Annotated in this window: 202 protein-coding genes, 2 tRNA genes and 1 riboswitch (2 of these 205 only partly in view); of the genes, 91 read left to right on the top strand and 113 right to left on the bottom strand. The window is 64.7% G+C overall.

The window, feature by feature from the left end; genetic code table 11:
• Nucleotides 1-1328: the 5' portion of a cytochrome P450 gene (locus GR303_RS02065; RefSeq protein ID WP_161721742.1), read on the bottom strand. It extends 46 nt beyond the left edge of the window; only the first 1328 of its 1374 coding nucleotides appear in the window; it begins with the start codon at nucleotides 1326-1328; the stop codon falls past the left edge of the window.
• Between the two features lie 213 nt (nucleotides 1329-1541).
• On the opposite strand from GR303_RS02065, the gene GR303_RS02060 reads away from it, so the two are divergent.
• The gene (locus GR303_RS02060; RefSeq protein ID WP_343038389.1) at nucleotides 1542-1976 is read left to right on the top strand and encodes an SET domain-containing protein; all 435 of its coding nucleotides are present in this window, start codon (nucleotides 1542-1544) and stop codon (nucleotides 1974-1976) included.
• A 12-nt stretch (nucleotides 1977-1988) separates the two neighbouring features.
• Here GR303_RS02060 and GR303_RS02055 read toward each other — a convergent pair whose 3' ends face one another.
• Nucleotides 1989-3137, bottom strand: a complete 1149-nt coding sequence (locus tag GR303_RS02055; RefSeq protein ID WP_161721740.1) for an amidohydrolase — start codon at nucleotides 3135-3137, stop codon at nucleotides 1989-1991.
• A 246-nt stretch (nucleotides 3138-3383) separates the two neighbouring features.
• Here GR303_RS02055 and GR303_RS02050 point away from each other — a divergent pair, with 246 nt between their 5' ends.
• The 10 genes from GR303_RS02050 (at nucleotide 3384) to GR303_RS02005 (ending at nucleotide 14392) form a co-directional block, all read left to right on the top strand.
• Complete coding sequence (locus tag GR303_RS02050) at nucleotides 3384-4295, top strand: SDR family oxidoreductase (protein WP_161721739.1); 912 nt, start codon at nucleotides 3384-3386, stop codon at nucleotides 4293-4295.
• A 256-nt stretch (nucleotides 4296-4551) separates the two neighbouring features.
• Complete coding sequence (locus GR303_RS02045; protein WP_161721738.1) at nucleotides 4552-5325, top strand: FadR/GntR family transcriptional regulator; 774 nt, start codon at nucleotides 4552-4554, stop codon at nucleotides 5323-5325.
• Nucleotides 5315-6373: an ABC transporter ATP-binding protein gene (locus GR303_RS02040; protein WP_246205309.1), complete on the top strand. Its 1059-nt coding sequence runs from the start codon at nucleotides 5315-5317 to the stop codon at nucleotides 6371-6373. The genes GR303_RS02045 and GR303_RS02040 overlap by 11 nt, the downstream gene beginning before the upstream one ends.
• 2 nt (nucleotides 6374-6375) lie before the next feature.
• Nucleotides 6376-7470, top strand: a complete 1095-nt coding sequence (locus tag GR303_RS02035) for an ABC transporter ATP-binding protein (protein WP_246205352.1) — start codon at nucleotides 6376-6378, stop codon at nucleotides 7468-7470.
• Nucleotides 7471-7511: 41 nt separating this feature from the next.
• Nucleotides 7512-9011 carry an ABC transporter substrate-binding protein gene (locus GR303_RS02030; protein WP_161721736.1) on the top strand — a complete coding sequence of 500 codons (1500 nt, stop codon included), beginning with the start codon at nucleotides 7512-7514 and terminating at the stop codon, nucleotides 9009-9011.
• Between the two features lie 71 nt (nucleotides 9012-9082).
• On the top strand, nucleotides 9083-10030 hold the full coding sequence (locus tag GR303_RS02025; protein ID WP_161721735.1) for an ABC transporter permease: 948 nt from the start codon (nucleotides 9083-9085) through the stop codon (nucleotides 10028-10030).
• A complete protein-coding gene (locus tag GR303_RS02020; protein WP_161721734.1) occupies nucleotides 10027-10902 on the top strand; it encodes an ABC transporter permease in 876 nt (291 codons plus the stop codon). The genes GR303_RS02025 and GR303_RS02020 overlap by 4 nt, the downstream gene beginning before the upstream one ends.
• A gap of 25 nt (nucleotides 10903-10927) precedes the next feature.
• Nucleotides 10928-12721, top strand: a complete 1794-nt coding sequence (locus GR303_RS02015; protein WP_161721733.1) for a gamma-glutamyltransferase family protein — start codon at nucleotides 10928-10930, stop codon at nucleotides 12719-12721.
• 15 nt (nucleotides 12722-12736) lie between these two features.
• On the top strand, nucleotides 12737-13462 hold the full coding sequence (locus tag GR303_RS02010; protein WP_161721732.1) for a DUF1028 domain-containing protein: 726 nt from the start codon (nucleotides 12737-12739) through the stop codon (nucleotides 13460-13462).
• Between the two features lie 78 nt (nucleotides 13463-13540).
• On the top strand, nucleotides 13541-14392 hold the full coding sequence (locus GR303_RS02005) for a sulfite exporter TauE/SafE family protein (RefSeq protein ID WP_161721731.1): 852 nt from the start codon (nucleotides 13541-13543) through the stop codon (nucleotides 14390-14392).
• Between the two features lie 131 nt (nucleotides 14393-14523).
• Here GR303_RS02005 and GR303_RS02000 read toward each other — a convergent pair whose 3' ends face one another.
• Nucleotides 14524-16851: a calcium-binding protein gene (locus GR303_RS02000; protein WP_161721730.1), complete on the bottom strand. Its 2328-nt coding sequence runs from the start codon at nucleotides 16849-16851 to the stop codon at nucleotides 14524-14526.
• Between the two features lie 689 nt (nucleotides 16852-17540).
• On the opposite strand from GR303_RS02000, the gene GR303_RS01995 reads away from it, so the two are divergent.
• On the top strand, nucleotides 17541-19046 hold the full coding sequence (locus GR303_RS01995) for a tetratricopeptide repeat protein (protein WP_161721729.1): 1506 nt from the start codon (nucleotides 17541-17543) through the stop codon (nucleotides 19044-19046).
• A 122-nt stretch (nucleotides 19047-19168) separates the two neighbouring features.
• On the opposite strand, the gene GR303_RS01990 is transcribed toward GR303_RS01995, so the two are convergent.
• The 8 genes from GR303_RS01990 to GR303_RS01955 form a co-directional block, all read right to left on the bottom strand.
• Nucleotides 19169-20317, bottom strand: a complete 1149-nt coding sequence (locus GR303_RS01990; protein ID WP_161721728.1) for a serine hydrolase domain-containing protein — start codon at nucleotides 20315-20317, stop codon at nucleotides 19169-19171.
• Nucleotides 20287-22389 carry a CapA family protein gene (locus tag GR303_RS01985; RefSeq protein WP_161721727.1) on the bottom strand — a complete coding sequence of 701 codons (2103 nt, stop codon included), beginning with the start codon at nucleotides 22387-22389 and terminating at the stop codon, nucleotides 20287-20289. Before GR303_RS01985 ends, GR303_RS01990 begins: the two co-directional genes overlap by 31 nt.
• Before the next feature lie 442 nt (nucleotides 22390-22831).
• Nucleotides 22832-25411, bottom strand: coding sequence for a sugar-transfer associated ATP-grasp domain-containing protein (locus GR303_RS01980; RefSeq protein ID WP_161721726.1), 2580 nt, complete (start codon nucleotides 25409-25411; stop codon nucleotides 22832-22834).
• A 413-nt stretch (nucleotides 25412-25824) separates the two neighbouring features.
• Nucleotides 25825-26745, bottom strand: coding sequence for a phosphatidylglycerol lysyltransferase domain-containing protein (locus tag GR303_RS01975; RefSeq protein ID WP_161721725.1), 921 nt, complete (start codon nucleotides 26743-26745; stop codon nucleotides 25825-25827).
• Between the two features lie 479 nt (nucleotides 26746-27224).
• A complete protein-coding gene (locus GR303_RS01970) occupies nucleotides 27225-27866 on the bottom strand; it encodes a hypothetical protein (RefSeq protein ID WP_161721724.1) in 642 nt (213 codons plus the stop codon).
• A gap of 303 nt (nucleotides 27867-28169) precedes the next feature.
• The gene (locus GR303_RS01965) at nucleotides 28170-29600 is read right to left on the bottom strand and encodes a M10 family metallopeptidase (protein ID WP_210254019.1); all 1431 of its coding nucleotides are present in this window, start codon (nucleotides 29598-29600) and stop codon (nucleotides 28170-28172) included.
• 1133 nt (nucleotides 29601-30733) lie between these two features.
• Nucleotides 30734-32101 carry an HlyD family type I secretion periplasmic adaptor subunit gene (locus GR303_RS01960; protein WP_161721722.1) on the bottom strand — a complete coding sequence of 456 codons (1368 nt, stop codon included), beginning with the start codon at nucleotides 32099-32101 and terminating at the stop codon, nucleotides 30734-30736.
• Nucleotides 32098-33810, bottom strand: a complete 1713-nt coding sequence (locus tag GR303_RS01955) for a type I secretion system permease/ATPase (RefSeq protein ID WP_161721721.1) — start codon at nucleotides 33808-33810, stop codon at nucleotides 32098-32100. The genes GR303_RS01960 and GR303_RS01955 overlap by 4 nt, the downstream gene beginning before the upstream one ends.
• Nucleotides 33811-34875: 1065 nt before the next feature.
• Between GR303_RS01955 and GR303_RS01950 the strand changes: the two genes are divergently transcribed.
• Together GR303_RS01950 and GR303_RS01945 are read left to right on the top strand one after the other, a co-directional pair.
• Entirely contained in the window at nucleotides 34876-36636 is a 1761-nt protein-coding gene (locus tag GR303_RS01950; protein WP_161721720.1) for a transposase, read from the top strand.
• 125 nt (nucleotides 36637-36761) lie between these two features.
• A complete protein-coding gene (locus GR303_RS01945) occupies nucleotides 36762-37694 on the top strand; it encodes an alpha/beta fold hydrolase (protein WP_210254018.1) in 933 nt (310 codons plus the stop codon).
• A 201-nt stretch (nucleotides 37695-37895) separates the two neighbouring features.
• On the opposite strand, the gene GR303_RS01940 is transcribed toward GR303_RS01945, so the two are convergent.
• The 7 genes from GR303_RS01940 to GR303_RS01910 all read right to left on the bottom strand — a co-directional run bounded on the left by GR303_RS01940 (nucleotide 37896) and on the right by GR303_RS01910 (nucleotide 45157).
• Nucleotides 37896-38021 carry an Ig-like domain-containing protein gene (locus tag GR303_RS01940; protein WP_161721718.1) on the bottom strand — a complete coding sequence of 42 codons (126 nt, stop codon included), beginning with the start codon at nucleotides 38019-38021 and terminating at the stop codon, nucleotides 37896-37898.
• A 10-nt stretch (nucleotides 38022-38031) separates the two neighbouring features.
• The gene (locus tag GR303_RS01935; RefSeq protein WP_161721717.1) at nucleotides 38032-39555 is read right to left on the bottom strand and encodes a carboxypeptidase M32; all 1524 of its coding nucleotides are present in this window, start codon (nucleotides 39553-39555) and stop codon (nucleotides 38032-38034) included.
• A gap of 17 nt (nucleotides 39556-39572) precedes the next feature.
• Nucleotides 39573-40577 carry an ABC transporter ATP-binding protein gene (locus tag GR303_RS01930; RefSeq protein ID WP_161721716.1) on the bottom strand — a complete coding sequence of 335 codons (1005 nt, stop codon included), beginning with the start codon at nucleotides 40575-40577 and terminating at the stop codon, nucleotides 39573-39575.
• On the bottom strand, nucleotides 40529-41548 hold the full coding sequence (locus GR303_RS01925; protein ID WP_161721715.1) for an ABC transporter ATP-binding protein: 1020 nt from the start codon (nucleotides 41546-41548) through the stop codon (nucleotides 40529-40531). Before GR303_RS01925 ends, GR303_RS01930 begins: the two co-directional genes overlap by 49 nt.
• Nucleotides 41545-42456 carry an ABC transporter permease gene (locus GR303_RS01920; RefSeq protein WP_161721714.1) on the bottom strand — a complete coding sequence of 304 codons (912 nt, stop codon included), beginning with the start codon at nucleotides 42454-42456 and terminating at the stop codon, nucleotides 41545-41547. The genes GR303_RS01925 and GR303_RS01920 overlap by 4 nt, the downstream gene beginning before the upstream one ends.
• On the bottom strand, nucleotides 42453-43427 hold the full coding sequence (locus tag GR303_RS01915; protein ID WP_161721713.1) for an ABC transporter permease: 975 nt from the start codon (nucleotides 43425-43427) through the stop codon (nucleotides 42453-42455). Before GR303_RS01915 ends, GR303_RS01920 begins: the two co-directional genes overlap by 4 nt.
• A 149-nt stretch (nucleotides 43428-43576) precedes the next feature.
• Nucleotides 43577-45157, bottom strand: a complete 1581-nt coding sequence (locus GR303_RS01910; protein ID WP_161721712.1) for an ABC transporter substrate-binding protein — start codon at nucleotides 45155-45157, stop codon at nucleotides 43577-43579.
• 114 nt (nucleotides 45158-45271) lie between these two features.
• Here GR303_RS01910 and GR303_RS01905 point away from each other — a divergent pair, with 114 nt between their 5' ends.
• The 9 genes from GR303_RS01905 to GR303_RS01865 all read left to right on the top strand — a co-directional run bounded on the left by GR303_RS01905 (nucleotide 45272) and on the right by GR303_RS01865 (nucleotide 53275).
• Nucleotides 45272-46330 (top strand): GntR family transcriptional regulator, encoded by a 1059-nt coding sequence (locus GR303_RS01905; protein WP_161721711.1) that lies wholly within the window; start codon nucleotides 45272-45274, stop codon nucleotides 46328-46330.
• Nucleotides 46327-47022, top strand: coding sequence for a creatininase family protein (locus GR303_RS01900; protein ID WP_161721710.1), 696 nt, complete (start codon nucleotides 46327-46329; stop codon nucleotides 47020-47022). Before GR303_RS01905 ends, GR303_RS01900 begins: the two co-directional genes overlap by 4 nt.
• Nucleotides 47022-48038, top strand: a complete 1017-nt coding sequence (locus tag GR303_RS01895) for a ketopantoate reductase family protein (protein ID WP_161721709.1) — start codon at nucleotides 47022-47024, stop codon at nucleotides 48036-48038. Before GR303_RS01900 ends, GR303_RS01895 begins: the two co-directional genes overlap by 1 nt.
• Entirely contained in the window at nucleotides 48035-48790 is a 756-nt protein-coding gene (locus GR303_RS01890; RefSeq protein WP_161721708.1) for an SDR family NAD(P)-dependent oxidoreductase, read from the top strand. The genes GR303_RS01895 and GR303_RS01890 overlap by 4 nt, the downstream gene beginning before the upstream one ends.
• 47 nt (nucleotides 48791-48837) lie before the next feature.
• Nucleotides 48838-49734, top strand: a complete 897-nt coding sequence (locus GR303_RS01885; RefSeq protein WP_161721707.1) for a polysaccharide deacetylase family protein — start codon at nucleotides 48838-48840, stop codon at nucleotides 49732-49734.
• Nucleotides 49731-50792, top strand: a complete 1062-nt coding sequence (locus GR303_RS01880) for a P1 family peptidase (protein ID WP_161721706.1) — start codon at nucleotides 49731-49733, stop codon at nucleotides 50790-50792. Before GR303_RS01885 ends, GR303_RS01880 begins: the two co-directional genes overlap by 4 nt.
• Nucleotides 50789-51760, top strand: coding sequence for an isoaspartyl peptidase/L-asparaginase family protein (locus GR303_RS01875; RefSeq protein WP_161721705.1), 972 nt, complete (start codon nucleotides 50789-50791; stop codon nucleotides 51758-51760). Before GR303_RS01880 ends, GR303_RS01875 begins: the two co-directional genes overlap by 4 nt.
• A 77-nt stretch (nucleotides 51761-51837) precedes the next feature.
• Complete coding sequence (locus GR303_RS01870; RefSeq protein ID WP_161721704.1) at nucleotides 51838-52692, top strand: oxidoreductase; 855 nt, start codon at nucleotides 51838-51840, stop codon at nucleotides 52690-52692.
• Nucleotides 52693-52816: 124 nt separating this feature from the next.
• Complete coding sequence (locus GR303_RS01865) at nucleotides 52817-53275, top strand: YbaK/EbsC family protein (RefSeq protein ID WP_161721703.1); 459 nt, start codon at nucleotides 52817-52819, stop codon at nucleotides 53273-53275.
• A gap of 63 nt (nucleotides 53276-53338) precedes the next feature.
• On the opposite strand, the gene GR303_RS01860 is transcribed toward GR303_RS01865, so the two are convergent.
• From GR303_RS01860 to GR303_RS01825, 8 genes are all read right to left on the bottom strand, one after another.
• Complete coding sequence (locus GR303_RS01860; RefSeq protein WP_161721702.1) at nucleotides 53339-55201, bottom strand: hypothetical protein; 1863 nt, start codon at nucleotides 55199-55201, stop codon at nucleotides 53339-53341.
• Nucleotides 55192-56253, bottom strand: a complete 1062-nt coding sequence (locus GR303_RS01855; RefSeq protein ID WP_161721701.1) for a glycosyl hydrolase family 8 — start codon at nucleotides 56251-56253, stop codon at nucleotides 55192-55194. The genes GR303_RS01860 and GR303_RS01855 overlap by 10 nt, the downstream gene beginning before the upstream one ends.
• Before the next feature lie 29 nt (nucleotides 56254-56282).
• Complete coding sequence (locus tag GR303_RS01850; protein ID WP_161721700.1) at nucleotides 56283-58703, bottom strand: cellulose biosynthesis cyclic di-GMP-binding regulatory protein BcsB; 2421 nt, start codon at nucleotides 58701-58703, stop codon at nucleotides 56283-56285.
• A gap of 49 nt (nucleotides 58704-58752) precedes the next feature.
• On the bottom strand, nucleotides 58753-60900 hold the full coding sequence (bcsA, locus tag GR303_RS01845; protein ID WP_161721699.1) for a UDP-forming cellulose synthase catalytic subunit: 2148 nt from the start codon (nucleotides 60898-60900) through the stop codon (nucleotides 58753-58755).
• Nucleotides 60901-61161: 261 nt separating this feature from the next.
• Nucleotides 61162-62736, bottom strand: coding sequence for a calcium-binding protein (locus tag GR303_RS01840; protein WP_161721698.1), 1575 nt, complete (start codon nucleotides 62734-62736; stop codon nucleotides 61162-61164).
• A gap of 231 nt (nucleotides 62737-62967) precedes the next feature.
• Nucleotides 62968-65181 (bottom strand): Ig-like domain-containing protein, encoded by a 2214-nt coding sequence (locus GR303_RS01835; RefSeq protein ID WP_161721697.1) that lies wholly within the window; start codon nucleotides 65179-65181, stop codon nucleotides 62968-62970.
• A 565-nt stretch (nucleotides 65182-65746) separates the two neighbouring features.
• Nucleotides 65747-66895 (bottom strand): glycerophosphodiester phosphodiesterase, encoded by a 1149-nt coding sequence (locus tag GR303_RS01830; RefSeq protein WP_161721696.1) that lies wholly within the window; start codon nucleotides 66893-66895, stop codon nucleotides 65747-65749.
• A 104-nt stretch (nucleotides 66896-66999) separates the two neighbouring features.
• On the bottom strand, nucleotides 67000-67731 hold the full coding sequence (locus tag GR303_RS01825) for an FCD domain-containing protein (protein ID WP_161721695.1): 732 nt from the start codon (nucleotides 67729-67731) through the stop codon (nucleotides 67000-67002).
• 379 nt (nucleotides 67732-68110) lie between these two features.
• Here GR303_RS01825 and aldA point away from each other — a divergent pair, with 379 nt between their 5' ends.
• The 9 genes from aldA (at nucleotide 68111) to GR303_RS01780 (ending at nucleotide 78178) form a co-directional block, all read left to right on the top strand.
• Nucleotides 68111-69583 carry an aldehyde dehydrogenase gene (aldA, locus tag GR303_RS01820; RefSeq protein WP_161721694.1) on the top strand — a complete coding sequence of 491 codons (1473 nt, stop codon included), beginning with the start codon at nucleotides 68111-68113 and terminating at the stop codon, nucleotides 69581-69583.
• Between the two features lie 75 nt (nucleotides 69584-69658).
• Nucleotides 69659-70639: an ABC transporter substrate-binding protein gene (locus GR303_RS01815; protein WP_161721693.1), complete on the top strand. Its 981-nt coding sequence runs from the start codon at nucleotides 69659-69661 to the stop codon at nucleotides 70637-70639.
• A 69-nt stretch (nucleotides 70640-70708) separates the two neighbouring features.
• Nucleotides 70709-72238: a sugar ABC transporter ATP-binding protein gene (locus tag GR303_RS01810; RefSeq protein ID WP_161721692.1), complete on the top strand. Its 1530-nt coding sequence runs from the start codon at nucleotides 70709-70711 to the stop codon at nucleotides 72236-72238.
• A complete protein-coding gene (locus tag GR303_RS01805) occupies nucleotides 72231-73232 on the top strand; it encodes an ABC transporter permease (RefSeq protein ID WP_161721691.1) in 1002 nt (333 codons plus the stop codon). Before GR303_RS01810 ends, GR303_RS01805 begins: the two co-directional genes overlap by 8 nt.
• Before the next feature lie 8 nt (nucleotides 73233-73240).
• Nucleotides 73241-74215, top strand: a complete 975-nt coding sequence (locus tag GR303_RS01800) for an ABC transporter permease (RefSeq protein WP_161721690.1) — start codon at nucleotides 73241-73243, stop codon at nucleotides 74213-74215.
• A gap of 38 nt (nucleotides 74216-74253) precedes the next feature.
• Entirely contained in the window at nucleotides 74254-75342 is a 1089-nt protein-coding gene (locus GR303_RS01795; protein WP_161721689.1) for a mandelate racemase/muconate lactonizing enzyme family protein, read from the top strand.
• A 36-nt stretch (nucleotides 75343-75378) separates the two neighbouring features.
• Entirely contained in the window at nucleotides 75379-76134 is a 756-nt protein-coding gene (locus tag GR303_RS01790; protein WP_161721688.1) for an SDR family oxidoreductase, read from the top strand.
• Between the two features lie 22 nt (nucleotides 76135-76156).
• Nucleotides 76157-77845: a GMC family oxidoreductase gene (locus GR303_RS01785; RefSeq protein ID WP_161721687.1), complete on the top strand. Its 1689-nt coding sequence runs from the start codon at nucleotides 76157-76159 to the stop codon at nucleotides 77843-77845.
• 102 nt (nucleotides 77846-77947) lie between these two features.
• Complete coding sequence (locus tag GR303_RS01780; protein ID WP_161721686.1) at nucleotides 77948-78178, top strand: hypothetical protein; 231 nt, start codon at nucleotides 77948-77950, stop codon at nucleotides 78176-78178.
• 3 nt (nucleotides 78179-78181) lie between these two features.
• Here GR303_RS01780 and GR303_RS01775 read toward each other — a convergent pair whose 3' ends face one another.
• The 6 genes from GR303_RS01775 to GR303_RS01750 form a co-directional block, all read right to left on the bottom strand.
• Nucleotides 78182-78532, bottom strand: a complete 351-nt coding sequence (locus GR303_RS01775; protein ID WP_161721685.1) for a cupin domain-containing protein — start codon at nucleotides 78530-78532, stop codon at nucleotides 78182-78184.
• 18 nt (nucleotides 78533-78550) lie between these two features.
• Nucleotides 78551-79309 (bottom strand): 2-dehydro-3-deoxy-D-gluconate 5-dehydrogenase KduD, encoded by a 759-nt coding sequence (gene kduD / locus GR303_RS01770; RefSeq protein WP_161721684.1) that lies wholly within the window; start codon nucleotides 79307-79309, stop codon nucleotides 78551-78553.
• Nucleotides 79310-79319: 10 nt separating this feature from the next.
• On the bottom strand, nucleotides 79320-80156 hold the full coding sequence (kduI, locus tag GR303_RS01765) for a 5-dehydro-4-deoxy-D-glucuronate isomerase (RefSeq protein ID WP_161721683.1): 837 nt from the start codon (nucleotides 80154-80156) through the stop codon (nucleotides 79320-79322).
• A gap of 23 nt (nucleotides 80157-80179) precedes the next feature.
• Nucleotides 80180-81460 (bottom strand): TRAP transporter large permease, encoded by a 1281-nt coding sequence (locus GR303_RS01760; protein ID WP_161721682.1) that lies wholly within the window; start codon nucleotides 81458-81460, stop codon nucleotides 80180-80182.
• Nucleotides 81461-81464: 4 nt separating this feature from the next.
• The gene (locus GR303_RS01755; RefSeq protein ID WP_161721681.1) at nucleotides 81465-82004 is read right to left on the bottom strand and encodes a TRAP transporter small permease; all 540 of its coding nucleotides are present in this window, start codon (nucleotides 82002-82004) and stop codon (nucleotides 81465-81467) included.
• Between the two features lie 70 nt (nucleotides 82005-82074).
• Nucleotides 82075-83055 carry a TRAP transporter substrate-binding protein gene (locus GR303_RS01750; RefSeq protein ID WP_161721680.1) on the bottom strand — a complete coding sequence of 327 codons (981 nt, stop codon included), beginning with the start codon at nucleotides 83053-83055 and terminating at the stop codon, nucleotides 82075-82077.
• Nucleotides 83056-83246: 191 nt separating this feature from the next.
• Here GR303_RS01750 and GR303_RS01745 point away from each other — a divergent pair, with 191 nt between their 5' ends.
• Entirely contained in the window at nucleotides 83247-83927 is a 681-nt protein-coding gene (locus GR303_RS01745; RefSeq protein ID WP_161721679.1) for an FCD domain-containing protein, read from the top strand.
• Between the two features lie 71 nt (nucleotides 83928-83998).
• On the opposite strand, the gene GR303_RS01740 is transcribed toward GR303_RS01745, so the two are convergent.
• Nucleotides 83999-87154 carry a tetratricopeptide repeat protein gene (locus GR303_RS01740; RefSeq protein WP_161721678.1) on the bottom strand — a complete coding sequence of 1052 codons (3156 nt, stop codon included), beginning with the start codon at nucleotides 87152-87154 and terminating at the stop codon, nucleotides 83999-84001.
• A gap of 183 nt (nucleotides 87155-87337) precedes the next feature.
• On the opposite strand from GR303_RS01740, the gene GR303_RS01735 reads away from it, so the two are divergent.
• Nucleotides 87338-89179 (top strand): glycosyltransferase family 2 protein, encoded by a 1842-nt coding sequence (locus GR303_RS01735; protein WP_201751850.1) that lies wholly within the window; start codon nucleotides 87338-87340, stop codon nucleotides 89177-89179.
• Between the two features lie 16 nt (nucleotides 89180-89195).
• Here the strand turns inward: GR303_RS01735 and GR303_RS01730 are convergent, their stop codons facing one another.
• Both GR303_RS01730 and GR303_RS01725 read right to left on the bottom strand, forming a co-directional pair.
• Entirely contained in the window at nucleotides 89196-89528 is a 333-nt protein-coding gene (locus tag GR303_RS01730) for an STAS domain-containing protein (RefSeq protein WP_161721676.1), read from the bottom strand.
• Nucleotides 89525-90322: a PIG-L deacetylase family protein gene (locus GR303_RS01725; RefSeq protein WP_161721675.1), complete on the bottom strand. Its 798-nt coding sequence runs from the start codon at nucleotides 90320-90322 to the stop codon at nucleotides 89525-89527. Before GR303_RS01725 ends, GR303_RS01730 begins: the two co-directional genes overlap by 4 nt.
• Before the next feature lie 293 nt (nucleotides 90323-90615).
• Between GR303_RS01725 and GR303_RS01720 the strand changes: the two genes are divergently transcribed.
• Complete coding sequence (locus tag GR303_RS01720; protein WP_161721674.1) at nucleotides 90616-91083, top strand: hypothetical protein; 468 nt, start codon at nucleotides 90616-90618, stop codon at nucleotides 91081-91083.
• A 3-nt stretch (nucleotides 91084-91086) separates the two neighbouring features.
• Here the strand turns inward: GR303_RS01720 and GR303_RS01715 are convergent, their stop codons facing one another.
• The 3 genes from GR303_RS01715 to GR303_RS01705 are packed head-to-tail and all read right to left on the bottom strand — an operon-like array spanning nucleotide 91087 to nucleotide 93873.
• Complete coding sequence (locus GR303_RS01715) at nucleotides 91087-91530, bottom strand: ATP-binding protein (protein ID WP_161721673.1); 444 nt, start codon at nucleotides 91528-91530, stop codon at nucleotides 91087-91089.
• A 26-nt stretch (nucleotides 91531-91556) separates the two neighbouring features.
• On the bottom strand, nucleotides 91557-91892 hold the full coding sequence (locus tag GR303_RS01710; RefSeq protein WP_161721672.1) for an STAS domain-containing protein: 336 nt from the start codon (nucleotides 91890-91892) through the stop codon (nucleotides 91557-91559).
• A complete protein-coding gene (locus tag GR303_RS01705; RefSeq protein ID WP_161721671.1) occupies nucleotides 91879-93873 on the bottom strand; it encodes a PP2C family protein-serine/threonine phosphatase in 1995 nt (664 codons plus the stop codon). The genes GR303_RS01710 and GR303_RS01705 overlap by 14 nt, the downstream gene beginning before the upstream one ends.
• 72 nt (nucleotides 93874-93945) lie before the next feature.
• On the opposite strand from GR303_RS01705, the gene GR303_RS01700 reads away from it, so the two are divergent.
• From GR303_RS01700 to GR303_RS01690, 3 genes are all read left to right on the top strand, one after another.
• Complete coding sequence (locus tag GR303_RS01700) at nucleotides 93946-94995, top strand: endo-1,4-beta-xylanase (RefSeq protein ID WP_161721670.1); 1050 nt, start codon at nucleotides 93946-93948, stop codon at nucleotides 94993-94995.
• A 157-nt stretch (nucleotides 94996-95152) separates the two neighbouring features.
• Nucleotides 95153-95677 carry a GAF domain-containing protein gene (locus GR303_RS01695; protein WP_161721669.1) on the top strand — a complete coding sequence of 175 codons (525 nt, stop codon included), beginning with the start codon at nucleotides 95153-95155 and terminating at the stop codon, nucleotides 95675-95677.
• 192 nt (nucleotides 95678-95869) lie between these two features.
• Nucleotides 95870-96214 (top strand): DUF6665 family protein, encoded by a 345-nt coding sequence (locus GR303_RS01690; RefSeq protein ID WP_161721668.1) that lies wholly within the window; start codon nucleotides 95870-95872, stop codon nucleotides 96212-96214.
• 12 nt (nucleotides 96215-96226) lie between these two features.
• On the opposite strand, the gene GR303_RS01685 is transcribed toward GR303_RS01690, so the two are convergent.
• Entirely contained in the window at nucleotides 96227-98806 is a 2580-nt protein-coding gene (locus GR303_RS01685) for a CHASE domain-containing protein (RefSeq protein ID WP_161721667.1), read from the bottom strand.
• 253 nt (nucleotides 98807-99059) lie between these two features.
• On the opposite strand from GR303_RS01685, the gene GR303_RS01680 reads away from it, so the two are divergent.
• Nucleotides 99060-99296: a hypothetical protein gene (locus GR303_RS01680; RefSeq protein ID WP_161721666.1), complete on the top strand. Its 237-nt coding sequence runs from the start codon at nucleotides 99060-99062 to the stop codon at nucleotides 99294-99296.
• 145 nt (nucleotides 99297-99441) lie between these two features.
• Here GR303_RS01680 and GR303_RS01675 read toward each other — a convergent pair.
• The 7 genes from GR303_RS01675 to coaD form a co-directional block, all read right to left on the bottom strand.
• Nucleotides 99442-99517, bottom strand: a tRNA-Lys gene (locus GR303_RS01675).
• Between the two features lie 138 nt (nucleotides 99518-99655).
• Nucleotides 99656-100837, bottom strand: coding sequence for a tRNA guanosine(34) transglycosylase Tgt (gene tgt / locus GR303_RS01670; protein ID WP_161721665.1), 1182 nt, complete (start codon nucleotides 100835-100837; stop codon nucleotides 99656-99658).
• Nucleotides 100838-100894: 57 nt separating this feature from the next.
• On the bottom strand, nucleotides 100895-101971 hold the full coding sequence (queA, locus tag GR303_RS01665) for a tRNA preQ1(34) S-adenosylmethionine ribosyltransferase-isomerase QueA (RefSeq protein WP_161721664.1): 1077 nt from the start codon (nucleotides 101969-101971) through the stop codon (nucleotides 100895-100897).
• A 128-nt stretch (nucleotides 101972-102099) separates the two neighbouring features.
• Nucleotides 102100-102567, bottom strand: a complete 468-nt coding sequence (locus GR303_RS01660) for a peptidylprolyl isomerase (RefSeq protein WP_161721663.1) — start codon at nucleotides 102565-102567, stop codon at nucleotides 102100-102102.
• A 42-nt stretch (nucleotides 102568-102609) separates the two neighbouring features.
• Nucleotides 102610-103116 carry a hypothetical protein gene (locus GR303_RS01655; protein ID WP_161721662.1) on the bottom strand — a complete coding sequence of 169 codons (507 nt, stop codon included), beginning with the start codon at nucleotides 103114-103116 and terminating at the stop codon, nucleotides 102610-102612.
• Entirely contained in the window at nucleotides 103113-103661 is a 549-nt protein-coding gene (locus GR303_RS01650; protein WP_161721661.1) for a peptidylprolyl isomerase, read from the bottom strand. Before GR303_RS01650 ends, GR303_RS01655 begins: the two co-directional genes overlap by 4 nt.
• A 32-nt stretch (nucleotides 103662-103693) precedes the next feature.
• The gene (gene coaD, locus GR303_RS01645) at nucleotides 103694-104194 is read right to left on the bottom strand and encodes a pantetheine-phosphate adenylyltransferase (protein ID WP_161721660.1); all 501 of its coding nucleotides are present in this window, start codon (nucleotides 104192-104194) and stop codon (nucleotides 103694-103696) included.
• A 219-nt stretch (nucleotides 104195-104413) separates the two neighbouring features.
• Between coaD and GR303_RS01640 the strand changes: the two genes are divergently transcribed.
• A complete protein-coding gene (locus GR303_RS01640; RefSeq protein WP_161721659.1) occupies nucleotides 104414-105010 on the top strand; it encodes a hypothetical protein in 597 nt (198 codons plus the stop codon).
• A 102-nt stretch (nucleotides 105011-105112) separates the two neighbouring features.
• Here GR303_RS01640 and gyrA read toward each other — a convergent pair whose 3' ends face one another.
• The 3 genes from gyrA to GR303_RS01625 all read right to left on the bottom strand — a co-directional run bounded on the left by gyrA (nucleotide 105113) and on the right by GR303_RS01625 (nucleotide 110849).
• Nucleotides 105113-107803 (bottom strand): DNA gyrase subunit A, encoded by a 2691-nt coding sequence (gyrA, locus tag GR303_RS01635; protein WP_246205339.1) that lies wholly within the window; start codon nucleotides 107801-107803, stop codon nucleotides 105113-105115.
• 1348 nt (nucleotides 107804-109151) lie between these two features.
• A complete protein-coding gene (locus GR303_RS01630; RefSeq protein ID WP_210254017.1) occupies nucleotides 109152-109811 on the bottom strand; it encodes an SIMPL domain-containing protein in 660 nt (219 codons plus the stop codon).
• Nucleotides 109812-109994: 183 nt separating this feature from the next.
• Nucleotides 109995-110849, bottom strand: a complete 855-nt coding sequence (locus tag GR303_RS01625; protein ID WP_161721657.1) for a protein phosphatase 2C domain-containing protein — start codon at nucleotides 110847-110849, stop codon at nucleotides 109995-109997.
• Between the two features lie 70 nt (nucleotides 110850-110919).
• Here GR303_RS01625 and GR303_RS01620 point away from each other — a divergent pair, with 70 nt between their 5' ends.
• The gene (locus tag GR303_RS01620) at nucleotides 110920-111558 is read left to right on the top strand and encodes a MarC family protein (protein WP_161721656.1); all 639 of its coding nucleotides are present in this window, start codon (nucleotides 110920-110922) and stop codon (nucleotides 111556-111558) included.
• Nucleotides 111559-111569: 11 nt separating this feature from the next.
• Here the strand turns inward: GR303_RS01620 and GR303_RS01615 are convergent, their stop codons facing one another.
• The 5 genes from GR303_RS01615 to GR303_RS01595 all read right to left on the bottom strand — a co-directional run bounded on the left by GR303_RS01615 (nucleotide 111570) and on the right by GR303_RS01595 (nucleotide 116332).
• On the bottom strand, nucleotides 111570-112046 hold the full coding sequence (locus tag GR303_RS01615; protein WP_161721655.1) for a GNAT family N-acetyltransferase: 477 nt from the start codon (nucleotides 112044-112046) through the stop codon (nucleotides 111570-111572).
• Between the two features lie 2 nt (nucleotides 112047-112048).
• Entirely contained in the window at nucleotides 112049-113161 is a 1113-nt protein-coding gene (locus GR303_RS01610; RefSeq protein WP_161721654.1) for a M20 family metallopeptidase, read from the bottom strand.
• 142 nt (nucleotides 113162-113303) lie between these two features.
• Entirely contained in the window at nucleotides 113304-113528 is a 225-nt protein-coding gene (locus GR303_RS01605) for a DUF6894 family protein (protein WP_161721653.1), read from the bottom strand.
• A gap of 208 nt (nucleotides 113529-113736) precedes the next feature.
• Nucleotides 113737-115680: a hypothetical protein gene (locus GR303_RS01600; RefSeq protein WP_161747567.1), complete on the bottom strand. Its 1944-nt coding sequence runs from the start codon at nucleotides 115678-115680 to the stop codon at nucleotides 113737-113739.
• 139 nt (nucleotides 115681-115819) lie between these two features.
• Entirely contained in the window at nucleotides 115820-116332 is a 513-nt protein-coding gene (locus GR303_RS01595) for a single-stranded DNA-binding protein (protein ID WP_161721651.1), read from the bottom strand.
• 239 nt (nucleotides 116333-116571) lie between these two features.
• Between GR303_RS01595 and GR303_RS01590 the strand changes: the two genes are divergently transcribed.
• A complete protein-coding gene (locus GR303_RS01590; protein ID WP_161721650.1) occupies nucleotides 116572-117903 on the top strand; it encodes a calcium-binding protein in 1332 nt (443 codons plus the stop codon).
• Between the two features lie 275 nt (nucleotides 117904-118178).
• Here GR303_RS01590 and GR303_RS01585 read toward each other — a convergent pair whose 3' ends face one another.
• Nucleotides 118179-119792 (bottom strand): calcium-binding protein, encoded by a 1614-nt coding sequence (locus GR303_RS01585; RefSeq protein ID WP_161721649.1) that lies wholly within the window; start codon nucleotides 119790-119792, stop codon nucleotides 118179-118181.
• 323 nt (nucleotides 119793-120115) lie between these two features.
• Between GR303_RS01585 and uvrA the strand changes: the two genes are divergently transcribed.
• Nucleotides 120116-123094, top strand: a complete 2979-nt coding sequence (gene uvrA / locus GR303_RS01580) for an excinuclease ABC subunit UvrA (RefSeq protein WP_161721648.1) — start codon at nucleotides 120116-120118, stop codon at nucleotides 123092-123094.
• Nucleotides 123095-123263: 169 nt separating this feature from the next.
• Nucleotides 123264-124028 carry a hypothetical protein gene (locus tag GR303_RS01575; protein WP_161721647.1) on the top strand — a complete coding sequence of 255 codons (765 nt, stop codon included), beginning with the start codon at nucleotides 123264-123266 and terminating at the stop codon, nucleotides 124026-124028.
• 33 nt (nucleotides 124029-124061) lie between these two features.
• On the opposite strand, the gene GR303_RS01570 is transcribed toward GR303_RS01575, so the two are convergent.
• The gene (locus GR303_RS01570; protein ID WP_210254016.1) at nucleotides 124062-124793 is read right to left on the bottom strand and encodes a hypothetical protein; all 732 of its coding nucleotides are present in this window, start codon (nucleotides 124791-124793) and stop codon (nucleotides 124062-124064) included.
• A 423-nt stretch (nucleotides 124794-125216) separates the two neighbouring features.
• Between GR303_RS01570 and GR303_RS01565 the strand changes: the two genes are divergently transcribed.
• Complete coding sequence (locus GR303_RS01565; RefSeq protein WP_161721645.1) at nucleotides 125217-127346, top strand: hybrid sensor histidine kinase/response regulator; 2130 nt, start codon at nucleotides 125217-125219, stop codon at nucleotides 127344-127346.
• A gap of 43 nt (nucleotides 127347-127389) precedes the next feature.
• Here the strand turns inward: GR303_RS01565 and GR303_RS01560 are convergent, their stop codons facing one another.
• The gene (locus GR303_RS01560) at nucleotides 127390-127617 is read right to left on the bottom strand and encodes a DUF6894 family protein (RefSeq protein ID WP_161721644.1); all 228 of its coding nucleotides are present in this window, start codon (nucleotides 127615-127617) and stop codon (nucleotides 127390-127392) included.
• Nucleotides 127618-127702: 85 nt separating this feature from the next.
• Nucleotides 127703-128137, bottom strand: a complete 435-nt coding sequence (locus GR303_RS01555; protein ID WP_201751848.1) for a hypothetical protein — start codon at nucleotides 128135-128137, stop codon at nucleotides 127703-127705.
• Between the two features lie 197 nt (nucleotides 128138-128334).
• Here GR303_RS01555 and GR303_RS01550 point away from each other — a divergent pair, with 197 nt between their 5' ends.
• Nucleotides 128335-128922, top strand: coding sequence for a YidB family protein (locus GR303_RS01550; RefSeq protein ID WP_161721643.1), 588 nt, complete (start codon nucleotides 128335-128337; stop codon nucleotides 128920-128922).
• Nucleotides 128923-128931: 9 nt separating this feature from the next.
• On the opposite strand, the gene GR303_RS01545 is transcribed toward GR303_RS01550, so the two are convergent.
• Nucleotides 128932-130056: a GGDEF domain-containing protein gene (locus GR303_RS01545; RefSeq protein ID WP_161721642.1), complete on the bottom strand. Its 1125-nt coding sequence runs from the start codon at nucleotides 130054-130056 to the stop codon at nucleotides 128932-128934.
• Nucleotides 130057-130246: 190 nt separating this feature from the next.
• On the opposite strand from GR303_RS01545, the gene GR303_RS01540 reads away from it, so the two are divergent.
• Nucleotides 130247-130798, top strand: coding sequence for a DUF2231 domain-containing protein (locus GR303_RS01540; protein WP_161721641.1), 552 nt, complete (start codon nucleotides 130247-130249; stop codon nucleotides 130796-130798).
• Between the two features lie 51 nt (nucleotides 130799-130849).
• The gene (locus GR303_RS01535; RefSeq protein WP_161721640.1) at nucleotides 130850-131134 is read left to right on the top strand and encodes a porin; all 285 of its coding nucleotides are present in this window, start codon (nucleotides 130850-130852) and stop codon (nucleotides 131132-131134) included.
• 44 nt (nucleotides 131135-131178) lie between these two features.
• Here the strand turns inward: GR303_RS01535 and GR303_RS01530 are convergent, their stop codons facing one another.
• Nucleotides 131179-131499: a hypothetical protein gene (locus GR303_RS01530; RefSeq protein WP_161721639.1), complete on the bottom strand. Its 321-nt coding sequence runs from the start codon at nucleotides 131497-131499 to the stop codon at nucleotides 131179-131181.
• Nucleotides 131500-131715: 216 nt separating this feature from the next.
• Nucleotides 131716-132537 carry a hypothetical protein gene (locus tag GR303_RS01525; protein ID WP_161721638.1) on the bottom strand — a complete coding sequence of 274 codons (822 nt, stop codon included), beginning with the start codon at nucleotides 132535-132537 and terminating at the stop codon, nucleotides 131716-131718.
• A 283-nt stretch (nucleotides 132538-132820) separates the two neighbouring features.
• On the opposite strand from GR303_RS01525, the gene GR303_RS01520 reads away from it, so the two are divergent.
• From GR303_RS01520 to GR303_RS01510, 3 genes are all read left to right on the top strand, one after another.
• On the top strand, nucleotides 132821-133705 hold the full coding sequence (locus GR303_RS01520; protein ID WP_161721637.1) for a calcium-binding protein: 885 nt from the start codon (nucleotides 132821-132823) through the stop codon (nucleotides 133703-133705).
• 109 nt (nucleotides 133706-133814) lie between these two features.
• Nucleotides 133815-134936, top strand: a complete 1122-nt coding sequence (locus GR303_RS01515; RefSeq protein ID WP_161721636.1) for a mechanosensitive ion channel family protein — start codon at nucleotides 133815-133817, stop codon at nucleotides 134934-134936.
• A gap of 154 nt (nucleotides 134937-135090) precedes the next feature.
• Nucleotides 135091-135246, top strand: a complete 156-nt coding sequence (locus GR303_RS01510; protein ID WP_084731585.1) for a DUF1127 domain-containing protein — start codon at nucleotides 135091-135093, stop codon at nucleotides 135244-135246.
• A gap of 64 nt (nucleotides 135247-135310) precedes the next feature.
• Here the strand turns inward: GR303_RS01510 and GR303_RS01505 are convergent, their stop codons facing one another.
• On the bottom strand, nucleotides 135311-136069 hold the full coding sequence (locus tag GR303_RS01505; RefSeq protein WP_161721635.1) for a glucose 1-dehydrogenase: 759 nt from the start codon (nucleotides 136067-136069) through the stop codon (nucleotides 135311-135313).
• 86 nt (nucleotides 136070-136155) lie between these two features.
• Here GR303_RS01505 and trmFO point away from each other — a divergent pair, with 86 nt between their 5' ends.
• Nucleotides 136156-137574, top strand: coding sequence for a methylenetetrahydrofolate--tRNA-(uracil(54)-C(5))-methyltransferase (FADH(2)-oxidizing) TrmFO (gene trmFO, locus GR303_RS01500; protein WP_161721634.1), 1419 nt, complete (start codon nucleotides 136156-136158; stop codon nucleotides 137572-137574).
• Nucleotides 137575-137845: 271 nt separating this feature from the next.
• On the opposite strand, the gene GR303_RS01495 is transcribed toward trmFO, so the two are convergent.
• From GR303_RS01495 to yajC, 5 genes are all read right to left on the bottom strand, one after another.
• A complete protein-coding gene (locus GR303_RS01495) occupies nucleotides 137846-138688 on the bottom strand; it encodes a phytoene/squalene synthase family protein (RefSeq protein ID WP_161721633.1) in 843 nt (280 codons plus the stop codon).
• A 1-nt stretch (nucleotide 138689) separates the two neighbouring features.
• The gene (locus tag GR303_RS01490; protein WP_161721632.1) at nucleotides 138690-139073 is read right to left on the bottom strand and encodes an Mth938-like domain-containing protein; all 384 of its coding nucleotides are present in this window, start codon (nucleotides 139071-139073) and stop codon (nucleotides 138690-138692) included.
• A 4-nt stretch (nucleotides 139074-139077) separates the two neighbouring features.
• The gene (gene secF, locus GR303_RS01485) at nucleotides 139078-140016 is read right to left on the bottom strand and encodes a protein translocase subunit SecF (protein ID WP_161721631.1); all 939 of its coding nucleotides are present in this window, start codon (nucleotides 140014-140016) and stop codon (nucleotides 139078-139080) included.
• Between the two features lie 12 nt (nucleotides 140017-140028).
• Nucleotides 140029-141636, bottom strand: a complete 1608-nt coding sequence (gene secD / locus GR303_RS01480; protein ID WP_161721630.1) for a protein translocase subunit SecD — start codon at nucleotides 141634-141636, stop codon at nucleotides 140029-140031.
• Between the two features lie 88 nt (nucleotides 141637-141724).
• Nucleotides 141725-142003 (bottom strand): preprotein translocase subunit YajC, encoded by a 279-nt coding sequence (gene yajC, locus GR303_RS01475; RefSeq protein WP_201751847.1) that lies wholly within the window; start codon nucleotides 142001-142003, stop codon nucleotides 141725-141727.
• A gap of 369 nt (nucleotides 142004-142372) precedes the next feature.
• On the opposite strand from yajC, the gene GR303_RS01470 reads away from it, so the two are divergent.
• Nucleotides 142373-143248, top strand: coding sequence for an ATP-binding protein (locus tag GR303_RS01470; protein WP_161721628.1), 876 nt, complete (start codon nucleotides 142373-142375; stop codon nucleotides 143246-143248).
• A gap of 87 nt (nucleotides 143249-143335) precedes the next feature.
• On the opposite strand, the gene GR303_RS01465 is transcribed toward GR303_RS01470, so the two are convergent.
• The 14 genes from GR303_RS01465 to GR303_RS01400 form a co-directional block, all read right to left on the bottom strand.
• Nucleotides 143336-144367 carry a M23 family metallopeptidase gene (locus GR303_RS01465; RefSeq protein ID WP_343231965.1) on the bottom strand — a complete coding sequence of 344 codons (1032 nt, stop codon included), beginning with the start codon at nucleotides 144365-144367 and terminating at the stop codon, nucleotides 143336-143338.
• A 149-nt stretch (nucleotides 144368-144516) separates the two neighbouring features.
• A complete protein-coding gene (locus tag GR303_RS01460) occupies nucleotides 144517-145200 on the bottom strand; it encodes a protein-L-isoaspartate O-methyltransferase family protein (RefSeq protein ID WP_161721626.1) in 684 nt (227 codons plus the stop codon).
• Nucleotides 145201-145216: 16 nt separating this feature from the next.
• Nucleotides 145217-145978 carry a 5'/3'-nucleotidase SurE gene (gene surE, locus GR303_RS01455; protein WP_161721625.1) on the bottom strand — a complete coding sequence of 254 codons (762 nt, stop codon included), beginning with the start codon at nucleotides 145976-145978 and terminating at the stop codon, nucleotides 145217-145219.
• A gap of 3 nt (nucleotides 145979-145981) precedes the next feature.
• Entirely contained in the window at nucleotides 145982-147343 is a 1362-nt protein-coding gene (gene serS, locus GR303_RS01450; protein ID WP_161721624.1) for a serine--tRNA ligase, read from the bottom strand.
• Between the two features lie 100 nt (nucleotides 147344-147443).
• Nucleotides 147444-148247, bottom strand: a complete 804-nt coding sequence (gene tatC / locus GR303_RS01445) for a twin-arginine translocase subunit TatC (protein WP_161721623.1) — start codon at nucleotides 148245-148247, stop codon at nucleotides 147444-147446.
• On the bottom strand, nucleotides 148244-148813 hold the full coding sequence (gene tatB, locus GR303_RS01440; protein WP_161721622.1) for a Sec-independent protein translocase protein TatB: 570 nt from the start codon (nucleotides 148811-148813) through the stop codon (nucleotides 148244-148246). The genes tatC and tatB overlap by 4 nt, the downstream gene beginning before the upstream one ends.
• 66 nt (nucleotides 148814-148879) lie before the next feature.
• Nucleotides 148880-149122, bottom strand: coding sequence for a twin-arginine translocase TatA/TatE family subunit (locus tag GR303_RS01435; protein ID WP_161721621.1), 243 nt, complete (start codon nucleotides 149120-149122; stop codon nucleotides 148880-148882).
• 56 nt (nucleotides 149123-149178) lie between these two features.
• Entirely contained in the window at nucleotides 149179-150303 is a 1125-nt protein-coding gene (locus GR303_RS01430; RefSeq protein WP_161721620.1) for an ABC transporter ATP-binding protein, read from the bottom strand.
• On the bottom strand, nucleotides 150300-151031 hold the full coding sequence (gene scpB, locus GR303_RS01425; RefSeq protein ID WP_161721619.1) for an SMC-Scp complex subunit ScpB: 732 nt from the start codon (nucleotides 151029-151031) through the stop codon (nucleotides 150300-150302). The genes GR303_RS01430 and scpB overlap by 4 nt, the downstream gene beginning before the upstream one ends.
• Nucleotides 151021-151833 (bottom strand): segregation and condensation protein A, encoded by an 813-nt coding sequence (locus tag GR303_RS01420; protein WP_161721618.1) that lies wholly within the window; start codon nucleotides 151831-151833, stop codon nucleotides 151021-151023. The genes scpB and GR303_RS01420 overlap by 11 nt, the downstream gene beginning before the upstream one ends.
• Nucleotides 151834-151874: 41 nt before the next feature.
• Nucleotides 151875-152894, bottom strand: a complete 1020-nt coding sequence (gene nagZ, locus GR303_RS01415) for a beta-N-acetylhexosaminidase (RefSeq protein ID WP_161721617.1) — start codon at nucleotides 152892-152894, stop codon at nucleotides 151875-151877.
• A gap of 58 nt (nucleotides 152895-152952) precedes the next feature.
• The gene (locus GR303_RS01410; RefSeq protein ID WP_161721616.1) at nucleotides 152953-154380 is read right to left on the bottom strand and encodes an SPOR domain-containing protein; all 1428 of its coding nucleotides are present in this window, start codon (nucleotides 154378-154380) and stop codon (nucleotides 152953-152955) included.
• A gap of 107 nt (nucleotides 154381-154487) precedes the next feature.
• Entirely contained in the window at nucleotides 154488-156248 is a 1761-nt protein-coding gene (argS, locus tag GR303_RS01405; RefSeq protein ID WP_161721615.1) for an arginine--tRNA ligase, read from the bottom strand.
• Nucleotides 156249-156446: 198 nt separating this feature from the next.
• Nucleotides 156447-157655, bottom strand: coding sequence for a deoxyguanosinetriphosphate triphosphohydrolase (locus GR303_RS01400; RefSeq protein ID WP_161721614.1), 1209 nt, complete (start codon nucleotides 157653-157655; stop codon nucleotides 156447-156449).
• A gap of 94 nt (nucleotides 157656-157749) precedes the next feature.
• Between GR303_RS01400 and erpA the strand changes: the two genes are divergently transcribed.
• Together erpA and GR303_RS01390 are read left to right on the top strand one after the other, a co-directional pair.
• Entirely contained in the window at nucleotides 157750-158076 is a 327-nt protein-coding gene (gene erpA / locus GR303_RS01395; protein WP_161721613.1) for an iron-sulfur cluster insertion protein ErpA, read from the top strand.
• A gap of 76 nt (nucleotides 158077-158152) precedes the next feature.
• Nucleotides 158153-160012 (top strand): hypothetical protein, encoded by a 1860-nt coding sequence (locus GR303_RS01390; RefSeq protein ID WP_161721612.1) that lies wholly within the window; start codon nucleotides 158153-158155, stop codon nucleotides 160010-160012.
• Nucleotides 160013-160182: 170 nt separating this feature from the next.
• Here the strand turns inward: GR303_RS01390 and GR303_RS01385 are convergent, their stop codons facing one another.
• Nucleotides 160183-162486 carry an NADP-dependent malic enzyme gene (locus GR303_RS01385; RefSeq protein ID WP_161721611.1) on the bottom strand — a complete coding sequence of 768 codons (2304 nt, stop codon included), beginning with the start codon at nucleotides 162484-162486 and terminating at the stop codon, nucleotides 160183-160185.
• A 96-nt stretch (nucleotides 162487-162582) separates the two neighbouring features.
• Between GR303_RS01385 and GR303_RS01380 the strand changes: the two genes are divergently transcribed.
• Nucleotides 162583-163203: a CatB-related O-acetyltransferase gene (locus GR303_RS01380; RefSeq protein WP_161721610.1), complete on the top strand. Its 621-nt coding sequence runs from the start codon at nucleotides 162583-162585 to the stop codon at nucleotides 163201-163203.
• Here GR303_RS01380 and GR303_RS01375 read toward each other — a convergent pair.
• From GR303_RS01375 to GR303_RS01350, 6 genes are all read right to left on the bottom strand, one after another.
• Nucleotides 163175-164272, bottom strand: a complete 1098-nt coding sequence (locus GR303_RS01375) for an acyltransferase family protein (protein ID WP_161721609.1) — start codon at nucleotides 164270-164272, stop codon at nucleotides 163175-163177. The two genes, GR303_RS01380 and GR303_RS01375, sit on opposite strands and share 29 nt — an antisense overlap.
• Nucleotides 164269-165141: a glycosyltransferase family 2 protein gene (locus GR303_RS01370; protein ID WP_161721608.1), complete on the bottom strand. Its 873-nt coding sequence runs from the start codon at nucleotides 165139-165141 to the stop codon at nucleotides 164269-164271. Before GR303_RS01370 ends, GR303_RS01375 begins: the two co-directional genes overlap by 4 nt.
• Nucleotides 165135-165569 (bottom strand): hypothetical protein, encoded by a 435-nt coding sequence (locus tag GR303_RS01365; RefSeq protein ID WP_161721607.1) that lies wholly within the window; start codon nucleotides 165567-165569, stop codon nucleotides 165135-165137. The genes GR303_RS01370 and GR303_RS01365 overlap by 7 nt, the downstream gene beginning before the upstream one ends.
• Nucleotides 165569-167377: an aspartate--tRNA ligase gene (gene aspS, locus GR303_RS01360; protein ID WP_161721867.1), complete on the bottom strand. Its 1809-nt coding sequence runs from the start codon at nucleotides 167375-167377 to the stop codon at nucleotides 165569-165571. Before aspS ends, GR303_RS01365 begins: the two co-directional genes overlap by 1 nt.
• A gap of 810 nt (nucleotides 167378-168187) precedes the next feature.
• Complete coding sequence (locus GR303_RS01355; RefSeq protein WP_161721606.1) at nucleotides 168188-168973, bottom strand: DUF2189 domain-containing protein; 786 nt, start codon at nucleotides 168971-168973, stop codon at nucleotides 168188-168190.
• A 98-nt stretch (nucleotides 168974-169071) separates the two neighbouring features.
• Nucleotides 169072-169488 (bottom strand): GNAT family N-acetyltransferase, encoded by a 417-nt coding sequence (locus tag GR303_RS01350; RefSeq protein WP_161721605.1) that lies wholly within the window; start codon nucleotides 169486-169488, stop codon nucleotides 169072-169074.
• A 207-nt stretch (nucleotides 169489-169695) separates the two neighbouring features.
• On the opposite strand from GR303_RS01350, the gene GR303_RS01345 reads away from it, so the two are divergent.
• The 6 genes from GR303_RS01345 (at nucleotide 169696) to GR303_RS01320 (ending at nucleotide 177332) form a co-directional block, all read left to right on the top strand.
• Nucleotides 169696-170163, top strand: coding sequence for a hypothetical protein (locus GR303_RS01345; protein WP_161721604.1), 468 nt, complete (start codon nucleotides 169696-169698; stop codon nucleotides 170161-170163).
• A gap of 330 nt (nucleotides 170164-170493) precedes the next feature.
• Nucleotides 170494-170874, top strand: coding sequence for a hypothetical protein (locus GR303_RS01340; RefSeq protein ID WP_246205306.1), 381 nt, complete (start codon nucleotides 170494-170496; stop codon nucleotides 170872-170874).
• A gap of 520 nt (nucleotides 170875-171394) precedes the next feature.
• Nucleotides 171395-172630 (top strand): HlyD family efflux transporter periplasmic adaptor subunit, encoded by a 1236-nt coding sequence (locus tag GR303_RS01335; RefSeq protein WP_210254015.1) that lies wholly within the window; start codon nucleotides 171395-171397, stop codon nucleotides 172628-172630.
• Complete coding sequence (locus GR303_RS01330) at nucleotides 172627-174792, top strand: ABC transporter transmembrane domain-containing protein (RefSeq protein WP_201751846.1); 2166 nt, start codon at nucleotides 172627-172629, stop codon at nucleotides 174790-174792. The genes GR303_RS01335 and GR303_RS01330 overlap by 4 nt, the downstream gene beginning before the upstream one ends.
• 346 nt (nucleotides 174793-175138) lie before the next feature.
• Nucleotides 175139-176293: a ribonuclease D gene (gene rnd, locus GR303_RS01325; protein WP_161721602.1), complete on the top strand. Its 1155-nt coding sequence runs from the start codon at nucleotides 175139-175141 to the stop codon at nucleotides 176291-176293.
• 133 nt (nucleotides 176294-176426) lie between these two features.
• The gene (locus GR303_RS01320; protein WP_161721601.1) at nucleotides 176427-177332 is read left to right on the top strand and encodes a hypothetical protein; all 906 of its coding nucleotides are present in this window, start codon (nucleotides 176427-176429) and stop codon (nucleotides 177330-177332) included.
• An 80-nt stretch (nucleotides 177333-177412) separates the two neighbouring features.
• Here GR303_RS01320 and GR303_RS01315 read toward each other — a convergent pair whose 3' ends face one another.
• The 6 genes from GR303_RS01315 to GR303_RS01290 all read right to left on the bottom strand — a co-directional run bounded on the left by GR303_RS01315 (nucleotide 177413) and on the right by GR303_RS01290 (nucleotide 184262).
• Nucleotides 177413-177952, bottom strand: coding sequence for an NUDIX domain-containing protein (locus GR303_RS01315; protein ID WP_161721600.1), 540 nt, complete (start codon nucleotides 177950-177952; stop codon nucleotides 177413-177415).
• Between the two features lie 4 nt (nucleotides 177953-177956).
• Nucleotides 177957-179474: an exopolyphosphatase gene (gene ppx, locus GR303_RS01310; RefSeq protein ID WP_161721599.1), complete on the bottom strand. Its 1518-nt coding sequence runs from the start codon at nucleotides 179472-179474 to the stop codon at nucleotides 177957-177959.
• A gap of 1 nt (nucleotide 179475) precedes the next feature.
• Nucleotides 179476-181668 (bottom strand): RNA degradosome polyphosphate kinase, encoded by a 2193-nt coding sequence (locus GR303_RS01305; protein ID WP_425487091.1) that lies wholly within the window; start codon nucleotides 181666-181668, stop codon nucleotides 179476-179478.
• Nucleotides 181669-181790: 122 nt separating this feature from the next.
• Complete coding sequence (locus GR303_RS01300; protein ID WP_161721597.1) at nucleotides 181791-182483, bottom strand: P-loop NTPase family protein; 693 nt, start codon at nucleotides 182481-182483, stop codon at nucleotides 181791-181793.
• Nucleotides 182476-183594 carry an AI-2E family transporter gene (locus GR303_RS01295; RefSeq protein WP_161721596.1) on the bottom strand — a complete coding sequence of 373 codons (1119 nt, stop codon included), beginning with the start codon at nucleotides 183592-183594 and terminating at the stop codon, nucleotides 182476-182478. The genes GR303_RS01300 and GR303_RS01295 overlap by 8 nt, the downstream gene beginning before the upstream one ends.
• A 137-nt stretch (nucleotides 183595-183731) precedes the next feature.
• On the bottom strand, nucleotides 183732-184262 hold the full coding sequence (locus tag GR303_RS01290) for a CDP-alcohol phosphatidyltransferase family protein (protein WP_161721595.1): 531 nt from the start codon (nucleotides 184260-184262) through the stop codon (nucleotides 183732-183734).
• A 490-nt stretch (nucleotides 184263-184752) separates the two neighbouring features.
• On the opposite strand from GR303_RS01290, the gene purM reads away from it, so the two are divergent.
• Together purM and purN are read left to right on the top strand one after the other, a co-directional pair.
• Nucleotides 184753-185826 (top strand): phosphoribosylformylglycinamidine cyclo-ligase, encoded by a 1074-nt coding sequence (gene purM, locus GR303_RS01285; RefSeq protein ID WP_161721594.1) that lies wholly within the window; start codon nucleotides 184753-184755, stop codon nucleotides 185824-185826.
• The gene (gene purN / locus GR303_RS01280; RefSeq protein ID WP_161721593.1) at nucleotides 185823-186470 is read left to right on the top strand and encodes a phosphoribosylglycinamide formyltransferase; all 648 of its coding nucleotides are present in this window, start codon (nucleotides 185823-185825) and stop codon (nucleotides 186468-186470) included. The genes purM and purN overlap by 4 nt, the downstream gene beginning before the upstream one ends.
• 444 nt (nucleotides 186471-186914) lie before the next feature.
• Here purN and GR303_RS01275 read toward each other — a convergent pair whose 3' ends face one another.
• The 3 genes from GR303_RS01275 to ndk all read right to left on the bottom strand — a co-directional run bounded on the left by GR303_RS01275 (nucleotide 186915) and on the right by ndk (nucleotide 190462).
• Entirely contained in the window at nucleotides 186915-187280 is a 366-nt protein-coding gene (locus GR303_RS01275; protein ID WP_161721592.1) for a hypothetical protein, read from the bottom strand.
• 251 nt (nucleotides 187281-187531) lie between these two features.
• Nucleotides 187532-189685 carry a molybdopterin-containing oxidoreductase family protein gene (locus GR303_RS01270; protein ID WP_161721591.1) on the bottom strand — a complete coding sequence of 718 codons (2154 nt, stop codon included), beginning with the start codon at nucleotides 189683-189685 and terminating at the stop codon, nucleotides 187532-187534.
• A gap of 354 nt (nucleotides 189686-190039) precedes the next feature.
• On the bottom strand, nucleotides 190040-190462 hold the full coding sequence (gene ndk / locus GR303_RS01265) for a nucleoside-diphosphate kinase (protein ID WP_161721590.1): 423 nt from the start codon (nucleotides 190460-190462) through the stop codon (nucleotides 190040-190042).
• 165 nt (nucleotides 190463-190627) lie between these two features.
• Between ndk and GR303_RS01260 the strand changes: the two genes are divergently transcribed.
• Entirely contained in the window at nucleotides 190628-191035 is a 408-nt protein-coding gene (locus GR303_RS01260; RefSeq protein ID WP_161721589.1) for a DUF2147 domain-containing protein, read from the top strand.
• Nucleotides 191036-191209: 174 nt separating this feature from the next.
• On the opposite strand, the gene GR303_RS01255 is transcribed toward GR303_RS01260, so the two are convergent.
• A complete protein-coding gene (locus GR303_RS01255) occupies nucleotides 191210-191917 on the bottom strand; it encodes a glutathione S-transferase N-terminal domain-containing protein (protein WP_161721588.1) in 708 nt (235 codons plus the stop codon).
• Between the two features lie 191 nt (nucleotides 191918-192108).
• Between GR303_RS01255 and GR303_RS01250 the strand changes: the two genes are divergently transcribed.
• Together GR303_RS01250 and GR303_RS01245 are read left to right on the top strand one after the other, a co-directional pair.
• Nucleotides 192109-192360 (top strand): hypothetical protein, encoded by a 252-nt coding sequence (locus GR303_RS01250; protein ID WP_161721587.1) that lies wholly within the window; start codon nucleotides 192109-192111, stop codon nucleotides 192358-192360.
• A 26-nt stretch (nucleotides 192361-192386) separates the two neighbouring features.
• A complete protein-coding gene (locus tag GR303_RS01245) occupies nucleotides 192387-192749 on the top strand; it encodes a hypothetical protein (RefSeq protein ID WP_161721586.1) in 363 nt (120 codons plus the stop codon).
• Between the two features lie 7 nt (nucleotides 192750-192756).
• Here GR303_RS01245 and GR303_RS01240 read toward each other — a convergent pair whose 3' ends face one another.
• Both GR303_RS01240 and GR303_RS01235 read right to left on the bottom strand, forming a co-directional pair.
• Nucleotides 192757-193215, bottom strand: coding sequence for a GNAT family N-acetyltransferase (locus GR303_RS01240; RefSeq protein ID WP_161721585.1), 459 nt, complete (start codon nucleotides 193213-193215; stop codon nucleotides 192757-192759).
• On the bottom strand, nucleotides 193212-193853 hold the full coding sequence (locus GR303_RS01235; protein WP_161721584.1) for a glutathione S-transferase family protein: 642 nt from the start codon (nucleotides 193851-193853) through the stop codon (nucleotides 193212-193214). The genes GR303_RS01240 and GR303_RS01235 overlap by 4 nt, the downstream gene beginning before the upstream one ends.
• Nucleotides 193854-194017: 164 nt before the next feature.
• Between GR303_RS01235 and GR303_RS01230 the strand changes: the two genes are divergently transcribed.
• The 3 genes from GR303_RS01230 (at nucleotide 194018) to GR303_RS01220 (ending at nucleotide 197217) form a co-directional block, all read left to right on the top strand.
• On the top strand, nucleotides 194018-195211 hold the full coding sequence (locus GR303_RS01230; protein WP_201751845.1) for an MFS transporter: 1194 nt from the start codon (nucleotides 194018-194020) through the stop codon (nucleotides 195209-195211).
• 17 nt (nucleotides 195212-195228) lie between these two features.
• Complete coding sequence (locus GR303_RS01225; RefSeq protein WP_161721582.1) at nucleotides 195229-195639, top strand: DUF4345 domain-containing protein; 411 nt, start codon at nucleotides 195229-195231, stop codon at nucleotides 195637-195639.
• A 171-nt stretch (nucleotides 195640-195810) separates the two neighbouring features.
• On the top strand, nucleotides 195811-197217 hold the full coding sequence (locus GR303_RS01220) for an adenylate/guanylate cyclase domain-containing protein (RefSeq protein ID WP_161721581.1): 1407 nt from the start codon (nucleotides 195811-195813) through the stop codon (nucleotides 197215-197217).
• Between the two features lie 204 nt (nucleotides 197218-197421).
• On the opposite strand, the gene GR303_RS01215 is transcribed toward GR303_RS01220, so the two are convergent.
• Genes GR303_RS01215 through gatB form a run of 3 tightly spaced genes read right to left on the bottom strand, consistent with a single transcriptional unit; the run spans nucleotide 197422 to nucleotide 200639 of the window.
• Nucleotides 197422-197934, bottom strand: a complete 513-nt coding sequence (locus GR303_RS01215) for a GNAT family N-acetyltransferase (RefSeq protein ID WP_161721580.1) — start codon at nucleotides 197932-197934, stop codon at nucleotides 197422-197424.
• Nucleotides 197935-197938: 4 nt separating this feature from the next.
• Complete coding sequence (locus tag GR303_RS01210; RefSeq protein ID WP_161721579.1) at nucleotides 197939-199123, bottom strand: acyltransferase family protein; 1185 nt, start codon at nucleotides 199121-199123, stop codon at nucleotides 197939-197941.
• Between the two features lie 40 nt (nucleotides 199124-199163).
• Nucleotides 199164-200639 carry an Asp-tRNA(Asn)/Glu-tRNA(Gln) amidotransferase subunit GatB gene (gene gatB / locus GR303_RS01205; protein ID WP_161721578.1) on the bottom strand — a complete coding sequence of 492 codons (1476 nt, stop codon included), beginning with the start codon at nucleotides 200637-200639 and terminating at the stop codon, nucleotides 199164-199166.
• Nucleotides 200640-200861: 222 nt separating this feature from the next.
• Here gatB and GR303_RS01200 point away from each other — a divergent pair, with 222 nt between their 5' ends.
• Together GR303_RS01200 and GR303_RS01195 are read left to right on the top strand one after the other, a co-directional pair.
• Nucleotides 200862-201182: a hypothetical protein gene (locus GR303_RS01200; protein ID WP_161721577.1), complete on the top strand. Its 321-nt coding sequence runs from the start codon at nucleotides 200862-200864 to the stop codon at nucleotides 201180-201182.
• Between the two features lie 160 nt (nucleotides 201183-201342).
• Nucleotides 201343-201870, top strand: coding sequence for a hypothetical protein (locus GR303_RS01195; RefSeq protein ID WP_161721576.1), 528 nt, complete (start codon nucleotides 201343-201345; stop codon nucleotides 201868-201870).
• Here GR303_RS01195 and GR303_RS01190 read toward each other — a convergent pair.
• The 4 genes from GR303_RS01190 to GR303_RS01175 all read right to left on the bottom strand — a co-directional run bounded on the left by GR303_RS01190 (nucleotide 201867) and on the right by GR303_RS01175 (nucleotide 205093).
• Nucleotides 201867-202166 (bottom strand): hypothetical protein, encoded by a 300-nt coding sequence (locus tag GR303_RS01190; protein ID WP_425487088.1) that lies wholly within the window; start codon nucleotides 202164-202166, stop codon nucleotides 201867-201869. The genes GR303_RS01195 and GR303_RS01190 overlap by 4 nt on opposite strands.
• 5 nt (nucleotides 202167-202171) lie before the next feature.
• Nucleotides 202172-203686, bottom strand: coding sequence for an Asp-tRNA(Asn)/Glu-tRNA(Gln) amidotransferase subunit GatA (gatA, locus tag GR303_RS01185; protein ID WP_161721574.1), 1515 nt, complete (start codon nucleotides 203684-203686; stop codon nucleotides 202172-202174).
• 114 nt (nucleotides 203687-203800) lie between these two features.
• A complete protein-coding gene (gene gatC, locus GR303_RS01180) occupies nucleotides 203801-204088 on the bottom strand; it encodes an Asp-tRNA(Asn)/Glu-tRNA(Gln) amidotransferase subunit GatC (protein ID WP_161721573.1) in 288 nt (95 codons plus the stop codon).
• A 303-nt stretch (nucleotides 204089-204391) separates the two neighbouring features.
• On the bottom strand, nucleotides 204392-205093 hold the full coding sequence (locus tag GR303_RS01175; protein WP_161721572.1) for a metal-dependent hydrolase: 702 nt from the start codon (nucleotides 205091-205093) through the stop codon (nucleotides 204392-204394).
• A gap of 130 nt (nucleotides 205094-205223) precedes the next feature.
• On the opposite strand from GR303_RS01175, the gene GR303_RS01170 reads away from it, so the two are divergent.
• The 6 genes from GR303_RS01170 to GR303_RS01145 all read left to right on the top strand — a co-directional run bounded on the left by GR303_RS01170 (nucleotide 205224) and on the right by GR303_RS01145 (nucleotide 210315).
• Nucleotides 205224-206489 carry an ABC transporter substrate-binding protein gene (locus GR303_RS01170; RefSeq protein WP_161721571.1) on the top strand — a complete coding sequence of 422 codons (1266 nt, stop codon included), beginning with the start codon at nucleotides 205224-205226 and terminating at the stop codon, nucleotides 206487-206489.
• Between the two features lie 2 nt (nucleotides 206490-206491).
• On the top strand, nucleotides 206492-207463 hold the full coding sequence (locus GR303_RS01165; protein ID WP_161721570.1) for a carbohydrate ABC transporter permease: 972 nt from the start codon (nucleotides 206492-206494) through the stop codon (nucleotides 207461-207463).
• Nucleotides 207460-208284, top strand: a complete 825-nt coding sequence (locus GR303_RS01160; protein WP_161721569.1) for a carbohydrate ABC transporter permease — start codon at nucleotides 207460-207462, stop codon at nucleotides 208282-208284. The genes GR303_RS01165 and GR303_RS01160 overlap by 4 nt, the downstream gene beginning before the upstream one ends.
• Before the next feature lie 16 nt (nucleotides 208285-208300).
• Entirely contained in the window at nucleotides 208301-209434 is a 1134-nt protein-coding gene (locus tag GR303_RS01155) for an ABC transporter ATP-binding protein (protein ID WP_161721568.1), read from the top strand.
• Nucleotides 209435-209499: 65 nt separating this feature from the next.
• On the top strand, nucleotides 209500-210060 hold the full coding sequence (ruvX, locus tag GR303_RS01150) for a Holliday junction resolvase RuvX (RefSeq protein WP_161721567.1): 561 nt from the start codon (nucleotides 209500-209502) through the stop codon (nucleotides 210058-210060).
• A gap of 181 nt (nucleotides 210061-210241) precedes the next feature.
• Nucleotides 210242-210315, top strand: a tRNA-Gln gene (locus GR303_RS01145).
• A 947-nt stretch (nucleotides 210316-211262) separates the two neighbouring features.
• Here the strand turns inward: GR303_RS01145 and GR303_RS01140 are convergent.
• Nucleotides 211263-211508 (bottom strand): DUF6894 family protein, encoded by a 246-nt coding sequence (locus GR303_RS01140; protein ID WP_161721566.1) that lies wholly within the window; start codon nucleotides 211506-211508, stop codon nucleotides 211263-211265.
• A 216-nt stretch (nucleotides 211509-211724) separates the two neighbouring features.
• On the opposite strand from GR303_RS01140, the gene GR303_RS01135 reads away from it, so the two are divergent.
• Nucleotides 211725-211997: a hypothetical protein gene (locus GR303_RS01135; protein ID WP_161721565.1), complete on the top strand. Its 273-nt coding sequence runs from the start codon at nucleotides 211725-211727 to the stop codon at nucleotides 211995-211997.
• A gap of 6 nt (nucleotides 211998-212003) precedes the next feature.
• Here GR303_RS01135 and GR303_RS01130 read toward each other — a convergent pair whose 3' ends face one another.
• The gene (locus GR303_RS01130; RefSeq protein WP_161721564.1) at nucleotides 212004-212174 is read right to left on the bottom strand and encodes a hypothetical protein; all 171 of its coding nucleotides are present in this window, start codon (nucleotides 212172-212174) and stop codon (nucleotides 212004-212006) included.
• 484 nt (nucleotides 212175-212658) lie between these two features.
• Nucleotides 212659-213657: a threonine-phosphate decarboxylase CobD gene (gene cobD, locus GR303_RS01125; RefSeq protein WP_161721563.1), complete on the bottom strand. Its 999-nt coding sequence runs from the start codon at nucleotides 213655-213657 to the stop codon at nucleotides 212659-212661.
• A gap of 11 nt (nucleotides 213658-213668) precedes the next feature.
• On the opposite strand from cobD, the gene cbiB reads away from it, so the two are divergent.
• Complete coding sequence (cbiB, locus tag GR303_RS01120) at nucleotides 213669-214655, top strand: adenosylcobinamide-phosphate synthase CbiB (protein WP_161721562.1); 987 nt, start codon at nucleotides 213669-213671, stop codon at nucleotides 214653-214655.
• Here the strand turns inward: cbiB and GR303_RS01115 are convergent.
• Together GR303_RS01115 and cobO are read right to left on the bottom strand one after the other, a co-directional pair.
• On the bottom strand, nucleotides 214642-216087 hold the full coding sequence (locus GR303_RS01115) for a cobyric acid synthase (RefSeq protein WP_161721865.1): 1446 nt from the start codon (nucleotides 216085-216087) through the stop codon (nucleotides 214642-214644). The genes cbiB and GR303_RS01115 overlap by 14 nt on opposite strands.
• A 12-nt stretch (nucleotides 216088-216099) precedes the next feature.
• A complete protein-coding gene (cobO, locus tag GR303_RS01110; RefSeq protein ID WP_161721561.1) occupies nucleotides 216100-216705 on the bottom strand; it encodes a cob(I)yrinic acid a,c-diamide adenosyltransferase in 606 nt (201 codons plus the stop codon).
• Between the two features lie 104 nt (nucleotides 216706-216809).
• A riboswitch (cobalamin riboswitch) is annotated at nucleotides 216810-216995 on the top strand.
• A 120-nt stretch (nucleotides 216996-217115) separates the two neighbouring features.
• Here cobO and GR303_RS01105 point away from each other — a divergent pair.
• Genes GR303_RS01105 through cobJ form a run of 8 tightly spaced genes read left to right on the top strand, consistent with a single transcriptional unit; the run spans nucleotide 217116 to nucleotide 226128 of the window.
• Nucleotides 217116-217754, top strand: a complete 639-nt coding sequence (locus tag GR303_RS01105; protein WP_161721560.1) for a HupE/UreJ family protein — start codon at nucleotides 217116-217118, stop codon at nucleotides 217752-217754.
• Between the two features lie 18 nt (nucleotides 217755-217772).
• Complete coding sequence (locus GR303_RS01100) at nucleotides 217773-218168, top strand: DUF1636 family protein (protein ID WP_161721559.1); 396 nt, start codon at nucleotides 217773-217775, stop codon at nucleotides 218166-218168.
• Between the two features lie 26 nt (nucleotides 218169-218194).
• Entirely contained in the window at nucleotides 218195-219232 is a 1038-nt protein-coding gene (cobW, locus tag GR303_RS01095; protein ID WP_161721558.1) for a cobalamin biosynthesis protein CobW, read from the top strand.
• 1 nt (nucleotide 219233) lies between these two features.
• Nucleotides 219234-222701, top strand: a complete 3468-nt coding sequence (gene cobN / locus GR303_RS01090; protein ID WP_161721557.1) for a cobaltochelatase subunit CobN — start codon at nucleotides 219234-219236, stop codon at nucleotides 222699-222701.
• Nucleotides 222698-223993 (top strand): precorrin-3B synthase, encoded by a 1296-nt coding sequence (gene cobG / locus GR303_RS01085; RefSeq protein ID WP_161721556.1) that lies wholly within the window; start codon nucleotides 222698-222700, stop codon nucleotides 223991-223993. The genes cobN and cobG overlap by 4 nt, the downstream gene beginning before the upstream one ends.
• The gene (locus GR303_RS01080) at nucleotides 223990-224622 is read left to right on the top strand and encodes a precorrin-8X methylmutase (RefSeq protein WP_161721555.1); all 633 of its coding nucleotides are present in this window, start codon (nucleotides 223990-223992) and stop codon (nucleotides 224620-224622) included. Before cobG ends, GR303_RS01080 begins: the two co-directional genes overlap by 4 nt.
• Nucleotides 224623-224629: 7 nt before the next feature.
• Nucleotides 224630-225367, top strand: coding sequence for a precorrin-2 C(20)-methyltransferase (locus GR303_RS01075; protein ID WP_246205305.1), 738 nt, complete (start codon nucleotides 224630-224632; stop codon nucleotides 225365-225367).
• The gene (cobJ, locus tag GR303_RS01070) at nucleotides 225364-226128 is read left to right on the top strand and encodes a precorrin-3B C(17)-methyltransferase (RefSeq protein WP_161721553.1); all 765 of its coding nucleotides are present in this window, start codon (nucleotides 225364-225366) and stop codon (nucleotides 226126-226128) included. The genes GR303_RS01075 and cobJ overlap by 4 nt, the downstream gene beginning before the upstream one ends.
• Here the strand turns inward: cobJ and GR303_RS01065 are convergent.
• Nucleotides 226110-226862 carry a cobalt-precorrin-6A reductase gene (locus GR303_RS01065; RefSeq protein WP_161721864.1) on the bottom strand — a complete coding sequence of 251 codons (753 nt, stop codon included), beginning with the start codon at nucleotides 226860-226862 and terminating at the stop codon, nucleotides 226110-226112. The two genes, cobJ and GR303_RS01065, sit on opposite strands and share 19 nt — an antisense overlap.
• Nucleotides 226863-226899: 37 nt before the next feature.
• Between GR303_RS01065 and cbiE the strand changes: the two genes are divergently transcribed.
• The 3 genes in view from cbiE to cobM are tightly spaced (each overlapping or abutting the next) and all read left to right on the top strand, a layout consistent with a single transcriptional unit that may run on beyond the window.
• Nucleotides 226900-228111, top strand: a complete 1212-nt coding sequence (cbiE, locus tag GR303_RS01060; protein ID WP_161721552.1) for a precorrin-6y C5,15-methyltransferase (decarboxylating) subunit CbiE — start codon at nucleotides 226900-226902, stop codon at nucleotides 228109-228111.
• Nucleotides 228108-228494 carry a cobalamin biosynthesis protein gene (locus GR303_RS01055; RefSeq protein WP_246205304.1) on the top strand — a complete coding sequence of 129 codons (387 nt, stop codon included), beginning with the start codon at nucleotides 228108-228110 and terminating at the stop codon, nucleotides 228492-228494. Before cbiE ends, GR303_RS01055 begins: the two co-directional genes overlap by 4 nt.
• Nucleotides 228491-228749, top strand: the start of a protein-coding gene (cobM, locus tag GR303_RS01050) for a precorrin-4 C(11)-methyltransferase (protein WP_161721550.1). Its footprint extends 515 nt past the window's final position; only the first 259 of its 774 coding nucleotides appear in the window; its start codon is at nucleotides 228491-228493; its stop codon lies off the right edge, out of view. The genes GR303_RS01055 and cobM overlap by 4 nt, the downstream gene beginning before the upstream one ends.

Below are 228749 nucleotides of genomic sequence, written 5' to 3'. Positions count from 1 at the left end.
GTGACCCTCATGAGGGGAGCCGGCATGCTGCCCGCCTGCGAATGCAGGCGAACACTCTGCAGCAGGACGGCCAGGATGGCGACGGCCTCCATCGTCGCGAATGCGCTCCCGATGCAGACGCGCGGTCCCGCACCGAAAGGCATGTAGGCGTAGCGGTGACGGCCTTTCACCTGCTCCGTCGAAAAGCGGCCGGGATCGAACCGCTCCGGATCCTCCCAAAGGGCCGCGTGGTGGTGAACCGCATGGATCGGGACGACGATCACGGCTCCGGCCGGTACGGTGAACCCCTGCAGAGGGAATGATCGGACGGCGGTGCGCGTGATGATGGGCGCCGGCGGGTAGAGCCGCATCGCCTCCGAGAAGACCTGCCGCGTATAGGCGAGCTTGGCGATGTGCTCCGGGCGCACGGGCCCTCCGCCCGTGACCTCCTTGATTTCCGCCACGACCTTTTCCTCGTGCTGCGAATGCCGAGCGAGCAGAAGAAGGGTCCAGGCGAGGCCAAGCGCCGTGGTCTCGTGTCCGGCGGTCATGAAGGTCAGGAGATTGTCCGCAATCTCCCCATCGGTCATCGTGCGACCCGTTTCGGGATCGGAGGCCGCCAGCAGGAGGCTTACGAGATCCTCGCGTTCGTCGTGGCTCGCCCGGCGCTCGGCGATCATGCGGGTGATCTCGGATCGCAGGTAGAGGGCGGCGGATCTCGCGCGGCTTCGACCCGGATAGGGCAGCCACTCCGGTGCGCTGAGGAGGCTCAGGGCGAAGATCCACCCGGTCGGCTTGAGATAATCCGTGATCCCCTTCTCCACCTGAGCCACGTCGATCCCCCCAGGGCCCGACATCATGGTGTCCACGATGATGTCGAAGGTGGTGCGCATCATCTCGTGACCGATCCGAACCGCAGCGCCCGGTTCCGCAGACAGCCAGCGGTCGCGGGTCCGCTCGGCCGCCGCGATCATCGCCGGCAGCAGGCCCACCAGTTTCTCATGCCGGAAGGCGGGCGCCACCGACTGACGCTGCCAGCGCCAGTGTGCGCCGTCAGCGGTCAGCAACCCTTGACCGAGGGCGGGGCCAAGAGCCCGGCGCACGTCCTCGCCCTTCGAGAGGGCATCGGCGTTGCGAACCAGGGCCTCGTGGATCAGAGCCGGATCCGACAGCAGGATGCGCTCACGGCCGGCAACACGCGAATAGACGAGAGGCTCACGATATATTTCCGGCGGCAAAGCCCGCAGGGGATCGCGCACCAGCGCAGGAATCACCTTGATCGGCGAGCGCCGGCTGACGGTGACGCCGGGGCTCTGCTCCGAGATGCGGGGAAGGGCATCGATGCTCATGGGGATCATACTCGACCAGGGTCATGGACGGCGCAATGCCGGCGGGAGGCAACTCGGAAGGAGAAACATCGCCGGGATCGGCACAGCGCCAGGATGAAGAACGCACAACCGGCATTTTCGATCTGGAGAACGCTGCTTCGCGACCCATTTGATGGTTGGTGCGCCGCCCCCGATCCTATATGCACGACACCCTCGAATGCCTCGGAGCTTCATGTGACGACGAGTACCAGACGGCCGGAAGGCCCTTTCCGGATCGGGCGATCGGAAACCGGTCTCGGCCTCTTCGCGACCGATGTGATCGAAAAGGGAACCTTCATCATCGAATATGTCGGGCCTCGGATCACCAGCGAGGAGGTTCAGCGCCGCAGGAACACGCGTTACCTGTTCGAGATCAACAGCCGCTGGACCATCGACGGCTCACCGCGCTGGAACACGGCGCGATACATCAACCATTCATGCCGGCCCAACGCTCAGGCGACCGTGTCACGAGGCCGCATCCGCATCAGGGCGATCAAGCGCATCAAGCCCGGCGATGAGATCACCTACAATTACGGCAAGAACTATTTTGAGACCTTCATCAAGCCGGTTGGCTGCAAATGCCGTTCCTGCGAGCGAAAGCGGGCGAAGCAGGCAGGCCTTGGAGGCTGAGGATGATCAGCCTCATCCGAGCAGGTTGCGCAAGGTCCTGATGAACACGCGGGCGCCGATGGCGATCAGATCGTCGGGGAAATCGTAGTCCGGATTGTGAAGGCTCGGATGGTTCTCGCCGGCGCCAAGGAAGAACATGGCGGCCGGAGCCCTGTGGCCGAAACGTCCGAAATCCTCCGATGCCCTGATCGGAAGCTGGCCCCGATCGTAGGGCACACCTTCTTCCTCGAGCGCCCGGCGGAGATGGGCCACGGCCTCGGGCGCGTTCTCGCAATGCTGAAAGATGTCGTCGTAGGAGATCTCGACGCCGAGGCCCTTCTGCCGCGCGGCACTCAAGACAAGCTGCTCGGCACTGGCGCAGAGGTCCTCCATGCCGGCGTCCGTGAGCGTTCTCAGCGTCGCCCAGATTTCCGCATGTCCGGGTGCCACGCCGAAGGCCGCCTCGCCGATCTTGGCATGGGTAACCGTGACCATGGAGAAGCCCTCTTCCAGTGGGCCGCCCTTCCCGAGACCGGTGAGCGCAGGCATCAGCTGCGCGACGACATCGACCGGGGAGATCCCGAATTCGGGCATCGAGGCATGGGCGGTCTTGCCGGTCAGCACGATGCGCATCCCGCGCGAGGCGCAGTTCACCGGCCCTTCCGCGAGCGCAACCTTGCCGAAGGGCATGCCAGGGAGGTTGTGGAGGGCGAAGGCGAAATCCGGCGCGATTTCCCGGAAACGCGGGTCGGCGATCACGGCGGCGGCTCCCGACCCGTCCTCCTCCGCGGGTTGGAACATCAGGACGACCCGGCCGCGCTGCGGGCGCTGGCGACCGAGCGTCCGCGCAAGGGCGGCCAGGACGGCCATATGCCCGTCATGGCCGCACAGGTGGCCCCTGCCGGGAGTCGTGGAGCGATGGGGTATCGCTGAGATCTCCTCGATGGGCAGGCCATCGAGCTCCGCCCGGAACATCACCGTCGGTCCCGGCTCCCGCCCCTCATAGACGGCAGCCACTCCATGACCGCCCAGCCCGGTGACGACCCGGTCCGGCTGCGTCGGGGCCAGGAATGCCTGGACCTCGCGCGCAGTCGCCGCCTCCTCCCGGGAGAGTTCGGGAATGCGATGAAGGCTGCGCCTGAAGGCCACAAGATCGACCATGTCCTGGTTGGTCAGTGCCATGAACTCCCTCCACGCCGGAGGCCCGCCGCGACACCGCGGCTGCCCCCGCTCCATTCTGCACATGCCGTTATGGTGATAGCCTCTGGGCGGATCAATCTATCACAAAGGGGAAGCTTGGCCGGTCATGGCCGTGTCCCGTCCCTTCGGCACGGCTGCGCTCGGCGCCGTGTGAGAAACCGGATCCTCTTTTCCGTACGATGCGCTAGGGTCCCCCGCCATCCGGCAATCGCGAGGATTTCCGCTCCCATGAACCTGTTCGTGTTCGGCCTGGGCTACACGGCCCTTCAGTTCATCGCCCACCACCGCACGCAATGCGAGAGCATCGCCGGCACGGTCCGCTCCGTCGAGAAGGCAGGCATTCTGGAGAAATCAGGCGTGAGGGCATTCCGTTTCGACGGAGCCGCCTACGATCCCCGGATCCTCGACTGCCTGTCGCAGGCCGACGCGCTGCTGATCTCCGTGCCGCCCTCCGGCGGGACCGATCCCGTTCTGACGCATTTCTCCGATGCCATTGCCTCCGCACCGAAGCTGCGCTGGGTCGGCTACCTGTCGACGGTCGGCGTGTATGGCAATGCCGATGGGGCCTGGGTCGACGAGACTACGCCCCCCAATCCCGCAACGGCCCGCGCGCGCAGCCGCATTGCGGCCGAGCAGGAGTGGCTTGCACTGGGAGATAAGGCAGCATTCGCCGTCCAGATCTTCCGGTTGGCCGGAATCTACGGCCCGGGCCGGAACGCCCTCCTTAAGGTGGCCGACGGCACCGCCAAGCGCGTCGTCAAGCCCGGACAGGTCTTCAACCGCATCCATACGGAGGACATCGCCCAGGTTCTCTGGGCTTCCATCGAGCGGCCGAGCCGCAATGCGATCTACAATGTGGCGGACGACGAGCCGGGGCCGCCTCAGGACGTCATCGCCTATGCAGCCGAACTGCTGGGCTGCGAGCCGCCGCCCGAAATTTCCTTCGAGGAGGCCGAGCAGACTCCCATGGCGCGCTCCTTCTATGAGGACAACAAACGCGTCCGCAATACGCGGATCAAGACCGACCTTGGGGTCACCCTGCGGTATCCGACTTTCCGCCACGGTCTTCGCGCACTCCATCGGACTGGCGAGGGCATGGAAGCCGGAACCAACTGGCCTGAAGGGAGCATGGGCCCCTGAGAGCGCCCTCCCCGATCCGCTCTGAGAATTTTCAAACCTTGCGCAGGCCTCGGCAGCCCGAGCCGGACACGCTCCCGCATGGCCGACGGCATCTTGGCTGTTGAAACAGCAGCAGCGACCAACGAACCATCGCTGGACCAGTTGCAAATTGGTTCGGGTTCGGGTTAGCGTTGTTTCGCCTGAAGCCCAGATCGCGAAACAAGCCTTCGCCGTTTGCGGACCTTAGGTAAGATTGGTTCGCACGGAGCTGGATTTCATGTCCAACCCGGATCCTCCGACGGACAGCTCCAACTTCGCCCTCGGGCAGTTGCGGGCTCTCCTGGACCAGAGCTCCTCGGAAGGGGAGCAGCGTCTCCCGCCCGAGCGGGAGCTCGCCGCTCGGATCGGCATCGGCCGGCGTGCTCTGCGGCGGGCGCTCGAGGTCCTCGAGGCCGAGGGGCGGATCTGGCGTCACCAGGGCAAGGGCACGTTCCTCGGGCCGCGCCCGGCGCAGACGCCGACGAACCTCGAGGAGCTGGCCAAGAGGACACACCCCCTCGAGGTCATGGATGTCCGCCTGGAAATCGAGCCGGCCCTGGCGCGTCTGGCCGCCATGCGGGCGACGAACGGCGACATCGAACGCCTCCTGCATCTCGCCGAGAAGACCGCCTCCAGCTCCGACGCGGACGGGCGCGAACTCTGGGACAGCGCCCTGCACCGGACCATCGCCGAAGCGGCCGGGAACTCCCTTCTGCTCGCCATCTTCGACATGATCGACCGCATCCGCCAGGACGCAACCTGGCGGCTCCTGCGCGAGCGGGCGCGCTCGGGGGAGCGCCAGCAGATCTATGTCGAACAGCATCGCCGGGTGATCGCAGCCATTGCCCAGCGGGAAGCCCATGCGGCCGAGCAGGCGATGCGCGAGCATCTCGAATTCGTGCGGGAGGGCCTGCTGAAGGTCATGACCCGCCCCCTCCCCGATCATGTCGACGGGCACCTCCCGGAAGCCCTCGTGACGCATAGCAAGGATAGAATTCGCCATGGGACGTGAAGCGGCGAGACAGCTGGCTCCTCAGTCGAATCCCACTCGGGAGACCGCACCATCGGCCCCGCCGCTGCTCGACGTGCAGGGGCTGTCCGTGCGCTTCGACGGCGCTCCCAAGGGCGTGAATGTGGTCGATGACGTCTCCTTCTCCGTCAGCAAGGGCAAGACCCTCTGCATCGTAGGCGAGTCCGGCTGCGGCAAGAGCGTGACGTCGCTGGCCCTGATGGGCCTCCTGCCGACCCCGCCGGCGAGGATCGTTGCGGGCGCCGCCGTCTTCGACGGACAGGACCTGCTGACGCTCTCGGAGCGCGAGCGGTCGGACCTGCGCGGCGACCGGATCGCCATGATCTTCCAGGAGCCGATGACCTCGCTCAACCCCGCCTTCACCATCGGCGACCAGATCGCGGAAGGCATCGTGCGCCATCGCAAGGTCTCGAAGGCCGAGGCCATGGAGCGGGCCCTCGACATGCTCAGGAAGGTGCGCATCCCCGCGCCGGAGAAGCGCCTGCGCGCCTATCCGCACGAGATGTCCGGCGGCATGCGTCAGCGCGTGATGATCGCCATGGCGCTTGCCAACGACCCGCAGCTCCTGATCGCCGACGAGCCGACCACCGCCCTCGACGTGACCATCCAGGCCCAGATCCTCACCCTGATCAGGCGCCTTCAGGAGGAAACCGGCACGGCCATGATCCTCATCACCCACGACCTCGGCGTCGTGGCCGAGGTCGCCGACGAAGTCGCGGTGATGTACGCGGGCCGGGTCGTGGAGAGCGGTCCCGTCGAGGCGATCTTCGATGATCCCCAGCACCCTTACACCATCGGCCTCATGGGATCCGTGCCGTCCCTCGGCCGCCGCCAGGGCCGCCTCGCCACGATCCGCGGCACCGTCCCGCCGGCCGAGCTCATGCCGAAGGGCTGCCGCTTCACCCCCCGCTGCCCGTTCTCCGACGGCCATTGCGCCAACGATCCGCCCCCTCTCGCCGAGATCAGGCCCGGCCACCGGGCGCGCTGCTGGTACGCCCCCCTCGAACTTCACCGTGGAGCAGCCTCATGAGCATGATGCCTTCCAGCGACATCATCCTCGAAGGCGTCGGCCTCAAGAAGCACTTTGGCAGCGGCGGTCTTCTCTCGAAGCCGACGGTGGTGCGGGCGGTCGACGGCGTATCCTTCGGCATCCGGCGCGGCGAGACCTTCGCAGTCGTCGGGGAATCCGGATGCGGCAAGTCCACGCTCGGGCGCCTTCTCCTGCGCCTGATCGAGCCCACGGACGGCGACGTGCGCTACGAGGGGCGCTCGATCCTGAAGCTCAGCAAGGGCGAGATGCGGCGCCTGCGCCGGGACCTGCAGATCATCTTCCAGGACCCCTATGCCTCGCTCAACCCGCGCATGAACGTGGGCGACATCATCGCCGAGCCGATCTGGCTGCATAACCTCGCGGCCGGTTCCGAGAAACGCGAGCGCGTCGCTGATCTCATGCGTACGGTCGGCCTGCTGCCGACCCATTCGGACCGCTATCCGCACGAGTTCTCCGGCGGCCAGCGCCAGCGCATCGGCATCGCCCGAGCCCTCGCGGGCGATCCGAAGCTGATTGTGGGCGACGAGCCGGTCTCGGCTCTCGACGTGTCGATCCAGGCGCAGATCATCAATCTGCTCGAGGATCTGAAGGACCGCTTCGGCCTCACCCTCGTCATCGTGGCGCACGATCTGGCCGTGATCCGCCACATGAGCGACCGCATCGCCGTGATGTATCTCGGCGAGATCGTGGAGCTGTCCGACACGGACGCGCTCTTCGACAACCCGCTTCACCCGTACACGCAGGCGCTTCTCGCCGCGATTCCGATCCCGAGTCCGGCAAGCCGGCAGCCGAAGGTCCTGCTGCAGGGCGATGTGCCGAGCCCTGCAGCTCCGCCACCGGGCTGCCGCTTCCATACGCGCTGTCCCCATGCGCGTCCGGTCTGCAAGGAGCAGCATCCGGCGCTTGAGACGACGCCCGACGGCCGGCAGGTGGCATGCCATTTCTGGCGCGACATCCAGGGGGCGGGCGCCGGCTCGATCAGCGCCCCGCCTCCAAGCGCAGCGCTCAGCCAGCGCCTGGCGCTCTACCGAACTTGGCGTGAACGGCAGGATAAGACCGTCGCGACGAGCCCCTGAACTGAAAGAACCCATCCAGAGGACTTTTGGAGGACAACAGAATGAAGAAGAGACTGCTCCTGGTCATGGCTGCCGGGCTCCTTGCGAGCACCGCTGCCTCCGCGCAGACCCTGCGCATCGGCCTGAACGAGGATCCGGATGTGCTCGATCCGCACCGCGCCCGCACCTTCGTCGGCCGCATCGTGTTCACGTCGTTGTGCAACAAGCTCGTCGACATCACGCCGGACCTGAAGTTCACGCCGGAGCTCGCCACCGAGTGGCAATGGGGCGACGACGGCAAGTCGCTGACGTTCAAGCTGCGCCCGGGCGTGAAGTTCCACGACGGCGAGCCCTTGAACGCCGCTGCCGTGAAGGCCAACATCGACCGCGCCCGCACCCTGCCCGACTCCCTGCGCAAGAGCGAGCTGACATCGGTCGACAACGTGGAGGCCGTGGACGACCTCACCGTGAAGGTCAACCTGTCCCGCCCGGACGCGACCCTGCTCTCCCAGCTCTCCGACCGCGCCGGCATGATCATGTCTCCGAAGGCACTGGCTTCCGCGGATTTCGGCCAGAAGCCGGTCTGCTCGGGCCCCTACAAGTTCGTCGAGCGCGTGCAGAACGACCGGATCGTGCTCGAGCGCTTCGCCGATCACTGGGACGCCAAGAGCTTCAACTTCGAGCGCATCGTGTTCCAGCCCATCCCGGACACGACTGTGCGTCTTGCCAATCTGCGCTCCGGCAACCTCGACCTTCTCGAGCGCCTTGCGCCGAGCGACGTTCCGGCCGTCAAGGGCGATTCCAGCCTCGTCTTCGCTCCGGTCTCCGGCATCGGCTATCAGGGCCTGACGATCAACACCAACAACGGCGAGCGTGCCAAGTCCAAGCTCGGCCAGGACAAGCGTGTTCGGCAGGCCCTCGAACTCTCCATCGACCGCAACGTGATCAACGAGGTTGTCGGTGCGGGCATCTATCCGCCGGCTGGCCAGCCCTTCCCTGAGGCGAGCCCATACAACAACCCGAAGTTCAAGGCCAACCAGCGTGACGTTGCGAAGGCAAAGCAGCTTCTCAAGGAAGCTGGCGTCGACCGCGTGAAGTTCGAGCTCACCTTCGGCACCGGAACGACGGCACAGCAGATCGCCGAAATCATCCAGGCCATGGCGGCCGAGGCCGGCTTCGAGATCACTCTGCGCCCGACCGAGTTCGCGGCCATGCAGAAGGAGGCCCAGGCCGGCAACTTCGACGTCAACGTGATCGGCTGGTCCGGCCGCGTCGACCCGGACGGCAACATCCATCCGTTCGTGACCTGCAAGGGCGCCCTCAACGACGGCAAGTACTGCAACGAGCAGATCGACAAGCTCCTGAACGAGGCCCGCACCGTCAATGACGAGGCCAAGCGCAAGCAGCTCTACGATCAGGCTCAGGAGATCCTCAAGCAGGATCTGCCGATCATCTACACCTACTATCAGCCCTGGCCTTTCGTCCACACGAAGAAGGTCCAGAACTTCAAGCCCTATCCGGACGGCATGATCCGACTGAAGGGCGTGAAGTTCGCCTCCTGACCGCCGACCACCGCGTGCCCGGCCCGCGCCGGGCACGCTCCTTCCCTTTCTGAAGCGGGATCCACGAGCCGATGCTGCGCTATATCGGACGACGAATACTGATAGCCATCCCGACGCTGATCATCGTGTCGATCATGGTCTTCGCCTTGCAGAAGCTCCTGCCCGGAGATCCCGTCCTGACCATGGCAGGCGAGGAACGCGACCCGCAGGTGCTCGCGTACCTGCGCGAAAAGTACCGGCTGGACGATCCCATTCCCGTTCAGTACTTCGCCTGGATCGGCTCGGCGCTCACCGGCAATCTCGGCATCTCCCTGCGCACCGACATCCCGGTGCTCGAGCTCATCCTCAGCAAGCTTCCCGTCACCATCGAGCTTGCCATCATGGCCATGATCGTGGCCCTCGCCATCGGCATTCCGGCAGGCATCATCTCGGCCGTCAGGAAGGGAACGGCGGTCGACTACACCGCCAACGTGATCGCGCTGTCGGGCCTGTCCATCCCGAACTTCTGGCTCGGCATCATGCTCATCATGCTGATTTCCGTGCGCTGGAAGCTTCTGCCGGCCTCCGGCTACGTGCCGCCGACCGAGGATCTGTGGCTCAACATCAAGACCATGCTCATGCCGGCCTTCGTGCTCGGAACGGGCTTGGCAGCAAGTCTCATGCGCCACACCCGCAGCGCCATGCTGGGCGTCATGCGCTCCGACTACATCCGGACGGCTCGCGCCAAGGGTCTCCTCTCCCGAAAAGTCATCCTGAAGCACGCCCTGCGCAACGCGCTCGTGCCCATCGTGACGCTCTCGACCCTGCTCTTCGGCGAGCTGCTGGCGGGCGCCGTGCTGACCGAGCAGATCTTCACCATTCCGGGCTTCGGCAAGCTCATCGTCGATGCGGTGTTCAACCGCGACTATGCCGTCGTTCAGGGCGTGGTGCTCTGCACCGCCGTCGGCTTCATCTTCATGAACCTTCTGGCCGACGTTCTCTACGTTCTCGTCAATCCCCGCCTGAGGCACGCCGCATGACCGCCACCGCAGCCATTGCCGATGAAGTCGCGCTGCCCAAGAAGCGCAGCCGCGTTCTTGCGAAGTTCCTGAAGAACAAGAGCGCCGTCGTCGGCGGGATCATCGTCCTGTTCTTCATTCTGGCCGCCATCATCGGGCCCTATTTCGCACCCTTCGATCCGATCAAGCCGAGCTTCACGAGCATCCGCAAGCCGCCCTCCGAGCTGTTCTGGTTCGGCACCGACGAGCTCGGGCGCGACCTCCTGTCCCGAATGCTCTGGGGCGCCCGCGCCTCGATCATGGCGGGCGTGATCTCGGTCTTCATCGCCATCGTCCTGGGCGTTCCCTTCGGTCTCGTCGCCGGTTACTTCGGCGGCTGGATCGATGCCGCGATCTCCCGCGCCACGGATGCGATGCTGGCGATTCCCTTCCTCATCCTGGCCATCGCACTGGCAGCCTTCCTCGGCCCCAGCCTCAGCAACGCCATGATCGCCATCGGCTTGTCCGCCATGCCGATCTTCATCCGCCTCACCCGCGGCCAGGTGCTGACCGTGAAGGCGGAGGATTACGTGGAGGGGGCGCGGGCCATCGGCCTTCCCGATTTCTGGATCATGCTGCGCTACGTTCTTCCGAACGTGCTGCCGCCGATCCTGGTTCAGGGCACGCTCACCATCGCCACCGCCATCATCGCGGAGGCAAGCCTCTCCTTCCTCGGACTCGGCCAGCAGCCGCCGAACCCCTCCTGGGGCTCGATGCTGAACACGGCCAAGAACTTCATGGATCAGGCGCCCTGGATGTCGATCTTTCCGGGTTCGGCCATCTTCCTGATCGTGCTCGGCTTCAACCTACTCGGCGACGGCCTGCGCGATGCGCTCGATCCCCGCGAACAGTAAAAACACACAAACCTCGGATACACACATGTTCACGACACGGCCCGAGATCCTCGGCACCTTCGGCATCGTCACCTCGACCCATTGGCTGGCATCGGCGGCCGGCATGGCAATGCTGGAAAAAGGCGGCAACGCCTTCGATGCATGCGTGGCCTCCGCCTTCGTGCTCCAGGTCGTGGAGCCGCACCTGGTCGGACCCTCCGGCGAGGTTCCGGCCGTGTTCTATTCGGCGAAGACCCGGAAGGTCGAGGTGCTCTGCGGCCAAGGCACGGCGCCGAAGGGGGCGACCATCGAACACTACAAGCGCGAGGGCCTCAAGCTTATCCCCGGCAACGGCATGCTCGCCACCGTCGTGCCCGGCGCCTTCGATGCCTGGATGCTCCTGCTTCGCGACCATGGCCTTCTCTCCCTGAGGGACGTGCTGGAGCCCGCCATCTACTATGCCGAGCAGGGCCATCCGCTCCTGCCGCGCGTCTCGGACACCATCAAAGGCCTGAAGGAGTTTTTCGAGACCGAGTGGCCGACCTCGGCCGCCGTGTACCTGCCGGGAGGCGAGGTGCCGAAGCCCCGCCAGCTCTTCCGCAACCCGCAGCTGGCGGACACCTGGAAACGCATCCTCCGTGAGGCGGAAGCGAAGGGCAGCGACCGCGAGGCGCAGATCGAGGCCGCGCGCAGCGCCTTCTACAAGGGCTTCGTGGCCGAGGCCATCGATGCCTTCGTGCGCAGGTCCGAGGTCATGGACCAGAGCGGCGCGCGCCATCGCGGAGTGCTCACGGCAGACGACATGGCGAACTGGCAGGCCTCCTACGACGCGCCGCAGACCTACGAATACCACAACTTCCGTGTCAACAAGATCAGGCCATGGGGACAGGGGCCCGTCTTCCTGCAGACGCTGGCGCTGCTCAAGGGCTTCGACCTCGCCGCCATGGGACCGACCAGCGCGGAGTTCGTCCACACGGTGGTCGAGGCGATGAAGCTCGCCTTCGCCGACCGCGAGGCCTATTACGGTGACCCGGACTTCATCAACGTGCCGATCCAGACGCTGCTGTCCGACGCCTATAACGATGAGCGCCGCAGGCTCATCGCCGACAAGGCCTCCCTGGAGCTGCGGCCCGGCCGCGTCGAGGGCTACGAGGCTCAGGTCGATCGCACCCTGAAGGCCCTGCGGGACCTCTCCACCACCGACCGCAAGGTCTCCGGCGGCGAACCGACGCTTCAGTCGATGCGCTCGGCACGACGCGGCGACACGGTCCATATCGACGTGGTGGACCGCTTCGGCAACATGATCGCCGCCATGCCCTCGGGCGGCTGGCTGCAATCCTCGCCCGTGATTCCCGAGCTCGGCTTCATGCTCAATTCCCGCGCACAGATGTTCTGGCTCGAGGAAGGGCTGCCGGCGAGCCTCGCGCCGGGCAAGCGCCCACGCACGACCCTCACCCCGACCCTCGCGGAGAAGGATGGCGAGCCCTACATGGTCTTCGGCTCACCCGGCGGCGATCAGCAGGAGCAGTGGCAGATGCTCCTCTTCCTGCGCCACGCCCATCACGGGCTGAATCTGCAGGAAGCCATCGACCTGCCCATGTCGCACACTGCGCATTTCCCCTCCTCCTTCTACCCGCGCGAGCAGAAGCCGGGCCACCTCATGGCCGAGGAGACCTATGGTGCCGAGGTTCTCGACGACTTGCGCGCGCGGGGCCATGAAGTCGAGGTCGCTCCGGCTTGGTCGGTCGGCCGCCTCGTGGCGGCGAGCCGCGACAAGGACGGCCTGCTGCACGGCGCCGCCACGCCGCGCCTCATGCAGGCCTATGCGGTCGGTCGCTGAGAAGGAGGTTCCATCATGACCTGGTCGATCATCGCCAAGGATCCCAAAACCGGCGCCTTCGGGGTTGCCGTCACCACCAAGTTCTTCGCCGTGGGGGCGCTCTGCCCGCACGGTGCTGCCCGCATCGGCGCGCTGGCCACGCAGGCACTCGTGAACCCGCTCTATGCGACGGACGGGATGAGGTTCCTGGCCGAGGGGCGCAGCGCCGAGGAGATCGTGTCTGTGCTCACCGCCCTGGACCCCGGCCGCGAGTCCCGTCAGCTGCATGTGATCGACCGCGACGGCCGCACGGCGGCCCATACCGGTCGCGAGTGCATCGACTGGTGCGGACACCTGACGGATGAGGGCGTGTCGGTGGCCGGCAACATGCTTGCAGGCCCCACCGTGATCGAGGCGACGCTCGACACCTACAAGCGCCGGATGGACCTGCCCTTCGCGGACCGCCTGCTGGCGGCTCTCGATGCAGGACAGGCCGAGGGCGGCGACAAGCGCGGCAAGCAGTCGGCCGCCCTCAAGGTCTGGCGCGACGAGCCTTACCCGATCCTCGACCTTCGCGTCGACGATCATCCCGAGCCCCTGGACGAGCTGCGTCGCCTCTACGGCGTCGCCCATGAGCGATTCCTGGCCTTCATGGATGCCATGGCGACCCGAGCCAATCCGGGCGGGATCACGGACCGTTCGTGGATCGACCAGAGGGCGAGCGAGTATCAGGCCCGCCTCGCCCGCCGCACCTCGTCCTAGGGCGCACGCGCGCCCTCTCCTTGCCGCAGGATGGAAAAGATCCTACGGCACCCCTGCTGTGTTGAGTGGATCGTTCCGATGTTTGGCATTCCCCTGTTCGACCTCGCCTGGCTCGTGGTGGCCCTTCTGGCGGCCGGCGCCATCACAGGCCTGCTCGCGGGCGTCTTCGGTGTCGGAGGCGGTGCCGTGGCCGTGCCCATCCTCTACGAGCTCTTCCGAATCCTGGAAGTGCCGGAGGAGGTCCGCATGCCGCTCTGCGTCGGCACTTCGCTCGCCATCATCGTCCCCACATCCCTGCGTTCCTTCTCTGCGCATCGGGCCAAGGGCGCGGTCGACATGACGATCCTGCGCGTGTGGGCCGTGCCTGTGGTGCTCGGCGTGGTGGTCGGCAGCATCATCGCCCGCTTTGCTCCCGCCGACCTGTTCAAGGCCGTGTTCGTGGTGGTGGCCGGTGTCTCGGCCATCCGCCTGCTTTTCGGCAAGGACACTTGGCGCTTCGGCCTCGACATGCCCGCAAAGCCCATCATGATCGCTTATGGCTGGCTCATCGGCATTCTCTCAGCCCTGATGGGCATCGGCGGCGGCCAACTCTCCAACCTGTTCATGACCTTCTACAACCGCCCGATTCATCAGGCGGTCGCCACCTCGTCGGGCCTCGGCATCCTCATCTCGATCCCCGGCGCCATCGGCTACATCTACGCCGGCTGGCCGCATATGGCCGACTATCCCAACGTGGTCGCCTTCCAGCCGCCGCTGGCTCTGGGCTACGTGTCGCTTCTCGGCTTCGTGCTGTTCATTCCCACCAGCACCTGGATGGCTCCGGTAGGCGCCCGTTTGGCGCACCGCCTCTCCAAGCGCCGGCTCGAAGTGGCCTTCGGCATCTTCCTGCTGCTCGTCTGCGCCCGCTTCGCCGCAAGCCTCCTCACCTAGGCCCCTGCCTAGAGCTGATTCCAATGGCCTGGGATCATCTCTTTTCTTCGCCTGCCGCATTCTTGACGGCGAACCGGATCCACTTGGCGGAAAAATGCTCTAGAGCAGATTCGGCGTGAACGAAATTCGCATCAGAAGAGCAGATCGTTCCGGAACTCGTAGTCAGCTGCGTTGAGACTCGTGACCCCTTTTAGTTGGAAAGTCGCAGTATAAGCTCTGTCTGTGACCGTCCAGATGTCACCCGAGTTTCGGAGCAAACCGCTAGTAAATCCCTGGAAGACTAAGCGGTCTCCGGGATCCGCGTCATTGCCAACGAAGTCGATGACGATGTCCCCGTTAATCTCACCTTTCTTGAACACGAAAACGTCGAAATCGGCGCCGCCTGTCAGCGTGTCCTTACCTGCTGCGCCGTTGAGGGTGTCGGCACCGGTGCCACCCTTGAGGTTGTTTGCAGCACCGTTACCCATCAGTGCATTGCCAAGGTCATTTCCTGTTCCGTTGATAGAGCTTGTCCCCTGCAAGGTCAGATTTTCGACATTGGCAGAAAGCGTATAGCTGACTGTCGCGCGAACCTGATCGATGCCCTCATTTACCGCCTCGACAATCACATCACTTGTGGTGTTCACCCCATAAATGTCGTCACCGCCCCTGCCCTCAAGGCGATCATTGCCTGTCATACCGTCCAGAAGATTATTCTGATCATTTCCTACCAGAGTATTATGACTGGAATTACCGATTCCATTGGTGGCCGCTCCCGTCAGGAACAAGTTTTCAACCTGAGTGGGCAAAGTGAAATTGACGCTGCTGTAGACCGTGTCGACCCCGCCAAGACCATTATTGGATTTCTCGACGATGATCTCAGCCGCATGGTCGACGAAGTAGGTGTCGTTACCGTCCCCGCCGTCCATGCTATCGGCTCCATCTCTCCCATCAAGGGTGTCGTTTCCAGCGGCACTCTTGAGCACATTCACCAAAGCATTTCCGGTTAGGACGTTGGCCAGTTCGTTCCCATAGCCATTGATGGCGCGGCTACCTGTAAGGGTCAGGTTCTCCACATTAGCAGTCAGTGTATAGGTGATCGATGAGAGAACGTGATCGACAGAACCCTCACCCGGACGCTCCGTGACCAGATCGCCTGAATGGTTGACCGTATATGTATCATTGCCGCCAGATCCGCGCATATCATCCGCGCCGATGGTGCCATCAATCACGTTGTCGCCAGCATCCCCGAGCCAGACGTTGCTATAACCTGGGACCGATATGGATCCTGTGTCCATTCCAGAGATGCTGTTGCCGGAAAGCACCGTCCTGGTAGGACCTCCGTCATCGTTCGTGCTCTCCTCGCGGATGCCATATCGGGCGTTGATGGAACCGTTCGAATAAATTGTATTGCCTAAGATTTGCGTATCGGTGGAATAGTAAGTCCGCTGGCTGTAGTCATCATCGAAACGCAGGCGGATATTGATCTCGTCGTAGAGGTTGTCTGCCGCCTGCGAGTTGTTGAAGATCCGGCTGTTTTGAACGACAGTATGCGTCGAACCCTCGATCCTAACCCCTTGGCGCATGTTTCCGTAGATATCGACCTTATCAAGGTCGACATGGTCGGAGAGCTTGATCAGCACACCTTCCTTGCCGTTATGATGATAGGACCCGCCGATGACCTGGATATCCGTGACCCAGGGAATCTCCGTTGAGTCTGCAGGCGGGATGTTTCCACGCTGAACAGTAAGGCCTGCTCCGCCTGCCCAGGTGCCGTTATACATATAGCGGAAGCCATTGTTGTAGGCTTCATTGTCCTTCAGCACCAAGTGCTTCGTTTCGTTTTGAATATTGAACCCGTGACGGTCGTTATCGTAAGACTTGTTGTTCTCGTAAATCCCGCCCACGACAGCGTCAGCGACAAAGCCATCAAGCCCATTGTTGTGCGCAATGGAGTTCTTGATCGTCATACTGTAAGTCAACTCATGAGGGTTAAATCCATAGGCGTTGCAGTTTTGTATTTCCACATTGTCGATAGTGATGTTCGTTTGCTTGCGACCGGAGCCGTCTTCCTTGATGCCACAGATAAAACCAGCTTGATGGCCAATGTTGTTAGCGCGATTTCCATCAATCACTAGGTTCTTGATCGTGACATTATCAACTGTTTCCAGTTTCGTGCGAACGATGCCGTTGATCCTCGCATCGAAGTGATCTGTCAACTTTATGATCGTGTCACGCGCACCGTTAGCACCTGCACCAGCTAAGGTGACACCAGACATCAGCTCAACAGCACCCTTCGAGGCGTTGTTACGATCAGCAGTGACGACATACGTACCTTCAGCGAGCTGGACGGTCACAGGCCCAGCCGAAGGGTTCCGCAGGTACGCCGCATTTGCTGCTCTTATCGCGGCATTGATGGCATCCGTATTTGCTTGAGCGCTCTCAGAAGGCGGCGCAACAAGAATGGGATCTATTGCCATATCTGCTCTCCCGTTCATAACCCCGGGAGCATAGCAGCTATATTAGACCAGTCGATTACTACTCTGAGGTATTACGACAATTAAAGTCTTATGACTACGAATAAATCCTAGGGTAGGCTACATACAATCTTCAGAATTATCGTAATAATCCTCGAATTGATTAATATTGCTGATGGCCAAAGCAGTCACCGTTGTTCTATGAACAAGCATCAACAATGCCGGCTTAACCGCATAGAGCTGGCGGTGAGTTGGCGCATCGAAGGAAGAGGCCACGCTCAGGGCTACAGATCCTGCCTCCTTGGCTCAAGCGATAGACCGGATGCCGAATTCCAGTGCGAGCAACATCGCCTCGAAAAGCGCTCGTGCGCCTTGCCATGACGCTCAATAGCTTCCCAAGGCAGTCTCTTCAGGATCAGCTCCTCCCCGGTGAGTCCGAAAGAACCCAACGCTACCTGACTTCCTCCATGTCCATCTCTCTGAATGCGCCAGCGTGCTGCGGTTCGTGCATTTGTTGTACCTCGCAATAGCTGGATCGAATGTGATGCCCCCTCTAGCCGTAGTGAGGTCTACGTGGACAATATCAGAACAAGCGTTTTCAGTAGCAAGTCCCGTTTCCGTGCGTCGGTATGCAATAGGGACGGATCGAGTTTCGAAGAAGCGCTTTAACCGCATTGTTGCTGGAGGCCGGCATGATCCCTCAACCTGCGGAGATAGACTCTCTTTCTGCGACAGATGCTGGCAGTCAGTCTGTATTGGCAGATGGTGGCGCGCAGGCTCCCGTTCAGCCCTCTGTCGATGTGGCTGCGGCGCTGCGCAAGGCAGCGGAAGCCGTCCATCGGATCATTCTTGAAATGGAGCCCGCCGATCACCGGGCCCTGCTGAACCTGGGCCGTCTCGCCCGGCAACGTGGTGACGCACCGTCTGCCTTGGGTTATTTCGAAGCCGCATTGGCTGCCAAACCCCGCCGCATCGAGCCGAAGCTTGAGATGGCCCGGGAGCTTCGGACTTTGTCCCGCTTGGACGAGGCGGAAACCCTGTATATAGATCTCCTCAAGAGACATCCAACACTGGTGCGGGCCCTGGTTGGCCTCGGCTCGATAGCGCGGGCACGTGGCAAGCCGCGAGCGGCTCTAAGTTACTACCGAGCTGCCCTCGCTGCCAAGCCGTCTCGCACCAACCTGAAACTGGAGGTGGCCGCCGAATTGCGCAAGCTTTCACGCTTTCGCGAGGCAGAGCAGCTCTATCGTCACATCCTCACAGATCAGCCGGACCATGCTCGCGCACGGGAACGGCTGGCACGGTTGCCGAAACCGGAGAGGTCGGGGTTGGCTGTTATGGAGCGCTCCTGGCTCGAACGGGAGACCTTTACACGGGCCGCCGAGTGGGGGCGGAACCTGGAGTCGTTAGGCGGGCCGCCCTACCGAATGAATTTGCTAGATCTGGCCCTGGATTTCGCCTGCGGCGCTTCAGAGGAGATCAAGCGGGACTGTATTCTTCTGCGCCTACGCAAGGCAACCAAGATCCTTCCCTTGGTGTCGGACTGGGAGGAATACGAACATGTCCTCAAGCGGGAGGTCGCAGCACTCCAATTGGGCAGCCGGTTGGGGTATGTGCCGAGTGAGCGTAAGGAAGGCTGGCGAAACGGCCTCACCGTCGTCAGGAGCCAACAGGAATTCGTGTGGCACCGCGAGACCGTCTCCGAGATGCTCGGATCCTCTTTGCAGGGGGCTCGCCGAAACATCCGCAAGCTTCTGAAGGCAGGTGCACACCTGGAACCGATCGACCCAAACAACATGGCTCGCGTGCTGGCATGTAATGCTCGCTGGTACGCAGGGGTAAAAGCTAAAGGCAGACCTGCGCTGCAACGAGCTCGCACGATCTGGACGCTCGAGAACCTACCCTTGCTGGAGCCGTTGGGCGTGCGTCATGTGGCGGTGATGCTCGACGGGGACGTGATCGGCTACGGCATCGGCAGCCATCTCGCCGCATCATGGATCGCTTATGTGTACGGCAGAGGTGACAATGAATATGACGTAGCTCCCTTGATCGCCCAAGCGCGTTCCAAGCTGTATCCTGACCGCGTGTGGATAAACGCCGGCGATGCGGGAGGGCGACAGAGTCTTGCAGCGTTCAAGCGAAGGTTTACGGCGAACGCTGAAGACAAGCAACTGATGATGGGGTGGATACAGGCGTAGCCTGCGCTGCGCGGGCGAGCGCAGTGCTCGACGACTCCATAGCAGGGAGTGTCAACGTTTACCTGCCGCCACGGGCAGAGCCATGCTCCTGCCCTACCGGACTGCGCGATCTGCGTTTCATCTCAATCCGAGGCGTCATCGTCCTCTTCCTGCTCGTCAGGCTCCCCTGTGGCTGGCGTCCGATGGGCGTCAAGTATCATTCTGTAGAGATTACGGACGCTGCTGTTCTTGACTCTCTTGCCGCCATCCGTGTTGACAAGATGCACAATGACCAGATCGCGCTTGGGTATGACATAGAGCCGCTGACCGCCCCGGCCCGCAGCATAGAAGCCGTCTTTGGTCACTTTCCACATATAGCCGTAACCGGCGGTCGGCTGTTCCTGCCGCCAGGCATGTTGAACCGAGGTGCTGCGGTCCACCCACTCTTTCGAAACGATACGCTGGCCACCGAACTCGCCATTCCTCAAGTACAGCAAGCCGACTCGCGCCAAGTCGAGGGCGCTCATTCGAAAAAGGTAAGCGGGATGCTCCGACTTGTCCCGTTCATAGTAATAGCGCCCGTCCTCCGTACTGAAGTGCTCCATCCCTATAGGTATTGCGATACGCTGCTCGAATGCCTCGAAGAAGTCGTCCGATGTAAGCCTCTTCAATATCGTCGCGAGCGCATTGAAATCCCAGTTGTTATAGAACCAATGCTCGCCTGGCTTATGGCTGTCGCGAGCCGGGCGTCGCTCACGCATTCCCTTTGTTTCATATGCTGCAGGATGGTAGACGCCTGATGTCGACGTCAGGAGATCTCGTATCTTTGCTTGTCTCTCCTGCTTCGAAAGGCCGCCGACATCATCTATACCAAGCTCTTCCAAGCTCTTAGTAATGTCTACTGTACCATCATCATAATAGGTCCCGTATGCCACGCTCATGAGGCTCTTGCGCACTGAGTGCAGAGGGAACTTCGACTGGTATCGACCGTAGTCGAGAATCACGAGCCCCTTGTGAACAACGAGCAACGCATCAGTCCTGGCACTGCCGGCATAAGCCCTCACGGCATCAAGCTTCGTCGGAGACCAACCGATTTGGTCCGGCGACAGCAAACGTCTCCAGCGTGGGACCGGCAGGTAGTTACCATCAGGGTTGAAATGAGCGACATCGACAAACGGGTAAACTGTTTCCGCTCTCTCGAACTGGGCGTGGGGCTCGGAAGTCAGTAAGAGGAAGCTAAGCAGTAGGGTCAAAGCTATCGCTACAGACGCGAGAATGACTCCTCTTCGCATTGATTCATCCTTCCGGTCTCGCTTCGAGGAGGCTTGTGATCCAGAATCTCAGCAGGCTGGGATCGCCAAAGCCCCTTCGGCAGTGATAACGTCAGAGAGAAGTAGTAGCCCCAATGGTCCTTTCCGCTCCTTACCGTGGCCTCAAGACCTTGACTGTTCTTGCCAGTAGGCATCAGGAAATTCAGGATACGCTCGAATTCGTGCTCTGTCACGAAGTCCGGCTGGTACGAAGTCGCTGTGTTGTCACTTTGAATCGGGTACAAGTTGAGGTCGGCAGACCAATGCCCGTTGTCATGTCGCAAGCATAGGCGTGCTATGAGCCCAAAAGGCAAGACACGGTGGGTCGCGAACCGGCCAGGAGAGTTGAAGATAAAATTCCCGAGGCCATATACCGCCCACTTGCTTCCGTAGCGGACAAACTCCTGCATCATGTGCGATCCGTGTCCAATCACCAGATCGGCACCAGCATCGAACAGCAGTTTCCCTAGACGCTTCTGACGCTCTGACGCATATTGATAGTTGCTGCCCCAATGGGGGAACGCGATGATGTACGCATCCGGGTAGTTCTTGCGCAGAGCAGACAGCTGCTTTTGTACTGCCTGCTTGGACCACATATTGACGCCTGCAGCATTAGACTTCGCATAATAGCCCCACTGCTGATGGTTCCGCCTGTTCTCGAATCCACCCACGAAGATGAAGTGCGCAGTCAGGCCGTCAACCAAAGCGTAGTGGTGAACGGCTTCGGCTGCCTCTATCTCTGTGCGTCCCGCACCGAAGAATTGCATATCGTCAGAGGTGAGAGCATGGATGGTGTCAGCCAGACCTTCCGGTCCAAAATCCATACTGTGGTTGTTAGCGAGCGAGACCGCGGTTACTCGGAGCTTGCGGAGCAGCCGCATCGTGGCTTTGGGCGAGGCATAGTCGAGATACGGCTTTATACCCGCCAGCTGCGATTTTCTCCGCCCTGTGAGGCAGACCTCGAGATTGGCGACAGTATAGTCCGATGATTTTAGCATGTCGCGAAGCTTACGGACACTTGCTTCGGCACTCCTGAATTTCGTTCCATTCTGCGTTTCTGTAGCTTTGTTTCGCTTCCAGTAACTGTCACCGGGATTGGTATCCCCGAGCAGAGTGATGACGTACTCGCGCCCGCTCTTAGCTCGCAGGACCGCCTCCGACCTGCGAGCGCGCTTTACGATCACTTCATGCGCAAGGCGTGGCAGTGCCGTCAAGCCCAGCTTCTCAAGACCAGAGAATCCCGGTGTACGATTGACCTCGATAATATGAATATTGCCCTGGTCGGTAATCGCGAGATCGACGCCGTAGATGCCTTGTCTCAATCTCTCCGCCAAGCTTGATGAGATGTGATCGAACAACTCTTGCCTGAGTCCGTCTTCCACCGCGAGAACGGATCCGCCCTGGTGCAGATTACTGACAACGCTTCCCTCCCGCTTCTGTCTCTCATAAGCTTCGACGGGTCTGCCGTCGATGACATAGACGCGGAACTCTCTTATGTACCGCATGAACTGTTCGAGCAGGAGCGGGTTACTGCTTCGTCCAAAATGGGACTTGCAGGACTTCAGAGCCTCTTCAAGATTGCCGAGCCTCTTGATACCTCGTCCCTTGTTACCCGTAACTGGCTTTTGAATGAGTGGAAAGCTATCGGCCTTGAGGTTCTGCAAATATGTGATGGCAGTTTTCTGGGAGACTAGGATGTGAGCGGTGGTTCCTACGCCTGCCTCCAGGAAAGTCGTCAAATCGTTTACCTTGCCGAGCCCGTTGCGGCTGATCAGGTCGTAAGGATCGGAAGTCGGACATCCGATGGCGTGCATGAACTTCACGAGCATCAGCGTGTCGCCGGCGTAGCCAAAGGTGTAGAGCATAGAGAGTTCATTGAGCGAGTGACCATTATGCTCGATATGGATTGAGCGTGAGTCTCGATCCAGGTGGTAGGTTACGCGCGATGGGTCGATGTAGATCACTTGGTCATAGTAATTAAGAGCTTCCTGGTAATAGCGCCGTTCATTGTGTGACCAGATGCCTCTCACTATGCCTGCGATTAAATTGCTCATAGCTACCTCTCTTATGGTCTTACCGACGCCGGCCTAATCAGGTCTGGCTCGTTGGCCTGCAAGGCAGGCATGAACAGAAAGTAGCGTGCTCGCTCCTTTCAAAATCGGTAGCGGGCTCCGAATTGGATCCTGCTGCGCGCTCAGGCGCGGAGGAGCGACCGTTCCTGGCGCTGCTTTCGCAACGTCTGATGCTGCCGCACCCGGGGCAGCGCATGATACGAATTGCGTAAGACATCACCGCGTCTCCGGATTTTCACAATGCTTTCGTCCGTGAACGCTCTCAATGAATAAATAGCCACGACGGCGGAAACTGCACCGAGGCTGCTCTTGTCGAGCCGTGCCTCGATGCCGATGTGATGACCCGCTCCCGCATTCAACGTTCGGATCCCTTCGATCTCACCCGCGCTGGAACAGCTGCAGTTTCGCTCAGGATTATCCATTGTCATCGCATCAGGTTTTGCTCAGCGACGATGTTATCCTGCCGTCCCGCCGGCGGATGCTCGATTTCACCCGCGCGGCGGCGACTGACCCAGTGCCGCAAGGTCGATCGGCCAACTCCAAGATCCGCAGCAATCTCGTGATATTTGCGGCCGCTCGTCAGGGCGAGCCGAACCGCCTCATCCTGGAAATCCTTCGAATAGCGTCTCTGGAAGCTTAACCTCGTATCTTTTATGGCCCTAGTCGACAAGGCTTCTCTTCTGGTGCTCAGGGAAGCTTCCCTGTCTCCTTTGAGGAGGTCCGTTGGATTGTCGGGGTTCATGCAAAGGCAGTCCACGAGTTCCTGAAGGCTCTCAGCAGCCTCGATCTTCTGGACGATCTGAACGATTCTCTCAGCCGTGGCCTGTCCGAGAACAGGAGACCCATTGGACCGGAACTTCAGCGTGACTTCTTCCGGCGTTAGGAGGTTCGTTGAATCCCCCTTCAGATAAACACTCATGACTTCGAAGCGAGTACCTAGCCCTCGCTCCGTCAAACCTGATGAGACAGCAGGGTCGTACCGTAGTGTCGGCCCCTCCTGACCAGCCCCGGCAGCGATGGCCGCCTCAATTCCAATGCGGGCGCATAGACCTCTTGAATAGGGAGCTATATGGGCAGGCACCCTGCTACCGACCTGAGATTGTGAGGCATAGCCCGCCAGCCTCATCGCGGTCGATATTTGAGCCATCGACTGTCCCCGCAGACGCGCGGCAATGGCGGCAGCGGCGCAGTAGGAGCTTTTCGTTCCAACAGATTGGCCCCGTATCTTACCGGCTACATCGTACCCTATGACGAGAGCCGTCAAGAGATCCTTACCGGTAGCCTTACGACGCTCGCACTCGGCGAGAGCTGTCGGGATGACAATGCGTCCCGGATGCGCAGATGCTCCTGCTGCAATAGCAATTCCGTCTTCGTCAATTAAATCCTGGATCTGCATGTAAGCAGCATTTGCAAATGCTGCGATTTGGCTTGACCGGCGCAAGTCCGTTCTGAAAATAGCCGCCTCCTGCCCACCTGCAGTTTCTCGTGCGATATTCGTAATCGGAACTGCAACCGGATAACTCGAGCCCAGGACAATCATGCCCAAGCTGTCGAGCAGCAAAACCTTCGCGCGCTCCGTGACCTCCGCTGGAATATCCTCGTAACGGATGTCGTGGATGTAAGCCGCGATTTCTCGATCATCGGTCTGTAGCGATGAGGTCTTTGCCGGCAGACTTGGTGCGGAGCGTGTCGGTTTCACGATACGGGCAGGTGCTTGCCTGCCCTCATCTGCCTGCGTGAGTGGCAGGAGGCTTAGGATCTCAACCCCGGTTACCTTCGCCTTGCGTGGACCACTCATGCAAGCGAAGACTGCGAACTCGATCAGCCATAAGGGGCCAGTGAGCATGACCTCGACATCTCCGTTGTCGAGATTGAATGCTTGTCCACGGAGACCCTTCTCCCTCGCAAGCCTGGAGGCCCACCTTCTGTAGCCGACTCCTTGAACCCTGCCTTTAACGCGAAAAACTACGGTTGCGAGGCTTTTCCGCTTTATATGTGATTGGCCGGCACGATAACCAGGTTTTAAAAACTTGTAGTCGCGGAGAAGGAGCTTCGAAACCCTCTGTTTGACACTTCGATCTGTCAGCGAATGCAATGTCGTCGTCCAGCTTGCATTGCCTTCAATGATACATGGCCCTGAATCGGTCATGGCGACATCCCATCCGACGGTCATGGGGCCGCCAAGAGCCTCATGAGCCGACTTGCAGATCGCGAAGACGTCGTCAAGGCGATTGAGTTTATATCCGGGAAGTACAACGTTACTGGTGGGATGCTTCTCGAAACTTTTACTGCCAAGATTCTTGCCCTCGTCTATGAGACCAGCATGGATCAGGCGATGGCTGTCCAAATCGATGCCGCAGTAGATTCCGCCAAGTGAGACATTGTCGACGACGGAACTCCCAGTGCCCATCCGCAGAGTGGCGGCCACGATTTGGACCTCGCCTGACCGCGTGAGGTAGGTGAGGCAGCGGATCGTGTTGAGCGATGAGGGTGAGAACACAGAGTAGTCTTCGGACTGAAGCACCACGTCCTGCACCAAGATGCTCTTATGGCTTTTGAGGAGCTTAAGCAGGTTGGTCTCGCCTATTGCTCCCGTGCTGCCGTCCGCCTTTCGGATTATTCCGTTGTCGAGCAGAAAGGCGCCCTTGCCACCCCTCCCCGAACGAGCCTTGACAAACCATCGCCCAGTACTCAGCAGAGGAACCAGATCTCTGGTGGGAATTCGTTGCCCTTGAGGGCTGAAAGCAATGTTCTTAACGACAATCCACCGCGTGACAGGCGCGCTTATGCCAATGCCTGCCAAAAAAGCTGAAAGCAAGAACTTGTCCTGAAGAATGCGACGTCTCGACCTCGGACCGATATTGTAGAATTTATTATGCTCACGAAGAAAGGTTAGAAGTAGCGATCCTTTTTTCCGGCCAGTTTGTTCGCATGACGGGAACCAAGCGCGGACGAAGCTTTCTGCACCTGTCTCTTCATTCAGAGGATTATCAGGTCGCTTCATTTACTCACCTGATTCTGGCAGCCATCGTTCAAATCATATAGATGCAAGTTGCTCACACCAGATTGACCCATAGTTATTCCGAGTTAACGGCCTTATCTCCGCTGACTAATCTGGGTAATCAATCTCTATCTGGCTGATCGTGCTCCCATCTGATTCAACCCACAAGTCGTCAAACACAATGACGCATTCAGGCCATGAACATTCAATGCACTTGATCCTAAGCTCCGGCGACATTGGTGCTTGCAGCACAATTGCCGATGCAACCTATTTCGGTAGGAGCTTGCATTCAATATTACTGGTTGCCCTGTCTCATAACCTCCAACAGAGTTTTCACTCTGCGGGAAGAGACAACTTTCAGAAACTTTGCGCGATGCATAGCGGGATCTGCTGATTGTTTGATGTAAGTTTGGGTATCAGTGGGTTTTAGCCGAGTACATCCCGTGCATTTTTGCCGGCCTGAAGGTGCGCTTCATCTGAGCTAGCCCAGATCGACCACTATCAGAAAAATCATTGAAATAGACAAGTTGCGGATGTGCTTTCATCAAATGATAGCGTTGCAGATACGCAAGCCCTGGAAAGTCGTGATCCGAAATGGTGATGAAGATGCTGCCATAGGATTGATTGATCGCCCCGCCAAACGAGAAAGCACGAATTGTTCCGCCAACTTCGACGACCTGGCCAATGAGGACGTCTTCCGTAAAGACTTCCGACCGTGCCAAGCACTCAGGGGTAAACTTATTGTAGAGTCCGACTTTTACCCCGCAGTTCAGCAAATTCTCATACCATTTCCTGCGCAAGCTCAAACAGATCTGTTGATCTTCTTTTCGGAACTTCCTTACATTGACATCTCGGTCGTTTGCGTAGCGTCTGATCTTTCTGCGGAGGGCTTCAAAGGAACTACCTTTCAACGCCAATACCGCCGCACAGTCATATACATACTCATCGTATTGATGCTTAATTTGGAGACCCTCCCGCAACAGTACTAACGCGTCATTCTCCTGAACGCGCACAATCCGGCTCGCCTGACTATGATTGAAGTCCCGCACACGTTCCAGGGCGCGCCGCAATGGAGCCGAGGCAAAGGGAAATGGGGGTAGAAAGAGGCTCAGCCTAAGTCCCCCTTCCCTCTTCTGAAGTACGTAGACCAGGATCGACCCATCCATCTGCTCAAACAATAAAGCACGACTATCCGCGCACATTCCAGAAAAGTACAAATACGGGAAATAATATAGCCAAGACTGCGCTTGATGTTGAGCGGAGGCCTCCGCAAAACTCTTATAGTCACTGACCTCTATCCTCCTGAGGCCCGATAGATCACTTGGAATGGTCAGCATACCCTGCGTCCCCTCGTTCCTGGCGGCAGATCATATGCTAAGGCTGCTTCCACTAGCGCGTAACCAGCCCAGTTCTCTTTGACTAGCCCCACCCCTTGGCGTTGTTGTGAGATCAACCGATAAAGAGTGCTCCATAAGATATTGGAGATCATTGCAACAACTGAACGCGCCATCAAATATACTTGAATCGTCGTTTCACTGTTAGATAGCATGCGGTCTACTCCCTTGGTGGTGCCTGGAAGCTTCCCAACATCGCTTGGTTGCGCATCAAAAGGCCAGCAAACCGAACCAGTCCGAATTGCGACTGCTTTTGCTGAACAAGAGAGCGTTATCTCAGCTGCCGGTTGATCGTTACGACTGAACCGGACTGCTTCGCTCAGAGACTTTGCGGCAACGCAACGCCCTAGTATCTATCGAGGGGCAGGTTCGAGCGCATTACGATTATGCCTTCGACGCCGAAGGACCTTGAAGCGCAACGGCTATTCTGAATCTGCCGATATCTTGACCGCAAGAGGCAGTCTGGGAGAAGCCGGATCCGAAGCAGGCTCATCAGACTTTTCCAGATCGCTCCTGATTGCACTGACTGACGCAGTAGAGGGAAAGGGAGAGATCACACTCTTTGAGCGCGGAACGGAGGCTTGCTTGTCATTTAAGGATCTCTGCATTCGCAAGTAAGCTTTTCGCATCCGCTCGAATGAAGATCTGGCCTCTCGAAAAGCGACTCGAGCATCCTCCGACTCTTGATCTAAGATGCTGAAGCGCTCGTGAGCATTATTGAGAAAATCACTTATCTGCCCGTCAATGTGGCTTATGCGTACATGAATCTCGGAGAGCGCTGCTGCGTAGCGTTGTTGTTGGAAAGCGAGAAAAGCCAAGAGAACGGTCGCGCAAAGGGTCACAAGGATCAACGGCAGTGCAGCCGTCGTACCATACAGAGCACCAAGGAGAATGCCTGAGATGCTAAGGACGACGGTTGACAATAGGATAATGATGTCTCGGGTCAGCGCCGCAACGAGAGATGGGGCAGAAACTAATACTAACGCCATCCAGAGAGGCATGGCCATCATAAACTCCAAGGCGCCTTTGAGAGCGCCTTGCGTCCACAGCAACAATTCAGACATGGGATCACCTCTGTGTCGCCAAGCGTCTATCCTGCCTATATGGAGATCAGTTTGTTAGCCTGAGACTACGATTGCCATTGCACCCGTGGTGTAATCCGAATGGGCTATGCCATGCGCAGTGTCATGCTCTGCCACATCGCCCACCTGCAGCCATTCTCAGACTTGCTCTAAATGTTTCAAAAATGAAATGCGGCCTCGGTCAGCAGACCAAGGCCGCACCTTCCCGGATGAGCCGGGTTAAGTCACGATGAGAACAAATGCCTGAAGCGTCCCGTTCTCATTGGCGAAAAAAGTTCGCTTGGATCACAAAATAAAGTCGGCCGCTGTGAAGTCGTGCAGGCCCTTGATCTCGATCCGGAACTCGTAGTAGCTGTCGTGGTCGTTGCTGCCGTAGATCTGGGTCTGGTTGTTGGCCAGATCGTGCCGGTAACGAATCTGCTCGCCCGCATCCGTAAAGGCCGACGAGCCAACCTTTCCGAGGAAAGTGAAGGCTTGATCGCCGGCCTCCGTGACATCGGCGTCGATCGTGCTCAGATCGAACCGGTCGCCCTTCACGTAGGTGGTGATGAGCGATGCGTTATTGGCCTCGGACGCGCTGTTGAAGTCGTAGACCTTGTCGGTCGGTGCGGGCGTGGGTGCGGGCGTGGGCGTTGGTGTGGGCGTTGGTGCCGACGCACCGCTCAATCCCACGAACTGATCCGCCGTGACTGCGGTGGCGAAATACGCCCGCTCATCGGCCTGGTCGCCCGTAACCACCCAGCGGGTGCCGTCCTGGACGATCGTCAGCTGACCCGCAGACAAAGCCCAGGCCGTGACGTCGATCCTGTCGCCGGCCGTCGCATCCCGGATGGTGTCAGGGGTGCTTTCCTTGCGCAATACGAAGGTGTCGCTGCCCGCTCCGCCGGTGAGCGTGTCGGCTCCTGCGCCACCCTCAAGCCGGTTAGCGGCCTGATTGCCGACGATGGTGTCGTTCCCAGAACCGCCCTTGACGTTCTCGATCAGAGAGCGGGCATCGCCCTTATAGAGCAGCGCGTTGGCCAAGTTGCCCTTTGCGCCCGCAACAAGCTGCGTGCCAAAGGTCGAGAACGCGCCAGGGTTGAGGTCGATCTTGAGAGCGGTGGTGTAGTTGGACAGGTCGTAGGTGTCAGTGCCGCCGCCGTCCCAAATCGTGCGCAGCACCTCGTTCTTGACCGGAACGCCCTGGCTCATGCCGTCAATGAAGAATTCGCCTGTGGTATTTGAGAAGCGGTAGACCGTATTGCCGCCGTTGGTGGTGAAATCGGCGCCGTACATGTGCTGCAGGGCGGCTATGTCGAGCTGCATGTAAGACTGGACGTCACCGCCGGAGACACGCTCATAGCTCATCACCGAGTAGTTGCGGTTGTCGTAGTCGCGCGGCATCGGATCGAAGGCGGTCATGTCCTGGTGGGGATGCTTGAGGCCAAGTTGGTGCCCGAGCTCGTGCATGAAGGTGGCATAGGCACGGTTGCCCAGCTTCGGGCTGTCATACATGGCATTGCCCGACAGGTTGAACCAGGCATCGCCGCCGTTCTCGCCGGGATTGGTGCCCGGACGGTAGCCCCAGGCGGAGGTGGTCTCCGCATCCTTGACGGTGGTGGTCTCGCCCCAGCGCAGCACGCCCGCGCCGCCGGAGACCTCGCTGAAGGAGAGGTTGGTGAAGCCCTCTATCTCGGCGAGCATTTTGCGCACGGCCGCCTGTTGCACGGCGTTCATGGCTTGGAAGCCGTTAGCGGGTTCGTTGGCAGCGCTGTAGCTGCTGCCGAACTGTGAGCGGGAAGTTGGGAAGCTGAATGTAAGGCTCTGGGCATCCCACTTGTAGGTGTGAAAGAGCCCGTCGACGTTTGCATCACCGGTGCTAGTGATGCGAGCATAGGAAACTGCCATTGTGTTGCCCCAAATCTCACCCTGACCCTTCATACGAGCCTTTAAGGTGATCTTTAATAGTTATTTATTAACAATAAGTATTAATATAATAGTCTACAGATTTTTTACCTCAATGATCTCACTGATGCTGTTTATCCTTTCCATATTACATTAATTTTCTAATATTCTTGAGAAGAAACTATATTAGATGCATATCACAGTATGGCCGCCGCTAAAAGCACGATCAACTTGCGGCACCTTTGATGCCAAAGCCAAAGCCTCAACATCTGAGTTACGCTATTCCAAGCTCATTGAGGCAAAATCATGACGGATGATGCCGCTCTAAGGAGCGGGTAAAGCTACAGCTCGGTGTTCGCTGAATGAGTTGGGTCCGAAGACGGGTTTAGCGCGCCTGAGAAAATCATCCGAGATCATTTCGATACGCACTCCTTAGGCACTCTGACGATCGGCCTGCACGTGAAGCGGCGCAGCAAACCAGATGTAGCTGACACATGATGCGCATCGGATCGCAGACTGCTTCGGCTCGGTGTCTGCCCGCAGGAGCAGACAGCATTTCTCCTAGCTCACGCACAGGAGACGTTCTGTGGTCATGAGGTGAGAACAAGACCAGCTCGACAAAGGCAACCGCGGATGCGATGAGCAGTTTCCTTGTAGGAGAACAGGCTATCCGACCTGCCGCACGAGTTAAAGCCGACATCAGAAGATCAGGCGCGAGAATGCTTTGCTCGCACGTGCCGGATGCGATAGTCGAACATGGGCTTCGATCCATTCTTGTGGCGGATAGAACAAGCGATCGCGAACCGTGCGCTTCACGTGATCATTACCTTGAATGCATCGCACCTGGGTAATCCAGTAGTGGAAAGATACACCCACGCCGTGAATCTACTTGCCCTGAACAGGGTACAATCTGTCTCCTGCCGTATAGAGAGCTCGAAAGCCATCAGAGATGAATCTCATACCCTCTAACCTTCTCTGAAGGCATGTCGCAGGGTTTGAGTGATAGGTGCAGAAATGTACTGCCAGAATGTTCGCGCGCCCGTGCGGATCATGACGTCGGCGCTCATGCCCGGATGAATGACAATCTTTTGATCATCTCCAGAGTTGCCCTCGAACTCAACGCGGGCCAGGTAATATGGCTGGCCGGTCTTCGAATCGACCAGCCGATCCGCAGATACATTCTGCAGCAGACCGTCGATCGGCGCTTGGTGCCGGCGGTTAATTGCCCAAAGCCAAATCGTTGCAGGAAGTCCAGCTTTGACTTGATCGATATCGTCTGGGTCTATGGATGCCCAGACCACCAACTTATCATTGCTGGGCACGATATCAAGCAATGCTTGTCCCGCAGTGATGACACCGCCAATTGTGTGAACCTTCAGGCCGACGACTACACCATCGATCGGGGAGCGGATCTCGGTGCGTTGCAAGATGTCCTTAACGGCTGCAAGCTTCTGAGCGGCCTCATATGCCTGCGATCTCACACGCTCAAGATTCTCGACCACCTCTTTGGAGACGGAGGCATCCAGTTCGGCGATCTTGAGCTGAGCTTCGCCCATGCGCTGCCGTGCGACTCCGATCGAGGCCATATAGCTGCCGATTTGACCCTCGATTTCAGCTTTGTTGCGCCAGAGGGCCAGTACACGCGGCTTGTTCGTCAATCCTTGTGCCAGAAGCTTACTTGCGTCACGAAGCTCCTCGTCTATAAGTTCGAGTTGCTTCTTTGACGATGAAAGTTGTCCTTCTAAGCCGGTTATCTCGATTTCAAGGGCTTCGATCGTTTGAGCGATGATGGTCCGGCGCTGGCTGATCAGCTTGCGTCTGCTCTCGAAAATACTTTGCTGTCCAGCTACCGCATCCTGAATGACGTCGTTATCTATCCTTGAGGAAAGCTCTTTGGGGACTCGTATTACTGCCGCATTGTCGCGTTCTGCGACCAGACGAGCCTCAGTTGCACGCGCCAGATAGTATGTTGCCTCAACCTGGTTCAACGTAGCGGCCGTAATCTGCTGCTGCAGCCTGATGAGGACATCCCCACTCTTAACCTGCTGCCCTTCACGCACCAAGATCTCTCCAACAATTCCTCCTTCGAGATGTTGAATGGTTTTGACACTTGTATCAACGGCGACGACACCGGATGCCCTGACGGCGCTCTCCAAAGGAGCAAGGATGGCCCAGGTCGAGAAGATTCCGAAAAACGCTGAAATAACTCCGAGCCCTAATAGAATAAGCTTCACGCTAAACGGCGGGGAGGACCATACCGCTCCTTTGGCGCCACTCAGAGGGAGAAGAATCGGGCGTCGGTACTCTTCTCGAACCGGCGCATCCACACTCATTTGACCCTCCTCAATTCAGATACCTTTGGACTGCCTTTAGAGGGAGCAACCGAGAGTTCGGCTGTCCGACCGCCGAGTATCAGGAACTTGTCCGCCATCGCGTTCCACCGCGACGACTTCGTCGCTTGCGTCACGATAATGGAAGACCCTGCAGCTTTTAACTCCGACACCGCTGCCTCCATAGCGTTTCGTGATCGCCTGTCCAGGTTTGCCGCGGGCTCGTCCAGAACGAGCAGACGTGGCCTCCTATAGATTGCTCGAGCCAGTGCGATTCGTTTCTGCTCGCTTCCGGAGAGGGTGATCGTCTCTTCGCCAATGAGGGTGTCATACCCTTGCGGAAGACCCACCAGAACCTCGTGAATAGAGGCCAGTTTTGCCGCACGAACGATATTATCGAAATCCGCGTCGCCCATGCACGCAATATTCTCGCGGACAGTCCCTCGGAAAAGCTCGGTGTGCTGTGGCAAGTAACCGATCATTCGCATTTGCACATCGGGTGGAAGTCGCCTGACTTCGACGTCGCCAAGTCGAACTTGCCCGTAGCGAGGCTCAAGGAGACCTACGGCTAAACGTGACAGCGTCGTCTTTCCACTTCCGGCGCCGCCGGTAATAACCAGCAGTTCGCCTGGATTGAGCGTCAAACTCAGCCTCCTCAGCACGTAGCTTGTCTGGCCTGGATAGCGAAAGCTCAACTGATCGATCACGAGCGCGGAACTGGAGGTCGCACTATGAATTGATACGCTGTTGTCGTGGTCGATCTCTAGTTGAGCCTTGAGGCTTCGGTATGCGGCCATACCGTCCTTTAAGCTCCTCCAGCTCCCCACCGCTCTTTCGACATATCTATATCCATAGCCGCCTAGGATTCTTGCCGCGAAGACGGCTCCGAGCGTGAGAGATCCTTGGAGAAACAGCCATACGCCGACGCCGATCAAGCCGATGCGCAGGCATTCGCCAAGACCCCTCATGGTCAACCGGTAGAAGGTGTAGCGAGCCTCTGCCCGTTCACGCTCATGCAAGTGAGCTGCTGTTGTCTGACGCCACCGGGTGGATATGTTGGAAGCCATGCTGAATGCACTGATTGTTTCGTACTTCCGCTCCGCGTTCAGCACGATATCACCAGCCTCTGCCGCAGCTTTTCGGGAAGCGCGCCGCGGCTCGCGTGTGGCGGATTCCTGTAATAGGCCTAAAGCGATCACAAGGAACATCGCGGCGAGCGTAATGCTACCAAGCAACGGGCTGATCAGATAGACTCCCCAAACAAAAAGAGGCGCCCAGATGACATCGATCCAACGCACAGCGGATCTCGCAATGAAACTGCGCAGTCTGTATAACTCGTCGAGCAACTCCTGCACCGACCGTGGCTGACTGACCGATTTTTCGCTCAGACCGCGATAGACGAAGAATTGACCAAATTGCTCCTCAATCCACTTGCCCCAGAGTCCCAACATACGTTTTCGGACTACATCCAAGGCTACGCCCGTAATGATCGCTAGAAGAGCCATCATCGTGAGAAGAACGAGCGTCTCGACGCTCCTGCTGGCCGGAACTCGATCGAATACGTGGATGATGTATAATGGAGTAACAAACCTTAAAAGGTTCAGAAATATACTAAAAACAATTATTGAGATAATACCCCAGGAAGATGCGCGCCATGCCAGATGCACAACGTCGTTCTTCTCAACGGAAAGTCTCTTTCTGGATCTGGACATGCGAGCCCTGCATTTCCGTATAAAGCGACGGATGCCCCATTCATGATGACATTAGGTAGGCCGAAAGGCCTGTCTCGGATCCTCCTCCTGAACACATGAGCAGCCAAGCTCTGACAAGCGGCTTAATGCCGGATTGCTCCAATTGGACAGAAAGGACTTAATCTGACGATGATCCTCATCCAGTTGCATGGCGCTGCTAGCGCAAGAAGATATACTACGTTTCACGTTAAGTTCTCAATCCTGAACGCCCGGTGCAGACGAGAATTTTAGCTGGATACTACGTTGTGATTAAGCCAATAGATCCTTATCGAGATGAGTACTTTGAAATGAGTGCTGCTGTATCCGCAATGCCCAGCCACTAAGGCATGCCTCATGACACACAGGCGATTGTTCTTGCATCTGGCGACATTGTTTTGGCTAAGATTTGTGGAGTTCTGTAAGCAGCGACGCATTGAATTGGATGATCGCCAGTAGACACATCTGTTTCTGGCTCAAGGGATGGCTGCCCTCAACAAGGTGGCAGCTGATCTCACCCTCGGGAGCCGCCAGTTCAGAGAACATGCACGGAGAAGGCAACAACGCTGCGTGAGGTATCCGTCGTTCGAGAGGATCGAGATCATCTCCGAATGGAGCAGCCCCGTCTCCCCATGCGCAAGACCTTAAAGCGGAATGGTTACCGACGGCAGGCCTCATATCGGCGGTTCGATCTCCACCGGAGCAGATCGGATGACGAACCATCAAAGCCGCTGTTCCAGCCTCGGACGAAGACTGCCTCAGGAGCGCAGGCGGGAAGATAGCCGGATCCATCACGCACTATTATTAGATACTACAAAGGCTACTGGTTTTAGACGCATTTCGTAGCAGTCGATCACCGCCTCGAGATGCTGGCATGTGCGCTCTTGCTCATGTCATACCGAGTTCGGCTTACAGAAGCATATCTACAAAGGTAATACTTTAGTGATTTAGCTTACACGTTGACAGACAAGTGCATGAAAGTCAGGCTGACCTGAGGAATGTCGAATGCGGCAAGTGCCACACGATGAGGGGCAGTTCTGGAGGCTAGAAATGGCCGTGCAACGACTGTCAGTGGATCGTGTTGCTTCTGCGAAGCGGGCATACACAACCCGTCGAGTTAATCCTGAAGCGATGTCGACTCTGATTACCGATCCCACGCATGCACCCACATCCGGTGACTTGGTTTTGGCCCGCATCGATGAACTCGGCAAACAAAGACGAATTGAATTGACGACCGGGCGTCGCGCCCACTTGTTCCCTGGCGACGAAGTCATCGTATGCTACGGAAATCGGTATGCTCCTGACCAGTTCGAAGCCGAAATTGGTGAAGACTTGAGCAGTTGCGACCTGGTCGCAGCAGGCGGAATCGCGTCCTGCGAATTAAGCCGCAACGAAAGGATGATTCCATCGACGCGCATTTCTCCTATCGGTCTTATAGGCGACACCAAAGGCAAGCGCCTGAACCTAAAAGACTTTGCAGTCCAAGCATCTGGCCCTGTAGCACCTATGAAAGTCGTTCTCTCCCTGGGTACATCGATGAATGCGGGAAAGACGTTCACATCGACCTCGCTGGTCCGAGGCCTTAAGGCATCGGGCATTCGGGTTGCCGCAATCAAGGCTACTGGAACAGGAGCTGGAAACGACCTTTGGATTGTGCGCGATGCGGGAGCGGACGTTGTACTTGACTTTACCGATGGCGGTCTGGCGAGCACTTACCTTATTCCGTTGGAGGAGATTATTGGCTCAACGAACCGTCTTATCCGCAGCGCTGCACAGCAAGGCTGCGAAGTAGCCGTCGTTGAAGTCGCTGATGGGTTACAACACCTGGAAACTTCCGAAGTGGTGCAAGCACAAGATTTATGGTCTGACTGTGTTGGCGTTGTATTTGCCGCATATGACTCGATGGGAGCGAAGTGCGGAGTCGATATGTTGAGGGCTGCTGGTCATCGCGTATTTGCCATCAGCGGCCGCCTGACTCAATCCCCTCTGATGGTACGGGAGGCTGAACGGTCAACTGGAGTCCGCGTGTACACGCCTTGGGAGATCCAGGATGGCGCGCTTACGCCTCTCATAATGAACTCAGCCGTAGTTGATAAAGATCTCGAAGCCAGAGGCACTCGGACGCATCTTGCAAAAAGAGGAGACGACCTGCCTTCGGATGCATACAGAATACGGGTCATGGTAGATGAGCCTACCTTTAGGCCACTTGTTGCAAAGCCTGCTCATGAGGGTGATGTATGTGAACTGCTAAAGACCCTCGCTGAGAAGGTAATGACGCTAGAAATCACAAATATCTGCGGCGCTAAGGTAAGGGAGCGCTGCCCAAGTCGTACCAATCATCGAAGCGGATATAGACGTCGGTACTGGGACACAGGAATGGGCCGGATTGAGCTTAATGTACCAAGGATACGCAAGGGTACCTATCATCCCGAGTTCCTGCACAGCATTACTATACCTCGTGGAGATCTAGCACTGTTGGTTGGACAGGCAGTGGCATTGGACGCTACGCCTTTTGATCTCGCGAGACTGCTCGATCGCATCGGAGTAACGCAGCTTCCGCCGGATTCCGTTCTCGCGTTGAGTATGGAAGTGAAGCAGAAGGCACAACAAGTCGGTCTCCTTAGGCTGCGAAGGAAGCCTACTCTCCTGGTCAATCAGGAAGATCCGCACTCACTTCCCTACAGACGCACTATAAAGGACGAGTATGGTATGATCGGCGGCTATGGTGGGGACACCGATGAGATGGATCCGTTCGTCAGGGTCGAGACAATGCCAATAAACCGTAATCGAGGAACATCAGGACTCGGTTAGTTGAGTCAATGCATTCGAAGCCAAATTCCACGCCAGGGTCCCAACCGTAAATGTACATAAACTGATCCGGACGAGTCTATTCGCGTCAGAATCATACATGTGACAAACAACGACAATGGATTCAGGTGCTTGCACACATTAAGCTTTCGAAAATAGTCAGCGATGCACAGTGCCGTATAATATTTATCTATACGGTTTTAGTTCTTGGAATTTTCAGCCTTCCCGGGTTGTCGTCCGGATATAGTCGCGATCATGACGGCGACAGGGTTGTTGCGCACCTTCGTAGGACTCCGATCACAGTCTACACCTATCGTCCGAAGGGCTGCGAAGTCTCCGCACTGTTATTTGTATTTCATGGCATCGACCGGGATCCTCTCTCCTATCGCAACTCTGCTCGTGAGTTCGCAGACCAGAGTTGCATGATCGTCTTTGCTCCGCATTTGGATGAAGAGCGTTTCCCGGCTTGGAAGTATCAACGAGGAGGTGTCATTCGAGGGCAACACGTTCAACCTCGCGACCAATGGACCGTTGCACTCGTCCCGGACCTTATCCGGTGGGCAAGGTTCCGAGAAGGAAAACCAAAAATCCCATACTACTTGTTCGGCCACTCGGCTGGTGCGCAATTCTTGTCGCGCGTGGCAGCATTCTACCCACCCCTAGACGCCCTGAAGATCGTGATTGCAAATCCCTCAACCTATGTTCTTCCATCGACCAGTGAGGCGGCGCCTTATGGTTTGGGCGGAGTTTTCAGCCCGGCAGAGGAAGAAGAGCGCTTGAAGGCCTACCTCGAACTTCCGATCACGATCTATCTGGGCAAGAATGATACCGGTGATAAAAACCTGTTGAAGTCCCCCACGGCAGTGAGACAAGGTGCAACCCGGCTGGAACGAGGCTACTTCACATTCAATCTAGCAAAATCAACTGCACTGGCCAAAGGTTGGGACCTTCGCTGGCGTCTAGTTGTTGCGAAAGGAGCCGGCCACAGTGCGAAGGAGATGCTCGGCGCCGATACTGTGGCAGAGGCATTTTCCCTCGAGGATAGCGATATGGCGCGTTAGACTGGTTAGGCTTTTCTTCAATGCATGTGCCTCTATGGAAAGCCGTTCCGGGTTGAACGGCTCCGCGAGTGCTTAGGTTACATTGGATTGCGATGAAGTCGGCGGCTGAGGCCTGGACCATGTTTTCGATTACTGCAAACTTTACCGCAGCCGTCGAGGCTGTAACACCCGCATGGTAGACGTGCCGGTATCGGAGTCGCGTTAGGCACTCTTGGTGGTATAGGTGAAGCTGTCGGCGCCGGAAAAACCTGGCTTCGGCGTGTGGCTGAAGAAGCCGTCTGTCTTGAGCACCGCGCTCTTGTATGCAGGGTCAACGCAGCTTCTCAAATGCCCTCCATCAGGAAACGTATTTGCCCCTGAGGTAGGCGAGGTAGGGCGCCGGATCGAGGCGGCGTCCCGTCTCGCGCTCCAGCAGTTCGTCCCGCATGAAGCGGCGGCCGTGCTGCCAGATCCGGGTGTGAAGCTCCTCAGCGAGCACAGCGTAGTCACCGGCCTCGATCGAGGCGTCGAGGGCCGGGTTCTGCTGCCGCAGCGTCTCCATCACCTGCGCGCCCATGATGTTGCCGATCGTGTATGTCGGGAAGGAGCCGATATACCCCGTCGACCAGTGCACATCCTGCAGGACTCCCTTGGCATCATCGGGAACCGTGAGGTTAAGATCGCGCTTGATCGTGGCGTTCCAGGCGCTGGGAAGGTCAGACACGGAGAGCGACCCGTCCATCAGCGCGCATTCGATTTCGACGCGCAGCATGATGTGGAAGTCGTAGGTCAGCTCATCGGCCTCGACGCGGATCAAGCCGGGCTCCACCCGCGTCACGGCGCGGTAGAACTCCTCTGCGCTGACATCGCTCAGTTGCTGAGGAAAATAGCGCTGAAGCTCGGGGAAGTGTTTTTCCCAGAAGGTCCGGCTGCGCACGATGTGGTTTTCCCACAGCCGCGACTGGGACTCATGGGCCCCGAAACTGGTGCCGCCGACCGCATAGAGCCCCACGAGGTCGGTTGCCAGCGTCGTGCGCGTATAGGCCGGATCGACTCCCTGCTCGTAGAGGCCATGGCCGGTCTCGTGAGCGGTTCCGAAGATGGAGGCAGGAAGGTAGTTCCGGTTGTAGCGGGTGGTGATGCGCACGTCGTTGCGCGTGAAAGACACCTCGAAGGGGTGAACGGTGGTGTCGAGCCGGCCGCGCTGGAGATCGTAGCCCAGCCGTTCCGCCAGGCTCAGGCCGAAGGCGCGCTGCCCCTCTTCCGGGAAATCCCGGAAGAGGAAATCCGAGCGCGGCTGAGGCCGCGAGCGGGCCACGTCGAGGATCGGCAGCAAACCGGCCCGCAAGCGGCCGAACAGCGCCTTGAGGCTGGCTGCGGTCTCGCCCGGCTCGTAGATGGAGACCATGGCATCGTAAGGATGCTCGGTCCAGCCGATGCAATCGGCATAGGCGCGGGAGAGCTCGACGGTCCGCGCAAGGTGGGGAGCGAAGATCGCGAGTTCGCTTTTCGACCGTGCTTCGATCCATGCGGCCTGTGCCACGGTGCGAAGAGCCGCACGCTCCTGGATCAGCGAGCCCGGGACGCTCCGGTGGTGCTCGACGGCATGGCGGGTCTGCTCGACCATGCGCCGCTCGGCCGCGCCCTCCGGCAGTCCCTCGACGGCCCGCTCGGCCTTCTCGAGAGCGCTCTCGGTCTCAGGAGCCAGGAGAAGGTCGCGGGCGATGCGGGTCAGGGTCGCGATCTGATGGCCGCGCGTTTCGGCGCCGCCGGCCGGCATCATCGTGCGGGAGTCCCATGTCAGAAGGGACGTAGCGTTCAGCACGTCGTTGACGGCGGCAATGCGCTCCTGGAGCGCCGCGAGGGAAGCTTGCTGGGTCATTTCTCTCGGTCTCTGGTCTACTCGGTGCCGCCGGTGTTGAGGTGGCAGGCGGAGAGCCGGCCAGGGCCGATGCCGGCCAGGGGCGGAGCCTCCCGCTTGCAGCGCGGGCCAGCGAAGGGGCAGCGGGGGTGGAAATGGCATCCGCTCGGCGGATTGAGCGGCGATGGGATCTCGCCGGCGATGGGGCGAAAATCCTTCTTGCCGACGCCGACCCGGGGGACGCTGTCGAAGAGAGCGCGGGTGTAGGGATGGTTCGGGCGGGCATAGAGCTCCGCAGTCGGCGCCAGCTCGACGATGCGGCCGAGATACATGATCGCCACCCGGTCCGAAACGTGGCGCACCACGCCGAGATCATGGCTGATGAAGATGCCTGTAAGGTCGAGATCGCGGCGCAGGTCCATGAAAAGGTTGAGGACCTGAGCCTGGATGGAGACGTCGAGGGAGGCCACCGGCTCGTCGAGCACCAGAAGGTCCGGCTTCATGGCGAGTGCGCGGGCGATGGCGATGCGCTGGCGCTGGCCGCCGGAGAACTGGTGCGGGAATCGTCTGCGGTAGCTGGGATCAAGCCCCACTCGCTCCAGCAGATCGGACACGTAGGCATCCGCCTCGCGCCCCTTGACGATGTTGTGCGCCACGGGACCTTCGGCGACCGTATCGCCGATCCGGATGCGGGGATTGAGGCTGGCGAAGGGATCCTGGTGGATCATCTGCACGCGCGTCGTCAGCTTCTGCGTGCGTCTTCCCTGCTGCCTGGCAACGGGCGCGTTGCCGAACAGGATCTTGCCGTCGCTCGGCGTATAGATGCCGGCGATCATGCGCCCGAGCGTCGACTTCCCACAGCCGGATTCACCCACGAGGCCGACGACCTCGCCTTTTCCGACGCTGAGGCTGACATCCGTCACGGCACGCACGATCTCCGTCGACCGGCCTGCACCGAGGAAACCGGCGATGCGTTCGCCGAGGCTGGGGCGCTTTATGAAGCGCTTCGATACGCGGTCGATGTCGAGGAGAGCGGCTGGCATGAAACGGGCTCGATGGGGTAATGGCAGAGGGCGGTGCGGCCGTCCTCGAAGTGCTGAACGGGCGGCGTGGTGGTGCAGGCAGGGCCGGCTTTGGCGCAGCGCGGCGCAAAGGCGCAGCCGGGCGGCAGGTTCGCCAGGGAAGGCGTCGATCCGGGAACCTGCGGGAGCTTCGTTCCTAACTCGTGCTCGGCCGGAACGGAGGCGAGGAGCCCTGCGGTATAAGGGTGGCGCGGTGAGGCGATCACGTCGGCAGCCGGGCCGCTTTCGACCACGCGGCCCGCATACATGACGCAGATGTCGTCGGCGAGGCTCGACACCACGGCAAGATCGTGCGTCACCCACACGAAGGCGGTGCCGGTCTCGTCCGCAAGGCGTCGAACCTCGGCAAGGATCTGTCCCTGGATGGACACGTCGAGTGCCGTGGTGGGCTCGTCCGCGATGATGACGGCCGGATTGTGCAGGAGGGCGATGGCAATGGCCACGCGCTGGCGCATACCTCCCGAAAGCTGATGCGGGTAAGCCTCCAGCCGTTCATCGGGGCTCGGAATTCCAACCTTGGCGAGGGCATCGCGAGCCCTTGCGCGGGCCGCCTTCCGCGATACCCTGTCATGCGCCCGCACCGCAGCGATCATCTGCGTTCCGATCTTGAGAACCGGGTTGAGGGTCATCATCGGGTCCTGGAAGACCATGGCGATCTGGGCGCCGCGCACCTTGCGCATGGCTTCGCCCTTCAGGCGGGTCAGATCCTTTCCGTTCAGGAGAACCTCGCCGCCCGCGATCTTGCCCGGCGGCTCGATCAAGCCGAGGATGGAGTAGCCCGTCACGCTCTTGCCGGACCCTGACTCGCCCACAAGGCCGAGGATGCGCCCGCGCCTCACCTCGAAGCTGACGCCGTCGACGGCCTTGAGAACGCCGGCCCGGGTCTGGAACTGCGTCTGAAGATCTTTGACGCGAAGGACGGCTTCAGTCATCGGCTGCGCCTCGGATTCAGGACGTTGCGAACCTGGTCGCCCACCAGATTGATGGCAACCACGGTCAGCATCAGGGCGATGCCGGGATAGATCGAGATCCAGTAGCGGCCCGACAGCAGGAACTGAAAGCCGTTGGAGATCAGCGAGCCGAGCGACGGCTGCGTCAGAGGCAGGCCGAGCCCCAGGAAAGACAGGGTCGCCTCGAGCGCTATGGAATTCGCCACCTGCACCGTCGCCACCACGATCAGGGGCGGGAGCGCGTTCGGCAGGAGGTGGCGGAACAGGACGTGGCGGGCGGGCAGCGGCGTCGAGAGCGCAGCCTCGATGTAATCCTTCCGCCGCTCCGCACTGGCGGCACCATGGGTGGTGCGTGCGAAGTAGGCATACTGGGCTGCCACCAGGGCAGCGACGAGCTGCATGAGTCCCTGCCCGAGAAGTGCGACGAGAACAAGCGCGAGCAGGATCGCCGGCAGGGAGAGCTGCAGGTCGATGATGCGCATGATGAGCGCTTCGACCCGGCCGCCGTAGTAGGCGGCAATGAGACCGACCGTCGTTCCGAGGATCAGCGCCAGGGTGCCGGCCATGACGCCGACGATCAGGCTCGTGCGCAGGCCGTAGAGGATGGCGGAGAGGATGTCGCGCCCGGCGGCGTCGGTGCCGAGCCAGTGCACGTAGCCGCCCGAGCCGGTCTCGCCCGGCTCCAGCCGTGCATCGAAGAGGTCGAGCGCCCCCTGGTTGTATGGATCCTGCGGCGCCACGAAAGGCGCGAGGACCGCCATGAGGATCACGACGACGACCACGAACAGCGCTGCGACGGCCACCGGGCTTTGACGGAAGTCGGACCAGAAATTGGAGAACCGGGTCCAGCCGGTCTCGGCCGGCAGAGTCAATGCGGCGGAGCTGCTCATGATGCGGCCTTTACGCGGATGCGCGGATCAAGCTGGCCGTAGATGAGATCGACCACAAGATTGATCATGACGAAGAGAAACACCACGAGGATGAGGTAGGCGACCATGACGGGCCGATCGAGCACGGTGATGGAATCGATGATCAGCTTTCCCATTCCCGGCCAGTTGAAGACCGTCTCCGTGACCACCGCGAAGGCAAGGGTCGAGCCGAGCTCGAGGCCGAAGACCGTCACGATGGGAATCGAGATGTTCTTGAGCACGTGAAGGCCGACCACCTTGCCTTCGGAGAGGCCCTGGGCGCGGGCGAAGCGCACATAGTCGGAGCTCATCACCTCGACGGTGCCGGCCCGCGTCAGGCGGATGAGGAGACCGAGCTTGAACAGAGCGAGGTTGAAGGCCGGCAATATGATGTAGCTCCAGCCTTCAAGCGACGTGATCGACAGGTTCATGCCGAACACTTCCGTCGTCGGGCCCCGGCCGCCCGAAGGAAGCCAGCCGAGCTCGACCGCAAACACCATGATCAGAAGCAGGCCCACCCAGAAGCTCGGAACGCTGAATCCGAGCACCGAAAAGCCCATGATCGCCTTGGCGGACATCGACTCCGGCTTGTATCCGGCCCAGAGACCCAGGGGAATTCCGAGCAATGTGGCGATCAGCATCGCCGTCAGCGCGAGTTCCAGCGTCGCCGGCAGGCGCGACAGGATGAGGTTGAGCACCGGCAGCCGGTAGATGAAGGACTCGCCAAGATCCCCGTGCAGCATGTTGTTCATGAAGATGAAATACTGCTCGAACAACGGGCGGTCGAAGCCGTAGCGCCGGATCAGCGCCTCGCGAAGCGCCTGGTCCGATGCCGGGTCGATCATGACATCGATCGGGTTTCCGATGGCATAGACGCCCAGGAATACGATGATCGACATGGCGATCACGACCATGAGGGCCTGCAGAACGCGTTGGATGAGAAAACCGATCATGCTGTCTCGTGCATCGAGTTCAGTTGTTCGGGAGAGGCGGGCCCAGGAGCCACGTCCCTCCGGAACTTGCATCGACAAAAAGTCCGGAGGGAAATTGCTTTCCCTCCGTAGGAAGCCAGCCGGCATGCGCCGGCTGGCCGGTATCGAGATCAGCTCTTCGGCTTGATCTCGTAAGCCAGCGTCTCCTGATCGACCCGGGCCGGAATGGTCAGCATCCCCTTCTTGGCGGCCCAGACCGTCTGGATCTGTACGGTCGGGATCAGCGCGCGGTCGTTCATGGAGATCTCCGTCACCTTCTCGAAGAGGGCGCGACGCTTCGCGTCATCCATGGTGCGGGCGCCTTCCTGCAGCAGCTTGTCCACTTCGGGATTCGAGTAGCCCTGCTTGTTGAAGGCGCCGAGGCCGATCTGCGGATCGGCCGTATGCACCAGGGAGCCGTAGGTGTAGCTCGCCTCGCCGGTCAGAGTGCCCCAGCCGCTCATCCAGAGCGAGAACTCGCCCTTCTGCTGAGCCGGGAAGAACACGGTGCCGTTGAGAGCGTTCGCGTTCACCTTCAAGCCGGCCCGGGCCCACATCTGCGAGAGCGCCTCGCACACGGCGGCATCGCCCGGCAGGCGGTTGTTGGTGCAGTGGAAGTCGATCTCGAAGCCCTTGGGATAGCCTGCATCCGCGAGGAGCTGCTTGGCCTTCGCCAGATCGTAGGGCTTCTCAGGCAGGTTCTTGTTGCCGCCGAAGAAATTGGCCGGCATCAGCTGGTTGGCGGGACGACCCAGGCCTTCGAGCACGACGCGCACGAGCGTCTTGCGGTCGATGGCGAGGTCCAGGGCCTCACGCACCTTGGGGTCGCGCAGCGGGTTCGCGTCGATCTCCTTGCCGTCGACCTTTACCTTGCGCGGCAAGGTCTCCTTCACGTTGGGGGTGAGGTTCAGGAAATAGACGGAGTCGGCCACGAAGGTGTCGACCGCCTTGTCCTTCTGCATGGCGGCGTAGTCTGTCGCCGGCACGTAGTTGACGAGATCGACCTGACCGGACTTCAGTGCCGCCATGCGGGCAGGATCACTCGGGATCTCCTTGCGGATGACCTTCTGCCAGGGCTGCTTTCCGCCCCAGTAATTTTCGTTGCGCTCAAGGACGAGGTCGCCCTTCGGCTCCCAGGAGACGAACTTGTAGGGGCCTGTGCCGATGGCGGCCTTGCCGGAGTTGAACTGCTCGTTGCGAGCCTCCATGCCGATGGACTTCGAAACCACGAAGAGGCGGATGAAATCGTTCGGAAGGGTCGGGGCCGGAGCCTTCGTCTTCACGTGCAGGGTATACTTGTCGGCGACCTTCGTCTCCGCCACCTGCTTCGTGTAGATGGTCATGCTCATCGGGCCGGTCACGACTGGAATGCGGTCGATGGAGAACTTCACGTCCTCGGCCGTCAGCTCCGAGCCGTCATGAAACTTCACGCCTTCCCGGATCTTGAACTCCCAGGTCGTGTCGTCGATCGGCTTCCACGACGTGGCAAGGCCGGGCTTCAATCCCAGATTCTCATCCGACATGACGAGCGTATCGAAGATGTGGCGCAGGGCCTCGGCCTGGCTGCCGAGCGTCGACCAGTGCGGGTCGATGGAGTCGGGGCCGGCGCGAAGGCCCATGGTCAGGGTTTGCGCCGAAACGCTCCCACCTAGGACGTTGCCGAGGACGAGAGCTGCGGCGAGCGCACCGCCGAGTTTGAACTTTTGTTTCAATTCACTTCCCCTCTTGCTAAGACCCTGGCTTTTCGTCCAAGGTGTTCTTATCGATTAGAACGGTAGGTCACTCTATTAAGAAAAGTCAACAGCACCGTGCCTAAACTCCAACCAATGTCCGACACCTACGAGGCTACCCGTTCTAACGAGGTGGAACAGACGCCCGACGAGCGCATCCTTGCCAACTTGGCAGGCGCGCTCGACCGCTCCCTTCCCGTCCCCTTGAGCACGCAGCTTCGCGGGTTGATCGAGTTCGGCATCGCTCTCGGGGAATTGCCCACCGGCCAGCGCCTGCCTTCGGTTCGTGAGCTGGCGGAGCGGGCCGGCATTGCGCACATGACCGTAGCCACGGTGTATCGGGAGTTGCGCGAAGCCGGGCTCATCGAGGCCAAACCCGGTGCAGGCACCTACGTGGGCGACGGACACAACAGCGACGGTCTCCGCTCGCACGCGATCCGCAAGATCCAGCGACGCATCGAGGCTCTGTTCAACGAAGCCGAGCAGTTGGGCCTTTCCCCCTCGGTGGTTTCGTCTCTCGTGAATGCGCGTGCTGCGCGCGGACCGGCGCCGACGCGGCCGCTCCGCGTTGTGATGGTCGGCAACTTCGTCGAGACGACGCAGCAATATGCGAACCGGATCCAGGACCATCTCGGACCGGACGATACGATCGTTGTGACGACGGTGGACGCCCTGCACAGGGGCGAGACCTTCCCCCTGCCCTGCGACATCTGCGTCACCCTCGCCCATCGCCGCGGTGAAGTTGAGCACCTCGTGCCGAGCGGCATTCCGGTCGTGGGCTTGAGCTTCATCCCGGCTGAGGAGACGCGGGCGCAGCTTGCCATGATCGACCCCATGGCCAGGGTGGGGATCGTGTCCATCTTCCCCGAGTTCACGGCTCTCATGAAGCCTGGCGTCCTGCGCTTCGCGCCTCATGTGTCCGATGTGCATGTCCGCCTGATCACCGCGCCCGATCTCGCAGCCTTTCTCTCGCAGGTAGACGTGGCGATCTACGCCAGCGGCGCCGAGGCGACGGTCAGGAAGCTGCTGCCGCCGGGGCGCCAAGCCATGGAATTCCGCTACGTGCCGGACCCGCATGCCATCCGCGTCACGCTGCTCCCCATCGTCGAGCGCCTGCGCTCGACCAGTGCTTCGCAAGAGGAAATGCCTTCATGAAAATCAGTGAGATGAACTGGCTTCAGGTCGAGGATTACCTGAAGACGGATGATCGCGCCGTGGTTCCGCTCGGCTGCACGGAGCAGCATGCCTATCTGAGCCTCTCCGTCGACAGCATTCTCGCTGAGCGCGTGGCGCTGGAGGCTGCCGAACCGACCGGCGTTCCGGTTTTTCCTGTTCAGGCCTACGGCATCACGCCCTATTTCATGGCTTATCCGGGCACCGTCTCGCTGAGGGCGGAAACCTATCTGCGTATCATCGCCGATATCCTCGACTCGCTCAAGCGCACGGGCTTCCGCCGCATCCTCTTCGTGAACGGCCATGGCGGAAACACCCCCGGCCATACGGCTGCCATCGAGTGGATGGGGCAGAATCCGGAATGCCGAGTGAAATTCCACAATTGGTGGAATGCCCCGCGCACTTTCGAGAAGGTGAAGGAGATCGATCCGGTCGCCTCCCACGCCTCCTGGATGGAGAATTTCCCCTGGACGCGCCTGCCCGGTATCGAGCAGCCGCCCCACCAGAAGCCGATGGTCGACCTGGAGCGCATGCGCACCTTCGGCCCGGAGGGAGTGCGCGAAATCCTCCAGGACGGCAACTTCGGCGGCTATTTCCAGCGGCCGGACGAGGACATGCACGCCATCTGGTCGGTGGCGGTCGATGAAACCCGTGCCTTGATCGAGAACTGGTGATGACCGAGAACACGATCCTGATCTGGGGCGCCGGTGCCATCGGCGGCACTCTTGGCGCCTATCTCGCCCGAGCCGGCGAGGATGTGCTGCTGGTGGACATCGTCGAGCCGCATGTGCAGGCGATGAACCGCGACGGGCTCCTCATCGAGGGGCCTGTGGAGACCTTCAGGCAATCCGTGAAGGCAGCCACGCCCGACGAGGTGACCGGACAGTTCAAGCGCATCATCCTGGCCGTGAAGGCGCACCACACCCGTGAGGCGGTGCGCGCCCTGAAGCCGCATCTCGCCGGGGACGGCACTGTGCTCTCGGCCCAGAACGGGCTCAATGAGATCGTGATCGCCGAGGAGATCGGCGCCGAGCGGACCATCGGCTGCTTCGTCAATTTCGGCGCCGACTGGCTGGAGCCGGGCCGCATCCTCTTCGGCAATCGGGCCGCCGTTGCGGTTGGTGGCATTGATGGCAAGGTGACCGACGCGGTGCGCGATTATCACCGCCTGCTGTCGATCTTCGAGCCGAAGGCGGTGCTGACCGACAACATCTGGGGTTATCTCTGGGGCAAGCTCGGCTACGGCTCCCTGCTCTTCGCAACGGCCCTGACCAATGCCTCCATGTCGGAGAACCTTGCGTCGGAGCGGCATTTTCCCGTGTACCACCGGCTCGGGCAGGAGGTGATGGCAGTGGCGAAGGCCCGGGGCGTCAAGCCTCTGGGCTTCAACGGCTTCGATCCCGACGCCTTCATGCCAGGCGCCGATGAGGCGGCGGCACGGCGATCCGTCGCCGACATGGCCGAGTTCAACCGGCACACCGCAAAGACCCATTCCGGCATCTGGCGCGATCTTGCGGTGCGCAAGCGCAAGACCGAGGTCGACGCTCAGATCGCGATCATTGCCGACCTCGGCCATGATGCCGGGATCCCGACGCCGTCCATCCGCAAGCTGGTCAGCCTCATTCATGACATCGAGGACGGGCGACGCGAGCAATCCTGGTCCACTCTCGACGAAATGCTTACCCCATGAAACTCGATTTCACCAATCGCCGCGTCGCCGTCACCGGAGCGGCGCAGGGCATCGGACGCAGCATCGTTCAGTCGCTCGCCGCGGAAGGCGCTCATGTCTGGGCGCTGGATCTCGACGAAGCCGGTCTGCGCATTGCGAGAGAGGCAGGGGCCAAGGCGACCCGCACCCTGGATCTCGCCGACAGAGGCGCCGTCAACCGCGCGTTCGGCGAGATGGCGGAGGATCTCGGCGGCATCGATATCCTCGTCAATTGCGCCGGCGGCGTTCGGGGTCAGGTGGCGAAGCTCCTGGAAGAGGTGAGCGAGCAGGAATGGCTCGTGCTGTTCGAGGCCAATGTGCATGGCGCCTTCTGGTGCTCGCAGGCGGTGGCCTCCCACATGAAGCGGCAAAGATTCGGCCGCATCGTCAACATCTCCTCGGGCGCAGGCCTGCGCCCGAGTCTCACCGGTATCCAGGCCTATACGGCCTCGAAGCACGCCCTCGTCGGCCTGACGAAGCAGCTCAGCTTCGAGCTGGGCCCCTTCGGCATCACGGTGAACAGCGTGGCGCCCGGTTTCGTGCTTTCGAATCCCGCGACCCAGCGTCAGTGGGAGAGCTACGGACCCGAAGGCCAGGCGCGCCTGATGGAGAGCATTCATACACGCCGTCTCGGTACGCCGCAGGACATCGCGAACACCGTGTTGTTCCTGGCGTCCGACGCCGCCGAGTGGATCTCAGGGCAGATCATTTCAGTGGATGGCGGCCGCTCTTGACCAGCCGCTCGAACGGTCGAGTATCGCAGATAAGGATTTGAAGTACGATGGACGATATGAGCACCCAGCCCTGGGCATGGAGCGAGCAGATCTGGCGCAGCAAGGTAGATCATGTGCGCGCCGGTCGCTCCATGAAGCCGCAGAAATGGAAGAACGGCGCGCGCTGTGCCGTCGCCCTCTCCTTCGACTCGGATCACGAGACCAACGAGCTGCGCGATGGCGGCAAGTCCATCGGGCGCATGTCCCAGGGCCAGTATGGCAACCGTCAGGGCGTGCCGCGGATCCTGAACGCCCTCGCCAAGCACGACGCGAAGGCGACGTTCTTCGTGCCGGCCGTCGCCGCCCTGCTCTACGAGGACGAACAGCGCCGGGTCGTTTCCGAGGGGCATGAGATCGGGATTCATGGCTGGATCCATGAGCTCAACAGCCAACTCCCCTACGAGGTCGAGCGCGACCTCATGTTCCGCGCAGCCGATACGCTGGAGCGCGTCACGGGCGTGCGGCCGGTCGGCCTGCGCACACCCTCCTGGGACTTCAGCCCGAGCACCTTGCGCATCGAGCGGGAGCTCGGCCTTCTCTACGATTCATCGCTCATGGCCGACGACGATCCCTACGAGCTGCTCGAGCACGGCGAGCCCACCGGCATCGTCGAACTCCCGGTGGAGTGGATCCGCGACGATGCGGTCTATTTCAACATGCACCGTTTCAACGGGCTGCGACCGTATACCCCGCCCACGGCCGTCTTCGACATCTTCCTGCGGGAGTTCGAGCGGGCCTACGAGGAGGGAGGCCTGTTCCTCCTCACCATGCACCCGCACGTCACCGGCTACCGCTCGCGCATCTGGATCCTGGAAAAGCTCCTCGAGGAGATCACCCAGCGCTCGGATGTGTGGATCGCCACCCATGCGGAAATCGCAGCTTTCGTGAAGGCAGAGTGCCCGTGAGCGAGCACCCTGCCCGCGCTCGCGATGCCGGTCTTGCCTGCGGCGATCTGCCGACAGGCGCGCTCAACGGCATCACGGACGTGCCCGGCGTGCGCGTCGGGCACAGAACCCTCATTGCACGAAATATCCGGACAGGGGTTACCGCAGTGATCCCCCATGCGGGAAACCTCTACCGAAAGAAACCCGTCGCGGCCGTTCATGTCCTCAACGGCTTCGGCAAGAGTGCGGGTCTGGTGCAGGTGGAGGAACTTGGCACCATCGAGACACCCATTCTCCTCACCAATACCTTGTCCGTGGGCACCTGCTGCACCGCCCTGGTGCGCCATGCCGTCGAGCATAATCCCGACATCGGCCGCAGGACCGCGACGGCGAACCCGCTCGTGTTCGAGTGCAACGACGGCTACCTGAACGACATCCAGGCCCTCGCCGTCACGGAAGCCGATGCCAGGGCTGCCATCGACAGCGCATCGCCGCAATTCGACGTCGGCTCTGCCGGTGCCGGATGCGGCATGAGCACATTCGGCTTCAAGGGCGGCATCGGAACCTCCTCCCGCCGCATCGACCTGGATGGAGGAAACTATCACCTCGGCGTGCTTGTTCTCTCCAATTTCGGGCGACCCGGCGATCTTCGGCTGCCGGACGGCAGGTTGATCGCAGGGCCGGAAAGCCCGGCAGATCGCAAGGATACGGAAAAGGGGTCGATCATCGTCATCGCCGCCACGGACATTCCGCTCAGCGACCGCCAGCTCAAGCGGGTTATCCGCCGCTCCGGTGTCGGACTCGCACGTCTCGGGTCGTTCTGGGGCCATGGCAGCGGCGATATCGCCCTGGGCTTCACCACCGGCACCATCCTCTCCCACGACGCGACAGCGGCCCTGGTCGGTTGCCGCATTCTGAACGAGAACCGAATCGACCAGCTTTTCGAGGCGATGGCCGACGCCACGCAGGAGGCTGTTCTCGATGCCCTCGTCGCGGCAGGCTCCATGGAAGGCCGCGACGGCCACCACCGTCCTGCCATGCTCGACTCCCTTTATCCCATCGGACCCGTGACATCATGACCAGCATCTCATCCGGCAACGACTTCGCCCTGGCAATTCATGGCGGCGCAGGCACGATCCTGCGCAACAAGATGACGGCTGAGCGGGAGGCGGCTTACCATGCCGGGCTGCGCCGCTCCCTCGATGCAGGGCGCGCGGTTCTGGCCGATGGCGGCAGCGCGCTCGATGCAGTCTCGGCGGCCGTCATGGTGCTGGAGGACGAGCCTCTGTTCAACGCCGGCCGCGGCGCAGTCTATACCTCTGCCGGTAAGCAGGAGATGGATGCGGCGGTGATGGACGGCCGAGACCGGGCAGCAGGAGCGGTCGCGGGAATCTGCGGCCCGCGCAATCCCGTTCTGGCGGCACGGGCCGTGATGGAGCATTCCGGCCATGTCCTGCTGATCGGCGAGAGCGCAATGGCGTTCTGCCGCAAGCGCGGGCTCGCCTTCGAGGAACCCGCCTATTTCTACACCGAGCAACGGTGGCAGGCGCTTCAGGAAACCCTCGCCATGCAGAAGAGCGGCACGGACGATCAGGACGAATCGCGCAGGCACGGCACCGTCGGCGCGGTGGCTCTCGACCGGCACGGCAACCTGGCGGCTGCCACCTCCACCGGCGGCATGACGGCAAAAAGCCCGGGCCGGGTCGGCGACAGTCCCGTCATCGGCGCCGGCACCTGGGCGGACAACGAAACCTGCGCCGTCTCGGCCACGGGCCATGGGGAGATCTTCATTCGCTACGCTGCGGCGCACGAGATCGCCTCCCGCATGCGTCATGCGGGCCAGTCCCTGGAGGAGGCATCGCGGGCCGTGGTGATGGACATGCTGGCCCCCGCCGGCGGCTCTGGCGGCATCATCGCCGTCGACCGGTTGGGCAACGTGTCCCTGCCCTTCAACTGCTCAGGCATGTATCGCGGCGTGGTCCGGGGAGATGGACGGCTCCTGACCGCGATCTACGAGGAGCCGCTTGCCGATTTCGAGCGCCCGTAAGGGAGGGCACGGGCTATTCGGCAACGGCCCATGCCCTATATGCCCCGCCTTCCCCATGCATGACACAGGAGCCTCCCATGCCGCTCAATGAGAATCCCGTCTGGTTCATCACCGGCTGCTCCACGGGCTTTGGTCGGGAACTTGCGCGCCTGGTGCTGGAGCGGGGATGGCGCGCGGTTGTGACGGCCCGCGATGCGGGGCGCGTGCAAGACCTAGCGAATGGTTACGAGGACAGAGTGCTCGCGCTCTCACTCGATGTCACGAGGCAGGACGAGATCGCGGCGGCCGTTCAGCAGACCGAGAGGCGGTTCGGCGCCATCGACGTGCTGGTGAACAATGCCGGATATGGCTACCAGACCTCCATCGAGGAAGGAGACGACGCGGAGATACGGGCGCAGTTCGAGACGAACGTGTTCGGTCTCGCCGCCATGACCCGCGCCGTTCTCCCCGGCATGAGAGCGCGCCGGCGCGGGCATATCGTCAACATCTCCTCTCAGGCGGGCTTCATCGGCTATGAAGGCTCCGGCTATTATGCCGCCACCAAGCATGCGGTCGAGGGTCTGTCCGACTCCTTGTCCAGGGAGGTTGCGCCGCTCGGGATCAAGGTCACCTGCGTCGAACCCGGGCCGTTCCGCACCGATTGGGCTGGCCGCTCGCTCCACCAGCGGCATCCCCAAATCGACGATTATCGTGAGACGGTCGGTGCAAGACTGGAGGCGACGGCTGGCTACAGCGGCAAGCAACCCGGCGATCCCGTACGGGCCGCTGCGGCGATCATCAAGGCCGTTGAGGCGGAGAGCCCGCCCAAGCACCTCGTTCTGGGCTCGATCGCCCTGGAGGGCATCCGGAACAAGCTGAAGGAGACCCTCACGGAAATCGAGGCATGGGCCGAGACGAGCCGTGGAGCGGACTACCCGGAGAACGAGCGCTAGGACACGATTCGCTCACATGCCAGGATCGCGTCCCTTGTGAGACGGTTACGTTTCATGGCAATGAATCGCCGTCGTCCTCACCGGTTCATCTTCCCTGATCCGCACCCAAAGGAGTCACTCGGCCATGAGCCTTGAGTCCGTCCGCGCCTTCCTGGCCCAGAATGCACCGGATATCGAGATCATCGAGATGGATGTCAGCACCGCCACCGTAGCCCAAGCGGCGGAGGCTCATGGCGTCGGGCCTGAGAGAATCGCCAAGACCCTGTCCCTCCGGGTCGGCGACAAAAGCTTTCTGGTGGTGACGAGCGGGACCGCGCGGCTCGACAACCGCAAGGTCAAAGCCGCCTTTGGCGGCAAGGCTTCCATGCTGAATGCGGAGGAGGTCCAGGCGCTGACCGGGCATCCTGTGGGAGGCGTCTGCCCTTTCGGCTTGGCAACGCCCCTGCCCGTCTATTGCGACATCTCCCTGAAATCCTTTGACGAGGTGGTTCCCGCCGCAGGTGCCATCCATACGGCTCTGCGCATCGACCCGCAGCGCATGGCCGATCTGGTTGCAGCCGAGTGGGTGGACGTCTGCCAGTAGATTTCGGAGCGCGGAACCTGCACCGGGGTGGAGCCCGGTGCAGGTGAGCGGCTGAAGCTGCGGTCAGTCGCCGATATGGGCCGGATCCAGGGCGGCTCCGGTATAATAGAGGCCATACTGGGTATCGCGGGTGGATTGCTTCCGGTCGAGTTCGGCGAACTTTTCGCGCGCCTTGTCGTACTGGTTCAGATGGTAGAGCGCCCAGCCGCGCAGCACTCCGAGGCCCTGGTCCTCCCTGGCAACGCCTGCCCTCCTGTCCAGGGTCGCGAGAGCCTCCCGGTAATGCCCGTTCTTGAACTGCTCCACGGCGGCATTGGCGAGTTGGCTCGCCTGCGACGAGCCTCCGCCTCCGCCGCCTCCGCTGCGCCGGGGGGCTCCGCCTTTCCCGGTTCCACCCTGCGGCTTGTCGTAAGCCTGCAGAGCGGCCACGGCCGCATATTGCTTGCCGAAATCAGTGACCGTCTTTCGGAACAGGGCACGATCGTTGATCCGGTGCGCCGCCAGGGCGAGGCCGAGAACGTTCGTTTCCTTCGCCTCCCAGGTGACTGACGCCTCGAACCACTGGCGCGCCTTGGGGAAGCTGTTCTTGTTGTAGTAGTACCAGCCGAGCGCCTGACCTCCGTTCGCCGACTTCGTCGATGAGACCATCTCCTCCATCCGCGCAAGCCGCGCCTCGTCGAAGGGGGCTGGGTTCGGCTGGGTGAGCGCCGTCGCGACGATCTCGACGAAGAGCTTGGCGATCAGCGGCGAGGCGTTGCGCCATTCATAAGCGAGGGCTTCGGCCTCTGCGAGCTGGCCCTGCTGGCGCAGCGCAAGCGCATAGCCTTCAGCAGATTTGGGCAGCCTGTCCCATCCCATCGCCAGCTTGAACCACTCCGCCGCCGTCGACCAGGACTTCAGGGAGTAGTAGTGCCAGCCGAGCAGGTCTGCGTCGTTGGACATCCTCTTCTGCTTGACGAGGCTTTCGAAGCTCTTGAGATCCGCAGGCGGCACGGGCGCCGCCGCAGGATCCGACGCAACAGCGCCGATCTGGCGGCGCATCAGATCGAGCTGCGCGGTTTCGAGCGCCTTGCCGTTATCGTTGCGGTAGCGAGCGGCAGCCATGAGCGCTTTCACCGCAGGAACGGGCAGCAGCTCCATGGCCTTCTGCACGGTTGCAAGGCGCTCCGCCGGATCAGGGCACCGGGTCAGGATATACTTGTAGAGCTCCTGCGCCCGATCCTCCTGGCTCGTCTGGATGAGAGCCTCTGCCACGCGCCACATGGCATCGACATCCGCGCACACCAGCATGGCGGGCTGAGCCTCCGCTATGGCGAGAACGCCATGAGCATCCTTCGCATCCGAGGCGGCGATCAACTGCAGGCGAACCTGTGCCCGATCGAACTCCCGCACGAGCTTCTCGGAGGGGCGCCAGTTCGGATCCGCCTTCCGGATGTTCTCCACGGCGATCCTGATCTCGTCGTAGCGCCCTTCGCCGAAGAGATCCCACAGTTTCTGCTCGACGGCAGGATCGCCGGCTTCGCTGAACAGGTCGCTCGGCGGTTCCCAGGACGGGTTGAGCGCCTTGATCCGTTTGATCTCCATGGCCACGCGCGCCGAGTCGTTCTGGGAGGCGTAGAAGCGCAGCGCGCTTTCATCCACCTTCGCGGAAGCGTCCCTTGCCGGGCGTGCCAGGGGCTGTGAAAGCGGCGCTGGGTTCGGGTTCGGACCCGACATCAGAAGCCCGCCCGTAGAAGTGCTCTTCGCGCCTGTGTTGTCCGGCAGCGGTGCTTTGAGGTCGAAGGGGGCTTCGGATGCCGCATTGTCGGGCTGGCTCAGCAGCAGTCCCGGCTGCTGGCCCGGTTTGCCTGCCGAGAGAGCCCCCGACGCGATGAGAACCGTCGAGCCGATGCAGCCGAGGAGAAGGGCCATGCGATTCATAGACATTCCGGATACCTTTCCTGAAGAGCGATCAATGACAGGATGTGAAGGGTGGTCGAGTAGTAGGTGTCGGCTTCGACCCGCCGCAGGGAGGGATGCAGCTTTTCCTGGTGCAGCGCGCATTTCGCCGCGGCCACCACGGCCTTGAAGCCGTTGCCGCCGAAGGTCTGAAGTGCGCTGCCCGATGACAGCTCGACCTCGAAGGGTCCGAGGTTCAGCTCGTCGTTCCAGAGACCCGCGAATGGGCGCAGGAGTTCGGGTGCGGTGAGCTTCGCCCACACGAGATAGAGCGGGATGCGGATCGCGTTGTAGCTGAACCGCGGCGGGAAGGCCTTGGCAGGAGCCGGAGGGCCGGAGCCGATGGCGATCCAGTCCGCCGGGAGGCGAAGCGGCCCGAACCGGCCCTCACGCAGCAGCTTCAGCCCCGTTGCCTGGAGCGCGGTCCAGTCCACTGTGGGATCGAGCCGCTTGAGCCGTTCGAAAGCTGGGAAGACCCAGTAGGACAGGTTGAGGACCTGGCCATCGGCGTGATCCTCCGGCGAAAAGCCGACCCGCCCAGGAAGGAGCGCAGGCCCGGCCGGAGTAGAGACGACATTGCCCTGCCCGATGGCGCGCACGATGTCCCGAGCAGCTTCGCGATGCTCCAGCGTTCCCCACCGGTCCGAGGCTTCGGCCAGAGCCCAGGCGATGAGGATGTCTCCATCGGATGCATTGTTCCTGTCGGTTACCTTCGGGGCGGAGCGTTCATCCCATTTCCAGGCTGCAAGGCCGCTGGCATCGATGTAGAGCTCCCGCTTCGTCCATTGCCAGATCTCGTCGAAAGCGGCACGGTCTCCGGCCCTGACGGCGATGAGCATGGCATAACCCTGCCCTTCGCTGTGGCTGATCCGGTTCACGTCGTCGACGACGCGCCCGCCCCGGACGAAGCGCTTTTTATAGGCGCTCCACGCAGTCTCGAGCCAATTGGAGGCAAGCCCAATCCCTGGCGCCTGCATCTTCTCGGACCCGAGACCGGCTCCCATCGCTCCCACCGGGATCGCAACCGCTGAGATGAGCATCGCAAGACCCATTCCAGCCCGTTTCACCATCATGACTCGCGTACCCCCGAGGAGCGCAGGGCCCATTGCATGAATGCGGTCATGATGACGAAGAGGCCGAGGAGAACTCCGAGGTAGATAGGGATGTTGCGGGACAGCCATCCGGCAGCGATCAGGCGGATGTTCTGAAGGCTCCATGCTTCCGTGGGCACGAGCAGGATATGCTCCGAGACACGGGTGCTGACCGAACGGTTGTTGGCAGAATAGACGGCCGCGTCCCCGACGAATTGCTGCCAGAGCGATCCAGAGAGGATCTCGGTCACGGCATGGGACAGATGTTCGGCGCTAGCCGCGACGAACACGGTCGTTGAGCTGACCCTCGGGAGCAGCTTGCCCTGCCATCCTTCTCCGAGTCCTTCCGTCCTCGCGCCCTGGGCAACCACGAGAGTGCTCGCCTCGGTGAGCGGCAGGTCCTCCCGGCGCCCTGTTTCCAGAAGGCTCGCGTGGCTCACCGATCCGGACACCAGCTTCGTGACCGATGCGAATGCCGACTTCACGTGATCCTGCAACCAGCCAGTGTTCTCATTGTCGAAAACCTTGAGCAGCTTGGAGGATTGCAACGGTGCACCGGGCGACGCGGCGAGCGTGAGGCTTCCGGTGCTGTCGACATTCACCCTGCCGCCGGGGCCGTTCGGGGCCAGTTCGACGACCTCTCCGACCGACGCGACCTGCACGCGAGGCATCGTCGCGGCGACGGCCGGCGCCCGCGTGGCGGGATGGCGCCAGATCCGCCGCAGCTTCTCCGGATCGAGGCCGGCAGCCTTGAGGGTCGCCTCAGGCATGTCGTCATAAGCACCGAGAGCGAGCACATGAGGCGTCCCCGCCGGTACCATGTCGAAGGCGAATCGGACCTTGGTCTCGTCGCGGGACACGCTTGCCATCTTGGCCAGCGCCGTCAATGCGGTCTCCACAGCCTCGGGGCGCGCCTTTGGCACGAAGACGGTGAGGTCCGCGGAGCGGGAGAGCCGCGCCAGACCGCCGGGAATGACCGACGAGATGTTGGGCAGGGCCCCGACCCGGCCCAGGCTGGGGATCGAGATCTCGGTCGTGCCGGAGAGAAGGAAGCGCTCGCGCTGATCGACCAGGGCCTCAAGCGAGCATTTCGCATCGGCCGCCGTTCGGGTGTCCGCTTCGAAGTCGATCGTGTTCAGTCCCGGCTTGAACGTGCTGATCGGCAGAAAGAAGGACCGCTTGCCGAGAACGTCGCCCGCGGCATTCGCCAGAGGTGCATCCGCAATCGCGGCGCCGTTCACCCGGATGATCATCTTGCTCGTGGGTAGGAGGCCGGCGGCATAGACGGCATCGGTGGACACAACGACGCGGTCGTAGTCCGCCGCCAAGAGATCCGACGGCATTTGGATGCGGACGGTCTGGCGGTGAAGACGTCCGCGGAACGGTTCGGACTCGCCGCCGAGATCTGCGAGGGTGATGGTCTCGCCCCCCTCGACCTGCCAGCCGCTTGCATTCTTCAGGGCGCGGATCCCAGCGGCCGAGCCCTGAGGCGCAACCTCCTTTGCCTGCTGCAAAAGGGTATCCAGGGCTGCGTCCAGCTCCGCTTCGGTATCGCCGGTCACGATCAGGGTCACGCTGCCGTTCTGCACGTCGTGCTGCAGGTGGTGGCGCGGACCGATCCCAGGAACCTTCAGGCCCATGGCGCGAGCGATTTCGGAGGCCGTGCCGACGATCACGTCTAGGCCAGGCTCGTTCTTCGCCTCCCATGCAAGCTCCACCCGGGGATAGGTGAAATGGCCGAGCATCACGGCAGCCTGTACGGCCCGAGCAGCGCGGCTCATCTCGACAGGCTCGCGATTGCTCGGCGTCCTCACCCGAATGGGGATTGTTCCATCCCGGCCGAGATTGACCGCAGCGATGTCCTGCAGGCCGCGGATCTCGCCCGAGGCCCCGGCGAAGGACAGAACGCTCTGCTCCGGCATCAGCTGGGTCCAAAGCTCGTAGGTGGAATTGACGGAGCAATCCACGCGATGGCTCTGGCGGACGCTCACGCGAACGGAGTTGAAGCCCGCCTGCAGAACGCCGACCGGCACGTTCAGGCTCAAGGTCTCCGTCTGGTTGGCGTTCTGGATCGCAGTCTCGCCGACGATAACGTCGTTGATCCTGACCGTGAGCCTGAAGGTCTCCGGCATCACCGAAATCGCATTGCGGTAGGCGAGCTGAAGTTTAGCCATGCGGGCCGCCTCGCCCGCTGTCAGGAAGATGGGAAATTCCCGGGTCGCGGCCTCGCCGATCAAGCGGGTGTCCTCCGCAGAGACAGGGAGCGGTCGGCTCCATTCAGGAGCGACAGGCGTGAGAGAGGCAATGCTCGCCGCTCCGGGAGCACGCGGAGCATCCAGGGCTCCGGCGTTGGTGGCAGCAAGCGACATGAGGATGGTGATCGCCGTAAGAGAGCGCATGGAATGCTCCTGAGACTGAGGAGAAGCAGGGAAAGGCGGATGCGATGGATTACGAGCCCTGGGCGGCAGGCGTTTCGGCAGTCCCTCCCCGCCGGAAGAGAGCAAAGCTCACCCCGCGGAAAGTATGGCCCAAGCCCCATGCCATCACTTCGGCCGTGGCGGCCAGGATGCTCCTTGTGCGCTGTCGGGCCATGCGTGCGTTGCGCAGCAGCCGCAGATCGCCGAACATCAGCTCGGAGATCGTGCGGTAATGGGAGGGCTGCAACTCGCCGAAGCCGAGGCCGACCAGTTGGCTGTCCTTTTCGAAGCGCACATTGGCAAGCCTGATCGGCAGGACGGAGCTGACCTCCCGTCCGTTGGGCGACGCCACCGCCAGACGCGCCTGAGACTGCATCCGCAGGGGGCTCGTCCCGGGGAGGCGGATCAGCATGCCGCCCTGTGAGACATCGAGGATCTGCGCCGTCAGCGAAATACCGTCGATCTGAAGCATTCCACGTCCCTGGGTCGGCACACGATGCATTTGGCGACGCTCACGGCGTTCGGAGACGACACCGAGGGCCAGCCCGGCCATGAAGAGGTTAAACAGGTTCCACAGGCCCGCGATCAGGAGGATCCCCGTCGATTCCGGCTCATGTTGCAGCCGGTAGATTACCGTGACCGCACCGGCGAAGAGGATACCGAAGATCAGGAAGTACGGCCATGCCAGGCTCGAGAGACGATCCTCGCCCGCCGATCCGCCCTTGGCAGTGACGTTGAAGGTGGGACGGCGAGGATTTTTGATGACGCTGAGAATGGCCGGCAGAAGATAAACCGACTGAACGTACTCGTAGAGCTCTGACACCCAGGGCCAGCGGAAGCGCCCATAGGCATAGCTCTGGAGCAGGATCGCGGCGGCGAGATAGGCGCAGGTATAGGCCCCGAACTCGCCGACCGTCGCGTTATAAACCTTGAGATTGAAGAAGATGTAGAGGAGCGGAGCGAAGATGAAGGTGATCCGCGGGAGCGGGAACAGCCAGAACATGCAGCTGGACAGATAGCAAGCCCGCTGCGCCAGGGTGAGGCCCCGCTTCAGCAGAGGGTTCTTTGTCAAAAAGATCTGCATCATGCCCGTGCACCAGCGCGTGCGCTGACCGATGAAGGCGGCGAAGGTTTCGGGCTGGAGTCCTGCAATCAGTGGCTTGTCCACATACAGGCTCCGCCAGCCCGTGGCATGGAGCTCGAGAGCGGTTTCGCAATCCTCCGTGATCGAGGTTCCGGCAAAGCCTCCCGCCTGCTCAAGGGCGCTGCGTCGAAGAACGGCGGCGGAGCCGCAGAAGAAGGAAGCATTCCACTTGTCGAGGCCCTTCTGGATCATGCCGTAGAACATCTCGTTCTCGGAAGGCATGCGGTCGAAGGTCGACAGGTTTCGCTCGACGGGATCGGGATTGATGAAGAAATGCGGCGTCTGGACCAGGAACAGCTTGGGATCCCGTGTGAAGAACCCGACCGTCTCCACAAGGAAGTCGCGGGCGGGAGCGTGATCCGCATCGAAGACGACGACCAGATCGCCCTTGGAATGAAGCAGCCCGTTGGAGAGATTGCCCGCCTTGGCATTCACGTTTCGCGACCGGGTCAGATACTCGACGCCGAGCTCGCGGCAGAGCACCTGCAATTCTTCCCGGCGCCGCAGGGCGGCATCCGCGATGGCAGGGTTCGCGGATTGCACCTTCTGGTCCGTTCCGCCGTCGTCGAGCAGGTAAACGGTGAGCTTGTCTCTCGGGTAGTCCATCGCCTTCGCGGCCGACAGGGTCATAGCGAGAAGGGCCGCATCCTCGTTGTAGGATGGGACGAACACGTCGACCGTGGGAGCCTCCACATCAGAGAGCCGCGGCGCACGGGGGCGCTGGATGGGACGGGAGATGACGAAGAGGCTCAATCCCAGCATGACCACGCAGAACATCTCCGCGGCATAGATCGTGATGCCGGGCACGAAATCCATGAGATTGTTCGTGTCCGGCAGGGTCGCGGTCGTGCGCCAATAGACATATCGAAGGACGAGGAGAGCACCGAGCGTGAAGAAGAGATGGCGCCAGTATCCCTGAAGGTTGAGAAGCTTGATGGCCGCCATCACCGCCAGGCACATCATAGCGATGGCCCATTGAGTTTCCGTTCCAACAGGCTGCAGAACGAGAAACAGCGCCAGTAACGATGTCAGCAAGTACAATCCGCGCGAAAGAAATCGCAGCATTGGCCCCCTCCGATGTGAGTGAAATTCACTGCAGGTGTGGCCAAGTTATGCCGGAATGAGACTCAGAAACTATTCCTCGAACAGGCTTATCTTGAAGTCAGAGTCGGTACTCCTGACGAAGCCGACAAAGCTTGGCCATTACCACTATTGACCATCTCATGGTGGTATTCGGATTCAGCGATCCGGAAATTAAGTCTAATCCTGAGGATGATCGAGGGCGAGGCCGGCGCGTCAGAGGACGTAAAAGTCGTTTTCGCTCAATGCGAGCCCGCTCTTGAGCTTGGCGAAGAGAATCGGCTTGTACTTCGTTCCCGAGCCGTCGGCGTCGTAGGAAAGATGGCCCTTGTTCTTGCTGTAGATCAGGTAGTCGTTAGCGTCCTGGGCCTTGCTGCCGATCGTGAAAAGGTCGGGCTTGAGCTTTCCGGGCTTTCCGAGCTTGCGGAAGATGCTGTTCTCAAGCCGGATCGTGTCGTCACTGACGTTGAAGTCGGCGATGGTGTCGACATTCGTAGTGGCGCTCAGCCGGTCCCTGAAGGTGAAGATGTCCTTGCCCCAACCGCCCGAGAGAATGTCCTTTCCCGCTCCGCCCTCCAGATGATCGTTACCTGAGTCACCGAAGATCCGGTCGTTGCCGGCGCCGCCCTGGAGAATGTCGAGGTGCATACTTCCATAGAGCGTGTCGTTTCCGTCCTGCCCCGCCAATCTGTTGTCGCCTGTTCCCCCATAGAGCCGATCGCTTCCGGCACCCCCTTCCAGGGTGTCCCGCCCGGTGTCGCCGTAGAGCTGGTCCGCACCATCGCCGCCGGAGAGGAGATCGTTTCCGATGCCGGCATAGAGAGCGTCATCCCCAAGCCCGCCAAAAATCCTGTCGCTGCCGCCATCCCCGTACAGCGCATCATGGCCGGCAAGACCATCGATCAAGTTCGCCCCCAGGTTTCCGACGATTTCGTTCGAAAGGGAGTTGCCGATCAGACCGATGCTGGCGAGCCCGCCGCCGGCCTTCAGGATTTCGATGTTCTCCCCCAGGGCATAGCTTGCATGGGCGATCACCGTGTCATGGCCAGAGTTCTCGCCATCCACGACCAGGTCGAAGGCGTCGTCCACGATGTAGAGGTCATTGCCCGCACCTCCCACAAGCGTATCGGCGCTCCCCTTTCCGTCGAGGTGATCATGCGCCGATGTGCCGACGATCAGGTTGCGAAACCCGTTGCCCGTAAGCGACAGGGATGTCGCCGAACCGTCCGCGCGAAGCTCTTCGATTTCGGCATCCAGGGCCATCGCGAAGCTTGCGGTCGTGTGAACCACGTCATAACCCTGCCCGGCGGCCTCGAAGATGCGGTCGTCCGCTGTGTCGACCCTGTAGATATCGTTGCCGGGTCCGCCATCGAGGGTATCCGCTCCCCTGCCCCCCTCCAAAAGGTCGTCCCCAGCGTAGCCCTCCAGGTGGTCGCCCTGGTCGGAGCCTTCGAGACGATCGTTGCCGCTCATCACGAAGGCGGCGGCCAGCGCACCCTGTTGATGGAATTTGGCGAGGTCCTGGTAGGAAAACAGCACCGGACCATCAGGTTCGCCATAGGTGATCCACGGTGCGTCTTGAGGCCCGAACCGCAGGTATGAGGCGCTTCCCTCGGCCTCGGAAAGCTGAGGTCCTGCATAAAGAATGTCGACAGGCGACTGATAGATGACGACCTTGAAGCTTGCGCTCTCTGCCCCCTTGATACTGAGGCTGCCGCTGACGATGGGCGTGAAGAACGCCTGAAGCCGGAGGCCCATCGGCATGTTGCTGTTGAAGGTGACGACGGCCATGGGGAGCTAACCTGAAAGCGTGCAGCCCCTCGTTCGGGCGGTTTTCCGTGAACTATCGGCAGGTCTGGGCAGCCCCAGCCTCGCTTCCTATTGGAGCGGCGACCCACTCCGCCAACAAAGGGGCATTGGGTGAATACCTCGAAAGGATCTTGTACAAGTCGTCGAAGGGCCTGGCCCGAAGGCCAGGCCCCAAGTTGGCACTGCGGCTCTCACCAGCGATGCGCCGGATGTTCAGGCGAGCATGAAGTCGCGGCTGACATAGTTGTGAGCTTCGGTCAGGAAATCCGAGCCGCTGGCTATGCTGCCACCGTCCTGGACCGCTGCCTTGAGAATGCTGATCAATTGGGCATTGGAGATCGACGAACTGCCATTCGTCGTGCCGAAGCTTCCGTTGTCCCAGAAAAACCACTTCATCGTCACAGACGACCGGACTGCGCCTATGCCGAAGTTCAGCGTCAGGTCACCCGCATTTCCACCCGTGCCGCGTGTCCCGCTGACGAAGCCAGAGTCGATGAGAGACGCAAGACTTGTCTCATCGTCCCAGAAACCGGCGGCCGGGTTGAACGCCACAAGCTGATCTCCCTCCGAGATCCGGAAGCCGTTGATGACGTCATTGCCCCATCCGGCCTCGTTGCCGTCCCGATCATGCAGGTAGAGAGCGTACTTGTCGGCCTGCCAGCCGCCCGTGTACTGATCGTCCCCGTCCGAGATGGCGCCGGCGATCCCACCGAGCTTGAACTTGTTGTTGCCGCCATTGGCGTAGACAACATCGCTGCCGGTGCCGAGGATAATGGTGTCGTCGCCATTACCCGCCGTGACGGTGTCATTGCCGCCGCCGGCATCGATGCGGTTATGGCCGCCATTGGCATTGATGGTATCGTTGCCGCCGCCGCCCCACATCCGGTCGTTGCCCTCGCCTGCCGACATGGTATCGGCACCGCCACCGCCGAACAGCCAGTTGTGGCCACCATTGGCATGCAGTTGGTCGTTGCCCGCTCCGCCATCGAGCAGGTCGTTCCCGCCGCCGCCGGACAGGTTGTCGTCGCCACCCTGCCCAAACAGGCGGTTGTTGCCCTCCTGGCCGTGCATCTGGTCGTTGCCGTCGCCACCGACCATCAGGTCGCAGCCATTCCCCCCCGACATGTTGTCGGCATTGGCCGTGCCGAGCTGGTAGTCGTTGCCGTTGCCGCCCCAGTAGCCACCCCATTGAGGAGCGGTCTGGACGGTATCGTAGGCGGCATAGGGAGCGTTGAATGTACCGGATGTTGCTCCGCCGTCACCGTCCCGCACAGTAAAGTTGAAGCTGTCGCCTGTCTGATTGGGGCCTCCGAGCAACTGCACGAGGCCTGAGTTGATGTCCTGTTGCGTGAACGTATCGCCCGCGCCCGCCATCTCACCGTTGATGAGCAAGACGCCGGACGGAAGGCTGTCGACCGTATAGGTCAGTGTCGAGCTGTCCACATCGGTCGAGGACAGGTCATCAGGTCCGAGAACTGCGCCTGTGGAACAGGCCCCGAGAGCGGGGTTGAGCGTGCTGGTCACGATCACCGGCGCGTCATTCACGGGATTGACGGTCAGGTTCACGGTGACGGGCGTACCATCCACCGTTCCGTCATTGGCTTTGTAGGTGAAGCTGTCCGATCCATTGTAGTTGGCATTCGGGGTATAGGTGAACGAGCCGTTTGCATTGAGGACGAGCGTTCCATGGGCCGGACCTGACACGAGAACGGCCGTGAGGGTGTTGTTCTCTCCATCCGTATCGTTCTGGAGAACACCCGGCGCCCCCACCACCAACGCCACGTCCTCGTTCGTCGCATAGGCGTCGGCAGCGCTGACGGGTGGCGTGTTAGCCGGTGCAGGAGGCTGTCCTACATTGATGAGACCGCCTGAGACGCCCTGCGTGAAATCAAGAACGTTGTCACCTGAGTCGGAATCCTGGAAGCGGAACTGAAGCGAGCCATCCTGGAGCGACGTGAATATGTTCTGCAGCACGGTGGCATTGTTCGAGTAAAACCACCCGGTTCTCAACTCGTTATTTTCAAAGCCCTTTGGAGGAGCAGATTGCAGAGCGGTTATCCCGTCGCTCGTCGTCTGCTGGGTTTCGATATCGCTGAAGTTGCCGAGCTCCACGTTATCGAGAAACAACACATTGTCTTTGTGATCGAAATCCCCAGGAGATGTGTCACCATCAAACAACGTGATACGAACGGCGACTTGCGAAAGACCCCCTCCCAGTGCGGCCAAGACGGCAGGAGTAAAGCCGGTTTGGGTTCCAATCGTGAACAAGGACGACGATGTGCCGGAGAAGAGGCTGCTTGCGGACAGCTGACTGACGATGCGGACGCCATTCAATCCGATCAGGTCAAGGACGATACCTCCAACCTGCGTGAAGCCAGAGGGCAAAGCGCCCCCGGCCGTTGGAGATGTGATGGTGAAAGTAGTCACGTGATCCTCCAAGGATAGAGCCGTAGCAAACGACCCCTTCTTTACGAGGACGAGTCAGCCCCGAACGTTCAGCAGCAACGCAACGGCAGCTATCAGCCTGAAAGTCCGACAGCCGCCAAGGATCCGGTAACAGGACCTGCCGCTCCGCTTGGAAGAACAGATCCCACCCGTAATAAAATTCAGATTTGAGCATAAAAAGCACTTTGCGAAATCGATTTAAATCGATTTCACATAGGTCATTTCGATGCCTTCATTATGCAGTTGGCGTCTACGTTGCTCTGATCGTTATTGGACTATGAGATTCGTTCCCCCAGACTTGCTAAGTCCAGCTTCACCATATTCTTTCCGCTTACTGCCACAACGGCGCATAGGCAGTACTTCCCAGCACAGAGAATGTAAGGACAGCCGCTTCGGGAGTAACACGTCCGTAAAACCGCTTTCGTAGTCACTTGATTTGAGCTCTGCCACAGGCCTCCTCTCCTGCTCCGCACCCGGTTCAAATGAAAAGCCCGGCAACGCTCCTGCTGCCGGGCCTCTTAAATGCTGGATCAAGGCATCGTCTTGTCTAGCGCGCCTTGACGGCCGTGTCCGGGAAGTCGCTGAAGAGGCCGTCCACCCCGAGGGCGTAGAACGCCTTGTACTCCGCCGCGGGATCGCCCTTGAAGGTCGAGGCCAGGCGCTTCGGTTCGTTGCGGAAGGTCCAGGTGAACACCTGGAGGCCCGCGGCGTGCGCATCCTTCACCACCGTCGTCGGGGCTGCAAGGACGCGATCCTGCTCGTCCGTCTTGCCGTCGCCGTTCAGGTCGTCGGCCTTGCCGTCGTTGTTCTGATCGACCTGCTTGGTGGGAAGAATGTAGGGCTTCCACGGCGCCAGGATGTCGGCATAGGACTTCACTTCGGCCAAGCCTTCCTTCGTGAGCAGGTCCTTGTATGTGCGCTTGTCGCCGACCACCACGAAGTCATAGGGCTGGGCGTAAGGTGCCGCGAGTACGATGTTGCCGTCCTTGTCCACGTCGTCAGCATCCAGCAGCTGTGCCAGCCGCACGTCGATACGCGTGTTCAGATATTTAAGGTTCGCCACCTCGAAGCTCTGAATGACGACGGGTGCAGACGCATCGGCCCATCCTGCCTCCTTCAGAACGGTCACCAGGCGGTCTTCCATGGGAAGCCCCAGGGCGGCATGGAAGGTGGAGTGCTTGGTCTCCGGGGCGATCCCGATGGTCTTGCCCCTTGCCGAGCCTTCCTTCTTGGCGAGGTCGATCACCTCCTGAAGGGTTGGGATCTGGAACTGGCCGTTCTTGGACTGATCGCGATCCGCCATCGCTTGCTTGGCGCGCAGTTGCTTGATCTCGGCGAGGGTGAAGTCGCTGGCGAACCAGTCGGTGGTCTCGACGCCGTCGACCTTGCGGGTCGTCTTGCGGGATGCGAATTCGGGCCTGTTCGCCACGTCGGTGGTGCCGCTCAGCATCGGCTCGTGACGGGCGATCAGCACGCCGTCCTTCGTCACCACAAGATCGGGCTCGATGTAATCCGCTCCCATGTCGATCGCCATCTTGTAGGCCTCGAGCGTGTGCTCGGGCAGATAGCCGCTGGCGCCACGGTGAGCGACAACGATAGTCGGCGCGCCGGTCAGGGTCTTCTCCTGAGCCAGGGATGGCCCACTCGTCGTCGAAGTAATGATGGCGGCGGATGCGAGCAGTGCAAAGCGGTTCATGATCTTTCCTCCTGGGCGGATCTCTAGCGGCGCTTTCGTGACGCCATGATGACTGCCCATTGCCGGATGTTACTGCACCCGCCTGCCGCTACAAGGAGACCGTCTCAGTTGCTCGACGGAAAGGTGGACCTCACGAACTCCCATGCCGCCGTCAGGTGTCGTCGCATCGCCTCCTCGGCCGAATCCGGGTCGCGTGCGAGAATAGCCTCGAGGACGGCCTCGTGGCCGGCATAGTTCATCTGGTCGATGTCCGCACCGCGCCTCATCGAGCGCCAATGTTGGGTCAGCCACTCCACATAGGCTTTGTGAATGGCGGGGTAGATCGGATTCCCGGGGATTCGGTAGAGCACCGCATGAAAAGCGGCGTCGGTCTGGTCGAACAGGGAGGAATTGCCAATCGCCTCCCGGTTCGTCTCGAGGGCGGCACGGAGTTCCTCAAGGTGGTCGCGCCTCGCGTGCTTTGCCGCCCAGCGTGCCAGCGCCGCCTCAAGGAAGATCCGGGTCTCGAACAGATTCCAGACCCCTTTCCTGTCCACGACGAGATGGCCGACGAGATTCCCCACCTTGTCGATCGCAATCTCGTAGTCGGGCTTGCGCACGATGGGACGGTGTCCAAGGCGCGTCTCGATGAGTCCGCGATTGGCAAGAGTGATGATCGCCTCCCGGACGGCCGCACGGCTCACGCCATAACGCTGCATCAGGTCGCGCTCGGCCGGGAGCCGCTCACCCTCCTGGAAGCCTCCATTTTGGATCATCTGCGCCAACTCGGCCGCTATCGCATCCGACCGACGCGCCCCTATTGCCCCGTGGCCATGCAGCTTTTCGCTCTGGTCCATGGTCACCTCGATTTTGCCGCCTAATTCTTCGAGTCTCTGTGGCTAAGGAGCCAAAGACGATCCGTAAGCTTCTTACAGGTAGCATATGGTCTGACCAAAATCTATCTTTGTAGAATTGTTTAGGGAAAAGAGGCTCGAATTTCCCTCCTCAAAACAAATGGAGGGGACAGCTCGGGATTGATTTCGAGACCCTTGACAGGCAAGTGCTCTCCGACCATCCTCCCTTCGGTCGAACCAAATAGATCAGTAACTGGCGTTTGGTTTGACACTGCTCCGCTTGAGCGTACAGGGAGGAGAGACTGGTGACGCCATCCCAAGGCAACCCGCTGTCGAACTCTAGCCTGCAGCTTCCCGCCCGAGGATCGTGCGGGGGACAGCCATGACCGGCATGATCCTGTCCGGTCGTGGCGAGGCCCTGACCCACTACCAGATGTATATCGACGGCGCCTGGACGGACGGCCGTGCCGATGCACGGTCCGAGGTCGAAAACCCGGCGAACGAAGCGGTCTTCGCCACCGTCCCCGCCGGAACGGTGGAGGATGCGATCGATGCCCTGGAGGCGGCTAGGCGCGCTCAGCCGGCCTGGGCTGCCTTGCCGCCCATCATCCGGGCCGGCTACGTGACCGATCTCGCCGCCGCCGTAAAACGGGAGAAGACGCACCTCGCCCGCATCGTCGTTCAGGAACAGGGCAAGCCCCTCAACCAGGCCGAAGGCGAGATCGATGCCGTCATCACCTTCCTGACCTTCGCCGCCGAGAGCGCGCGCCGCATCGAAGGCGACATTCTTCCGTCGGACTTTCAGAACGAGGAAGTCTGGATCCGCCGGGTGCCCTTCGGGGTGGTCGTCGGACTCACTGCCTGGAACTATCCGGCAGCGCTCGCAGCACGCAAGATCGGCCCTGCCCTCGTAGCCGGCAACACCATGGTGGTGAAAGGGCACGAATCCACGCCTCTCTCGGCTCTCGAGATCGCTCGCCTGGCGCGTGAAGTCGGAATTCCGAAGGGCGTGCTCAATGTGGTAACGGGCGACGGACGCAGTGTGGGAGATGCCCTGGTGCGCTCGCCCATCAGCGCCATGATCACCATGACGGGCAGCGTCCGCGCCGGACGCGAGATCTACGCAGCGGGCGCTCATGAGTTGAAGGTCGTCCGCCTCGAACTCGGCGGCAAAGCGCCCTTCATCGTTCTGGATGACGCGGATATCGATGCGGCCGTGGAAGCGGCCATCGTCTCGCGCTTTACCAATTGTGGGCAGATCTGCACCTGCAACGAGCGCATGTATCTGCACAAGGCTATCGCGGAGCCCTTCCTCGACAAGTTCGTATCCCGCGTGAAGCAGATGCGCCTTGCCGACCCCATGACAAACCCTGACATGGGGCCGAAGGTGAACCGACCCGAAGTCGACAAGGTCGAGGAGATCGTGAACGATGCGATCGCGGCCGGAGCTGAGGTTCTCGCGGGCGGGCGGCGCCTGAAGGAGGGCGAATTTGCCCGCGGGCACTGGTTCGAGCCCACCGTCCTGCGCGTGGACAGCAACGAGGCATCGGTCATGCAGCGGGAAATCTTTGGCCCGGTTGCGCCCGTGATGACCGTCGACAGCTTCGAGCAGGCTCTGGGCTTCGCCAACGACAGCAGCTATGGCCTTTCGGCCTATGTCTACACCAACGATCTGCGCCGGGTGATGCGGCTCTCGCGGGAGCTCTCCTTCGGCGAACTCTATGTCAACCGTCCCTGCGGCGAGCTCGTTCAGGGCTTTCACACCGGCTGGAAGCATTCCGGCCTCGGCGGCGAGGACGGCAAGTACGGTTTCGACGGATACCTGCGGAAGCAGACGACTTACGTCCGCTGGTGACGGCCTGCAGCCGTGAAAGAGCTGCAGCAATACCGAAAGAACCCCGCCAACGGGGCAGAACCTTGATGGAGGAAGATGATGCTGAGAAGGACTTTTCTTGCACTCGCAACAGGTGTGGCCGCCCTTGGTCTGGGCCTCGGCGGCGTGTCGGCGCAGGAGCTGCCCAAGCTGAAGCAGAAGGAGAAGTACAAGGTCGGCTTCGCGCAGACCGAGTCGAACAATCCGTGGCGCATCGCTCAGACGGAGAGCATGAAGGCCGAGGCCGCCAAGCTCGGTCACCAGCTGGTCTATACCGATGCGGCCGGCTCCGCAGCCAAGCAGGTGGCCGACGTCAACTCGATGATCGCCCAGGGCGTCGACCTGATCTTCCTGGCTCCCCGCGAAGAGAAGCCCCTCATCCCGGCCGTCATGGCGGCCAAACGCGCGGGCATTCCCGTCATTCTGCTCGACCGGAACGTGGACCAGAGCCTCGCCAAAGCCGGCAAGGATTACGTCACCTTCATCGGCTCGGACTTCGTGGACGAAGGCAAGCGCGCTGCCGAAGCCCTCACCAAGGCCATGGGCGGCAATGCCAAGATCATTCAGCTCGAAGGCACCACCGGCTCCTCGCCGGCCAATGACCGCCGCAAAGGGTTTGAGGATTACATCAAGGCTCATCCGGGCATGAAGATCGTGGCCTCGCAGTCCGGCGATTTCGCCCGTGACAAGGGTCGGCAGGTGGCGGAGACGCTGCTGCAGGCCCACCCCGACGCGACCGCCATCTATGCGCACAACGACGAAATGGCGATCGGTGCGATCGCAGCCCTCGAAGCGGCCGGCAAGAAACCCGGAAAGGATGTGATCGTCGTCTCCATCGATGGCACGCGCGATGCCTTGCAGGCCATCATCGACGGCAAGATGCTCGCGACGGTGGAATGCAACCCGAAATTCGGGCCCAAGGCCTTCGAGACCATGATGCGCTACGCCAAGGGCGAGCAGATCGAGCCATGGGTGGTGAACACCGACCGCTTCTTCGACAAGTCGAACGCGGCTCAGCTCATTGCCGACGCATACTGACTGATGAAGTGCTGCCCGCGATTGCGGGCAGCACCTTTTCGTCTGGCCTGATCCATGAACGGAGCTTCCATGGCGCCGCTTCTCTCCATGCAGGGCATCGACAAGCGTTTCGCCGGCATTCCGGCCCTGCGCTCGGCCGAGCTCGTGGTGGAGAAAGGCGAGGTCCATGCGCTGATCGGCCAGAACGGCGCCGGCAAGTCGACGCTGATCAAGATTCTGACCGGCTATTACAGGAAGGATGCGGGCGAGATCCTCTTCGACGGGAGGTCGGTGGAGTTCTCCTCACCCCAGGAGGCTCAGGGTGCCGGCATCAGCACGATCTACCAGGAAATCAACCTAGTGCCCTATCGATCCGTCACCGAGAACATCTGTCTCGGGCGGGAGAAGCGCCGCTTCGGGCTCCTGGACTGGCCGGCCATGCACGCAGAGGCGAAAAGCCTGCTGGCTCGGTTCAACATCGAGATCGACGTGCGCCGTCCGCTCATGGCCTATCCGACCGCCGTGCAGCAGATGGTTGCAATCGCTCGCGCCATCGGGTTCGAAGCCAAGCTCGTCATCATGGACGAGCCCACCTCCTCTCTCGACGAGCGCGAGGTCGGGGTGCTGTTCGGCGTCATTCGCCAGCTTAAGGCCGAGGGGGTCTCGGTGATCTTCGTCAGCCACAAGCTCGACGAGCTCTATGCTGTCTGCGACCGGGTCACCATCATGCGTGACGGCCGCACCGTGCAGGTGGCTTCCATGGCGCAGCTGTCGCGGCTCGACCTGGTCACCTCCATGCTTGGGCGAGAGCTGACCCAGGTGCTGCAGGAAGGGAGTCATACCGCTGAAGCCGATGGCAGCGCGCGTGAGCCGGTTCTGAAAGTCGGCAGTCTTGCTGCCGGCCGCATGGTCCGCGATGTCAGCTTCGATGTACGGCCGGGAGAAATCGTCGGGCTGGCGGGCCTGCTTGGCGCAGGCCGGACGGAATCGGCCCGCGCCGTCTTCGGGGCCGACAAGCCGGATGCCGGCACCATCGCTTTCGATGGCCGCATCAATGCGGTTCACGCCCCTTCGGACGCGATCAAGGCCGGCATGGGCTTCTGCTCCGAGGATCGGAAACTCGAAGGCATCATTCCGGACATGTCGGTGCGCGAGAACCTGACGCTCGCTCTCATGCCGCAGCTGGCCAGACGCGGCATCGTTGACGAGGCGCGCAGCCGGGAAATCGTCGACCAGTTCATCAGGCGCCTTGGCATCCGCTGCTCCGGGCCGGAACAGCGCATCCGTGAACTCTCCGGCGGCAACCAGCAGAAGGTGCTGCTCGCCCGCTGGCTCTGCATGAACCCCAAGCTGCTCATCCTTGATGAGCCCACCCGAGGCATCGATGTCGGCGCCAAGGCCGAGATCCTGAGCCTGATCCGGGAGCTGGCAGGACAGGGCCTCGGTGTCCTGATGATTTCCTCGGAGCTTGAAGAGGTGGTGGAGGCGGCAAGCCGCATCTTCGTTCTCAGGGACGGGCGCACGGTCGCGGAACTCAAGGGAGAGGCGATCAACGAACAGACGGTCATGGCTGCCATGGCGCATGGGCATGAAGGCAAGAGGGAGGCGGACCATGGCTGACACGGCGACCACCCTCCCGCCCGCGCAAGGAGCGCCTCGCTTCGACATCAAGAGCATGCTGACGAAGTATGGTGCCTGGATCGCGCTGGCGCTCCTGATCCTAGTCAACCTCGCCATCACACCGAACTTCGCAACCTGGCAGACGCTCAACGTCAACCTCACCCAGGTCTGCGCCATCGTGATCGTCGGCGTCGGGATGACGCTCGTCATCGCCACAGGAGGAATCGACCTCTCGGTCGGCGCGCTCATGGCCATCGCCGGAGCCCTGGCGCCCCTGATCTTCCTTGGAAAGCTCTTTCCCCTGCCCCACCCTGCCATCGGCATCGCACTCGCCTTCGTCCTGCCGGTTCTTGTCGCGGGCGCTCTCGGCTGGTTCAACGGCTGGCTCGTGACGCGCCTGCGGATTCAGCCGATCATTGCGACCCTGGTGCTTTTCATCGCCGGGCGAGGCATCGCGCAGGTCTTCACCAACGGCAATCTGCAGGTCTTCAACCTGCCGAGCTTCCAGTTCATCGGTCTCGGGCGCGCCTTCGGCATCCCGTTTCAGGCGATCCTGATGATCGTCATCGTGGCTGCGGCAGCCTGGATGCTCAGGCGCACCGTGTTCGGCCGCCAGATCCTTGCCGTTGGCGGCAACGAAAAGGCTGCACGCCTTGCGGGCATTCCCGTCGCGTCCGTGAAGCAGCGGGTCTATCTCATCAGCGGTCTTCTCTCCGGCATCGCAGGGCTGATCGTCATCGCCCGCAACTCCGCTGCAGACGCCAACCTCGTCGGCCTCGGCATGGAACTCGACGCCATCGCGGCCGTCGCCGTGGGAGGAACGCTCCTCACCGGCGGGCGGGCGACCGTGATCGGCACCCTCGTCGGCGCGCTCATCATCCAGCTCGTCCGCTACACGCTTCTCGCTAACGGCGTCCCGGATGCCGCCGCGCTCGTGGCCAAGGCCATCATCATCGTTCTGGCCGTCTGGCTGCAGCGCCAGAGTCATCGCTGAGGGCAAAGATGAGCACCACCTCCCTCAAACTGTTTCAGGGCATCGGGCGCTACGGCGTGCTTCTGGCGCTCGTGGCGCTGATCCTGTTCGGCTGGCTGCGCTACGAAAACTTCCTTGGGACGTTCAATGTCCTTTCGGTGCTCCGCTACAACAGCATGTTCGCCCTCGTGGCGCTGGGCATGTGCTTCGTCATCATCACGGGCGGCATCGATCTTTCAGTGGGGTCGACGGCAGCCCTCGGCAGCGTTGTCGCAGCCTTGCTCTCTTCCTACGGAGTCATGCCGGGACTTCTCGGGGGACTGGCGGCCGGGCTCGCTGTCGGCGCCTGCAACGCCTTCATCATTACCCGGCTCAACATTCTCCCGTTCATCGCGACGCTCGCCACCATGCTGGCAGCAAGCGGCTGTGCGCTGCTGCTCGCCGACAACCAATCGGTCTCTGTGTCTTATGAAACGGGGTTCGTGGAACTCGGCCAGGGCGATTTCCTCGGCTTTCCCATTCCGGCCTGGATCGCGCTGATTGCCTATCTCCTGGGCTCCCTCATCCTCAACTTCACCTCCTTCGGCCGCACGGTCCTGGCCATCGGCGGCAATGAGGACGCAGCGCGCCTCATGGGCTTGCCGGCGAGCCGGGTGAAGGCGGTGGTCTATCTGGCAAGTGGCGGCCTGTCGGGACTTGCGGGCGTGATCCTCGCGGCGCAGTTCGGGGCGGGCCAACCCATCGAAGGTGTCGGCTGGGAGCTCTTTGCCATTGCGGCCGTCGTGGTCGGCGGCACCTTGCTGACCGGCGGCGTCGGCTCCGTCGGCTCGACCCTCGCGGGCGTGCTCCTCCTCGGTCTGATCTTCAACATCCTGAATTTCGAGAACGGCCTCGGCTGGATCAGCCTTTCTGCCTATTGGCAGTCCGTCATCCGCGGCGCGTTCCTGCTGCTCGTCGTTGCCATCCAGGCGCGGTTGAGCATGCGCGCCGAAGAAGCCGCCTGACGGCTCGACATACCACCCTTGAGGAAGTGAAGGACCCCATGCCCCGGATCACCTCTATCGAACCCGGCTTCTACCGCATCCCCCTGCCGACCGTGCTGACTGACTCCATGCACGGCGAGATGCGGGCCTTCGAGCTCAACACGGTTCGCATCCGCGACTCGGATGGAGCGGAGGGCGTCGGCTACACCTTCACGGTAGGCCGCAATGGAGCCGCCATCGATACGATTCTCGCCCGCGAGCTGCCCGAGATCATGGATGGCGAGGAGGCCGACGAGATCGAGCGCCTCTGGCACAAGGCCTGGTGGGCGCTTCATTACGGCGGACGCGGCGGACCGACGGTTCTGGCGCTGTCGGCCTTCGACATGGCGCTCTGGGATCTCAAGGCGAAGCGGGCCAACCTTCCGCTCTGGAAGGCGCTCGGCGGCTTCGATCCCAAGGTGCCCTGCTATGCCGGCGGCATCGATCTCGAACTGCCCCTCGACAAGCTCCTGCGGCAAACGGACGACAATCTCGCCAAGGGCTTCCGCGCCATCAAGATGAAGGTCGGCCGCGCCAATCTCTTCGAAGATGTGGAACGCGTGAAGGCCATGCGCGAGCACCTGGGCCCGGGCTTTCCGCTGATGGTGGATGCCAACATGAAGTGGAGCGTGGACGGCGCCATCCGTGCCGCGCGTGCTCTGCAGCCCTTCGACCTCACCTGGCTCGAGGAGCCGACCATTCCCGACGACCCGGCGGGGCATGCCCGCATCGTCCGCGAGGGCGGACTGCCGATCGCCGCCGGCGAGAACCTGCGCACGCTTTGGGAGTTCAAGCTTTATGTAGCCGGCGGCGCGGTGACCTATCCGGAGCCGGACGTCACCAATTGCGGCGGCGTCACGCCGTTCATGAAGATCGCTCATCTGGCGGAGGCCTTCAACCTACCCGTCACCAGCCACGGCGCCCACGACGTGACCGTGCATCTCCTCGCCGCCTGTCCGAACCGCTCCTATCTCGAGGCTCACGGCTTTGGCCTGGAGCGCTACATCGCCGAGCCTCTCACGATTCAGGAGGGCTTCGCGCTGGCACCGGATCGCCCCGGCCACGGGATCGATTTCGACTGGCAGGGCCTGGCCAAGATCAAGGCGTGATGCGCAGCTCACCAACTCAGGGGTCGAACGACCGCCATGGATGTTTTCTCACCTTCTCTTCTCGCCGGACGCACCGCCCTCGTGACGGCGGCAGCCCAGGGAATCGGCCGCGCCTCAGCCATCGCCCTGGCCGATGCCGGCGCCGCGGTCTTTGCAACCGACATCAACGAAGCGGCTCTCGTTTCGCTGGCCGAGCAGCACCCGTCCATTACGGCCTTGCCTCTCGATGTGCGCGATCCCTCGTCCATCCAGGCGGCTCATGCCCGGACCGGCCCGGTTGATGTGCTCTTCAACTGTGCGGGCACCGTGCATCAAGGCTCCCTGCTCGAATGTGACGACGAGGCCTGGGCTTTCTCCATGGATCTCAACGTGACGGCCATGTTCCGCATGATCCGCACCTATCTGCCTGGAATGCTGGAGCAAGGCCGCGGATCGATCATCAACATGAGCTCGGTCGCCGGTGCGGTCAAAGGCGTCGCAAGCCGTGCAGCCTATTGCGCCACGAAGGCTGCAGTCGCCGGGCTCACCCGCTCCATCGCCGCCGACTACGTGACGAAGGGCGTTCGCTGCAACGCCATCTGCCCGGGCACGGTCGAGACGCCATCCCTTCACGACCGCATGCGAGCCCAGGGCGACTACGAAAAAGCTCGTGCCGCCTTCATCGCGCGCCAGCCGATGGGACGCCTGGGAACACCCGAGGAGATCGCAGCCCTCGTTGTCTATCTGGCGAGCGACGCCTCGGCCTACACGACCGGTCAGCTTCATGTCATCGATGGCGGCTGGACCGCCTGATACGCATTGGCAAGGTGCCTCAATGAAAGAGCGTTTCGACCATATCGTCGTCGGCGGCGGCTCCTCAGGCTCCGTGGCAGCCGCGCGGCTCGTCAATGAAGGCCGCCGCGTGCTTCTTCTCGAGGGCGGATACTCTCATCGCCATCCGCTTCTCGACATGCCGCCTGGGATCTTCAAGATGATCAACGGCAGCAAGTACATGCGGTACCATCAGACCGTGCCGCAGGAGCACCTGGACGGCCGCGTCCATGACATTCCGCAGGCTAACGTGCTCGGCGGCGGGTCATCGGTGAACGCCCAGGTGTACATGCGCGGGCGCCCCTCCGACTATGACGAATGGCACGAGATGCTGCATGGGGAGAACGACTACCCCGGCTGGAGCTGGGCCGATGTGCTGCCCCACTTCCGCACCATGGAGGGCAATAACAGGCTCTACAACGATCTGCACGGTGCCGACGGGCCGCTCCTCGTTTCCGATCCCGGTCACATCAACGACATGTCGCGTTGGTTCGTGCAGGCGGTCCAAGCCCTGGGTGAGCCGTTCAATCCTGATTTCAACGGTCCCAAGCAGCGGGGCGTGGGCTTTTACCAGTTCATGAACCGACGCGGGAAACGCAGCAGTGCGGCCTATGCCTTTCTTGCCCCGCTCGCGGACAACCCCAACCTCGTCATTCGCCTTCAATCGCGCGTTCGCAGGATCGAGATCGAGAACGGCCGCGCGGTGGGCGTCACCTATCGCGACGCCAGGGGCTTGGACCATACCGTCTATGCCGACGGTGAGGTGATCGTGGCGTCGGGAGCGCTGGTGACGCCGCAGCTTCTCATGCTTTCCGGCATCGGCCCTGCGGACCAACTCAAGGAGCACGGCATCTCCTGCATCGCGGATCTGCCGGGCGTCGGCGAGAACCTCATCGATCACCCGGAAGTGCCTCTCATCGCCAAGGCCAACGGACCCTACGGCTATTACAGGCAGGGCGTCGGCTGGCGGATGCTTCTCAACGGCATCCACTTTCGGCTCTTCGGCACGGGGCCGATCCTCTCCGCAGGCGTCGAGGCCGGCGCCTTCGTCAACCCGACCGATCCTGATGCGGAGCCGACGATCCAGGCCTTCTGCGTCCCGATCATCTATCTGGATCGCGACACGCTGGGCCTCGTCGAGGACACCTATGGGCTCACCATCACCACCGTCGTGGTGAAGCCAAAGTCGCGAGGCTACGTGCGCCTGCGCTCGGCCAATCCCGACGACATGCCGCTCGTGTCCCCTAACCTCCTCAAGCATCCCGATGACGCCCGGGCGATGATCGACGGGCAGCGTTACTTCATCCGCGCTTTTCAGACCAGCCCTCTTGCCGAGCGGATCGAACGCATCTCGATCCCCGATCCGAATGACCTCAGCGACGAGGCGATCCTGAAGCATTGCCGCCGCTTCGTGAAAACGAACTATCACCCGAGCGGCACCTGCCGGATGGGGACGGCGAGCGACCCCATGGCCGTCCTCGATTCCAGGCTCTGCGTCCGCGGGATCGAGAACCTGCGCGTATGCGATTTGTCGGCCATGCCCAACATCAATGCGGGCAACACCAACGCGCCCGCGATGATGATGGGAAGCCGCTGCGCGGAGCTGATCACCGGCCGCCCGACCGTCAGCACCGCGCAGTTCGGCCCCCGCCTCTCGGAGCAAGGCGACATGAGCGTGGCCACCATCGAATGAGACAGGAGGCGTTCTTCGGGAGCAGGCGAAGGCTCGATAAACGCAACCTCCCGCGGCTCCGGGCATTGCCCTAGCGCGCCATCTGGACCGGAGCAGCCCCGAATGCCCATTCCCTTGCCGAACCAGCCTTATCCTGAGCCGACTCCGGCCGATCCGAACCCTGCGCCGGTCAGTCCGCCCACGCCATCCGAGTCGCCTCAGCCGGAACCTGTCGGCGTGCCGCCTCCCAGTCCGGGCGGCATCCCGGCGCCGGGCGAGCCTGTCGGCGTGCCGCCGACGACCCCTCAGGAGATTCCGGTCACGCCGACGACGCCTCAGCCCACTGCCGGGTGAGGCTCAGGGGTTCGAGGAGACGAACTCGTCCCGCATCGGCGTGAATACGTCGAGGAGAACGCCCGCCTCGACCGCGACGGCTCCGTGGACTGCGTTGGAGGGAACCAGAAAGCTGTCGCCGCGCACCAGCCGTGCAGTGCGGCCCTCGATGGTGATGTCGAAGACGCCTTCTTCCACCAGGCTGCACTGAACGTGAGGATGCGAATGCGCCGCGCCGATGGCTCCGGCCTCGAAGGCGACGCGCACCATCATCACCCCGGAATCGTAGGTGAGAACCTTGCGCCGGATGCCCTCCCCCACCGTTTCCCAATCAATTTCGTTGTCGAATGCGAAGACATGACCCTTGCGGTTCATCGGTCATCCTGTTCGTGGTTAACGGGCGAGCCAGCCGCCGTCGACCGGCAGCACGACACCGTGGATGTAGTCCGCCGCCGAGGAGGCCAGGAACACGGCTGCACCGCCCAGATCGGCTGGATTCCCCCAGCGCCCTGCCGGAATTCGTCCCAGGATCTCAGCGCTTCTCTTCGGGTCGTTGCGGAGCGCTTCGGTGTTGTTCGTCACGAAGTACCCGGGAGCGATGGCATTCACGTTGATCCCCCTGGATGCCCATTCGCAGGCCAGCAGGCGCGTCAGACCGGCAAGCCCGCTCTTGCTCGCCGTGTATGACGGGATCCGAATGCCTCCTTGGAAGGACAGGAGCGAGGCAATGTTGATGATCTTGCCTCCTGCCCCGTCTGCAATCATCCCTCGTGCCACGGCCTGCGTGAGGAAGAACGTCGACTTGAGATTGACGTTCATCACATCGTCCCAGTCCTTCTCCGTGAACTCGATGGCATCCGCACGCCGGATGATGCCGGCGTTGTTGACCAGGATGTCGATCCGTCTGCCGAACTCAGCGCCTTCCGCGACGATGCGATCAATGGGCTCGAGGCTTGAGAGATCCGCATGGATAGGGTGAAAGCGTGCGCCCGCATCGCGACACAAGCGCTCGGTTTCGTCCATGGCCGAGCGCCCGACTGCGACGATGGAGGCACCCGACTGGGCCAACGCGACGGCAATGGCTTGGCCGAGACCGGTATTTGCACCGGTGACGAGGGCCGTCTTTCCCGTGAGGTCGAAGGAGATGCTCATCACGATCCTCTCATCGAAGGGTGCCCATCGGCACCATATCCATGTCGGTGAAATCCTGGTTGTCACCACCCATCGCCCAAACGAAGGCATAGTTGCTGGTGCCGACTCCCGAATGGATCGACCAACCGGGGGAAAGAACCGCCTGCTCGTTGGCGACGACGAGATGCTTGGTCTCCTCCGGCTCGCCCATGAAATGGAACACGCGGGCATCCTGCGGGAGATCGAAATAGACGTAGACCTCCGAACGGCGGTCATGAACATGGGCCGGCATGGTGTTCCACATGCTCCCCGGCTTGAGCTGCGTCATGCCGAGCACGAGTTGGGCCGAGCGGCACACCTCCGGATGGATCATCTGGAAGATCGTACGGACATTGCCGTTAGCGGCATCGCCGAGGTCCACGCGGCGGGCACGGTCGAGACCGATCTTCACCGTCTCAAACCGCGCATGCGCCGGAGTGCTGACGAGATAGAACTTGGCGGGATTGCCTGCATCGAGGCTCTCGAAGCGGACATCCTTCGTGCCCATGGCGACATAGAGGGCATCGCGGGGGCCAAGATCATGAAGGTCCCCATCCGTCTGCACGCGCCCCGCACCGCCGAGATTCACGACGCCGAGCTCGCGGCGGTCGAGGAAGTTGGGGGAGCCGATCTGCTTATGGGACTCCAGCTTGATCGCACCGGCGGTCGGCGTCGCGCCGCCCACCACCAGCCGGTCGATGTGGCTGTAGGTCAGTTTGACCTCACCGGGAACGAAAAGCGTCTCGATGAGGAAGTGGCGGCGCAGTTCGGCCGCACTGAAATGACGGACGGCCTCAGGATGGCATACCTGCCGGATTTCGATGGTCATCGGTGCCTCTTTGAGAAAAATGGTCAGCGAAACAGGGCCGGAAGCCAGAGCGACAGGCCGGGAATGTAGGTGACGAGGAGCAGGACGAGGACGCTCGCCCCCAGGAAGGGCCAGATGGTCTTCATCGCCTCGCCGATGGAGATCTTGCCCACCGCGCAGCCGACGAAGAGCACGGAGCCCACCGGCGGCGTGTTGAGCCCGATGCCCGCATTGAGGATCAGGATCACTCCGAAATGGACCGGATCGATGCCGAAGGCCTTGATCACGGGCAGGAAGATCGGGGTGCAGATGATGATCATCGGCGCCATGTCCATGAAGGTGCCGAGCACCAGCAGGATCACGTTGATGAGCAGCAGGACGACGATGGGGTTGTCCGACAAGGCCTGCATCAGCGAGATCGTCGCCTGAGGCACCTGCAGGAAGGCCATGAGCCAACCGAAGGCGCTGGCCGTGCCGATGACCAGGAGGACCATGGCGGTGGTCCGCACCGCGCCTAGAGTCGCCTCGACGAAGTTTTCCCAGTTCATCTCGCGGTAGACGAAGAGAGTCACCAGCAAAGCATACAACACCGCGATGCACGAACTCTCCGTTGCCGTGAACACGCCTGAGCGCACGCCGCCGAAGATGATGAAGATCAGCAGAATGCCCGGGACCGCGGAGACAAAGAAGTAGGCCAGCAGGCGGAACCCAGGGAAAGGATCGGCGGGATAGCCCCTCCGGACCGCAACGATATAGGCGGTGATCATCAAGGCGGCGGCGAGAAGCAGGCCCGGGACGACGCCGGCGGTGAAGAGATCTGCCACCGAAATCGTGCCGCCTGCCGCGATCGAATAGATGATCATGTTGTGCGAGGGCGGGATGAGCAGCGCGATGATCGCAGCGTTGACCGTGACGTTGACGCTGTAATCCTTGGCGTAGCCCCGCTTTTCCATCTGCGGGATCATGATGCCGCCGATCGCAGAAGCATCGGCGATGGCCGAGCCGGAGATGCCGCCGAAGAGGGTGGAAGCGACGACGTTCACTTGGCCGAGACCGCCGCGCAAGTGGCCGACGAAGCCCGCCGCCAGACGGATCAAGCGATCGGCGATGCCGCCCCGCATCATCAGGTCGCCGGCATAGATGAAGAACGGAATTGCCATCATGGCAAAGGCATTCATGCCGGAATTGATCTGCTGGAACACCACGACAGGCGGCAAGCCCATGTAGAGAATCGTGGCCAGCGATGCGATGCCCAAACAGAAGGCGACGGGAGTGCCGATCAACAGCAGCAGCGTGAAGACGCCGAAGAGAACCCAGATTTCCATGGCGTCAATCCTTCACGGCAACAAGATGAGGTTCGTCCACGCGCACCATCGGCACGTCTTCCCCCAGCGACAGGAGGCGAACGAACTTCTCCAGCGAAAAAAGGGCGATCAGGGCGCCGCCGGCCGCGAGCGGAACGTAGTCGAGGCCCTGGGGGATCGGCAGGCCGGGCATGGCCGCCGACCAGGTTTCGACGGCAAGCTCGGTTCCGTACCACGCCATCGCCACACCAAAAATCGTCACGAGGACTTCGGTGACGCCAAGCATGATCCGACGCAGGCCCTGGGGAGCGTAGTGGAGGGCGATCTCGAAACCGAGATGATTGCCGTCCCTCACCCCGACGGCAGAGCCAAGCAGGATGAACCAGCTCATGAGCAGCAGCGAGGCCGGCTCCGTCCAACTCGGCGACTCGTTCAACACGTACCGCCCGAATACCTGCCAACCGACGAAAGCGGTCATCAAAATGAGGCCGACCCCGGAAATCCATAAGGCCGCCCGGCTCACGACGGCAAGGATCCGGGATAGCGCGACAAGACCAGCGCGCATCGTTCAAATTCTCCAACGAGAAAAAGAGGGCCGGCCGAGACCGGCCCAGGGTGGTCCGGGAGGACCGAACTCAGTTCATCGCCTGGATGCGCGCCACGAGATCCTTGACCTTGGCGTCCTTGGCATACTTCTCGTAGACCGGCTTCATCGCGTCGATGAAGGGCTGCTTGTCGACATTGTTGATCTGGCTGCCGCTGGCGCGGATCTTCTTCTCGGCTTCCTTCTCACGAGCCTCCCAGAGCTCGCGCATCTTCACCACCGATTCCTTGGCGGCCTCACGCAGGGCCTTCTGATCCTCGGGCGAGAGCTTGTCGAAGCTTCTCTTCGACATCACCAGCACCTCCGGCGACATGGAATGCTGGGTGAGCGAATAGAACCTGGCCACCTCGAAGTGGCGGAAGGAATCGTAGCTCGGCCAGTTGTTCTCGGCACCGTCCACGACGCCGGTCTGGAGCGCCGAGTAGACCTCGCCGGGAGGCATGGGCGTGGCGTTGGCGCCAAGAGCGTTCACCATGTCGAGGAAGAGGTCGGACTGGATCACCCGCACCTTCATTCCCTTGAGGTCGGCAGGCGAGTTGATGGGGCGCTTCGAGTTGTAGAAGGAGCGCGCTCCCGAATCGTAGAAGGCGAGCGCCACAAGGCCATGCGGTTCAAAGGCCTTCAGGATCTGTTCGCCGATGGGTCCATCCATGGTCTTGCGCATGTGCTCGACCGACCGGAAGATGAAAGGCAGCGAGGGGACCAGGGTCTCCGGGATCAGGTTGTTGAAGGGGCCCATGTTGATCCGGTTCAGGTCGATCACGCCGAACCGCGTCTGCTCGATCGTATCCTTCTCCTGCCCGAGCTGCGCCGAATGAAAGACCTGGATCTTGTAGCGGCCGTTGGTTTTCTTCTCGAGAAGGGATCCGAGGTACTTGACCGCCTCGACGGTGGGATATCCATCCGGATGGATGTCGGCGGAGCGGAGGGTCGTCTGCGCGCCTGCGGTTCCGCTCGCAAGAGCCGCCCACAGACCAAGGGTGGCCGCGGCGAGAGTGCGTCTGGATAGCATTGTGTTCTCCTTGGGCTTCCTCAGATTTTCTGTCGTTTTGAATTCGGCCTTGCGGCCTTGCCGTCCTTCGGTTCAGGTACCTTTTCGACCGGAGCCGGGCCGGTTGCTGCTTCCCGCAGCTTACTGGCCGACACTTGTATGGTAGTATCCACTAATATATAAAGCAACTCGCCAAAAGCATGAGAACCGCTGTGAACAGTCATTTTTCCACGACCCAGGGCTCCGCTGCCCAGCGCATTGAGAGCGAGCTGCGCCGTTCGATCATTGCCTTGGAGCTCCCTCCCGGCAGTCGCCTCTCGGAGCAGGACATCGCCGAGCGCCATGGGGTCTCTCGCCAGCCGGTCCGGGAGGCACTGATCGGCCTCGCCCGTACGCGCCTTGTCGAGATACAGCCGCAGCGGGGGACGGTGGTCGTCAAGATCTCGGTTCGGAAGATGATGGAAGCCCGTTTCGTGCGTGAGGCGATCGAGACCGCTGTGGTCCGGCGGGCCTGCTCATCCTTCGACCGGCAGAGCCGGCAGCGGATCGACGATCTGATCGAGATGCAGGAGCACGCGGCGCGGCGTGACGACCACGATGCCTTCCAGCGCTATGACGAGCTGTTCCATATTGCGCTCGCCGAGGGGGCCGGCTGCCCATTGGCCTGGGAAGCGGTGCAGGACATCAAGGCCCACATGGACCGGGTCTGTCAGCTCACCCTGCCCGGTCCTGAAGCGATGCTGCCCCTGATCGACCAGCACCGCAACATCGTCGCCGCCATCGACGCCCGCAACGAGGATGCGGCGGCTGAGGCCATGCGCCTGCATCTCACAGAGATCCTTCGGGCCCTGCCCCGGGTCGAAGCGGAGCATCCGGAGCTTTTCAGCGCATGACCTGCCGCGCTTCCGGCGCGAGGAGCATGGAGCTTCAAACGATCGGGGCGGCCTTCGAGCTAAGGTGAGCCCTACCAGCGCACCCGCAGCTGCCCGCCGACGGACCACCGGCTGAACGGCTCGTCATCCTCGTTGCCACCGAAGCCCCCGTCGTCTTCCGAGGAGCGCGCGTAGGAGACGAGGTGGTTGGCGTAAAGAGAGAACGAAGCCTGCCGGGTGAGGTCATAGTTCAGGCGGGCGGCAGCGTAGGAGATGAAGCCCCCCTCCCCGGGATCGCTCCAGCCGTATCCGGCGGCACCCTGGATGTCGAACCACCATCGTTCGGCCAAGGGGCCGTAGAAGTGAAGGGTCGCCTCCAGAGCCTGGTAGCGGTCCGGATTCCAGTATCCGTTGTCGACCACCTTCTCGAAATCGAAGGTCGTGTAGCGGGCACCAAGCCAGAAATAGGGATTGGCGCTAAACCGCTTTGCGGCCTCGATCTGCCCCCACGCCCGCTCGTTCCCGTCGGAATAGTGGCTGTAGATCGCCTGCGCGCTGATGCGGGTCGCATTGTCCGGCGTCACATCGACCGACACCCCGATATCGTCGGCCAGGATGTCGTTGACGATCGAGCGCGTATTCTCGTCGGCATAGCGCCGGGCGAGATCAAGGTCGAACCGGAAGACATCGGACGGAATGAGGCTCACGGTCGTGTCGTGCGTAAAGGTGACGTCCTGATCCTCCTGGCCGTCCGCCCTGTTCCGGCGAGACTCGTCCTCGAGGTTCAGAAAGAAGGATGACTTGAGTTCCAGATAGTCGTTGAAGCGGTGCCTGCCCGACAGGCCGATCCCGTACATCTCGACGTTCGGGAAGTCCCCGCCCCTGTAGCGCAGCATCCGGGCCTGCGGCGCCAGCTTCGTGAGGCCGTCGTTGAAGGTCATCTCGTGGGACGCCTGAAAGGACCAGATCGCCAGATCATCGGAACGCCTTGCGTACCAGGCCTCGACCTGAGTCAAGGGTCTGCGCTCCAAGGCAAGCTGTTCGAGTAGCCGCTGAGCCCTCTCATCGCCCGGCTTCTGCACGAGGACGGCGCGCGCGAGATCTTCCGACAGGTCGGGCCGGCCCATTTCCTGGCGGGCCTGGGCGGCGATGAACAGGGTAGCCGGATTTCTGTCGCCGCTTGCGATGAGCGGTTCCAGCCGGGCCAGCGCCGCGCGGGGAAGCCCCATGGAGCGCTCGGCGGTCGCCGCTCCGCGGATCGCTTCCACATTGCCGGGCTGAAGCACGAGGGCCGCCTCGAAATTCACCAGGGCCGGCTTATGGTCCGTGATGTCGTTGAGCGCATTGCCGCGCCCGATCAGCGCCTCCACGTCCTGCGGATTGGATGTCAGGATCGCCGAGAACACCGGGATCGCAAGCCTCTGCTGACCGCTCCAGGCGAGGGCACGGGCGAGCCCGAGCTGCGCATCGCGCTGTTCCCTGGCGGTGAGATCCGTCCGCTCGAGGATCTCCTGGAACAACGGAATGGCCCTGAGCGGCTGGCCCGCATAGAGCACCTGCTCCGCATATTCCCGCAGCAATTCCCTGCGGCGGCCGGGCGCGATGGCGAGAGCGCGCTCGAAGAGGTTGACCGCCGCGGCATTGCGCGTCCGCCCGGCAGCCTCGCGGGCTGCACCAACCAGGGCATCGGAGAGCGCCTTGCGCGCCTCCTCGTCCCTCATGTCCTCCCGGAAGATCGCCTGCCAGGCCGTGACCGCTTCGCGGAACTGGCTGCTCCAGAGAAGCGCGAAAGCGAGGCCGCGGCGAAGGCGCCGCCGCTCGGCCTCGGAACGCTGACCTTCACGCAAAGCCTCCCGGTAGAGCGGCACCGCTTGGGCAGGGTTGCCGGAATAGGCGGTCTGATCGGCGTATTCGGGCAGGAGCTCCTGACGGCGCTGCGGCGATGTCTCGATGGCTCGGCGGAAGAACGAAGCGGCATCCGCATTGCGCGTGCGCTCGGCCGATTGGCGTGCGGCGCCCACGAAGGCGTCGGACAGCGCCTTGCGAGCCTCCGCATCGTTGCGGTTCGCCTGCAGGATCTCGCTCCAGGCAGAGATCGCCTGCTGAAACTGGCTGCTCCAGAGCAGGGCGAAGGCCAGCGAGCGGGTCACCCGCTGCCGGTCCTCAGCGGAGAGGTCCTTGCGGGCGAGAACCTCCCTGTAGACCGGAACCGCCCTGCCCGGCTCGCCCGAAAAAGCCAGCTGATCCGCGTATTCCCGTGCCACCTCGGACCGCTTTGCCGGATCGAGGGACATGGCACGCTCGAACAGCGACGCCGCCTCCTTGTTGGCGCCCCGTCCAGCCGCGTCGCGAGCCGCAATAATCGCTGCTTCGGCAGGCGTTTCCCGGCGCGGCACAGGAGTCGGCGCCGCCTGGGCAGGCGGCGTCTGAGCCGCACGTGCCCTGTCGGCACCGGCCCGGGCTTCGGCGAGGCCTTGGCGGGCCTGTGGGTCGTCCGGAATCCCCTGAAGCGCCTGCTCGAAGGCGCTCACGGCGGCCGGGAACTGACCGCTCCACAGGAGAGCGAAGGCAAGGCCGCGCCTGAGGCGGCGCGCCTGATCCGCCGCACGGCTGCCATCCCGCAGAGCCTCGCGATAGAGTTCAACCGCCTGAGCAGGCTGGCCCGCATAGGCTGTCTGATCCGCCAGCTCGGGCAGCAGTTCCTGGCGGCGCTCGGGCGCCGTCTCGACCGCACGCCTGAACAGCGCCACGGCGCCGGCATTCTCGGAACGGTCGGCTGCCTGCCGGGCCGCGCCCACCAGTGCATCGGACAGGGCCCTCCTGGCCTCGTCGCTGGCCGGATCGGCCTGCAGCCGAGCCTCCCATGCCGGGATCGCCTCCTGGAACCGGCTGCTCCATAGAAGGGCAAAGGCCAAACCTCGCTCTGCCCGCTGCCGGATCGAGGGGTCGAGAGTGCTGTCTGCAAGCCGCTCGCGATAGAGGGGCACCGCGTCCGCGGGCTTGCCGGAATAAGTCACCTGATCGGCGTACTCGAGCAACAGCTCGTTTCGACGTCCGGGAGCAAGGCTGATCGCCTGCTCGAAGAGGCGGGCGGCCTCCCTGTTGTCGTTGACGGAGGCGGCTTGGCGCGCCTGCTCCACCACCTCGTCAGGCGATTGGGCAAAAACGGGAGACAGGATCGACCCGCTTCCCAGCAGGATGAGCAGACTTGCAACACAGATACGAAGGGCAAGTCTGCAGGGGAACATCGTCTCTCGGTCTCGAATCGCGAACTATGGTGGGCAAGATCACTATCTGGAATTTACCCTGACAGCAGGTAAAGATCGCTCTTGGTGGGAGTCGCTCAGCCTGCACCGGTTTATTTCCTACAAAGTAGCCTAGTTTCCTTCTCAGACCAGAGGCCTTGTCCCGCCTTCCCGGAGATGCCGTTCTTGCCCCGTCCTGCCTCCCGCTTCCAGACTCAGGTTCCCTGGACCCCTCTGCCGTACTCGCCCCTGCACGAGACCGTCTGGCAGTTCCTATGCACCGCGAGCCTCGTGTTCGGAGCCTGGTACATCGGCTGGCGTTGGCTGAAGTCCCTCAACTTCGATGCCTTATGGTTCTCGATTCCGCTCCTGATCGCGGAGACGGGTTCGTTCATCGGTCTCGTCCTCTTCACCATCAATCTCTGGTCGGCGAAGTCCCCGCTACGGGGAGCCCTTCCCGTGAGCGCCCGCGACTGCTCCGACGATCCCACCACTCCGGACCGGCCCGTTTCCGTAGACGTATTCTTCGCAACCTATAGCGAGGATCCGGAACTCGTCCGGGCCGGATTGCAGGCGGCCAAGAAACTCACCTACCCCCACCCTCTCAACCTGCAGATCCATGTCCTCGACGACGGCAAGCGGCCGACCATGGAGGCCGTCGCCCGAGAGGAAGGGGTGAACTACATCACCCGCTCCGACAATGTGGGATTCAAGGCCGGCAACCTGAGGAACGCCATGGCGGTCACGTCGGGCGATTTCATCATGATCTGCGACGCCGACATGCTTCCCTTCCCCTCCTTCCTGGAAGAGACGCTGGGCTATTTCCGCGATCCCAAGGTGGCCTGGGTCCAGACCCCCCACTGGTTCTACGACATCCCGCCCGGCATCCCCCTGCCGGCGGCCCTGGAGCGGCGGCTCGGCGCCGTGGGGCGCGGGATCGGCAGGCTCTTCGAGCGCATGTTCGGACCGGTTCAGCTCGGCGAGGATCCGTTCGCCAACGACCCGCAGCTCTTCTTCGATGTCATCCTGCGCCGCCGGAACTGGGCCAATGCGAGCTTCTGCTGCGGCGCGGGCTCGATCCACCGCCGTGAGGCGGTCATGGAAGCAGCGCTCCGGCAATGGTCGGACCAGGTGAGCGCCGCAGCCGGGCGCAACGAGAAGGCGGCACGCCAACTCACCGGCGAGGCCGCCATCTCGGAGTCCATCAGCGACGTCATGCGCTGGCAGAGTGCGCTGGAGGAGGAGTTCCAGCCCTACAAGTTTCATGTCTCCGAGGACATCTACACCTCGATCGTGCTTCACAGCGACCGGGAGCGGGGATGGAAATCCGTTCTGCACCCCGTCGTTCAGTCCAAGATGCTGTCGCCGAACGATCTTCTCAGCTGGACGATCCAGCGCTTCAAATATGCCGGCGGCACCCTGGACATCCTTGCCCATGACAACCCCCTGTTCCGCCGCGGCCTGACGCTTCCCCAGAAGCTGATGTACGGCTCGACCTTCTACTCCTACCTGTCGCCGATCTGGAACGTCGTCTTCCTGATCTCGCCCATCATCTTCCTCTTTTCGGGCATCGCTCCCGTCGCGGGCTACTCGCTCGACTTCTTCCTCCACATCACCCCGTTCCTGCTGCTCAACGAACTCTCGCAGCTCGTCGCCATGTGGGGCAATTCGAACGCCAAGGGCCGGGCCTGGTACCTGGCCATGTTCCCCTTGAACCTTCAGGCGCTCTGGGCCGTGGTGAGAGGCCGCAAGATATCCTTCCCCGTCACCCCGAAGGATCGGCAGGTCGGAACCTATGGCCGTCTGGTCCGGTGGCAGATCGGAGTGGCCGCTCTCACCGTTCTGGGGCTGATCTGGGGCTGGGCCTGCTACGGAACGGGTCGCGAGGGCTATACCCTGGGCGCCATGATCGCCAACACGGTCTGGGGCCTCAGCAACGCCCTGTCGATGCTGCCCGTGATCCGCGCGGCCTACTGGCAGCCGGATCCTGTCTACGAGGCTGCCATCGTCGAGGGCGTCAAGGCATAGGCCCGGAAGGGCGCGATCACGGCCTTTGGCTCGCTCGCGGCGTTTCGACGATTGAAAAGACCCGATCGAGGGTGGTCAAGCGCAAGAGACGCTGGACCTGTGGGCTGGGTGCGGCAAGGCGCAGATCGCCCCCAGACTTGCGAGCTGCCTTGAACCCGGACACGAGTGCGCCAAGCCCTGTACTGTCGATGAAGGAAGCTTCCGCCAGATCGATGATGAAGCTGTTCCTGCCTTCCGCGACGGCCTCGTTCAGGTGCGCCAGCAAATCGGGAGCGGCGGCGGCATCGAGACGCCCCTTCAAGCGGATCAGCGTGGTGTCCGTCTGCAGTTGCTCGACTTCAAGAATCATCCTTCACCGTCCAACGGCCGAACGGGCCAGAACCGCTCGGCGGGTTCGATTCCCCCGCCCGTCCTTAATGCAAATTCCGCGACCGTGCCTCGGAAATCTGCCGTGAACCTGAAGATGACCGGAACTTGTGACCGGTAGCAGGCAATCGCCTCGATCCTGGTCTCGAGCGCCTGCCCTATCGGCACGATCACAGGCTCCCCGACGGCGGAGCCCAGCTTGGCAAGACGAGCCTCGACTCCAGCAGGAGTATGAATGGCGTAGGGGCAATCCTCGTAGGCATAAACGTGGGCGCCCAGGGACGCGAGGCGGCGGCCGGCCTCGAACACCAGTTGGTGGTCCACATGGGAGCCGACGCCCAGGGGAACGAAGACCCGCATGCCGTCGCGCCACTCCGGCAGATTCCGGATCTCTTCCGCCAGATGCGCGGCGAGCTCCAGTTCCTCGGATTTCAACGAGCCGAAGAGCTCCGGGTCGGACGTATAGCGGTCGCCGCGATAGATCGCATCGGGCAAGCCGAGCCAGCGCACAGGGCACCCCAGAGTGCGGGCTGCCTCCGCATCCTCGGTGCGCCGGACCGCCTGAACCTGGTCCGCATCGGTTACCTTCCACCGTTCATGCTTCCAAGCGGCAAACTCGCCCACCATCTCATCGACAAGCTCGCTGGCGAAGACGGTGATCATGCAGGGGCTATGCCCGCCTCTGGCCAAAAGGGCAGCAGTCCCCCCGCATGACAGCGGAACATCGTCGTAGTGAGGCTGGATGAAGAGGGCTGCCCCTGACGTCAGAACACTCATGAGGCCCTGCTTTGCTCGCCTTTCATTGGACGCCCGAGGCTGTGGCCCCAGCCCGAATCGTCTCAGTTCGTCGCTCCTGATCTAGAAGAGCGGGTCCTGAAATCCAACCCCGATCGTCCGGAGGCGGCCGGATCCGGCGGCTTCCCTCGCAAGCTCCAGGCGATGGACGAGCCTCTCCCAGCGTTGCTGTTGAATTGTGCAGACGCAGGCTTTCAATCTCCCCGTCCCTCCTCTAGCTATGGACGAGGCAGACGGATCCAGTTTTGCGTTCAGAGGCTACCGGAGGCTCGACGTTGACTTTCAAGGAAGGCCTCCTCAAGGCCCGGGGACAGCTCACCTTCATCGTTGCGCTCGCCATCTCGACAGGGATCATCATCTATCTTGAAACCCTGGACACGGAAGAGCGCATTCAGAGCCGCGTTGCAACGGAAGTTGCCAGACAACGGAATGCTCCGGCCTCCATCCCTCCGGCCCTGGACACGGCGGTGCGAAGGAATCTCCAGCGCTCGGAGGAAGCCTATGCTGCCGATCCCGGCGCCGCGGTGAACCGGGCAGCCCTTCTCGTCGCCCTCTCGTCCGCCGTCCAAATCGGCATCCTGGCCCCGCAGGACGGCCTTTCGCGGGTCGAGCGGGTCCTGACGGATATGGAGCGCAGAAAGGGCGAGGCGAATCCGCTCCTCGATGCGGCGCTGGGAGCGGCAGCCATCGCCTTCCCCTCGCTTCAGGAGCGGATCGCCAATCTCGATACGGCCAGGAGCTAGGGACTAGGAAGTCGGGGAAGCGATCCGCTTCACCATGCGAAGGCGGTTTTCGGTGTCGCTGGAGAGGTATTCCACCTCGTCCATGTTCATGCGGATGAGCGCCAATCCCATGCCCCCTTCCGGAATGCTCGACAGATCCGCCTCGTCGAAGGCGAAGAGGCTGTCCGAGTTCTGCTCGAGCACCTGCGGCGCCATCGGAGGGGCATGGTCGATCACGTCGATCACGACCCGGTCCGATTGCAGGCCGACTGCCACTTGCACGTCCTTGCCGCTCTTTCCCTGATAGCCGTGCTTGATCACGTTGTTGATCGCCTCGACCAGGCTCAACTCGACGGCGTCCAGATCCTCCGCTTCCATCAGGTCCTGACAGAGGGCGCGAACGGCCCGCGCGATGAGGGAGACCTTGTCGAGATCGCTGTCGATCGCAAGGCTGATTGAGGAGACCATCCCGTTCCTTTCCCTTACCTGAGCGCTCAGACCGAAAGCCGCTCGACCGCCGTCTCGACATCCGGATGAAGGGCGAAGACTCGATCCATGCGGGTCAAGGCAAACAGCCGGCCGACGGCGCCGCCCGCCCCCGCCACCGCAAGGCTGCCCCTTGGGCCGAGGCGCTTGAGGCAGGAGACCAGGGCCCCGAGGCCTGAGCTGTCCATGAACTCGACGCTGCTCAGGTCGAGCACGATCTGGCTCTGCCCGGCATCGATGCACCGTGCCATCTCGTCCTTGAAGGCGGGAGCCTTGCCGGCATCGATCCGCTTCTCAGCCACACGAACGACAAGGACGTTGTTGCGCAGGTCAGTGGACAGCATCAGCCTCGATCCTTTCGGGTAAGCGCTCCAGGGCAAGAACGCTCAGGTCGTCATCCAGGGTTTCAGAGCTGCGCCAGTTGCGCAACACATCATCGAGCATACCGAGCAGGGCCGGAGCGTCGGCTGACGCATGATCGCCGACCAGCTTGCGCAGCCGTGCTTCCGAGAACTGTTCCCCCTGCGGGTTCTCGGCCTCGATCAGGCCGTCGGAATAAATCAGGATGCGATCGCCGGGCTCGAATGCGAAGTCGAGCGTCTCGTAGGTGGCCGCCCGAATGATGCCAACAGGGAGACCGCCCTCGCCGATCGGCTCGACGGTGCCGTCGGACCTGATCACCAGCGGGGAAGGATGCCCGGCCTGGACGAGTCTGGCCCTGCGCGAGCGGGGATCGATCTCGCCGAGGATCATCGTGAAATACGGAAGGTCGTCGGGCCAGTCGTCGTTGATCTGGGCAGCGATTTCATCCAGCCGCGTTCCCTGGTTCCGGGTCAGGATGGCCTGCGACAGGGCGTGATGGCAGGCGACGGAGACCAGCGCCGCCGCGGCCCCATGGCCTGCCACATCGACCTGGAAGAACCCGATCCCTCCGTCCGTGCGACGCAGAATGTTGTAGGTATCCCCGGCAATATGGCTCGAGGGACGGTAGAGGCCTTGGAACTGCACGTCGCCGATCCGGGCCGGCGGGGGAAGCATGGCGCCCTGAATGACGGCGGCGGCCTCGAGATCCTTCTGAAGCTGCCGATAGGCATCCCGCAGGCGGGCATGGAGCACCTGCTTCTCGTTCTGCGCCCTCTCCCGCTGGATCGCATTGGCCTTGAAGACGCGCAACGCGTCGTTCATCTCGCCGATCTCGTCGGCCCGGTTCACCCGCGGGAGCGGGATGGTCAGATCGTCGTCGGCCAGCTTGAGCATGGCCTGGCTCAGGCTCTCCAGGGGCTGCACGATCCGCCGGCGCACCACGAGGATACTTCCGGCGACGGCTCCGACGCCCAGAAGCAGCAGCCCGGACCACTGCAGAACCGACCGCTGAGCGCGCCGCAGCTCAGCCTGAAGCTGCTCCCGGGAACTGCGCAGCAGTTCCTTCTGCATCGACGCGACATACTGCAAGGAACGGCCGGCGACCTCGTACCATTGTCCCGAGTCGAGGCCAGGACGCACCCTGCTCAGCAAGGCCGTCAGGAGGGATTGCTGGAGGGGCGCAAGGGTGGAATCGTAATCCTCATGGCTGGCGGCGATGGCGGCCCTGACCGGCTCGGTCAGAGGGCTCGCCCTCTGGCCTTCGATCAGCTCCCAGGCGAGCCCCGCCCGTCCGGCATTGCGTCCAATCGCCTCCAGATCGAGGCTGCTGGCAGCATCCGGATTTCTCAGAGCGCGCGCCAGCAAGGCTTGGTTGCGCGCGATGCTTTCGCTCAGAATGCCGCCGAACGTCCTCAGGTTGGCCTCGGCTCGCAAGGTTGGCTGCAGGGGACGCTCGCGTTGCAGCAGGGTCAAGCGTGAGGATTGCAGTTCCTCGATGACCATGGAGGATTGCCGGAACCAGCGGGGAGCGAATTCTCCGCGCGGTCGCGGCTGGTCGGGCTTGAGATATTCGTCCACCTGATCGCGCAGGGCGACGATGTCCCGACGGGCACGCGAGAGCGAGGCCAGGCTCTCATCGGTGTTGCTCAAGGCGGAACGGGCTGCGGCGAGCTCATTCTCTGCCGCCTGCAGAAACCCGTCGACGCGGCGTCGCGCCTCCCCCAGGGTTTCGAGCCGGCCATTCTCGACATCATCCTCGATGAGAAGCACGAAGGTCAGGCTTCGCTCGTTGGCAAGCGCGTCCGTTCCCAGCAGAAGCTGCTCCCGCACGGCATTCGAAGCCACCATGCGCTCGGTCGCTTCATAGCCCAGAATTTCTTCCCGGATCTGCACCGACACGGCAACCAGCAGGGCGATGCCGAGGATAGCCGTGAGGATCAGCAGGGTGTGACGAATCTTCATGTGCAGGGGATCTGGGAGAACTTTGGCGGGTTTGGGACTGATGCGGTACTCAGTTGAGGGGAATAGGAATGGATGTCGCAGGATGAACCAAACAAGCACAGATTGTCGAGCGCCGCCGCCCGACGAAACCTGCTTTGCGGCACCGCTCTTTGCACCTCGGACCTTTCCGCGCAACCGCTGACCCGTGCAATTCTGCGCGATTGCAACCTAGTAACGCCGGAATACGAGTTGAAATGGGATGTGATCGGCCGGCATCCCCATGAGCCTGACTATTCCGCTGCCGACAGGCTCATGGCCTTTGCAGCCGACAACGGCCTTGCCTTTCACGGTCATACTCTCTGGTGGCACGAGGCGATCCCGGAAAGCCGGCGCGCCAATCAGAGCATGGACTTCGCCCAGGCGGCCCTGCGGCATCTGGAGAGGACGGTCGCCCGCTATGCAGGCCGGCTGCGCTCATGGGATGTGGTGAACGAGCCACTGGAACCGGCCCATGGCCGCCAGGACGGCCTGCGGGTGTCCCCCTTTCTCGCGGCTTTCGGGCCCGATTACATCGAGACCGCCTTCCGCGCGGCTGCTGCCCGCGATCCCGGCGCCATCCTGGTCCTCAACGAGATGGGCCTGGAATATGCCGGGCCGGAAGCCGAGCGGAAGCGCCGGCACATGATCGACCTGCTTGAACGGGAACTGGCCAGGGGCACCCCCATCGCCTGCCTCGGGATCCAGTCCCACCTCACGGCCCTGGAACAGCCTCGGCAGCATCCCGCGTTCAGAGCCTTCCTTCGCACGATCCGAGGGATGGGGCTGAGCGTGATGATCACCGAAATGGACGTGTCGGATCATCTCTGCCCGCGCGATCCCAGGCAGCGCGATCGCATCGTGGCGGATACGTATCGCGCCTATCTCGACCTCGTTCTGGACGAAAGCCGGGTCCTCGCCGTCGGCACCTGGGGCTTGGCCGACTTCTCGACCTGGCTCAACGCCTTCAGGCCGCGGCCGGATGGCGCCCGGCAACGGCCGCTGCTTCTGGACCGGGCGTTCAGGAGAAAGCCGGCATGGCATGCCGTGCGCGCCGCATTCCTTGGTGCGGACAATGGTTTTTCCGCACATCAGGCTCGCTCATGAAAGACACCGCATTAACTCATTCGCGTCATCAAGGCGGACAGGACTACCCTTATGGCGGAGTTGGGCTAGGCAGCGGCGGATGCGAGTGTATGTTCGGCTTCGTCGCGCCTCGGCGAGACGAAGGCCTGTATTGGTCATTGGCCTAGGATGGTAAGCGATGTCGTTCCCGACCGGTCCTCATGAGGAAGAGCGCCTGCAGGCTCTTCTGGAAACCGGTGCCCTCGATCCCAAACCGGACCCCGTCCTCGATGCCATCTGCGCCGAGGCCCGGCAGCACTTCGGCGTTCCCATGTGCCTCGTCAGCCTTCTCGACAGGACCTACCAGCGCATCAAGGCCGCGCAGGGGCTGGAGCCGGGGGACACCCCGAGAGACCCCGCCTTCTGCAACTACACGATCTTGAGCGATGAGGTCTTCGTCGTCGAGGACGCGCTCGCCGACGAGCGGTTCAGGCAGAATCCCTACGTCACGGGCGAGCCCCACATCCGCTTCTATGCCGGGGCTCCCCTGATCTTCATGAAGAACATTCGCCTGGGCGCCTTTTGCCTGCTCGACAGGAAACCGCGCACGTTTTCCCGCGGCGACAAGGCCGAGCTTCGGCTCTTCGCGGACAGGGCTGTGAGGGAGATCGCCGAACGGGAGATGGCAGCGGCCAAGCGTGTCGAGCCGCGCCCGGGCGGCTAGAGCGCTTTTCGGCGAAGTGGGTCCGGTTCGCCGCCAAAAAGTGCGTCTGGGGAAAGACTAGAGCTGATTCCACGTCAGAGGAATCAGCTCTAGGCGCCGGCGTCCTGCTGCGTCTTGCGCCAGGGTGTCACGTTTGCCCGCGGGAAAGCCGACATCATCTTTCCCGCATCTTCACGCTTGCGGAGACCTGGAATGGCAGTTCGCCTCCCTCAGAGCCTATCGACGGGGCTCCAGCGCGAAACCGGCTGGACCGTGCTGGACTACGAGATCCGGGAGCAGAAGGCGCATGCCCTGGGAACGCTTGGGCAGCAGGTCGACCAGGCTCTCGCGGCCCTGCGGAATTTCGACGCCGAAACGCCTGGCGAGAACCGTGGCGACCGGCGTCGTGACCTGGTGGACGCGGCTGCCGAAAGGGTCTGGGCCTTCATGATCCAGCGGGAGCTGTGCGGGCTCCGGGACTGGGACGCGGTGGTGAAGCATCACGGCATTCCACGCGAGGTGCTGAACCGTGTTGGAGGGGCCAGACGAAGGCCCTGATCGCAGGCAGGCTCAGGCAAGGGGCGCATCCACCGTGCACCTGACCCCTTCGGGCAGGAACTCGATGGTTGCTTGGCCGCCCAGCTCCATCGCGAAGCTTCTCTCGATCAGGCGGCTGCCAAAGCCGCGGCGCCTGGGCGGGTCCACAGCCGGCCCGCCGGCCTCCTCCCAGCGCAGCACGAGGCGCCGGCGGGTCGGGGCGCCGGAAATCCTCCATGTGATGCGCACCATCCCTGTCGCATTCGAGAGGGCGCCGTATTTGACCGCATTCGTCGTCAGCTCCTGCAGGGCCAGGGCAATGGCCAGAGCCATCCGGGGAGAAAGTCGAACATCCTCTCCGGCCACATGGAAACGGTCGTCGTCGCTCCGGCGGTAGGGCTCAACGGCCTGTTCCACCACCTCGCGGAGGCTGGCCCCCTCCCAGCTCTCACGGGTCAGGACATTGTGGACGCGGGACAGGGCGAACAGCCGCCCTTCGAGGTCCTCGCGCACCTGCTCCATGGACGAGGCGCTCCGAAGGGTCTGGCCGGCAATGGACTGCACGGTGGCCAGGGTGTTCTTCACCCGGTGGTTCAGCTCGTTGATCAGGAGCATCTGGTGCTCCTCCCAGCGCTTGCGCTCGGTGATGTCCTGGTGGATGCCGACGACCCGCTGGGGGGCCCCAGCCTCGTCCCGGTGCACGATCGCCTGCGAGCTGACCCAGCGTTCCCGCCCGTCCCTCGCCAGAACGCGGAATTCCGCCCGGTAGGACGCTCCCCCCTCCAGCGCCTGCCGGAAGGCCTCGTTGACCCGGTCCCTGTCGTCAGGATGGATCACGGCCTGCCAGGCCTCACGCTCGAGGAGCTCCTCCGCCGAAACCCCGAAGATCTCCGCCGACCGGGACGACAGCAGGCGGCGGTTGGAGGGGATGTCCAGCTCCCAGGTGCCGAGTCTGCCCGCTTCCAGGGCCAGCCGCAGCCTCTCCTCGCCTTCCCGCAGCCCCTCCTGCGCCCGACGGCGCTCCTCGAGTTCGCGTTGGGCGTTCTGGAACAGGCGGGCATTGTCGATGGCAACGGCAGCCTGCCCTGCGATGCCGACCAGGAGACTTTCGTGCTCCGGCCTGAATCTGCCGGGCTCGGGATGACCGAAGAACAGGCCTCCCAGAATCTCGCCCGTACGCGAGGCGACCGGCACGGCGAGATAGCTGCGAACCGGCAGGTGCCCCTCCGGCATCCCCTTGTAGGGTTCGTTCTTCCCGTAGCGGGGATCCTGGAGGATGTCGTCGGACCGGATGATGCTTTCGCCCACGAAGGTCGGGTGGAACACCGCGGTCGCGCGAGGCATGGGAAACCTGGAGAAGCTTTCGCGCTCCACGCCCGACAAGGTGTACAGGGTGTACGCCTCGCCTTGGGCATTCACGACATTGTAGAAGAACGCCCCGAACTGAGCGCCCGTGAGCTCGACGCCTGCATCCGTCACCAGCTGCACGATGCGCTCCAGATCGAGCTCCGCCGCAATGGCCGCGCCGGTGCGGTTCAGCACGGAAAGCTCCAAGGCGCGATCCTGGGCCTCCCGGCTCGTCCGGTCGGCCGCGGAACGTGCCTTGACCTCGGCCCAGAGCACCGCCGAGACCAGGATCGTTGCGAGCAGGCCGCCGGCCAGGAAGAGGGGAATGAGCGACAGGTTGGAACTCATCTCCAGCTGCTGGCTGCTGCGGTATGCGATCGTCCATTGACGCCCCGCAACGTCGAGCGTGCGGGTCTCCGTATAGCGGGCAGCCCGCTCGCCCTGCCCCCCGGTCTCGCGCGGGCCGGACCGGTGCAGGAGATTCTGCGGGGAAGGCTCGCCTTCGAACACCTGGAGCTCCAAGCCCGGATTGCGCCCGCCCTGCAGGATGGCGGTGAACAGATCGCCGGCGCGAAAGGGGCTGTAGACGAAACCGGCGAGCATCGCCTGCCGCTCGGACGTTGTCTTGGGCGTCTCCCCACCCCTATACACCGGGACATAGAGCAAGAATCCGGCCTGCTTGGCCTCGTCGATCTCCTGGACCAGCTCGACCCTGCCGCTCGCTGCAGGCTGCCCGGTATCGCGGGCTCTCTCCATCGCAGCCCTGCGCGTCGCCTCCGTGAACATGTCGAAGCCGATGGCGGCTTCGTTCCGGGAATCCAGCGGTTCCAGGTAAATGATGGAATGAAACTCGGACCGGGGGTGATCGGGCCAGATCCGGAAGCCCGGCACTCCTCCCTCGCGCTGCGCCCGGACGAAGGCCTCACGCTGATCCGGCAGGACGCGGGCCGAGAACCCGATCCCCTGGATGCCCGGATAATCCTTGTTCAGCCGCAGCCCGGCCGCGAAGGCCCTGAAGGCCTCCCGATCGACCTCGAGCCGGTTGGCGTTGAAGAGGCCCGCGCCGGCGCGCAGCAGGGTAATGTAGGTGTCGAGCCGGTCGCGAATGGCATCCTGCGTCTGGTCCACCCTCCGCTCGAAGCTGATGCGGTCGCGTGCGTCGATCACGCTCCAAAGGCTCGCTGCGACGAGCATCGAGACCACAGCCCCGCCCAGCAGGGTCGCAAGAGGAATGAGCATACGCCAGCGGCGCGGCTGTTGGAGCATCGATCATCCGAAGTGGTCGGGCGCAGCATATGAGCAGAATGGGCTCCGCTCCACCATCCGACACAAGCATCAAGGATCAGGGAAGGATGGCATATAATCGGAGGTGATACCTGTGAAAAGTGCGTCGGCTTGATACAGGCAGCTCGAAAGCGCCAGCAGCAGGGGGGCGCGGTGCCATGCCAAGGGAACGCCAAGCCTCGACGGGAATTGCCTTTGCGAGGCGGAGATGACGCCGATTGGAAGGAACGCACCCATGCCCAACCGTATGCAGGACGGTCAGCAGCCCGAGGCTCTGCGCTCCCTGAAATCTGCCGCGAAGGCGGGAAGCCGGAAGCCGAAGGAGCAAGGCCTCGAAGCCCGAGGCGACACCGCACCCATCCCCGCTCCCCTCGAACAGGAACAGGAGGCTGCAGCCAAGGTGCTCAAGAAAGGGGTCGAGAACGACCCCAGGGGCATGGAAAGGGCAGCCCGCAAGGCCCCGAAGCGCTAAGGTTCCGGAACGCGCAACTCCGCAGGAAGCTTCTCGGCGGGGAGCCGAGGCCGTTCCGAAGCCAACGGCCAACCCGGGGGATCGGCCATGCAGACGGGGCGGCCCGCCGGATGGCCGCACATGATCGGGAGATTTTTCGGGGAGGTGGTGAGCGCGCTGGGACTCGAACCCAGGACCCTCTGATTAAAAGTCAGATGCTCTACCGGCTGAGCTACGCGCTCCCAGAGTGGCCCGAGATAGGGGCTCTCGGGGCCAAGGTCAATCGAAAAGCCCCCTGAGCCGGCCTTTTCCTCAAGGCCGGGGTGAAAACGGGGTTGTCTTTCAAGACAAGCAGGAAAAACGACAAGGATTGCCGGAAATCAGCCTTCTGCCGCCATGGCCATGTTGTTGGCGTGCTGCCCCTGCTCGGCCTTGCTGTCGCGTTCTCCCCTCGCCCAGCCTTCCTTGACCTCGCCGATATGGTCCTCGAGCCGCCCCTCGGCGATCGCCTTGCGCAGGCCGGCCATCAGCTCCTGGTAATAGGCCAGGTTGTTCCAGGTGAGCAGCATCATCCCGAGGATCTCGTTGGAACGGACGAGGTGGTGCAGATAGGCCCTGGAATAGGTGTTCGATGCGACGCATTTCGACTCCGGGTCGAGGGGCCGCGTGTCCTCGGCGAAGCGGGCGTTGCGCAGGTTCATGCGGCCGTGGCGGGTGAAGACCTGCCCGTGGCGGCCGGCGCGGGTGGGCATGACGCAGTCGAACATGTCGACGCCCCGGCGCACCGCCTCCACGATGTCGTCCGGCGTGCCGACGCCCATGAGGTAGCGGGGCTTTTCCCTCGGCATGTGCGGCTCGACGGTCTCGATCATGCGCAGCATCACCTCCTGCGGCTCGCCCACGGCCAGGCCGCCGATGGCGTAGCCCTTGAGGTCGAGGGCGGCGAGTTCCTTAGCGCTCTCGACCCGCAGCCGCTCGACCGCCCCGCCCTGGACGATGCCGAACATGGCCTTGCCGGGCTGCTCGCCGAAGGCGACCCGGCAGCGCTCCGCCCAGCGCAAGGACAGGCGCATGGCCTTCTCGGCCACCTCGTCGGGGCACGGCAGCTTCACGCATTCGTCGAGCTGCATCTGGATGTCGGAGCCGAGCAGGCCCTGGATCTCGATGGAGCGCTCGGGCGTCAGCACATGGGTCGAGCCGTCGATATGGGACTGGAAGGTGACGCCGGTCTCGTCGATCTTGCGCAGGGCCGACAGGGACATGACCTGGAAGCCGCCGGAATCGGTGAGGATCGGATAGGGCCAGTTCATGAAGTGATGCAGCCCGCCGAGCCGCGCCACCCGCTCCGCGCCGGGGCGCAGCATGAGGTGGTAGGTGTTGCCGAGCACCACATCGGCGCCCAGCGCCTTCACCTGGTCGGGATACATGGCCTTCACGGTGGCGGCCGTGCCCACCGGCATGAAGGCCGGCGTGCGGATGACGCCGCGCGGCATCCGGATCTCGCCGGTGCGCGCCGCCCCGTCGGTCTTGGTGACGGTGAAGGTGAAGGTCTCGGTGGTCATTCAGAATCTCTGTCCAAGAGGGGATCCCCTTCCGCACGCCGGGGATGACATGGAGTATCAACGCCGAAACAGCAGACTCGCATCGCCATAGGAGTAGAAGCGATAGCCTGTTTCGATGGCGTGGGCATAGGCCGCCTTCATGCAATCCAGCCCCGAAAAGGCCGAGACCAGCATGAACAGGGTCGAGCGCGGCAGGTGGAAATTGGTCATCAGCACGTCCACCGCCTTGAAGCGGTAGCCCGGCGTGATGAAGATCGAGGTATCGCCGGAGAAGGGCGCAACGGTCCCGTCCTCCCGGGCGGCGCTTTCCAGGAGCCTCAAGGAGGTGGTGCCGACCGCCACGATCCGCCCTCCCCGCGCCCGCGCCTCGTTGAGCGCCCTGGCGGTCTCCTCCGACACGGAGCCCCATTCCGCATGCATCCGGTGCTCCTCCGTGTCCTCCGCCTTCACGGGCAGGAAGGTGCCCGCGCCCACATGGAGCGTGACGAAGTGGCGGGCGATGCCGCGCGCGTCGAGCCGACGGAAGAGATCTTCGGTGAAGTGCAGGCCGGCCGTGGGAGCCGCAACAGCGCCCTCGTCCTTGGCGTAGACGGTCTGGTAGTCGCGCAGGTCCTTGTCGTCGGTCGGACGTTTTCCCGCGATATAGGGCGGCAGCGGCAGCTCCCCGAGCCGGGCGATGGCCTCGTCGAGGAACGCGCCGGCAAAGGAGAAGCGCAAGGCCACGTCGCCTCCCTCGCCTTTCTCCTCCACCTCCGCATCGAGGCGCACGAGCTCGCAGGCAGCGCTCTCGGACGACTCGCCGAAGCGGATGCGGTCGCCCACATTGAGCTTCTTGGCCGGCCGGGCGAAGGCGCGCCAGCGGTCGGCGCCTTCCCTCTTGTGCAGCATGATCTCGACGCGCGCGGCCGTCTCCTCGCGGATGCGCAGGCCGTAGAGCCGGGAGGGGATGACCTTGGTGTCGTTGAGCACCAGCACGTCGCCGGGCTGCAGCAGGTCCGGCAGGTCGCGGACGATGCGGTCCTCCACGCCCTTCTCCGGCCGGACCACGAGCATGCGCGCGGCATCGCGCGGCTCCACCGGGCGGAGCGCGATGCTGGTCTCGGGCAACTCGAAATCGAACAGGTCGACGCGCATGGTTGCTTTCAGCTGTCATCCCGGACGCCGAAGGCGATCCGGGATCGCGTGACGAGAATGGCACTCTATCCTGTGATGCGATCCCGGGTTCCGCGATGCGGCCCCGGGATGACGCCCAACGGATTGTTCTACGCCGCGTCCGCCGCGACCTTCATGGAGACGATGCGGTCGGGATCGCGCACGGGCTCGCCGCGCTTGATCTTGTCCACGTTCTCCATGCCCTCCGTGACCTTGCCCCAGACGGTGTACTGCTTGTCCAGGAAGCGGGCGTCGCCGAAGCAGATGAAGAACTGCGAGTTGGCGGAATGCGGGGCATTCGTGCGGGCCATGGAGCAGGTGCCGCGCACATGCGGCTCGGCGTTGAACTCGGCCTTCAGGTCCGGCAGGTCGGAGCCGCCGGTGCCGGTGCCGTGCGGGCAGCCCGTCTGGGCCATGAAGCCCTCGATCACCCGATGGAAGGCGATGCCGTCGTAAAAGCCGCGGCGGGCGAGCGTCTTGATGCGCTCCACATGTCCCGGAGCCAGGTCGGGGCGCAACTCGATGACGACGCGGCCCTTGGTGGTTTCCATGATGAGGGTGTTTTCCGGATCTGCCATCGGGGTCTCCTGTGCTGGCTTGGAAAGGAATAGTCTGCCCGCTCACATAGGCTGGGCATCGACGAAACGGAAGGAGAAGATGCGCCCGGCAATGGCCCGGCCGAAACTTTCCGTGAACGGAAGCGGCGTGCAGCGCTCGAAGGCCTCGCGCACGGCTCGGACGAAGGGCTCGCGCTGGTCCTTCTGGGTGCCTTCCTTGTAGTAGGTGATCCGCGGCTGGCCCAGCACCTCGCCGTTGCGCTTGAAGCTGAGCCTCAAGGTGATCTCCTGGCCCGAGAAACCGCTGCCGGCCGGGGGGCGCCAGCAGGACTGAATCGCCTGGAAGATGTCGGCGATCCGGTCGATCCGCCCGATGCCCGGCGCCTCGGGACGCGGCCTGATCGTGCCCCTCAGGCCCTCCGGCAGGCTGCGCGGGGGGCGGCGCTCCTCCTCATCCGGGTCGGTCGCGGGCGCAAGCCCCTGCGCTGCGAGCGGGGAAGCGACCGTCACCGCCAGGAGGAGCGCGGCGGCGCGCCGCCGCGCCGCGCATGCCGTCGAGGGACGCATCATTTCGCGTCGGCGGCCACCTGAACCTTCACGATCCTGTCGGGGTTCGAGACCATGCCGTTGGCCGCGGCATTGCCCTTCTTGATCTTGTCCGCCACGTCCATGCCGGAGACCACCTCGCCGAAGAGCGTGTACTGGCCGGTGAGCGGGCCGCAGCCCTCGTAGCAGATGAAGAACTGGCTGTTGGCGGAGTTCGGGTCCTGCGCGCGGGCCATGCCGACGGAGCCGCGCTTGTACTGGGTCTGGGTGAACTCGGCCGGAATGTTGGGGAGGCTCGACTTGCCGGTGCCGGTGCCGGTCGGGTCGCCGGTCTGGGCCATGAAGCCCTCGATCACCCGGTGGAACGGAACGCCGTTGTAGAAGCCCTGGCGGGTCAGGGTCTTGATCTGCTCGACATGCTTCGGGGCGAGATCCGGGCGCAGGCGGATGGTGATGCGGCCGTCCTTGGTGTCGAGGAAGAGCGTGTTCTGGGGATCCGTGGCCTGCTGGGCGGCGGCCGGAACGAGGCCGGCGAGAACGAGCGCTCCGACGGCGAGCAAACGCTTCATGGATGGGTGTCTCCCTTGTGGACGGTGAAAACTTATGGCCGCCTGAATCTGGCCTTCAGGCGCTCGGCGACAAGCCCCGGCACGAAGGCCGAGACATCGCCGCCCATGGCCGCGATCTGTCGCACGAGCGTGGCGGTGATGGGGCGGACGGCGGGCGAGGCCGGGAAGAACAGGGTCTGCACCTCCGGCGCCAGGGCGGCGTTCATGGAGGCCATCTGGATCTCGTAGTCGAAATCCGTGCCGTCGCGCAGCCCCCGCACGATGAGCGTCGCGCCGTGCCGGCGGGCGGCGTCCACGGCGAGATCGTTGAAGGTCACCACGTCCAGGGCGGTTCCCTTCTCCTGGAGCATCGGCCCGCAGACCTCGCGCAGCATGTCCGCCCGCTCCTCGGCCGAAAAGACCGGCGCTTTCGAGGAATGGACGCCGATCGCGACCACGATCCTGTCCGCCACGCTGCAGGCCTGGCGCAGAACGTCCAGGTGACCGTTGGTGACGGGGTCGAAGCTGCCGGTATAGAGGGCGGTGCGGGTCATGCGCCAAGGCGTAGCGGGATTGAGGCGTCCCTGCAAGCGGTGCGCCACCGCACGGCGGGCTGGACAGGAGCATGGAATAGTCCAGCTAACCCTAGGTCAGGGTTTGAGGAGAGCCGCCATGATGTTCCGCCTGTTCGTCGTCTTCGCGACCGCAATCGCCGTGCTCAGCCCGGCGGCTCTGGCGAGCCTCTCGTAAGCGCGGACCGAACGGCTCGAACCGTGCTGCGCTTCGCCCTAGCTCTTTTAGCGCCCCTCGTGACGGCAAGCCAAACGCTTGCTGATGAGCTTGCCTGCCAGGGGCCGTTCGCCAGGGACACGGATCACAAGCGCCTGGTCGCCGCGTTCGGTGCCGCCAATGTCCTTCAGGAGACGGTCTACGAGCCTGAGGGTCTGGAAGTCAGGGCGAGCATCGTCTTCCCCAAGGATCCGGCCCGCCGCCTGGTGGTGCTATGGTCCGACGAGAAGAGGCTTCGGCGCCCTGCCCGGATCGACCTGGAAGGCTCAGGCTGGAGCGGCCCGCAAGGGATTCGCATTGGCGCTTCCCTCGAAGCTGTCGAAAAGGCGAACGGCAGGCCCTTCACTCTTTATGGTTTCGAATGGGATTACGGCGGCAGGATCGATGATTGGAACGGTGGCGCGCTCGGCAAGCTTCCCGGTGGGTGCAGCTTCGATCCGATCTTCGGGACCAGTGACAAGGCGCCGGAAGCGGCTCTGACTGCTGTGGCCAGCGACAGGCAGTTCCCTTCCAACTCGCCCGCAATGCGGGCTGCCAAACCAAGCATCAGGAGCCTCGCCCTGAGCTACCCGAAGGAATAGCTCCCGATTCAGGACCGGTAGTGACGCAGCGGTGAGCCGCATCAACAAAAAGCCCGCCGGCTCGCACCGGCGGGTTCTGCGTTCTTCATTGAGCGGGGGCTCTTACTCCTCCGCACCCTCGCCGCTTTCCGTCGTGGCGTCGTCGGCGCCCTCGCCGTTCTCGTCGTCCTCGCCCTCGATGTGCTCCACCGAGACCACCTTCTCCTTGTCGCGGGTGGAGAAGACGGTGACGCCCTGAGAGTTGCGGCCGACGACGCGGATGCCGTCCACCGGCACGCGGATCAGCTGGCCGCCGTCGGTGACGAGCATGATCTGGTCGGAGTTCTCGACCGGGAACGAGGCCACCAGCTTGCCGTTGCGGCCGTTGACCGCCATGGCCGTGATGCCTTTGCCGCCGCGTCCCGTGATGCGGTACTCGTAGGAGAGCGTCCGCTTGCCGTAGCCCTTCTCGGAGATCGTCAGGATGCACTGCTCCTGCGCGCTCATCTCGGCGTAGCGCTCCTGGGAGAGCGAGAAGTTCTCGCCTGAAGCCTCCTCCGCCTCGTCCGCGGCATCGGCATCCGAGCCCATCTGCTCGCCGGTGACCGCGCGGCGCATCTTGAGATAGGCCGCCCTCTCCTCGCCGGTCGCTTCCACATGGCGCAGGATCGCCATGGAGATGATGGCGTCGCCGTCCTCCAGCTTGATGCCGCGCACGCCCATGGAGTCGCGCCCCTTGAACACGCGCACATCCGTGACCGGGAAGCGGATGCACTGGCCGTTGGCCGTGGTCAGCAGCACGTCGTCGTTCTCCGAGCAGATCTGCACGTCGACGATGTGCTCGCCCTCGTCCAGCTTCATGGCGATCTTGCCGCCGCGATTGACCTGGACGAAGTCCGACAGCTTGTTGCGGCGGACCGTGCCGCGGGAGGTGGCGAACATCACGTCGAGCTTGTCCCAGGACGCCTCGTCCTCGGGCAGCGGCATGATGGTGGTGATGCGCTCGCCCTGGGCCAGCGGCAGCATGTTCACCAGGGCCTTGCCCTTGGCGTTGGGAGCCGCCAGCGGCAGGCGCCACACCTTCTCCTTGTAGGCCTGTCCTTCGGAGGAGAAGAAGATGACCGGCGTGTGGGTGTTGGCCACGAACAGGCGGGTGACGAAATCCTCGTCTCGCGTGGTCATGGCCGAGCGGCCCTTGCCGCCGCGGCGCTGCGCCCGGTAGGTGGAGAGCGGCACGCGCTTGATGTAGCCGGCATGGGACACGGTGACGACCATGTCCTCGCGGGCGATGAGATCCTCGTCGTCCACGTCCGAATCCCAGTCGACGATCTGGGTCTTGCGCGGGGTGGCGAAGGCGTCGCGAACCTCGGTCAGCTCGTTCTTGATGATGCCCATGATGCGGGCGCGCGAGCGCAGGATGTCGAGATAGTCCGAGATCTCCGCCGCGAGCTTAGACAGCTCGTCGCCGATCTCGTCCCGGCCGAGAGCCGTGAGGCGCTGCAGGCGAAGATCGAGAATGGCGCGGGCCTGGGCCTCGGAGAGACGGTAGGTGCCGTCCTCGTTGATCCTGTGGCGCGGGTCGTCCACGAGGGCGATCAGCGGCGCGATGTCGTGCGCCGGCCAGTCGCGGCCCATGAGCGCCTCGCGGGCGGCGTTCGGATCGGGCGCGGTGCGGATGAGGCGGATGACCTCGTCGATATTGGCGACCGCGATGGCCAGGCCGCACAGGACGTGGGCGCGCTCGCGGGCCTTGTTGAGCAGGAACTTGGTGCGGCGGGAGACCACCTCCTCGCGGAAGTCGACGAAGGCCTTGATCAGGTCCTTGAGCGTCATCAGCTCCGGGCGGCCGCCGTTGAGCGCCACCATGTTGGCGCCGAAGCTCGTCTGCAGCGGGGTGTAGCGGTAGAGCTGGTTGAGCACCACGTCGGCCATGGCGTCGCGCTTGATCTCGACCACGATGCGCATGCCGTCGCGGTCGGATTCGTCGCGAAGATCCGCGATGCCCTCGATCTTCTTCTCGCGCACCAGCTCCGCGATCTTCTCGATCAGCGAGGCCTTGTTCACCTGGTACGGGATCTCGGTGAAGATCAGCGCCTCGCGGTCCTTCCGGATCTCCTCGACCTCGGACTTCGCCCGCATGACGATGGAGCCGCGGCCCGTGGTGTAGGCGGACCTGATGCCCGAGCGGCCGAGGATGAGCGCGCCGGTCGGGAAGTCCGGACCGGGGATGTGCTCGATCAGCTCCTCGGCGGAGATGTTCGGATTGTCGATGAAGGCCAGGCAGCCGTTGATGACCTCGCCCAGATTGTGCGGGGGCATGTTGGTGGCCATGCCGACCGCGATGCCGCCCGCGCCGTTGACGAGCAGGTTCGGATAGCGCGCCGGCAGAACCGCCGGCTCCTCCTTGGACTCGTCGTAGTTGGGGGTGAAGTCGACCGTGTCCTTGTCGATGTCGTCGAGAAGCGGCATCGCCGCCTTGGCGAGGCGGGACTCGGTGTAGCGCATGGCCGCCGGCGGGTCGCCGTCCACCGAGCCGAAATTGCCCTGCCCGTCCACCAGCATGAGGCGCAGCGAGAAGTCCTGCGCCATGCGCACGAGGGCGTCGTAGATCGCGCTGTCGCCGTGCGGGTGGTACTGACCCATCACGTCGCCGACGATGCGGGCGGACTTCACGTATTTCTTGTCGGGCGTGTAGCCGTTCTCGTGCATCGAGTAGAGGATGCGCCGGTGCACGGGCTTGAGGCCGTCGCGCGCATCGGGCAGAGCGCGGCTCACGATCACGCTCATGGCGTAATCGAGATAGGAGCGCTTCATCTCGTCGACGATGGAGATCAGCTTGATGTCGCTCGCCGGCTGGTCCCCCGCGGGGCCGCCGGAGCGGATATCGTTCGGATCGGTCAAGGTTGGTCTTTCTTAAGTCGGTCTGCCCCTTCGCGAGAGGCGGCTTGCTGTGCCGCTTCGTCAAGCCGTCCGGCAGGCCCGCGAATCCAATGAAAATCAGGCTCTTACATGGGGGAGAATGCGGCCGTTTTCAAGCTTTTTGACGGGTTTTCCAGAGACAAGGACAGGGCCGAAATCCGTTTACGTTTCAGCAACTTATTGGCGGATCGAGCGGGGCGGAGGACGGGCGCCGGCCTGCGGCGGTTTCGCCAGCCCGCGCACGGGCCGAGAAACCGTCTCAGGGGCTTTCCCTAACCTCCTGATTCCATTGGCTTCGATGGTGCTTCCGACGCACCCCGCCGAGCCTCGGCGGAGATCCGGGACGGCTGGACGAGTGTGACGCTGGCAGCCCTCCCCCCACAAGCCCCGGGCTTGCCCGAGACTTGTCTTTGGTCTCCCGGACCGAGTGCCCGGCGGCCCTCCTCCCCCTTGTGGGGAGGAGATGGAGGGGAGGGTGTGAGCGAGTGCCTATGCAGGCCTGGCGCTGGCTCACCTCTCCCTGAGGGAGAGGTCGGACCGTCAGGTCCGGGTGAGGGGTTACAGCCCTCTCCGGCACCCGCTCTCACCCTCGCTGTCGCTCGACCTCTCCCCGCCGGGGAGAGGTATGGCTGCGCCACGCTGGTCGAGTCCTGCGCCGGCACCCCCACCCTGACCCTCCCCACAAGGAGGAGGGAAAGAGCGCCTCATTGGTTCTGCCGCGCAGCCCCGGGATGACGCAGGTGGTGAGTCTTTCACAGATCCAGCGCCTTCGGGCCCGCAGCGTGAGCTGCGGGCCGTCAGGGTTGCTCGAGGGTGGCGCTTGGGGCAGCCCGGCTCGATGGGGGATGGTGGTGAGTGTGAGAGCCGAACTGCTCGTCACGCGCGGTTCTTTTCAGGCGGACCTCCTGCGGCAGCGCCCAGGGTCGGCCTCCCGCGACCACAGGATTGCGAGGCCTGCGGCGGGACCGCGCCCCGTCCCGCATCTGCGACGCCTCGCGAGCGCGCCCCTCACCGGACGAGGATGAACAACGATATAGCCGAGCTTGGAGCAACTGTCAAGAACAAAGTGAGAACACTGCCCCATGTCATCCGTAGCGGCCGTTAGGCCGGGAGGGATGACACGGTGTGCGCATGATGTGAGTGGATCCCCCTAACCTGCAGCTTGGCCTGAGAATAACGGAGAGCGTTGCAATCCAAAGAGCGTGTCGTTCCTGGCTGCAACATCAGCGGGGAATATGAAGCGTCAAAAGCCTCGTGGAGCAATCCGCCATGTAACATTAACGGAAGCATTAAACTCCAAGGTGGCGGGAGGTATGATCTGTACTGTAGAATTGGGTGAAGTTGCACGTCGCATAGGCATGTCGGCATACCCGTCTGGAGCCTCCGCCTCACCGTCGGTGATCGCAATAATCTCCTTCAGCTCCAAATCGACAGGCTCCGCATAGGCAAGCGCCTGTTCCTTTGCGTCCAGCATGGCAGAGCGCCTCGCTTGATTGAGGGCCATCCGTTCTTGAACAACCTGAAATCTGACCGAGTGAACCTGAAACAAATTGCTGTCGGTCACCTTCGTCACAATCTCGTTCAGCTTGTCCATGGCTGCAATCTTAAGCGAAAAGGTTGTTGTTGCGGTGTAACCCTCCACGAGGTTCTCGTATCGCTGCCCTGGGCCTGGTTGAACGGGCGGTATCGGGCGTTGGACCCGGCGTTCGTCGACCCTATAGTTGCTTTTCTCAATTTCGAGCCCAAGCGATTGGAGGCCCTCGAGAATTTTGAGGGCGCGGGTCGCTCGATCCTGATGCGGGTTGTTGACGCTCTCAAGCGTTTTGCCCTCAGTCGTCACCGTAACCGCGACCCGGGCGAGATCCGGCCTTACCTCGTGCTTTCCTTTTCCAAGGACGGTCATCAGAGGCTCCCGCCGCATCTCCTGCGGCTGGGTCTGAGCAAAAACGGGCGTCAGGATAGCTGAGGCAAAGAAGGCCATCAGGAACCGGCGAATGTACATATGGGCCTCGAAACACTGAGGTAGTTCGGAGCCCGCGAGACTACACAATATATAGAAACAATATACCCCTTAAACCTGCTTCGCCTAAGCTCTCACCAAAATCGCCGTCGCATCGTCGCTTGCCTTGAACCGCGGATAGAGCCTGCCGTCCCGATCGCGCTCCGTTTCGATCTCCCGCGCGAGGGTCACCAGGGGCTCCAGGCCGGAGGTGAGCGCCGCTTCCATGAGAGACTCCGGGTCCATCGCCCGGTACAGATCGACCAGGGCCGAGAAGCCGTCGGAGGCGAGGAGGATTGCGGTGCCGTCCTCGCAGGGAGCCGTCTCGTGGCGGAGCCGGTCCGCGGCGTCCGGGTTGAGGCTCAGGAGGGCCGCCGGGATGCCGCTTTTCCGCTGGCGCTCCCGGCGCTCGCCCAGCCAGGCCAGGAACACGGGCTCGCCGAGGATGGCGGTGGGCCGAGAGCCCGCCTCCCGCATGAGCCTCGCCGCCATGGCGGCCTCCGCCTCCCGCAGGCCCGGGGCATCGCCGAGAACCCGAACCGCCCCATCGGGCTGGCGGATATAGGCCGTGGTGTCGCCGAAGGTCCAGGCGTCGAGCAGGTTGCCCCTGCGGCGCACCAGGGTCGTCGCCCCGAGGGGCCAGGCGGCGAAATCCGCGTGCCGCTCCCGGGGCGCGACGGCCCGGTAGGCCGTGCGGGCCTCCTCCATGACGTGGCGCAGGAGGGAGGCGCCGTCCTGCGCCCGAGGCGCGAGGCTGGAAAGCCGCTCATCCGCGAAGGCGGCGAGCCAAGCGGCGTCGCTCGTCTCGTGCATGACCGGCGGGGTGCCGGGGAAGATCGAGGTGTCGATCACCCAGGCCCAGTCGCCCGAGACGCCGCAGATGTCCTCGTTGGCCTTCGCCGGGTCGCCCGGCCGGCTGATCCGATCCAAAACAGTGAACATCGTGGCCCCGCCCCCTCGCCAAATCCGGCCCGCAACGCCATAACGCAAAGCCTGCGATAAGGTCCAGCCGATGCTCTTCGACTACATCTCCGCCGCCCTCGTCACGCTGCTCGTCACCCTCGACCCGCCGGCGCTCGCCCCGATCTTCGTGTCGCTCACACGGGGCATGAATGCGTCGGAGCGGCGCCGGGTGGCCGTGCGGGCGAGCCTGATCGCCTTCGGCATCCTGGCCTTCTTCGGCCTCGGCGGCGAGGTGCTGCTGCGCCTGCTCGGCGTCGGCATCCCCGCCTTCCGCATCTCGGGCGGGCTGCTCCTGTTCTGGATCGCCTTCGAGATGGTGTTCGAGCGCCGCAACGAGCGCAAGCAGCACACGGCCGACATCGCCATCACCGAGGACCACATCCGCAACGTGGCCGCCTTTCCCCTCGCCATTCCGCTCATGGCCGGACCCGGCGCGATCACCGCGACGATCCTGCTCGCCGGCCGGGCGGACGGCAACCCGGTCTATCTCGGCTTCCTCATCGTCCTCATCGGGCTCGGCGTCGCGAGCTGCTTTGCCGTGTTCATGGCCGCCGAGCGGGTTTCGCGCATGCTCGGCGTGACCGGCAACATCGTGCTGAGCCGGCTGCTGGGCGTGATCCTCGCAGGGCTTGCCGTGCAGTTCATCATCAACGGCGTCCTCGCGCTGCTGCAGCCGCCGGCGCTGTAGGTGCCTTCCCTCTACAGGCCGGACATCTGGTCGAAGTCCATGGCCAGAATGAACATCCCCTCGCGCGGCACATCGGCCTCCAGCACGGACCAGCCCAGCGCCTCATAGAACGAGCGGCGGTGTGCGGACGCGCCGAGGTGGAGGCGGCTCGCGCCCGCGGCGAGCCCAGCCTGTGTGGCGGCCTTCACCAGCGCCGCGCCGATGCCTCTGCTCCGTTGCTCCGGCTCGACCCAGACGGCCGCAATCCATGGGGTGTAGTGAGGCCTCGCCTCCTGGTCACAGGCGATCAGCGAGGCCGTGCCGAGGAAGAGTGCTCCCTCATGGGCGACGAAACAGGTGGGAATCGGCCCTTCGCGCAAGCTCTCCTGAACGAGGCCGGCCAACAGACTCAAAGGATGCCCGTTATCCTTCCAGAAGGCGCGCCAGACCCGGTCCGCCACGGTGTCGGCGAAGTCCGGCCTCTCGCGCAGATCGCTGATGGCGACCATGCTCAGCGCAGGGTCTCCAGCAGGCGCGTCATGAGCTTCTGGCGCGGCGCGATGGAGGAGATGAGGCCGTATTCCTGGAGCGTGTGGGCGCCGTCTCCGTCGATGCCGAGGCCGTCGAGGGTGGGGACGCCGAGCGCCGCGGTGAAGTTGCCGTCCGAGCCGCCGCCGACGCGGGGCGCGGAGACGAGATCGAAGCCGATCTCGGCGGCGAGCGACTTGGCGTGGTCGAAGAGCCTTGCCGTCGCTTCCGAGCACTCATAGGGCGGCCGGTTCATGCCGCCGGTGACGGTGACCTTGAAATCCGAATTTTGGGGCTTCAGCCCGAGGATCGCCGCCGTCACGGCCTCCCCATCCGCGACCGTCTCGACCCGCAGGTCCACGGAGAAGCGGCAATGCTGCGGAATGGTATTCATCGCCGTGCCGCCGGAGGCCATGCCCACCGTCGTGGTGATGCCGCGGGAATAATCGGTCATGGCCTCGATGGCGAGGATCTGTCGCGCGGCCTCGTAGATGGCGTTGCGCCCGTCCTTGTGGCGCGAGCCCGCATGGGCCGGCCTGCCCTCCACATGCACGTCGAAGCGCCCCACGCCCTTGCGGGCGGTGACGATCTGGCCGCCGTCGCGGGCGGGCTCGGTCACGAGGGCATAGGCCGACCGGCGGCCGAGAGCCTCGATGATGGGCCGGGTGATCGGCGAGCCGATCTCCTCGTCCGGCGTCACCAGGAAGGTGACGGGCCGCGCCGCCGTGCCCCGGCGGGCCACGTCCTTGAAGGCCTCGAGGCAGAACCAGGCGCCGCCCTTCATATCGTAGATGCCCGGCCCGTAGAGCCGGTCGCCCTCGATCCGCAGCGGCAGGTCGCGCTCGATGGTGCCGATGGGATGCACCGTGTCGAGATGCGACATGACCAGGATGCCGGGCTCGTCCGTCCGGGGACCCGCCCGCAGCACCAGCACGTCGCCCAGGCCGTCCGTGCCCGGGATCCGCTCCACCGCCACGGGCGCGTCCTGCATCTGCGCGGTCACGAGGTCCATCATCAGGTTGACGCCGGCCCGGTCGGAGGTCGGGCTCTCGGTGCGGATCCAGGTGAAGAGCGTGTCGAGGGAAGCAGGGGTCATGGCGCTTTCAGGTATTCTCGGGCTCACGAAAAAGGCGGCTCACGCCGCCTGATCCTTCATAGCCGCCTCGATGCCCGGTGTCACCCGCTTGGGTCAAGGCGGCGAGCCGCAGGCGCGCGGGTGCACATGCTCCCGGCTTTTCTCAATGCTGCGCCGTGTCCAGGGGGATCTCCAGGAGAATCCTGCCGGAGGCATCGGTGACCTGCAGCTGCCAGCCGTCCCAATCGGTCTCCTCGTCGCCCTCCTGCCTCAACTCCTGAATGGCTTTGAGGGCATAATAATGAGCCGCTTCCAGATCTGAGACCTCTATTCCTGTCTCGTCCAGGATCCGTTCATGCGTGTGTACGAGATGGAAAAAGCAGTGCACGCAAAAGCAGCCTTGGAAATCGTCTCAATCTCCGGGTCACGAGCCTCCCGAAGCTCCCCCTACATGAGCAGCTTCCGCAAACTAACGCAAGGTTAGTTTTCCGTTTTGCAAACCTGAAGGCGCTCTCCTGAGTGAAAGGTCCTCCCTCCGAGGACAAGAGCTTTTCCCATTGGAATCAGCAACTTACCCCTTGCCCTTCTCCGACGTGTCAGATCACGAAGAAGTCCTTGTGGGTGACGGCGAGGTGCTTGGCGAGGGTGGCGATCTCCACCGCCTTGCCCTTGCCCGAGCCGTCGGCGTCGTAGAGCAGCACGCCCTTCTTGGCATCGTAGATGACGTGGTCGTTCTTGTCCTTGGCGGCCGAGCCCTTGACGAAGTGGCCGCTCTTGAGCTGCGCCGGGCTGGCGTCCGTGCCCCTCGTGCCGAGCTTGGTGAACACCGCGTTGTCGAGCCAGAGGCTGTCGTCGCGCACGGTGAAGTCCGCGATCTTGTCCCTGTTCGCGGATTGGCTGGGCTTGGTGTCGAACACGAACACGTCCCGGCCGGCATCGCCCCGCAGGCTGTCGTGGCCAAAGCCGCCATAGATCGTGTCGTCCCCGCCGGCGCCGCTGAAGACGTCATTGAAGGAGCCGCCCTTCAGCACGTCGGACGCCGCGCCGCCGGCCAGGTTCTCTGAGGCGACGTCGGTCACGGCGATGGTGAAGGTCCTCGTCAGGGTCGCGCCCGCAGCATCCCGGACCTCGACGGTCACCTGATGGCTCGTCGCCTGCTCGTAATCGAGCCTGGCTCCATCCTTGACCTTGATCTGGTCGCCCTCGATGCGGAAGCGACCGCCGGCGTCGTCCACGAGGCGATAGGCGAAGGCGTGATCGGGGACGTAAGCCCCTACGGACAAGGAGCCGGCAGATGCCGTGGAGGCTGAGCCTTCGGCCACGGCCTGCGGCACGAGATCGAGCGCCGTGGGCGTGGTCGGCCCCACCTTCTCACCGGCTGCGGTGAACCGCTGCTGGTAGATCTCCCCGGGAGCGCCGGTGGAGCTGTGCGACTGCCATGTCACGATCCAGCCTCCATCCGGCAACATGCTGACCGATGCCATCTTCTGTGCGCCGGTCGTCGTGGTATTGACCTGAATGTCGCCTTGCGTGACGGGCTGCCCGGTTGCCGAGTAGCGCCTTTGGAAGATCCCCTCTTCGGAGCCGTCCTGGCCCACGCTTTCCCAGGTGACGAGCCATCCCCCGTCCGGCAGCGCCTTCACGTCGGACATGATCTGCTCGTTGGCCCCTGCGACATTCACCACGGTTTCCCTGCCGAGCGTCCAACCGCTCGAGTGATATCGCTGCTGATGAATGTTGTACCCGGATCCATCCTGGGCCCGCGAGGACCATGTCACGACCCAACCGCCATCCGCGAGAGCCGCAACCGAAGGCTGGATCTGTTCCCCTGACGCAATGGTGTTGACCCGCACCTCGCCATGGACCGCCACGCCGGAAGCGTTGTACCGCTGCTGGTAGATGCCGCCTCCGGAGCCATCTTGAGGACTGGAGGTCCACGTCACAACCCAGCCCCCGTCCCCCAGCGCCGTGACGTCAGGGTTGAACTGCACGTCGCCGGTATGGGTGTTCACGCGGCCGACGGTGCTCGAGACCTCGTAACCATTGGCGTCGAAGCGGGTTTGGAAAACGTCCCAGTCTCCGTTCTCATCGTCCCCGCGCCAAGCAATCACCCATCCGCCATCGGCCAGAACCGCGATGGACGGATCCTGCTGGCCGCCCGCTGCAACGGAGTTGACTATTCTCTCCGGACCGATCTCCTGACCAGAGGCGTCGTAACGCCGCTGGCAAACGTCATAACCGTTGCCATCTACCGTATCGGATTCCCATGTGACGACCCAACCGCCGTCCGGCAACGCTGCCACGGCAGGGTTTCCCTGAAAGCCGGCAGCCCTCCTGTTGACCATGACCGCCTGCTCAAGGGCCTGTCCATTGGCATCGTAGCGCTGCTGGTAAATCTCCGAATTGAGCCCGTCGGGAGTAAGCGCCACCCACGTGACTATCCAGCCTCCATCCTCGAGAACGGCAACGGATGGCCGCTGATCGTTGCCTGCAGAGATCGTAACCTGGGTCTCGCCAGAGGGTGCAACAACGCGACTCATTGGAGGGCTCCGTTCGTTTCGTCAGAGCCATTTATAACGTAACGTTATCACGAGAAACAAGATCTTCTGCCCAAGGCGGGCCAATGAAAAGGGCCGCCGGTTTGGCGGCCCTTGCCGGGCAACGTCCTTGCGACAGATCCTAGAACGGAATGTCGTCGTCCAAGTCGTTGTAGCGGGAGCCGCCACCGCCGCCACTGGAGGAGGCAGGCGCCGGCCGCCGGTCCTGGGAGCCCCGTCCGAAATCGCCGCCGCTTCGGATCTGGCCCTGCTCCTCGTCGGCATAGTCGGAGGAGCCGCCGCCGCGGCTGTCCAGGATCGTCAGCTCGCCGCGGAAGCGCTGCAGCACAACCTCCGTGGTGTACTTCTCCTGACCGCTCTGATCCGTCCATTTGCGCGTCTGCAGCTGGCCCTCCACATACACCTTCGAGCCCTTCTTCAGGTACTGCTCCGCCACCCGCGCCAGGTTCTCGTTGAAGATCACCACCGAGTGCCACTCGGTCTTCTCCTTGCGCTCGCCGGTAGCCTTGTCCTTCCACGTCTCGGACGTGGCAATCCGCAGGTTCACCACAGGCTCCCCGCTCCCCAGGCGCCGAACCTCAGGGTCCCGCCCCAGATTGCCGACCAAGATCACCTTGTTCACAGATCCAGCCATCGCCGCCGCTCCTCTTTCCGTCAGGCTGTTCTGGGGCCGGAGGGGACCAGGGGCAAGCCGAGGGGTCAGTTCTGCACAGGCCTGTCCCCAGTTATCGGGCATGCTATATCGCGGTCCATAACGACCGCCCTATCCGGATCGGCCTCCCACAGCGCGAAGAAATTTTCAGCCAGAACCATCATCGGTTGAGCGTTGCGTAATAACATGGCATAAATTCCTGGCTTAGTCAGGAGACCTCCATGGCCATCTTTCGCATCACCACAAAGAGGAAAGCCCTTAAGGGAAGCGCGGACGACGATTCCTTTTTCGGCTCGAAATTCAACGACAACTTCGATGGCCGCGGCGGCGACGACCTCATCTACGCGCTCGACGGCAACGACAGCCTGACCGGCGGCGACGGCAACGATACGGTCTATACCGGCAATGGATCGGACAGGGCCCTCGGCGGGCTGGGTCGCGACAGCCTCTACGGCAATCTCGGCAATGACAGGCTGCATGGGGGCGACGGCAGGGACTCCCTCTCGGGCGACGAGGGCAACGACAGCCTCTATGGGGATGCGGGCCGGGACGACCTCAGCGGGGGCGATGGGAACGACAGGCTCTACGGCGGGGAGGACGACGATCTTCTGTCCGGCAATGGCGGCAACGACCGTCTCGACGGCGGCAAGGGCGATGACGACCTGAACGGCGGAGACGGCACCGACTACCTGTCCGGCGGCGACGGGGACGACATGCTCAACGGCCGCGACCCCTTCATCGTCACGGATCCCACGACGCCGCCCCTGCCGGGCCGGGACCGTCTCCTCGGCGGAAACGGCAACGATACCGTCCTGGCCGACAGCGGGGATTACGCCCTGGGCGGCAAGGGTGTGGACACGCTCAATGTCCAGTTCGCCAATGCTTCGTCCGGCTACCTAGTCTATTCCATCAACTTTTCGAAAATCACCGGCAACAGCGCCGCGGATGTCGGCTACCTCGGCATCAGGGCTGGTCAGTTCGAGAAGGTCAATGCCGTCATCCAGGACATGGGAGCCGGCAGCGCCGTTACCGGCTCGAAGGGCAACGATTCGATCGAAGGCTCCGGCGTTTCCGGCGCGGTCTACGGCGGCTCCGGCAATGACCGACTCCGGGCCTACGCAGACGACGACGACATCGCAGGAAATGGCATCGTCGTGGACGGCGGTGCGGGCAACGACAGACTGAGCGGCTTCGGCGATGTGACTCTCGTCGGCGGCAGAGGCGATGACCAGTTCACCCTGTCTCGGAGTTCGGGAGCGACGATCGCTGACTTTTCAGGGAAGGATTTCTTCCTCGTCAGCGCCGAGAGCTTCGACTACTTCGATCCCGATCTGGGGAAGATGGTCACCCCCACCTTCGATACGACCAATCTGCTCGTCGTCGGAGCCGACCCGAGATCGACATCGACCCTGGCGCAGTTACTGTACGATACGGACGACGGCAAGCTTTATGTCGACCTCGACGGGACCGGGACGAAATTCAATCCCGAATTCTTGATAACCCTTGCCAACAAGGCCGCTCTCAAGGCCACGGACTTCGTTTTGAACGTCTGAGGCAGGCTCATACGCTCAAGGCCCGCCACCCGGCGGGCCTTTCGCTTTTTGCAAGCTGGTGGCTCAGCAGGTTCCGCACGAACCTACCCAATGAGGCGGCGTCAGGCCGCCTCACCCCGCAGCCGGGGCTCAGATGACGAAGAAGTCGTCGTGTTTGACCTCGGAATCATTTTTCCCGCTGTGTTGTGGGAGATCGAGGCTAAGCGGGACGTTCTGTGCAGGCTCGGATGAACAAAGGGCAGAGCGGCATCAGACCGCCCTGCCCCTTGGCCTGCCTATATGACGAAGAAGTCTGCATTCGTCATTTTGAGGTTTTTGGAAAGGGTCGCGATTGCCACCGCCTTGCCTTGGCCGGAACCGTCCGCATCATACAAGAGCACGCCCTTAGCCTTGTCGTAGATGAGATAGTCGTTCCTGTCCTTCGCCTTGTCGCCGATGGTGAAGTATGCCTTCTTCAATTGCGCCGGCTTATCCTCGCTGCCGCTGCGACCCAGCTTGGTGAACACTGCGCTGTCGAGCCAGATCGAGTCATCCCTCACATTAAAGTCGGTGATCTTGTCCTTGTTCGTGCGGGCGTTGAGCATGCTCTTGAAGACGAACACGTCCTTTCCGGCGTCGCCCGTCAGCGTGTCCTTGCCCTCGGCTCCTTCCAGGCGATCGTCGCCGGCGGCGCCCTTGAGCTGATCGTTGAAACGGGTTCCGATGTACTGGTCATTGAAGGCCGTGCCAGTCAGACTAACCGCCTTCTGGCGGGGATCGACGATCTGAGCATGGATGCCGAGGTCCTGGTTATCGAACGCACTGGCCCACTCCTCCCATGCCACCACGATCCGCCCATCGGCCAGTGTGGAAAGGTTTGTCGTACCGGGCTCATAGACCTGATCGACGAGGATATCGTCTGAGACCCGTTTTCCGCTTCCATCGAAGGTTGCAAGGTATAGAGCTTCGGAATTCGATTGATCGTCATCGAGAAGATACGAGATGGCGAAGCCCCCATCGGCAAGGTGTGTGACGTCGATCGAACTGAAGTCCACGACCGTGCCGGTTTGGATAGTGATTTCGCCACCGCGCTCCGAACCGTCCAGGTTGAAGATTTGTGCCTTGATCGCAGTGTGGCTCTCGCTCCCCGCCTCGCACCAGGCGACAATGCTTGATCCATTGCTCAGGATCGTAGACTCGGAACCGAAAGCAGGAGCACTGCCATTGTTCACGACAATTTCCGACGCCGTGACTGCAGTTCCATCATTGTTGAAAGAGCGTTGGTAAACTGAATCAACATTGCCCTTGAACCCGTCATACGTGACGCTGTATCGCCCTTGCATCGCGACGATAACGGGATTTCCGAGACCTATGCTGTCAGTGTCGACCTGGATGTCCGCTCCAACGCGCTGCAAGGAGGCATTGAAGGTCCTGACCATAACGTTGTTGTCGGGGTCCGTGAACGCCAGGGCCAAGTTGCCGTTCGACAGCGCGGCGACGGATGGCCTGATGCTGTGGAAGGAGTTTGATCCGTAAAGCTCGACGTCATTGCCTGAAGCCGTCCCGTCAGCCTGATAGGAGCGGGCTCGGATGCTGGAGCCCTCGCCGGATGAGTGATCACGCCAGACCACCACGAAACGGCCATCCTCCATCACAGTGACGTCGGGACGGGACTGGGCGCTCACAGTTGTCGTGTTGATCAGGAATTCGCCGCCGCGTTTGCTCCCGTCGGCGTTGAAGATCTGCCCGCGAATGGCACCATCGCTGGTATCGCCACCGGTCCTGCTGTAATCCGTCCAAACAGCAAGAAAGGTGCCGTTCTTCAGGGCGTGAATCTTCATATCCTCCTGGTCCTTTTTGATGGTCGTGTTGAGGAGAAACTGGTTTCCCCAGAGTGTCGGTCTTGTCATGGTTTATTCCCTTGCGTAACGAGCCCCCGTTTTATAATGTTATTTCGTTTTGCTATCTGTCTTGTTTGATTTTGTTGCAAGGTCAAATCGTGGGAATCGCGCTGCCCTGAGTTCCTCATGTGCGCTGACGCACCTCGACCAGCCTCATCATGACGTTCCGACGGAATGCCTCGGTGCTGACTGCAACCCCATTGCCCTTCGTACCCTCTTTGTTCTAGGATCCTGCTTCTGGAATCATCCGCCACATTGCGCGGGCGGGTGAGGCGTCACATATGCGGGGACCGGCCGGATCGAGCCGGCACCTCTCAGAAGGCTAGCGGGCAATGGCGAAACTCGACGATCTGTTCAACCGCGCCAAGGCGGGCGATCCGAATGCGCGCGTGATCTCCGTGCGCGGGGCGCGGGAGCACAACCTCAAGAACGTCGACCTCATGGTCCCGCGGGACAAGCTCGTGGTGTTCACGGGGCTCTCCGGCTCCGGCAAGTCGTCGCTCGCCTTCGACACGATCTATGCCGAGGGGCAGCGCCGCTACGTGGAGTCCCTGTCGGCCTATGCCCGCCAGTTCCTGGAGATGATGCAGAAGCCGGACGTGGACCAGATCGACGGCCTCTCCCCCGCCATCTCCATCGAGCAGAAGACCACCTCCAAGAACCCGCGCTCGACGGTGGGCACCGTCACCGAGATCTACGACTACATGCGCCTGCTCTGGGCGCGCGTCGGCATCCCCTATTCCCCCGCCACCGGCCTGCCCATCGAGAGCCAGACCGTCTCCCAGATGGTCGACCGGGTGCTGGAGCTGCCGGAGAAGACGCGCCTCTTCCTGCTCGCCCCCGTGGTGCGCGGCCGCAAGGGCGAGTACCGCAAGGAGATCGCCGAGTTCCAGAAGAAGGGCTTTCAGCGCCTGAAGATCGACGGCGAATACTACGCCATCGACGAGGCTCCGACGCTCGACAAGAAGTTCAAGCACGACATCGACGTGGTGGTGGACCGCATCGTGGTGCGGGCCGACATCGCGGCGCGCCTCGCGGATTCCTTCGAGACGGCGCTGGAGCTGACCGACGGCATCGCGGTCATCGAATATGCCGACGAGAAGGACGAGAAGGGGCAGGCGAAGCGCATCGTCTTCTCCTCCAAGTTCGCCTGCCCGGTCTCCGGCTTCACCATCCCCGAGATCGAGCCGCGCCTGTTCTCGTTCAACAACCCCTTCGGCGCCTGCCCCACCTGCGGCGGCATCGGCCACGAGATGCGCATCGACCCGGCGCTGGTGGTGGACGAGAGCCTCTCGCTCAAGCGCGGCGCCATCCTGCCCTGGGCCAAGTCCACCTCGCCCTATTACGGCCAGACCCTCGAGGCGATCACCAAGCACTTCAAGGCGTCCATGACGAAGCCCTGGGAGGAGCTGCCGGAGAAGGTGCGCGACGTGATCCTCTACGGCTCGGACGGCGAGGCCATCCGCATGGCCTATGACGATGGCTTGCGCGCCTACGAGGTGAGAAAGCCCTTCGAGGGCGTGATCCCCAATCTCGAGCGCCGCTACAAGGAGACCGAGAGCGACTGGGCGCGGGAAGAAATCGGCCGCTTCATGAGCGAGACGCCCTGCGAGGCCTGCGGCGGCAAGCGCCTGAAGCCGGAGGCGCTGGCGGTGAAGATCGCCGGCTTCGACATCGGCGACGCCACGGCGCTGTCCGTGAAGGATGCGCAGGTCTGGTTCGCGGAATTGTCGAAGAAGCTCACGAAGAAGCAGAACGAGATCGCCGGCCGCATCCTCAAGGAGATCCGCGAGCGCCTCACCTTCCTGGTCGATGTGGGCCTGGAATACCTGACCCTCGCCCGCGCCTCCGGCACGCTCTCCGGCGGCGAGAGCCAGCGCATCCGCCTCGCCTCCCAGATCGGCTCCGGCCTCACCGGCGTTCTCTACGTGCTCGACGAGCCTTCCATCGGCCTGCACCAGCGCGACAACGAGCGCCTGCTCGGCACGCTCAAGCGCCTGCGCGATCTCGGAAACACGGTGATCGTGGTGGAGCACGACGAGGACGCCATCCTCCAGGCCGATTACGTGTTCGACATCGGCCCCGGCGCGGGCATCCACGGCGGCCAGATCGTGGCCGAGGGCACGCCCGACGAGGTGATGAAGAACCCGAAATCGCTCACCGGCAAGTACCTCACCGGCGAACTGGCCGTGAAGGTGCCGGAAAAGCGCCGCAAGCGCGACCCCAAGCGCATGCTGAAGGTGGTGGGCGCGAAGGGCAACAACCTGAAGAACGTCACGGCGGAAATCCCGCTCGGCACCTTCACCTGCATCACCGGCGTGTCCGGCGGCGGCAAGTCGACGCTCGTGATCGACACGCTCTACAAGGCCGTGGCGCGCAAGCTCAACAACGCACTGGAGCACCCGGCCCCGCACGAGCGCATCGACGGGCTGGAGCATCTCGACAAGGTCATCGACATCGACCAGTCGCCCATCGGCCGCACGCCGCGCTCGAACCCGGCCACCTATGTGGGCGCCTTCACGCCGATCCGCGAATGGTTCGCGGGGCTGCCCGAAGCGAAGGCGCGCGGCTACGGACCGGGGCGCTTCTCCTTCAACGTGAAGGGCGGGCGCTGCGAGGCCTGCACCGGCGACGGGGTGATCAAGATCGAGATGCACTTCCTGCCCGACGTCTACGTCACCTGCGACGTGTGCAAGGGCAAGCGCTACGACCGCGAGACTCTTGAAGTGAAGTACCGCGAGAAATCCATCGCCGACGTGCTCGACATGACGGTGGAGGAGGCCCGCGAGCTGTTCAAGGCCGTGCCGTCGATCCGCGAGAAGATGCAGACATTGGCCCGCGTCGGCCTCGACTACGTGCATGTGGGCCAGCAGGCCACCACCCTGTCCGGCGGCGAGGCGCAGCGCGTCAAGCTGTCGAAGGAGCTCTCCAAGCGCGCCACCGGCCGCACCCTCTACATCCTCGACGAGCCCACCACCGGCCTCCACTTCCACGACGTGGCGAAGCTGTTGGAAGTGCTGCACGAGCTCGTGGACCAGGGCAACACGGTCGTGGTGATCGAGCACAATCTCGAGGTGATCAAGACCGCCGACTGGGTCATCGACATGGGCCCCGAGGGCGGCAGCGGCGGCGGCCGCATCGTCGCCCAGGGCACGCCGGAAGAGATCGCCGAGTCCAGGGACAGCCACACCGGGCGCTTCCTCAAGGAGGTGCTGGAGCGCAGGCCGTCGAAGAAGGAGGCTGCGAAGAAGGAGCCTGCCAAGAAAGAAGCGCCGAAGAAAAGAGTGACGCGACAGGAGGCGGCGGAGTAAGGCGGCGGAGCAGCGCCTCGTGCTCATGGCAGGCCGGCCGCACCTGCCGCACTGCAATCTGTGCTTGCGCTCGTCCTTTCTTCGACGAAAGATACAAGGGAATAACCACTACTAGAGATTGCGGAAATTCATCATCGGAAGGAAGCTCGGCGGGCGGAGGAACCTGCCCATGCTCAAGCGAGCCTGCCTCTTTCTGATCGCGTTTCTTGCAGCGACTGTTTCCCTCAGCGCCCAAGTTCTTGATCCTCCTGAGAGGGAGGATTGGTGTCGGCATGCCGAACGGTATCTGGTGCGCTCGAATGGGCAGCCATTCTCCTGTACGACGGCACGCTTTTCCCGGTGCTTGAGAATGAACAATTACGGCTGTCTCAAACAGCCCGGTCGGGAGCCTTACTCCGGCACCACATTCATGACCCGACGCGGGGCTCGGGACAGCGCGGGCCATGCGATTTTCGATCATCCCAAATGGTCCATCGTCGCGATGATGAACGTATACCGGCGCTACGCAGAGCAACTCGGCGCCCGTTCGGCGCTCCAGATTGCGGAGATCTATTCGCCCTGGTGCGATACCCTCGGAAGCCTTCCACGCAAGAGCGACGGAGCCGGCAACATCTGGCGTCCATCCTGTCGGGGAAGCGCCCAGGCTTCAGGCTCTTTTGTGTGCCGCAAGCCGCCGCCTGGGCAGGCGCCGAGCGCCCGCCAGTGCCAGGCCTGCAATTGTCCAAGCCTCGTCGCGGCGCAGATGACCCGGGGAACATCGTTTGGTCCGCAGGAGCCTCTCGACCTGTTCGATGGGAATGAGCGTCCAACCGAGCTGCTGCTGAAGGTCATCGCCAACAAGATGCTTCAGGAGCAAGGCGTTCGCCCGACGCCGAGCCTTCTGGAGGAGGCCGCCAGCTCCTATCGTGTCCAGCGCTGGTGGCAGCGTTCCTGAGCGGCCCGCAGCGGCGTGCCGCTGCACCGCGGGTCACTGAAGCCGCTGCAATTGGCGGTCGAGCATCCGGTTCAGGTTCTCGATCGTCCCCTGCGGAATCGGGGATGTTCTCAGAAATGGCGGCCGGGCCGGAACTCCGCGAGCCGGATCGCCCGTGCTCAGGGTTCTGGTCCCGTCGGAGGCCGTCCCGCCGATGATCTTCACCTGATAGACCGTCTCCCCGGGCGGCTCAGCCAGCGCGACCACGAGAGTGTTCGTGTCGCTGCGCTTCCGCGCGGCGCTGAGGCTCAGGGAAGCTGGCGCAACCGCGAAGCTCACCCCTCCCGAGCCCTCGTCCGTGGCGGTAAAGATGATGGTGCGGCCGAGCTGCCGAAACTTGGTCTTGTTGTCGGCTTCGAATGCGTCGAGGCTCTCCTGCAGCCACGCGGCAAGGCCGAGATTGTTGTATGGCTCCGGCTCGGTTTCTCCGTTGGGGCATCTGGGACGCCCCATGGTGTCGAGATCGTCAACGAAGGTGATCTCGCTCGTCTCCGTGAAGCCTTCACCTGAAGCGAAGGACAGGTTGAGGCTTGGCGCGGGCGCAAGCGGCGTCACGCCGAACGAGCCGCCTGCCGATGCGATGCGGTCCGTCTTTAGCTGCAGAACGCTCTTTGCGACCCACCCCTTCACCCGGCGAGGGGCGTCCTTCGAGCGTGAGCCCGCCACGCCCGCAGCGATTTCACATTTCACCTGCCTGACGATCTGGTCGACCGTTGCCGAACGCATCACCTGCGGCGCGGGCGTCGCACAGGCTGCACAGACGGTTACAGACCCAAGGGCGCACAAGCGCGCGACAGAAACCCCTTTCATGACGTCTCCCCTCCCGATCGCCTATTGCAGAATCCGGCATGGGGATCCTGTCATATCAACTTCAGCGTGCGAAGGTTTCCTAAGAATCCTATCCTTAATTGCCACGCTTAGGCGGCGCTGGCCGGGAGCGCGGTCGCGCTCGGGCGTTCCTACGGGCCAAGACAGCGGTGGAAAAGCTCGCCGGGGCCCTCAGCGAAGCCTTGAAAGGCCCCTGCACCACTATATCTCCCCCTGACTTTTCCGGCTTCGGCCAGGAAAGCCGCTCCTGCACGCAGGAATCCGAACGAAACCCGAGACTGAAGGGCACCCTTCGCCAGGCCAGACAAGGAAGTTCCCATCTTGGGTCGCATCACGCCGAAGAGCCGTACCATTCTCTGGCCGCTGCAACTCCTCGTGGTGGCAAGCCTCCTGGGGCCGGCCTCGTTCTTCGCCTACACCGCCTGGGACGATTACCGGCACATCGTCCAGCAATCCGACGAACGGATCGAGCGCGCGCTCGACGTGGTCCAGGAGCACAGCCTCAAGGCCTTCCAGACCGTCGAGCGCACCATATCCGAGACGAACGAGGTCATGCGCGATCTGACGCCGGAGCAGATCCTCGCAGAGGAGGCCCGTCTCCAGCGCCGCCTGCGGCGCATCCAGGACACGCTTCCGCAGATCGAGGCGATCTGGGTCTTCGACAAGGCCGGACATCCCCTGGTGTCCAGCACCGTCCTGCCGGTCCCGCGCGGCCTGAACAACTCGGACCGGGACTACTTCCAGGCACAGGTCGACCAGGATTCCGGAACCTTCATCGGCAGGCCCATCACGGCAAAGATCGGCAACATCCGCTTCTTCGTGGTCAGCCAGCGCCGCCCGAGCCCGGACGGAAGCTTCAACGGCATCGTGGCGGTGTCCGTGCGCCCCGAACATTTCCGCGACTTCTACGGCCGCATCTCGCGCGGGCTCGCGGATTCGATCGCCCTGCTGCGCGCCGACGGGGTTTTTCTCGCCCGCTATCCGTTCCGGGAGAACGACGTCGCGCAGCTCGCCCCCGGAAACAGCCTTCTCCCGGCAATCCAGAACAACCACGAGGCGGGCTTCCTGACCACCCTCTCCCAGGTCGACGGCATCGAGCGCCGTCTGGGCTACCGGCGCGTGCCGGGCTATCCGCTCTATGTCACCACCGGCATCGAAACCGCCAACATGTGGCGGAACCTGTGGTCGGGCATGAAGCAGCTCCTGGCGTTCGGCGTGCCGGCCACCCTGGGCCTGTTCGCCATCAGCCTCTACGCCCTGCGCCGCACCCGCAGCTTCCATGCGGAAGTGGAGCGGCGCGAGGTGGCCGAGGCCGCGCTCAAGCAGGCCCAGCGGCTCGAGGCGGTAGGCCATCTCACCGGCGGCGTGGCGCACGACTTCAACAACCTGCTGATGGTGGTCAAGGGCAACGTGGACCGCCTGCGGCGTTATCCGGCCGAGGAGCGGCAGAAGCGCTCGCTCGACGCCATCGAGACCGCCGCGGTGCGCGGCGCGAGCCTCGTGCGCCAGCTGCTGTCCTTCTCCCGCCAGCAGACCCACGAGCCCGAGGTGGTGAGCCTCTCCGGCTATCTGCCGGGGCTTTCCGACATCCTGCGCTCGTCGCTTCGCGGCGACATCGCCATCGAGATGCAGGTGCCGCCGGGCCTGTGGAACACCAAGGTCGATCTCAACGAGCTGGAGCTCGCCATCCTCAACATCGCGGTCAATGCGCGGGACGCCATGCCCCAGGGGGGCCGCCTGCTGATCGAGGCATGGAACGCCACGCTGGACGATCCTGACATCATCGGCCTCAAGGGCGAGTTCGTGGCCCTGAGTCTGACCGATACCGGCTGCGGCATTCCCGAAGACGTGCTGCCCCACGTCTTCGAGCCCTTCTTCACCACCAAGGAGGTGGGCAAGGGCACCGGGCTCGGCCTGAGCCAGGTCTACGGCTTCGCCAGGCAGTCGGGCGGAACGGCCACCGCGCTTGCCACCCAGGGGCGCGGGACCACGATCACCCTCTACCTGCCGCGCACGATGGAGGCGGCTGCGGGCGCCTCCGGCCCTGCAGCGGAACCCCTGCGACGCAGCGGCCAGGGCCATGTGCTTCTGGTGGAGGACAACGCCGCCATCGCCGAGGTCACGCGCGCGAACCTGGAGGAGATCGGCTTCCGGGTCACCCATGTGACGGACGCCCGCGCAGCTCTTGCCGCCCTGCGCCCCGGAGCTGGCTTCGACCTGATGTTCAGCGACATCGTGATGCCGGGAGACCTCAACGGGGTCGACCTGGCCCGCATCGTCCGCAGCCAGCACCCGTCGCTTCCGGTGCTGCTCGCCACCGGCTACAGCAGCATGGCCCAGGCGGCCATGGACGAGGGCTTCACGATCCTGCGCAAGCCTTACGACACGGCGGAACTGAGCGCGGCGATCGACAGAGTCCTCGGCCCGCTGGCGCTGAAGGCGAGCGCATAGACCCGTACGGGAAGGACGGCTCAGGCCAAGCGCGGCAGCACGCTCAATGCAGGGTGTTGAGCAGGGGCATGGAGTGAAGAAGCGTGCCCTGCGAGCACACGATGTCGAGCCGCCAGCCGGACCAGTCCTCGGCCTCTTCGCCGATCTCCTGTCGCAATTCACTGATGGCGAGGAGAGCCTCGACCTTGGCGCTTTCCAGGTCGGGGACCTCGATGCCCGTGTTGTCGACGATCTCTTCGAAGTGGTTCACAAGGTGGAAGTAGCAGCGCATATCAGACCATCCACCCCCGCGGACAGGATGGACTGTGCTAACGGGTTTCCAGTGTTAAGGAAAGGAACCTTCCGGCTCCTGGGCATCATTCGCTTTTGGTAGAGGCCTCTCCCTCCGAGGGGTAAAGGCTCTCCAAAGAGACCCAGCCAATATCCGGACGGGGCACCGGCACCAGATAAGCCCGACCGCCCTCGATCTTCTCCACCCGGCAGGAGATCGCCCGCTGGTCCCCGGGCGGGCGATAGACCACGATACCCCCCACCTGAATCCGGTCGGGCCCGCCCGACGGCACCGCCTGCCGAGGCCGCTCGGAGGCCTCGCGCTCGGCCTGACCGGCCCGCACCCGTTCGAGAGCGGCAATGGCCAGCCGCGCCCTGTCCCGGTAGCGATCGCTCACGGGCCTCAGGAGCACGCCGCGTGTGCGACCTGGATACCACGAGAGGCCGCCCGCCTTGGCAAGCTCCTCCGCAACCGCTTCGATCTCTTCGTCCGTCACGCTGCCCCCGACAGTCTTGCCCATAGGAACGGTTACACATTCCCCTTGCGAAGCCCTTAACGCAAGGGCATGGCTGCATTTTTTTCCCTCCGCCCGTCTTTTCGTCAGCCGGGGCGCGAACAAGCCGCGTCCGGCGGAAGACTTGGCGACCTCATGTGCTCAAGCTGAAACCTCATCCGCCCCGTCCCGTTGAGCATCGACACCTATGAAGGAGCATCGTGATGGGTTTGCTTGAGCAGGTTCTTGGAAATGTCCTCGGAGGGCGTTCCGGAGGCGGCATGATGGGCGGCGGCCTCGGCGGCGCTCTCGGTGGGGCCCTGGGCGGCCGCTCGGGTGGCGGGGGCATGTCCCCGATCATGATGGCGGTGCTGGCCCTGCTGGCCCAGAAGGCCATGAGCGGCCGCGGATCCTCGGGCGGTCTCGGAGACCTCCTCGGCGGCGGTGGCGGCGGACTCGGCGGGTTGCTGGGTGGCGGCTCGGGAGGCCTCGGAGGGCTCCTGGGCGGTTCAGGCGGCGGCCTCAACGGCGGCATCCTGGCCAACGGCCTGGGCGGGCTGCTCGACAGCTTCCAGCGGTCCGGCCACGGGGACATCGCCAATTCCTGGGTCGGCACCGGCGAGAACCGGTCCATTGCCCCCAACCAGCTCGAGGAGGCGCTGGGCCCGGACACGGTCAGTGAACTGTCGCAACAGACGGGCATGCCGCAACAGGATCTTCTCTCGCAGCTCTCCCAGGTGCTTCCGGGCGTCGTCGATCAGCTCACGCCCGAGGGGCGGCTGCCCCGAGAAGATGAGCTGGACCGCTACTGAGCGAGGATCTCAGGCCGTGACCACCCTGTTGCGGCCGAATTCCTTGGCCCGGTAGAGGGCTTGGTCCGCCTGCCGGAGAAGATCCTCCAGCTTCGCCTGGGATGCGGTCGCGCAGCCGATGCTCACCGTCACCTCGGCGTCGGCATCGAGGGCGGCCATGCCGGCCGCCGCGAAGGCGCCCCGGATCCGGTTCGCGAGCGCGGCGGCCTCCCGCTCGCGGATCGGCAGGATGGCGGCGAACTCCTCGCCGCCCATACGGCCGAAGCTCCCCTTCGGCAGGTGCTCCGCCAGCGTCCGGGCGAAGAGGGTGAGGATGCGGTCGCCGGCCTCGTGGCCGTAGCGGTCGTTGATGGCTTTGAAATTGTCGAGGTCGAAGAGGAGCGAACTCGCCGGCCGATCGCTCAGGCGATCGAGCATTCTCGATGCTCCCTGCAGGAACGCCCTCCGGTTGGGGATGCCGGTCAGCTCGTCCACCAGGGCCGCCTGCTTGTACTCGAGCTTCAGGCGCTCCTTCGACATGGCCAGGAACATAAAGGCCAGGGTCGGGCACAGGACGACGAGAAACAAAGCCATCTCGGATGACCAGCGCTGGGCGAAGCCGTCGATCCAGGGCACCGACGTCAGGGAGAGGCCGAGCAGCCCGCGCATGACGTTGAAGCCTGCAAGGCAGGCCAGCAGCAGCACCACCACGCGCTGGGACGCCAAGGCCTGCGGCGCATGGCGCCACAGCTCCCAGGACGAGAGCGCCGCATAAACCCCCGTAATCGCCGAGGCCAGCAGCAGGCGCAGCCCCTGGGAGCCGTAGATGAACGGAAACGCGGCGATCCAGACGATCGCGCCGAGGGTGGCCGGGAGCAGGATGCCGCCCCGGCTGTTGAACACGCGGCAGCCCACGTAAAGCGCTCCGTAGGACAGGATGCCGAGCGCATTGGCCAGGAGGAGCACCGAGTAGCTCGGCTGCCCGCGTCCAAGATTCGCCCAGCCGATCGCAAGCACGAGAAGCCAGAAGGCGCTTCCCCACCAGACGAGCGCGCTCAGCCTGCGATTCAGGGTCCAGGAAAAGATCAGCAGCGTGCCGAGCACGGCGGTCAGCAGCACCAGGGCGACGGTGAGGGAGGCTGGGTCTAGGACCATGGGATAGCCGTCTCCGCTCGCGAGCCACCGCCGAGATCCGGCCTGCGGGCACTTCCCCTGCGGAAGGCGGCTTCGCTATCTCCCATGGCCGCGGGAATGTCCAGCATCATGTTCCATGGCCGTTCTCATGGGCCGGAACGAAGGCTTGGCCGGAGCATTTCTTTCAGGCAAGCGTCACAGGAGCAGCGTCATGGGCAGGTATCATCGTCATGGAGTGCAGAGCACGGCAGCCATCGCCGGTCACCCGCTCCACCATATGCTCATCGTTTTTCCCGTCGCCTTCCTGATCGGGGCCTTCGGCACCGACATCGCCTTCTTGGCGGTCCAGGACCCCTTCTGGGCTCAGGCCTCCTACTGGCTGCTGATCGCGGGCATCGTGACGGCTCTTGTGGCGGCCGTTCCCGGCATGATCGACTTCGTCACCATCGACCGGGTGCGAAACCTTTGGATATCCTGGACGCATATGATCGCCAACCTCGCCGTGGTCGCCTTGGCCCTCGTCAATGTGGGGGTTCGCCTGGAGGATCCGGCGGCCGGGGTCCAGGGCTGGGGCATCTGGCTGTCCGGGATCCAGACGGCCCTGCTGTTCTTCAGCGGCTGGCTCGGAGGCGAGCTCGCCTACCGCTATGGGATCGGGGCGATCCAGGATTACAGCCCGAAGGCCGAGCAGTTCCACGTGGAGGTCGACCGGGAGGACGTCGCCGCCTCCTATGGCCGCCGCAGCGGGACCGAGGGCGCCTGATACCCGCCCGACGTCTTGCCGGCTGGGACAGGGAAGGCTACGCTTGTCACCATGAAGTGGATCGCCGCAATCGCCGCCCTGTCCAGCCTGGCCCTGGCGAGCCCCTCGCAGGCGGCTTCGCCCTGCCCTCCCGGTTTCGCCCAGCTTCAGGCCTCGGACACCTGCGTGCGGATCAGCGGCCGCGTGCGGGCGGACGCCCTGGCCGGATCGTCCCGCTTTCGCGCGTCCGACTCCGTGCGGATGCAGGCAGGCGCGCGCATCCAGCTCGATGTGAGAAAGCAGACGGAGTACGGCCCCTTCCGGGCCGTGATCGCCGTGGGCGACCTGCGTCGGTAGCCGCGCAAGAAGAAAGGGCGCCCGAGGGCGCCCTTCGAACCGGCTCAGTAATCGTAGTCGTAATACTCTTCCCGGTAATAGCTCCGGCGCGGAGCCTCGTAGACCCGGTATGAGGGTTGCTCATAGGTGCGGTAGGCCGGCCGGGCGGTGGTGGCGAGCGCCCCGCCGAGGATCGCTCCGGTGATGCCGGCGGCAATGGCCGCGTTGTTGTTGTTCCGGCGCTTCACCACGTAGCGCTCGGCCTTGTGGTGCTTGACGTGGCCATAGGCATGGCCCTTGCCCTTCCCGGGACGGGCATCGGCAGAACCGGCGAAAGATGTGGCAGCCAACAGGGCTACGCTGATCGTGACAAGAACTTTCTTCATGGATCGGCTCCAGAATAGATCTGCATGTTTAAGTTCGATGTTTGCGATCGGTTCCCGCCCTTAATTCTCGAATATACGTCGGTATCCGCAGAATTTTCCTTCATGGTCTTCACGGATAGCGGAAGCAGCCCGGCTCCACTGCCGCCTTGCTGAAGGGGTGCTTGCATGAAAAAGGGGCCGGAGAACCGGCCCCTTCGGCTGGAACGAAGCCTGGGCTTACTCGCTCGGCTTGGCGTTGCCGCCCGAGGTGGAGCCGCCCTGCTGCGGCAGACGCGGAGAGGTCGAGGTGCTGCCGCTGTTCGAGGACGTGCCGGTCGAGTTGCTGTTCACATCCGTACGGCTGCGGGTCGAGACCGTGCCGGTGGTGTCGGGGTTCGACGAGCGCGTGCGGGTCGTCGAGACGTTCACGTCGTTGGAGCGGCGCTGCTCCACGGAGATTCCGACGCTCGGGGAGCGCTCCTCCGTCCGGCGGATCGTGGCGCGGCGGTTGACGGTCACGCTCGGCTCGTCGACCTCATAGCGACGGACGGTGCGGCGACGCACCTCCACCGGCTCGTCGACCACCTGGTAGCGACGCTTCTTCAAGACAACCTTGTTGGTGCGCTTGGCCTTCTTCACCGCGACCTTCTTGGTGGGCTTCTTCTTGATCACAGTGCGGCGAATTTCCGTGTCGGGCTCCTCGACGGCCGTCACGGTGCGGCGGCGGGTGACCGAGACGCTCGGCTCCTCGACCTCGCGCACCGTCCGGGAGCGGACGGACACGCCGGTGCGCTCGCGGGTCTCGACGCCCACGCCGACGCGGGTGCTTCCTTCCTCACGGGAGCGGACGCTGGTCTGCGTGCCGGAGGACTCGCTTCGGGTGGCGCCGGTGGTCTCGGTCTGGGCGCTGCTGCCGCTGCCGGACTGGTTGCGCAGCATCACCTTCGAGTCGGAGGACTGCGCCTGCGACGACGAGCTGCCGCTCGGCTGGGTGGAGGTCTGGGCATAGGCCGCACTGCTCAACAAGAGAAGGGCGGCCCCGAGAGCAATTTTCTTCATGGGCCATCTCCAATACTGTAAAGGTGCGGGGTGAACGCAAACTACCGGCGACCGTTCCAAACAATCTCAAGAAAACGCGATCTCGAAAGCATTGGAACTTGAAGATGAACGTTTGTTCATAACGCGTGGGGCAGCAGCGCGAATCGACGAAGACCCGGCGGTGGCGGACATCAATCGAATCTTTACCAGACTGCTGAATAACGAGCACTGGCGGCGTACAGCTTAAGTTCACCTTCAAGGTTCTAGCTTAGCTCTGTCGGCTGTTTCATGAGGACAGGCATACATGGCGATCTTCAACGCCTCCAACGCTGCTGGAATGGGGTTCAACATGTCCAGCACCAGCAGCTCGGGCTGGGCATTCATCGGATCCAACCCCTGGATCACGGTCGAGCTTGCCTATGAGGGCGATTCCTATGCGGAGTACGAGCTCTACGGCAGCTCCCAGGTGGACTACTTCACCGTCTCCTACTGGACCAGCGGCTACGGGATCGTCATCGACGATCTCCATTACTACAACGGGGGCGAGTTGGTCCTGTCGATCAAGGACCTCGACCTCTACACGAGCGAGGCGGCCCTCGACGCCAACAGCTGGTATGTGAGGATCAACTCGGACCACGACACCTTCTACGGCAACGACTACGAGGACGTGATCCGCGCCGGCACCGGCAACGACGTGGTCTACTCCTATGCCGCGGACGACATCGTGTTCGGGGATTCGGGCCACGACAGCATCTTCGGCGGCGCCGCCGACGACGACCTCTACGGCGGCTCCGGCCGGGATACCCTTAATGGCGGCACCGGCAGCGACTATCTGAACGGCGGCTCCGACAGCGACCTCATGACCGGCGGCGCCGGCAAGGACTACTTCACCTTCGACGCCCGCCCGTCGAGAGCGTTCGCCGATCGCATCGTGGACTTCCGCCCCCTCGACGACACCATCATGCTCGACAGCGCGGCCTTCACCCGCGTCGGTAGGGACGGGTGGCTCTCGGCCAGCGCCTTCACCACCGGCTCGGGGGCAAAGGATTCATCCGACCGCATCATCTACAACAAGCGGACCGGCGACCTGCTCTACGATGCTGACGGCATCGGCGGCACGTCCGCCGTCAAGTTCGCTCAGCTGGGAGCGGGGCTCTCCTTGAGCAAGAGCGACTTCTTCATTCTCTGAGCCTGAAGGAATCGACGAGGAGCGGCCCTGCATTGCAGGGCCGTTCTTTTTGGGAACGGCAGATCGTCTCAGGGGCGGAAACCCTGGACCGGCCTCGCGTTGCGTTCCCATGCAGAACATCACCGTAACCATTTCCGACGCTCTCGCGCGGTGGCAGGGCCTTTGGCCCGACTGGCTCGTCAGCCTGGCGGTCCTGGGTGCTGCCGCCTTCCTGCTCGTGTTCGTCCATGCGCTTGCCATGCGCGTCCTGCAATGGGCGTTCAGGGGCCGCCTCTCGGAGTTCGGCCGCAAGCTGCTGAGGAGGATCGGGCCTCCGACCCGCCTGGGCCTTCTCGTCACCGGCCTCGGGGTCGTTCTCCAGGGGCTGCCGGAGCGCCTGCCCGCCTACGATCTCGTCGAGAGGGGCCTTCTGTTCGGGTTCATCATCTTCCTCGGCTGGAGCGCGATCACCATCGTCAACACCGCCTCGGAGATCTATCTGCGCCGGGCGCTCAGGGGGTCCGAGGACAGCGTGCTCAGCCGCAAGCTCCTCACCCAGGTCCGTCTGCTGCGCCGGACGGTCGTGCTCGGCTTAGGATTTCTCACCCTGTCGGCGATGCTGATGACGATCCCGTCCGTGAGGCAATACGGGGTGAGCCTGTTCGCCTCCGCCGGCGTTGCGGGCTTGGCGATCGGCCTGGCGGCCCGGCCGGTGCTCTCCAACCTCATCGCGGGCGTCCAGCTCGCCATCACCCAGCCGGTTCGTCTCGGCGACGAGGTGCTGGTCGAAGGCGAGTTCGGCACGGTGGAGGAGATCCAGACGACCTATGTGGTCATCCGGCTGTGGGACTGGCGCCGGCTGGTCGTGCCCCTCTCCTACTTCATGGAAAAGCCGTTCCAGAACTGGACCCGGCAGTCGAGTTCGATCCTCGGCAGCGTGTTCTGGTACGTGGACTATGCCACGCCGATCGAAGCCGTCAGGCAGAAGTTCCATGAACTCCTGAAGGAGTCGAAACACTGGGACGGGCAAGTCGGCGTCCTGCACGTCACCGACACCCAGGAGAGGTCGATCCAGCTGCGCGGCCTGGTGAGCGCCGCCTCGTCCGGAGCCTCGTCGGACCTGCGCAACGAGATCCGCGAGAAGCTGATCACCTGGCTTCAGGAAACCTACCCTCATGCTCTGCCCAGGGACCGGATCGAGGTCGGAAGCCTGGCAAAGGATCTGCAGACAGCCATGTCCACACGGCACTAGGGTTAACGGGTCATTAGGCCGTTATGCTACTAAAGCATAACAGCCCTACATTATTACCGCTCCTCTTTTGCAGTGCACACGCCTATATCCGCACTGCACACGCAAGAACAAAGGCCACCGGTCACAGGGACCGGTAACTGACAAGGAGCTTCCCATGTTCGTGTCCTACATCCTCTCCAAGGTCCGTGCTTACATGCGTTATCGCGAGACCGTCCGCGAGCTGTCCCTGCTCTCCGACCGCGAACTCGACGATCTCGGCATCTCCCGCTTCCAGATCGAGAGCATCGCTCGCGAGCACGCTGTCGCGTAAATTTTTGCTGCAGTGCAGCATAAGGCCCTAGCCCGCCTCCCGGCGGGCTTTCGCCTGTCTGGGCTCACCGTCCGCCCGAAACCGGGATATTCGCCCCCGTGATGTAGGAGGCGGCGTCCGACATGAGGAACAGCACCGCTTCCGCGATCTCCTCCGGCTCGCCGATCCGGTTGAGGGGGATATGGGGCCGCAGCCGCTCCAGGCGCCCCGCATCCTGGGTGCTGCGCTCGTGGATCTCGGTCTTCGTCATGCCCGGCGAGACGGCGTTCACCCGGATGCCCTCGGGCGCCAGTTCCTTCGCCAGACCGATGGTGAGCGAGTCGATGGCGCCCTTGGAGGCGGCATACCAGACATACTCGTTCGGGCTGCCGAGGGAGGCTGCCACGGAGGAGATGTTCACGATGGTCCGCGGCGCTCCGGCTGGGGTCTTCGGGAGCCGCCGGGCCGCCTCGCGGGCCACCCACAGGGCGCCGAGAACATTGATGTCGATGCAGGCGCGGATCGCCTCGGAGGAGGCTTGCGCCAGCCGGCTCGACTTGCCCGTGATGCCTGCATTGTTGACCACATGCGAGATCGGTCCCAGAGCCGCCTCGGCCTCGTCGAAGATGCGGGTCACGTCGCCTTCGACGGCCACGTCGCCCTGGCAGGCGGCAGTTGCCGCGCCCGCGGCGCGGCACGCCGCGAGCACCCGCTCCGCCGCCTCGCGCTCCGACCGGTAGGTGATGGCCACGTCATAGCCGCGCTGCGCCGCAAGCTGCGCCACCGCAGCCCCTATGCCGCGGCTTCCGCCTGTAATAAGGACCACGGGACGCTTGGATTGCATGGCGTTGACAGCCTTTCCGACAGCAGACCTGCCCAGCTTGACCAGGGCTCCCGAGGGAGTCAACAAAGCCGCTTGGGAGAATGACCATGAGCACCATCGAACCCATCCACGTCATCGGCGGCGGCCTCGCCGGCTCCGAAGCCGCCTGGCAGATCGCGCAGGCCGGCGTTCCCGTCGTGCTGCATGAGATGCGCCCGGTGCGCGGCACCGACGCGCACAAGACGGATGGACTGGCGGAGCTCGTCTGCTCCAACTCCTTCCGTTCGGACGATGCCGAGACCAATGCGGTCGGCCTGCTGCATCAGGAGATGCGCACCCTGGGCTCGCTGATCATGGCCAAGGGAGATGCCAACCAGGTGCCCGCCGGCGGCGCGCTGGCGGTCGACCGCGACGGCTTTTCGGCGGCTGTGACGGCGGCGCTCGAGGCCCATCCCCTCGTCACCATCGAGCGGGGCGAGATCGCGGGTCTGCCGCCGGACGATTGGTCCTCCGTCATCATCGCCACCGGCCCCCTCACCTCGCCCGCTTTGGCGCAGGCCATCCTCGATCTCACGGGCGAGACGTCGCTCGCCTTCTTCGACGCCATCGCGCCCATCGTCTATCGCGAGTCCATCAACATGGACATCGCCTGGTTCCAGTCGCGCTACGACAAGGTCGGGCCGGGCGGCACGGGCAAGGACTACATCAACTGCCCCATGACCAAGGAGCAGTACGATGCCTTCGTCGATGCGCTGCTCGCCGGCGAGAAGACCGAATTCAAGGAATGGGAGGCCAACACCCCCTATTTCGACGGCTGCCTGCCCATCGAGGTCATGGCCGAGCGCGGCCGCGAGACCCTCCGTCACGGCCCCATGAAGCCGGTGGGCCTCACCGATCCGCGCAACCCGGACAGGAAGCCCTACGCCATCGTGCAGCTGCGCCAGGACAATGCGCTGGGCACCCTGTTCAACATGGTGGGCTTCCAGACCAAGCTGAAATACGGCGCCCAGACCGGCATCTTTCGCATGATCCCGGGCCTGGAGAACGCGGAGTTCGCCCGCCTCGGCGGCATCCACCGCAACACCTATCTCAACTCGCCCAAGCTCCTCGACCCCACGCTTCGCCTGAAGGCCATGCCGCGCCTGCGCTTCGCCGGCCAGATCACCGGCTGCGAGGGCTATGTGGAGAGCGCGGCGGTCGGCCTCATGACCGGCCGCTTCGCCGCCGCCGAGCGGCTGGGACGGCCGATCCGGCCGCTGCCGCACACGACGGCGCTCGGCGCGCTCATCAACCACATCACCGGCGGGCACATCGAGACCATCGACGAGGGGCCGCGCTCCTTCCAGCCGATGAACGTCAATTTCGGCCTGTTCCCGCCCCTCGACCGCGCTCCCAAGGCGGAGGACGGCAAGCGCCTGCGCGGTTCGGCCAAGGCGATCGCGAGGAAGAAGGCGCTGACCGACCGGGCCCGCGCAGATCTCGCGGCCTGGCTCTCGGGCAGCGCGTTGCCTGCGGCGGCGGAGTAGCGCCGGCCGTCATCCCGGGCGGTGCAACCGATCCGGGATCGCTCTCACTATTTGGTTCTCCAACCTCAACGTTGTCATCCCCGGCAGGCGGGGATCCATAACCATGACGTCTCAAGAAGAGGCGAACAGCGTCGCGCCTTTTTTGCAGCGTCAGCGGTATGGATCCCGGATCGCCGCTGCGCGGCCCCGGGATGACAGTGCTCCATCCTGCACGCGATCCCGGATCGCCGCTGCGCTCCGTCCGGGATGACGCTGAAGAGTGTGCGGTTCTCTAGAACGGCCCGCGCCAGAGCGCCCAGATGCGGCGCCATTGCGGGATGTCCACCATGGTGTGGAACGGGTCGTAGTCCCGACGCTCCATCGCCTTGAGATAGGGCTCCACCAGGGCGATCGGCTGAAAGGCGGGCTTGGCGGCATCGGGAATGGTCGTGCGCAGCGCGCGCGCCCGTTCGAGGTGACGGCGGGCGACGGCGCGCAGATCGGCCAGGGCGCTCGCGAGACCCGGCCCGCCGCGCCCGGTGACGATGTCCTCGCGCACGACGCCGTGACGCTCCAGGATGTCGGCCGGCAGATAGAGCTGCCCCTGCCGGGCATGGATCGGAAGGGCGCGCAGCAGCCCGGTGATTGCATAGGCGACGCCCGCATGCCCGGCCGCATCGGCGGTGCCGGGATTCGTGCCTCTGGCGAGGATCAGGCTCGCCAGCTGGATCAGGCTGGAGGAGGTCTCGCCGCAATAGCCTTCGAGGTCGTTGAGGCTCGGCATCGGATCCTCGTAGAGGTCGAAGATCCGGGCATCGATGAGGTCGACGAGGGATTGCCGCGGGAGCCGGAACTGCACGATGGTGTCGTCGAGCGCCGCCGCTACGGGATTGGCCCGCACGTCGCCGCGCGCCTCGCCCTGCAGGGCATCGCGCCACCATTGCAGGCGGATCTCGCCCACGAGGGCCTCCCGCACCGCCTCGCGCACGCGGGCGATCTCGAAATTGAAGGCGTAGAGCGCGTGAAGATGCGGCCGCTTGTCGGCCGGCGCGAAGAGGCTCGCCCAGTAGCGGTCCGGATCGGCCTCGCGCACGAGCGCCTCGCAATGCGCGAAATTGGAGTGGGCCTCCGCCATCTTAAACGGCGATCAGGGCTGCGCCGACCTTGCGGTTCTCGGCGAGCAGGATGTTGTAGGTGCGCGCGGCCGCGCCCGTCTGCATCACGTCGAGGCCGATCCCGGCCTCCTTGAAGCGTGCCCGGAACGCCGCCGGGAGCGCCGCGATCTCGGCGCCGGTCCCGAGGAGCAGGAGCTCGAGCGCGTCGCCCTCCGCAAAGATCGGATCGAGCGCCTCGTCCGTCAGGTCGGCCAGGGAGGCGACAGGCCAGGCCCTGATCCCGGACGGGAGCGCCAGAAGCGAGCCCCGATGGGACATGTCCGCGAAGCGGAAGCCGCCATTGCCATAGGCATCGAACTGGTAACGGCCTGGCAAAAACCCGTCGTAGAGGCGGCCAGAGCTCATGATCCTACTCCGCTGCGGCGGCCCTGCCCTCCGGAACCTTCACGGCTTCCGAGCCGCGCAGGCCGATATAGATCAGCATCGGCGACGAGATGCAGATGGCCGAGTACGTGCAGATGATGACGCCGTAGAGCATGACCTGGGCGAAGCCCTGGATCGCCTGACCGCCGAACAGCACCAGCGCCAGCAGCGAGAGCGCGGTGGTGGCCGCCGTCATCACCGTGCGGGACATGGTGTGATTGATCGACAGGTTCAGCAGTTCCTCGGTCGGCATCGTCTTGTAGCGGCGCATGAGCTCTCGTGTTCGGTCGAACACCACCACCGTCTCGTTGAGCGAGTAGCCCACGATGGTGAGGATCGCCGCGATCGAGGTCATGTTGAACTCGTGCCGCGTGATCACGAAGAAGCCGATGGTGAGCACGATGTCGTGCAGCGTGCCGATGATGGAGGCGACCGCGAGCTCCCGCTCGAAGCGGAACCAGAGATAGAACAGAACCGCGATGACCGAGAGCACGACGCCGATGGTGCCGGACTGCACGAGCTCGCCCGAGACGCGCGGTCCCACGGTCTCCACGCGGCGGAACTCGTAATCCGCGCCGAAGGTGTCGCGGGCCTTCTGCACCACCGCCGCCTGCCCGGCCTCGCCCCCCGGCTGGATCGGGAAGCGCAGCGAGACCTCGCCGGCATTGCCGAACTCCTGCACCTCAACGTCGCCGAAGCCGAAGCCCTCGGCGGTGCTGCGGATGCGGGCGACATCGGCCTGGCCGGACTTGGCCTGGATCTCCATGAGCGTGCCGCCCTTGAAGTCGATGCCGAAGTTCAGGCCGACGGTGAAGAGCATCAGCGCCGTCAGCACCGAGATGAGCGCCGACAACGGGAACGAGAAGCGCCTGAAGCGCATGAAGTCGAAATGGGAGTTTTCGGGCCAGAGGCGGACGAGGCGCACGATACGCACTCCTTAGAACGGAAGAGCTTTGGGACGCATCCAGTGGTACCAGAGCGCAATCATCATGCGCGTCAGGGTGACGGCGGTGATCACCGTCGTCAGGATGCCGAGAATGAACACGACCGCGAAGCCGCGCACGGGGCCGGAGCCGAGGAAGAACAGGATCACGGCCGCGATCGCCATGGTGCTGTTGGAATCGACGATGGTGGCGAAGGCCCGGTCGAAGCCGGCCTGGATGGCCGACACGATGGACCGGCCCGCATGGACCTCCTCGCGGATGCGCTCGTAGATCAGCACGTTGGAATCCACGGCCGTGCCGATGGTGAGCACGATGCCGGCGATGCCGGGCAGGGTCAGCGTGGCCTCGAGCACCGACATGAGGCCGAAGATGAGGCCCACATGGACGAGGAGCGCGATGTTCGCGAAGAGGCCGAAGAGGCCGTAGGTGGCGAACATGAAGATGATCACGAAGATGGCCGCGACATAGGTGGCCATCTTGCCGGCTTCGATGGAGTCCCGTCCGAGGCCGGGGCCGACGGTGCGCTCCTCGACGATGGTGAGCTTGGCCGGCAGGGCGCCGGAGCGGAGCAGCACGGCGAGGTTGTTCACCTGCTCCACGGTGAAGCTGCCGGAGATCTGGCCCGAGCCGCCGGTGATCGGCGACTGGATGGTGGGCGCGGAGATCACCTGGTTGTCGAGCACGATGGCGAGCTGGCGCCCGAGGTTTTCCGTCGTCGCCTGGCCGAAGCGCTGGGCGCCGCGGATGTTGAAGCGGAAGTTGACGATGGGCTGGTTGGTCCGGCTGTCGAAGGCCGGCTGCGCATCGACGAGATCGCCGCCCTCGGCGATGATCCGCCGCTCGACCGGGACGCGCTGCCCCCCCGCATCCTGCATGGGCAGCATGTCCACATCGGTCGCGCCGGGCTGGGCCAGCAGGCGGAACTCGAGATTGCCGGTCTCGCCGAGCAGCGCCTTGAGCTGCTGCGGATCCTGCAAGCCCGGAACCTGGACGAGGACGCGGTCGGCGCCCTGGCGCTGGATGCTGGGTTCCGTGGTGCCGGTGGCGTCCACGCGGCGGCGGATGACCTCGATGGACTGGTCGACGGCACGGCGCACGCGCTCGTTGATGCCGACCTCGGTATAGGTCAGGGTGATCACGCCGTCCGGGGTCGTGTTGATCTCGATGGTGTTGCCGCCCGTCTGGCCAAGCATGGCGTTGCCCACGGGCTGCGCCAGCTCGCGCAGCCGCGGCAGCAGCCGCTCGCGGTCCGCCGCGTCGGGAACCCGGATCTGCACGCCGCGCTGGACGGTCTGGATGCCGTTCTGGGACGCGACGCGGGTGTCGCGCAGGATGCGGCGGACGTCGTCGCGCAGGGTGATGATCTGGGTGCGCAGCAGGTCCTGCCGGTCCACCTCGAGGAGGACATGGGAGCCGCCCTGCAGGTCGAGGCCGAGCACGATGGCGCGGGAGGGAACGAGCCAGGACGGAACCCAGCTCGGGATGGCATTCAGATAGGCCTGACGCTGCTCGCGGGTCATGGTGCTCGGGACCGCAAGAAGCAGGCCGATCACGATGACCGCTACCGTGGCGATGATCTTCGATCTGGAGAAGCGCAGCATCGTCAGCTCAACCTTTCTCACACTCTCTGCCGCATGCCGATGCGGCCAACCGGCCCGTCCGCTCCGGAACGGGCCGGCCTTGTCTCAATCAGGCCTTGACCGGCTCGCTCTTGGAACGGACGTCGGAGATCATGGCCCGGGCCACCTTCACCCTGACGCCCTCCGCGATCTCGATCTCGATGTCGGCCGCGTCCTCGGTGACCTTGGTCACCTTGCCGATGATGCCGCCCGACGTGACGATCGTGTCGCCCCGGCGCACGTTCTTGATCATCTCCTGGTGGGCCTTCACCCGGCGCTGCTGGGGCCGGATGATCAGGAACCACATGATGACGAATATGAGGATGAACGGAACGAATTGAAGGATCATCTCCGTTCCGCCCCCGGCAGGGGCCCCTTGTGCGAAGGCAGGCGAAATGAACAAGCGGCTCTCCATGGATAAAGGCGCGTGGCAGGCACTTTTCGGGCCTACCCGCGCCGGACGGGATTCAAAGCGTGGCGGACTATACCCATCGAGTCCGCGAAATCAATGAAGTTGCAGGCACATCGTGCGGAAAAGTGGGTACCGGTTTTCCGCGCCCAACGATGTGCCTTTCTAAGAAGAAAGCATCGGATTGCCCCCAAAAGTGGCTTCCACTTTTGGGTCCGATGCCAGACTTTCCAAAGGCCTCTCCGTGGACCGTTTGACGCTTTCCGCGCTAAGCAATCCCCTTACCCACCCCGGATCACCGTGTTCGACATGCCCGCAGACCTCAATTCTCCTGAAACCCTGGCGCTTTTGACGCGCATCGCCGCTGCCCTTGAGCGCCTCGCCCCCGTGGCCTCGCCTCACGCGGATTTTACGGCCGCCGACGCCTTCGTCTGGCAAGCGGCAGGCCGCAGGCTCTCCCCGGTCCCGAAGGTCAACCGGGTCGAGATGAGCCTGCTGCGCGGCATCGATCGGGTGCGGGACCAGCTGGCGGAGAACACCGGGCGCTTCGCCCGGGGCCTGCCGGCCAACAACGCCCTGCTCTGGGGCGCCCGCGGCATGGGCAAGTCCTCCCTGGTCAAGGCGGTCCATGCGGAGATCAATCATGCCAGGCCCGCCGAGGCCCGGCCCCTGAAGCTGATCGAGATCCACCGGGAGGACATCGAGACCCTGCCCGAGCTCATGGGCCTCCTGCGGACAGACCCGCACCGCTTCATCGTGTTCTGCGACGACCTGTCCTTCGATGCCGACGACACGTCCTACAAGTCCCTCAAGGCGGTGCTGGAGGGCGGGATCGAGGGCCGGCCCGACAACGTGATCTTCTACGCCACCTCGAACCGCCGCCACCTCCTGCCCCGCGACATGATGGAGAACGAGCGCTCGACTGCGATCAATCCCGGCGAGGCGGTGGAGGAGAAGGTGTCGCTGTCCGATCGCTTCGGCCTCTGGCTCGGCTTCCACAAGTGCAGCCAGGACGAATATCTCGACATGGTCTTCGGCTATGTCGACCATCTCGGCCTCGAGGCGGACCGGGAGGCGATCCGCGCCGAGGCCCTCGAATGGGCCACCACCCGCGGGGCCCGCTCCGGCCGCACCGCCTGGCAGTTCATCCAGGATCTCGCCGGCCGGCTCGGAAAGGCGATCTGAAACGGCAAAGGGACGGTGGCTGAGCTCCACCGTCCCCTCATCGGGTCAGCGCCAAAGGTCGAACGCCGACCGAAATTGCGTCCGGGATCAGCCGCCGAGATACTTCAGGGGATCCACGGGCTGCGCACCCTTGCGGATCTCGAAGTGCAGCTGCGGCGAGGTCACGTTGCCGGTCTGGCCGGAGGTGGCGATCACCTGGCCGCGCTTGACCTGGTCGCCGCGCTTCACGTTGAGCGAGGCATTGTGGGCATAGGCCGAGACGTAGCCGTTCTCGTGCCGGATGAGAACGAGGTTGCCGTAGCCCTTCACCTCGCTGCCCGCATAGGTCACGACGCCCGCTTCGGCTGCCTTGACCGGGGTGCCTTCGGGCACGGCGATGTTGATGCCCTCGTTGCCGCCATTGGCGCCGAAGCCGGCGATGACGCGGCCCCGGGCGGGCCAGCGGAAGTCGCCCGACACGCTCGCGGTCTGCTCGGGCTCCGGCGCGGGAGCCTTGGCGGCCTCCGGCTGCGGAGCCGGAGCAGCCGGCTGGACGGCGGCGGCCGGCTTCACGGGCTCAGGCTGGGCGAGAGCCGCGACCTTGGGCTGCTCCGCAGGCTTGGGCGCCGAGACCAGGGGCTTCGGGGCGGAGACGAGGGGCTCGTCGGTCGCGGAGGCCACCTGCACGGGAGCCGCCTTGCCGGAGGCGGGAGCCGCCGGAGCCGGAGCCTGCGCCGTGGAGGTCATGCCGGGACGGACGCGCTTGGCGGGCTCCGCTGTGGCGACCGGCGTGGTGGCGGCGGGAACCTTGGACGTGTCGACGAGGCGGAACTTGGGCTGGGCCGAAGCGGTCTGAGCGGCCGGAACGGCGCGCGGCTGGATGGCAGCGGGAGCGGCGACGGTGCGCAGCGGCTGGGTCTGCACGGGCGGCAGGGCCTGCGCCTGGACCGGGGCCGTCGGCATGGGGGCCGCGGCGTGGGACGGGGATGCCTGGGGCTGGGAGGGAGCGCCGGAGGCGCCTTCCACCCGCTCGCTGGCGGCGAAGGGGTTTGAGAAGGGACTCTGCGAGAAGCGCGCCGTGTCCGTGCTGCATGCCGCAGCCGCACTGCCGATCAAGCCCACCAGAGCGATCCGAGACACCGCAACCCAATGCCTGGAACCTGTACGCAACCGCATCACTCAACCCCAACCGAACGCAACTCGATGGGGCCATTAAAAGCCTGTTCAGGTTAAGTAACGGTTGACGGCAACCATTTTGTCGCAACCGTGTTCGAATATTTTCGAATCGGTCAGAGCGTGGCCGCAACTCCGGTGACGAGGGGAGAGATTCGCAGCGATCCTCCGAGGCTTTGCCCCAGGTCCCCTTTCCCGTCGCGCTCGATCGTCACGAGGCGCGGCATCCCTTCCAGGGTCAGCGCTCCGACCAGGCGGCCGCCGGGCGGCAGCAGGGAGATGACGGCCTCCGGGATCTCGGGGCGGGCCCCGTTGAGCAGGATGCGGTCGAACCGGTCCCGAACCCGCGTCGCCAGGCCGTCTCCCACCTCCAGGCGCACCCGGCCCGCATCCACGATCTTCAGGTGCTGGGCCGCGCTCTCCGCCAGGGTGTTGAACCGCTCGACCGAGGTCACCTCCGCCCCGAGCCGTGCCAGCAGGGCGGTCACGTAGCCGCTGCCGGTTCCGATCTCCAGGATCCGCTGGCCGGGCTGAACGCCGAGCGCCAGCAGCATCGCGGCCACGGTGGCGGGGCCCGTCATGGTCTGGCCGCAGGGCAGCGGCAGGGCGACGTCGGTTCGGGCGAGGTCCGTGAAGCGGCGCGGGGCGAAGACCTCCCGCGGCACCAGCTCCATGGCGCGCAGCAGGGCTGTATCACGAATTCCCTTGGCCCTCAGGGACAGGATGAAGGAGGCAGCGCCGATGGCCGCCTGCTCGTCGCGGGCCTCCGCTTCGGGCAGGGACGGCAGGCTCTCGTTCATCGCGTCCGCATCCCCATCAGCCGAAGGCCTGCGCATAGCGGGTGAGCGTCGGCTCGTCGGTCATGTCGATCCGCAGCGGCGTCACCGCGATGCGCCGGTTGGCGATGGCCCAGAGGTCCGTGCCGTTGCCGGGCGTGAAGGGATGCCGCTCGAAGGCGATCCAGAAATAGGGGTTGCCGCGCCCGTCCCGGCGCTCGTCGAGGCGCAGGAGCTCCTGCGTGCGCTGGCCCTGGTTGACGAGAGCCGTCCCCTCGACTTCCTGAGGTTCGCAATCCGGGAAGTTGACGTTGACCAGGATGCCCTTGTCGATCCCGGCCTCGAGGATCCTGCGCACCACCTTGGGCCCGTGATGCTCGGCGCATTGCCAGCGGGGCGCATTGCGCGTCGCCGGGCCATAGGCCTGGGAGAGCGCGATGGAGGGAATGCCGAGGATCGTCCCCTCGATGGCGCCCGCCACCGTGCCGGAATAGGTCACGTCCTCCGCCACGTTCTGCCCCCGGTTCACGCCGGAGAGCACCAGGTCGGGCCTGGCGTCCCGCATGAGGTGGCGCACGCCCATGATCACGCAATCGGTGGGCGTGCCCTTCACGGCGAAATGCCGGCTGGAGACCTCGCGCAGGCGCAAGGGATCGTTGAGCGAGAGCGAGTGGGCGACGCCGCTCTGGTCCGTCTCCGGCGCGACCACCCAGACATCGTCCGACAACTCGCGAGCAATAGCTTCCAAGGTTTTCAACCCCGGAGCATGGATGCCGTCGTCGTTGGTGCAGAGGATGCGCATGCTTCAGGCCTGACGCTCGATGCGGGTCACGCCGCCCATATAGGGCTGGAGCACCGACGGGATCGTGACGCTGCCGTCCTCGTTCTGATAGTTCTCCAGCACCGCCACCAGCGTGCGGCCGACCGCAAGGCCGGAGCCGTTGAGCGTGTGCACGAAGCGCGGCTGCTTCTCGCCCGCGGGGCGGTAGCGGGCGTTCATGCGGCGGGCCTGAAAGTCCGAGCAGACCGAGCAGCTCGAAATCTCGCGATAGGCCCCCTGCCCCGGCAGCCAGACCTCGATGTCGTAGGTCTTGGTCGAGGCAAAGCCCATGTCGCCGGTGCAGAGCGTCATGGTGCGGAACGGCAGCTCCAGTTTTTTAAGCACGTTCTCGGCGCAGGCGAGCATGCGCTCGTGCTCGTCGGCCGAAGTCTCCGGCGTGGTGATCGAGACGAGCTCGCACTTCACGAACTGGTGCTGGCGGATCATGCCGCGGGTATCGCGACCGGCCGATCCCGCCTCGGCGCGGAAGCTCGGGGTGAGCGCGGTAAAGCGCAGGGGCAGCTCCTCCTCGGAAAGGATCTGCTCGCGCACGAGGTTCGTCAGCGTCACCTCCGCGGTCGGAATCAGACCGTAGCGGGCGTCCTTGACCATCCTGGCCACGGCCTCGCGGGGCTGGCCGTCGAGGGCGGCGGACACGATCTCCCAGAGCGCGCTGCCCGGGAAGGCCCAGAACTGGTCTTCCTCGAATTTCGGCAGCTGCGTCGTGCCGAACATGGCCTCGTCACGCACCAGCAGCGGCGGGTTCACCTCCGTGTAGCCGTGCTCGGTGACGTGCAGGTCGATCATGAACTGGCCAAGCGCCCGCTCCAGGCGCGCGAGCCCGCCCTTGAGCACCACGAAGCGCGAGCCGGAGAGCTTCGCCGCGGTCTCGAAATCCATCAGTCCGAGGGCCTCGCCGATCTCGAAATGCTGCCGCGCGGCCGCGAGGTTCCTCGGGTTGCCCACCCGGTGGCGCTCCACGTTGCCGTGCTCGTCGGCGCCGACAGGCACCTCCGCCTTCGGGATGTTCGGGATGCCGGCCAGGGCCTCGAACAGGGCCTTCTCGGCGGCGCGCTCGGCCTCCTCCAGCTCCGGCATCGACTCCTTGATCCGGGCGACCTCGGCCATCAGCTCCTGCGCCCGAGCCTCGTCCTTCTTGGCCTTGGCCTGGCCGATCTCCTTGGAGAGGGCGTTGCGGCGCTCGGTGGCGGCCTGCAGGGCCGAGACGGCGCTCTTGCGCCGGTCGTCGAGGGCGATCAGGCGCGCGGACAAGGGCTCCATGCCCCGGTTCCGGAGGCCTTGGTCGAAAGCCGCGGGATTCTCGCGGATGGAACGGATGTCGTGCATCGGATGGGACCTGCCTCGTGAAGCGGCCCCGCCCCTTCGACAAGACCGCCCTTCAACTTGTGCCGAGGATGTGGCGGCCGGTGCGGGGAGCTTGCGCTCCCTATTCCTCTGCCGCGCGCGCGGCCTCGGCTTCCGCGCGCTTCTTCTCGACCATGCGGACGGAGAAGATGGACGCCTCGTAAAGAAGCAAGGTGGGGACCGCAAGGGCGAACTGGCTGATCACGTCCGGCGGGGTGAGAACGGCGGCGATCACGAAGACGATGACGATGGCGTAGCGCCGCTTGTCCTTCAGGAACTGCGAATCGATGATCCCGGCCCGGGCCAGCAGGGTCAGGATCACGGGAAGCTGGAAGCAGATGCCGAAGGCGAAGATCAGGGTCATGATCAGCGACAGGTACTCGCTGACCTTGGGCAGGAACTCGATGGTCGGCCCGGATTCCACCGCCAGCTGCTGCATGCCGACCGAGAAGCGCATGAGGAGCGGCATCGCGATGAAGTACACGCAGGCCGCGCCGACCGCGAAGAGGATGGGGGTCGCCACGAGATAGGGCAGGAAGGCCCGCCGCTCGTTCTTGTAGAGGCCCGGCGCCACGAACTTGTAGACCTGCATGGCGATGACCGGGAAGGCGAGGAAGCCTGCCCCGAAGGCCGCCACCTGGATCTGCGTGAACAGGTATTCGAGGCCGTGGGTATAGACGAGACGCGCCGCCTCGGGCGAGCCGACGGCAAGCACATAGGGCCACACCAGAGCATTGTAGATGTACTTGGCGACTGCAAAGCAGACGAAGAACATCACCACGAAGGCCGCAAGCGCCTTGATGAGGCGGGAGCGCAGCTCGGTCAGATGCTCGATCAGAGGCGCGCGCGATGCCTCGACCTCGTCCTGTTCAACGGCGGTGGTCATCCGACTTTCGCGTCCGGTTTCTCTGAGAGTTGCGCGGCGAGAGCCGCCTGCTGGGCCTCGTACTCGGCCTCGCGCCGCAGGGATTCGGCGATGTCCGCCGCCGGGTCGATGTCGATCGGTGGCGGAGGCGGCAGATCGGCCAGGGGATCGTTCGCGGGGGCCGCCACCCGGCCCTCCACCACCGCCTGGACCGAGGCGTCGGAGGACAGCGGAGCGGCCTCGGAGGCAGCCTCCGGCGCCCCCTCCTGGGCGGCCGGTTTCTCCGGTTCGGTGACGGGCGCCTCGATGGAGGTCTTGATCTCGTCCCGGATGGTCTGGATCGGGTTGAAGCTCGTGTTCAGGGACGAGACGGACTCGTTCATGCCCTGAAGCTGCTTCTTCACGTCGTCGAGCTCGGCCTCGCGCATGGCCTCGTGGAACTGACCCTGGAACTCCGCCGCCATGCGGCGAAGCTTGCCGGTCACCTGCCCCACGGTGCGCAGGGCCTTCGGCAGATCCTTCGGGCCGATCACGATCAGCGCGACGGCGCCGATCACCATGATCTCACCCCAGCTCATGTCCAACATGACGCGGCCTCGAACCTGCCCTCGGGTACTCACACAAGAGCGCCACCCAGGGGCGGCGCCCGAAGCTCAGCCGACCTTGTGGTCGGTCGTCACAGTGGTGGTGGTCGTACCGTTCTGGTGGTCGATGGTCCGAACCGGCTCGGCGGGCTGCACGGGCTTCGCCGCGGTCTCGTCCTCGGACATGCCCTTCTTGAAGGCCTTGATGCCCTTCGCGACGTCGCCCATCAGATCGGAGATCTTGCCGCGTCCGAAGAGCAGGACAACGATCAGACCCACAACGATCCAGTGCCAGATACTCGTGCCACCCATGGCAATCCTCCTGCGCCGGGAGCGGCGCGGCGTTTGGTCAATAACTCGGCGTCAACCTATGCGTCGGACGCGGCGAAAACAAGGACATCCTTCGTCTCGACCTCGATGCCCACATCCTGCCCCTCCCTCACGCCGGCGGGATCGTGGATGCGGGCCTGGAGCGGGCGGTCGACGCCCTGCACGTCGATATGGACCAGATCGACCTCGCCCAGAAACCGGCGGGAGACCACGCGGCCCGGCAGGCAGAAGCCGGCGGGCTTGAGCCTGAGCCCCTGCGGGCGCACGCAGACGATGGCCGCGCCGTCCGGCAGATGCGGCGCGGGAAAGACGCCCACGGGGCAGGTCACCTGCCCGTTGCGGACCACGCCCTCGAGCTCGTTGAAGTCGCAGAAGAACCGCGCAGCGAAGAGACTGGCGGGTCGCCGGTAGATCTCCTCGGCTTCGCCCTGCTGGATGATCGTTCCCGCCCGCATCAGGACGATCCGGTCGGCGATCCGCATGGCTTCCTCGGGATCGTGGGTCACAACGATCGTCGTAGCGCCGGTTTCTCTCAGAATTGCGACGGTCTCGTCGCGGATGGCGTCGCGCATGCGCCGGTCGAGGTTGGAGAACGGCTCGTCCATGAGCAGCACGCCGGGGCGCGGCGCGATGGAGCGCGCGAGCGCGACCCGCTGCTGCTCGCCGCCGGAGAGCGTGTGAGGGTACTCGTCGGCAAAATGCTCGAGGCCGACCCGGGACAGGGCCCGACGCGCGGCGATGCCGGCCTCGGAGGCGGAAAGATCCTTCAGGCCGAACATGATGTTCTGCAGGATCGTCATGTGCGGGAAGAGGGCGTAGTCCTGGAACATCAGCCCGATGCCCCGCTTCTCCGGCTCCAGGAAGGCCCCCGGTCCGCTGACCTCCAGGCGATCCATGAGGACGCGGCCGGAGGTCGGCGCCTCGACGCCCGCCGCGATGCGCAGGAGGGTGGTCTTGCCGCAGCCGGAATGGCCGAGCAGGCAGACGATCTCGCCCGGCTCGATGGTGAGCGAGACGCCGTCGAGGGCGCGCTGGCTGCCATAGGCCTGGACGATGTTCTCGAAGGTGAGCTGGGCCGGGATCGAGGCCCCTGCCGTGCCGCGCTGGCCCCACCGGGGCAGGCGGAACCGGTCGAGGGCGGAGCCGGCGGGCCTGGCCGTCATTCCTCGCCCGCCTCGGTCTGGTGCATGTCCAGAGGCTGCAGGAGATCGTCGTCGAGGGGGTCCTCGTCCTCGCGCAGGGCCTCCGCATCGGAGGGCGTCGGCACCGAGAAGTCCGAGGGGACGCGGCCCTCCAGGAAGCCGGCCCCCTTCAGCTCTTCGAGGCCCGGCAGGTCCTCGATGGCATCGAGGCCGAAATGCTCCAGGAACGCCGGCGTCGTGCCGTAGGTCACGGGGCGGCCCGGCACCTTCCGGCGCCCCCTCAGGCGGATCCAGCCCGTTTCGAGCAGGGTGTCGATGGTGCCCTTGGAGGTGGCGACGCCGCGGATCTCCTCGATCTCCGCCCGGGTGACCGGCTGGTGATAGGCGATGATGGCCAGCGTCTCCATGGCGGCCCGCGACAGCCGGCGCTGCTCGACCACGTCGCGGGCGAGCACGAAGGACAGGTCGCTCGCCGTGCGGAAGGCCCACTTGCCGGCAACCCTGACCAGGTTGACGCCCCGCAGCGCATAAAGCTCGGTCAGGTCGTGGAGGATCTTCTCCACGTCCGCCCCTTCCGGCAGACGCCCGGTGAGCTCCTCGGCGCTCAAGGGAGCGGCGGAGGCGAACAGCAGCGCCTCGGCGATGCGCATGGCTTCGCCGTGATCGGGCACATGATCGGGCCCTTGGCTGACTTCGGGAGCCTCGTCGTCCATCGTCTCGGGGGCTTCTTCCTGCATGTCAGGCAGCATCTCCAACTCCCGCCTCGGGCCGATCGGCAACCGGCTTGACCCAGACCGGAGCAAAAGCCTCGTCCTGCCGGATCGTGAGCTTGCCTTCGCGCACCATTTCGAGCGTCGCGGACAGGGCCGAGGCCAGGACGGTCGGGCGCATGGCGGGCTCGACCATGTATTCCATCAGATAGGTATCGAGGGTGACCCAGTCGCTCAGGTGGCCGACCAGGCGCTCCAGGGCCTCCCGGGCTTCGATCAGGGACCAGACATTGCGCTTGTGCAGGGACACCCGCGAGTTGAACCGGATCTGCCGCTGCTGGGCATAGGCCTTGAGCAGGTCGTAGAGGCTCGCCTCGTAGCGCGCGTCCCTGTTGACGACCACCGGCTCCGGGGCGCCGCGGGCGAACACGTCCCGGCCCAGCCAGGCGCGCTCGCCCATCCGCTTGGCCGCCTCGCGGATCGCCTCCAGGCGGCGCAGGCGCAGGGCAAGGGCCGAGGCCAGCTCCTCGGCGCTCGGCTCCTCGCCCTTGGGCGGCTCGGGCAGCAGCAGGCGCGACTTGAGGTAGGCGAGCCAGGCGGCCATCACGAGGTAGTCGGCCGCCAGCTCCAGGCGCAGGCGGCGCGCCTCCTCGATGAAGGCGATGTACTGCTCGGCCAGGGCCAGGATCGAGATGCGGTGGAGGTCCACCTTCTGGCGGCGGGCGAGTTCCAGCAGCAGGTCCAGGGGACCTTCGAACCCGTCCACGTCGACGAACAGGGCCGGCTCGCTCTCGGCGCGCTCGTTCAGCTCGACATCCTCGAAGGGTAAGGGCTTTGCCATCCGCCGTACTCAACTCACTCCGCTGGGAAGCTTCATAAGCTTTAGGCAACCGCCGCAAGCGCAGAATCGAGCCTTGCCCTGGCATCCACAGGATCCAGGGGCTCCGGCTCGTGGGCGATGCGCGCTAACGCAGCGGTAGCGCGGCGCAGGCCGTCGCCCTCCAGGACCGGGGCGGCCTCGGCCACGCCGGTCATCTCCTCCATGCTGCCGTTGCAGTGGAGGGCCATGTCGCAGCCTGCCGCGAAGGCGGCCTCGGTCCGCTCCCGGAAGGAGCCGGACAGGGCGTGCATGGACAGGTCGTCGGTCATCACCAGGCCGTCATAGCCGATATGGCCGCGGACGATCTCCTGCATGACGATGCGGGAGGTTGTCGCGGGCCGCTCCGGGTCGATGGCCGTGTAGACCACGTGGGCCGTCATCGCGAGGGGCATGTCGGTGAGCATGCGGAAGGGCGCGAAATCGTGGCGTTCGAGCTCCTCGCGGGAGGCCTCGACGACGGGAAGCGCCAGGTGGCTGTCGGCGCCGGCCCGGCCATGGCCCGGCATGTGCTTGATCACCGGCAGGACGCCGCCGGCGAGCAGGCCCTCGGCGGCCGCCCGGCCGAGCACGGCCACCCGGTCGGGGCTCTTGCCGTAGGCCCGGTCGCCGATCACGTCATGGGCGCCGGGCGACGGCACGTCGAGGACCGGCAGGCAGTCCACCGTGATCCCGACGGCGCGCAGGTCGTGGGCGATCAGGCGGGCTCCGAGCCGGGCGAGCTCGCGCTGCACCAGGGGATCGTTGGCGTGGAGGCGGCCATAGGTGCTGCCCGAGGGGTATTTCGGCCAGTGCGGCGGTCCCATGCGCTGAACCCGGCCGCCCTCCTGATCGATGAGGATCGGGGCATCCGCGCGCCCGACCGTCTCCCGCAGGGATGCGCAGAGCGCCCTCACCTGTTCGGGGCTGTCCACGTTGCGGCGGAACAGGATGAAGCCCCACGGCTGCGCCTCCCTGAAAAAGGCGATCTCGTCGGGGGTGAGCTCAAGGCCGGAGCATCCGGCAATAAAGGCGCGGGTGGTCATACCCGCGCCTTACGTCCCCTGCTCGGCAGGGTCAAGAAATCTCGGCCGCCAAGCTTGCTCAGTTCTTGGCGACGAAGCACTGGCCGCCCTGGCCCTGCAGCTTGGAGCAGAGGGATGAGGCCTCGTCCTTCGACAGCGGCCCGACGCGGACGCGGTAGATGGTGCTGCCGTTCACCTCGGCCTTGCGGATCATCGCCGGCATTCCCGCCAGGTCGGAATACTTGCGCTGGAACGACGCGAAGGTGGCCTGGGCTGCCGCCTCGGAATTGGCAAGGCCCAACTGCACGGAGAAGCCGCCGGTCGGGGTCGTCTCCGCGGCGGCCGGAGCCGCAGGCGCGGTCGGCTGCACGGCCGCCACCTTCTGCGGAGCGGGCGTGGCCGCGGCAGGAGTTGCCGCCGCCGGAGCAGGCTTCGGCGTTGCGGCCGGCGTGGCCGGCGCAGCCACGGGGGTGCTGGCCGCAGGCCTGGGCTGGGCCGAGGCGGTCTGGGTCGGAGCCGGAGCGGAAGTCGCCTGGGGCGGCAGGGCCATCGGCGCGGGTCCCGCCGGCTGCGGGGCCGGGGCTTCTCCCGCCACGGTGCCATCGGGACGGATCGTGACCGTGCGGACCTTCTTGGGCTCGCCGAGGTTCAGGCTGGCCGTCTGCTGCGGCTTGACCGTGCCGCCTGGAACGGTGCCGCCGGTCGCGTCGGCCACGGCGCCGCCGTTCATGCGCACCGCCTGCTTCACGTCGACGGGCTGCTCCTCGCGGTTGACCACCTTGGTCGCGGCGTCCTGGCTGGCGCGCTCGTAGATCTGCTTGTTCTGGTTGGGGATCTCGACCCCGCCCGGGTTCTGCGGCTGGATCTTGGTCGGCTCGTTGCTCGCCTTGATCAGCGGCGGCTCGCCGCCCGTGATGGAGGCCGAGCCGGACGCGAGGTAGGCTCCGCCGCCGCCGAGCACCAGGGCACCGACCACGGCCGCAATGGCGATCGGCCCCTTGCGGGAGGAAGCCCTCTCCACCGGCGGATAATCCATCCGGTCCGCCATGTCGTAGCCATCGTCCGCGTACTGATCCGCCTGATCGGGGTAGTAGTCGTGCGGGTAGGCACCGTTGCCATAGGCATCCTGAGCCTGCGGAGCCCCCTGAGGCGCATAGGCCGGCTCGGCCCGGGCCTGGCTCGGCGCGTAGCCGCCAAGGTTCGGGGAGGATGCCGCATGAGCCGCCTGCTGAGGACGCGCCGAGGTCTCGCGGGAGAGAGGCGTCACATTGTCGCGGACGGCAAAAAGATCGTCGGCCGAGGCGGCCTGCTGGCGCTGACGGCCGGAACCGTCGGCAGCCAGAATGGACTGGAACGGGTCGTCCTGCCCCACAATCCGGGCCAATTCCGCCAGCGGATCGTTCCGCACGGCGGAGCCATGCTGGGTTTGCGGGGTGCCCGCCTGGGCGAGTTGCCGCTCGATCTCGCTGAGGTCGACGGCAAAACGGGGCTTCACTGATTCGCTCATGCGCCGGATCTCCAGTTACGCGACAAGAGCACCTGCTGCTCCGCCGGCACGACGTGACAGAACCCGAGGCAACAGCGCCCTAAGCGATTGATCCGCTTCGGGAAACACTATCGCATTTCGTCAGGTGCCGTAACGCCCAGGATTGCGAGACCAGATGCGAGCACGCCCTTGAGGGCATGCACGAGAGCGAGCCTCGCTTGTGTTGAATCTTTATCAGTTAGATTAACAAAGCGTAATTGCGGCAAGTCTTTGCCCTTGTTCCATAAGCTATGGAACGCGCTCGCCAGATCGTAGAGGTAGAACGCGACCCGGTGCGGCTCGTGAGCCTGAGCCGCCGCCTCGATCATCCTCGGGAACTGGGCAATGCGGTGGACGATCTCCATTTCCGCCTCGTCGCTCAGGATCGAGAGATCGGCCTTCCCGAGCTGGGAGGCCGAGAGATCCGCTCCCGGGAACGCCTCGGCCGCCTGCCGGAACACCGAGGCGCAGCGGGCATGGGCGTACTGGACGTAGAAGACCGGGTTGTCCTTGGACTGCTCGACCACCTTGGCGAGGTCGAAGTCCAGGGTCGCATCGTTCTTGCGGAAGATCATCATGAAGCGGGTGGCGTCCCGCCCCACCTCGTCGACCACCTCGCGCAGGGTGACGAAGTCGCCCGAGCGCTTCGACATCTTCACCGGCTCGCCGCCGCGCAAAAGCTTCACGAGCTGGCAGAGCTTCACGTCGAGATCGGCCTGGTTATCCGAGACCGCCTTCACGGCCGCCTGCATGCGCTTGACGTAGCCGCCGTGGTCGGCCCCCCACACGTCGATCATGGTGGCGAAGCCGCGCTCGAACTTGGAGCGGTGATAGGCGATGTCGGAGGCGAAGTAGGTGTAGGAGCCGTCCGACTTCAGGAGCGGGCGATCCACCTCGTCGCCGAAGGCGGTGGCGCGGAACAGGAGCTGTTCCCGGTCCTCCCAATCCTCGTCCTTCTGGCCCTTCGGTGGCGGGAGCCGGCCCATATAGACGAGATCGCGGGCTTTCAGCTCGTTGATCAGCTTCGCGACTTCACCGCCATTCCCCTGCTGCAGGGAGCGTTCGGAGAAGAACACGTCGTGGTGGATGTTGAGCACCGCGAGATCGTCGCGGATCATGTCCATCATGGCGTTGATGGATGTCTCGCGGACCAGCGGCAGCCACTCGGCCTCCGGCTTGTCGAGCAGGCTCCGGCCATGCTCCTTCGCGAGCCGCTCGCCGACGGGCTTGAGGTAGTCGCCCGGATAGAGCCCTTCCGGGATCTCCCCGATTTCGTGCCCCAGGGCTTCCCTGTAGCGGAGGTAGGCCGAGCGGGCGAGGACATCGACCTGCGCGCCGGCATCGTTGATGTAGTACTCGCGGGTGACCTTGTAGCCGGCGAAATCGAGCAGCCCGGCGAGGGCATCGCCGAACACCGCGCCGCGGCAATGGCCCACATGCATCGGGCCGGTGGGGTTGGCCGAGACGTATTCCACGTTGACGGCGGCGCCCGCCCCCTGCCCGCTCCGGCCGAAACCGGCGCCGTCCACCACCGCTGCGCGGAGAACCTCGTGCAGGACCTGGGGCGCAAGGCGGATGTTGATGAAGCCGGGGCCGGCCACCTCGACCTTGGTGACGCGCGGGTCGGTCTCGAGATCGGCGGTGAGAAGCTCGGCCAGGGCGCGCGGGTTCATGCGCGCCTCCTTGGCCAGCACCATGGCGGCATTGGTGGCCAGATCGCCGTGAGACGGGTCGCGCGGAGGCTCGACCACGACGCGGCTGACGTCCAGCCCCGCCGGGATCTTACCCTCCTCGGCCAACCGGCCAAGCGCATCCGCAACCCGCTTCTCGAACAGCCCGAAAATGTTCATGGTACTCATCTCAATTGGGCGCCACGGCCCGACCGCAGCCGGAAAACGCTTCCTGAGCCCTCATCCTGAGGAGGCCGGCAGGCCGTCTCGAAGGACGAGGGCGTCTCCAGTGCTCTCTGGACCCTCCTTCGAGACGCCGCTTCGCGGCTCCTCAGGATGAGGGTTGCGTTTCAAGGCTTTAAAAAGACTGAGCCGCGCCTAACGCAAGTCCGGCGTCACGTCAAACAGGCGCCGGTGTTCGAGGATCGCATATCGGTCCGTCATGCCGGCGATGTAATCCGCCACCCGCCGGGCCAGGCGCGGTTCGTCGTCTCTCGGCAGATCGGTCTGCCACTCCTCCGGCATCAGTTCCGGCTCGGCCTTGAAGCGGCGGAACAGGTCCCGCAGCACGTCGTCGGCCTGCGCGCGGACGCGCATCACGTCCGGGTGGCGGTACATGCGGGCGTAGAGGAAGCGCTTGATCGAGGCATCCGCCTCCGTCATGGGCTTGGAAAAGCAGACAACCGTCTCCCCTGCCCCCCGGATGTCGTCGGCCGTCCGCGGGGACAGGGCCGCGATTCGGCGGTCGCCTTCCGCCACCACGTCCTCCACGAAGCGGGTGATCACGCGCCGGGTCAGCTCGTGGATCCGGCGCGAGAGGTCGAGCCCCGGGTAGCGGGCGTCGATCTCGGCGAGGAGCTCGTTCAGGAACGGCACCTCGCGCAGATCCTCGATCCGGAACAGCCCGGCCCTGAGGCCGTCGTCGATGTCGTGCGCGTCATAGGCGATGTCGTCGGCGATCGCCGCGGCCTGAGCCTCGCCGCCGGCGTGGGTGGCGAGTTCCAGGTCCTGCTGGGCGTTGTATTCGAGGATCGCCAGGGGCACTCCGCGAGCGGCGTAGCGCAGGGTCGGCCCGCCCCCGGCGTCGAGGAGGGGCCCGTTGTGCTTGACCAGCCCCTCCAGGGTTTCCCAGGTCAGGTTCAGCCCGTCATATTCCGCGTAGCGCCTCTCCAGGCGGGTGACGACCCGCAGGGCCTGGGCGTTGTGGTCGAACCCGCCGAAATCCGCCATGCACTCGTCGAGCGTATCCTCGCCCGTATGGCCGAAGGGCGTGTGGCCGAGGTCGTGGGAGAGCGCCAGCGCCTCGGCCAGATCCTCGTCGAGCCCAAGGGACCGGGCCAGCGCCCGGGCAATCTGGCTCACCTCGATGGTGTGGGTCAGCCGGGTCCGGAAATGGTCGCCCTCGTGATAGACGAAGACCTGGGTCTTGTGCTTGAGGCGGCGGAAGGCCGAGGAGTGGATGATCCGGTCCCGGTCGCGCTGGAACTCGCTGCGGGTCGGTGAGACGGCCTCAGGGAACAGCCGCCCGCGGCTTCCCCATGGATCGCAGGCATAAGGGGCTCGCCATCTCTCGCCAAAGGGCTGCACACATTTCCCCGGGTTGAAGCCTTGTCAGGGCGCACTTACCTTGCTCTTGACAGGCTATGCAAGAATTACGTCCTCACGAGGACTGGAAGTGCCCATGACCGCTATCACCCTGACAGACCGCGCCGCCCGCCGCATCAACGAGATCATGGCCTCGGAGCCCGCCGGCTCGCACCTGAGAATCAGCGTCAACGGAGGCGGCTGCTCGGGCTTCCAATACGCCTTCGATGTGGACCGGACCCGGCAGGCGGACGACCTCGTCATCGAGAAGGACGGGGCGACCGTGGTGGTGGACGAGGTCTCGATCCAGTACATGGACGGCTCCGTGATCGACTTCGTGGACGACCTGATCGGCCAGTCCTTCAGGATCGAGAACCCGCACGCCACCGCCTCCTGCGGCTGCGGCACCTCGTTCTCGTTGTAGAACACCCTACTCTCCCCAACCGGGCCGCCCTAGGCTAAGACTGGCTCCGCCGGATCGGCCGGCCTTGGGAGAAACAATGACTTTTCGGTATCGTGCAGGCGTCTGCGCCTTCGCTCTCCTTGCAGGCTCGGCCGCTCTCTCGGTCGAACCGGCCATTCTTCGTGACCTGGCCGTCGGCCAGGACAGCCAGCGCATCGCGGTCGGAGCCGTCAGGGTTCCGCTCTGGAGCGCCGCCTTCGCGCAATCCGCCGACAGCTTCAGCCTAGAGAACGTGCGCCTCACCTTCGGCCGCACCGCCTTCGAGGCGAAGCGCATCGAGTTCTCGGGCGTCACCTCGTCCCGGGCCGAGATCGAGGCCCTGTTCTCCTCCACCTCGACGGAGCCGATGGAAAACAGGCTCCGGCGCGTCGGCGCGAAGCAGGTCACGATTCCCGAGGCGCAGGTGAAGCAGACCCTGGGCAAGGAGGTCCAGACGACCACCTACCGGAACACGGTGCTGACGGACGTCTCCCAGGGCCGCATCGCCTCGACCCTGATCGAGGGGATGGCCATGGAATCGTCGGGCACCAAGGACAAGGTCGTGATCACCGGCGGCCGGACGACCCTGAGCGAGACCGACCTGGCGGCCATGGCACGGCTCTACGAGGCCAAGGCCGAGGGCCCCTCCGCTCCATTGGCCAAGATCTACGGGGCGTTCTCGCTCGAGAACGTGCAGATGGAGGACAGCCGGGAGGGCATCACCTTCAAGATCGCCCGCCTCGGCGGCCGCGACTTCCTCGCGCGTCCGACGAAGGATTCCTGGAGCGGCACCATGGCTCTCCTTACCGAGATGGGCGAGCGCCAGGATCTCTCGCAGGAGGACCAGGCGCGCCTCCTGCCCGCCATGGCCGACTTCCTCGACGCGTTCCAGATCGGCTTCATGGAGGCCGCCGGCATCACGACGGAGTCAAAAGCCAAGGATTCGCAGGGCCAGGCTCGCATCGCCCGCATCGCCTATACCGGCGGCACGGAGACCCGGCCGGCGGACATGCGTTTCGAGGGCCTCGAGTTCTCCGACAAGGAGAACCGCATGAAGCTCGGTTCCTTCAGCGTCACCGGCTTCTCGTTTCGGCAGACCATCGACGGCCTGAAAAACCTCCAGGGCAAGAGCTTCGACGATCTCGACCATGCCACGATGCGCAGCCTGATCCCGACCCTGGGAACCCTGCGCGTCTCGGACCTGGACGTGGACGTGCTCAAGAAGGAGAGCAAGACGAGCGAGCGGGTGAAGCTGACCGTCAAGGATGTCGAGGTGACAGCCGACAGGCCCGTCAACGGCATTCCGACCAAGGTCCGGCTCGCCATGCGCAACGGGGTCATCCCGGTCGTTTCAGGCAGCAACGACGATGCCCTAAGGGAGCTTGCCGCTCTGGGCTACAGGAGCATCGACACGTCCTATGCCGTGTCCGCGACCTGGAACGAGGCATCGAGCGAGATCGCCCTGGAGGAGGTTTCCCTCGAGGTTCTCGACATGGGCAGCCTCTCGCTGACGGGAACCATCGGCCAGGTGAGCAAGGACCTGTTCAGCGCCGACCAGGCGACCGCAGCCGCGGCCCTGATCGGAGCCAAGGCCAAGGCGGCGCAGGTGACGCTTGAGGACCGGGGATTGCTGATGCGCTACCTCGCCAAGGCCGCCAAGGAGCAGAAGACGAAGCCCGAAGCCCTGCAGCAGGTCTATGCGGCCGCAGCGCCCGCCGTGCTCTCCTCCCTTCTCGGCGGCTCGGAGCAGGCCAGGACGCTCGGAGCCGCCGTCGCCCGGTTCATCGCGAATCCCGGCAAGCTCACGGTGGATGCGCAGCCGAAGAACCCCTCGGGCTTCGGCGTGATGGACGCCATGCTGGCCCCCGACCCGAAGGCGATGCTCGACAAGCTGAACATCACGGCGAAGGCGGAGTGAGGCTGCCTCCCTTTTCGCCTTAGGTGTCATCCCCGCGAAGGCGGGGATCCATAACCACAGCAGCTCAGACATTGGCGATCCACGTCGCGCCTTGTTCTGCACCGTTAGCGGTTATGGATCCCGGGCTCTGCTGCGCAGCCCCGGAATGACAGAATTGCGTTCTTAAACCCTCAAATCAGCATCGGCTGATCCTGCTCCGACGCCTGCGCCTCGACGACCGCGATGGCCGTGAGATTCACGATGCCGCGCGCCGTCACCGACGGGGTCAGGATATGGGCGGGCTTGGCCGGGCCGATGAGGATCGGGCCGACGGGAAGCGAATCCGCCAGCATCTTGGTGAACTGGAACGCGATGTTGGCGGCGTCCAGATTCGGCATGATCAGCACGTTCGCCTCGCCCGTCAGGCGCGAATTCGGATTCACCCGGTCGCGCAGCATCTGCGACAGAGCGGTATCCGCCTGCATCTCGCCGTCGACCTCGAGATCCGGCGCACGCTCGTTGATGCAGGCCAGCGCGTCGCGCATCTTCAGAGCGGAGCGGCTGTCGGCCGCGCCGAAATCCGAATGGGACAGGAGCGCGATCTTGGGCTCGATGCCGAAGCGGCGCACGTGGCTCGCGCAGGCGATCGTCATGTCGGCGATCTGCTCGGCGGTCGGGTCGAACTGCACATGGGTGTCGGCGAGGAAGTAGGCCCCCTTCGAGGTGATCACCAGCGACAGGGCGGCCATCTCGTTCACGCCGGGAGCCAGCCCGATGATGTCCTTGATGTGCTTGAGGCGCGACTGGAAGCGGCCTTCGAGGCCGCAGATGAGCGCGTCCGCATCCCCACGCCTCACGGCCAGCGCGCCGATGACGGTGGAGTTGGTGCGCACGAGGGTGCGCGCCGCATCCGGCGTGATGCCCTTGCGGCCCGCAGCCTCCACATAGGAGGCGACGTAGTCGCGATAACGCGGATCGTCCTCAGGGTTCACCAGCTCGAAATGCTGGCCGATGGTCATCGAGAGGCCGAAGCGCTTCATGCGCGCTTCGACCACGTTGGGGCGTCCGATCAGGATCGGCCGGGCGATGCCCTCCTCGACGATGACCTGCACGGCGCGCAGCACCCGCTCGTCCTCGCCCTCCGCATAGATCACGCGCTTCGGATCGGCCTTCGCCTGCGAGAACAGCGGCTTCATGATGAAGCCGGAGCGGAAGACGAAACGGCTCAGGGATTCCGCATAGGCCTCCAGGTCGGCGAGCGGACGCGTGGCGACGCCGGACTCCATGGCGGCTTTCGCCACGGCGGGGGCGATGCGCAGGATCAGGCGCGGATCGAACGGGCTCGGGATCAGGGACTTGCGGCCGAAGGGATGCGCCTCGCCGCCATAGGCGCGCGCCACCACCTCGGAGGGCGCCTCGCGGGCAAGGCCCGCGATGGCCTTCACGGCGGCGGCCTTCATCTCCTCGTTGATGGTGGTGGCGCCCACATCCAGGGCGCCGCGGAAGATGTAGGGGAAGCACAGGACGTTGTTGACCTGGTTCGGGTAGTCCGAGCGCCCCGTGCAGATCATCGCGTCGGGGCGCGCGGCCTCCGCCTCCTCCGGCATGATCTCAGGGTAAGGATTGGCGAGCGCCATGATGAGCGGGCGCGGGGCCATCTTGGCCAGCATCTCGGGCTTGAGCACGCCGCCGGCGGAGAGGCCGAGGAACACGTCCGCATCCGCGATCACGTCGTCGAGGGTGCGCGCGTCGGTATCCTGCGCATAGACCTGCTTCCAGCGGTCCATGAGCTCGTTGCGGCCCTCGTGGACCACGCCCTTGATGTCGGTGACCCAGATGTTCTCGCGCTTCGCCCCGAGGGACACCAGAAGGTTGAGGCAGGCGAGCGCGGCCGCGCCGGCGCCGGAGGTGACGATCTTCACCTCCTCGATCCGCTTGCCGGCAAGCTCCAGCGCGTTCATCACGGCGGCGCCCACGATGATGGCGGTGCCGTGCTGGTCGTCGTGGAAGACCGGGATGCCCATGCGGGCCTTCAGCCGCTCCTCGACCTCGAAGCATTCGGGAGCCTTGATGTCCTCGAGGTTGATGCCGCCGAAGGTGGGCTCGAGGGCCGCGATCACCTCGACCAGCTTGTCCACGTTCTTCTCGGCGATCTCGATGTCGAACACGTCGATGCCGGAGAATTTCTTGAACAGGACGGCCTTGCCCTCCATCACGGGCTTGGAGGCGAGCGGGCCGATGTCGCCGAGGCCCAGCACGGCGGTGCCGTTGGAGATCACGGCCACCAGGTTCTGGCGGGAGGTGAGGTTGGCGGCCTGAGCCGGATCGGCGGCGATGGCCTCGCAGGGGGCCGCCACGCCGGGCGAATAGGCCAGGGCAAGATCACGCTGGTTGCCGAGGGGCTTCGTGGGCTGGATCTCGAGCTTTCCGGGACGAGGATGCTGATGGTAGAACATCGCTCCCGATTTCAGATCCTGCGAGATGCTCTCTCCCATCCCTGACGCTCCTTGCACCGGTCAAAACGCTTCGGAGGTTCTTGTGCGCGCGCTTCCCCCCTGCCGTCAATGTTCTTCTCCCGCAGGGCTGCCACGATGAAACTTGGCCATCGCCTGAAAAACTGGCGCAACCCGCACAACCAGACGCGGCTCCACCTCGCCAAGGGAATCGCCCGCTACGGCTACGAGATCGGCGAGTTCACCTACGGCAAGCCCAAGGTGCGCTTCCCCGAGTCGGGCCGGAAGCTCACCATCGGCCGCTACGGCTCGATCGCCGACAAGGTGGAGATCCTGCTCGGGGGCAACCACCGCACCGACTGGGGCACCACCTATCCGTTTTCCGCCTTCCGCGAGCTCTGGCCCTCGGCGCCCCGAAGCGACGATTACCACTCCTCCCGGGGCGACGTGACCATCGGGCATGACGTCTGGCTCGGCTCCGGGGCGATCATCATGTCGGGCGTGACCGTGGGGCATGGCGCCGTGGTCGCCGCCCATGCGGTCGTGACAAAGGACGTGCCGCCCTATGCCATCGTCGGCGGCAACCCGGCCAGGATCATCCGCTACCGCTTCGACGAGGAGACCATCGCGGCCCTCCTGGAGGTGCAATGGTGGAACCTGCCGCGGGAGAAGATCGCCACCCTCATCCCGCTGCTGCAGAGCGACCGGATCCGCGAGCTGATCGCCGCCGTCAGGGTGCTGCGGGCTCAACAGTCTTGAGGGTCCGGCGGCCGAGGGCCCTGGCCTTCAGCCCGAGCGCCGGCTTCTCGACCAGGATCCAGGACAGGGCCGCCACCAGCAGCGTGATCGCCAGCGAAGGCGCCAGCAGCACCCAGGCCGAAGCGCCCGGCCAGAGCGCGTGGAGACTCTGCTGGATCGGCCAGCCATAGAGGTAGGTGCCGTAGGACAGGTCCGCCCTGGGCTCATAGGCGAAGCGGGTGAGCGCGGGCGAGAGGGCGAGCCACAGGATGCCGTAAGCGGAGCCGGTGAAGAGCAGCGTCTTGTACAGGAAGGTTCCGGCGCCCAGCCAGGTGGCGAGGGCCAGCGCCGCGACGAGGAGGCCCGACAGGCGGGCGCGGTCGCGCCACACGTAGAGGGCGCCGCCGAGGGCGAAGATCAGCGGCAGGCGCAGCGCGGTCTCCACACCTTTCGGTGCGTCGGGACGGAAGAAGTCGAGCCCCGCGAGGCCGAGAGCCAGTCCCAGCAGAAGGGCGATGGCGGCCATGCGGGAGCGCAGGAGCCCGACGAGGCCGAGCGCGAACACGCCCGTGTAGCACATGACCTCGTATTTCAGCGTCCACACGGTGCCCATGGGGAACTTGAAGGGATTGTCGGCGAACACGCCGGGAAGCGCGTTGTTGCTCTTGAAGCTCAGGAGCGTCGACTGGATGAAGCGGCGCAGGGCCGGGCTCTCGAGATACTCGCCCAAGGGCAGCCTGGTCATCGCGGCGCCGAGGAGGAGCGACACCGCGAGGACCGCCACGACGAGGCCGGGCGCGATGCGCAGCGTCCGGGCGATGGCATAATCGCGCCAGCCGCGCCGGTCGAAGCTCATGGTGACGAGAAAGCCGGAGATGGCGAAGAAGCCGTTCACCGCGTGCTCGCCGAGCGTGAAGCCGGTGGAGGCGAAGAGCGGCTCGTCGGCAACGGCGCCCGTGGTGACGCTGAAGGCGTGCGAGACCACGACGGCCAGGGCCAGCGCAAGGCGGATGATGGCGAAGTTGTTGGCCTCCTGCGACAGGGCATCGGACACGCTGGGGGCGCGGTTCGGGAATGCAGGCACTCTCATGACACTCTCTCGCGCTCCAGGGCCGTCCTGCCCTTCAGAAAAGCCAGGGCTCCCGCGGCGGAGCCGGCATACCGTTCGATCAGTTTCCGCCGGAAGGTCAGGCTCGCGCCCGCCGCCTTCAGCGCATTGACGGCGAACATGCCGGGCGCCGGATCGGGCAGGCCGTACTTGCGGCTCACATAGGCCTTCGACCAGGCCTGGTGCCAGCGGGAGGTGAAGACGCGCCCGGGCTTGTCGCCGCTGGAGCGGCCGCGCCCATGGCGCACCAGAGCCTGCGGCACGTAGACCAGAGCGGCGCCGGAATCCGCCACGCGGCGGCAGAGATCGTCATCCTCGTAGAACAGAAAGATGTTCTCGTCGAAGCCGCCGAGCGCGTGGAAGATCTCGCGGCGCATGAGGAAGCAGGCGCCGGAGAAGAACGGCGCGCAGGCCTCGCCCTCGGGCAGAACGCGCCTGCCCTGCCGGTTGTGCAGATAGGGCGAGAGCAGGGAGCGCGGCTGGAAGAACACGCGACCGTCGGGCTCGACGATCCGCGGCGCGAGGAGCGCCGCATCGGGATAGCGCCGCGCCGCATCGAGAAGCGCAGCGACGGCGCCCTTCCCCACGATGCAGTCCGGATTGACGATCAGCACGAACTCGGTCTCGGCCGCGCGCGCGCCGATGTTGTTGGCGCGGCCGTAGCCCTCGTTGCGGGCGTTGCGGATCACCCGCGCCCCGTGCCTTTCGGCGATGGCGGCGCTGTCGTCCGCCGAGGCGTTGTCGACCACGATCGCCGGCACAGCGTCCGCGGCCAGCGCACCGAGACATTCGGGCAGCGCATGGGCGCTGTCGAACGCGACGACGATGGCGGTGACGGGGGAGCCTAGCAAGTGCGCTCCCCATCGGAGCGGATGGCGCAGCCGCGCTCGAACCGCACGACGATCGCCGGCATGCCGCGGCGCTGCGAGAGCTCCAGCACCCTGCCCTTCAGCACGGCCTTCTGCGCCAGCTCGGCGAAGACCGGGCGCGCATCCGTCCCGCCGCCGAGGAAGACCTGGACCTGGCATCCGCCGGAGCCGCAATGGAGCGGCGCTCCCTTCGAGCAGCGAAAGCCCGCATCGTCCATGACGAAGTCGTCGCGTCCGTCGCCGTCGAGATCGATCCGGCGCAGGAACGGGCCTGCGATCCGCGCCTCGCCGCCGCTCTCCCTGCAATGGGCCCGGCGCTCGGCAAGCTCCGCGCCGATCCTGGGAGGCCAGTCCTCCGCAAGGGCGGGCGCAGCGGCGAGCATCAGGCCGAGGCAGAGAGCCGAGCGCATCATTTCTCCGGCAGGTTCAGCCGGATGTGGAGCTCGCGCAGCTGCTTGGGCGTCACGTCGGAGGGCGCGCCGAGCAGCAGGTCCTCCGCCTTCTGGTTCATGGGGAAGAGCGTGATCTCGCGCAGGTTCTGCGCGCCGCAGAGCAGCATCACGATGCGGTCCACGCCCGCGGCCATGCCGCCGTGGGGCGGCGCGCCGTACTGGAACGCGCGGTACATGCCGCCGAACCGCTCCATGACCTCCTTCTCGCCGTAGCCGGCGATCTCGAAGGCCTTGACCATCCGGTCGGGACGGTGGTTGCGGATGCTCCCTGAGGCCATCTCGTAGCCGTTGCAGACCATGTCGTACTGGAAGGCCGTGATCTTGAGGATCGTGTCCTTGTCCGACGGGTCGAGCGCCATGAAGGCGTCGTGGTCGTAGTTCGCCATGGAGAACGGATTGTGGGAGAAGTCGATCTTCTTCTCGTCCTCGTTCCACTCGTATTGCGGGAAGTCGACGATCCAGCAGAACTCGAAGCGGTCCTTGTCGATGAGGCCGAGCTCGTCGCCGATGCGGGTGCGCGCCTTGCCGGCGAGCGAGGCCGCCTTGTCCTCCGCGCCCGCGGAGAAGAACACCGCATCGCCCGCCTTGATGCCGGCCTTCTCGCGGATGGCGGCCTGGGCTGCCTCAGGGATGAACTTGGCGATGGGGCCTTTGCCGATGATCTGGCCGCCCTCCTCCTCGAACACGATGTAGCCCAGCCCGGGCGCGCCTTCCGTGCGGGCCCAGTCGTTGAGCTTGTCGAAGAAGGAGCGCGGCTGGGAGGCGGCGCCCGGCGCCGGGATCGCGCGCACCACGCCGCCGGACTTGATCACGTTCTTGAACGCGTTGAAGGTCACGTCCTCGCGGGTGAACACCTCCGACACGTCGGCGATGACGAGCGGGTTGCGCAGGTCGGGCTTGTCGGAGCCGTATTTCAGCATGGCCTCGAAATACGGGATGCGCGGGAAGGTCTCGGTGACCGGCTTGCCGTCCGCGAACTCCTTGAAGGTGTCGCGGATCACGGGCTCCATGGCCTGGAACACGTCCTCCTGCGTGACGAAGCTCATCTCCACGTCGAGCTGGTAGAACTCGCCCGGCAGGCGGTCGGCGCGCGGGTCCTCGTCGCGGAAGCAGGGGGCGATCTGGAAGTACCGGTCGAAGCCGGAGATCATGATCAGCTGCTTGAACTGCTGCGGTGCCTGCGGCAGCGCGTAGAACTTGCCGGGATGGATGCGCGAGGGCACGAGGAAGTCGCGCGCGCCCTCCGGCGAGGAGGCGGTCAGGATCGGCGTCGTGAACTCGAAGAAGCCGCTCTGCTGCATGCGGGTGCGCAAGGAGTTGATGATCGCGCCGCGCTTCATGATGTTGGCGTGCAGCTTCTCGCGGCGCAGGTCGAGGTAGCGGTAGGTGAGCCGGGTCTCCTCCGGGTATTCCTGGTCGCCGAAGACCGGCATCGGCAGCTCGGCCGCCGGGCCCAGCACCTCCATGTCGGTGATGTAGACCTCGACCATGCCGGTGGGCAGCTCGGCGTTCTCGGTGCCGGCCGGGCGCTTGCGCACCTTGCCGTCGACCCGGATCACCCATTCCGAGCGCACGGTCTCGGCCATCTTGAAGGCGGCCGAATCCGGGTCGATCACGCACTGGGTCATGCCGTAATGGTCGCGCAGGTCGATGAACAGCACGCCGCCATGGTCGCGGATGCGATGGCACCAGCCGGACAGGCGGGCCACCCCGCCGACATCGGATTCGCGGAGCGCGCCGCAGGTGTGGGAACGGTAACGGTGCATGGAGGCGGACATGGGAAAAGGCCTGCTGGTTCGGTTTGAGGCGCAACATCCATGGGAGGCGGGGGAAGTCAAGGCGGAAGGCTGAAATCGAGCCCGCGAGGGGGCGCTCCCTCCCCGGTCTGGGGTGGCGGCTGCCGGCTGGTGGTGACTTGTCTCGTTCGGCTTTGAGGGAAGCGCGGGAGGCAAGGCTGCTTCGCTGCACTCCGGCGGAGCGGGCGAAGGATCGGGTCGGGACGGGAGATCCGCCCGGACGGGAAGCACCTTGCCTCCCGCGCGCAGCTTTTCGGCCCTGAGCCTCGCGCTCCAGCCCATCAGGGACGAACCCTCAGAGAGCTTTACGGCGCCGTCATGCGCAGCCCCGGGTGCACCGGTGCCGGCGAGGCTTGGGAGGCCAGGCCCACGGCGCTGCCCGAACAGCCGCCCTGCGCCTCCTCCTCCGCTCAGAGCCCCGGCATGACGGGACAACGTCCTTCCCGCCAGCGGCCGGAACCGCATCCCGCCCCCGCAACCGACGCCTCGGGCGCGTCCCTCGCGAGGCAGGACGCCACCACCTATAGCCAAGGTCGGGAACAAAGTCAAGAACAAAGTAAGAACATTGCACAGGCCCGAACCCTCGTCCTCGCCCTCTCCCCGCAGCGGGAGAGGGTGGCCTGCACAGCAGGCCGGGAGAGGGGCCGTGTTCACCCAGTACTCCCCCTCTCCCGGCTCGCTCCGCTCGCCACCCTCCCCCGCAAAGGGGGGAGGGAGATACGGGCTTCACCGATTGGGATCGCCAAACCAAGGCCGGTGATGACGGACAGGAGCAGCGAACTACCCCACCACCCTCCGATACAGGTGCCACGTCGTATGCCCGAGCACCGGCAGGACCACGATCAGGCCGAGGAAGGCCGGGAGGGCGGCGACGAAGAGGAGAAGGACGACGCATAAAGCCCAGCCCAGCATGGCGGCCGGGTTGCTCGCCACGGCGCGCACGCTGGTGATCATGGCGGTGACGAAGTCCACCTCCCGGTCGAGCAGCAGCGGGAAGGAGACGACGGTGATGGAGAAGGTCACGAGGGCCAGGACCGCGCCGACCGCGTGCCCCACCGCCAGGAAGCCGAGTCCCTCCGGCGTGGTGAAGAGCACGCCCGGGAAGGTGCCGGCCGGCATGCCGTGGAGCCCGAAGAACAGGGCGATCAGCAGGCGGACCTGATACATCCAGATGATGAACAGGAAGATTGTGACGAAGGCCATCCAGGAGAGCTCCCTGCCGCCCTGCGCCCAGATCGCCCCGAACACGGCGGAGAGCGTCGGCGCCTGCCCCTGCTCGCGCATCCGGCTGACCTCGTAGAGCCCCACCGCCACGAAGGGCCCGATCAGCACGAAGCCGGAGGCCAGCGGATAGACGAGATAGACGAGGTCCCACAGGAAGGCGCAGGCCAGGATCGCCACCCCGCCGAGGGCATAGACGCCGCCGAAGAACAGCCCGAAGGCCGGATGGGCCTGAAAGTCCCGCAGCCCCGCCGCAAAGGCATCCACGAGATCGGCGCGCCTGATCCTGCGGATCGCCGGCTCCCGGCGCAGGGCCGGTGCGGTGGGGTGTGCTTCCTCGCTCATGCGACCGCTCCTTCCCGATCCGACCTTCGGCGCCTCGGGATCCTATGTCCTTCAAGCGGCAGCGGTCGACTCAGGAAGAGCCCTTAAGCCCCTGGCCTTCAGCCCCAGCGCTTGGCCATCCAGATCCGGTCGTGGCCGGGCGGGCGGTCCTTCAGGCGGCCGATCTCGGCATAGCCCTGCTTCCGGTAGAATTCCTCCGCCTGGAAGGTCGACGTGGTCAGCTGCGCGCCGATGGCGCCGTGGGTCCGGGCGGCCTCCTCCGCCATGTCGAGCAGGCGGGAGCCGTAACCCTGCCCGCGCAGGGCCTCGTCGATCCAGAAATGGTCCACCTGGAGCCAGCACAGGGCGATGGCGCCCCGGATGCCGCCGCGCACCCGGTTCTCGTCGTCCCGCAGGAGCAGGGTCAGGGGGATCAACGGCAAGGGGCCGGTCTTCTCGATCACGTGAGCGCGCAAGCCGGCCGTCACGTCCTCTGCGCCGGGCGGGTTAGCCTCCTCGAGAACCTCGATCTGCATGCTGTATCTTACAAACTCAATAACCTTCCTAAAGAAGAGGATTGAGTCGGAATAGCAGGGAAGAAATCCCCTATCTGCTTGCAAGACGGTCCAGGCCAAACAGAACTCGCCTGACGACAGCATGGAAACTCTCAACTCGTGGAGAAAGACTATCACGACCAGCAATTTTATGATATATTATTATAGATATTTGTAGGGACTAGCGGCGTGGCCGAGCATCTAACACTGCCCTCGCGCAACATCGGACGCTTCAAGCGGGCAGCATTCCCGATTGCACTACTTTCGTTTTTCTGGATTCGACAATTTGAGAAGCATGTCTATGAGCCTCCTCCCCTGATTGGCTTGTTCATCGCCATAGTACTCTTGTTTTTGCTGGTGTGGGGGTCCCTAAAAGGCGGCCTAGCCGGCTCCAGAGAAGGCCTTGATGATATGGATGAGAACCGGGTGTTCAAGCACACAGGGATAGCAGCCATTGCCTATATTCTTTCGCTCGGGCTGCTCGGCTATCATACAAGTCTTTCCGTTTCCGAAGCTGGAAAGTTGGGTATTCTCTTCGTGCTCACGCCTGCTTTCATCGAATTCATCAGAGTCAGATTACGTCAGGAAACCCCGCTCAATCCGAAGGATTCCAGCGGAGGCCCTTCTGCTCTAATCCAAGACAGAGCAGGTGATTGAGTGCCCGGGCGCAATCGGTTGAAGCGGATCTGGTGGGCGGTCTATGCCGCTCTCTATCTCTCTGCTGGGCTCACGATCCTTCCGGCGATGCTGCCTGAGCCGACAGGGGCGCGGCTGATGACTGCTTATTCGGGCCTTTGGTCGACCTTTTGGGCAGCGGTGCTGCTTGCCTCAGCGATCGGCTTGGCTTGTCTGACGATTATAGAACGTCACCACAGTTCTAAGCGCTAAGCGTCGAACGATTAAAGGTCATCTTTTCCAAGCGACTTTCTGCCCCCCAGCACCCCCGAAATCCTTGCGGAACAAAGGGTGAAACCCCATATTCTTCCTATGGTTACCACCTTTGCGACATCCCTGTTGAAGCCGGCCCGGAACGCTCCCGTCGAGGAGCGGATCGAGGGCGCCTGGCACGTCTATCCGCTGGAGGGCGCGCTGGAGCTCGACTATGTGGACCAGGCCGGCAATGCCACCCGGCGCTGGGTGCTGGCGCGCGAGCTGAAGGTGGGTCCGGGCAAGATGCTTCTGGGCGGCATCGACATCCTCACCGAGGACGGCTACCGCGGCTTCCGGGTCGACCGGATCCAGCGCCTGGAGGATGCGGAGACGGGGCTCGTGGTCGAGCACAACATCCTCGACTGGCTCATGAAGCTCGCCGAGCGGCAGGCCAAGGCGCGCAAGCGGCACCTCGCCCGCGTGCAGGCCGGGGCATAGCGGATCCGGCGAGACATTCTCATCCGGGAAGCCCGGCCTGTCAGGCGCGGGCACCTCTCCTCCCCCCTTGGGGAGGTGGGGGTGTGAGCGATAGCCTGTGAATGTTTGGCGCCGTTTCACCTCTCCCTGAGGGAGAGGTCGGACCGTCAGGTCCGGGTGAGGGGTTACAGCCCTCTCCGGCACCCGCTCTCCCCCTCACCCTCGCGTTCGCTCGACCTCTCCCCGCCGCAGGTCGGGTGTTCCCGACCTGCGCCCCAGAAACGGATCTCGGGAACACCCGAGATCCGGGGAGAGGTGAACCTGCGCCACGCTTGTCCAGGTCAGCGCCGACACCCCCACCCTGGCCCTCCCCGCAAGGGGGAGGGAAGATATCGTGAGCGCTCGCGCGGGTTTACCCTCTTCTGCGACAGAAGAGCCGGGCCGGCTCCCTCGCCTTCTCTCTCCCTTGTGCCGACCGGCCCTTTCTGCAACATAGTCCCATAACAATGTTGCGTCGGGGGTTGGGGTGGCCCAGGGGTCCTTGTTCCGGCCACAGGCCGTTGCGGCAGCCGCGGGCGAGCACTCGTCCGTGTCGCTGGCCGTTGCGCCGCTCTCCTGGCAGCTTCTCGGCGGCTTCATCCTGACCTGCATGGGGGCGATCGCCCTGTTTCTCGGCACGGCCGAATATGCCCGCAAGGAAACTGCGGGCGGCGCCCTCGTCGCGGCGGGCGGCGCGGTGCGGGTCGCGGCGCTGCGCGGCGGCGTGGTCACGGAGCTCAAGGTCCGGGAAGGCGACAGGGTGGCGGCGGGCCAGCCCCTCTTCACGGTGGCCTCCCGGCAGGGCCTGGAGGCCGGCGGCACCCTCGATGCGGCGGTTCTCGCCTCCCTCGACACCCAGATCCGGGTGCTGAAGGAGCAGATCGAGGCGGACCCCGCCCGGACCGCGAACGAGATCCGGCGGCTCGACGCGGCCATCGCCTCCGTCCGGGCGGAGCGGGACGCGCTCGCCGCCCAGCGCAGGCTGATGGCCGAGCGCGTGCAGGTGACGGAGGAGCGGCGGGCCACCGTCGCCCGCCTCGCCGAGCAGGGCCACAGCACCCGCGCCGCCCTGCAGGAGCAGGACGAGGCGCTGCTGGCCCGCCGCCAGTCCGTGGCCGAGATCGACCGGGACATGGCCGCCGCCGAGAAGGAGCTCGGCCAAACCCTGCTCCAGCGCGAGCAGTTGCCGGTCCAGCAGGCGGAGCGCCTGGCGCAGCTGCGCCTCAGCCTCGCCGACCGGGAGCGCCAGCGCGCCGAGGCGGAAAGCCAGCGGGCGCAGGTGATCGCAGCCCCCATCGCCGGCCGCGTCACCGCGCTGCAGGCCTCCCCCGGCCAGATCGTCGATCCCAACAAGCCGCTGCTGACCCTGCTCCCCGACGGGGCGAGCCTGCTCGCGGAACTCTTCGTGCCGAGCCGGGCCATCGGCTTCGTCGAGCCCGGCCAGCGGGTGCGGCTCATGGTCGATGCCTTCCCGTACCAGCGCTTCGGCACGATCAGTGGCTCGGTCGAGACGGTCTCGCAGGCGGTGCTTTCGCCCCATGAGATCATCGGCAGGACCACCCTGACGGAGCCCGCCTACCGCGTCACCGTGCGCCTCGACCGGCAGGCCGTCGATGCCTTCGGGCGCGAGGTGCCGCTGCAGCCCGACATGACCCTCAAGGCCGACATCGTGCTGGAGGGCCGCTCTCTCGTCGCCTGGCTCTTCGAGCCGCTCATCAGCGTGAGGGGGCGGATGTGAAGCTCTCCGCCACGCTCGATTATTTCGGCTCCCCTCGCCTGCCGGCGATCATCCAGTCCGAGGCCGCCGAATGCGGTCTCGCATGTCTCGCGATGATCGCCACCTATCACGGGCGCGAGGTCGACCTCATGGCGCTGCGCCGCCTGTTCTCGATCTCGCTCAAGGGCGTCACCCTCAAGGACGTGCTGGTGATGGGCCAGCGGCTGGGCATGACGGGCCGGGGCCTGAGGCTCGAGCCCGCGCAGCTCGGCAAGATCAAGCTGCCCTGCATCCTGCACTGGGACATGAACCACTTCGTGGTGCTGAAAGAGGTCGGCGCCCGCAAGGTCGTGATCCACGATCCGGCGCTGGGCGTGCGCACGCTGACCTTCGAGGAGGTCGGGCATCACTTCACCGGCATTGCCCTGGAGCTGACGCCGACGGAATCCTTCGAGCGCAAGAAGGAGACCTCCCGGTTGAGCCTCACCGCCCTCTGGGGCCGGATGCGCGGGGTGAAGCGGGCGCTCGCCCAGGCGCTGGTGCTCTCCGCCGTGCTGCAGCTCGTGGTGCTGGCCGCGCCCTTCTACATGCAGCTCGCCGTGGACGAGGCGGTGATGAAGGGCGACGGAGGCCTGCTCACCGCGCTGGCGCTGGGCTTCGGCCTGCTCATGCTGATCCATGTGGGCGCCGAGTGGCTGCGCTCGCACGTGCTGCTGTTCCTGAGCGGCGCGCTCAACTTCCAGATGGGCGCCAACCTCTTCCACCATCTGGTGCGCCTGCCGTTGAGCTGGTTCGAGAAGCGCCATATCGGCGATCTCGTCTCGCGCTTCCGCTCGGCGGAGCCGATCCAGCGGCTGGTCTCGGAAGGGCTGGTGGCGGCCCTGGTGGACGGGGTGATGGCGACGCTGACGCTCGCGATGATCCTGATCTACAGCCCGGCGCTCTCGGGCATCGTGTTCGCGGCGCTGGCGCTCTACGCCATCTTACGCTTTGCCCTCTACCGTGCTCTGCGCCAGCGGCAGGAGGAGATGATCGAGGCTGCGGCCAAGGAGCAGACCACCTTCATCGAGACGGCCCGCGCCATCCAGAGCATCAAGATCTTCGGGCGGGAGGCCGACCGGGAGGCCGTGTGGCAGAACCGCTATGCCGCCTCGATCAGCCGTGCCATCCGCCAGGGCCGCCTCACCATCGGCTTCAGGACCGCGAACGACCTGATCTACGGCATCGAGAACGTGCTCGTGGTCTGGCTCGGCGCCAAGGCCATCATGGCGAACGACATGACCATCGGCATGCTCTACGCCTTCATGGCCTACAAGGAGCAGTTCCTTTCCAAGGCCACCAACCTGATCGAGACCGGCATCCAGTACCGCATGCTCGACCTGCACCTCGACCGCCTCTCCGACATCGCGCTCGCGGAGCGCGAGCAGGACCGGCACGGGGAGAGCCTCGTGGCGCGGCCGATCCAGGGTGCGGTGGAGCTCAAGGGCGTGAGCTTCCGCTATGCGGACACGGAGCCGGAGGTGCTCTCGGGCGTGAACCTGAAGGTGGAAGCCGGCGAGTTCGTGGCCGTCACCGGCCCGTCCGGCGGCGGCAAGACCACGCTGCTCAAGATCATGCTCGGCCTGTTCAAGCCGCTGGAGGGCGCAGTGCTCATCGACGGCACGCCGATCGCGCATTTCGGCATCCAGGCCTTCCGCTCGCAGATCGGCGTGGTGATGCAGGACGATCAGCTGCTCTCAGGGTCCATCGCCGAGAACATCTGCTTCTTCGATGCGCGGATCGACCTCGACTGGATGCGCGACTGCGCGCGCATCGCCGGGATCGACGACGAGATCATGGCGATGCCCATGAACTACAACACGCTCATCGGCGACATGGGCACCACCCTCTCGGGCGGGCAGCGCCAGCGGGTGCTCCTGGCCCGCGCCCTCTACCGCCGCCCGCGCATGCTGTTCATGGACGAGGGCACGTCGAGCCTCGACCTCGACAAGGAGCGGGAGGTGAACCGGGCGCTGGCGGAATTGAAGATCACCCGCATCGTCATCGCTCACCGCCCCGAGACGATCCGCGCCGCCGACCGGATCGTGGTGCTGCGCGAGGGCCGGGTCTCCCCGCCGCTGGACGGCGAGACGCTCGCCTTCGCGGACGCGGCGCGGCACTCCTCCAGCCTCGGACGGGGCTGACACGAAAAAGGGCGCAGCCCTGAGACTGCGCCCGTCCCCACGCCGGCACGGCCGGCAAGGACTTAGTAGAGGATGATCCGGCGGCCGCCGCCGACCTCGGCGAGTTCCTTCTCGCTGAGCTCGACCGGAGTCTCGTCGGTGTTCATTACGATCATGGTCTTCATGAAGACCTCCCCCTGATGGTTTGGATGCCGTATCGGCATTCCCTGGCAAGGAGCCAGTGTTATATGATAACAATCATTTATGGGGCCAAGTCAACCTGCATGGCTGTATAGGCCCCGGAGCAAGCGGTGGATCGCTGGACGACGGACTCGCGGGCCATTCCAGGATGCGTTATGAACGCCCCATGGACCTGATTGCCTCCACCGACGCCCTGGCCGCCGCCTGCCGCCGCCTCAGCCAGCACCCGTTCGTCACCGTCGACACGGAATTCCTGCGCGAGACCACCTATTATCCCAAGCTCTGCCTGATCCAGATGGCAGGGCCCGATCCGGCCGATGCGGTGCTCGTCGACCCGCTCGCCGAGGGCATGAGCCTGGAGCCGTTCATGGCGCTCATGACAGACCGGAACGTGGTGAAGGTCTTCCACTCGGCCCGGCAGGACCTGGAGATCATCTGGAATCTCGGCGGCATCGTGCCCGAGCCCCTGTTCGACACCCAGGTCGCCGCCATGGTCTGCGGCTACGGCGACTCCGTGTCCTACGAGCAGCTCGTCAACGACCTCGCCAAGGCGAAGATCGACAAGTCCTCCCGCTTCACCGACTGGTCGCGCCGCCCCCTCACCGACGCGCAGCTCACCTATGCGCTCTCCGACGTCACCCACCTGGTGAAGGTCTACGAGGGCCTGGTGGCCCAGCTCGAGAGGAACGGCCGACTCGAATGGCTCGCCGAGGAGATGTCGATCCTCACCTCGCCGGAGACCTACCAGGCCGACCCCGACAATGCCTGGCGCCGGCTGGCCGGGCGCCTGCGCAAGCCGCGCGAGATCGCGGTGCTCATGGAGATCGCCGCCTGGCGCGAGCGCGAGGCGCAAAGCCGCGACGTGCCCCGCGGGCGCATCCTGAAGGACGACGCGATCATCGACATCGCCACCGCCGCCCCGCGCAGCGTGGAGGCGCTCGGCCGCCTGCGCACCATCCCCAACGGCTTCGAGCGCTCCCGCACCGGCGGCGAGATCCTGGAGGCCGTGGAGCGGGCGCTCGCCCGCGATCCCGCCACGATCCCCCTGCCGGAGCGCAGCCGCGGCCGCAACAGCACCGGCTCGGTGGTCGACCTCCTGAAGGTGCTGCTCAAGGCGGTGGCCGAGCAGGAGGGCGTGGCGCCCAAGATCATCGCCACCGTCGAGGAGCTGGAGGCCATCGCCGACAGCGACGATGCGGACGTGCCTTCCCTGCACGGCTGGCGCCGCAGGCTGTTCGGCGAGAAGGCCCTGGCGCTCAAGAACGGCCAACTCGGGCTGGTGCTCGAGCGCGGGCGGGTGAGGCTGAGGGAGATTGACTAAAACGGCTAGCAGCCTCGACTTGGTATGGATGTGTGCTAGCTTATTGTCCTAGGGCTGGCACGGCATGAATCTCGGCGCAAAACTCATTGCAGCACTGTCTCTCCTCCTCGCATTTCCTGCTTTCGGACAGGAGATGACGGAGCAGCAGAAGAGAAGGGTTCACCTGCCCTATGTGCGTGCTGCGACAGATTGCTATGCCCAGGCAATCGGAACGAACACGACGAGCCTTGATCTCGCCCGGGAAGGGCGCTGGTACGATGCCCTGAACACCGTCAGGGATTCCTGCACCGCCGCCGCTGCCACCATGATCGACGTTCACGACCGTCTTTATGGACCCGGCACAGGCGCGACTTTCTTCAGAGGTCCCTACCTCGACGATCTTCCCCGTGCGATTACCGCTAGGCTCAAGGATGCGTTTGCCCGCCGTGCTGCCGAGGTCGAGGAGGCGAACCTCGTCCTGAGAAAACGCATCGAGGAAGCCGAAAGGACGAGAGACCTGTTGCGGGACCGCATGTATGCCTGCACCAGCAATGAGCTGGCCAGCCTCGTTGCCTCCTCCGAAGGAGCCGAGGTGCTGGCAGGCGCAGCGATGACGATCTGCAACAAGGAGGTTCAAGCGGCTCTGGATGCCGCTGTCGAGCTGTCGCGGTTGAAGGGGCCTGCCCCCAGCAATCTTCGCGATGAGCTTCGAGACGTGGTCAAGCGCAACGTTGTCGCCTCGGCTGTCCGGGCAAGAGCGTCGGCGAAGACCGAATCCCGCCAAGCCTCGCCTGCAACGGCAGTGCCGGCCTCGAAAGCTCCGGACTCTGGCCTGCATTCGCCCCAGGCCTGCCTGCGGGCTGCCAGCTCCCTGCGCGAGGGTCAGCTCGTCGATCAGGAGAAGCTCATTACGATGATGCTCGACATCTGCAGGCCCGAGATCGAAAACGAGGCCCGTTCCAAGTTCCTCGACGACCCGAAGAAGCAGCTGAGCGAGCTGAGAGCGCAGGCTTTGGAGGACGCGGTAAAATACGCCAAGGAACTCCTGCACGCTCAGTGATGCCGTTGACCGGCACAACCGCGTCGCTGACGACTCCATCGATGCTGCGGGAGCGGTTGCTTCACATTTGTGAGATGTCTCTAAAGCAGCCCCTTCAGCCGCAGCATTCCTAAAGCTGCAACCGTCGTCCCATCCTTGATGATGCCTTCCGTGATCATCGCCAGCACCTCCCCGATCGGGAAGGCGCGGCTCACCATGTCCTGCTCGGATTGCTCGCGCTGTGCGTGGCCGGATTGCAGCCCCTGGGCGAGGTAGATGTGATAGCCCTGGGTCGAGTAGCCGTAGCACTCGTAGAGATGCCCCACGTGGGTCATCGTGGCCGCGGTCAGCCCCGTTTCCTCGCGCAGCTCGGCCCGCGCGAGATCCAGCGGATCGGTGCCGGGCGCATCTTCCCACGAGCCTTGCGGCAGCTCCCAATAGCGCCCCCGAACCGGATAGCGATACTGCTCCACCAGATGGATCAGGCCGTTGTCGAAGGGCACGATGACGGCGAAATCCGTCTTCTCGACCACGCCGTAGATTCCAGGCGAACCATCCTGCCGCTCGATGGCATCCTCGCGGACGCGCATCCAGCGGTTCTCGTAGACGATGCGGCTCGAGAGGGTCTTGATCTCGGCCATCGCGTCACACGATCTCGATCATCGCGTCCACGTTCAGAAGCTTGGAGAGCGCGCGCAGGCGGCCGATGAGGCGCTCGTTGGCGAGCGGCTCCATGTGGGCGGGCAGCTGCAGCACCACCTGGTTGCCGCGGGCGAGCAGCGGGGCCTGGGGCAGGATGCCCTCCATGGCGACCGAGACGGGATAGGCGATGCGCATGAGGGCGGCGAGGAGCCGCGCGCGCTCCAGGAGGCGCGGGCCCGCAAGGGTCTTGATGCGCGAGCTCACCTTGTCCGGTGACAGGCCCTCGTGCCGGAAGAAGATCGACAGGGCGAGATAGGCGCGGCCGGGATGGTCGAGCCCGGCGAAGGCGCCGTAGGCGATCAGGTTCAGGCTCTGCTCGCCCCGGTAGTCCGGATGGGCGCGCCAGCCGATATCGGCGAGCAGGCAGGCCGCGCGGCGAAGGCGCGTGTCGTACTCCGTCTCCGGCAGGCCGAGGCTCTGGATGAACGCTTCCGTCCACTGGCAGAGCTCCTCTCCGTGCCGGGGCGAGCGCGAGCGCAGGAGATTGAGGTCGCTCGCCGCCACGAGGAGCGGGTCGCGCTCCTGGACCTGAGGGTCGAGCTTGTCGTAGAGCACGCCCTCGCGCACGCCGAAGGCGGAGATCGCGACCTCCTTCGGCTCGCCGAGGCGGATGATCTCCTCGAGCACGATGGCGCCATAGGCCAGCAGCGGGCGCCGGGCCTCGGAGACGCTCTCGATGTCCTTGAGGGTCTTGGCGTCCGCCTCCTCCACCAGATGCAGGAAGTCGAGATCCTCCGGATCGAGGATGTAGCCGTGCATCACGTGGAGCGGATAGTCGCGTGCGGCCTGATGCAGCTTCGCCAGCGCACGCCAGGTGCCGCCCACCGCATAGAAGGTGCGGCCATGGAGGTTTTCCAGGTATTGCGGCGCGCGCTCGAGGGCATCCCGCACGATCCTCTGGGCCTTCTTCAGGGAGCCGCCGCTGACATCCTGCAGGGCAAGGCCGCCCAGCGGCATGGTGATGCCCTGCCCCACCTGGGAGCCCTGCACCTCCACCAGCTCCAGGCTGCCGCCGCCCATGTCGCCGACGATGCCGTCGGGCTCGTGGAAGCCGGCGACGACGCCCAGCGCCGAGGCGCGCGCCTCCTCGGCGCCGGAGAGCAGGCTGATCGGCTGGCCGCAGGCCTTCGCCGCCGCCTCCAGGAAGGCGGGCCCGTTGGAGGCATCGCGCGCCGCCGCGGTGGCGAGCACGAAGACATCCGAGACGTTCATCGTCTGGCAGAGCACGCGGAAGCGCGCGAGCGCGCGCAGGGCGCGGTCGACGGCCTCGTCGTCCAGGCGGCCGGTGGTGGCCACGTGGCGGCCGAGGCCGCACAGGACCTTCTCGTTGTAGATCGGCGTCAGGGCGCGCGAGAGGCCCTCATAGGCCACGAGGCGCACGGAGTTGGAGCCGATGTCGATGATGGCGACGGGGCGGCCGAGCCTGAGACGGCCCGGAGCTTCGATGCTGGGAGCCGGCATGCTAGCGCTGTCCTCTCTTGGCGAGCGCCCTGGGGCTGGAGGTCTTGAGGGATTTGCCACGGCCCGACAGACTTGGATTCGTCATGAAATACTTGTGGGAGTTGAATGGTTCCTCGCCCTTGGCGGGCGCCACCCGTTGGCTCGTGCCGTCGGGCAGGACCGTCCAGCTCTGCTCGTTGTCGAGGAGATTGGCAAGCATGATCTGGTCGAGCACCTGCTGGTGCACGGTGGGATTGACGATCGGCATCAGCGCCTCGACGCGCCGGTCGAGATTGCGCGACATGAGATCCGCCGAGGAGATGTACACATGCGCCTTCGTGTTGGGCAGTCCGTGCCCGTTGCCGAAGGCGTAGATGCGGGTGTGCTCCAGGAAGCGCCCGATGATGGATTTCACCCGGATGTTTTCCGACAGGCCCTTGATGCCGGGCCTGAGACAGCAGATGCCGCGCACGATGAGGTCGATCTGCACGCCGGCAGCGGACGCATCGTAGAGCGCATCGATGATGTCGGCATCGACCAGCGAATTGCACTTGCCCCAGATCGACCCGGACCGTCCTGCCTTCGCGTGCGCCACCTCCTCCTCGATGTGCTGGAGCAGGCGCTTCTTGAGGGTGAGAGGCGAGACCGCCATGCGCTCCAGCTCCGCCGGCTCCGCATAGCCGGTGACGAAGTTGAAGATGCGCGACACGTCCCGGCCGATCACCGGATCGGCGGTGAAATAGGACAGGTCCGTGTAGATGCGCGCGGTGATCGGGTGGTAGTTGCCCGTGCCCACGTGGCAATAGGTGATGAGCTGGCTGCCCTCGCGGCGCACGACCATCGAGAGCTTGGCGTGGGTCTTCAGCTCGATGAAGCCGAACACGACCTGAGCGCCCGCGCGTTCGAGATCCCGGGCCCAGCGGATGTTGGCCTCCTCGTCGAAGCGCGCCTTGAGCTCGACAAGGGCGGTCACGGACTTTCCGGCCTCCGCCGCCTCGGCGAGCGCCGCCACGATGGGCGAGTCCGAGGAGGTGCGGTAGAGCGTCTGCTTGATCGCCACCACGTTCGGATCGCGCGCGGCCTGGCGCAGGAACTGCACCACCGCGTCGAAGGATTCGTAAGGGTGGTGGACGATGATGTCCTTCTCGCGGATCGCCGCGAAGCAATCGCCGCTGTGCTCGCGGATGCGCTCGGGAAAGCGCGGGTTGTAGGGCTTGAACTTCAGGTCCGGGCGCTCCAGCGCCACGAGCTGGGAGAGATCCCGCAGGCCCATCATGCCCTCGACGACGAAGACCTCGTCGTCCGAGACCTCCAGCTCCTCGGCCACGAAGAGGCGCAGGTCCTCGGGCATCGCCGCCTCGACCTCGAGGCGGATCACGCTGCCGCGGCGGCGCTGCTTGAGCGCCGTCTCGAACAGGCGCACCAGATCCTCGGCCTCTTCCTCCACCTCGATGTCGGAATCGCGGATCACCCGGAAGGCGCCCTGCCCCTGCACCTCGTAGCCGGGGAAGAGCCTGCTCGTGTAGAGCACGATCATCTGCTCGAGTGCGATGAAGCGGGTGGCGCCGGTCTCGGCGAAGTCGGGCAGGCGCACATAGCGCTCCGCCCGGGACGGCAGGCGGATGAGGGCGTTCAGCACCTTGCCGTCGCTCTGGCGCACCAGCTTGAGGGCGATGGAGGAGCCGAGGTTCGGGATGAAGGGGAACGGGTGCGCCGGATCGATGGCGAGCGGCGTGAGCACCGGGAAGACATGGTTGAGGAAGTAGTCCTCGAGCCAGGAGGCCTCGGCCTTGGTGAGGCCAGCGCCCTCCACCAGGACGATGCCCTCCTCCAGCAGCATGTCGCGCAGCTCGCGCCAGCGGCGCTGCTGGTCGGAGGCGAGGTGGGAGACCTCCGCGGAGATCCGGCTCAGCTGCTCCTGCGGCGAGAGCCCATCCTGCGACATGGTGGCGACGCCCGAGCGGACCTGGCCGCGCAGGCCGGCCACGCGGACCATGAAGAACTCGTCCAGGTTCTCGGCCGAGATCGACAGGAAGCGGAGCTGCTCCAAGAGCGGATGGTGGCCGTTCGAGGCCTCCTCCAGCACGCGGCGGTTGAACTGCAGCCAGGACAGCTCGCGGTTGATGAAGCGCTGGGGGAAGCGCCGCAGCACGGCGCCGTCGAGCTCGATATCCGGCGGAGCCTTCGGCGGCGGATCCTCGCTGACCGTCTCCAGCTCCTTCAGGGCAATTGTGCTGCGCACCTCGTTCTCCGCCGCTTCGGTCTTCGGAGCTCGTTTTGCTCTGGGCTTCGTGACGGTTTCACGACGGTTCGACAACAGGGCGTTGGTCTCGGGCTTCACTCGTTCTCATCCGTTTCCTGAGCGGCGCCAAGGAGGTCCGCCGCGATGGCCCGCGACACGCGCCGCCCCCGGCTCAGAGCCTCCCGGTCGAGGAGAGCCACGATCTCGGAGGCCTTGGCGAGCGAGCGTTCGATCCGCAGGGCAATATAGTCGACAACGGAGGTGTCGACCACGAGTTGCCTGTCCACGAAAAGCTTGACCAGCACCGCCTTGAGGAGCGCGTCGTCCGGCGCATCGAGCGCCACGCTCGGCGCGAGCCGCAGGCGGGACAGGAGGTCGGCCGTCCTCAGGGACCAGCGGTCGGGCAGGGTCTCGCAGGTAATCAGGAGGGAGGCCCTCTTCTCCCGCGCCAGGTTGAGGAGGTGGAACAGAGCCGCCTCGTCCCGCTCGCCGCGGTCCATGTCCTCGATGGCGAGCGCGCCGTTGGAGACCAGGTGCGGAACCTTGTCCTGGGTGATGGCGGAGGCATCGACGGTCCAGGCATGGGCGTTCGTGGCCCAGATCGAGGCCAGGTGGCTCTTGCCGCTGCCCCTGGGGCCGACGAGGAGGAGGATCGTGTCGGGCCAGGCGGGCCAGCTCTCGATGAGGCCGTAGGCCTGCTCGTTGGAGGGGCTGACCAGAAAGTCCTCGGCCCCGAAGCGCGGATCCAGGGGCAGGTCGAAGGCGAGCTGCTTGGGCGCCTCACGCATCGAGATCGGCCTTCCGCTCGGCCTCGATCCGGGGCTTGAGGATCACCGGATCGGCGCCGCGATAGAGGGGGCTTGCGAGGTACTGGCGCAGGGCGAAGCGGGCGATGACACCCATGGCAGCGGCGAGCGGCACCGCGAGCAGCAGGCCGACGAAGCCGAAGAGCGCCCCGAAGGCCACCAGGGCGAACATGAGCCAGACCGGATGCAGGCCGACCGAATCTCCCACGAGCTTGGGCGAGAGGATGTTGCCCTCCACGAACTGGCCGAAGACGAAGATGCCGAGCGTCGCGGCGATCATGGCCCAGTCCGGCCAGAACTGCACGATGGCGACGCCGACCGACAGGATGAGGCCGGTCAGCGAGCCCACATAGGGGATGAAGCTCAAGAGCCCCGCCGTCATGCCGATCAGCACGCCGAAGTTCAGCCCGATGAGGGCAAGGCCGACCCCATAGAAGGAACCGAGGATGATGCAGACCAGGGCCTGGCCCCGCACGAAGCCGGCGATGGCCCGGTCGATGTCGCGGGCGATGGCGCGGATCGTGTCCCGGTGGCGCAGGGGCATCCAGGAATCCACCGTCCTGACCATGCGGTCCCAGTCGACCAGCATGTAGAAGGCCACGACCGGGGTCACCACCAGCAGGGAGAAGATGCCGATCAGCGCCTGCCCGCCGGACCACAGCCCCTGCAGGAAGGTGGTCATCCAGGCGATGCCCTGGCTGATGAGGTTGCCCACGGAGGGGGGCGCCGCCGGCAGCACCTCCTCGATTCCGAGCCGCCGGATGAGCGGGCCGAGCTGTTCGGCCCCGAGTTCCTGGAGTCGCGTCACGTAGCCGGGCAGCCGCTCCACGAAGGCCCCCACCTGCTGGGCCGCGAAGGGCACGAGGATCACGAGGGCCAGGATGAAGATCAGGACGAACAGGACCAGGATCAGCAGGCTGGCGCCGAGCCGCCCGATGCCGACCTTCTGCAGCCGGTCGGCCAGGGGATCGAGCAGGTAGGCCAGGGCGAAGCCCGCCACGAAGGGCAGCAGGATGCCGCGCAGGACGAACAGCAGCAGCACCGCGAGGACCAGCGCCGCAATCCAGAACCCGATCTGCCGTTGGACCGTCATCGGTACTCCATACCCTGAGAGCATCGTCCGGAAAAGTGGACCCGGTTTTCCGCGCTCGACGATGCTCTCACTCCAGAAGAAAGCATCGGATCGATCCCAAAAGTGCGAATCCACTTTTGGGTCCGATGCTTAGGCTCTCAGCCTCCCATGTGCCGCAGCCAGCCCCCGAGATAGGCACCGGCCGATGCGACGGTCAAGGTCGCCACGAGCAGCATGGCGACCTCCTCGAACCCCGCCAGCTCCGCGCCGAAGGCGTTGGCCGCAAGCGCGAAGGCCGCGAACGCGATCTGCGCGCCCGTATTGAGCTTGCTGACCAGGAGAGGCTTGATCTCGACCGGGCGGCTCATGACCCAGGACAGGAGCACGGCCGCCACGATCATCACGTCCCGGGAGACGACGATGATGGCAAGCCAGCTCGGGATCGCCCCCACGATGGCGAGCGTCACGTAGATCGAGACCAGGAGCGCCTTGTCGGCGATGGGGTCGATATAGGCCCCGAACTCGCTCCGCATGTCGAACCGGCGGGCGATGAACCCGTCCACCGCATCCGAGATGCCCGCCACCACGAACAGGACGAAGGCCGCAGCCCACCGCTGCTGCATGATCATGACGATCACGACTGGCACGAGGATGAGGCGGCCGATGGTGATGATGTTGGGAATGGTCATCGAGGGCGATGATGGACGCTCGGGGGGCGGAGTTCAATCGGGGCGTCGGAGGGGTGGGGATAACGGTGGGAGAACAGGGTCATCCCGGACGGCGTGAGCCGATCCGGGATCGCATGACGAGTGTGGCGCGGGCTTCCCTCCCCCTTGCGGGGAGGGATCGAGGGTGGGGGTCGGGACGATGGAGCGCGGCTCTCGATGACGCCCTCAGCGTCGTCACCGGCCTTGTGCCGGTGATCCCGATGCGGAAAGCGCCGCGCCACACGGCATCGGGATGGCCGCGACAGGCCCGGCCATGACGGAAAGATCTCACCCAGTCTGACCACCCTCACCCCTGCCCCTCCCCGCAAGGGGGAGGGAAATGCGCGTTCTATTCTGCTCACGATCCCGGATCTTCTCTGCGCTTCGTCCGGGATGACGCTGTCGACAGGGCGCAAAATTCCTTGCCTCCCGCCCCCTCCCGCCTTACTGCCCCCTCAACACGGGGTGAGCCATGACGACCGAGAAGCAGACGAACGGCCTGACCTATGCCCAAGCGGGCGTCGACATCGACGCGGGCAATGCCATGGTCGACCAGATCAAGCCCCTGGTGCGCGCCACACGCCGGCCCGGGGCGGATGCGGAGATCGGCGGATTCGGCGGGCTGTTCGACCTCAAGGCCGCGGGCTTCAGGGACCCGATCCTGGTGGCGGCCAACGACGGCGTCGGCACCAAGGTGAAGATCGCCATCGACACCGGCATCCACGACACCATCGGCATCGACCTCGTGGCCATGTGCGTGAACGACATCATCGTGCAGGGCGCCGAGCCCCTGTTCTTCCTCGACTACTTCGCCACCGGAAAGCTCTCGCCCGAAATCGGCGTCCAGATCGTCAGGGGCATCGCCGAGGGCTGCCGGCAGGCCGGCTGCGCGCTGATCGGCGGCGAGACGGCGGAGATGCCCGGCCTCTACGCCAAGGGCGACTACGACCTCGCGGGCTTTGCCGTGGGCGCCGCCGAGCGCGGGACGCTGCTGCCGAAGGACGTGAGCGTGGGCGACGTGCTGATCGGCCTGCCCTCCTCCGGCGTCCATTCGAACGGCTTCTCCCTGGTGCGCCGGATCGTCGAGCGCTCTAGCCTCGCCTGGGATGCGCCCGCTCCCTTCGCATCCGGCAAGACGCTGGCCCAGGCCCTGCTGGAGCCGACCCGGATCTACGTGAAGACCCTGCTGGAGGTCTTGAGAGGCGGCGACGGGGTCAACGCGCTCTGCCACATCACCGGCGGCGGCTTCCCCGACAACATCCCGCGCGTGCTGCCCGACGGCGTCGGCGTGCGCCTCGACCTCGATGCCATCGCCGTCCCGCCCGTCTTCGGCTGGCTGGCCAAGACCGGAGGCGTGGCGGAATCCGAAATGCTGCGCACCTTCAACTGCGGCATCGGCATGATCGTTGTCGCCTCCGCCGATCAGGCGGACGCCGTCGTGGAGCGCCTTCGGCAGGCCGGCGAGAGCCCGGTGCGCATCGGCGAGACCATTGCTCATGCGGGCGGCGAGCGCGTGCAGAATTCGGGATCCCTGAAGCTCCGATGACCCGCCGCCGCGTTGCCATCCTGATCTCGGGCCGCGGCTCGAACATGGCCTCGCTGATCGAGGCCGCTCGCGCTGTGGACTTCCCGGCGGAGATCGCCCTCGTCCTCTCGAACCGCCCCGATGCGGAGGGCCTCGAGCGGGCGAAGGAGGCCGGGATCGCGACCTGCGCGATCGACCACAAGGCCTTTCCCGACCGGGAGAGCTTCGAGCGGGCGCTCGATGCGGCGCTGCGCGAGCACGACATCGCCTTCATCTGCCTGGCCGGCTTCATGCGTGTGCTCACAGAGAGGTTCGTGGAGCGCTGGTCGGGCCGCATGGTCAACATCCACCCGTCCCTCCTGCCCCTCTATCGGGGCACCCAGACCCACCGTAGGGCGCTGGCGGACGGCGTGCTCGTGCATGGCTGCACGGTGCATTTCGTGGTGCCGGAGCTCGATGCCGGCCCCATCATCGCCCAGGCCGCCGTGCCGGTGGTGCCGGGCGACACGGAGGAAAGCCTCGCCGCCCGCGTGATCGTGCAGGAGCACCGGCTCTATCCCCAGGCCCTGCGGATGATCTGCGACGGAACGGCCCGGCTGGAGGACGGGCGCGTGGCGTTCGCACGCGGATGGGACGCAGGCGCAGCGCTGCATTCGCCGAACTGACCCGGAATCGTCATCCCGGACGGCGAAGCCGATCCGGGATCGGGTGCAGGATGTGGCGCTATTTCCCTCCTCCTTGTGGGGAGGGCCAGGGTGGGGGTGTGAGCACTGAACTGGACCAGCGTGGCGCAGGTTCACCTCTCCCCGGATCTCGGGTGTTCCCGAGATCCGTTTCTGGGGCGCAGGTCGGGAACACCCGACCTGCGGCGGGGAGAGGTCGAGCGAACGCGAGGGGGAGAGCGGTATCCGGAGGGCGCTGTCACCCCTCACCCGGACCTGACGGTCCGACCTCTCCCTGAGGGAGAGGTGAAACGGCGCCTCACCTGCATAGGCTATCGCTCACCCCCATCTCCACCTCCTCCCCACAAGGGGAAGGAGAGTTATTGCGCCATCTTCGGCTCACGATCCCGGATCTCCGCTGCGCTTCGTCCGGGATGACGGCATTCCTTAGATCTGCGGCCGCGGCAGCTTGCAGGCGTCGAGCGCCGCGAGCGCCTTCTGGCGGGCGCTGTCGTTGAACACGCCCGTGTCGCGATAGGCCTGCACCTCGTCGGGGCTCAAGGAGCGCATGGTGCGGCCGGCATAGCACTCGCAGGCACGGCTGAGAGATGCTTCGCTGGCCTCGCTCTGAAGCCGGGCCTGAATGACCGTGCAGGCCTGGCTCACCCGGGCGCGCAGCTGGCCGATGCTCTCGGTCTTCAGCGCCGGATCGGGCTGGTACTGGGTCGGCATGTTGGAGGCGGCCGCCCAGGCGGCGGTCGCGCTCAAGGACAGGGCCGCCGCCACGAGCAGCGTACGAACGATCGAAGTCATGGATGCTCCCTCAGGGATAAAAATCGTGCCGAGCCTTAGAATAGGCTTGGCCGTTCGGGATCAAGGGTGAGCTGGCAACAGGCTTAAGAAGGTCTGACCAAGCCGTTTCCTAAATCCCCTCTCAGTCCTCATCCTGAGGAGGCGCGAAAGCGCCGTCTCGAAGGAGGATCCAGTGCTCTCTGGAAGCTCCTTCGAGACGCAGCCTCACGGCTGCTCCTCAGGATGAGGACAGAGTTGTCTTGATCCAAAATTCAACCGACGAGCGCCTCGGGCCGATGGTGCTTGCGGGCGACCGGCGGTTCCAGGGACGGGTCGAGATCGGCCTTTTCCAAGGCCACCCGGTTGTCGTGGAAGGCGGCCCCGCCGTAGGGCGCCACCTGATCCCCGCCGGTGAGCGTGTTGATGCCGCGGCCGAAGGGATGGGCGGCATTGGGCCAGATGCCCTCGGCGATGAGCACCCCGCGCCTCACCCCGTCGAAGAGCCTGGCGCGCAGATAGACCTCGCCGCGATGGTTCTTCAGCTTCACCCAGTCGCCGTCGACGATGCCCTGCGGCTGCGCATCGAGCGGGTGGATCATCACCTCGGGCCGTCGCTCCTTCTCCAGCGAGGTCGGCGTCTCGGTGAAGCTGGAATTGAGGAAGTTGCGGGCCGGGCTGGTGGCGAGGCGGAACGGATGCTCCTCCGTCGCCGCCTCGATCACACCCCAATGATCGGGCAGAGCCGGCATGCTCGCCCAGGGTCCCATGGGGCCGTTGTTGTACGACGGTACCCGGGTCCAGTCGGGCTTGAAGCGGAACTTGCCGTCCGGATAGGCGAAGCCCTTGAGGAAATGCGCCTCCTCGAAAGGCGGCTGCGCATCGAAATGGACATGCGCCTCCAGGTTCTCGAGGCTGCCCCAGCCGGAATTGCGCAGCGTCCAGTCGATGATCTCGCGCGGCTCCATGGCGAAGCCGGGATGCTCGGCGCCCAGGCGCTGCGCGAGGCCGCGGAAGACCTCGTGGTTCGAGCGGCACTCGCCGGGCGGGTCGATCAGCTTCGGCCCGACCTGGAAATGCTGGTGCCCGCCGCCGGAATAGAGATCGTCGTGCTCCATGAACATGGTCGCGGGCAGCACGATATCGGCCATCAGCGCCGTCTCGGTCATGAACTGCTCGTGGACGCAGACGAACAGGTCCTCGCGGGCGAAGCCCCGCTTCACGAGCTCCTGCTCCGGCGCCACCGAGACCGGGTTGGTGTTCTGGATCAGCATGGCCTTGACCGGCGGCCCGTTGCAGAGCGCCTCCGCGTCGCCGGTGAGCACGCGGCCGATCTGCGACTGGTCGAGCACGCGGATGCTCTTGTCGATGGCGTCGTGGCCCTCGATCAGCGCCTTGTTCCAATGGAAGATGCCGCTGTTCGAGTGGAAGGCGCCGCCGCCCTCGTATTGCCAGGCGCCCGTCACCGCCGGGATGGACAGGGCCGCATGCATGTTGACCGCGCCGTTGCGCTGGCGCCCGAAGCCGTAGCCGAGTCGGAAGAAGGTGCGCTTGGTGGTGCCCACGAGCCTCGCGAAGGCCTCGATCTCCTCCACCGGCAGCCCGGTGATCCCTGAGGCCCAGGCCGGGTCGCGGGTCCTGAGATGCTGTTCCAGCTCGCGGGGGTGGTCGGTGTAGCGCTCGAGATAATCCCAGTCGGCATAGCCGTCGCGGAACAGCACGTGCATGACCGCGCAGGCGAGCGCGCCGTCGGTGCCCGGCTTCACGAGCAGGGCCATGTCGGCCTGCTTCATGGTGGCGTTGTTGTAGATGTCGACGGCGACGATCTTGGCCCCGCGCTCCTTCCGGGCCCTCATCGCATGGGTCATCACGTTGACCTGGGTGTGAACCGGATTCGTGCCCCAGATCACGATGCAGTCGGACACCGCCATCTCGCGCGGATCGGCGCCCCGCAGATGGCCCGTGCCGGCCACGTAGCCCGTCCAGGCCATGGCGGTGCAGATGGTGGAATACTGGCCGGAATATTTCTTCACGTGCCGCAGGCGGTTGATGCCGTCGCGCATCACGTAGCCCATGGTGCCGGCATAGTAATAGGGCCAGACGGATTCCGTGCCGAACTCCCGCTCCGCCTCCAGGAATTTTTGGGCCACGATGTCCAGCGCCTCGTCCCATGAGATGCGCTCGAACCGGCCCGAGCCCTTCGGGCCGGTGCGGCGCAGGGGATAGAGCAGCCGATCCGGGTTGTGGATGCGCTCCGCATAGCGGGCCACCTTCGCGCAGATCACGCCCGCCGTGTAGGTGTTGGACTTTGCTCCGTGCACCCGGCCGATGGTGCGCCCGTCGATCACCTCCACTTCGAGGGAGCAGACCGAGGGGCAGTCATGCGGGCAGACGGAGGCGCGGCGTTCGATGCGGGGAGCTTGGTTCATGGCGGGCGCATGATGAGGGAAAGGGCGGAAAATGAAAAGGCCGCCAATTCTTCCCTCCCTCTTGCGGGGAGGGATTGAGGGTGGGGTCGGGACGGTGGAGCGCGGCTCTCGATGACGCCCTCAGCGTCGTCACCGGCCTTGTGCCGGTGATCCCGATTGTTTGAAGCGCCTCACCTGTCCGTATCGGGATGGCCGGGACAGGCCCGGCCATGACGGAAAGGTCTCACCCGGTCGCACTACCCCCACCCCTGCCCCTCCCCGCAAGGGGGAGGGGAAAGAACGGGTAACGGCCTCACAATAGAAAAGGCCGCCAGAAGGCGGCCTGATCGGTAAGGGAAAGTTGTTCCCAGGAACTTACCCGACGATCTCGTTGCCCGAGAAGAACTGGGCGATCTCGATCTTGGCGTTCTCGAGGCTGTCGGAGCCGTGGACCGAGTTCTCGCCGATCGACTTGGCGTAGAGCTTGCGGATCGTGCCCTCGGCGGCGCTCTCCGGGTTGGTGGCGCCCATGATCTCGCGGTAGCGGGCGACGGCGTTCTCGCCCTCCAGAACCTGCACGACGACCGGAGCGGAGATCATGAAGTCCACGAGCTCGCCGAAGAAGGGGCGCTCCTTGTGGACCGCATAGAAGGTCTCGGCCTCGCGGCGGCTCATGAGGATGCGCTTCTGGGCGACGATGCGCAGGCCGGCCTGCTCGATGACGGCGTTGATGGCGCCCGTCAGGTTGCGCTGGGTCGCGTCGGGCTTGATGATGGAGAAGGTGCGCTCGATGGCCATGACAACTCGCTTCTGATGAAGAGGGAATGGGAAGTGCGGCGCTTATAGCGGCGAGCCCCCCGGGCCTCAAGCGCCTTTTGCCCTGCCCGCTTGGAAAGCTTGGCCGCCTCCCCTAATCTCCTCCCCATCGGTCCGGCGAAGACCGGCCCAGAGGGAGTTCCTTGAATGAAACACGCCATTCCTGCCGCCTTCGGTCTCGTCCTGCTTGCGCTGCCCGTGCAGGCCCAGCCCGCCGACCCGAGCGGCACCTATCTCAGCGAGAGCGGCGACACCCGGGTGCGCATCGCCAAGTGCGGGGCGGCCTATTGCGGCACCATCATCTCCGTGCAGGGCGAGGCCAAGGACGTGAACAATCCGGATCCGAAGCTGAAGGGCCGCAACCTGGTGGGGGTCCAGATGATCTCCAACATCCAGCCCTCCGGCGACGGCTTCACCGGCCAGCTCTACAATTACAAGGACGGGAAGACCTATACCGGCAAGATGAGCTTTGCCGGCGGCAAGGCCATGCAGCTCTCCGGCTGCGTCCTCGGCGGCCTGATCTGCCGGTCGCAGACCTGGGCGAAGGTGAATTGATGATTTGAGACGGCAGCGTCATCCCGGGGCTGCGGAGCAGAATCCGGGATCGTCCGAAGAGAGTGGCGCTGGAAACCCTCCTCCCCCTTGAGGGGAGGGAAACATGCGCTCGATCCCGAACGCGATCCCGGATCTCCGCCGACGCTTCGTCCGGGATGACGCTCGATCGGGCTGCTACCGCGCCCTCTGCCCGAACAGCACGGCCTGGACCTTCGGGTCCGTCAGGTCGGTCTTGTCCCGGTCCCCGGAGCTCACGGCGATGCCGCGCTGGACCGCCGGGCGGGCCAGAACCGACTCCAGCCAGCGCTTGACGTTCGGGAAGTCGTCGATGTTCTGGCCCTGGCGCTCCCAGAGCTTCGCCCAGGGGGCGATGGCCATGTCGGCGATGGAATACTCGCCCGCCACGAAGTCCCGGTCCGCGAGGCGCTTGTCGAGAACGCCGTAGAGCCGGTTGGTCTCGTTGGTGTAGCGCTCGATGGCGTAGGGCACCTTTTCCGGCGCATAGATGCGGAAATGGTGGGTCTGGCCCAGCATGGGGCCGAAGCCGCCCATCTGCCAGAACAGCCACTGATCGACCTCGACGCGCTTCCTCTCGTCCTGCGGATAGAACCGCCCGGTCTTGCGGCCGAGATATTGCAGGATCGCGCCGGACTCGAACACGGAGATCGGCTGGCCGTCCGGTCCGTCATGGTCCACGATGGCCGGCATCTTGTTGTTGGGCGAGATGGCGAGAAACTCCGGCTTGAACTGGTCGCCCTTGCCGATGTTCACCGGATGGATCGCGTAAGGCAGCCCGCACTCCTCGAGCATGATGGTGATCTTCCATCCGTTCGGGGTCGGCCAGTAATAGAGATCGATCGGGTGCTGCGCGGAATCCGCCATGGAAAGCCTCTCCTTCGGTGACGACAGGGGTCCGTGAGACAGGACGTGGGGACAATAGATCGCGCCTGTCACCCTCGCCTGCAACGAAAATCGGCAGGAACGACCCACGGTAACTCCCAGAGGGCTTGCATACGGCGCCGCTTCGATTCACATACTTTATAACGTTAGAAAATCACGCTGGGGGTGATTCGATGGCCAACCGATATGCAAGCTCCGCCCTTGCCGCCGTGATGACGCTGGCGCTGGCCGGCGTCGCGCAGGCGGCCGAGACCAAGGCGAAGAAGGAGCCGAGCGCGGCCCAGGCGGCCGCCCGCGAGCGCATGAGCAGGTGCAGCCTCGAATGGAAGGAAGCCAAGGCCGGCGGCAAGGTGGCCAAGGACATGAAATGGCCCGCCTTCTGGAGTAGCTGCAACAAGCGCCTGAAGGAAGGCGCGAAGGCTTGAGCGATCCGCTCGGACCGGAGGTTTCCATGAGCTGGTTGTCCCGCATCATCGGCCGAGAGTCCGCGCCTGCCGGCCGGCCCCTGCCGCCCCAGCAGGCTCTCTTCATCCGCCTTGACGGCCAGTCGCTTCCCCCGGCCGTCTACGAGGAATACGGCCTATCGGGCTTCGAGACTCAACTGGAGATCGCCCTCGGCGACTTCGGCTCCCTCGATGGGCATGCCCGCGGGCCGACCGATACGATCATCTATCTCTACGGCCGGGACGCGGAGGCGATGTACCGCGCCGTCGAGCGGGTTCTCAAAACCCATCCCCTCGCCCAGGGCGCCAGCGTGACGATCCGCAAAGGCCCCCCCGGCACCGCCCGCCACGAGATCCGCACGCTCAATTGACGGGGCCTTACAGCTTCTTCTTGAAGCCCTCGTGGCTGCGGGAGAAGCCCAGGCGCTCGTAGAAGCGGTGGGCGTCCTTTCGGACCTTGTTGGAGGTGAGTTCCATCGCCCGCGCGCCCTGAGCGCGGGCATGCTCCTCCGCGAAGGCCATCATTCTGGCGCCGATGCCGGCGGAACGGCGCGCAGCCTTGACCTTCACGCTCTCCACCTTCACCCGCAGAGCGCCGCGCCCGGTGAGATTGGGGATGAAGGTAAGCTGGAACGTGCCGACGATCTCGCTGCCATCCACCGCCACGAACAGCCGGTTCTCGGGACTGCGCCGGATGGCGGCGAAGGCGGCCTCGTAGGCGGGCTTCGTCTCGGGCAGCCAAGCATCGCCATGCTGGCCCATCTCGTCCTCCTCGTGCAGGCGGATGATCGCTTCGAGATCGTCCGCCTGCGCCTCGCGGATCGTAAGGACGCTCATGCGGCGGCGCGGGATTGCGGCGGCAGCAGGTCCGTGGGGCGCCTGAACCCGGGCAGCGCCTCGAGCCGTTTCACCCAGGCGGTGACGTCGGCGTAAGGCGCGAGATCGACGGCAGCATCCGCCGCATAGACCAGCACGCCGTAGATATCGATGTCCGCGATGGTCGCGTTCTCGCCGACGATCCAGTTGCTGCCCGACAGGTGCCGGTCGAGGGTCTTGAGCGCCAGGGCCGCATTGGTCGCGCAGAGCTCGAGGGTTTCCTCCCCGCCCTTGAAGAACCCGGCCCGGATGCCGCGGGATCGGTAGATGGACGGCGCCAGGCGGTCGAAGTCCCAATAGAGCCACTCCCGGGCCTGGAGACGCTCGTCCAGGGTCGCGCCGCCGAACTTGCCCAGCGTGTCGGCCAGATATTCCAGGATCGCCGCGGACTGGCACAGGTGGCGGCCGTTGTTGCGATCGACCAGGAGCGGAACCTGTCCGTAGCGCTGCCTGGCAAGGTAGGCCGGCTGCTTGTGCTCGCCGGCCATGAGGTTCACGTGCACGTAGTCGAAGGGCTCGCCCGCCAAGGCCAGCATGAGGCCGACCTTATAGGTCGGTCCGGACAGGAAGACGCCATTGAGTTCGAACCGTGCCGGCATGTCGGAAGCCCCTGAAGCGATGCTGATGCCCGCAACCCTAGACGGCTCTTTTCGAACAGGAAAGAACCTCCCGGCAAAGAGCCGTGATCTAGCGCAGAGCACAGGCAGATTATATGACAGATCATTGCATGAGACGGCCGCACCGGTCGATCGGGGGAATCCCAGTGCGCGCCAAGGACTTCGCCTTCTTCCTGTCCCTCTTCTTCGCCCGTTTGGCGGACCAGATGCTGCTGTTCCTGGTCCCCCTCGTGGTGTTCCAGATCACCCAGAGCGCTTCCCTCTCGGGGCTGGCCTTCTTCATCGAGACCCTGCCCCGCTACCTGCTGTTCTCGGTCTGCGGGATCCTGTGCGACCGCCGGTCGCCGATGTCCCTGCTGGTCATCAGCCAGAGGTTCCGCCTGCTCACCTGCGCCGTGGGCGTTGCCGGCCATGAGCTCCTTGGTGGCATCGGCTGGCTGGTCGCTCTCTCAGCGGTCTGCGGCATCCTCTCGACGCAAGGGTTCTTGGCCCGCGAGGTGATGCTGCCGCAGATCTTCAGGCAGCAGCGGTTCGAGAAGGTCCTGTCCTACTCGCAGCTCGGCGACCAGCTCGGGATGGTCATCGGGCCGTTGCTGGCGGCCGCCCTCCTCGGCCTGTGTCCATGGCAGGTCGTGGTCGGCATCACGGCGTTCCTGTTCCTGCTGGCGGATCTGGGCCTCACCCTGTGGCATCGCTCGAGCCGGATCGAGCTCGCCCCGCCGGAGGCGGCCCATGACAGCTGGGTCGATCCTTTCCGCATCGCCTTGAAGCACATCTGGCATCTGCCCGGACTGAGACGAGCCGCTGCGCTGTCGGCCGGGCTGAACTTCGTCTTCGGCGCGACGCTGGCCACTTCCGCCGCGATGGTGACGGGCATTCATGGGCAGTCCGAGCAGAGCTACGCGCTTCTGCAGACCGCCAGCGCCGTCGCGAGCATCGCGATCCTGACAGTCCTGGCGCACGTCATCATCCCCTTGAGGGCAATGGGAGCGATTGGCTACACGGCGATCTTCATCGGCGGCCTGCTGACGGCCATCAGCCCCAATTACGGGATCTATGCCGCAGGCTACGTTCTCGTCCTCGGCTTCGACAGGATGTTCACCATCTATCTCAGGAGTCTGCGCCAGAAGATCATTCCCCAGAAGGATTTCGGCAAGACCACCGGTGCAATGATCACCGTCAACAATCTGTCGCAGCCTCTGGCCGGGCTGCTGGTGGGCCTGTTCTCGGGCCCGGAAGGGCCGGCCCTGGTGATCGGCGGGATCTCGCTGGTGATGGGTTTCATCGGCGTGATCGTCGCCATCGGCGCGGCACCTGTTCTCAAGCAGGCAAACAGATAGGAGATCTCATGCCGGGCATGGAACGCGAACGAAAGCTCCTGCAGCAGGCCGTCGCCGTCTTGGCCGTCATTCCCGTCGGGACGGGGCTCTACGGCGTGCTGTTCGGTCAGGCGCTCACGGGCGATGCGGTGAGCGTCTCGGCGGAGAGCCATTTCCGCTATCTCTCGGGCCTGCTGCTCGGCATCGGCCTCGGCTTCTGGAGCACCCTGCCCTCCATCGAGATCCGCACCGGCCGCTTTCGGCTGCTGACATTGCTCGTGGTGATCGGGGGCCTGAGCCGCCTGATCGGCCTGGCGCTCACGGGTGTCCCTTCCCTTTTCATGCTGGGAGGGCTGATCGTGGAGCTCGCCGTCGCGCCCATCCTCTGCCTCTGGCAGACCCGGGTCGCCAACCGGTATGCGGAGGAATACGGGGTGGCGGAGGCGTAAGCCCTTCCCACCGGCGGCCGCCTCCCGGCTGGCTGCCCTGACATTGCCAGATTGCAGGTGCACCCTGTCCTGCTGGGACATGCGGCCGGAGGCGCTGTTGCGCGACGTGCCGGCGAGCGTTTCGCATGACCATGACGCCTTGGGCCGGCTTGCCCCGACGGAGGCTGCCCTATGAACGAGCACGAAAAACTTCTCACAATCCTCCGGCAATCTGCCGATGCCGATATCGTCGGTGCCTTCGAGCGCATGATCCAGGCTGCGCCGGACCATGAGTTGAGCCGCATCAATGCGCCTGCCTTCGCGGCCAAGCACGGCTTCGACGAGGAGCGCGTGATCTCCGCCTTCCTCCACGCCTCAAGGCTCGGGCTGTTCGAGATGTCATGGAACGTTCTCTGCCCGGGATGCGGTGGCGTGCTCGATACCGGCATGAGCCTGAAATCGGTCAACCGGGAGGAGTACACCTGCGCTCTCTGCGCCGCAGGCTACGAGCCGACCCTCGACGAGATGGTGGAGGTGACGTTCACGGTGAGCCCACGGATCCGCAAGATCGCCGCTCACGACCCGGACAGCCTTCCGATGCACGAATACATGCGCCAGATCTTCTGGGGCTCCGGCCTCGACCTACCCGGAGGTTTCGAGCGCATGATGGACGAGATCATTCTCGACGCTGTCGAGCTCCCGCCTGGCGAACGGGCGATCATGTCCCTGCAGCTCCCGGAGGAGTTCGTGATCGTTTTCGAGCCTGTCACCCACGCGGCTCAGTTCATCGACGTGCAGGGCGAGTCGACCCGCGAGCGTCAGAGCCTGTCGCTCGTGATCAATGAAACACATCCGCAGAACCAGACTCTCGTCATGCGTCCAGGCCCTCTGCGCATCTCCATCGAGAACCGAACGAACAGGCGCGCCCTGCCCTCGGTCTGGGTAGCCAGCGACGCCCTGCACCACATGCTGAAGCGGCGCCGTTCCTTTCTGACGGCGAAGCGCCTGCTCACCAACCAGACGTTCCGGGACCTTTACAGAACCGAAACCCTCGACGTCGATCAGCGCCTCAAGATCATGAGCCTCACCTTCCTCTTCACCGATCTGAAAGGCTCGACCCAGCTCTACGAGCGCGTGGGCGATCTTGTGGCTTATGACCTCGTTCGGTCTCACTTCCGTGTTCTGAACGAGATCGTCGCCTCCGAGTCCGGCGCAGTGGTGAAGACCATCGGCGATGCGGTGATGGCCACCTTCCCGACCCCAGACCATGCAATCTCGGCTGCGCTGCGGATGCGCGAGGCGATGCGCCGCCTCAACGAGGAGCGTGGAAGCGAGGACCTGCTGCTCAAGATCGGCATCCATGAAGGGCCGTGCCTCGCCGTGACGCTGAACGACCGGCAGGACTATTTCGGCCAGACGGTAAACATCGCCTCCCGCGTACAGGGGCTCGCCATGTCGCGCTCGATCTTCGCGACGGGTTCCGTGGTCGAGAATGCAGGAGCCTCGCGCATCATCGAGAAGCAGGGCCTTCAACCGACGCTACAGAGGACAGCTCTGCGCGGGCTCAAGGAAGAGCTTTCGGTTTATGAGATTCCGTGATGCCCATCTTGATTGTCATGTTAGGGCTTTCAGCGGAGCCCGGCCTCCATAACCACTGAAAGTGCAAAATGAGGGGCGAGGATGTTCGCATCCCTTGGGACGTCGTGCCCATGAATTGCGACGCCTTTGGCGCGGCCTTCCGCGTCGCCCTCCGCCTGAGCAATCCCGAAATGGCAGTGCAACGTGTATCTGCGGCTCTCGAAATCAAAGCCGCTTCTCGAATCCGTACTCCGCCGACCGGGATATGTCTTCGAGCTGCCTCCGGCCTTCCTGCACATATCCCAACCGCCTGTAGAGCCGGTGGGCCGTGACGAAGCGCGTGTCCGACCACAGGATCATGCGCGTGGCGCCCTTGGCCAGCGCGTGGCTCTCCGCCTGCCGCACAAGGAGCGAACCCAGACCCCGTCCGCGTTGATCAGGGCGAACGTAGAGCCGGTGCAGTTCGGCCGTGCCATCCTCCGGAAAATCCACGGCCACGCAGGCGCAGACGCGTCCGCGCTCGTCCTCGACCGCCCAGAACGCCCCATCAGTCTCAGCATAGGAGGTGCTGGGCGCATGGAGATCCGGCAGCTCGCCATGCGGATCGACGAAGCAGCCGGGATACTCGGCATAGCAGATCGCGATCAGCCCGAAGAGATCCTGCGCGTCCTCGTCGCGAACGGGGCGCACCGAAGGATGTCTCGGCTCGTCGGGCAACGCAGCCTGGTGTTGGATCATTTCATCACCCGATCGTCGTCGACAGAGCGGTCGCAGCGGATCGGCGCCGACCGGTGAGGATTCGGCGGACTCTGTCGGTGTGGCGCTCCGTCGCTTGAGCGAAGAGATGCGCCGCGACGAGCGCAACGGCCACGAGGGCTGCAAAGGCGGCATAAGCGACGAAGCCGGGCTGGACCAGCGCCGCCGGCCAGCCGAACCGCTCGAGGAGGGCTCCGGCAAAGACCGTCACCGGCACATGGATGAGATAGAGCGAGTACGAAAAATCGGCTCCGATACGCACGGGCCGCTGGAGCGGACACCAGGTCAGGAGGCGCGCATTGGCGATGGCAAGGGCGGTTCCCAGGCCGACTGCGAGGTCGGTGACGACCGGCGGCACCACCTGCAGGCGTGAGACGACGAGGCCGATGCCGATCAAGCCGATGCCGCCGAGGCCGATGCCGATGGGCATGGCCCCGCCCCGCGCCGACTGCGCCGCGGCTGCGCCTGCCAGCCATATCGCGAGCCACGGCACCCACTTCATCAAGCCCCCGGCCAACCAGGTCACACCCGCAACGAGGACCGCCGCCGCGCACAGCCGCACGAAAACGGGCCACTTGGCGAGGACGAGGCCGAAGAGCAGCGGGGCCAGGAGATAGAAAACCCACTCGTAGCCAAGCGACCAGAGCGGCGGATTTGGCCCGAGCGGCCTGCAGAAGATGCCCTGCACAGCCGCGAGGTTGCAGGCCATCTGCGTCCAGTTCCACTCCGAGGTGAGGCCGATGGGCATGAGGGGCCGCTCGCCGTAGAAACGGGTATCGGTCAGAAGAGCGCGTCCGGTCCCGTCGAGCAGCAGCGTCAGGGCCAGAGCCGGCAGGAGCACGAGGTAGATGCGGACGAAGCGGCTGAGGAGATAAGACTTGGGATCGAACCGCCCGCCGCGGATCGCGCGCCATGCCGCGCCCCCGACCAGAAAGCCGCTCACCGCGAAGAAGACGGCAACGCCCTCCCGGTGGATGCCGGTGAGGAAGTAAAACGCCTTCGTCGCGAGGTCAGCCTGGGCGACGTCCTGAAACCCTGCGAAGAGCAGCCCGCGCGTGTGCCCGAACAGCACGAGGAAGGCGGCGGCGCAGCGCAGCAGGTCGAGGAACGGCCAGTGCGGCGCTCCCGGAGAAACGGCAGAAGCGCCGCCAGACCGCCCGCACGCGCTCATGCGCCGTCCCTATGCCGCTGCCCCACGCGAAGGCTCCTGATCACTCGATCCCGAGCTTCTTCTTGAGGATCTCGTTGAGGGCCTGCGGGTTGGCCTTGCCGCCGGTGGCCTTCATGGTCTGGCCGACGAACCAGCCGAGGAGCGTGGGCTTCGCCTTCGCCTGCTCCACCTTGTCGGGATTGGCGGCGATGATCTCGTCCACGGCCTTCTCGATGGCTCCCGTATCGGTCACCTGCTTCATGCCGCGCTTCTCGACGATCTCGCGCGGGTCGCCGCCTTCCGTGAAGACGATCTCGAACAGGTCCTTGGCGATCTTGCCGGAGATCACCCCCTCGCCGATGAGGTCGATGATGGCGCCGAGCTGCGCGGCCGAAACCGGCGAGGCGGAGATGTCCTTGCCTTCCTTGTTCAGGCGGCCGAAGAGCTCGTTGATGATCCAGTTTGCGGCGGCCTTGCCGTCGCGGCCCTTCGCCACCTCCTCGAAGAAGTCGGCGGAGGCGCGCTCGGCCACCAGCACGCCCGCATCATAGGGCGTGAGGCCGTAATCGGCCATGAAGCGGGCCTTCTTCTCGTCGGGCAGCTCCGGCAGGTGGCGCGCCAGCTCGTCCACATAGGCCTGGTCGAACTCGAGCGGCAGCAGGTCCGGATCCGGGAAGTAGCGGTAATCGTGCGCCTCTTCCTTGGAGCGCATGGAGCGGGTCTCGCCCTTGCCCGGATCGTAGAGGCGGGTTTCCTGCTCGATCGTGCCGCCGTCCTCCAGGATCGCGATCTGGCGGCGCGCCTCGTACTCGATGGCCTGGCCGATGAAGCGGATGGAGTTGACGTTCTTGATCTCGCAGCGGGTGCCGAACTCCTCGCCCGGGCGGCGCACGGAGACGTTCACGTCGGCGCGGAGGTTGCCCTTCTCCATGTCGCCGTCGCAGGTGCCGAGATAGCGCAGGATCGTGCGCAGCTTGGTCACATAGGCGCGGGCTTCGTCCGCCGAGCGCAGGTCCGGCTTCGACACGATCTCCATCAGGGCCACGCCGGAGCGGTTGAGATCGACGAAGCTCATGGTCGGGTGCAGGTCGTGGATCGACTTGCCCGCATCCTGCTCGAGATGCAGGCGCTCGATGCGCACGGTGATCGTCTCGCCGGTCTCCGGCACGTCCACGATCACCTCGCCCTCGCCCACGATGGGGCTCTTGTACTGGCTGATCTGGTAGCCCTGCGGCAGGTCCGGGTAGAAGTAGTTCTTGCGGTCGAAGGTGCTGCGCAGATTGATCTGCGCCTTGAGGCCCAGCCCCGTGCGGATGGCCTGGCGCACGCATTCCTCGTTGATCACGGGCAGCATGCCGGGCATGGCCGCGTCCACCAGGGAAACGTGGCTGTTCGGGTCGCCGCCGAAGGCCGTCGAGGCGCCGGAGAACAGCTTGGCTTGGCTCGTCACCTGGGCATGGATCTCCATGCCGATGACGATCTCCCAGTCGCCTGTCGCGCCTTTGATAAGCTTCTTGGGGTTGACCGGAGCGTTCATGAGCCTTGCGCCTTTATTTCTCGCCGTTTGAAGCCCGGAGTACGAGCGGCGCTTGAACGGGTCAACCCCCCTCAAGATGAATGGACGTTCAGAATGATGACTCAATTGTTAAGATGAGAACCAATTTATGCACAGATATCGACAATAATTGCCACGCTCCGATGAAACCGCTCCCGACGTTCGGCGTTGAACGGGAGGTAAAACGGTCAAGGAGCTTCGAAAATGGCTATGGATCCCATGGATCGCGAACCCAACGTCTACAATCGCGAGACGAATGTCTACGATAACTCGAGCCGTGGCTCGAACACTCTTGCTTACGTGATCGGCGGTCTTGTTATCGCGCTGGGTCTGCTCGCCTTCCTGTTCTACGATGGCGGCAGCAACGAGCCGAGCACGACCGGCAGCACGGCCGGCCAGACGCAGAGCTCTTCGCCGAGCACCGGCACGACCGGCTCGGGCGCTGCTGGCGGCTCGACCTCGGCTCCGGCTCGCCCGACCACTCCGGCTCCGGCCGCTCCGGCCACCCCGGCCCCGCAGCAGTAACGAAACGTCTCGCGTCACACTGCGCAGGATGGGCCTGACCTCATGGTCGGGCCCATTCCTTTTGGCCCCGCGCTCCCCGCCTGCGCAAGGAACCCGGCGGACTCGTGAGCGGTTACGCTTGCACGAGCCCTTCCAGCCGCCCGCACGTCAGGAGCCCGAGATGGCGAGCAAGTCGAACTTCACCCCTGAGGAATGGTCCCGCCTCGTCGCGAGCCCCGTGGTGGCCAGCATGGCGATCACCGCGGCGGATCCGGGCGGGCTGTGGAGCCTGCTGCAGGAATCCATGTCGAGCGGCTGGGCCCTGCTCGAGGCCAAACAGGACGCCCAGGCCACGCCCCTCGTGAAGGCCGTGGCCGACGACATCACCAACGCCGAGACGCGCAATGCCGTGCGCGAGTCGTTCCAGAGCCAGTTCAAGGGCAGCCAGTTTGCCGACGTGAAGCGCAAGGCCATCGAGGAACTGCACGCGATCTCGAGCCTGCTCGACGCCAAGGCGCCCGACGAGGCGGCCGCTTTCAAATCCTGGCTGTGGAGCGTGGCGCAGAAATCGGCGGAGGCCGGCAAGGAAGGCGGATTCCTCGGCTTCGGCGGCATTGCGGTCAGCGATGCCGAGAAGGCGACGCTCGCCGAAATCGCCACCGCCCTCGGCAACCCGGCCGGTTCCGGCGCGGGGCTCGCCGAGACCTAGCCTCTCGCGAGCCTCTTCGCGGCATAGGCGCCGCTGGCCCAGAGCATGGCGGCGATCCAGCGGACGGGGAAGAGCGTCAGCCCGTCCGAGCGCACCGGGGCGACCCAGGGCAGCCCTAAGCCGCTGACGGTCCACGACACGAGGACGGATCCGCCGAAGGCGGCGAGCGCGACGATCAGGACCTTGCCGAACTGGTCGGCCTTCCAGCCGAGCCAGACCGCGATGAGGATCAGGACCGGATCGAAGGCCGCGGGCAGCCAGTCCCAGAGGGTGACGACGGGGACGGTCGGACCCACGCCGCTCACGCCCACCAGGCCTGGGGCAGCTTGATGCGGCCGGCGGAATCCTCGATCACCTGGCCTGCGGCGAAGAGGGTCTCCTCGTCGAAGGCGCGGCCGATGAGCTGGAGGCCGAGCGGCAGGCCCTGGGCGTCCAGGCCGGCCGGCACGGCGATGCCCGGCAGGCCGGCCATGTTCACGGTCACGGTGAAGATGTCGTTGAGGTACATCTCGACCGGATCGCCCGAGCCCTTCTCGCCGATGCCGAAGGCGGCGGACGGGGTGGCCGGTGTCAGGATGGCGTGAATTCCTTTAGCATAGACTTCCTCGAAGTCGCGCTTGATCAGGGTGCGCAGCTTCTGGGCCCGAACGTAATAGGCGTCGTAATAGCCCGCCGAGAGCACATAGGTGCCGATCATGATGCGGCGCTTGACCTCGCGGCCGAAGCCGGCGGCGCGGGTCTTCTCGTAGAGATCGACGATGTCCCGGCCGTTCTCGCGCAGGCCGTAGCGCACGCCGTCGTAGCGGGCGAGGTTCGAGGAGGCCTCGGCGGGGGCCACGATGTAATAGGCCGGGAGCGCATACTTGGTATGCGGCAGCGACACCTCGACGATCTCGGCGCCGGCAGCCCGCAGCCATTCGGCGCCCTGGTGCCAAAGCTTCTCGATCTCGGGCGACATGCCGTCGATCCGGTATTCCTTCGGAATGCCGATCTTCAGCCCCTTCACGCCGCGGGAGACGGCCGCCTCGTAATCCGGCACCGGCAGATCCACGCAGGTGGTGTCCTTCGGGTCGGGGCTCGCCATGGAGCGCAGCATGATGGCCGAGTCGCGCACGGTGCGGGTGATGGGGCCTGCCTGATCGAGGGAGGAGGCGAAGGCCACCGTGCCCCAGCGGGAGACGCGCCCGTAGGTCGGCTTGATGCCGACCGTGCCGGTGAAGGCCGCCGGCTGGCGGATGGAGCCGCCCGTGTCGGTGGCGGTGGCGCCGAGGCAAAGATGGGCAGCGACGGCCGCCGCCGAGCCGCCCGAGGAGCCGCCGGGAACCAGATGCGTGCCCTCGACCTGGCCGGAGGCGCCCGCGCTCACGTTCGAGCCCTCGCGCCGCCAGGGCGACACGACGGGGCCGAAGGCGCTGGTCTCGTTGGAGGAGCCCATGGCGAACTCGTCCATGTTGAGCTTGCCGAGCATCACCGCGCCGTCGTCCCAGAGATTCTTGGTGACGGTGGATTCGTAGGGCGGGTTGAAGTTGGCGAGGATCTTCGAGCCGGCGGTGGAGACCACGCCCTCCGTGCAGAACAGGTCCTTGATGCCGAGCGGTATGCCCTCGAGGGCGCGAGCCTCGCCCCTGGCGATCCTCTCGTCGGAAGCCCTGGCCATGGCGAGCGCCTTCTCGGGCGTCTCGAGCACATAGGCGTTGAGCGCTCTCGCCTTCTCGATGGCCTCCACATGGGCCTGGGCGAGCTCGGTCGCGGAGAAGGACTTGGCCTTCAGGCCGTCGCGGGCCTCGGCAATCGTGAGATGGGTCAGTTCGGTCACTGGATCATCCTCGTCATCCCGGACGCTGCCCTGCAGCGATCCGGGATCGTCTGGAAGCGATACTGGTTTTGGCGATCCCGGCTCTCCGCAGGCGCTGCGGCCGGGATGACGTTGCTATTCAACGACTTTGGGCACGAGGAAGAAGTTGTCTTCCGTGGCGGGAGCGTTCCGGACGATCTTCTCCGGATAGCCGCCGTCGGTGACGCCGTCCTGGCGCTTCTTCATGACCATGGGGGTGACGGAGGTCATGGGCTCGACGCCCTCCACGTCAACCTCGTTGAGCTGCTCGACGAAGGAGAGGATGGCGTTGAGCTCGCCCTGGAGATGGGGCACCTCCTCATCCGTCACGGCAATGCGCGCCAGATGGGCGATGCGGCGGACCGTTTTCTCATCGACCGACATGGATGGTCATACCCCTTGGATATCTGCTGGCGCGGGCTATAGCACCCGCCCGCGCCGGGGGGCAACGGCGGATGTGGGCTCCTCATTGTGATTCCCGGCCGGAGATGGCGCAGCCATCGGAGGGGAAGGGAAGCCACCTGCACGTTTGGCGCTATGGATCCCCTTCCCTCGCTCCGCTCGCCGGGGATGACACCCTCTCCGTCATGGCCGGGCCTGTCCCGGCCATCCCGATGATGCGAGGCTCGGCGCTTCATGCAATCGGGATCACCGGCACAAGGCCGGTGATGACGTGGAGGGTAGGCCCTAAACCGTCACGCCCACCGTCTTGTGCGGCACCACCACCTGGATGCCCTTGCCGTCGAGGGCCGCCACGAACCGGTCGGCGTTGGGCACCAGCGGCGGGAAGGAGGCGTAGTGGCAGGGGATGGCCGCCTTCGCGCGGCCGAAGTAGCGCTCCACCGCCAGAGCCGCCACCTCGGGGCCCATGGTGAAGCGGTCGCCGATGGGCACGATCACCACGTCCGGCTGATGGATCTCGGCGATCAGGGCCATGTCGCCGAAGATGTCCGTGTCGCCCATGTGGTAGATCGTCGGCTCGCCGGGCGCCTTCACGATCACCCCGTTGGCGTTGCCGAGCGGGAAGTTCACGTCCATTTCGACGAGGCCCGCCGAGTGGTCCGCCCGGACCAGGGTCACGGTGAATCCGCCCTGGTCCGTGGTGCCGCCCGTGTTCATGGGATCGAAGTTCCCGAGCCCCTGCTTGGCCAGGTACATGCAGAGCTCGAAGTTCGTGACCACCTTGGCTCCGGTCGCCTTCGCGATGTCGAGGGCGTCGCCGACATGGTCCCCGTGCCCGTGGGTGATGAGGATGTGGGACACGCCCTCCACGATCTTCGCCCTGTCGCCCTGGAAGGCGGGGTTTCCCGTGAAGAAGGGATCGATGAGCACGGCCTTTCCGGCGAAGTCGAGCCGGAAGGCGGAATGTCCGAACCACGTGATTTTCATGGAAAGTCCCTCGTTTTCGGCCAGATGAAATGGAGCGGCTTTTGCGCCCGACCATGTTCCAAAGGAACAAAACGCAGGGTCGGGCTTTAAGAAGCTAAGCAATAAACATCAAGCCTGCAGGAGGATAGCCATGCCACGCCTCATCGCCAGCTTCGGCCTTGCCGCCGGAATCCTTGCCTCGGCCAGCGCCTGGGCGGTCGAAATCTCCATCTCGTGCAGCGCGCTCGGCAAGGAGCACGAGATCTGCAAGCAGGGCGTCGATGCCTGGGCGAAGAGGACTGGCAATACGGTCAAGATCGTCTCCACTCCCAATTCCGCCACCGAGCGGCTCGCTCTCTACCAGCAGCTTCTGGCCGCCGGCGCGTCCGACATCGACGTGTTCCAGATCGACGTGGTCTGGACCGGCATCCTGGCCGATCACCTGGTCGACCTCTCCGCCAAGGGCGCGGCCGACATCGACGATCACCTGCCCGCCATGGTCGAGACGAGCCGCGTCAACGGCAAGCTGATGGCGATGCCCTGGTTCGCCGATGCGGGCCTGCTCTACTACCGCCAGGATCTTCTCGACAAGTACAAGCGCCCGGTGCCGCAGACATGGGCAGACCTCACGGAGACCGCCCGCATCATCCAGGACGGCGAGCGCAAGGAGGGGCGCGGCGACTTCTGGGGCTATGTCTGGCAGGGCCGCGCCTATGAGGGCCTGACCACCAACGCGCTGGAATGGGTGGCCTCCTTCGGCGGCGGCACCGTCGTCGACGACAAGGGCGAGGTCACGATCGAGAACCCCAAGGCCGCGGAGGCCCTGAAGACCGCCGCCGGCTGGGTCGGCACCGTCACGCCCGAGGGCGTGCTCAACTACACGGAGGAGGAATCCCGCGGCGTCTTCCAGGCGGGCAACGCCGCCTTCATGCGCAACTGGCCCTATGCCTGGGCGCTGGCGCAAGGGGCCGACAGCACCATCAAGGGCAAGGTCGGCATCGCGCCCCTGCCGAAGGGCGGCCCCGACGGGCGCCACGCCGGCACCCTCGGCGGACAGCTTCTCGCCGTGTCCAAGTACTCCAAGAATGCGGATGCCGCGACCGATCTCGTCCTGTACCTGACGGGGCAGCAGGAGCAGAAGCGCCGTGCGGTCGAGGGCTCGTTCAACCCGACCATCGTGTCGCTCTACAGCGATGCGGACATCGCCAGGGCCAACCCGTTCATCGGCGATCTCGTGGACGTGTTCACCAACGCGGTCGCCCGCCCCGCCACCGCGACGGGCCAGAACTACAACAAGGTCTCGACCGAGTTCTTCAACGCGGTGCATCAGGTGCTGTCGAAGCGCGCCGAGCCCGCGCAGGCGCTGGGCCGCCTCGACCGTGACCTGAAGCGGATCAAGCGCGACGGCTGGAAGTAGGCATGACCAGTGCGGTGGCTCAAGGAAACGTCTCCGTGCCGCAACAGGCACGGGGACGACGCTCGTCACTGACGCGGTCGCGCATCCGGTCCGCTTGGGCTTTCATCGCACCGAGCCTGATCATCCTCGCGCTCATCGCCGGCTGGCCCCTGGCGCGGACGATCTGGTTCAGCTTCACCGACGCCAACCTCAATAACCTGAGCGATTACGAATTCATCGGGTTCGAGAACTACCTTGCCAACTACGACGGCGAATGGCTCGGGCTTCTGACCGATCCCGACTGGTGGCATTCCGTCTGGAACACGGTGTGGTTCACCCTCGTCTCCGTGTCCATCGAGACCGTGCTGGGGATCATCGTGGCGCTGATCCTCAACGCCGCCTTCCCGGGTCGCGGCCTCATGCGGGCGATCATCCTCATTCCCTGGGCGATCCCGACCATCGTGTCCGCCAAGATGTGGAACTGGATGCTCCACGACCAGTTCGGCGTCATCAACGATCTCCTGTTACGCCTCGGCCTGATCGCTGCGCCCATGACCTGGACGGCCAATGCGGATACGGCTTTATGGGCCGCCGTCATGGTGGATGTCTGGAAACACACCTCCTTCATGGCCCTGCTCATCCTGGCAGCCCTGCAGATGCTGCCGCAGGACATCTATGAGGCCGCCAAGGTCGACGGCGTTTCCCCCATCCGCGTGTTCTTCCGCATCACCCTGCCGCTGATCAAGCCGGCCCTGCTGGTTGCGGTGATCTTCCGCTCCCTCGATGCGTTGCGCGTCTTCGATCTCATTTACGTGCTGACCTCGAACGCGCGCGACACGGCGTCCATGTCGATCTATGCGCGCCAGCAGCTCGTGGATTTCCAGGAGGTGGGCTTGGGTTCCGCCGCCTCTACGCTGATCTTCCTCATCATTGCTATCATTGTCGTCATCACCCTGGCGGCCGGACGCGTGCGCCTCGGGGAGGATCCACGATGAAAATCGTCACCCGCATCGGCTTCTGGCTTCTCGTGATCGCCATCGGCCTCTTCGCGCTCTTCCCGCTTTACTATGCGATCATCTCGTCCTTCCGCTCGGGCGCCGCGCTGTTCACCATCGCCTACCTGCCGGAGCGCTTTGATCCCACCAATTACATCGCCGTCTTCGAACGCCAGCCCTTCGGCCAGAACATTCTCAATTCCATCATCGTCGCCGGATCCGTGGTCGCCATCTCGCTGGCGCTCGGCATGACCGCAGCCTATGCCTTCGGGCGCATCCCTTTCCGGGGACGCGGGCTTCTGCTGATGACCATTCTCGCCGTGTCGATGTTCCCGCAGGTGGCCGTGCTGTCCGGCATGTTCGAGCTCATCCGCAGCCTCGGGCTCTACAACACCCTGCCGGGCCTGATCCTCGCCAATCTCATGCTCACCCTGCCCTTCACGATCTGGGTGCTCACCACCTTCATGCGCGAGCTGCCGAAGGAGATCGAGGAGGCGGCTTTCGTGGATGGCGCGACGCCCTGGATCGTGGTGCGGCGCGTCTTCCTGCCGCTCATGGCGCCGGCGGCCGTCACGACGGGGCTTCTCGCCTTCATCGTCTCCTGGAACGAGTTTCTCTTCGCCCTCACCTTCACCCTCACGAACGAGCGGCGCACCGTGCCGCCCGCCATCGCCCTCATGACCGGCTCGACGGCCTACGAGCTGCCCTGGGGAACGATCATGGCGGCCTCCGTCATCGTGACCCTGCCGATCATCGCGCTGGTGCTCGTGTTCCAGCGCAAGATCGTGGCGGGCCTCACGGCCGGCGCGGTGAAGGGTTAGTCAAGGATGCTGCCCAATGGCTGACGTGGTTCTCAAGAACGTCCATAAATCCTTCGGACGCACCGCCGTGATCCACGGCGTCGACCTTCATGTGCGCGACGGCGAGTTCGTGGTCTTCGTCGGCCCCTCCGGCTGCGGGAAGTCGACGCTCCTGCGCCTCATCGCAGGGCTGGAGGACATCACCGCGGGCGACCTCCTCATCGACGGCCAGCGGGTGAACGACCTCGCGCCCGCCAGGCGCGGCATCGCCATGGTGTTCCAGTCCTACGCGCTCTATCCGCACATGAACGTCTACGACAACATGGCCTTCGGGCTGGAGCTGGCGAAATCGTCGAAGGCTGAGATCGACCGCAAGGTGCGCGAGGCCGCGCGCCTGCTGCAGATCGAGCAGCTCCTCGACCGCAAGCCGCGCCAGCTCTCCGGCGGCCAGCGCCAGCGCGTCGCCATCGGCCGCGCCATCGTGCGGGAGCCGAAGGTCTTTCTCTTCGACGAGCCGCTCTCCAACCTCGACGCGGCGCTTCGCGTGCAGACCCGCATCGAGATCGCCAAGCTCCACAACGACATGCGTGCGACGATGATCTACGTCACGCACGATCAGGTGGAGGCGATGACTCTGGCCGACCGGATCGTCGTGCTCAACGGGGGCCGCATCGAGCAGGTGGGCACGCCGCTCGATCTCTATCACCGCCCGGCCAACCTGTTCGTGGCGGGCTTCATCGGCTCGCCGCAGATGAACTTCGTCCCGTGCCAGGTCGCCGGCCTCGGACCCGGCGAGGTTCTCGTGAGCCTGCCCGGCGGCGGCACCCTGGCCGTGCCGGTCCAGCCGGACGGCGTGACGACGGGAGAGCCCGTCACCCTCGGCATCAGGCCCGATCACGTCAGGATCCGCTCCGAGGGCGCGCTCGGCGGCCGCGTCGAGCTGGTGGAGGAGCTCGGCGAGAATCATCTTCTCCATGTCGATGCCGGCCAGGGCCGCCTCACCATCCGCGAGCCCGGCGATGCCCGGCACGAGGTGGGGAGCACGGTGAGGTTCGACCTGACCCGCGAGTTCTGCCACCTGTTCCGGCGCAGCGGCGAAGCGCTGCCCTCCCGAACCGGCGCTGCGAGCCCCGCCCCCTCCTCACCCAACCTGAGCAGCAGCGCCGCCTGATCTCGACGCCGGGCGACTTCCTCTATACTGGCTGTGTTCCCGCAGGCGGCACGAGGAGGAGGCCCATGATTTCCAAGGATGACGAGCTGGTCGCCTTCATCGACGGCCTGGCTCCGCGCGCCCGCCTCATGGGGATCGATCTCGGCACCAAGACCATCGGCCTGGCTCTCTCCGACGTGGAGCGGCGGATCGCGACGCCCCTCGAGACGATCAAGCGGGTGAAGTTCACGCCCGATGTCGGACGGATCAAGGACCTCGTCGCCCGCTACGAGGTCGGCGGCCTCGTCTTCGGGCTGCCGCTCAACATGGACGGGACGGAGGGCCCGCGCTCGCAGGCGACCCGCGCCTTCGTTCGCAACCTCAAGCCCCTCCTGCCCCTGCCGGTGCTGTTCTGGGACGAGCGCATGTCCACCATGGTGGTGACGCGCACCCTCCTCGATGCGGATGCCTCCCGGGCCAAGCGGGCGGACGCGGTGGACAAGATGGCCGCCGCCTACATCCTGCAGGGAGCGCTGGACCGCTACGAGCGGATCGCCGCCGATGCGGCGGAGGCGGAGGACGAGGCGGCCGCCAGGACCGGCCTCGGGATGGAAACCCCACCCGGAGGCGGCGCCATGAACGAATGAGGCGCGGATCCGCCTCCCGCCGCTCCAGGCCGTGCAGGAAGGATTGCAGCGCCTCCCGGCGTCGATTTCCAGGCTTGACGCCACGCCAAAAGCCTCCTATCTCACCGCCACCACAGGCGCTGATCGAGACCTCGGCCGTTGGGACACGCTCCCGAACGATCGGAGGCATGAGCAGCTTCGGTGGGGGATAGTTTAATGGTAGAACAGCGGACTCTGACTCCGTTAGTCTTGGTTCGAATCCAGGTCCCCCAGCCATTCCAGTCTGTTTCCCCAAAATTCGCTTGAAGGTTCGAAGAGGGCCGCATCATCGGACGGCGTCCGGTGCCAGACCTGTCAAGCGGGAGCGGTCGAGCTTGCTCCGAAGCGTGAGCAGAACCCGATGGGAAACTTTGGTCGAAGGCGCCGAACGCTTGATTTTGCAAATCCGCGCCACAGGTAGCAGCTATCGCCAGTTCTGCCTGCGAGGAGCGCCTTGTTCGAGCGACGGCTGAAACGCACCTTCCTGCTCGACCGTGCGGTCGATGGAAGCTTGATCGCGACGGCCATAACGGCAGCCCTCGCAGCGTTCCTGATCTGCTGCCAGCTTCCCTGAAACGCCGGGTCGTAACCCTGCTGGAGAAGGGTGAGCCGCAGGCCTACCCCCCAAAACCTTCAACGGTTCAAAAGGAGATCTCCTTTTGAACCGCGTCCTTGCTGGGGACACTCATGTCGTGAGGCGGTTATATTCCCAGAAGTGAGCCATCACTCACACTGCGAGCACCGTCCATGCGTATTCTGAGTCTATGCGCCCTTGCCGCATCCCTTCTCCTCCCAGGAAGCGCCCTTGCGCAGAGCGGAGGGTGGGCTTCGACACCCCAGGGGAAAGCGCGCTGGGATGCCTGCTACAAAGAGACGAGACTGATCTACCGGACCCGCAACATGTCCTTGAGCGACTACCGGGCCACCATCAAGGATGCCCGTCGCGGGCACATGCGAATCTGCATGACCAGGGCCAATCCTCCCGCACCCGTGCGGGTCGCGGTTCCGACGGACACTCATCCCGAAAGCTCACTGGTGAGCTGGGCGGGCAGCCCTTGAGCATGCATCTGCCTTTCCTGTGCCGCGCCTGAAGAGGGCGCGGCATCGAGGGACAGCTCGTCCGAGAAGGTGAGAGGCACACGTCGGCGACCGGCCGGCACCCAAAGCTTCAGCCCGATGTCAGCCTAGTCCTGCAGTCTCAACCCTGCGTCGAAGCAGGGGATGATGAGCACGGGGCGCAGGTCCTCCCCGACGATTTCGATCATGATGTCCCTGCTGTAATCCGGGGGCATGGCGGCCCAATGCTGCAGGAGCGCCCGCACGATCTTCAGGGCCTCGGCCTCGGCGGCCGCGATGTCGGGCAGTTCGATCCCGCTCGGGTCCTCGTCGATGCCGAAATGGCTTCTGATGTCGATATAGTATCGGGGCACGCTTTCCCCCTGCCCGCCCTGAGAAATGAGCGAAGGTTTTTCGCCCATTCATCTTTACCTATGCTAATCCGACGCCTCCGCTTCTGAAATACACCCTGAATCCCCGTGCACTCTTTCGGACGACCCTGCCGCCCATCAGGGCTGAACCGGGACTGTGTCTGGATCGCAGCGGGCAACGATGCGTTGACGAGGAACAGACACCATGCGGGACGCCCGATGTTCATACCCTGGATGAAGCTTGCCACCGACACCACGATGCTGGCCTTCGAGGCCCAGACGGTGATCTGGACCCGTCTGTCGCAGGCCGCCCTCGGGCAAGGATCCCCTGCCGAGAACCTGCTCATGGTGACGGAGAAGGTAACCGCCTTCGCCGAAGCGGCCGCCGTGATCGCGGCCGGCGGATCGGCCCACAAGGTGGTGAAGGGGTACCGCAGGAAGGTGCGGGCCAATGCGAAGCGGCTGCGCCGTCCGCAGCGACTCAGCCGCTAGCCGCGACTAGCGGGGCGTGACCGTATCCGGATTGGACGGGATCTGCTTGATCGTCTCCTTGCCGGCGCTGCGGCCCGGCGCGTTCTCCGGATCGGAGTGGGTTTCCCGCAGGGCGAAGAAAATGACGACGACCGCCAGCGCCACGAGCGCGAGGGCGGTCCAGTTGCGAGGGTTCATGAAGCTCTCCTGACGAATGCGAAGGCTGAACTCGGGCACGAGTCCGAGGTTCCGGCGAGATGACCCTCACGGTGAGCCTCTTTGTTCGGAGGGGATCTGCACCTCGTAGGGCCGGCGCAGCCCGGTGCGTCAAAATGTCAGGAGGTTGAGTATTCACGACCAAGCTCGGCCGTGCTCGCGCCTGAAAATGGCTGTTTTTCAACCGAAACTTTATTTCAATCGGCCGCAGCCTTGTCCATAACGCAAGGTTCGAGCAAGCTTAACTGATCGTCTTACGTAATTTCCACTATTCCCAAACAAGATGAAATCGGCTTATAACCTGATCCTATTGATCGAGAGCAATTGGCTCAAGAGTCACGAAAGAAGTTTTAAATAACACTTCCGTGTTTTGGGGGCAGACACGGACACAAGCCGCGATCTTGGCAGCAATGCCGGTCGCGGCTTTTCTTTTCCCTAGTCTACTTCGGGACTTCGCCATCTATATTTATGCGAATTCGCCCAATGCACCGGACAGGCGCTCCCATGCGACCGCCGATCCCGGCAGGCCGAACCGCAGGAGGCGGCAATCGAACTGGAAGCGGCGGACCCAGATTCCCTTTCGTCCGAGATGGGAGAACAGGTCCGGCGCCCGCATGGTCTCCAGGAGCCGGTAGAGCCTCGTGCCGCGCAGCGGCCCGCTGGCGAAGGGTTGCAGCAGGGCGTCGAGGCGGCGTGCATCCTGGCCTCGCCCCTCCCGCGCCGCGTTGAGCCATTTCCGGTCCCGCAGAGCCTGCCGCCCCACGGCGAGGGCCGGTCCCGAGACGGACCATGGCCCGAGCATTTGCCTGAACCGCAGGGCCAGATCCCCGGCGGCAATCGCGAAGCCGAGCCTGACCCCCGCCAGCCCGTAGGTCTTGCCGAAGGAGCGCAGGACCACCGCATTGCTCGGGAGAGCGGGAACGATGGTCTCGTCCGCATCGAAATCGGCAAAGGCCTCATCGACCACCAGCCAGCCGCTCCGGCTCCGGAGGCGCTCCGCCAAGGCGAGCAGGACGTCGCGCGCGACCGCGCGGCCATCCGGGTTGTTCGGGTTGACCAGCACGACGACGTCGGCCCGGTCGGCCTCCTCGGGCGAGGCGACCTCGCTGACCTCGTGCCCGGCGGCGCGCCAGGCCTGGGCATGTTCGGCATAGGTGGGTCCCAGGATGGCGACGCGCGATCGCGGCCGGAGCAGAGGCAGGAGATTGATGAGAACCTGCGTTCCCGGCGCGGCTACGACCATGGCAGGATCCGCCGCCCCATAGGCTTCGGCCGCGGCAGCCTCCAGGTCGCGGTGGTCGGCAGGCAGCGGCAGCCGCTCGAACAGGGAGGCTGGCAGGGCGGGCACCGGATAGGCTATGGGATTGATCCCCGTCGACAGGTCGATCCACGGCTCGGGTGCCCCCGGAAAGAGCCGCCGGGCTTCGTCCAGGTCGCCCCCGTGCCAGATCCGCGCCTCACTCATCCTTTCCACCCATGGCCCTCTCCGACAGCCTTCTCATCTTAAGCCTCGCCCTCGCGGCGGAGGCGGCTTTCGGCTATCCCACCCGCCTTTACACGGCGGTCGGGCATCCCGTCACCTGGATCGGGCGGCTGATCAAGATGCTCGACCGGACCCTGAACCGGGAAGGCTGGTCCTTCGGGCGGAGGCGCGGCGCGAGCGTTCTCGCCCTGCTTGCTCTCCTGACCGTGACGGGATTGACGGTTTCGACGGTCGAGATGCTTCTGCGCCCGCTCGGTCTCGCGGGGCTCGTGATCTTGGCTATCCTCGCCAGCAGCCTCGTTGCCCAGCGCAGCCTCCACGAGCATGTGGCGGCGGTGGCGCAGGGGCTGCGCGAGGGCGGTCTCGACGGCGGTCGCCGGGCCGTCTCGATGATCGTCGGGCGCAATCCGCAGAGCCTGGACGCGGCGGGCGTCTCCCGGGCCGCCATCGAGAGCCTCGCGGAGAATTTTTCCGATGGGATCGTCGCGCCGGCCTTCTGGCTCGGGCTGGGCGGCTTCACCGGCGCCGCTCTCTACAAGGCGGCGAACACCGCCGACAGCATGATCGGCCACCGCACCCCCCGGCACGAGGCCTTCGGCTGGGCGACGGCGCGGTTCGACGATCTGGTGAACCTGCCCGCCTCGCGCCTCTCGGCGCTGCTGATCGTTGCCGCAGCCGCTCTCCACCGGGAAGCCTCGCCTGCCCGGGCATGGCGCGCGGTCCGGCGGGACGCCCCGCATCACCGCTCGCCCAATGCCGGCTGGCCCGAGGCCGCGATGGCGGGAGCCCTCGGCCTGCGCCTGGCAGGCCCCCGCGTCTATGGCGACGTGCGCGTCGAGGACCGCTGGATGGGAGACGGACGTGCGGAAGCAACGGCCGACGACATCGATCGGGCACTTGCTCTCTACCGCACGGCCTGTGCCCTGCTGTTCGGCCTCGCGGCGGGATCGGCGCTGCTCGCCTGGATCATCGCCCGCTGATCGCGAGAAGCCGCTCGCAATCGAGATGCGCTTCCAGATGATCGGCGAAGCGGTCGAGAATGCTGTCGACGAGGGATTCGTAAGCGAGATCGCTCGTCTCTGTCCCGAGCATCCGAAGCCACCGCGCTCGCTGCCGGTCATCCGAAAACAGGCCGTGCACGTAAGTGCCCGCCACGCGCCCATCCGCCGAGACGGCACCATCCGCCTGCCCGTTCGCCAATTGCGCGAAGGGCCTGTGAGCTGCATCCGGCCCCGAGGTCTCGCCGATATGCATCTCGTAGCCGGAGAACGGCACCTCATCGGGGATCGTCGTTCCGGTCACGGCCACGAGACGCTTCTTCGCGGTGAGCGTCGTCGCAACATCGAGAAGCCCGAGCCCCTCGATGGAGCGGCCGGCCTCCCCCTCGATGCCGAGCGGATCGTCGATGCGCCGTCCCAGCATCTGGTAGCCGCCGCAGAGGCCGAGCACCCGCCCGCCCCGGCGCAGATGCGCCTTGAGGTCGATGTCCCAGCCCTGCGCGCGGATGAACAGAAGATCGTCGATGGTGGTCTTCGAGCCCGGCAGCAGGACGAGCGCCGCATCGGCCGGCAGCGGCTGCCCCGGCTCGACCAGAAGCACCTCGAGGCCCGGCTCCTCGCGCAGGGGATCGAGATCGTCGAAGTTGGAGATCCAGGGCGTGACCGGCACGGCGACGCGCACGGCCCCTTTGCGCCCCTCGCGCCGCAATCCCAGACCGTCCTCCGCCGGCAGGCGCGCAGCGTCGGCGAAATGCGGGACGAGGCCGAGAGCCGGCCAGCCGGTGCGCTCGGCGACGAAACGCATGCCGCTGTCGAACAGGGCCGGATCGCCGCGGAAGCGGTTGACGATGAAGCCGCGGATCATCGCGGCATCGGCCTCGTCGAGCACCGCCTTGGTGCCCACGAGGCTCGCGATCACGCCGCCGCGGTCGATGTCGCCCACGAGCACCACGGGCACGTCCGCCGCGCGGGCAAAGCCCATATTGGCGATGTCGCCGGCCCGCAGGTTCACCTCCGACGCCGAACCCGCTCCTTCGACGAGAACGAGGTCGGCCTCCTCGGAGAGTCGCGAAAAGCTGTCGAGCACGGCCTCCATCAGGCGCGGCTTCCAGGCCTGGTACTCGCGCGCCTTCGCAGTTCCGACGACACGGCCCTGCACCACCACCTGCGAGCCGATCTCGCTCTGGGGCTTCAGCAGCACCGGGTTCATGTGGACGCTGGGGGCCACGCCCGCCGCCTGCGCCTGCAGCGCCTGGGCGCGACCGATCTCCCCGCCATCCGCCGTGACGGCGGCGTTGTTCGACATGTTTTGCGGCTTGAAGGGCCGGACCCTCAAACCCCTGCGCGCGAAGACCCGGCACAGGCCGGCCACCAGGAGCGACTTGCCCACGTTGGAGCCGGTGCCCTGGATCATCAGCGCGCGCATCTAGAACTCCACGCCTTCCTGCGCCTTCACGCCCGCGGCGAAGTGGTGCTTCACCAGGGTCATCTCGGTGACGAGATCGGCGGCCTCGATCAGCTCCGGCTTGGCGTTGCGGCCGGTCACGACGACGTGGAGATCGGGCCTGCGCCGCCTCAGGGTTTCGACCACGTCGGCCAGATCCAGATACTCGTAGCGCAGGGCAATGTTGAGCTCGTCGAGCACCAGGAGGCGGATGTCCTCGCGGGCCATCAGCTCCTTGACCTTGGCCCAGGCGCGCTCCGCCGCCGCCACGTCGCGGGAGCGGTCCTGCGTCTCCCAGGTGAAGCCCTCGCCCATGGTGTGCCACTCGACCTGATCGGCGAAGCGGTCCAGGGCCATGCGCTCGCCCGTCTCCCAGGCGCCCTTGATGAACTGGACCACGCCGACCCGGAAGCCGCGCCCGAGCGCCCGCAGCATCAGCCCGAAGGCCGCCGTCGACTTGCCCTTGCCGGGACCGGTATGGACGATGAGCAGCCCCTTCTCGATGGTTTTCGAGGCGACCTCCCGGTCCTGCACCTCCTTGCGCTTGATCATCTTGGCGCGGTGGCGCGCCTCTTCGTCCTGGGTCATCCCGGCCTGCTTTCCTGTGGAAGGGCCGCACCATGAACAGGCTCCGGCCGGATTTCAAGGCCGGCCATGCCCGAGGCGCAGGCTTGAAACATCCTTCCCGGCCAGATAAGCATGGTGACGACGGTGCCCCGGCAACGGGGTGAAAAGGGAATGCGGTGAGACACCGCGGCTGCCCCCGCAACTGTAAGCGGCGAGCCTTCGCTCCAAATGCCACTGGGATGCAATCCCGGGAAGGCGGCGAAAAGCATCGACCCGCGAGCCAGGAGACCTGCCGTCAGCCTTTGCTTCTATCGGGTCTGTCGGACGGGGTGTGCCGGCGGTGACCGTAGTCGAATGACCCTCGGTCGTTCGGTTCCGTCCGTGGAAGCGCACCAGACTCTCGCCCCTTGAGTCTCCCGACGGAGAGAACGATGACCGCACCGATTCTGCCCAAGACCCGCCTCCTCGCCCTCGCATTCGCCGGCCTCATGGCCGCGACCCCGGCCCTTGCCCACCATCCCATGGGCGGCATGACGCCGGAGACCCTCGCGCAGGGCCTGCTCTCGGGCCTCGGCCATCCCGTCATCGGTCTCGACCACCTCGCCGCCCTGGTGGGCGTCGGCCTGGTCGCCTCGCGCTTCGCCCGCGGCCTCACGCTCCCGGCCTTCTGGATCGTGGCCATGGCGGCCGGCGTCGGCCTGCATCTGATGAGCGCTGACCTGCCCTATGCGGAGACGCTCGTGGCGCTGAGCGTCGTCATCATCGGCCTTGCGGCGACGATCCGGACCACCCTCCCCTATGCTCTGACCGCCCTCCTCTTCGCCGCCGGCGGCGCCGTGCATGGCTATGCCCTCGGAGAGTCGATCATCGGCGCCGAATCGACCCCGCTCGCCGCCTATCTGGTCGGCCTCGTCGCGGTTCAGACGGCGCTCACCACCGGCATTGCCTTCCTGGCGCAGCGTTTCGCGAAGGCCTCCCTTGCAGCCTCGCTCCAGCTTCGCCTCGCCGGGCTTGCCGTCGCGGCGATGGGCGCGGCAACCCTGGTCCTGTCGCTGCAAGCCTCCGCCTGATCGGCACGGCTTGAAGCCATGGTCTCATCCCCCGAGGAGATCTGCCTGCATGTCTGCGTCACCTGCCGTCAGGCGGGTGGCCCGGACGACAGGGCGCTGCGGCCCGGTGCGATCCTCCACCGGGCGCTGATCGAGGCGCTTGAGCAACCCGATGCCCCGAAGGTGCGGGTGGAGGCGGTCGAGTGCCTCTCCGTCTGCAAGCGTCCCTGCACCATCGCGGTCTCCGGCCCCGGACGATGGACCTACATCTACGGCGACCTGAACGCCGAGACCTCGGTCGAGACCATCCTCGACGGCCTGCGCCGCTATGCGGCAACCGCCGACGGCCTCGTGCCCTGGCGCGAGCGGCCGGAGGCGTTCCGCAAGGGCGTCGTTGCCCGCATTCCCCCGTTCAAGACAGACAGCGCGGCTTGAGACACGCCGCCGGAAGGCAAGCTTTCATGAGCGATCTCTCGAAGATCCCCTGCACGATCATCACCGGATTCCTCGGCGCCGGCAAAACCACCCTGGTGCGCCACCTCCTCGAGAATGCGGGCGGGCGCCGCCTGGCGGTGCTCGTCAACGAGTTCGGCGATCTCGGCTTCGACGGCTCCTTCATCGAGGGCTGCGGCATCGAGGGCTGCACGAAAGAAGACATCGTGGAACTGCCCAACGGCTGCCTGTGCTGCACGGTGGCGGACGATTTCGTGCCGGCCCTGAACACGCTGCTCAACCGGCCCACCCCCCCTGAGCACATCCTCATCGAGACCTCCGGCCTCGCCCTGCCGAAGCCCCTGGTCCGCGCCTTCAACTGGCCCGACATCCGCTCCCGCGTGACGGTGGACGGGGTGATCGCCGTGGTGGACGGCCCGGCCGTGGCCTCCGGCGCCTTCGCGGAGGATCCGGACGCGCTCGAAGCCCAGCGCGCGGCCGACAGCTCCGTCGATCACGAGAACCCGCTGGAGGAGGTCTTCGAGGACCAGCTCCTCTGCGCCGACCTCATCATCCTTAACAAGACCGACCAGATGCAGACCGGCGATAAATCGAAGGTTCTCGCCGAAATCAATGGGCACCTGCCGCGGGCCGTGAAGGTGATCGAGACCGCTCACGGCAGGGTGGATCCGAAAGTGCTGCTCGGCATGGGCGCCGCGGCCGAAGCCGATCTCGACTCCCGCCCCTCGCATCACGAGACGGCGGACGATCACGACCACGACGATTTCGAGAGCGTCGCGATCCCCGTCGGTCCCGTCGCCACGCCGGAAGCTCTTGTCGCCCGCGTCGAGCGCGCGGCGGAGGCCGCGGGGGTGCTGCGCATCAAGGGCTTCGCGCCCGTGGACGGCAAGCCCTTGCGCCTCGTGGTGCAGGGCGTCGGCCAGCGCATCGCGCATCATTTCGACCGGCCCTGGAAGGCCGGCGAGGCGCGCGACGGCCGCATGGTGGTCATCGGCCTCAAGGGCTTCGACGTGAAGGCGGTCGAAGCGGCTCTGCGCGCGGGATGACATGCACCTCCTTGCGGTCACAACGGTATCCCTGGAGGAAGGCGCGGAGGCCATCGACCTCCAGCAGCCGCCCGGGGATATCGTCGTCCTCTCGTTCGCGGACAGTGACCTCGGCGCGCTGGCGGCCGCGCATCGGCTGAAACGGGGCGGCCCCTCGCTTCGCCTCGCCTCCCTGCGCCGCCTGCGCCACCCCCTCTCCGTCGACCTCTACATCGACAGGACGGCATCGAAGGCGCGCTTCGTCCTCGTGCGCTGCCTCGGTGGGCTCGACTACTGGCGCTACGGCATCGAGCACCTCTCGCAGACCTGCCGCGCCCACGGCGTGAAGCTCGCCGTGCTGCCCGGGGACGACCGCCCCGATCCGCGGCTTGCAGCCTATGCCACCGTTCCGCAGGCTCTCTGCGACGAGATCGAGGCCTATTTCCAGGCCGGCGGCATCGACAACATGGAACGCCTGCTCGCACGCATCGGCGCCGAGATCGGCAAGGGCGGTGCCGCCGTCGAGCCGCCGCGTGCCGCGCCGCGCGCATTCGCGTGGATGGCAGGAGGGTTGCAGCAAGACCGGTCTTCCACTCAGGAACCTCATCCTGCGGAGCAGCCGTCAGGCTGCGTCTCGAAGGAGGATCCCGTGCTCTCTGGAGGCTCCTTCGAGACGCCTGCCCCGCAGGCTCCTCAGGATGAGGGCTGTGGGAATGGTTCCGGCTGCATCGTCGAGCCGGAAGCCATACTCGCCCGCCTCTCCCGCGAGCGCCCCCTCGCCTATATCCTCGTCTACCGCTCCGCCGTGCTCTCCGGCGACACAAAGGCCGTCGACGCATTGGCGACGGCTCTCGCCGAACGCGGCATCGATCCGCTCGTGCTGGCGGTATCGAGCCTGAAGGACGCGGAAGCTGTGGCGGTCCTCCGGCGCACGATCCGGGCGCGCCGCCCTGACATCATCGTCACGACCACCGCCTTCTCCTCCCGCGACGACGACAGCTTCGTTCTCGACGAGGCCGATTGCCCGATCCTGCAGGCCATTCCCGTCGGCACCCCCCGGGAGGCCTGGGAGGCCTCGCCGCGCGGCCTCTCCGCCGCCGATCTCGCCATGCAGATCGCCCTGCCCGAATTCGACGGGCGGATCGCGGCCGGTCCCGTCTCGTTCAAGGCGGAAGAAGCCTCCGATCCGGCGCTCGCCTTCTCCCGCCGGGTGCAGGCGCCGGATGCCGGGGGCATCGACGCGATTGCCGACATGGCCGCCGCCTGGGGGCGCCTCGCCCGCACGCCGCGCCAGGAGCGCCGGCTGGCGCTCGTTCTCTCGGACTACCCGGCTCGCGGCGGGCGCGCGGGATTCGCCGTCGGACTCGACACGCCGGCCAGTGCCTGCGCGATCCTCGATCTGCTCCGCGATGCCGGCTACGAGGCGAAGCGGGATTTCACCGGCGACGATCTGATGCCGCGTCTCACCGAAGGCGAAGCGAGGTTCGAGGTTCCGTTCGCCGCCTATCGCGCATGGCTCGATACGCTCCCCGCCGAGCAGCAAGCCGCCATCGTTGCCCGCTGGGGCAGCATCGAGAGCGATCCTGCCTTCAAGCAGGATGCCTTCCGCTTCCGCGCGGTGCGCGCCGGCAATGTGCTCGTGGCGCTTCAGCCCGATCGCGGCCATGGCCTGGATCGCAAGGGCTTCTATCACGATCCCGAATGCCCCCCGAGCCACGGCTATCTCGCGTTCTATGTCGGCCTGAGGTCGCTGGAGCGGATTCACGCCCTCGTCCATCTCGGCACCCACGGCACGACCGAGTGGCTTCCCGGCAAGGCGGTGGCGCTCTCCCCCACCTGCTGGCCGCGCCTCGTCGCCGGCGCGGTGCCGGTGATCTATCCCTTCATCGTCGACGATCCGGGCGAGGCCGCTCCCGCCAAGCGCCGCATCGGCGCCGTCACCCTCGGCCATCTCACGCCGCAAACCGGCGCAGCCGGTCTTCACGGCGAGGCCGCGGCCCTGCGCGAGCTGGTGGAGGAGTTCTCCTCCGCCCAGGTGCTGCATCCCGGACGCGCGGAGCTCGTGGCGAAGGAGATCCTCGAACGCGCGCAGGCCAGCGGGCTGGCGGCCGCCTGCGGCGTCGAGCACGCCATGCCGATGGACGAGGCCCTGACCCGCCTCGATGCGCATCTGTGCGATCTCGGCGAGGTGACGATCCGCGACGGGCTGCATGTCTTCGGGCAGGCACCCCACGGATTCGATGCCTGCGCGGCAGGCGAGCGCGAGGGCCTGCTGCGGGCGCTCGACGGCCGCTTCGTGGTGCCCGGACCTTCCGGCTCGCCCTCGCGCGGGCAGACGGACGTGCTGCCCACCGGCCGCAACCTCGCGACCCTCGATCCGCGCGCCATCCCCACCCGCGCCGCCACCGAGCTCGGCTGGCGCGCTGCGGCGGAAGTGGTGCGCCGCCACCTGCAGGAGCAGGGCGACTGGCCGCGGCGGATCGTGATGGACCTCTGGGCCTCGCCGACGCTGCGATCGGGCGGCGAGGACATCGCGCACGCCCTCGCGCTCATGGGCGTGCGCCCGACCTGGGATCATGCCTCGACGCGGTTGACCGGCTTCGAGATCGTGCCGCAGCCGCTCCTCGACCGCCCCCGCGCCGACGTGACGGTCCGCGTCTCCGGCGCCTTCCGCGACACCTTTCCGGACCAGATCGCGCTCCTCGACCAGGCGGCCCGCGCGGTCGCGGCGCTCGATGAGGACGACGAGTGGAACGCACTCGCCGCCGCCCGTCGCCGGGGCGAGGCGCTCGCGCGCGTGTTCGGCTCCGCGCCCGGCACCTATGGCGCGGGCGTGTCCGCGCAGGCCCTCGACGGGGAATGGGCGACGAAGAACGATCTCGGCCGCACCTATCTGGACGGCACCTCCCATGCGCTCGGCGCGGGCGGCGAGGCCCGCTTGGATGCGAGCTTCCCGCAACGGGTCGGGCAGGCGGAGGCCTTCGTCCATGTGAGCGACGTGGCCGAGCGCGACATTCTCGACGGCGATTCCGCCGCGGATGCCATCGGCGGCTTCGCGGCGGCGGCGCAGACGCTCGGTGCGGCTCCTGCTCTCTACAGCCTCGACACGAGCCGCCCGCAGGCGCCGAAGGCCCGCACCCTTTCGGAAGACGTGGATCGGCTCGTGCGCGGACGCCTGACGAACCCGCGTTGGATCGCGGGGCAGCTGCGCCACGGCTGGCGCGGCGCGGCGGAGATCGCCCAAGGCGTCGATGCGCTCTTCGCCTTTGCCGCCACGACGGAGGCCGTATCCTCCACGAGCCTCGACCTCGTCTTCACCGCGCTGATCGCGGACGAGGCGACCTGGACGCAGCTGTCGGCAGCCAATCCCGCCGCCGCTCAGGCGATCCGCGACCGGCTGGCCGATGCGCGCCGGCGAGGATTGTGGGAGAGCCGCCTCAATTCCGTTGCAGCCTTCTTCGAGGATGGACGCAGGGAGGCCGCCGAATGAGAGCCCAGGCCAGCATCGCACGCAGGGGATGGTGTCCGGGCGTGCGCCGCCCGATGGCAACCGGCGACGGCCTGCTCGTGCGCCTGCAACCCTTCGGCGGCAGGCTTACCGCCCACCAGGCGCGCCTCGTCGCCCAGGCTGCGCATGAACACGGCAACGGCCATCTCGACGTCACCGCCCGCGGCAACCTGCAGATCCGCGGCGTGAAGGAAGAGACCTATCCTCCCCTGCTCGCCCTTCTCGACCGCGAAGGCCTCGCGGAGCCGGAGGGCGATGGACCGAACCGCCTGACGGTGCTGTCGCCGCTGGCCGGCCTCGACCCGCTCGACCGCTGGGATGCGCCGACCCTGGCGCGTGATATCGAAACCATGGCGGGTGCCGTCGAGGGCCTTCCGGCAAAGGTCTTCGTGGCCGTCGATGGCGGTGGCGCGATGCCGCTCGATCCGGTCGGCGCCGATCTCCACCTGGTGGCGACGGCCGACAATGCCGTCGCGTTCGGCGCGGCCGCACCCGGCGGCCTGCATTGGATCGGCACCGCCTCCCACGCGCGAGGGCCCGATGCCGCATGCGCCGTCCTCTCAGGCTTCGCGGAGATGCGGCGCGCGGGCCGGACCGAGGCACGGCGGCTGCGGGATCTCGAACCGGACCTCGTGCAGGCGCTGTCGGAGCGCGCATCCCTCGAACCGGCTGCGGCGCCGCCGCCGCGGCCCGCTGCTCCCCGCGCCGGCGCCATGGCTCTCAACCACGGGCAAGCCGCTCTCCTCGCCCTCCCCTTCGGCCGCTGCACCGCCGCGCAGATCGCGCAAGCCGCGGCCTGGAGCGAGCGCTTCGGCCACGGCGAGATCCGCCTCTCCTTCACGCGCGGCCTCCTGCTGCCGGGGATTGCGGAGGAGTCGATGGCGCCGCTTCTCGCCGAAGCCCATGGCGCCGGCTTCATCACCGATGCGCAGGACCCGCGCCTCTCCCTGATCGCCTGCCCCGGCAAGCCCGATTGCGGGAGCGCCTGGGTGCCGGCACCTGCCGATGCGATGCGGATGGCACAATCCTGCGAAAGCCTCCTCCAGCAGGGCGTCATTCTTCACGTTTCTGGCTGCGCGAAAGGCTGCGCTCATCCGGGCCGGGCCGATCTCACCCTGGTGGGACGCCCCGATGGCCGCTATGACGCGGTGCCGGGCGGCTCGACCCGCGACGCGCCCCTCCTCCATCTTTCCATCGACGATCTCATGACCCGTTTGTTGCCGCTGAAACCCGCCGACGACCTGCGCCTTGCCTTTGCGGGCAATCCGCGATGAGCGCCCCCCGCGACTACATCCGCGAGGGTGCGGAAATCTATCGCCGCTCCTTCGCGATCATCCGCGCCGAGGCGGATCTCACCCGCTTTTCAGGCACCGCCGAGCGCGTGGTCGTGCGCATGATCCATGCCTGCGGCATGACAGACCTGCCGCGCGATGTGGAGCTCTCGCCCGATTTCGCGGAAGCGGCGGAGGCGGCCTTGAGGCGCGGTGCGCCGATCCTGTGCGATGCCAAGATGGTGGCGAACGGCATCACCCGCTCCCGTCTGCCGGCCAAGAACGAGGTGGTCTGCACGCTGGACGATCCGCGCGTTCCGGCGCTCGCCACCGAGCTCGGCAACACCCGCTCGGCGGCCGCCATGGAGTTGTGGCGCGAGCGGCTGGAAGGCGCGCTCGTGGTGTTCGGCAATGCGCCCACCGCCCTCTTCCACCTGCTCGAGATGCTCGATGCCGGAGCGCCGAAGCCCGCCGCCGTCATCGGCATCCCGGTCGGCTTCATCGGTGCGGCCGAGTCCAAGGAGGCGCTCGCCCGGGACGGGCGCGTGCCGTATCTCGTCGTGCACGGACGTCGCGGCGGCAGCGCCATGGCGGCGGCGGCGGTCAATGCCCTCGCGAGCCCGGTGGAGTGAGGCGGCCATGAACGACACCATCCGCCTCTTCGGCCTCGGCCTCGGTCCCGGACACCCGGACTACATGACCGTGCGCGCCCGCAGGGTGCTGGAAACGGCCGACCGGCTCGTCCATTTCTGCAAGCGCGGGCGGCGCGGCAACGCGCGCAGCATCGCGGATGCGGTCGTCGGTGCCAACCACGAGCGGGAGATCGCCCTCGTCTATCCGGTGACCACCGAAATCCCCGCCGACCACCCGGACTACGCCGCCGCCCTCAACCCGTTCTACGAGGCCGCCGCCGCGCAGCTTCTCGCGGAGACGGAGGCCGGCCGCACGGTTGCCGTCCTCTGCGAGGGCGACCCCTTCTTCTACGGCTCCTTCATGCATCTGTGGTGGCGCCTCAAGGACAGGGTATCGATTGAGGTCGTGCCCGCCGTTTCCGGCATGTCGGGCGCCTGGACCCGCGCCGGCGCGCCGATCACCTGGGGCGACGACGTGCTCACCGTCCTGCCCGGAACATTGTCGGAGGCCGAACTGTCGCGGCGACTCTCCTGCACCGATGCCGCCGTGGTGATGAAGCTCGGACGCAATCTCCCGAAGGTCCGCAGAGCGCTCGCTACCGCAGGCCTTCTGGAGCGCGCCATCTATGTGGAGCGCGCCACCATGACGGAGGAGAGAATCGTTCCGCTGCCGGAACTGACCGAGGATTTCGACGCCCCTTACTTCTCGCTCGTCATCGTGCCGGGGCAAGGGAGGCGCGTATGACGGGTCTCGTCACCGTCGTCGGGCTCGGCCCGGGCGATCCGCGCTACCTGACGCCGGCCGCGTCGGAGGCGCTCGCCTCGGCCACCGACCTCGTGGGCTACGGACCCTATGTGGACCGCGTGCCGGAGCGGCCCGGCCAGCGCCGGCACGCCTCGGACAACCGCGTGGAACTCGACCGGGCGCGCTTCGCGCTCGATCTTGCCGCGAGCGGCGCACGGGTCGCCGTGGTGTCGGGCGGCGATCCCGGCGTGTTCGCCATGGCCGCAGCCGTGTTCGAGGCGATCGAGAACGGCGACCCCGCATGGCGCGCTCTCGACATCCGCGTGGAGCCCGGCATCACCGCGATGCTCGCGGCAGCCTCACGCGTCGGCGCTCCCCTGGGCGGCGATTTCTGCGCCCTGTCGCTCTCGGACAACCTGAAGCCCTGGGAGGTGGTCGAGGCGCGGTTGCGCGCGGCGCTGACGGCAGACTTCGTGGTGGCGCTCTACAACCCGATCTCATCCGCGCGCCCCTGGCAGCTCGGCGCCGCGTTCAGGATCGTGTCCGAGATGCGTGGGCCGGATACGCCGATCGTGCTCGCCCGCGCCGTCATGCGGCCGGATGAGCGCATCAGGATCTTGAGCCTCTCGGAGGTTGAGGCCTCCATGGCCGACATGTCCACGTTGGTGATGATCGGCGCAAGCACCACGCGGCTGATCGAGCGGCACGAGGGTGCGGCGCCCTGGGTCTACACGCCGCGCTTCTACGGGGTGCGGCCGTGACGGCGCTCGAGCCAATCGAAAGCCGCCTCGGCGGTGGCAACCTCATCGACGCCGCGCGGCTTCTCGGGCCGCGCCACGATGACGACGGGCAGCCCGAGGACTCGCGCCGCGGCGATCTTCGGATAGGTGGCGGCTCCGCCGGAGTTCTTCGTGACCACAACCTCGATCCGCTCGCGCTCCATGAGCGCGCGCTCCGCCGCCTCGTCGAAAGGCGCGCGGTCCCGGATCGCGATGACGTTCGGCGCCGGCAGCGCATCGCCGATGGGCTCGATGGTGCGCACGAGATAGGTGTGCTGCGGCGCGGCTGCGAAGGGCGGGAGTTCGAGACGACCGACCGTGAGGAAGACGCGGCGGGGCTCCTCGCCCAATGCACTGACGGCTTCCTCCATGGTCCCCACCTCAATCCACCGGTCGCCTTCTTGCGCGGTCCAGGGCGGACGGCGCAGGGCGAGCAGCGGAACCTGAGCCTGCGCGCAGGCGTCGGCAGCGTTGCGGGACATAATGGCGGCGAAGGGATGCGTCGCGTCGATTACCGCCTCGATCCGCTCCTGCACCAGAAAGCGGGCGAGCCCCTCCACGCCGCCGAAGCCGCCGATGCGGGTTGGAACCGGCAGGGGCCGCGGGTCGCTGGTGCGCCCGGCCATGGACAGGATCGGGCTGTAGGCGGGATGGCCGGAGAGCCGCGCCGCGAGCGCGGCGGCTTCCGTCGTGCCGCCCAGAATGAGGATGCGCATGCGCCTCTTTTCCCCCAACTCCGCGGCGGAGTCGAGCATGGCTGAGGCTCCCTGGCTCACCATCATCGGCATCGGGGAGGATGGGCGCGCGGGCCTCTCCCCCGCGGCTCTGGCCGCCCTCGACCGGGCGGAGTTCGTGATCGGCGGCGCGCGTCACCTCGCCCTGGCGGCGCCCCTCCCGGCACGGACGCAGGCCTGGCCAAGCCCCTTCGCGGAGGGCTATCCCATGATCCTGGCGCGCCGCGGCCGGCCCACCTGCGTTCTGGCAACAGGCGATCCGTTCCATTACGGCGTCGGCGCGGAGCTGGCGCGCCTGATTGCGCCGGAGGAGATCGTGTGCTTCCCGCACCCATCGGCCTTCAGCCTCGCCGCCGCGCGCATGGGCTGGTCGCTGCCGGATTGCGATTGCGTGAGCCTGCACGGGCGGGCGCTGAGGCGGATCATCCCCTATCTGCAGCCCGGCGCACGTCTTCTCGCCCTGTCCTGGGACGGATCGACGCCGGAACAACTTGCGGAACTCCTGAAGGCTCGCGGCATGGGCGCCTCAAGAATCACGGTGCTCGAAGCCATGGGCGGCCCGCGCGAGCGCATCCGCCACTCGCGCGCCGATGCGTTTGAGATGGCCGGTATCGACCCGCTCAATACAATCGCCATCGAGGTTGCGGCAGCGCACGATGCCCGCATCGTCACCCTCGCGCCGGGACTGCCGGATGCGTGGTTCGACAACGACGGTCAGCTCACCAAGGCGGAGATCCGCGCGCTGACCCTCGCGGCCCTGGCGCCGAAGGCAGGGGAGTTGCTCTGGGACATCGGCCTCGGCGCCGGCTCCGTCGGCATCGAATGGTGCCTGCGCCATCCGCGCAGCCGCTGCATCGGCATCGAGGAGCGGCCCGAGCGGGCCGAGCGGGCGCGGCGAAATGCGCTCGAACTCGGCGCAACGGCGCTCGACATCCGCATCGGCCGCGCACCGGAAGCGCTGGCCGATCTGCCGGCGCCGGACGCGGTCTTCATCGGCGGCGGCGCATCGGAAGCCGGCGTCTTCGACACGGCCTGGTCGGCGCTGAAGCCCGGCGGGCGCCTCGTGCTCAACGCGGTGACGCTGGAAACCGAGACGCTGCTCGGGACGCTCTACAGCCGGCATGGCGGCATCATGCGGCGCCTCGCGCTCTCGCGCCTGGAGTCCGTCGGCTCCATGCACGGCTGGCGGGCGGCCATGCCCGTCACGCAATGGGTGGTGACGAAGCCATGATCGTGGCAGGCGTAGGATTCAGGCGTGGCGTCGCCGCAGACGAGATCGTGATGCTCGTGGAGCTGGCGCTGGAACGCGCGGCGCTTGCACCCGACAGCCTGAGCAGGCTTGCGACCATCGAGGTTCTCGCCACCCTGCCCGCCTTCTCGGAAGCGGCCCGGAGACTGAATGCCATGGCATCGTCCGTTGCGGCGTCCGACCTTGCCAAAGCAGCGCCGCGCGTGCGCACGCAATCGGCGCGCTCCATCGCTGCCCACGGGGTCGGATCGGTCGCGGAGGCGGCGGCGCTGGCAGCCGCAGGGCCCCGGGCCGAGCTCATCCTGGAGCGCATCGCTTCGTCCTCCGCCACCTGCGCCCTCGCCCGCTCGGAGACCGACCCATGACGGTTCACTTCATCGGCGCCGGCCCCGGCGCCGCCGATCTCATCACCGTGCGTGGACGCTCGCTCGTCGAGCGCTGCCCCGTCTGCCTCTATGCGGGCTCCATCGTGCCGCCGGAGATCCTCTCCTGGTGTCCGCCCGGTGCCCGCCTCGTGGACACGGCGCCTCTCGACCTCGACGCAATCACGGCCGAGTACGTGCGGGCGCACGAGAACGGGGAGGACGTGGCGCGGCTGCATTCCGGCGACCTCTCCATCT

This window comes from Microvirga arsenatis, assembly GCF_009910705.1.
Taxonomy (GTDB): domain Bacteria; phylum Pseudomonadota; class Alphaproteobacteria; order Rhizobiales; family Beijerinckiaceae; genus Microvirga; species Microvirga arsenatis.
Note: the sequence above shows the minus strand (reverse complement) of the source record. Positions and strands in the feature narration are given on the sequence as shown.

Bases quoted from the DNA above. Each gene is read 5' to 3' on its own strand.
- GR303_RS02055 (WP_161721740.1), bottom strand. From the start codon at position 3,137: ATGGCACTGACCAACCAGGACATGGTCGATCTTGTGGCCTTCAGGCGC.
- GR303_RS02050 (WP_161721739.1), top strand. From the start codon at position 3,384: ATGAACCTGTTCGTGTTCGGCCTGGGCTACACGGCCCTTCAGTTCATC.
- GR303_RS02045 (WP_161721738.1), top strand. From the start codon at position 4,552: ATGTCCAACCCGGATCCTCCGACGGACAGCTCCAACTTCGCCCTCGGG.
- GR303_RS02040 (WP_246205309.1), top strand. From the start codon at position 5,315: ATGGGACGTGAAGCGGCGAGACAGCTGGCTCCTCAGTCGAATCCCACT.
- GR303_RS02035 (WP_246205352.1), top strand. From the start codon at position 6,376: ATGATGCCTTCCAGCGACATCATCCTCGAAGGCGTCGGCCTCAAGAAG.
- GR303_RS02030 (WP_161721736.1), top strand. From the start codon at position 7,512: ATGAAGAAGAGACTGCTCCTGGTCATGGCTGCCGGGCTCCTTGCGAGC.
- GR303_RS02025 (WP_161721735.1), top strand. From the start codon at position 9,083: ATGCTGCGCTATATCGGACGACGAATACTGATAGCCATCCCGACGCTG.
- GR303_RS02020 (WP_161721734.1), top strand. From the start codon at position 10,027: ATGACCGCCACCGCAGCCATTGCCGATGAAGTCGCGCTGCCCAAGAAG.
- GR303_RS02015 (WP_161721733.1), top strand. From the start codon at position 10,928: ATGTTCACGACACGGCCCGAGATCCTCGGCACCTTCGGCATCGTCACC.
- GR303_RS02010 (WP_161721732.1), top strand. From the start codon at position 12,737: ATGACCTGGTCGATCATCGCCAAGGATCCCAAAACCGGCGCCTTCGGG.
- GR303_RS02005 (WP_161721731.1), top strand. From the start codon at position 13,541: ATGTTTGGCATTCCCCTGTTCGACCTCGCCTGGCTCGTGGTGGCCCTT.
- GR303_RS02000 (WP_161721730.1), bottom strand. From the start codon at position 16,851: ATGGCAATAGATCCCATTCTTGTTGCGCCGCCTTCTGAGAGCGCTCAA.
- GR303_RS01995 (WP_161721729.1), top strand. From the start codon at position 17,541: ATGATCCCTCAACCTGCGGAGATAGACTCTCTTTCTGCGACAGATGCT.
- GR303_RS01990 (WP_161721728.1), bottom strand. From the start codon at position 20,317: ATGCGAAGAGGAGTCATTCTCGCGTCTGTAGCGATAGCTTTGACCCTA.
- GR303_RS01985 (WP_161721727.1), bottom strand. From the start codon at position 22,389: ATGAGCAATTTAATCGCAGGCATAGTGAGAGGCATCTGGTCACACAAT.
- GR303_RS01980 (WP_161721726.1), bottom strand. From the start codon at position 25,411: ATGAAGCGACCTGATAATCCTCTGAATGAAGAGACAGGTGCAGAAAGC.
- GR303_RS01975 (WP_161721725.1), bottom strand. From the start codon at position 26,745: ATGCTGACCATTCCAAGTGATCTATCGGGCCTCAGGAGGATAGAGGTC.
- GR303_RS01970 (WP_161721724.1), bottom strand. From the start codon at position 27,866: ATGTCTGAATTGTTGCTGTGGACGCAAGGCGCTCTCAAAGGCGCCTTG.
- GR303_RS01965 (WP_210254019.1), bottom strand. From the start codon at position 29,600: ATGAACGCCGTGCAACAGGCGGCCGTGCGCAAAATGCTCGCCGAGATA.
- GR303_RS01960 (WP_161721722.1), bottom strand. From the start codon at position 32,101: ATGAGTGTGGATGCGCCGGTTCGAGAAGAGTACCGACGCCCGATTCTT.
- GR303_RS01955 (WP_161721721.1), bottom strand. From the start codon at position 33,810: ATGTCCAGATCCAGAAAGAGACTTTCCGTTGAGAAGAACGACGTTGTG.
- GR303_RS01950 (WP_161721720.1), top strand. From the start codon at position 34,876: ATGGCCGTGCAACGACTGTCAGTGGATCGTGTTGCTTCTGCGAAGCGG.
- GR303_RS01935 (WP_161721717.1), bottom strand. From the start codon at position 39,555: ATGACCCAGCAAGCTTCCCTCGCGGCGCTCCAGGAGCGCATTGCCGCC.
- GR303_RS01930 (WP_161721716.1), bottom strand. From the start codon at position 40,577: ATGCCAGCCGCTCTCCTCGACATCGACCGCGTATCGAAGCGCTTCATA.
- GR303_RS01925 (WP_161721715.1), bottom strand. From the start codon at position 41,548: ATGACTGAAGCCGTCCTTCGCGTCAAAGATCTTCAGACGCAGTTCCAG.
- GR303_RS01920 (WP_161721714.1), bottom strand. From the start codon at position 42,456: ATGAGCAGCTCCGCCGCATTGACTCTGCCGGCCGAGACCGGCTGGACC.
- GR303_RS01915 (WP_161721713.1), bottom strand. From the start codon at position 43,427: ATGATCGGTTTTCTCATCCAACGCGTTCTGCAGGCCCTCATGGTCGTG.
- GR303_RS01905 (WP_161721711.1), top strand. From the start codon at position 45,272: ATGTCCGACACCTACGAGGCTACCCGTTCTAACGAGGTGGAACAGACG.
- GR303_RS01900 (WP_161721710.1), top strand. From the start codon at position 46,327: ATGAAAATCAGTGAGATGAACTGGCTTCAGGTCGAGGATTACCTGAAG.
- GR303_RS01895 (WP_161721709.1), top strand. From the start codon at position 47,022: ATGACCGAGAACACGATCCTGATCTGGGGCGCCGGTGCCATCGGCGGC.
- GR303_RS01890 (WP_161721708.1), top strand. From the start codon at position 48,035: ATGAAACTCGATTTCACCAATCGCCGCGTCGCCGTCACCGGAGCGGCG.
- GR303_RS01885 (WP_161721707.1), top strand. From the start codon at position 48,838: ATGGACGATATGAGCACCCAGCCCTGGGCATGGAGCGAGCAGATCTGG.
- GR303_RS01875 (WP_161721705.1), top strand. From the start codon at position 50,789: ATGACCAGCATCTCATCCGGCAACGACTTCGCCCTGGCAATTCATGGC.
- GR303_RS01870 (WP_161721704.1), top strand. From the start codon at position 51,838: ATGCCGCTCAATGAGAATCCCGTCTGGTTCATCACCGGCTGCTCCACG.
- GR303_RS01865 (WP_161721703.1), top strand. From the start codon at position 52,817: ATGAGCCTTGAGTCCGTCCGCGCCTTCCTGGCCCAGAATGCACCGGAT.
- GR303_RS01860 (WP_161721702.1), bottom strand. From the start codon at position 55,201: ATGTCTATGAATCGCATGGCCCTTCTCCTCGGCTGCATCGGCTCGACG.
- GR303_RS01855 (WP_161721701.1), bottom strand. From the start codon at position 56,253: ATGCTCATCTCAGCGGTTGCGATCCCGGTGGGAGCGATGGGAGCCGGT.
- GR303_RS01850 (WP_161721700.1), bottom strand. From the start codon at position 58,703: ATGCGCTCTCTTACGGCGATCACCATCCTCATGTCGCTTGCTGCCACC.
- GR303_RS01840 (WP_161721698.1), bottom strand. From the start codon at position 62,736: ATGGCCGTCGTCACCTTCAACAGCAACATGCCGATGGGCCTCCGGCTT.
- GR303_RS01830 (WP_161721696.1), bottom strand. From the start codon at position 66,895: ATGAACCGCTTTGCACTGCTCGCATCCGCCGCCATCATTACTTCGACG.
- GR303_RS01825 (WP_161721695.1), bottom strand. From the start codon at position 67,731: ATGGACCAGAGCGAAAAGCTGCATGGCCACGGGGCAATAGGGGCGCGT.
- aldA (WP_161721694.1), top strand. From the start codon at position 68,111: ATGACCGGCATGATCCTGTCCGGTCGTGGCGAGGCCCTGACCCACTAC.
- GR303_RS01815 (WP_161721693.1), top strand. From the start codon at position 69,659: ATGATGCTGAGAAGGACTTTTCTTGCACTCGCAACAGGTGTGGCCGCC.
- GR303_RS01810 (WP_161721692.1), top strand. From the start codon at position 70,709: ATGGCGCCGCTTCTCTCCATGCAGGGCATCGACAAGCGTTTCGCCGGC.
- GR303_RS01805 (WP_161721691.1), top strand. From the start codon at position 72,231: ATGGCTGACACGGCGACCACCCTCCCGCCCGCGCAAGGAGCGCCTCGC.
- GR303_RS01800 (WP_161721690.1), top strand. From the start codon at position 73,241: ATGAGCACCACCTCCCTCAAACTGTTTCAGGGCATCGGGCGCTACGGC.
- GR303_RS01795 (WP_161721689.1), top strand. From the start codon at position 74,254: ATGCCCCGGATCACCTCTATCGAACCCGGCTTCTACCGCATCCCCCTG.
- GR303_RS01790 (WP_161721688.1), top strand. From the start codon at position 75,379: ATGGATGTTTTCTCACCTTCTCTTCTCGCCGGACGCACCGCCCTCGTG.
- GR303_RS01785 (WP_161721687.1), top strand. From the start codon at position 76,157: ATGAAAGAGCGTTTCGACCATATCGTCGTCGGCGGCGGCTCCTCAGGC.
- GR303_RS01780 (WP_161721686.1), top strand. From the start codon at position 77,948: ATGCCCATTCCCTTGCCGAACCAGCCTTATCCTGAGCCGACTCCGGCC.
- GR303_RS01775 (WP_161721685.1), bottom strand. From the start codon at position 78,532: ATGAACCGCAAGGGTCATGTCTTCGCATTCGACAACGAAATTGATTGG.
- kduD (WP_161721684.1), bottom strand. From the start codon at position 79,309: ATGAGCATCTCCTTCGACCTCACGGGAAAGACGGCCCTCGTCACCGGT.
- kduI (WP_161721683.1), bottom strand. From the start codon at position 80,156: ATGACCATCGAAATCCGGCAGGTATGCCATCCTGAGGCCGTCCGTCAT.
- GR303_RS01760 (WP_161721682.1), bottom strand. From the start codon at position 81,460: ATGGAAATCTGGGTTCTCTTCGGCGTCTTCACGCTGCTGCTGTTGATC.
- GR303_RS01755 (WP_161721681.1), bottom strand. From the start codon at position 82,004: ATGCGCGCTGGTCTTGTCGCGCTATCCCGGATCCTTGCCGTCGTGAGC.
- GR303_RS01750 (WP_161721680.1), bottom strand. From the start codon at position 83,055: ATGCTATCCAGACGCACTCTCGCCGCGGCCACCCTTGGTCTGTGGGCG.
- GR303_RS01740 (WP_161721678.1), bottom strand. From the start codon at position 87,154: ATGTTCCCCTGCAGACTTGCCCTTCGTATCTGTGTTGCAAGTCTGCTC.
- GR303_RS01730 (WP_161721676.1), bottom strand. From the start codon at position 89,528: ATGATTCTTGAAGTCGAGCAACTGCAGACGGACACCACGCTGATCCGC.
- GR303_RS01725 (WP_161721675.1), bottom strand. From the start codon at position 90,322: ATGAGTGTTCTGACGTCAGGGGCAGCCCTCTTCATCCAGCCTCACTAC.
- GR303_RS01715 (WP_161721673.1), bottom strand. From the start codon at position 91,530: ATGGTCTCCTCAATCAGCCTTGCGATCGACAGCGATCTCGACAAGGTC.
- GR303_RS01710 (WP_161721672.1), bottom strand. From the start codon at position 91,892: ATGCTGTCCACTGACCTGCGCAACAACGTCCTTGTCGTTCGTGTGGCT.
- GR303_RS01705 (WP_161721671.1), bottom strand. From the start codon at position 93,873: ATGAAGATTCGTCACACCCTGCTGATCCTCACGGCTATCCTCGGCATC.
- GR303_RS01700 (WP_161721670.1), top strand. From the start codon at position 93,946: ATGTCGCAGGATGAACCAAACAAGCACAGATTGTCGAGCGCCGCCGCC.
- GR303_RS01695 (WP_161721669.1), top strand. From the start codon at position 95,153: ATGTCGTTCCCGACCGGTCCTCATGAGGAAGAGCGCCTGCAGGCTCTT.
- GR303_RS01690 (WP_161721668.1), top strand. From the start codon at position 95,870: ATGGCAGTTCGCCTCCCTCAGAGCCTATCGACGGGGCTCCAGCGCGAA.
- GR303_RS01685 (WP_161721667.1), bottom strand. From the start codon at position 98,806: ATGCTCCAACAGCCGCGCCGCTGGCGTATGCTCATTCCTCTTGCGACC.
- GR303_RS01680 (WP_161721666.1), top strand. From the start codon at position 99,060: ATGCCCAACCGTATGCAGGACGGTCAGCAGCCCGAGGCTCTGCGCTCC.
- tgt (WP_161721665.1), bottom strand. From the start codon at position 100,837: ATGACCACCGAGACCTTCACCTTCACCGTCACCAAGACCGACGGGGCG.
- queA (WP_161721664.1), bottom strand. From the start codon at position 101,971: ATGCGCGTCGACCTGTTCGATTTCGAGTTGCCCGAGACCAGCATCGCG.
- GR303_RS01660 (WP_161721663.1), bottom strand. From the start codon at position 102,567: ATGGCAGATCCGGAAAACACCCTCATCATGGAAACCACCAAGGGCCGC.
- GR303_RS01655 (WP_161721662.1), bottom strand. From the start codon at position 103,116: ATGATGCGTCCCTCGACGGCATGCGCGGCGCGGCGGCGCGCCGCCGCG.
- GR303_RS01650 (WP_161721661.1), bottom strand. From the start codon at position 103,661: ATGAAGCGTTTGCTCGCCGTCGGAGCGCTCGTTCTCGCCGGCCTCGTT.
- coaD (WP_161721660.1), bottom strand. From the start codon at position 104,194: ATGACCCGCACCGCCCTCTATACCGGCAGCTTCGACCCCGTCACCAAC.
- gyrA (WP_246205339.1), bottom strand. From the start codon at position 107,803: ATGAAGCGCTCCTATCTCGATTACGCCATGAGCGTGATCGTGAGCCGC.
- GR303_RS01630 (WP_210254017.1), bottom strand. From the start codon at position 109,811: ATGACCGTCCTTGGAAAAGGAAAGCACGAGGTAAGGCCGGATCTCGCC.
- GR303_RS01625 (WP_161721657.1), bottom strand. From the start codon at position 110,849: ATGTTCACTGTTTTGGATCGGATCAGCCGGCCGGGCGACCCGGCGAAG.
- GR303_RS01620 (WP_161721656.1), top strand. From the start codon at position 110,920: ATGCTCTTCGACTACATCTCCGCCGCCCTCGTCACGCTGCTCGTCACC.
- GR303_RS01615 (WP_161721655.1), bottom strand. From the start codon at position 112,046: ATGGTCGCCATCAGCGATCTGCGCGAGAGGCCGGACTTCGCCGACACC.
- GR303_RS01610 (WP_161721654.1), bottom strand. From the start codon at position 113,161: ATGACCCCTGCTTCCCTCGACACGCTCTTCACCTGGATCCGCACCGAG.
- GR303_RS01600 (WP_161747567.1), bottom strand. From the start codon at position 115,680: ATGAGTCGCGTTGTTGCACCCTCTGGCGAGACCCAGGTTACGATCTCT.
- GR303_RS01595 (WP_161721651.1), bottom strand. From the start codon at position 116,332: ATGGCTGGATCTGTGAACAAGGTGATCTTGGTCGGCAATCTGGGGCGG.
- GR303_RS01590 (WP_161721650.1), top strand. From the start codon at position 116,572: ATGGCCATCTTTCGCATCACCACAAAGAGGAAAGCCCTTAAGGGAAGC.
- GR303_RS01585 (WP_161721649.1), bottom strand. From the start codon at position 119,792: ATGACAAGACCGACACTCTGGGGAAACCAGTTTCTCCTCAACACGACC.
- uvrA (WP_161721648.1), top strand. From the start codon at position 120,116: ATGGCGAAACTCGACGATCTGTTCAACCGCGCCAAGGCGGGCGATCCG.
- GR303_RS01575 (WP_161721647.1), top strand. From the start codon at position 123,264: ATGCTCAAGCGAGCCTGCCTCTTTCTGATCGCGTTTCTTGCAGCGACT.
- GR303_RS01570 (WP_210254016.1), bottom strand. From the start codon at position 124,793: ATGCGTTCGGCAACGGTCGACCAGATCGTCAGGCAGGTGAAATGTGAA.
- GR303_RS01560 (WP_161721644.1), bottom strand. From the start codon at position 127,617: ATGCGCTGCTACTTCCACCTTGTGAACCACTTCGAAGAGATCGTCGAC.
- GR303_RS01555 (WP_201751848.1), bottom strand. From the start codon at position 128,137: ATGGGCAAGACTGTCGGGGGCAGCGTGACGGACGAAGAGATCGAAGCG.
- GR303_RS01550 (WP_161721643.1), top strand. From the start codon at position 128,335: ATGGGTTTGCTTGAGCAGGTTCTTGGAAATGTCCTCGGAGGGCGTTCC.
- GR303_RS01545 (WP_161721642.1), bottom strand. From the start codon at position 130,056: ATGGTCCTAGACCCAGCCTCCCTCACCGTCGCCCTGGTGCTGCTGACC.
- GR303_RS01540 (WP_161721641.1), top strand. From the start codon at position 130,247: ATGGGCAGGTATCATCGTCATGGAGTGCAGAGCACGGCAGCCATCGCC.
- GR303_RS01535 (WP_161721640.1), top strand. From the start codon at position 130,850: ATGAAGTGGATCGCCGCAATCGCCGCCCTGTCCAGCCTGGCCCTGGCG.
- GR303_RS01530 (WP_161721639.1), bottom strand. From the start codon at position 131,499: ATGAAGAAAGTTCTTGTCACGATCAGCGTAGCCCTGTTGGCTGCCACA.
- GR303_RS01525 (WP_161721638.1), bottom strand. From the start codon at position 132,537: ATGAAGAAAATTGCTCTCGGGGCCGCCCTTCTCTTGTTGAGCAGTGCG.
- GR303_RS01520 (WP_161721637.1), top strand. From the start codon at position 132,821: ATGGCGATCTTCAACGCCTCCAACGCTGCTGGAATGGGGTTCAACATG.
- GR303_RS01515 (WP_161721636.1), top strand. From the start codon at position 133,815: ATGCAGAACATCACCGTAACCATTTCCGACGCTCTCGCGCGGTGGCAG.
- GR303_RS01510 (WP_084731585.1), top strand. From the start codon at position 135,091: ATGTTCGTGTCCTACATCCTCTCCAAGGTCCGTGCTTACATGCGTTAT.
- GR303_RS01505 (WP_161721635.1), bottom strand. From the start codon at position 136,069: ATGCAATCCAAGCGTCCCGTGGTCCTTATTACAGGCGGAAGCCGCGGC.
- trmFO (WP_161721634.1), top strand. From the start codon at position 136,156: ATGAGCACCATCGAACCCATCCACGTCATCGGCGGCGGCCTCGCCGGC.
- GR303_RS01495 (WP_161721633.1), bottom strand. From the start codon at position 138,688: ATGGCGGAGGCCCACTCCAATTTCGCGCATTGCGAGGCGCTCGTGCGC.
- GR303_RS01490 (WP_161721632.1), bottom strand. From the start codon at position 139,073: ATGAGCTCTGGCCGCCTCTACGACGGGTTTTTGCCAGGCCGTTACCAG.
- secD (WP_161721630.1), bottom strand. From the start codon at position 141,636: ATGCTGCGCTTCTCCAGATCGAAGATCATCGCCACGGTAGCGGTCATC.
- yajC (WP_201751847.1), bottom strand. From the start codon at position 142,003: ATGATCCTTCAATTCGTTCCGTTCATCCTCATATTCGTCATCATGTGG.
- GR303_RS01470 (WP_161721628.1), top strand. From the start codon at position 142,373: ATGCCCGCAGACCTCAATTCTCCTGAAACCCTGGCGCTTTTGACGCGC.
- GR303_RS01460 (WP_161721626.1), bottom strand. From the start codon at position 145,200: ATGAACGAGAGCCTGCCGTCCCTGCCCGAAGCGGAGGCCCGCGACGAG.
- surE (WP_161721625.1), bottom strand. From the start codon at position 145,978: ATGCGCATCCTCTGCACCAACGACGACGGCATCCATGCTCCGGGGTTG.
- serS (WP_161721624.1), bottom strand. From the start codon at position 147,343: ATGCACGACATCCGTTCCATCCGCGAGAATCCCGCGGCTTTCGACCAA.
- tatC (WP_161721623.1), bottom strand. From the start codon at position 148,247: ATGACCACCGCCGTTGAACAGGACGAGGTCGAGGCATCGCGCGCGCCT.
- tatB (WP_161721622.1), bottom strand. From the start codon at position 148,813: ATGTTGGACATGAGCTGGGGTGAGATCATGGTGATCGGCGCCGTCGCG.
- GR303_RS01435 (WP_161721621.1), bottom strand. From the start codon at position 149,122: ATGGGTGGCACGAGTATCTGGCACTGGATCGTTGTGGGTCTGATCGTT.
- GR303_RS01430 (WP_161721620.1), bottom strand. From the start codon at position 150,303: ATGACGGCCAGGCCCGCCGGCTCCGCCCTCGACCGGTTCCGCCTGCCC.
- scpB (WP_161721619.1), bottom strand. From the start codon at position 151,031: ATGCTGCCTGACATGCAGGAAGAAGCCCCCGAGACGATGGACGACGAG.
- GR303_RS01420 (WP_161721618.1), bottom strand. From the start codon at position 151,833: ATGGCAAAGCCCTTACCCTTCGAGGATGTCGAGCTGAACGAGCGCGCC.
- nagZ (WP_161721617.1), bottom strand. From the start codon at position 152,894: ATGACCACCCGCGCCTTTATTGCCGGATGCTCCGGCCTTGAGCTCACC.
- GR303_RS01410 (WP_161721616.1), bottom strand. From the start codon at position 154,380: ATGAGCGAATCAGTGAAGCCCCGTTTTGCCGTCGACCTCAGCGAGATC.
- argS (WP_161721615.1), bottom strand. From the start codon at position 156,248: ATGAACATTTTCGGGCTGTTCGAGAAGCGGGTTGCGGATGCGCTTGGC.
- erpA (WP_161721613.1), top strand. From the start codon at position 157,750: ATGACCGCTATCACCCTGACAGACCGCGCCGCCCGCCGCATCAACGAG.
- GR303_RS01390 (WP_161721612.1), top strand. From the start codon at position 158,153: ATGACTTTTCGGTATCGTGCAGGCGTCTGCGCCTTCGCTCTCCTTGCA.
- GR303_RS01385 (WP_161721611.1), bottom strand. From the start codon at position 162,486: ATGGGAGAGAGCATCTCGCAGGATCTGAAATCGGGAGCGATGTTCTAC.
- GR303_RS01380 (WP_161721610.1), top strand. From the start codon at position 162,583: ATGAAACTTGGCCATCGCCTGAAAAACTGGCGCAACCCGCACAACCAG.
- GR303_RS01375 (WP_161721609.1), bottom strand. From the start codon at position 164,272: ATGAGAGTGCCTGCATTCCCGAACCGCGCCCCCAGCGTGTCCGATGCC.
- GR303_RS01365 (WP_161721607.1), bottom strand. From the start codon at position 165,569: ATGCGCTCGGCTCTCTGCCTCGGCCTGATGCTCGCCGCTGCGCCCGCC.
- aspS (WP_161721867.1), bottom strand. From the start codon at position 167,377: ATGCACCGTTACCGTTCCCACACCTGCGGCGCGCTCCGCGAATCCGAT.
- GR303_RS01355 (WP_161721606.1), bottom strand. From the start codon at position 168,973: ATGAGCGAGGAAGCACACCCCACCGCACCGGCCCTGCGCCGGGAGCCG.
- GR303_RS01350 (WP_161721605.1), bottom strand. From the start codon at position 169,488: ATGCAGATCGAGGTTCTCGAGGAGGCTAACCCGCCCGGCGCAGAGGAC.
- GR303_RS01340 (WP_246205306.1), top strand. From the start codon at position 170,494: ATGGTTACCACCTTTGCGACATCCCTGTTGAAGCCGGCCCGGAACGCT.
- rnd (WP_161721602.1), top strand. From the start codon at position 175,139: ATGGACCTGATTGCCTCCACCGACGCCCTGGCCGCCGCCTGCCGCCGC.
- GR303_RS01320 (WP_161721601.1), top strand. From the start codon at position 176,427: ATGACGGAGCAGCAGAAGAGAAGGGTTCACCTGCCCTATGTGCGTGCT.
- GR303_RS01315 (WP_161721600.1), bottom strand. From the start codon at position 177,952: ATGGCCGAGATCAAGACCCTCTCGAGCCGCATCGTCTACGAGAACCGC.
- ppx (WP_161721599.1), bottom strand. From the start codon at position 179,474: ATGCCGGCTCCCAGCATCGAAGCTCCGGGCCGTCTCAGGCTCGGCCGC.
- GR303_RS01300 (WP_161721597.1), bottom strand. From the start codon at position 182,483: ATGCGTGAGGCGCCCAAGCAGCTCGCCTTCGACCTGCCCCTGGATCCG.
- GR303_RS01295 (WP_161721596.1), bottom strand. From the start codon at position 183,594: ATGACGGTCCAACGGCAGATCGGGTTCTGGATTGCGGCGCTGGTCCTC.
- GR303_RS01290 (WP_161721595.1), bottom strand. From the start codon at position 184,262: ATGACCATTCCCAACATCATCACCATCGGCCGCCTCATCCTCGTGCCA.
- purM (WP_161721594.1), top strand. From the start codon at position 184,753: ATGACGACCGAGAAGCAGACGAACGGCCTGACCTATGCCCAAGCGGGC.
- purN (WP_161721593.1), top strand. From the start codon at position 185,823: ATGACCCGCCGCCGCGTTGCCATCCTGATCTCGGGCCGCGGCTCGAAC.
- GR303_RS01275 (WP_161721592.1), bottom strand. From the start codon at position 187,280: ATGACTTCGATCGTTCGTACGCTGCTCGTGGCGGCGGCCCTGTCCTTG.
- GR303_RS01270 (WP_161721591.1), bottom strand. From the start codon at position 189,685: ATGAACCAAGCTCCCCGCATCGAACGCCGCGCCTCCGTCTGCCCGCAT.
- ndk (WP_161721590.1), bottom strand. From the start codon at position 190,462: ATGGCCATCGAGCGCACCTTCTCCATCATCAAGCCCGACGCGACCCAG.
- GR303_RS01260 (WP_161721589.1), top strand. From the start codon at position 190,628: ATGAAACACGCCATTCCTGCCGCCTTCGGTCTCGTCCTGCTTGCGCTG.
- GR303_RS01255 (WP_161721588.1), bottom strand. From the start codon at position 191,917: ATGGCGGATTCCGCGCAGCACCCGATCGATCTCTATTACTGGCCGACC.
- GR303_RS01250 (WP_161721587.1), top strand. From the start codon at position 192,109: ATGGCCAACCGATATGCAAGCTCCGCCCTTGCCGCCGTGATGACGCTG.
- GR303_RS01245 (WP_161721586.1), top strand. From the start codon at position 192,387: ATGAGCTGGTTGTCCCGCATCATCGGCCGAGAGTCCGCGCCTGCCGGC.
- GR303_RS01240 (WP_161721585.1), bottom strand. From the start codon at position 193,215: ATGAGCGTCCTTACGATCCGCGAGGCGCAGGCGGACGATCTCGAAGCG.
- GR303_RS01235 (WP_161721584.1), bottom strand. From the start codon at position 193,853: ATGCCGGCACGGTTCGAACTCAATGGCGTCTTCCTGTCCGGACCGACC.
- GR303_RS01225 (WP_161721582.1), top strand. From the start codon at position 195,229: ATGGAACGCGAACGAAAGCTCCTGCAGCAGGCCGTCGCCGTCTTGGCC.
- GR303_RS01220 (WP_161721581.1), top strand. From the start codon at position 195,811: ATGAACGAGCACGAAAAACTTCTCACAATCCTCCGGCAATCTGCCGAT.
- GR303_RS01215 (WP_161721580.1), bottom strand. From the start codon at position 197,934: ATGATCCAACACCAGGCTGCGTTGCCCGACGAGCCGAGACATCCTTCG.
- GR303_RS01210 (WP_161721579.1), bottom strand. From the start codon at position 199,123: ATGAGCGCGTGCGGGCGGTCTGGCGGCGCTTCTGCCGTTTCTCCGGGA.
- gatB (WP_161721578.1), bottom strand. From the start codon at position 200,639: ATGAACGCTCCGGTCAACCCCAAGAAGCTTATCAAAGGCGCGACAGGC.
- GR303_RS01200 (WP_161721577.1), top strand. From the start codon at position 200,862: ATGGCTATGGATCCCATGGATCGCGAACCCAACGTCTACAATCGCGAG.
- GR303_RS01195 (WP_161721576.1), top strand. From the start codon at position 201,343: ATGGCGAGCAAGTCGAACTTCACCCCTGAGGAATGGTCCCGCCTCGTC.
- gatC (WP_161721573.1), bottom strand. From the start codon at position 204,088: ATGTCGGTCGATGAGAAAACGGTCCGCCGCATCGCCCATCTGGCGCGC.
- GR303_RS01175 (WP_161721572.1), bottom strand. From the start codon at position 205,093: ATGAAAATCACGTGGTTCGGACATTCCGCCTTCCGGCTCGACTTCGCC.
- GR303_RS01170 (WP_161721571.1), top strand. From the start codon at position 205,224: ATGCCACGCCTCATCGCCAGCTTCGGCCTTGCCGCCGGAATCCTTGCC.
- GR303_RS01165 (WP_161721570.1), top strand. From the start codon at position 206,492: ATGACCAGTGCGGTGGCTCAAGGAAACGTCTCCGTGCCGCAACAGGCA.
- GR303_RS01160 (WP_161721569.1), top strand. From the start codon at position 207,460: ATGAAAATCGTCACCCGCATCGGCTTCTGGCTTCTCGTGATCGCCATC.
- GR303_RS01155 (WP_161721568.1), top strand. From the start codon at position 208,301: ATGGCTGACGTGGTTCTCAAGAACGTCCATAAATCCTTCGGACGCACC.
- ruvX (WP_161721567.1), top strand. From the start codon at position 209,500: ATGATTTCCAAGGATGACGAGCTGGTCGCCTTCATCGACGGCCTGGCT.
- GR303_RS01135 (WP_161721565.1), top strand. From the start codon at position 211,725: ATGTTCATACCCTGGATGAAGCTTGCCACCGACACCACGATGCTGGCC.
- GR303_RS01130 (WP_161721564.1), bottom strand. From the start codon at position 212,174: ATGAACCCTCGCAACTGGACCGCCCTCGCGCTCGTGGCGCTGGCGGTC.
- cobD (WP_161721563.1), bottom strand. From the start codon at position 213,657: ATGAGTGAGGCGCGGATCTGGCACGGGGGCGACCTGGACGAAGCCCGG.
- cbiB (WP_161721562.1), top strand. From the start codon at position 213,669: ATGGCCCTCTCCGACAGCCTTCTCATCTTAAGCCTCGCCCTCGCGGCG.
- GR303_RS01115 (WP_161721865.1), bottom strand. From the start codon at position 216,087: ATGATCCAGGGCACCGGCTCCAACGTGGGCAAGTCGCTCCTGGTGGCC.
- cobO (WP_161721561.1), bottom strand. From the start codon at position 216,705: ATGACCCAGGACGAAGAGGCGCGCCACCGCGCCAAGATGATCAAGCGC.
- GR303_RS01105 (WP_161721560.1), top strand. From the start codon at position 217,116: ATGACCGCACCGATTCTGCCCAAGACCCGCCTCCTCGCCCTCGCATTC.
- GR303_RS01100 (WP_161721559.1), top strand. From the start codon at position 217,773: ATGGTCTCATCCCCCGAGGAGATCTGCCTGCATGTCTGCGTCACCTGC.
- cobW (WP_161721558.1), top strand. From the start codon at position 218,195: ATGAGCGATCTCTCGAAGATCCCCTGCACGATCATCACCGGATTCCTC.
- cobN (WP_161721557.1), top strand. From the start codon at position 219,234: ATGCACCTCCTTGCGGTCACAACGGTATCCCTGGAGGAAGGCGCGGAG.
- cobG (WP_161721556.1), top strand. From the start codon at position 222,698: ATGAGAGCCCAGGCCAGCATCGCACGCAGGGGATGGTGTCCGGGCGTG.
- GR303_RS01080 (WP_161721555.1), top strand. From the start codon at position 223,990: ATGAGCGCCCCCCGCGACTACATCCGCGAGGGTGCGGAAATCTATCGC.
- GR303_RS01075 (WP_246205305.1), top strand. From the start codon at position 224,630: ATGAACGACACCATCCGCCTCTTCGGCCTCGGCCTCGGTCCCGGACAC.
- cobJ (WP_161721553.1), top strand. From the start codon at position 225,364: ATGACGGGTCTCGTCACCGTCGTCGGGCTCGGCCCGGGCGATCCGCGC.
- GR303_RS01065 (WP_161721864.1), bottom strand. From the start codon at position 226,862: ATGCGCATCCTCATTCTGGGCGGCACGACGGAAGCCGCCGCGCTCGCG.
- cbiE (WP_161721552.1), top strand. From the start codon at position 226,900: ATGGCTGAGGCTCCCTGGCTCACCATCATCGGCATCGGGGAGGATGGG.
- GR303_RS01055 (WP_246205304.1), top strand. From the start codon at position 228,108: ATGATCGTGGCAGGCGTAGGATTCAGGCGTGGCGTCGCCGCAGACGAG.